Genomic DNA, 230,686 nt, shown 5'->3' with positions numbered 1-230,686 from the left:
AAGGTTAGCTCCCTTGTTCCCTGATTAGAATAACTGGCAACTAAATCGGTGGTGTCTAGTAAATCTGAATAACTAGGATGCTCAAAAGGTAGGGGAATAACTGATCCATAAATAAACCAATGAACATAGTAAAAGAAAAATCTTAAACCAATCTCACTTCCTCTAAAATTACTCCGACCATTTTTAATGTAAAGTTCTGCCCCAAATGGTTCAAGCAGTTGATTAAACAACCGCAACTGTTTATAAATGGTTTGCGGACTTAGATTGATTTGCTCCGCTAACTCCTCTACTGAATCATATATATGGTGGAGCAACGCTTCAAATACTATAAAAAAGGTTTGCTCTTTCATATAATGATACCGTAATATTTTAATAAAATAGCTATGAATCTGAGGTTCGGTACTTTCGATAAAGTAGGCACTTAGATGATCATTAAACACTAGCTGAATTTCCCCTTGAAATACTTGGTTTAACTCCTCATCTAATTCAGCTAGGTAGCGATTTAACGTTGTAGTAGATAAGTCATATTTGGTTTGAATTTGGCTAAACGTGACGCCAAACTTTGCTTGAAAGATAATCTCTTTACAAATAGCTAGTTTGATTTGTTCCTTACGGTTAATGAAAAGATGCTCCATGACATAATCTCCTAACATTAGTAATTACCTTTATCTTACCAAATATTTTCACGAGATACATCATAAAATAACTTAAAATTTAAAAATGATAAAGATGTCTTATCTGTTATAATTTTTGTATACTATAGATAGTGTTAAATTAAACATAAGGATGAGATTTAATCACTTTTCTCCTCTTTTCACCCTTACTGTTAAAGAAAGCGTGGGACATGTTCATGGAAAACAAATTAAGAGCTTTAATGAAAAAAAATCAACTAGATGCTTATTTTATTGCCAAGAAAGTCAATGTTCGCTACATTACTAGCTACAAAGGAGATGATGCCTTTGTTTTTATCACTCAAACTAACCAATATATCATCACCGACCCTCGTTATACTGAACAAGTAGCGATTGAAGCCCCTGATTATACCGTCATTAATTGGCGACAAGCAGGAAAAACCCTAGGAGATGCCTTATCTCAATTAGCCAAAGATAATCAGGTCACCACTATTGGTTTTGAAGCCGATCAGTTAACTTATCAAACTTATCAAGATTTAAAAGATAAAGTGGAGGCAGACTTCATTCCAGCTCCTGGTATCATTGAAAAAATGCGCCGGATTAAAACGCCTGAAGAACAAGAAAAACTAAAAAGAGCCTGCGACATTTCCTGCCGAGCTTTTGAACGGATTTTAGGCGATATTCGTGTCGGGATTACCGAAAAAGAACTAGCTGCACGACTAGCTTTATATATGGTAGAAGAAGGAGCGGATACTCAGCCATACGGCAACATTCTCATCTCTGGCGCAAAAACCTCTCTACTCCACGGGATTCCTTCTGAAAAAGCGATTGAATACGGGGATTTTGTCCTAATGGATTTTGGCTGTCAATATGACGGTTATCTGTCTGACATGACTAGAACCGTGGTAGTAGGTCAACCAACTGACAAACAACTAGAAGTCTACGAGTTAGAAAAACAAATGTTAGAGCGCTCTCTTGAGTATATTAAGCCAGGAGTTAAAACGAAAGAAGTTTACCACCAATCATTAAAACCTATTGAAAACACAGAGTACCTCCCTTACCACTACGGTAATATTGGGCATTGTATTGGTTTGTTTATTCACGAACAACCAATGATGAGTGACGCTTATGAGGATGTTTTTGAGCCAGGCATGGTCACCACTATTGAACCTGGTCTTTATATTCCTGGTTGGGGCGGTGTTCGAATTGAAGATCAAGTAATTGTAACGGAACAGGGCTATGAGAATCTCATTTGGATTCCCCATGATTTAATTCAGCTTTAATAAATAGTCATCACTAAAAAAGCGTGAGAAAACTAGTTATTCACTAGTTCTCTCACGCTTTTCTTCATGAAATTTTCTAAAGAAGGAATAATGATATAAGTATTCCGACACAAAATAAAACATTTTTTTCGACTGTTCCCCATCATAGATATCGTCTAAATAAAAGTGATACTGAGTAGAAGCATTAGGTTCGTAAACATCTGAAATAACTAAATCTGCCTGAGCAGGATCTGAAACAAACACAAGTAACTTATCATTAAAATAATTCGCCAAATTAGCTTTAATCATTTCTCCTAAATAATTATTTTCCGTAAACTGCACTAAAATAGTCACTGGGTCGACTGCTTTATTAATCGTATAAATCGTGTAAAACAAATGAGATAGACGCTGAATTAACACTTCTGTCCAAACAAACTCTTTTTGGGGACAGATTTGCTTAATCGAATAGCTCACAAAACGCTCAATCGCTAATTGAGATTTTAACGAACCAAAATCTTTTACATCAAAAGGACGACTCATGTTGCCCTCTGCTCCATAAGCATCAATATGAACATGTTTTACATATAACAAATAAATCAACAGTAAATAGTAAGAAGTATAATAACCTTCTTCTGTATAATTAAATTGAAAAACATCTACAAATTCTTCTAGTAATTTTTCCACTTGCCTAGCTATTTCTAACTCAGATTGTCGGTACCGCTCTACCACCTGTTTTTTCCAATCAAAAGGGGTAATATCGTAAATTAACCCTTGAGTAGCAAAACAAAAAAAGCATTTCTCCATTTCTAACTCTTTTTCTGTGTAAATATGACTAACTGAATCAAAGATAGAGATATTGGGATTTTTTAAAAAAACAATATCTTGATAAAACTCATCTTCTAAACAAATATTTTTATGCCGATAAATGACTTTATATAATGTAACGGTTTGTAAAATCCGTAATTTGACTATTTGTGAGCTCGAAAGAGCCGAACCCTTTCCTAAACAGACTTCTTTTAAATGGGTGATATCTGACAGGTCTTGAAATTGCTCTTGATTGAACGGTAAAGGACGATTGGTTTGATAAAGTCTCCAATACACATAGTAAAAAAAATACCGAATGCCTAACTCGCTGCCCTTAAAATTTGAACCATTCACACTTAAATCAACTGAAATATTAAAAGGCGCTGCTAATTCATTTAACAAACGCACTTGTTTATAGATGTTAGAACTACTAAGATTTAAATCCCTAGCCAATTCCTCAACAGAGTGATAGACATCTTGGATAAGAGCTTGGAGAACTACAAAGAAACTATTGTGTTTCATATAATGAAAACTAAGGGTTTCAACAATATATCCATCACTATAATGAATATCTTTTAAGATGAGGTAACTACCTGAAGTGGTGGATAAGATTAAACGCACATTATCGAAAGTAACTTGTAAATCTTGTTGGATTTCTCTTAGATATCTATCTAAAGTACTTTGAGATAAATCATAGTCCTTTTTTAACGTTTGGACAAACATGCCTTCTTGACCACTAAACAAAATATCTTTAAACATATCTAATTTAGTTTTATCTTTTTTACTCATCACTAACTGCTTCATTTACCCACAACCTTTGCTTACAATAACGTTCATTTTATCAATAATTTTTAATAATGACAATGTTTATTTTATTAATCTTAAAAAAACACTTATGGATATAGGTGTTATAGATTAATATTTGCATAATTTCTTTAAATTTTGTGCGAAAATAATATATATCTACTATAATTATCCTACAAACAGATTAGAATACAACCGTGAAGTTTATTTTATAAAGGAGTTTTATTAATGAAAGAGTTTATTTCACCTATTGAAAGAAAAAAATGTCACAGTATCATTCATACTGCTGCAGTTTCTGCTGGTGCTATTGGTGCTGGTATGGCTCAGCTCCCTGTCCCAGATTCTGTGGCGCTTGTTCCCATTCAAACCACTATGATTGTGGCTTTGGCTAAAGTATTTGACAAAAAAATGGACCGAGGGGCAGCTAAAGCATTAGCCACTCAGTACCTAGCTCAAGAAGCCGGTCAATTTATTTCTCGTTTCTTTATTGGTAAAATCCCCGTTGCTGGGAATATTATCAATAGTACCACTGCTGCTAGTATTACAGAAGCATACGGTTGGCTAATGGCGAAAGAATTTGCTGAGGATAAATATAAACACTTAACAGACTAACCACACTACCTCCTAAATGCATTTTAGTTCCGTTTCATTAAAGAATACTTTATAATAGAGTTATTATATAGAACGGAGGCGAACACCTATGTTTCATATTATTTGGGTATTAATTGTAGGTGGGGTAATTGGCTTAATTGCTGGATCCCTTACCAAAAAAAATGTCCCAGCTGGTTGGTGGGGTAATGTCGCCGCAGGTTTAATCGGCTCATTATTAGGAGAAAAACTTTTCCCTAATTGGGGTCCACAAGTCGCTGGTATGTCCATTGTTCCATCTATTCTTGGAGCTGTGATTTTAGTTATCATTGCCTCATGGTTTTTACAATCCATGAACAAATAAAAAAAAAGACATCTAAGGAAATCCTTAGATGTCTTTTTTATAAAACCTCACCGTACTTCTGTGCATATTTTCTTGTTTCATTTATCTAGCAAGTGCTTTCTTACGATTAATAAACAGCTTGAAGCTCCAGTTGAAAAAAGAAATCCCCATACGCAACAAGTTATGACGATTTAGTACTTAACGAATGAATTAAACTAACTTGAAACCAAGTCTTCTACTTCTTCATCATTATACTCTGAATTTACTTGTTATGCAAAGTATTTAGTTATCAGTACCAAGTAATGTCTCCAGTATATACATTTACCTTGCCAATTGGCTCTTTTAACACTTGATTAGTTCCAGCTTTTTTCACATAAATCTCTTGTAATCCTTCTAGGCTATCATCTAGCTGAAGGGAGTAAGCAAATTCGTAAGAAGCATTCCTTTCCTTAACTTTTTCAGCAACTAACCCTGTCCAATTGGCTAAAGGTTGTTTCAGTGTGTCACTTTCTGAAGGATGAGGGGTGTCTTTGACTTCTGGATACATTTTTTCCATCTCCGCAAAAAAGTATCCCATATCTCCGTAGCCACCTTGACTGGCAATGGTTTCTTGGGCACGGTCTACCCCTAATTTAATCTCGGCTTCACTAATCTGATCTACTACCGCTTGAGGAAATCCTGCATATAAGACTAACTGCTCTTTGAAAAAACCATAGTCAATCTCTTCTGGTTCAACTTCCATTAAAGGCGTGCTTGAAGAAGGGCTGGCTTCCTGTGTAGGTTTAGACGTAGCGCTAGAAGCAGTTTCTGCCTCTAACTTTTTCTCTTCTGGTTGATCTAAATCTAGCTCTGACTCATTTCCAGCTGTTTGTTTCCCTTGTTCTTTTTCTAACGCCGTGATGTCTTTTTTTAGCCGCTGATTAGCTGCTTTCACTTCTTTATTAAGGGAGTCCTCTTTCATAAGACTCCGCCATAATTTTTGAGCTTGATTAAGCTCTTTATTTTCCACTGCTTCTTTTATATAAACCAGTTGTTCCACTTGTGTATACAAACGAGTAATAGAGACATTATTTGGATGAGTCTCCTCCATTTTTTCCAGTGCTACTAAAGCTACCTGATAATCATCTTGTTTAATGTGTTTAAACACTTCCTGAAATAATTTTTCAAGATCCGTTTTTTTCGGTTGACTGTTTTTTATTTCTTCTGAAAAATCTTGCTTAGAAGAAAGCTTGCTACAACTAGTTAATACAATCAAACTAGCCAAACAAACTAGAAGAGTTAGTCTCCTCTTTTTATTCATATAATCTCCTCCATTGTGTGCTATCTCATTAACAGTTCTCCATTATAGCACAGTTACATGTCAAGAAGATAACGAGTTGATGACATTTTTTCTAGCCAAAAGGGCTTATTCTTTCTTTTTTCATTTATTATACCTATAATGAATTTGTAAGTAATCATGGCTTACACCTATAGATAGAAAGAAGGAATGAACAATGAAAAACGAAATGATGAAAGATAGTAACGGTGTCCCTATGTTTGATGCATTTTCAACTGATCCTTTTTTTGATTCAATCGGGCGAGATTTCTTCCGTTCTGTGATGGCGAATAACCCTACTCTTCAACATTTTTCTCATTTCATGAGTACTGATATTCAAGAAAAAGACAATGGGTATGTGATGTATATTGACATGCCTGGTTTTAAAAAAGAAGACATTTCTTTGACTTATGTATCAGGTATTTTAACAGTTAGCGGTACACGTCATACCCATCAATCTAAGGAAACCAGTGAACATCGTTTCGTGCGGAATGAACGCTCAACTGGACATGCTAGTCGCTCTTATCATATTGGGCAAATTGATCCTAGCCAAATTGATGCGACTTATGAAGCAGGTATCTTAACCATTCAGTTACCTTATATGAAAGAAGCTATAAAAGGAAATATTCCGATTCATTAGATAAAAATATCCTCCATCAACCTTTAATGATGGAGGATATTTTTTTGTGTACATAAAACCTTGAAGATGTTTAACTAAGCCATCTTCTCTTGTTCCATAGCTTTAAGACCTGCTTCATTCATAATGTTTAGTAGGCGGTTAAAACTAGGTTGGAAGAAGAAGTCAGCATAAGCAATATCTTCAATAGTCATTTTAGCTTGAATTGCTAAAGACATGGCATGAATATTAGCTGTCACATCTTTTTTAGAAAGAATTTGAGCACCTAATACTCTTTTAGTTTCTTTATCGTAAACTAATTTAAACCAAACTTGTTCATTATCCACTGGCACAAAATCCATTTTGTCTAATGTGTTAACGGTGACAGACTCAATCGGAATCTGTAATTTATTAGCCATTTGGTCATTTAAACCAGTTGAAGCAAATTTATAATCAAATACTGCTAAAGCAGAAGAACCTTGAATTCCAGGGAATGGGTGTGTCGCTTCTACTAAGTTACGAGCAGCAATTCTTCCTTGTTTTCTAGCATTAGTAGCTAGAGCAATGTTCACCTCTGTATCACCAGGATTATAACGTAACATGGTAGCGTCTCCCACTGCAAAAATATCTGGCGCACTTGTCCGCATATACTCATCTGTTTTAATTAAGCCATTTGGATGTCGGTCTAAAATACCTTCTAACCAGCTAGTGTTAGGCCGCACTCCTGCAGACACAATCACCAAATCAGCTGGATGTTCCCCTTTATCTGTGACAACTTTTTCGACTGCTCCGTTCCCTACATATTCTGAAACGGTTTCACCAAGGGCTAACTTCACCCCATGTTGGTTAAGTTCTGTTGCTAAAATATCTGTAAATTCTTTATCTAAATAAACACCTAACGGGCGATCAATCAAATCGATAACAGTGACTTCTTTACCAGCTTTGGCAAATGACTCTGCTGCTTCAATCCCGATATAGCCACTTCCGACTACTACTACCTTTTGAATGCTAGGATCAACAGTAGCTTTCTTCAAGCGAATGGCCCAATCTCTCCCTCGCATTAAGTAAACATTATCCAAATCTTTACCAGGTACCGGTAATTCAAAAGGAACAGCTCCAGAGCTGACAATTAACTTGTCATAACTTTCTTGACGAGTTTTACCAGAAACAACTTCTCTCACTGTCACTTCATGTTTATCTGGGTGAATATCAGTGATTTCTTGTTCTAAGTAAACCTCAACCCCGCGATTTCTCATCGTTTCTTCGTCCATATAACGAATAGAATCAACATCTTTAATAATACCATCCAGGTACTGTTGAGTCGCTCAGGCCATAAATGAAAGGAAATTTCCCTTTTCATACCACTGAACCTGTGCCTCTGGATAGCTAACTAACAATTGTTCGACTGCTTCATAGCCACCATGAGATGAACCTATTACGATAACTTTCATGTAACCATCCTCCTTATATTTAATACCTTAATTATACGTAGAATCGAAATCTTCTGCAAAACATCTGTTTGTGAAATAAAAAAAAAGACATCTCTGTCTCTTTTTTTATGTGTTTGATGATAGCTCTGACAGTCTAGTAGAGGCACACAACAATAACTCATTACATACTAGGATATCAGTCTAATGTTTTTTACTTATTTAGTTAATAAGTTTAGAAAAATTAATCTCATCTAATTGTCTCACTAATAAATCCGCTCCTACTAGGGGTTGATTTTTAACAATCCCCACCGTATAAAAGCCAGCTTTTTTCAAACCATCTACACCTGCTTGAGCATCTTCAAACCCTACTGCTTCACAGGGTAATACTTGAATTGCTTTAGCCGCTTTGATAAAAATTTCAGGATCTGGTTTTCCCTTTTTTAATGTATCGGGATTAACAATATGAACAAAGTAGTCATCCACTCTTAATTTGTCTAAAATATAGGGTGCATTTTTAGAAGCAGAAGCAATTGCACAAGGAATATTAGCTTGACGTGCTTGTTCTAAAAAAGATAAAACTCCTGGTAACACATCCTGTTGTGTTACATTTGATAATAGTGCGACATATCTTTCATTTTTTTGAGTAGCTAAACATTCTTTTTCTGTAATCGAATACTCTTTATCTTTCCCACCAAAAGCTAAAATTTTTTCTAGCGAATCCATTCGACTAATTCCTTTGAGTTCCTCATTAAACACTTCATCAAGTGTAATATCAATAGAAGAAGCTAGCTCTTTCCAGGCTAAATAATGAAATTTTGCGGTATCTGCAATCACTCCGTCTAAATCAAAAACAAATCCTTTTTTCATCTTTTTCCTCCTAAATAATTATCTCTAATGTTTTTTCTTTTACTAATGAATAATGCTTTCCACATATACTGATCATACTATCCTCACTAGATTTGATTGTAAGTTCTTCTTGCGTCATAACTACACGGTAGTCAATATTTCGATGTGTAAAGTTAAACGCCAACTTTTTCCAATGTGTTGGTAAATCTGGTGTTATCTGAATTATGTCTTCTCTTAAATCTAAACCGCCAAACGTTGTTAGTGTCACATAAAGTGTCGCTGCCATCACTCCTGCATGAATGCCTTCTGCTGTCGTTCCTCCCTGAATGTCTTGATAATCAGAAAATAACGCTTCTTGATACAATTGCCAAGCTAACTCTTCATGTCCTACTTCTTGCGCTAGTTTTGCATGAACAATGCGTGATAATGTCGATCCGTGAGACGTTCTTTTTAAGTAATAAGTTAAATTTCGTTTTAGGTAATCATCAGGTAGATGATACCCTAAGTCATCTAAAATTAAATCGATTTGTGTTTGATTAAAATTATAAAAAAGCATTAAGGTATCGGCTTGTTTAGTCACTTGGTAATCATCTGCACTTTTTCCTTCTGCTCCTAAAATACGGTCCATCCGGTAAATATTTTGATATTTTTTTCGGTAATACTGCCAATCTATTTCTTTTAAACTCAAATAGCCATCATACTGTGCAATAATCCCATCTGAATTAATTGCTAAAGCTAATTTAGCTCGAATTTTTTTCATTTTTTCTAAATCTGCAACGGTAACTTGTGTCCTTTGATACAGTGAAGACAAGGTTTCTAACGAAACAGTTTTAGTTAAATTTTCTAATTCTTCAAATAACCACACAACCATCATATTGGTATAGGCATTGTCTTTTAATCCACCTTTTTCGCTATTAGGATAGGCCTCATGAAATTCATCTGGCCCCATTACACCTTCAATATGATAACGATTATCTTGGGAATCAAACCTAGTTACACTCAACCAAAATTTAGCAATTTCCAGTAATAATTCTAATCCGTACATTTCCATAAACGTTTGATCTTGAGTATTATGCCAGTAAAACCAAACATTGTAAGCAATCGCCAAAGAAACATGACGTTGTAAACGACTATGATCAGGTCCCCATTCTCCGCTTAAGGGATTTAAATGAATCTTTTGACTTTGTTCACTTCCATCTAAGCCAGATTGCCAAGGAAACATAGCACCTTTGTAGCCTGCTTCTTTTGCAGCAATTTTAGCTTGGTTCAATCGATTATACCGATACATTAATAATTGTTTGGCCGTTTTTGGATAGTGCATCACATAAAAAGGTAATATATAAATTTCATCCCAAAAAACATGCCCTCTATAAGCCTCACCGTGAAGTCCCCGTGCTGTAACCGATGCATCTAGATGAGGATTACTATAAGGAGAAGCAGATACCAGTAAGTGAAAAGTATGAAGACGGAGCATTTTTTGTGACATCATATCTCCCTCTATCTGAATATCACTTTGCTCCCACAGTTCCCCCCAAGCAGTAGCACTTTCTTTATAATTAGTTTGAAAATTCTGATAACTTTTCTCCTTAGCTAAAAAATCTCCTAAAGTTAAATGTTGCCCCGCTTGTCTTTTTTCAATAAAGACAGTCTTATCTAATTGATAGGTTTCCTGACAATTAGCAAAGAAACGAATACAGTGAGTTGTTTGCTTAGCTGTACGAGTATAAGTAACTTGACTATCTTTTAATGTTTTAGATAAATGAAGCGTACTAACTTGAGCAATTTGAATATCTGAAGTCTTTGTCTTAGCTAAAAGACAACTTCGTCTAGAATCTACATACGTATCGGTGACACTTAAATGATGAGACTGAAGACTTCGATATCGTTCGACATTGTAATTATAGACATCCCCTTCACTTATAGAGACAATCGTAAGGTGGGCAGAAAAATTTAAAGGGGTGACTTCATATTGCATACTATATTGTTGCCAGTGTTTCATATTAGCAATACGAGATGTTTTAATCTTAAGCAGTTTGCCTTTAGGTAAATAAGCAATCATTTCCGAAGTAAACAAACCTGTTTTTAAATCTAGATGCCGAGTTAAATTTTTCACATTATCTGAAGTGATTTTAAAATAATCTTCATCGTCTAACTTCACCGTTAAGCCTTGTAGATTAGGCGCATTGACAAAATCTTCATTAACTACTTCATGACCAGCTACTGTTGATTTAGCTTCATCATAAAGACTTGCTAAATAAGTCGCTGGATAGTGATTCTTTGATATCTCCATCTCAGGTGTGGTCCCTCTTAACCCCATAAAACCATTGCCAACGGTTAATAAAGATTCTACACAATATTCTGTTTTACCGGGTTGATAGCCTGTATAGGTTAATTGCCAAGTATACTCATCAGCTATTTGTTGAAATTGCTCAGACAAACTTAACTCTTTAGAAAGCATATCTGCCATAACTACTGGTATATTCAACTTTTCCATCCATTCTTGACAAAAAGCAGTTTGCTTTTCTTGCGACATCTCACTCGGATAGTTTTTTAGCATAATTCCCTCTATCGGTTCTTTTTTTAGTGCTATAAATAACTCTTCAAATGATGGATTATCATAAGTATTAACGCCGACACATGTTTCATTTTGATAGTGGTAGGTACTTAGATGTGCTCCTTTAAATTCCACACTTAACCATTTCATCTTAATTAACTCCTTTTCTCACGTTATAAATAATGAATTCATAAGTTTTCATATAAGACTACTAAACTGCTTCTTGGGAGAACTAGCTTGTATTAGATTATATGCTAACCATCCTTTTAAACTTGTATAGACATGTTTAACTTAATTTGCATTATACATAATTTTTTTAATTATTTCAAATAAATCTTAGTAGCATCCCAAAATAAAAAAGCTGAAATATATGAATTTTATTATTGATTTTTTTAAATCTTTAGTGTACGATAATTTTGCAAGCGATTTTACAACATGTACATACAAGATTAATCGTTGCTAGAAGGAGGAACAAAAAATGTCAGACTTTAAGCAAGACAGTCAAGATTTACTTAAGTATTTAGGTGGTAAAGAAAATATTTCTGCTGTATCTCATTGTGCAACTCGTATGCGATTTGTCTTAGTAGATTCAACAAAAGCTAACCAAGAAATGATTGAAAAAATCCCTGCAGTTAAAGGTATTTTTACTCAAGCAGGACAATTTCAAGTCATTATCGGCAATAAAGTCTCTGATTTTTATAATGCATTTATTGGAATTTCAGGAATTGAAGGCGTTTCAAAAGATCAAGCAAAGATAGCTGCGAAGCAGAATCAATCGTTTTTACAGCGATTAGTTGGAACATTAGCAGAAGTTTTTGCTCCTATTATTCCTGCAATTGTCGTGGGTGGGCTTTTACTAGGTTTTAGAAATATTTTAGAAGGAATTCAATTTAGTGCGTTAAACAATCAAACAATTGTTCAAGTTTCACAGTTTTGGAATGGTGTTAATAGCTTTTTATGGTTGATTTGTGAAGCGATTTTCCATTTCTTACCAGTGGGCATCACTTGGAGTATCGCTAAAAAAATGGGAACAACTCAAATTTTAGGTATTGTTTTAGGTATTACTCTTGTTTCTCCGCAATTATTAAATGCTTATGCCGTTGCCACAACTGCCGCAAAAGACATTCCTTTTTGGGATTTTGGTTTCTTTAAAATTGATATGATTGGCTACCAAGCACAAGTTATCCCCGCTATGTTAGCAGGATTTATGCTTTGTTACTTAGAAAAATTCTTTAGGAAAATCATTCCAGAATCTATCTCCATGATTTTTGTTCCACTGTTTTCATTAGTTCCAACTGTTTTAGCTGCCCATGTTATTCTAGGTCCAGTTGGTTGGAAGATTGGCTCTGCTGTCTCTACTTTTGTTTCTTTTGGTCTGGCAAGTAGTGTCAATTGGTTATTTGGGGCATTGTTCGGTTTCCTATATGCACCATTAGTCATTACAGGCCTGCATCACATGCTATTAGCACTTGACCTTCAAATGATAGCCGACTTTGGTGGTACTAATTTTTGGCCAATGGTTGCGTTATCAAATATTGCCCAAGGTTCAGCGGTATTAGCTATTATTTTCTTGCATCGTGGCAACAAAGAAGAAGAACAAGTTTCTGTTCCTGCTATGATTTCTTGTTACTTAGGTGTAACGGAACCTGCTATGTTTGGGATTAATCTAAAATATCTTTATTCATTTGTAGCAGCAATGATTGGCTCTGGCATCGCTGGTATGATTTCTACCCTCTTTGGTGTAACCGCAAACAGTGTAGGTGTAGGTGGTTTACCTGCTATTTTATCTATCAAACCACAATATTGGTTACAGTACGGGATTTGTATGTTGATTGCAATTGTTGTTCCATTTCTTTTAACTGTCATATTCCGAAAACAAAATATTTTAAACAAAATAGACCGAGTATCAAATTAACTACCCTATTCGAATAAAAAAAGACGATCTCATTGGTCGTCTTTTTTTATTCTCAAAGATTGTTGGATTTTCCATCTTAAAGATGCTATGATACGAAAGAATACAAAACAAGTTAGGTGAAATAAATGCATAAATATCGGGAAATATTTTTAGATTTAGAACAAAAAATTTTAGAAATGGAATATCCTCCTAATACTCTCCTTCCTAGTGAAAATCAACTAATGGAAATTTACAATACATCTAGAGAAACAGTCCGCAAAGCACTTAATTTACTTATTAATGCTGGATATATTCAAAAAAAACAAGGAAAAGGATCGATCGTATTAGATTTTCATCAGTTCAACTTCCCCATCTCTGGATTAACTAGTTTTAAAGAATTGCAAAAAATGCAACATATTCAAGCAAAAACCGCCGTAGTTAGTTTAGAAGTCGTTAAAGTGTCTAAAAAACTGAGCCAAGCAACTGGCTGGAAAGAAGATACTGAAGTATGGAAATTAATCAGACAAAGAAATATCAATGGTGAAACAATTATCTTAGATAAAGACTACTTAAGAAAAGATATCATTCCAGATTTATCTTTAGATATTTGTGAAAACTCTATCTATGACTATATTGAAAATGAACTTGAATTAGTCATTAGCTATGCTAACAAAGAAGTAACTGTTGAACATATTACTAAGGAAGATAAAGAACTTATGACTCTTCATCCAGAAGATACGCATGTAGTTGTTGTTCGGAGCGTCGTCTTCTTAGATGATACTACCTGTTTTGAATATACAGAATCCAGACACCGACTAGATAAATTTAAGTTTACAGATTTTGCAAGACGACGGAAATTCTAATTAAAATTACCTAAAAACAAATAGTTAGATATAAAAAAACTCTCTAACCTTTACCGGCTAGAGAGTTTTTTCATTAACTGTCTTTAAATACTACGCCTTCATAATTTGTTTAAAACTTTGGAAGGAGCCTTTTAATGTTTTAGCTTTGACTGCTAGATAAGCTAAGTAACTCACTAAGTAAATCACAATGCTTTCTTTCATTGGTAAGAAGTAACTAACAAACACAAAAATCACAGTGAGAATCGTTTCTAGAAAAATATCTTGCCAAATATTAAGGGACAATTCTTTTGATAAAGCCATCTCAGCTAAATTACAACGAATAGCTAACACAATGATGATGGCTAATACTGTCAAGAATAGATGATGCAGTTTCACTGCAAACAAATAAGTAAAGACTAAACTAAAGGCTAAACTTACCACATTGACCATTAAAATGGTTTTTTCTTTTCGCAGCGTTTTTAAATACGTGTTAATTAACAGAGACATTTTACTTTCATAAATAAACATAGGAAATAAAATCGCCATATAAACAAGGGCATCGGTATACTTAGGCAACCAAGCTCCTAAAATAACTCTAGCTGGATAATAAAACAGTAACATTCCGTACAAGCCAGCCATTAGTAGTTGTCTAACGGCATCGTAAAACTGCACCAATTTACTGTGTTCCGTTTTTCTAAGTAAAGGAAACAGCACAACCCCAATCGCATTAATAAACGTCAAAAATAAATTAGAAATAGTTAACGTTAAAGAGATTTTACCAAAAACCGTCACATTCCATTGCCGTTCAATCCCTAAACGAATGATCCCAACAATTAACATACTGGCCACATTGGCTAACATCAGCTTACTACCAATCCGAATATTATCAATAATCTCTGGATAGACGTCTTTTACTTTAGCAAATGGCGGTAAAATCAAGGACTGACAACTTTTTCCGCACATAATTAGCACAATCAGTCTAGCGATAATATCTAGTAAAATTAGAAACTGGACATTTCGTCCCCCTAAGATTAGGTAAGTCATAGCTAAGACAAAATAAAACATTCGGTCATAACGAGTAAATTTAGCATACTCTTGAATCCGACTAGTCGACTGTAAAATAAACAGTAAGAAAGTTCGGGCAATGGTAATTACCCCGCAAATAGCCGTGTAAATTAAGATGAGTTGTTTCATCTCGCCTTGAACAAAGAACAAGGCCCAAAGAGAAATCCCTATCCCAATCACAAGTTCTAATACGTTAAGTAACCAAAACTGAGTGCCTAAACTTCTTTGATCTAGCTCCTCATAATTTTCCCCACCAATTTTTAGGTAAATACCGTCAATCCACCCTAAGTGAAAAAAGCCTACATAAGAGGTGTAAAAAATATAAAGTTGCCAGTAAGCATATTCTTCTGTGCCTAAAAGTTTTGGGACAAACAAGGTGAGTAATACAGAAATAACTAACGTAATAGCATTAGAAGACAATGTATAGCTCATATTTTTTAGCAAACTTTTAAACTTACTATTCATGACGTGTCTCCTCTCTATTTTATCTTGTCTTGCAAGCGGTAAATGATTTGTTTCTCAAGTAAACTTAATGCCGCTAGCACGTGGAACACCCCTTGTTTAAAGGAAGAATTGTTTAAATAATCTCGGTGATAAATTTTCTTACTGGCTAAAAAATGCTTATACGTGTTAATTTTACTTATATTAGATTTAATCGTCGTGGAATGGTTATGAATATACGAACAATTGGTTAATAAATAATTGTGGTAGCCTTGATGTAGTAGTTTATGACTTAATATTCGCTCTTCGCAAAATAAAAAAGTCTGCTCATCGAAGAAATCCACTTGTTTAAAAGAAGTCGCTGGAATCATGAAAAAAGAACCTGGTAAAACATCCACTGGAACATACTCTGTCCCAACTAAGTCTTGATTGTCATAATTTAAATAGTTAGGATGACGACGAGCAAGTCCCGCAAACATGGAAATAACGTCTGACTTAAAAGTAGGTAATTTCCAGCCAGTATTTTTCAAATGAAAGGCCTCATCTGGTCCTAACATAATTGGCGCAACCACTCCGACCTGTTCTGTTTGACTTTTTTCTGTGACAAAATCAGTCATGGTTTGAATGGCGTCATTAGTCACAATCACATCTGGATTAGAGATGATATAGTAGTCTGGTTTAATATGTGTTTCGGCATACTTCACGCCAAAATTATTGCCACTAGCATAGCCCTGATTAGTCGGTGATAAAATCACATGAATCCGGTCACTGGCTAATTTAGATAATTCTTGAAAGGACTCATTTTTAGATGCATTGTCCACAATCACAATAGCCTCTAAACTAGGATAATCCTTTACTTCTTCTACAAAGCGTTTTGTTTCTTCATAGTTATTATAATTTAATACAATTAACGCATTTTTACTCATAATTTCTCCAATTCCCTATACTAGTACTAGTTATTTCATGTACAAGAAGCAAACATGATGACCAGCACTTGTTAATAATTGATACTGTTGTTTAATCCAGTCTATTGGCGTATGATCTTCCACTACGACTAACATTGTAAAAGAAGAATAACCTGCCACCTCTTTATTGACTTGCGGTAATAGTTGGCTATGCTCTTGGTTATTTATCACCCAGTTATCGATATCTGAATGAGAAGGATTAGCTACCACATTTAACCGTTGATGACTAGCTGCCAGTTGCACATCTAAAATAGGAGTGACTCCTTCTTTATCTCCTGGTAACACTTGATAAAGTTGGATAGGTTCAGCGAATAAAGTTGTCATAAATGTTGCAGAATGAATTTTTTTATCTTTAATATCCACTACAAGGGCCACACAACCACCTAAAATTAAGCCTAATAGAGCGCCGACTAAAATTGTTTTACTCACATTAGTTTGCACAACCACTGTATTTTGATTTTGCGGATTAATCGGATTAGACATACTATACAAATCTGAATAAACTGGCAAATCTTTTGTCACTTCAATTGGAGAGTTAATGATAGATACATCTGTATTAGCTAAAAAATCTGCCTCTTTATTTTTTAACATCTCAATGTAAGCTGGAACGATTTGTTTAATGACAGCTTCATTGTCTCCTTTAATACGGATAAACAGCACTTCTCCTGTTGATCCCCGAGTAAATACGCTAATATTATTTTTTAAATCCATTCCCTCTGTTTTAATCCCAGCCTTATTTAAGTGATTATATACAGACTGTCCTGTTAAAATACTTTTAACAGTGGTCGTATTAATCATCGGTGTGCCACTAATTTTATTAACTAATATGATAGAAAAATCACTACCATAGTACTCAACTTTTTCTGTGCTTGTTGGCTGTTGGGATATCTCTTCTTGTTTTTTATCCTCCATTGATTTATTAATCAAGGTAAACCCTACTGTAAACAATAACATCGTAATTAAAATAACTTTAAACCGACGCTGAACAAATCTAAATAAAGAATTTCTCTTTAATTTAATTAACATACTCTCTCTCCTTTGTATTACAACCGTTCATAAACTCCGAATAAAACTGGAAATATTAATTGAAAACTTAAACCAGAAAAAGTTAACATATTGTCAAACAAGCTAAAGCTGGCTAATGTCATTAAAATACCTAATCCCACTAGTTGTACTCCACTAAATTTCCAATATAAATACGTAAAACCAAATATGAATAAAGCAAAATAGTATAGCAGTAAAATCAAGCCAGTATAGCCTAATGTTTTAAAGGCGGATGAAAAGTAAGTCGACACATTAAAAACAGGAGATACTAACTTATCTTTTGGAATGGTTACCTGTCTTTTTTTATCCACTCGTTTTCCTATAAAGTCTGGTAAAATAGACTGAGTTAAAAAGGAAACTGAATCATTCATTGGCTCGGTTTTTTCTATGATATTTTGCAAGTTAGCCACTGGGGTAGCCACATAGAGATAGGTCCAAAAAAATTCTTTTGGAACAGAACTATCTTTAAATTCTCTTGTAGCTTTACCTGTATTTAAAATATAAGTACTTTCAGTAAAAAACTCTTTTTTTGCGCCATTTTTACTAGCCCCAAAAGATCGGTAATTTCCAAAAATACCAAAACCATAGCTTAATCCAAGTAATACTAGTACTAATATAACTAGGTGTTTCAATTGAAGATAAAAATACCTCGTTTGATATAGCCATATAAAAAAAGCTGAAACCATATTGAATATAAAACCACCCCGATTAAACAACATCAGTGGATAGGAAACAAACAAGATAGCTAAACCCAATTGGTACCATCTCTTTTTAGACAAAAATTGTTGCCACAACCACAAACCTAGAAAGGAAGTATAGGTAACTGCAAATACGTGAAAACCTGGAATGCCTTGAAAATTCACGTAATTATAACCATTTTTCAAAATAAAAATTTCATAAATAGGAATCGCTTTTTCATAAGAAAACTCAGCTAACATTGCTAAGCCACCTAAAACACACCAAGCTGTCATAGAACCTTCATAAGTTGTTTTTCTAATTTTGTGTTCAGGAAAATAAGCATTATACAAGGTGGAAAAAATAGCTAAATTGAATAAAACAAAAACAAAAAATAAAAAAGTGGACCAAGTTAATGGTTTAGTTATATCTGACCAACCTAAACTATAAATCATTAATACAACCAAAATAGCAGCAAATTGGATATTAAATGGATTCAATCTAATCTGTTTTTCCATTTACCTTCCCTCCCTCATAACCTTTCTCAGAAATTGGTTGTCTAAAAATATTCCAAGCTAAAGGAACCTTCTTAGGATCTTTCACTAAATATTTTATTAATCTTAACCAAAAGTGGCGACGATACTGGCCTTTTTTCTCTGGTTGATAGCGGTAGATAAATCTTTTTTCTGCTTCTAGTACACTACGTAAGCGAGTGGCCGACACTGTTTCAATCTCACTCATAGAAAGATGATGCTCTAACTTACTCCTTAATACTTGAAGCTTGACTCCTAAGCTCATCACTTGAAAGAAAAACCAATGATCTAAATAATCTAAGGGAAATTCATCGGTAAATCCTTGTAGCGTTTCTAGCACACTTTGATGAATACAGGTACCAGAATTAAGACTAACCACTGCTTCTCCTTCATAAATACCTGGCAAAACAGCTTGTCCTGCTTTAGTTGGGGCTAACAAGGTTTCTCCTTGATAAATTTGTGGCACTTTTACCACTGCCTCTGGCTGATGAGCCATAGCATCCATTAATTCTGCCAAATAGTCACTGGTTAACGTTGTATCTTGATCTAACAACAATAACCAATCTAACTGCCGCTGTTTTAACAACTCCCAACCATAATTATAGGCTGTACTCAAACCTAAATTTCTAGGATCTGCTACATAAGTCACTGGAACTTTTTCATGTTGAAAATCAGACCTTTGCCAAAAAGCTTGAGGAGAATGATCATAAATCAAAATCTCCACTGGCTCTTTAAAAGAAAGAGTAGAAAGAGCCTGTATCAAAGTGCGATACGCGACTACTTCTACTTTCTCCTGTTGATATATCACAATCACTGCAAGCATGAACTAATCTCCTTCTTTCAGGATGTTCTTCCAAGAACTTACACCTAATGACAAGGCATAATTAATTAATATAAATAAAAATAGAGTGACAATATTTCCAAAAGTTGGTTGTAAAAATGAATTTAATAAAATAGGAAATTGAAATGTTAGTAACACAAAAAAATCTTGCCAACTTCTTTTCAAAACATAAATAAACGGAATAAAATAGATGATGGTGGTTAAAATAAACCCAATTATTCCATACCCTAGTGTATACTGGGCAAAATAATTATGCGGTTTTTGATACTTGTTATCATATCGGTGAATCATCGTGGTTCCCGTACCAAACACAAAATTTTTCCAATTAGCAAAAATTTGATCATAAGCTTTACTATTCGCTTCTTTTCGTTGATTACTGCTGACTTCTTTAGAATCTTCTACATAATTAGATGTATCTTTATACTCTTTTTCTGTTTTTAAATCTTCAAATTTTTGTTCAGTAACTTTGAAGGTTAGCAATTGATCAATTTTAGTGTCTACAGAAGTTGGGGTTACTTTTTTAACTAACTCAACTGGAATAGATAATGAGCGAACAATAATGCCTTTGTTTTCTCCATCTGAAATCAATAATCCTCCTACAGTGGCCAAAACAATTAACAGATACATCCCTAACACTTGACCGACTTTTTGACCAACTGAGTAACGATTATGATCTAACAGTAAGACAATGGTTAAAATAAAGGCTGAAGCAACAGCTCCTACTCGTGATCCTGTTAAAAGAACGGTTGGGAAATTAAATAAGAACAAGAATACATAAAACAGACGCAAGTTTTTATTCTTTGTATGTAAATAATAAAAAGCTAAAATAACATGAAACACATTACAAAAGATAACATATACATAACTAATAGTTAAAACCGGATCATTCCCTCTTAAAAAGCCTGTTCCAAAAAACAAAATACCGTATTGCCAAAGAGTGGTTAATATACCAATTAACACAAAACTATTTAAAACAATTTTTCCTTTGACTTTAAAATACTCACAACTTAAAAATAAAATAGAGGTTTCTACAATCACTCTAGCTAAGAAAAAACCACCAAAGGATAAAGAACCTGTTAAATATCTAACACCTAATGAAGCCACATAATATAACCCAAACAAAATAGTTCCAGCTAAAATGATTTGAGACAAGCGGCTCATCTCTTTTATTTTTCTTTTTACTAATAACTGCCAGACCACCACATAACATCCTAAAATAACTAATGGAACTTCAATTAAATAAGCTCTCGCTGAACCTCCTACTGAGTGGTTGGTTTGAATAACTGAAAAGGTTACTGGGGCTAATAAAAACAGCAACGTAATAAATCCAGTAACAAAATAATCTTTTTTATTCATCGATAACACGCTCTTAACTCCTTACTTTCTAAAATTAATAGACAAGCTATTTATCAAATTAACTCTTTCATTTTATCATAATCCCTTGATAATTATAGGCTTATTCTACTATTTTAAGAAATTTTAATTGATGATTCTTTTTTTCCCTTAAAGTTTTTCTAAAATCTAAGACTTTTAGTAAGGTTATCGCTATAATGAATAAGAGCGAAACGCTAGAAAGGAGGACTTTTTTATGAACATTGTGGTTAATGACATTGCCGCAGATGAACATTCTGGGGGAGCCTTTACCGTTCTAAAAAACGTCTATCAAGCTGCCAAAGAGCATGGACAACAGCACCAGTGGCATTTTTTACTGGCAGATACTTATCCTGAACACTTTGAAGAAACTGACTATATCCATGTGCATGGTTATCCAGAGATTAAACAAAGTTGGGGGAAACGGTTAGCCTTTGATTTTTGGTCAGGGAAAAAAATCATTCAATCTTTTGACCCAGATGTGTATGTTTCTTTACAAAACACCGCAACCAAAGGACTAAACATTCCTCAAATTGTTTATTTACACCAATCTTTACCTTACCAAACGAATAAAAACTTTTCTTTTTTCAAACAAGGGGAATTAAAATTTGCCGTGTTACAACATCTTGTAGGCAGTATTTTTAATCATTTATTGCCACAAGCCACCCAAGTAGTGGTGCAAACTAACTGGATGAAACAAGCCCTACTGAAAAAATTTCCTAAGATGAATGTGCTAGTCTTGCCTCCAGATATTGGCATTCAGTCAGAAACGATTCCCTTAGCTAACCCTGACTTGACTCGCTTTTTCTATCCAGCAGGTAACTTTTTATATAAAAATCATGACTTGATTTTTAAAGCAGTTAACCTATTAGAACAGCGTGGATATAAGGATTTCACCGTAGAACTTACCTTAGATCCTAAAGAACAAGAAAAATATCCTGAAACCAACCATATCCAATTTTTAGGCAGCCTTCCGCTTGAACAAGTTTATCAAAAATACCAAGAACAGGTGTTACTATTTCCCTCTTATATCGAAACATTTGGTCTTCCTTTAATGGAAGCTAAAACTTACGGAACAGTGATTTTAGCCTCTGATACAGATTTTTCTAGAGAAATCTTAACAGGTTATCCAAATGCTTATCTCTTTAATTATCAAGAGGAACAAGCCTTAGCTGATTTAATGGAAAAATGTTTAACTAAAGACATTCACTTACTTCCTGTCTCTCCTGTTTCAAAAAAAATGACAGAAAGCAAAAGCTCTAGTTGGGAAACCTTCATCCAACTGATTTTAGCTGCCAAGTAATAGACTACCCAGATATTAGTCAAAGACTACTATCTGGTTTTTTTATTGTCTTAAAGCCATTAACTCTGCTAAAATAACTTGTTTTTCTTCTGAAGATAGCTCTGTTTCACTAAGGGTTTCGTAAGCCCAACTAGGTAACGTTTCACGGCGCAAAGTTTTTCCGCCTTGTTGCCTAGCTTTTTCTTTGAATGGCTTTGGTTTATTTCTTTCTACTTGATATTCTTTTGCCTGTTGGGTTGTTGTAACTGCTGCCTGCTCAAAAGAAGTTAGTATCCGTTTCATATACGTTAGCACATAATTTTTCTTAATTTGCCGACTAGCAGTTTCTTCTAAAGCGTACATAACCAAGTCTTCCCCATACTTGTCCGATAGACTAATCAACTGGTGTCTAGTAAAACTAGTCAATTCGCCGTAACACTCTTGCCATTTTTTACAAATGGGTGAAAGTAGCGAAGAAGCCTCTTCCTTAGTTTCTTTAGTCTTTTGTTTAGATAAGTCTTTAGTTCCTTTAGTACTTAGTAGTGTAGGATTTTCCTTACAGGGTTTTTCCACCTGTGACAAAACCAGTGGTGGCTTTTCCTCTAGTGGTTCTGTTTCATCGGATACCACACTTTTTTCAGCCACCTCTAAGACTTCGGTTCGCCATTCAATGATTTTTCCTTTTTCTTTAACGGGATATCGTTTCACATACCCTTTTCTTTGTAGTTCTTTCCAACCTGAGCGAAAACTATCTCGGCCGTCACTAGCATGTTTCACTAGTTCATCTAGATAAATAATCCAATCGGAAGGTAAACTTAACAAGTAACACATAATCCCTTTTGCCTTCCAACTTAAATCAGCTCGTCTCAACAATTCATTATGAATAATAGAATAATTATCGGTGACTTTCTTTCGATGGATAATAGTTTGAGTCATATTATTTGCTCCTTTTCTCTTTCTATTATTAGTAACGAATGAACTAGCTAAGTGTTACCCTCTTTTTTCATTTTTTTAGAAAAAACAAAAAAAGACAAAGAACCGGCTTTTAGATTCTTTGTCTTTACGCTAACTTGAATGTCTCATTTTTTCTGTTACTTAATCCAACTTACTTATTGGTTGATTTTCACCAAATACTTCTTCCCAATCATGCGTAAAATCATTCACCGCTTGTTCAATAGCCGGCAAGTTTAGGGCATGCTTAATAATATCTGGACTCATCGTTGCTGCCTGAGCACCGTTTTCTAGTGCTGCATTGACTTGACCAGCATTTTTAAAACTGGCAGCTAAAATTTTAGTCGAGCTGTTGGTGCGCTTAATTTCTTTGGCCATTTGGTTAATGGCTTCTCTTGGATCCACATTAACGTTTTCCATTCGGTTAAAATAAGGAGCAATATAGTCAGCTCCTGCTGCAATGGCTAAATAAGCTTGAAATTTAGTATAAATAGCCGTGGCTGTCACATTCACCCCTTCTTTTTTTAAGGTTTGGATAACCTTTAGTCCAACCTCATTTACTGGCACCTTAATAAAAACATCTCGGTCCACTTTGTCTAAAATCTTTTTAGCATCTTGTAGCATGCCTTTATAATCTGTGGCGACTACTTGAATGTGTAACGATTTATCTGGCCCAATAATTTGCCGAATGTGATTCATATGAGCAAAAAAGTCAATCTTTCCTTCTTTTTTGACAATGGAAGGATTAGAGGTTACCCCACTAATAGGAGCAATCCGTTGATAGTGTTTAATCTCTTCTAAATTAGCTGTATCTAACATAAATTCCATTTTTCCATTCACTCCTTTTTAAGTTAAACTAAGACTTGTTCTGTCCGCTCAATAATGTCATCTTGGGTTGCTTTTGATAATACGTGGAAGAAAGCAGAGTATCCTGCCACACGGACAATTAAATCTCGATGTTTTTCTGGATGTTTTTGGGCGTCAATTAAAGTTTCTCTAGATACCACATTATACTGAATGTGATAGCCTTGTAATTGATTGAAAAAAGCTCGAATTAACATCACTAATTTTTGTTTGTCTTCTTCTTTTGCAATCGTTTGAGGGTTGATTTTTTGGTTTAATAACACCCCACCTGTTATTTCTTCCGTCCGAAGTTTCGCTACCGTTTTTAACACAGCGGTTGGTCCCTGTTGGTCTCGGTTATGTGAGGGAGAGCAACCTTCTGCTAGAGGAGTAAAGGCATGTCTTCCGTCTGGAGTTGCCATGGTTCCCTTACCTTGTCCTACGTTAGCTGAAATAGAAGATGTGCCAGAATAACGTGTGCCTCCAATAGGTCCTCGGCCAAAGCGAGTATTAGGATATTTTTTCACTTCATCAATGTAACTATCGTAAGCTTTGACTAATAATTCATCTACCTCGTCTTGGTCATTACCGTATTTAGGAACTTGCTGGATAATCATTTTTTGAATGTCTTGCCCTTTTTCTGTTTGATAGTCTGTTATAAGAGCCTGCCACAAATCAGTTGGAGTTATCTTTTCTTCATCAAACACTAACTGCTTAATCGCTATTAAAGAATCAGCTAAATTGGCAATCCCTACTTGAAGACCGGAAATAAAATCATACACAGCCCCGCCTTCTTTAATGGTTTTTCCCCGAGCAATACAGTCATCGGTTAAGGTAGAACATAAAATGTCTGGCACTTCTCGCTCTAAAGCTAAATCAATCGCATTTTCTACTATGACACTCATCCGAGTCAATTCACGCAAAGTTTGATCCCAAGCCTGTTCTAACTCTTCAAAAGACGTCATCTCGGTAAAGTGACCATATCCTTTCGCAAACCGTTTACCTGAAACAGGATCCACCCCGTTATTCATAGTAATCAGTAATACTTTTGGAAAATTCATATAAGACATGCCAGTACAGCGGTAACCCCATTTGCCTGGAACTGCTGTTTCCACACAACCAATGGCACTGTAGTTATAAGCGTCTTCTTTTTTAACTCCAAGCTTCATAAAGGAAGGAATAATGATTTCATCATTGTTAAAGGCCGGCATGCCAAAGCCTAACTTCATCACTTCCATACAAGTATCCATAAACTCTTCACTTAATCCTTTGTGATAGCGAACAGTCAAGTTAGGCTGCGGTAATTTAGTCTGAGCCACACTTTTTAACACCAAATAAGATAAAGGATTCACTCCGTCTTTTCCTTCTGGCGTTTGTCCACCAATCGTGACATTTTGATACAAAGGACTGCCAGCACTACTAAAGGTGTGAGCTTGACTTCTAACTTTATTAATCGTAAGGGTTTTCATCCATAAGTTAGTTAAGAGTTCCACCGCTTCTGCTTCGGTTATTCGGTTAGTGGCTAAATCTTGTTGTAAATAAGGATACATATATTGATCAAACCGACCATAAGAAAGAGAGTGACCATTTGACTCAATTTGTAAGATTAATTGAATAAACCAAACAGCTTGAATGGCTTCTTGGAAAGTATCTGCTGGCTCATAAGGCACCTTTTGACAAATACGGCTGATTTCAAGAAGTTCTTCTTTTCGTTTAGTCTCCTCTGCTCGCTCGGCTAATTCTTTAGCTAACTCTGAAAATCGTTTAGCGAAAGCTTTGACTGCCTCTATCACAATCAACACTGCTCGGTAAAAGTGATACTTATCCAAACTTTCTGGATCAGTCAAATCTAGTGCCGCTTTTGCTTGACGAGTTTGTTCTTCATACCCTTTTAGACCTTTTTTAAGTAACTTATCATAATGAACTGCTAAGTGAGCATCTCCAGAATTCATCTTGCCTTCCATACCAAAAAACCCAGTTTCCATATAAACCGCTACTTCTTCTGGTAGCATCATCCCTGCTTTCGCTCGCAAGTTACGACCTTCCCAAAAACTTGCCAGACTGCGTAAATCCTCTTTGGTTTTTTCCGTAATATAAAAAACATCTCCATCTCGTTTTTCAAATTGATCCAATTCATCTAACACAAATTCTAACGTATATTCAGGGAAAATAGGGGCATCTCGGTTAGAAGCGGCTTGATTTCCCACGATTAAAGTTTCCTCTTCAATATAAATAGACATATTTTCTAAAATATTTTGGAGCATCAATGCTCGCTTCATTACAACAGGTTCACTGGGATTATTCCGGTAAGCTTCCGTTGCTAAAACAGCTCGTTCCGCACAAATATAAGGTTTTTTCGTTAAAATAGCTTCTCGGTAAGCCTGCATTCTTTCTGTTAATTGGCCAAAAGGATTGCTTAAAGTAGGTGAGTCAGATGTCAAAGTCCCCATGATGATCTTCCTTTCTATTTTCTTTCGTAACTGTTTTAAGTTTCTTTCGTAATAATCATAGCATACAGCTTGCACTTGGTCAATCATTCACAAAAGGAAAAAAACACCTTTCCCAAACATTGAGAAAGGTGGTCTTTAAGAAACTTGGATAACTTTAATACCTTGTTTTTCTAAAAAGCTAGCCTCACTAGCGCCAATTCCTGTATCGGTATAAACGGTTTGAATAGCCGAAAAGGGAAACTCTGACACCATGCCTGCTTGTTTAAATTTACTAGAGTCAGTTAAAACAATCCGTTCTTTAGCAGATTCTGCTAAAGTAGCAGCGGCTTCCGCTCTTAGTAAGTCATTTCCTGTAAAGCCTCGGTTATAATCAAAGCCATCTACCCCGACAAATAAACGGTCTACACAAAATTCACTAATAATCCGGCGAACTAAAGGCCCTACATTCACTTGGGACTCTTTTTGGTAATCCCCACCAATTAACATAATCTTAACTGAGGGAGCTTTACGAATGTAAGAGGCGATAAAACATGAATTGGTAATGATTGTGACATTTTTACGGTGATAAGCTAATTCTTCTGCTAAAAGAGCACAGGTTGAACCTGACTCAATCATCACCACATCTCCGTCATAAACAGTTTCAGCCGCTTTTAAGGCAATTTTCCGTTTCAAATCATAATGTTGGGCTAGTCGGTAATTAATATCGTCTTGGCTGTTTAACACAGCGTAACCATGTTCTCGGTGAAGTAACCCTCGTGCTTCTAATTTGTCTAAATCTTTTCTCATGGTGACTTTGGATACATCTAATCGTTCCGCTAGTTCATTGACTTCTATTTTTTTAAATTGATTGACTAAGGCAATAATGTCCTCTGTTCTAGACACTTCAACCCCTCCACTTCTTGAATAATCTTAATTAGACCAAGTTAGCTGACTCATTCGGTCAAAGGCCTCTGCTAATTCCTTTATGTCTCTAGTGCCAGCTACTCGAATATGGTTATCTCCTGCTTTTCCAAACGCAATCCCTGGTAAAACTAATACTTGGCATTCTTTAAGTAAATGTTGAGTCACCGCTAAAGAATCTTTGCCTGTTTTTGAAATATCAATAAAGCCGTACATCCCACCAGCGACTGGTGCCATTGACAAGTAAGGAATATCAGCTACCCGTTTTTCCATATAGGCTAAGCGTTTCTGAAAAGTTTCTACAAGAGGTTGGGACAAAGGTTGGTAATGCTTTAAGGCATAAATAGCTGCGTACTGAGCTAAAGTTGGCGCACTGTAAGTAAGACCGTCATTAAATGCGACACACCGGTTAATAAACTCTTCTGGCGCTACTAAGTAACCAATCCGAAAGCCAGTCATCGCAAATGTTTTAGAAAAACTATGTAAAAGAATGGTTTGATTAGGAGCATAGCCTAACATGGTTGTAAATGTTTGACTGTAGTCATAACTTTCATACACTTCATCTGACAACACATAAAAACCTGCTTCCTCTGCTCGTTGACCTAAATAGGCTAAAAGCTCTGGCTCTAACACAGCACCAGTTGGATTATTAGGGGAGTTGATAATAACGGCTTTCGTTTTAGCAGTAATAGCTTGATCTAACTGCTCTTTGGTTACTTGAAAGCCATTTTCAGCTAAAGTATCAATGACGACAGGGACTCCTTCATTAAAATAAACCTGTTCTTCATAAGGGGAAAAATAAGGAGAAATAAGCACGACTTCGTCTCCTTTATTCAGTAATACTTTAAGAGCTAAGCCTAACGCATGTAAGGCACCAATCGTTGCCATCACTTGATTAGAAGAGATGGTTAAGTCATGCTGCTCTTTATAAAATTGACAGACTTGTTGACGAAATTCTTTAAGCCCTTGAGAGTCTGTATAGTGAGTTTCTCCTGCCAAAGCTTTTTGATTAGCTTCCTCTATAATGGCAATAGGCGTTCTCATATCTGGATCTCCAATGGATAAATTAATCAAATTCTCCTGTTGACCTGCTAAACCAATCACCTCATTTAGCATACTTTCTGGTAATTGCTGAAACAACCGAGCATATCCCTCACTCATTTGATTCACCCTTTCTTTCTAAACTTTTCTGCGTACTGCTTTTAAAAGGCATTCATGTTGATTCTTATTGTATCATGTTTGTGAAAGACTCACCACTTAGCTAAGGTTAAAATGACTAGTCTGTGAGCATGGTTACGGGATAGTTACTGGCATTAAAAAAGGAGCGGATCGCTCCGCTCCTTAAAAAATTAACTTTTTGGAAATTCCCTTGTCCTACTTATTTCAGCTGTGTTTTACTCTGTTTTTCTCTTTGACATCATTAAAGTAAAACCGATTAAAAGAAGACCTAGTAACATAACCCAATTATTAGCTTTTTCACTTGTTTGTGGTAAAGCTTTTTTATTTTTTACTTCAGTGTAAGGTGTAGATGGTGTAGATGGTTTATTATGCTTAGGTTCATCTAGAGGGACTTCAGTCAGTTTTTTTACCATATGTTTATTCGTAATCACCACATTACCAGGTGAAGTTTCTGTTATTTCTGTGGTATAGCCAGGAACTTTAGTAATCTCTTTCACTGTATACTTAATAACTTTACCGTTAGATAATTTTGGCAAATTATCCCAAGTGTGAGTCCAGTTATTATCCTTAGATAAAGTCACAGGTTTACCGTAAGTTTCTTCATCGGCGTAAAGCTGCACTTGAATACTATCTGGCCGTAAGCCGTCTTGGTTATGATTATCTTCCCAAGCTTTCGTCACTGTTAAACCAGTTTTCTTAGGTCGATAGGTGTTAAGAATATCATAGCCCTTAATCTGAGTAGTGTAACCAGGGACTTGATCTTCTGTCACGGTATAAATAATCAACTCTCCGTCTTCGTAAACAGATAAGCCTGTAAAACTATACTGCCAGTTGTCTTTTTCTGACACCGTTTGGCTATGGATGACTTGACCGTTGGCTAATAAATTAACGGTAATGGTTTCAGGACGTAAGCCGTCTTGATTGTGGTTATCTTGCCATGTTTTTTGACCAGTAATATCCGTCTTTTCTGTCGCATGTTTATTCGTAATCACCACATTACCAGGTGAAGTTTCTGTTATTTCTGTGGTATAGCCAGGAATTTTGGTGACTTCTTTCACTGTATACTTAATAACTTTACCGTTAGATAATTTTGGTAAATTATCCCAAGTGTGAGTCCAGTTGTTTTCTTTCGATAAAGTCACCGGTTCTCCGAAAGTTTCTTCATCGGCGTATAGCTGCACTTGAATACTATCTGGCCGTAAGCCGTCTTGGTTATGATTATCTTCCCAAGCTTTTGTCACTGTTAAACCAGTTTTCTTAGGTCGATAGGTGTTAAGAATATCATATCCCTTAATCTGAGTAGTGTAACCAGGGACTTGATCTTCTGTCACGGTATAAATAATCAACTCTCCGTCTTCGTAAACAGGTAAGCCTGTAAAACTGTACTGCCAGTTGTCTTTTTCTGACACCGTTTGGCTATGGATGACTTGACCGTTGGCTAATAAATTAACGGTAATGGTTTCAGGACGTAAGCCGTCTTGATTGTGGTTATCTTGCCATGTTTTTTGACCGGTAATATCCGTCTTTTCTGTCACATGTTTATTCGTAATCACCACATTACCAGGTGAAGTTTCTGTTATTTCTGTGGTATAGCCAGGAATTTTGGTGACTTCTTTCACTGTATACTTAATAACTTTACCGTTAGATAATTTTGGTAAATTATCCCAAGTGTGAGTCCAGTTATTATCCTTAGATAAAGTCACCGGTTCTCCGTAAGTTTCTTCATCGGCGTAAAGCTGCACTTGAATACTATCTGGCCGTAAGCCATCTTGGTTATGATTATCTTCCCATACTTTTTCCCCTTTTACCTGGACTGTTTCTTTTTGATTGATAACTATTTTCTCAACAACTGGCTCTTCACTCTTAAAATCCTCAGCTTTGATTATGACTGGCTCATCTAATAGTTTATAACCTTCTGGGGCTTTTATTTCTGTTATTTCATAATCTTTCTTCAATAAATGATCGATTGAGCCTTCACCAGCATCATTTGTTTCAATTTTTCCATGTATTTCATTGGAGGACATTTCTCTCACTTCAAAAACGGCTCCTCCCAGAGGTTGGTTATCCTCATTTAGTTTAAGAATCTTAATACTATAACGAGCACCTTCTGCCTCTCCGCCACTTCCTTTATAAATAGTGTCAATTATTTCTTCTGTAATGATTGTATCATTAGATTCTAGTACCGCTTTATTTGAAAAAACATCTTCGGTTGTAACAGAAATATCATCTGCTATAGTTGCCTTATAATAAACAGCAAAATGATCATCTTGTTGAATATCTCCAAAGTCAATGGTAAAACTTCGCTTATCTTCTGATAAAACAATCTCTTTTGTTACTTCTTTCTCATCGACTAATACCCAGTCCGTATCTTCATCGTTTCGTACCCAAGTTCCTTGTTTTATGACAAATGAATCTGGATCATAAGTAATATCAGGACTAATCAACGAGTCTTTTACTACTGCATGTTTAAACGCCTGTTGAGAACGATTGACAGCTAAATAATATTGAATCGTACGGGCATCATTATCTAAAAACCAACCAGCTTTACTAAAGGGGGGAGCAGTATAATCTACTCCTTCAAATTCTATCTCAAAAGGCTTAATCTCACCGTCTATGTCTATATCTAACTTTAATAATTCTTCCTTTTGCACAACAGAGGTATCCACTCTTACAAAAAAGAAGAAATTCCCTTTAATATCAGAGTGGGATTCAACATAATCAGTATAGGTCAATGTTAAGGCCTTATTTAAACCGTCTACAGTTACATTGGCCACAACAGCACCTGTCCCATCTTTAATAGAGTCAGTTATATTATCTCCTATTAATAGCTCCGCTGGTAACTGAATAATCGTTTCAGATCCACTTTTTAAAGTACTATCATTGGGAATAGTGAAATCCAAATTCACTCGGAAACTATCCCATTGTCCTACTGGCTTATCTAGTGGTTTTCCGTCATAATCGGTCACACTTAAATCAAAGTTTATTTCGGATGAAGCAGGTAACGGAGCCTGTTGTTCTTTTAAATAATCTTCCTGCTGAGGATTGCTTTTTTCCGAATCTAAACCATTAGAATCGTTTTCAACTGTGTTTTCTTTTTCCTTTAAAGTTAGTCCTGTTAACTCTTCTGCCGAATGGTTATTATCTGACTGAGTTAAATCCACCTCCTTATCTGTCACAGCTGTATCTGACCTATCTACCCCGACTTGTTCAACATTTAACAAGTCATCCTCTTTTTCTGTAGAGACCACATTTTGATCCACTTGTTCAACATCTAAAGGATTATCTAACTGCTCTGCTAAGACATTGATAGGACCAATTAAAAACGAGGACAACATTGTTAATAAACTCACATATGTTGCTAATTTCTTTTTCATTTATTTTCCTCCTTATCATATAATAAAAAACCTTCCATTTTAATTATACCATAAAAAAACAATTGTGTTTTTTTTACCCTTTTTAGTTACTTTATACCGTAGCACAAAACTTACGAATGAAATACATATTTTAGTTACTTTATACCGTAGCACAAAACTTACGAATGAAATACATATCATTTACGTTTGAACTTTAACATGCTATACTTGCTTTAAAGAAATTCACTCAAAGGAGTAGGAAAAATGGAAAAAACAGCCTGTCTCTTTAATATTCAAAAATTTAGCTTACATGATGGCCCAGGCATTAGAACCGTGGTCTTTTTTAAAGGATGCCCTTTGCGATGTGACTGGTGTGCCAATCCGGAATCACAAAACAAACAGCCTGAAAGAATGAATGATGAGCAAAATACCTTAGTTGGAAAAGATTATACGTTAACACAAGTTATGGAAGAAGTTTTAAAAGATCAAGTCTTTTATGAGGAGTCAGGTGGTGGGGTGACGCTTTCTGGAGGCGAAGTGCTTATGCACGCTCCCTTTGCCTTAGCGCTACTAAAAGAATTAAAAAAACAAGGCATTCATACAGCTTGTGAAACTAGTGGCTATACCCAACCGAAAACTTTCCAGTCCCTACTGGCTTACACAGACCTTTTATATATGGATCTCAAACACTACGACTCTTCCAAACATAAACTAGGCACAGGTGTTGGGAATGAACGAATATTAACCAACTTGAAACAAGCAGTAGACTGTGGGCAGCCTTTAATTGTTAGAATTCCTATTATCCCTAACTACAACGATCAAGCAAAAGACGCCTACCAATTCGGTCAGCTACTACAACAGTTAGGAGTAAAAACAGTAGAAATTTTACCCTTTCATCAATTTGGCGAAAAAAAATACACCTACTTAAACCGAGAGTATGCCTTAACCGGTGTGAGCCAACTACATACTGAAGACTTAACTTTTTTTAAAGACATACTAAATACTTATGACCTTACTTGTAGCATTCGCTAAAAAAAGGCTAGACGGCAACCGTCTAGACTTTTCTATTTATTTTCTTGAACTTTTTCTTCTTTTTTTACCTTTTTTCTTAGTAGCCAGTTGTTGTTTTTCTTCTTCCTCTTTCTCTTTTTTACGTTTAAGTAAGAAGAACAGGATAAACAAGAGAATAATCGCCGCTAAAATGCCAATTAATACATATAACCAAGGGCTAGTTTCATTTTTAACCACAAAGACTTTCTCGTTGACTTGCTGAGCTTGCTTTTTCGTAATCGTAAAAGGCTCTTTAAATTGCCAGCGGTGGTTATCTTTATCAGTAATGGTCATGTCCATTTGATACTTACCTGCATCTAAAGGCTTCGTACTTCCTGCTTTTCCGTTAAAAATAGCCGCCCGAATAATTGACTCTGGGGCAATCGTTCCTTCAGAGGTTTTTTGAGTCATCACAGGCTTTTCCTCTTGGTCTTTATAAATCTTCGTATCAACAGTGACTCCCTTAATCGTAGTAGGTTGAGTATTAACTAAGGTAACTTCTACCCCAGCATTATTGGTAATAATTTTAGGTTCGATTTTTTTAAAAGTCACTTCTGGGGTAACTGGTTGGTCGTTTTCTGACAACATCAACCCGACCACATAGGCATATTCACTAAAAATAGCTTCTTTTGACTGTTTTTTTTCACTAGAAAAATCTTTTTTAACTTGAATGCCTCCTAGTTGGATGCCTTCAAATGCTTTTTCTGGTACCTCAATGTTTATAGAAACTACCCCTGCTTTTTTACCGGGAATTGTTACTTTTTTAGGATAGGTCACAAAGGTAGAAAGCGGAGTTTTATTAGGCGTCCCTTCTGGTAATTTATGTTTAGAATAGTCCATCGTAAAGCCACCACTGGTTTGAGCAGTGTTGACTTGAATAAAATAATTTTCTTCTTTTTCTGATAAGTTGTTAATTTTTATTTGAATGGTTTGTTTCTGGCCAGGCTTTACTCGTAAGTCGTAAAAAGTCCGACCTCGGTCTAGTTGATTCTCTGGTAAAATCGGAGCTACTCCGTAAGTTGCCTGTTCCTCTTCTCCTTTAGCAAAAGTTTCCATAGGCGCTAATAGACTAGTTCCCACTAAGCCTAAAAGAACTCCCCATATTAAGAAAAAAGATAATAATGGCTGATGTTTACTAAATTTTCCCATGACATATTCTCCCCTATAACTAAAGAGACGGCCTAGCTAGACCGTCTGTTAGTTGTTTTGATTAATTCTCTACCTAATCCTATTACTCAGCGTTTTGTGCTGTATAAGTAATTGTCCCATTGTATTTCTTCACTTGTAAATTATTGTTTGCAATTGTTAACTTAGGTTCCCCTAATGTATATGTTTTAGTTCCAACTGGGATAGTAGATGCTTCAGTCACAATCACTCCTGGAGTTTTTAAAACTTCTACAGCTGTTCCGTCTTTGTCAATAGTTAATGATGAACCAATACCATCTAGCTCGGTTGCACTAGCAGTAATTTTCCATGCTCCAGCAGGAACAGCATTCATCCATTTTGTTCTAGCCTTATCAATCTCAGTCTGCTCAACTTTTCCTTCTGCTTCAACTTTATCAATTTGAGCTAAAGCCTTAGTAATACTGTCTTGAGTTGGTCTAGTATCTGTCACACCTAAATCTTTATCATAAGTACCTCCAATGACAACATTTGGTTTAATATCCTTCAGTGTATGTTGTCCAAAATCAATATTAGGGACTTGGTCTAGCGTATAAGCTCCTGGGTCACTTGGTAAATCTGTGTCTGGATTAATTGTATAGTCGGTAATTTCTACTGTAGTTGTTCCCTTTTTCTCTTCTAACACCTTTAAATCTGCCGCAAAAGCTGGTGAAGCAGCTGCTAAAAGAGTTGCACCTACTAATAATGTACTCATTAATTTAATTTTTTTCATTTTAAAATCCTCCTCATAATGTTTAAATCTGATTTAAGTTATCTCTATTACAAATCGGCATTCACTAACTGCCAATAACTTACTGCGTGATATTTTCCGGTAGCGTTATGCTCTCCGAAGGTTAATTGCACTAATTCTTTAGGGATAATATAGGTGATAAAGCCGTGCTCTGTTTGGGCCTTTGATACAAGTAACGGCGCAAAAGTATTTGGTGTTTGTTGGGATGAAAAGGTCACTCCCTTTAGTTCTTTTGCCTCAAGCTCTACATTGTCTGCTAATTGCCCAACTCCTAAGCTGTAATTCACTTCTGTTAGCTTATGTCCTGTTTGATTAGTAAACCCTCCTAACTTCATCTCAAGTTGCCAATCTGAGGGTTGACTTCTTCCTTCTAATATTTCAATTGTTAAATCATTTTTAGCCAAGTGACCTTGTTTAACATCATCTTGGTTAATCTTTCCAAACTCAATGTCACTGACTTGGTAAATGCGAGGTAAGTCTTCATCTAAGGGTAAGATAGTTAAACTAGTGCTTCCACTTCCTTCAGCTCCATGTACTTGAATAGGACAAACAGTGACGAGAAACAGGCTCATAAGTAGAAGACTACTGCTAATCATCCAAGTGGTTAAGAATCTATGTTTCATTTTCTTTCCCCTCCTTATGTCGCCAAATCAGGAAAAAGAAAATACCGATTAAAAACAGGGTGCCTAAAAAAGATAATAGACTAAGTTGAAGCTCTCCTAACTGGGGTAACTTGCCTAGCCAATTATTATCTTGGCCTGATTGATTAGAAGATCCTCCTCCATTCCCCCCACCCTTATGCTGCTCAGACGGGGTTAATTCCACAAAGACTTGACTGGTTTCTTTGGTCTTATCTTCTGTGTCAGCAGCGAAAACTTGGCTAGGTGGAAACAAATAAAACATGAGAACGACTAATACTAAACTGATACTCATCCAACGGAACCAGTTTTTAGATGGCTTTAGAAAGGTCATTAATCTCATACTCATTCCCCCTTTCTAGGTGTTTTGGTGACGTTCCTTTCTAAGGCGCATCTATAAAGTTCCAAGTAACAGTTCCTTGCCACAAACCAGGTTGATCTTGATTAGATAAGCGTAATAATAACCCGTTAGCGGCATCATAGGTGTAGGACTGGTTGACTTGAAATTGAACCTCCCCAAGACTTTCTTCCTGTCCTGCTTGTTTAAAGACAAATTCTTCTTTAGGAATCATCACTTTTCCTTGACCGTCAGTAATATCTGACATAGTCATGGTCACCCTTGTTTGACTATTTTTAGTTCGAGTATCTCTTGGCTTGATTTTCATTTCTGCTTGTCTAGCTTTGCTTTCTCTTTCAGAGGTTAAGCTACTTCTTGCATACTTCCAAGTATAATCTGTGGTTAATTCTTCAAACCCTTGATAACCTTCTACTGTAAAGTGACTAATTTTAGTATCACTTGCTCCAGAACCGTCTGTTACAATTAATTTCATTTGGTTTTCTCCTAAATGATAAAGGGTATTAGGATCTAATAAATCAATTGGAGCTTGGTCTTGCCAACTGATATCAGTAGCTTTAGGTTGTTCTAATACACCTTTAGCTACTTCTTTCTCATTAACCAATAATTGATAAGTTAATTCATTTATCTGAGCATCTAAATCTTCATAGCTATACTTTAAGCCAAAGGTATCTGTATAATCTGTAAAACTTTCCTTTGGATCTGGCACTAATTGAGTAATCACAGGTGGTTCATTCATTTTATTAATCCAGTAGTAAACAGGATTACTAGAAAAGGTGTTTGCCTGTTGTGAGCCGACTTCCGTACCGATTAAGTTACTATAAAAGGTTGTTTGAACAGGGGTGGTTATACTGTCATGAGTTTTTGCCTGAAAGTGTAGATTAAGTTCCTCTCCTACCTTTAATAATATAGGGGAAGAAAGAGTGACTTGAACTTCTCCAGTTGTCGGATTAACTGTTGCTGTACCACCGATTGGCTCATTAGTCTGGCCATTTTTAACTACTTGTATATTTGTAATAGAATCATTGTTAGTCAACTGGATATATTTAGGATCTAGATACCCCATCCACTTACTTATATGAATATCTGCTTCCCCTTCATTAACGATAAAATGACTTTTAAATATACCCTTTTCTCCTGCTTTTAAAAATTTATCTGCTAAAGGAGCGTCCTCTTCCACTGCAACAGAATCATCAGATTCTCTAGCTACATCATTAGACAAACTAGCTCCTAAATCAACTGGAACTTGGGTAAAGACGAATTTAGTTTCTCCTGCTGAAGCACCATTAGCTACTGTAAATCCCCAATAAGCTTTATTATCATGTTCCGCTAATTTTAGTTCTGACTGCAAATCAGCCCAAGGTATATTCACCACAGTCGTTTGACTATTAGTAACGGGATTTTTTAAATAGTAGCTAAATTGATGGGTATTTTTATCAAAGTTATAACGAAACTCATACCAAGTACCATCTTGAACATTATCTCCCACAACTGTATTAAGTTTTCGATACCCTTCATGAACTAGACGAGCATTCCTAGTTTTAGTCTTAAACCACTCAGTATAAAACCAATCAGAAGCATCCTTATTATCCACGGTTAAAGGTTTATAGCTCTTATTTAAATTTCCAGGAAAAGCATAAGCCATGTGCGGAACTTCTAGTTGTTTACCAGAAATACTTGGGTCTACGTCAAATTGTGCACTTCCAGAAGTTCCATTGACATATGTATCAAATTCGATAGCAACTGAATTTTGAATAGCTGTATCTTCAGGTGTATACTTTTCGTCCTTACTAATAACATTATCAATATATTTACTAGCATTTCTTCCGTAAACACCTAAGTTTTGCCCGTCAGGATCTCCCTTACTACTCGTTGAAGCCTTAGTTTCGTTAGAATCATTGTGCATGACAAAGGCAAATCCATCTGCTTGGTTAATTCCCAGATTAATATACATTCTTCCGTTAAAAGATTGATTAAAATCCATTCGGTAACGCTCATTTGCCCATATAGATGCCCAATTCCCTCTTCCAGATAAAGAAAGCAGTGAGTAAGGTAGCCCATTATTTTCATTCGAATTTTGAATTGTTTCAATAGTTATCTTTCCATTAGGTGGTGCAAATAAATTGCCTAATGTGATAGCGCCTTTAGGAATAGTTGGACTACCTGTGACAGCTGCTAATGAAGGTTGACTGAAACCAATTAAACTAACTAGAAACACTGTCACTAACATCAAAAAACCAACGCCGACTTGTTTAAACCTAGCTAATAAATTTATTTTTATCACATGCCCCCACCTCCTTGTTTTCACAAATAAACAACGTTATTTATTTTCCTTATATTAAGTATACACAGTATCACCTTGTAATTATTACACTCTTTTGACACAAATCACGTCAGTTTAGTATAAAAAAACACTTACTTACATAATATAAGTGAAATATAATAAATTTATATTTATTTTCATAAAAATTACGTTTGTGAAATAATTATTATTTTTTATAAAAATAGCTAGTGGATAAGCCTTAACCTACTTATTATTAGTTGCTTTTAAATTATATATGTTATGTATCTTTTTTCTTCTTATTAAATCAGCTCTTATTAAATAACTAGTATATTTTAAAAATTAATTCATAAAAAATTCTATTTATCAGCTTTTTTTGAAAAAAGTAGGCTTTTCTTTAAAAAATTTTAATATTTAACCTGCTTTTTATACAAAAAAAAAACAAGTTCAATGATTAAACATCATCGAACTTGTTTTAATTTATTTATGTATAACGCTTTGTTTAATGTTTTCTCCAAACTACTTGGTTAATAATTTTAGTATAGCTTTGAATGATCTTCACGACTTTAACTGAAACATTAGTATCTTCATAATCTGGTGCTATCACTATTTCTTCTTGATTATTAGCCATAGCTATTGCTAATTCCACTGCCTGTTCTACGTCTTCTCCTTCAATTCCTGCAATGACCACAGAACCTTTGTCTAACACTTCTGGTCGTTCAGTTGAAGTTCTCAGTAGTACCCCAGTAAATCCTAACATAGCACTTTCTTCTGATAATGTGCCACTATCTGACAACACACATAACGCATGTTTTTGTAAGTGGTTATAATCTAAGAATCCAAATGGCTCTAAAGTTTTGACTAGTGGATGGAATTCAAAGTGACGTTTTTCGATAAATTTACGACTTCTTGGATGAGTAGAATAAATAACTGGCACTTGATATTTTTCCGCAATTCGGTTAATAGCTGCCATTAAACTCATAAAGTTTTCTTCATTATCAATATTTTCTTCTCGGTGAGCAGAAACAATCATATATTGACCAGAAGTTAAATTCAAACGTTGTAACACATCACTAGCATCAATCGCTGCTGAATGATCTCTTAATACTTCTTGCATAGGAGAGCCAGTCACATAAATATGTTCTTTACGGAAACCTTCTGACAATAAGTAGCGACGAGAATGCTCAGTATAAGGTAAGTTAATATCAGAAATGTGATCCACAATTTTTCGGTTAATTTCTTCTGGCACATTTTGATCAAAGCAGCGGTTACCTGCTTCCATATGGAAAATTGGCACTTTTAAGCGTTTAGCACTAATCGCTGAAAGGGCAGAGTTAGTATCACCTAAAACAAGCAATGCATCAGGTTGTTCTTTAGCGATAACTTCATAACTTTTAGCTACAATATTTCCCATAGTCGCTCCTAGATTATCTCCTACACTTTCTAAGAAATAATCTGGTTGACGTAAACCTAAGTCATCAAAAAAGACTTGGTTTAAAGTATAGTCCCAGTTTTGTCCTGTATGTACAAGCACATGGTCAAAATATTTGTCACATGCTTTGATTGTCGCAGAAAGTCGAATAATTTCTGGACGTGTTCCAATAATCGTCATTACTTTTAATTTACTCACAATTAAACCTCCAAATAATAAGTATCCGGATTTTCTGGATCGAATGGTTCATTCGCCCACATTACCGTTACCATGTCTGTGTCTCCAAGATTTTCAATATGATGGGTATAGCCTACTGGAATATCTACGACTTCTAATTTTTCATCACTTACGTGGTATTCAATCACATCATCTGTTTCAATCTTACGGAAACGCACAACCCCTTTTCCGTAAACCACTAAAAATTTCTCGTTTTTCGTATGATGCCAGTGATTGCCTTTGACAATACCCGGTTTTGAAATATTAATCGAAACTTGGCCATAATCTACTGTTTTAAGAAATTCGGTAAAAGAACCTCTTTGGTCCACATTCATTTTTAACTCATAAGAAAAAGCATTTTCTGGTAAAAAGCTAAGATAAGTACTGTATAACTTTTTAGTCAAAGCATCTCCCATAAATGGCGTTTCTCTAGTTTCTCTCGTTTCTTTAAAGGACTGAATGGTTTCGGCTATCCAGCCTAATTTTTGAGTATGAACTGTTGGCACGTAACAAAATTCTCCTTGTCTTAGTTCATCCCCTGTCAGACAACGGATAAGCTCTGCCACCACATCATCAATATAAACTAACTGCATCACCACGGCTGGATCATTCACCTGAATAGGCAAATCTCTAGCAACCTGATGACAAAATGTAGCAATGGCACTGTTATAGTTAGGCTGACTCCATTTTCCAAAAATATTAGGAAAGCGGTAAATCATCACAGGAACTTGATGTTTATTGCCGTATTCTCTAACCACTTGTTCCCCTTGACATTTACTTTTACCGTAATCATTCCCTAGAGTTGCTTGAGTAGAAGAAGACAACATGACAGGAACAATATTTTGATTGGCTTCTAAACAAGCAATCAGTTGTTCCGTCAACGTACCATTTCCTTCAAAAAACTCTTGAGTGTCTTTTGGCCGGTTAACTCCTGCTAGGTGATAAACAAAATCACATGTAGCCGTTAACTTAGTTAATTCTTCTAATGTGTTTTCCTTCGTGAAGGTAGTAATATCTGTGTACCCTGCATTTTTTAGTTGAGTCACTAAATTTTTACCTACAAAGCCATTAGCTCCTGTGACTAAAATTTGCATGTTATTTCCCCCAGTCAGCTAATTCTTCTTGAATAAAGTCTAGTTTCATTAACATCTCAATCATTTCATCGACATCTAACCGGTGAGTGTTATCTGAATTATATTCCTCAATTTGATTGTACTCTGTGTTACCTTTGACAAAGTATTTATCGTAGTTTAAATCTCGTTTATCTGCTGGAACTTGGTAAAAACCGCCTTGATCCACAGCGTGGGCTGCTTCTTCTTTTGTTAGAAGGGTTTCATACATTTTTTCTCCGTGACGAACCCCAATTTCTCTGACTGGAACATTTGTGCCAAAGATTTTTTGTAGAGCCTCCATTAAGACTTGAATAGTTGCAGCTGGCGCTTTTTGAACCATAATATCTCCTTGACCAGCATGTTCAAAAGCAAATAATACTAAATCAACCGCATCTGCTAAACTCATCATAAACCGAGTCATATTTGGTTCAGTTACGGTTAAAGGTTGGCCGGCTTTTAATTGTTCCACAAATAATGGAATCACACTGCCACGAGAGGCCATTACGTTGCCGTAACGTGTTCCACAAATCAAGGTATCTTTAGGATCAACATTACGGGATTTAGCTACAAAGACTTTTTCCATCATCGCTTTAGAGGTTCCCATCGCATTGATTGGATAAGCTGCTTTGTCTGTTGAGAGACAAATAACTTTTTTAACCCCAGCATCAATGGCTGCAGTCAATACATTATCGGTGCCTAATACATTCGTTTTTACCGCTTCAATTGGGAAAAATTCACAAGAAGGCACTTGTTTTAAGGCAGCCGCATGGAACACATAGTCCACCCCGCGCATAGCTTGACGAATGCTTTCAATTTGACGAACGTCTCCAATATAAAATTTGATTTTATCGTTTTTATAATGTTTACGCATATCATCTTGTTTTTTCTCATCACGAGAAAAAATACGAATTTCTTTAATGTCTGTGTCTAAAAAACGTTTTAACACAGCATTCCCAAAAGAACCTGTTCCTCCTGTAATTAGTAGTGTTCGGTCTTTAAATATTGATTCTTCCATTAGTCATGACTCCCTTTTTTTCGAACGAGCTTTTTCATCGTTTCAAGTGTTTTTGTAACGAATGTATCTTTCGTAAAATGAGCGGCTACATAAGTCTTAGCGTTTTCCCCCATTTGTTTTAACTCTTGAGGGGAATAGGCCATAAACTGAACCAATCCATCGGCTAAGCCTTGTTCATCAGAAGCAGCTACGCATAAGCCGCAGTCAGCCTCTTTAATGACTTGTTTAGCATCTCCTTCGATGGCTGCTAGCACAGGTTTCCCTGCAGCCATGTAGCCTTGAAGTTTGGCTGGAATAGTCAGCCCAATTTTATTTTCGTATTTTAACGTTAACAAACAAGCATCTGCCATGTCATAAAAAACTGGCATCAAATGAGAAGGTTGTCGTCCGTAAAAAACGACTTTTTCTTCTAGTTGAAGTTCTTTAGCCAATTGTTGACAGGTGGCTAAGTTAGATCCGTCTCCTACAATATGTACTCTAAAGTCATAGTCTTTCGGAACTAATGCCGTTGCTTTGATAATCGTTTCAATATCCTGCACATAACCAATATTGCCTGTAAAGACAAAATTATGTTTGGCTTGTTGAATAGAAATCGGTATCTCTTTCGGTATTTCTAAACTATCCTCAGCGTGTTGAGGTAAAAAGGCCATTTTTTCATAAGGAATGTGGTTCACCTCATGCATATAGGTTAAAAAGGATTGTGAACTAACTAAAATAAAAGAGGCTTGTTGATAAGCATGGGTACTTAATTTATGAATCATGCGAAATGGCATAGACTCTTCTTGAATACTCATGGCTTTAACGGCTTCTGGCCAAATATCCAAGCAATAAATTAACAGCGGCGCCTGACTTCTTTTAGCTGCCGTAATCCCTGGATAAATCATCGTTGCTGGCGAAGGTTGATACACATAAACCATATCAAATTTTTTTGCCGCAAAAAAAGCCCAGATAGAACCAAAAAACCAAAAAGATAAATAGTTTAATGATCTAAAAATGGGACCCGTTCGTCTAGAAATCGTTCGAACTCGTTTAACTGTACAACCGTTATACTGTTCTGTCCGGTTTCTAAAAAAACGATAATTTGGATGTACTTTTCCGGTGGTATAATCACCAAGACCACTTAGTACGGTAACCTCATGGCCTGCTTTAGCAAAATCTTTGATCAGCTCATTTATTTTAAAATGATCTGGATAAAAACTTTGACTGACAATTAAAATCTTCATGGCATCTTCTTCCTCGTTTACTTTAGAAAATCAGTTATTATTATACCATAAATCTATTTTGTTGTATGAATTTTTCCAAATAAAATAAATCTAACTCTAGTTATCTCTTCTAATTTAAGGAAAATTTTACTTCCTCATACTAAAAAAACTGACACATCAAGGATGATTCTTGATGTGTCAGTTTATGACTGTTAATATAATTTTTTAAACCAATTAATAATCATCTACCGCACCGTAAGATGGGTATGTTTTATAGCTAACCTGATTATTACTTTCAAACACGTAATCTTCTTGATCTCTTTCATCTTCTTCTTCATTTCCTAGTTCAACGTTTAATTTGTGGCTAATATACTCCAGACTATCTTCATGTAGTCCTACCATACTTTGACCTTCATAATTAAAACTCATCCAAGAGAAAGTATAAGATTTAAATTTGTAATCATTAGTAAAACCAGATTTAGCAATTTGCATCATGGTATCTTTATTCATATCTGTCCAAAAATGATTGTTTAGTGAATTTAATACTTCTGAATATTTCCCAATAGAACCTACTTGCATCGCTTTATGAATGACTGCTTCTACAACCATTTGTTGCCGTTCGCCACGTTTAATGTCATTATCGATTTTACGTGTTCTAGCAAAAGCTAAAGCTTGCTCGCCGTTTAACGTTTGTTTTCCTGGTTTTAAGTGGATCATTTTAGTGACTTCTGCATTTGCTTCATGAATTTCTACTGGAACTTTCACTTCAATGCCATCTAACGCATCCACAATTTTTTCAAAGGCTTCAAAGTCTACTGTTACATAAAAATTAACTGGAACACTGACTAATTCTTCCACTGCTTTAATAGAAGACTCTTCTTTTCCTACTGTATAGGCAGAATTAATTTTCCCGTAAGTCTCATAATCTTTTCCTTCAATATGAGTATACGTATCTCTTGGGATACTAACCATACTGATGTGAGAATTTTTAGGATTGACTGTGACTAAAATCATCGTGTCAGTTCGGTTTGAGCCAAGTTCACGTTCGTCGTTATCATCGACTCCTAATAATAAAATAGAAAAAGGATCTTTTCTTGGGATAATCTTATCATTAGTGTTTTCTCCATTAGCAGTTGAACGAGGACGATAGTTGTTTATCATTAAATCTTCTGCATCTGTTAGTAATTTAGCTCCGTAACCTAGGACAGCTACTACGGCCATTAAAGCGACAATAATCGTTCCTTTAAGTAAGGTAGGCCAGAATCTTTTTTTCGGTTTTGAATGTCTACTTGATCTTGTTCTCTTTTTTTCCAATGAGGTCGGCATCCTTTCAATTGCTTGTTTGGATAATGTTTCTAAAATTCATCTGTTTCATTCTACACTATTCTTTTTGAAAAAACTAGCTTAGTTCTAGTTTTTTACAAAAATTACCATGTTTTAGCTAATTTTCCTGAAAATTTCCGCAATTTCCTAAGTAGAAATCCTTTAGTTTTAGTAAATTACTTAAGATTTATTTGTAATTTAATAAGTTCATTTGTATAATGTAAAAGAAGTCACACAGAAAGTAGGTTTCTATATGAATAATAGTGTTTTAGGATTAATCATCCGGTTATTCCTAACCTTATTTATTGCGGTCATTTTAACCCCACTTGTCCGTATGTTGGCCTTTAAAATTGGGGCAACAGATAAACCAGGTCCTAGGCGGGTTAATAAAACCGTTATGCCCACTATGGGAGGTTTAGCGATTTACTTGACCTTTGTCCTAGCAACATTAATCGTGTTTCGGCCCTTTATTCCCTTTGACTATATCTTACCTATTATCGTGTCCAGTACGGTCATTGTTTTAACAGGTGTCATTGATGATGTTAAAGAGTTATCACCAAAAAAGAAATTAATCGGGATTTTAATTGCGGCCCTCATTGTTTACTTTTGGGCAGACATCCGACTAGAACATTTTCAATTGCCTTTTCTTGGTGAATTAAATTTAGGTATTTTTAGTTTACCTGTCACACTTTTATGGATTACAGCGATTACTAATGCAGTTAATTTAATTGATGGATTAGATGGTTTAGCCTCTGGTGTTTCCATGATTGCTCTAACAACTATGGGAATCATTGCTAACTTTTTTATTTTACGTACCGATTTCCACATTACCTTAACGATTTTTATTTTAGTCGCATGTATTGCTGGGTTTTTCCCTTACAATTTCCATCCAGCTAAAATCTTTTTAGGAGATACTGGTGCTTTATTTTTAGGCTTTATGATTTCTGTTATGTCTTTACAAGGGCTTAAAACAGTTACCTTTATATCTCTTATCAGTCCTTTAGTGATTTTAGGTGTTCCTATTACAGATACTCTTTACGCTATTATCCGAAGAAAAGTCAACAATAAACCTATTTCTTCAGCGGATAAAATGCACTTACATCACCGTCTGTTGTCTATGGGATTTACTCACCGAGGAGCCGTGCTTACTATTTACGGATTAGCTTTAATTTTTTCATTTACCGCTCTCGTTTATAATTACACTAGTTTTTGGGGAGCCGTCCTTCTGACCATCATTCTTCTATTAGGTCTTGAATTATTTGTGGAACTGATTGGATTAGTAGGCCCTAACCGGCAACCTCTCTTACATGTGATAAGCTACATAGGGAGTAAGCATTACCGAGAATGTTACAAAGAAAATAAAGATATGGCTAGTTGTCAAAAAAAACAACACAAGCCAGATGCAGATACTGATGAGTCCTCCTCTCAGTCGGAAGACTCTCCGTCCTAAAAAAATCCTGAGCCAGTTTAATTGGCTCAGGATTTTTTCTTATATAAGACCTAGAATTTTTTTCTAAATTTTCCAAACACTCTTTTAGTCATACTTTCAATCGAAGGATGTCTAGGTTCAATCTTGCCAGAAATAGTCATCTCACAGACTGCATTAATAATGCCCCCTAGAATAATCACCGTTGCTGCAAAATTCAACCACAACATAAACACAATAAAACTACCAATTAAACCATAACTAGTAATGTTTTTAGAAAAAAAGCGAGTATATAACCCAAACAGTTGAGTTAAAATCATCCAACCTGCTGTAGCAAAAATCGTCCCAGGTAAGATCGAACATAGCCGAACTTTAGCATTCGGTAAAGCTGAATAAATAATAAACAACGTTACAAATAAGGTAATAGTAGTAACAGGCCATCTTAATGTGCCAAACATGCCTTGAATACTTTCAGGTATGTTAAAAATAGGCGTTAAGTATTCTATTAAATACTGACCTATCATGAAAAACATAGCCACAAACACTACTGCCATTAAAAAGAAAAAGACAGCGACAAAAGAAAATAAGCGAGTAATCACCATATTTCGCCGTTTTTTAACCCCGAACACTTTATTTAGGGAATTTTGTAAAGCATTAATACTACGACTAGCCGCCCATAAAGTAGCTAATGCTGAAATAGACAACAAGCTACCACTTGTATTTTGTAACAAGGAACGAATGGTACTCTCTAATAGCTCGTAAACATTTCTAGGTACCATTGCCGCAATATAAGGCAAAACTAATTCTGGATCAATGTCTAAAAAAGGCAAAATATTTCCGACTGCAATGACTAGGGGAAATAAAGACAAAAGTAAATAATACGCAATTGCCGCTGAAGACGTCGTGACTTCAGCACCTGTCATACGAATTTGTGCCGCATGAAAAACCACTTGCCATTTTTTCTTTTGAGATAAATCTTCCTGATTATCTGCTTGTTTCATAGCTGTCCTCACTTGTTCAAGAAACTTTTTACTGGTCACCTTGACTCGTTAAAATACGGGGGCCTTCTTTAGTAATTGCTAAAGTATGTTCATATTGACAACTTAATCCTCCGTCTTGGGTTCTAGCTGTCCAACCATTGTCATCCATTTTCATTTTCCAAGTACCTGTGTTAACCATCGGCTCAATGGTAATGACCATGCCTTCTTTTAGTCGAACACCTTTCCCGGGAATACCGTAGTGAGGAACCGCTGGATCTTCATGAATGGTTGGTCCAATACCATGACCGACAAAATCACGAACAACAGAAAAACCTTCCCCTTCTACATACGTTTCAATCGCATGGCCAATATCGCCAATTCGGTTACCTACTTGCGCTTGTTCAATCCCTAAATAAAGAGCTTTACGTGTCACTTCCATTAGGCGATCAATTTCTGGTGTAGACTCTCCTACTACATAACACCAACAAGAGTCAGACATCGCTCCATCTAAGTCAATACACATATCCACTTTGATTAGGTCACCATTTTTTAAAGTTTTTTTACGAGGAAATCCGTGACAAATTTCATCATTAATACTACAACAAGTAGCATATTCATAGCCTTCAAACCCTTTTTGAGCCGGATAGCCTCCATGTTCTGTAATGTAATTATCTACAAATTGGTCAATCTCCCAGCTTGTGATGCCTGGTTTTATAAAATCACGCAATTGGTGATGAACCTCAGCAAGTAAAGCTCCAGATTTCTCCATTGCTTCAATTTCTCGTTCTGATTTAATTGAAATCATCTTTTCCACTCCTTCTTTCAAAATCTCTTATATTCTATCACAAGCTTTCTAATTATCCAATGACAATCCCTTTGTAAACTAGTTTCCAATCAATTTAGGTTCTGTTATAATATAAGTGAAATAAAGAGAGGAGCGATTAAACATGGCAGTAGCTAAAATAGTCTATGCTAGTTTAACAGGCAATACAGAAGAAATTGCCGATATTGTAGCAGAAGCCTTAGAAAATTATGACATTGATGTTGAACAACATGAATGTACTGAAGTAGACGCAGATGAATTTGAAGACGCTGATTTATGTATCGTAGCAACTTACACTTATGGTGAAGGAGATTTACCTGACGAAATCGTAGACTTTTATGAAGATTTAGAAGAACTTGATTTAAGCGGAAAAATCTTTGGAGTAGTTGGTTCAGGAGATACTTTCTACGACTTCTTCTGTAAATCTGTTGATGATTTTGAACAAGCTTTCCTTAAAACAGGAGCTAAAAAAGGGGCAGATTCAGTTAAAGTGGATCTAGCTGCTGAAGAAGATGACATTGAACATTTAGAAACCTTTGCTAAGTCTATGGCAGAAGCGTTAAATGCTTAATGAATAAAAAGACACCGAAAGATTTTTTCTTTAGGTGTCTTTTTTTTATTTACTGAAATGTTTGCCAAAATTTCTTTTGATAGTAACGTAGCCATAAGCCACTTCCTATTAGTAAGACGAAGACTGCCACTAGATTAACCAGTTTATAGTAAGTGCTCATACTCCCTATTCCGTAAAGAACTAATACAATGGTACTCCCTAATAGACTACCAAACATGTTGAACACTAAACCTTTATTCCCAGCTCCTCTTGTAAACAATTGAGCCACATTGGTCCATTCTAAAAGAAGTAGACGGTAATCTCTAGCAAAATAACGATGGCTGAGTAAGTAAGTACCCCAACTATTTCCCAGTAACAAAGCGACTATAAAAATCACTGGTAACCGAAAGACTAAGCCACCTACTAACGCTAAACTTCCAGAAAGAAGGAGCTGCATAGCAAAACCTAAACGAAATTTAGTCCGCAAATAATTAGACATAGAGATAGGTAAAGACTGAATAAAATTAAAATTTTCTTGGTCTAAAGAGATTAACAAACTAATAAATGAGGTGGCATTAGTTGTCATAGTAGCTAGGGCTAAGCCTACTCCAAACACCACTCCGATTAAGTGAGGATCAATATGATTTAACTTAACCGAGCCACCTAATGCAAAACTCACAATAAAAACAACTGGCATTAAAAAGGAACTAGCTATCACTTGCATTAACAAGTTAGGATCTTTAACAAGTTGTAAGTTATACATCCGTAATAACTGAGATAAGTTTTGACCGGTTTTATGTAACCGTCTGCTTTCCCCTTTGGCCATAGACGCACTAGTTAGTTGATCATATAAATGAGGTAAAATTAAGCCTTTGATCACCAAAAGTAAGGCTAAAAAGAAAGCTAATAGACTAACCAGTGCCACAAGTCCGGTTTTAGACAAGGGAGCACTAGCTATCCGGTAAATAGGTAATAAAAAGTGAATCGGCACTCGATCTAATTGATTCAAGCCACTTTGAGTATTTTGGTTACTCATAAAAATAATTCCTAAAACCGTTAGCACCATCGAAATCACCAGTAATAAACTAGTGACCACTTTTTTATGTTCATGAAAAAATTTAGTTCTCGTTAAGCCAAAGACAACTAAACTACTCAAACTAAACACAATCGCTAAAATTAATATAAATAAAAGGAGGGAAATCACAATCGTCACAGGTAAAAACACTCCTGAGCGAAACCCTGTGAGTAGAAAGACTACTAACATAGGAAAGACGAAAGGTAAAATAGTGATAGCTACCACTAAGCTTTTAGCTAAAAAAATTTCTGTTTGCCGAAAAGGTAAAGACAAGTAAGCTTGTAGATCTTGGCTTTCAAAAAACACATTGTAAATAACTGAAATGCCTTGGGAAAAAGCTAGTAAAGAAAAAAGGGCTACATAATAAGTGAAAAAGCCTGGCATTTTACTAAAGTCCATTAAAACCATGGTTACGCCGTAAATCCCTAAAAAAATAAGGCCAGAAAAAAGAAATTGATTGGCTAATGACTGAGTTAGCTTTTTCCCTTTTTTTCCTTTTTTTCTTAGTTTATCTGTGACTTGAGGATTAGCATAACGTAAATTAACTGCTGTTAAGGCGGTGATATGCTGCTTATTCATGGCTAATCTCCTCCAACTGTTCAGTCTGCTCAGTTGGTTGATTATCTGCCTGTCTGCCTGCCATTTTCAAGTAAATATCTTCTAATCTTTCACCTGGTGAACTTTCAAGAAGGGTGTCAACTGACCCGTTATAAAGTAACTCCCCTTGTTTTAAAATGGCTAAATTATCACATAGTTGTTGAGCTGTGTCTAAAACATGAGTTGAAAAAATAACTGTTTTCCCTTTATCTGCATGAGCTTGCATCATCGCTTTTAAATCATAGGCCGCTTGTGGGTCTAGCCCTTGTAGTGGTTCATCTAATATCCAAATATCTGGATCTGCTAAAAGAGCCCCAATTAAGATGGTTTTTTGTCTCATACCATGGGAAAAACTAGCTAGAGTTTCATCTTGATGAGCTGTCATCGCAAATAACTGACTTAATTCAGTTAATTTAGCTACTTTAGCTTCTTCCTTAATTTCATAGGCGACTGCAATTAAATCCCAATACTCACTGGCCGTTAATTGTAAGAAAATGTCTGGTGTATCTGGTACATAGGCGATTTTCTTTTTAATAGTTTCCCGGTGAGTAGCCAAATCTAGTCCATCAATCACAATCTCCCCACTAGTTGGTTCTATAATACTCACTAAAGTTTTAATGGTGGTGGACTTACCTGCACCGTTATGGCCTAAAAAGCCAAAAATTTCTCCTTGGTTAATCTGTAAGTTTAACTGGTTAAGAGCTACCTTATCCCCGTAAGACTTGCTAAGCTGTTTTATTTCAATCATCGCTTTCCTCCTCCAATATAATTATTCTCTATTTTACGATATTTTCTTTCAATAGAAAACATTTTCTAACAAATCTTTTTTATCTCTACTTTATAAAAAAACTAGTAATACATGACTTAATTAGTCTTATATTACTAGTTACCTTAAATTAATTCCATTAACTTATAAGCTTAACTCATAGGCTAACCGTTTGCCTTCAGGATTAGGTGACACATAAATAATCCCTTGGTAAGAAAAACCAAATGCTTGAATTAAACTTTGCATTCTTATATTCATCTCATGAGTGTCAATTCTCATTTGTCTAAAACCTTTTTGATAGGCTAAGGTCAACAAATTAGAAAAAAAGTAGCGACCTAAATGCTGGCCTTTAAAGCTTGGAGAAATAGCGATTCTATGGATCGTTGCATAAGGACCCTGTTTTTGCCAACCCTCCCCAGCAATCTGTTGATAATTTGGATCAGGTTCTGTTACTAAAGCCGCCACACCAGCGATTTGACTGCCAACTACTAATAGATAGCAGTGTTGTAAGTGAATGTCTTCTTGTAATGTGTCACGACTAGGTTCTCCGTCTTGCCACTGGCTACTTCCATCTTCTTTCAGTAACTCCTTAGCTTCAGCAATAATAGTCATAATCTGTGGTAAATCAGCTAAGGTGGCTAATCTCACATATGTTGCTGCCATACTTTTCCTCCTAACTTACTTTGCTTAACTCTTTGTTATGAGCCAAACGATTAATCATCGTCAATAATGTTTCAGCAGATTCTGATAAATTTATTTTTTCTAATAATAACTTACAAATAACTCCTTGATAGTAAGAGCGTAATGACAAATTAGGTGGCCGGTTTCCTTTAGCAATTTGTCGTCTAACTTGATGGGTTAGGGCAACCAATTGTTGCTCACTTTCTGTTTGAACCGGTAACTCTTCAGATAATTCCTTCAATAATTGGACGGCTTGTTGATTGACTGTCATTGTCATATATACCACTTCTTTCTCTTAGTTAAATATAAGTCTGTACATCATTTCACTAGTTCGAAATAAGATTATACATCAAAACAAAGATTTTGTGTTAATTAAACCATCACATTATGACATTTTTCTCATTTTTAGCTAATCAAGTTTCACTGACTCCGTATCTAACCGGTTATATTTAAAGGAATAAATTTTATTAGCTTCCCCTTTTTCTAACGGCAAAGTCAACTCAAAAATAGCTGTCCCGTCTGGCTCATTAGTTAAATCTACCCCTGTATAAACTAATCGCGTTAAATTCCCTCTACTTTTTTGAAATAAGTCTTCATAGGTTGCTTGATTCCCATAAGTAAAACGAGCCACTAAACTTTTAAAGTCTGGATAATTAGGATTAAACTTATCTCCCCCAGCTTCTTTAAACACCATTGGATCAGAGTACTCTTGGCACAACTGATTAATTTGATTTAAGCCATCACCAATTTCTAAAAATTCATCTTGTGGCGTAATGGGTTTAAACAAATGATCTTGCTCTACTAAAGATTGTTTAACGGTTAAATGAAGAGAGGATGGCTCACTTGTTTTCCTTAAACTTAAGGGTAGAATTTGATAACTGTCATCTGCTGTTATCATATTTAAATTCACCCCTAATTCAGTTTCAGGTTCATTGTTAGCATTCATATATAACCGGTAGTCAACCAGGGTCATAGAATGAATTTGACTGGTACTAGATTGACCTACTAAGCTTAATTCTCGTAAAACTGGCTGCCATTCTTTTTCATCTGCTAGTGCAAATTTTTTCGGCCATTTACTTGTCAAATCAGACAAAGTGAGTAAAGAATGAACGGGTGTACCAGCTAACTCCTCATTTAAAGTAGCCAACTCCTCGCTTACTTTTTGTAATTCTGTTTGAATAACTTGCTGAGAAATGGTTAAATTTTTCACCTTATTATATGTTACTTTTTTTCGGTCTTTTTCTTTAGGAGGAATTATTTTTTCAAAAGGAATTCTGATTTCTGCCACATCGGTGAAGAAAAAAACTCCTACTGAAACAGCGATTAAACTAGCCAATACTCCCCAAAAAATGAACCACTTATGTCTTGTTTTCACCTGCATCCTTCCTCTTTTTTTATTTTAGTCATCCTCATCTTTTACTGAAGAATCTGAATCTTTGTCTTCTTTCTCTTTATCATCCTGATCAGAGTCACTGTCTTCCCTAGAAGAACTGTCACTTGTGGTTTTCTTCTCTTGCTCATATTTTTTCTTAGCCGCTTGAATTTGTTTTTGACTTTGTTTTAAATCTTCAGTCACCCGTAAATCTTGCTGATACTCCTCAGATTGAATCACTTGGTCAAAGTTTTCACTTGCACGAGCTAATTGTTTCGTCACTTCTTGTTGAATACTTTCCTCTAAAAAGCTTAACCACTCTTTTTGACGTTTTTGATTGTTAACTTTTGTCATATCTAGTAGTAACTGACTCACCTCATCTGAACTAAGTGTGCCGATTAAACTACCATCTGAATGGAATGACTGGCTTAATTGTTGTTCCACTGACTGAATGGCCTCCCACTGCTTGTGACCAATTGTTAGCAGAGTGTCTATCGTTTTCCCCCATTCAGTTTTTTTAGCGGAACTTTTTTCCCATAAAGCTCTAGCTTGTTGGATATCTTCTTCTGTCGTTTTTTCTTTTAAAAAAACATCTCCGTTAAATTTATCTCCAACAAGGCCTGGTTGATTAAATAACTTATTGACTTTTTCTTGGGTAGTGACATCCTGTTTAAAGTCAGCTAACTTATTTTTTTCTTCTGTTATTTTATCTGCTAGTTCATCTAAGCTTTCAGCAGTCACTTCCTCTTTAAAATAGTGCCGCTTTTTATCAATAAATAAATTATCTAATAGTTCTTGATTTTCTCGGCTAGTTTGTTTAATCTTTTTATCTGCTTCTTCCTGATGACTCAAGTAACCTTTCCCCAATAGAACTGCCACAACAATCAGGAGAAAAACCAAGATTAACACTCGCCAATTTTGTTTATTCATCTCTCTACCTACTTTCTTTACTAATCATGACGACTTGGTTTATCCTCTTGATCTTTTGGTTTGTCTGATGAATTTTTTTCTGAGTCAGACTCTTTTTCCTTCTCTTTTTTATCTTTCTCTTTTTCTTTCTCTTTTAGCTGAGCTAAGTCATATTGGGCTAATTCTCTTTCATGTTCTGCTGTGACCTGATTTTGTAGCTGGGTTAATTCACTTTGTTTATTAGCATAGGCTTGCTCCAATTGATTGGTTAAATCCTGTTGGGCTTGACTGTCGTATAATAAGCCAATAAATTGGGTCAAAGAGCGGTACATTTGATCAATCACACTAAAGTTAGAAGCATTCACACTAACTTTTAAAGGATAGTTAGCTAAGTTAGCAATCAATTGTTGTAAATACCTATAATCTTCTGGTTTAGTTAAATTTACCTGTGGCAATTGATTGACTGCAGCTAACCGGTAGTCTTCCAGTTGTTTTTTATCTTGGGATTTTTGTTTAATATCTTCAAAGCGGCGATTTTTTAACACATCTTCCCGCTGTGAGGTTAAGGTCACCCACTGATCATTGACTTTATAAACAGAAGACGGTCGGTTAAAATCAATCACAGGTTTCCCTTCAATAAGGGTTGCCATTGCTTGTTTAAATATGGCAGCTGAGTCAATATCTTCTAAGCCCATAGGAGTAGGAGTGTCATACCCTGTCCAAACAGCCACAGAATAATAAGGTGTCGCCCCAACTGACCATTTGTCTTTCGCTTGATCGGTTGTCCCTGTTTTGACTGCTAGGTGAGGATAGTTCGGTAACCGGTAACTTTCCCCAGTTCCTCCTGGTTCAGTGACTACCCCTTTCATCGTATCTAATAATAAGTAACTGACATCATCTGAATAAATTTTCTTCTCTTGCGCTTTTTCGTGATTATAAATCACACGACCCGTTTCATTTTCAACTAAAGACACCACATTCGTAGGCTCTCGGTAATTCCCATTATTGACGACTGTAGCCATTGCCCCAGCTAAATCTTGATTGGTAATCCCCATAGTAAAGCCCCCAATCGCAATAATCGGGTTTTTATCGCGGTAATCTAACCCACTAAATTCCATCGCTGCTAATTTTTCTAAAGGATTTTCCACATTTAGTAACAACTTATAAGCCACCACGTTAGATGAAATAGCTAAAGCTCTTCTTAAAGTTAAATTCCCCATAGATTTTAAATACACATTGTTAGGATAATTAGCGTTAAGTCGGTCATCTGACACTTGACTGGTTTCTAATAACCCTTGTTCATAAGCATAAGCATAAGAAAGAAACGGTTTAATAGCTGAACCTGGTTGCCTTAAACTTAAAGAAGCTCGGTTATACGTATTGTTAGCCTCTCCTCTTCCTCCAATACTAGCCACAATCATTCCTGTTTGATTGTCAATGACTGTCATAGCTGCTTGTTTTGTATAAAACTGAGTATCTGGGTCTATTTCAGTATAAGGAGACATGATGTCTGTCACTTGTTGTTGTAACTTTCTTTGTAAGTCTTGGTTGATGCTGGTTTTAATCTGATAGCCACCACTGACCACTTTATTATAAGTTTCATTGTAGCGTTCGTTATATCTAGCAAAATACTCTTGCTGTTCTTCTCCTGTATTAAATTCATATTGAAATCTAAAACCGTTATCTGCCATCACTTTTTTCGTCGCAAAATCCATAGCAACTGCCACTTGATTGTCTTTCACCTGATTGTCTAAAACATTCGTATTTACTTGGGTTTTCAAGGTTTCTTTTAGACTTTTTTGCAACTCAGATTCTGATAAATAACCTTGTTCAGCCATTAAGCTTAAAATTAATTTTCCTCTTGCTTCAGCTGCTTTTGGCTCTTTAATGGGATCGTATTGGGTAGGATTGTTAGTCACTCCCACTAAAGTCGCTTGTTGCAATAAGGTAATGTCATTCACTGACTGATTAAAATAATACAAAGAAGCGGTATTAATCCCGTAACAATTGTAGCCATAATACACATTGTTTAAATAGTATTCTAAAATTTTCTTTTTGGGGTAACGATCCTCTAGTTTTTGGGCAATTACCATTTCCGTTAATTTACGAGAAACTGTAACTTCATCACTTAAATAAATATTTTTAACTAACTGCTGAGTAATTGTAGAAGCTCCTCGCATCCCTTTTCCTAAAGCCGCATTCACAGCAACGCCAGCTAGTCCTTTAATATCTACTCCTTGATGCTGATAGAAACGTTTATCTTCAATGGAAATCAGTGCTTCGTACACATGATGATCCATTTTATCAATCGGAAGGTATTCATATTTTTTAGACCGAAACTCTTGAATAAGCTGATCCTGTTGATCCAATACTCTTGTAGGCGTTAGTGCCACAAAATCAGACTCTTTCATTTCTTCCGCTAATTGATAGCCGGTTTCTACTGCTTGGTTTACGACTTTTTGGTACTGCTTTTTAGCGTAACTAGCTCCTACACCAACTCCAATAAACATTAAGCACAAAAGACTCACTGAAATTTTCGTTGATAAGGCTATTTTTTTCTTATGAGATGACTCTTTTTGACGAGCCTTTTTTTTACGTTTAGAAGTTGATCGGTTTGAATTATTTAGCGTCAACGTATCCTCACCTCTTTCTTGTTTATTATAACAAATTATCCTTTAAATTTATGTTAAACTCGCTTCTCTACAAAAAAAGATTGACCTCTAAAATTAGAAATCAATCTTTTTAACTATTACTATTTTTTTATTTCTTTAGAGATAAAGTTTTAGTCGCTATTTTATCCAAAAAGGCTTTGTCATGTTCTACAAATAACAAACTAGGCTGAACTGATAAGATTAATTCTTCGATTTGTTCGTGATTAAACACATCCAAATAATTTAACGGCTCATCCCAAATATATAAATCAGCTGATGTTCCTAAAGATTTAGCTAACTCTACTTTTTTCCGTTGTCCCATACTCATTTTTTCAATTGGTAATTGAAAAGTTTCTCGGCTCATGCCTAATTTGATTAAATTGTTTAACAACTCTTGATAGGAAATCTGCTGCTTTTCAGCAAACTCTTTTAAATCTCCTTGATTGTTTTCATAGTGCTGTCTAACCACACTAACCTTTAGACCTGAAGCTCGCTCTAAATTTCCCCAACTATTCCCGTCAAACTCTCCTAAAATAGCTTGGATAAACGTTGATTTACCACTCCCATTCGAACCAGTTAACGCCACTCTATCTCCTGGCTTTAATTCAAAACTAAGCGGTTGAAACAAACCTGTTTCTTCATAGCCAAAGGTAACATTTTCAGCCCAGATAAGGCGTTTGTGATGGGTTTCTCTCGGAGTCATTTTAAGAGGGTCTACTTGTTCAATATCCGCTAATAGCTGTTCTTTATCTTTAATTTGTCCTTCGACTCGGTTCATAATGGCTTTAGAGCGCTTCATCATTCTAGCTGATCTAGCCCCAATAAAGCCTGTATCTCCCACACTGCCACTGCCTTTCACATGGGACTGGCCATATTTATCTTTTTCTCGGGATTTAGACCAAGCCTTCTTTTCTTCCGCTGTTTGTTTTAGCCGAGAAATTTCCCGGGTTAATTTCGTATTTTGACTTTGTTCATAGGCATCTCTTAACTGTTTCTCTTCTTCATACGTCGCAAAATTTCCTTGATATAAACTTAACTGACTTTTTTCAATCGCTAAGGTATGATCCGTTGTTTCATTTAAAAAGTGTCTGTCATGACTGATGACAATAAATCCTTGATTTTTCTGATTAAGATAGCTAATGACTTGTTGTCTAGCAAGACTATCTAAATGATTAGTTGGCTCATCTATTAAGGGATACTCCTCCTCTAAAAACAATAACGCCAGTAACACTTTGGTCTGTTCCCCACCTGATAAGGTATTAAAGGGACGCCAAAACACACTTTCATCCACCTTTAACAAGTTCAATTCTCGTTCTACTTCCCATAATTCTTTTTGGGTTAAGTCTGTTACTACCTCATAAGTTAGCTGAGTAGGATCTTTCACCTGTTGAGGGAAATAAACAAAGTTCTCCTGATGATTAATTTCCCCTGTATAGGGTAATTTGTTTAATAATAGATAAAAGAGAGTGGTTTTCCCTCTTCCATTTCTTCCAACTAAGCCTAGTTTCCACTTAGGATCTAAGTTTAATGAAACCTGTTGGAATAGATTTTTTTCTTGACTATCATAGCCAAATGTCACTTGTTTCATTTGAATAATTGACATATTTATCACCTCAAAAAAAGACTCACCTATTTTCATAGGGGAGTCCTTACACATAGTGATACTAATGTCTGTTTAACTATAAAAAACACATCAGAATCCATGCATAGTCCATTTACTCCCCTCGAAAATCTGCACACTACCCCCATTAATAAAAAAATTAATCGATAGTAGTCTAAATGCAGCTTCCACAAAAGAGTTAAATATTCAATGCAGGATCCCTCCGTTTCAATTTATGTTACCCAAATAGTAGCACACAATTTTTTATTTGACTAGAAAAATATCAGTTTTTTTATTTATCTTTTATTTTTCTTGCCGTTTAGCTAATTGGGTAACTAACCGGTCCACCCCTTCTTTTACATACTTAGGTAAGGTTGCCAAATTTAACCGAATATACGTGTCATAGCCTTTTCCAAACCATTCACCGTAGTCTACAGCTAATTGACACTCCTCTTCCATAAACTTGACTAGTTCACTAGCAGGGACATAGCCACCTAAGTCAATCCAAGCTAAATAAGTTCCTTCTCGCTGACTGACTTTCACTTTAGGAAATGCGGCTAACGCTTGAACTAGATACTGATGATTACTATGAATCACTGCCATTAATTGACTTAGCCATTCTTCTCCGTAACGGTAACAAGCTTCTCCTGCTACTAACCCTAATGTACTATTAGCAGCTTTATTGACTTTCTCTGCATATTGGTCGTAAATCTCTCGGTTATGTTCATCTGGGATAATGATGTGAGAATTCAGTAGACCTGCTAGGTTAAAAGTTTTAGAAGGAGCATTTAATACAATCAGATGAGAATGATACTGCTCCCCTAAACTTAGCATAGCCACAGCTGGATGATTGTGACTAGTTAAATCTTGATGAATTTCATCGGATACAACCAGTACCTCATGTTTAGCACAAATGGCCATTAACTGCTCTAACTCTTGTCTTTCCCAAACTCTGCCTACTGGATTATGAGGCGAACAGTGAATCAAGACTTTGACCTGCTCTTTGACTATTTTTTCTTCTATTTCAGAAAAGTTCATGGTATACCGATCATTCTTTTCAATTAAATCAGAGACCACCAACCGGCGACCAGTTTGTTCCACACTATCATAGAACGGATAGTAGACAGGAGATAAAATCATCACTCCCTCATTTGGTTGCGTAAAGCCTTGCACAATCCAAAAGAAACTGTTGACTACTCCTGTTGAGAATCTTAGCCATTCTTCTTTTAACAACACACCGTAACGTCTTTTTTGCCAAGCAAAGAAAGCCTCATAATAAGAATCTGGTACTAAAGAATAACCAAAAGCTCCATGAGCTACTCTGTTCATTAAAGCCTCTTCTACTTGTTTAGGGACTTTAAATTCCATATCCGCTACCCACATTGGTAAAAGTTGATCATTTGAAAACTTTTCAGAAAGTCCATCCCATTTTACTGAATTAGTTTGCTTTCTTTCTACCCCATAAGTTTCACAAAAATCCCGTATTGTTTTATCCATGCTACCCCACCATTCTAATTGATTTCTATTATCATCATAGACTATTCTTTTAAATTAGTCACGGTTAATAAATCACTAGGATTTCTTTAACTAATTTTAAGCCATCTCTTATAAACCCCTGAAAAAGGTTGTTTAAACTTTCACATATGCTATACTTTTTCTGTAGCGTTTAAAGCGCTATCAATTATATCAGTTATTTTAATTTTAAGGAGGATATTTATGAAATTAAGAACAGATTTACCTGTCATTTTCGATTCATTTGGAGAAGCAAGACAAGCAGGGTTTTTAGCAGTAAAAGAATTAAAAGAACAAGGTCAACCAGTCATTGGGGCTTATTGTACTTTTTTACCTGAAGAATTAGCAATTGCAGGAGGAGCTATTCAAATTAGTTTATGCTCTACTTCAGATGAAACTATTCCTGCAGCTGAAGAAGATTTACCTCGTAACCTATGCCCACTAATTAAATCAAGTTATGGTTTTGGTAAAACAGACAAATGTCCCTATTTCTACTTTTCTGATTTAGTGGTTGGGGAAACAACTTGTGATGGTAAGAAAAAAATGTATGAATACATGGCACAGTTTAAACCAACTTACGTGATGCAAGTTCCTAATAGCCGAGACACTGAAGCAAGTTTCGCTCTTTGGAGAGATGAAATCATTCGTTATAAAGAAAAATTAGAAGAAACATTACAAACAACCATTACAGATGAACAAGTTCATGACGCGATTGTCTTTAAAAACAAAGAACGTCAAGCACGAAAAGATTTCTACGGTTTAGGCAAACTAAATCCACCAGCTATCACTGGAACAGATATTTTCAAAGTGATGTACGGGGCTAACTACACCTTTGACAAAGAAAAACTAATTGACACTTTAAATGAAACAACTGCTCGCATTCAACAAGAATATGAAGAAGGCAAACGTTTAGACCCTCGTCCTCGTATTTTAATTACAGGTTGTCCAATTGGTGGTGTCACAGAAAAAGTCATCCGAGCAGTGGAAGATAACGGCGGGATTGTGGTTGCTTTTGAAAACTGTACTGTGGCTAAAGCGGTAGAACAATTAGTGGATGAAGAAAAAGAAGTTTACGATGCTCTCACTGAAAAATACATTAACATTGGGTGTGCTTGTGTTTCTAATAACAATACCCGAGTAGAATTATTAGACCAAATGATTGATGACTACCAAGCTGACGGCGTACTAGATATGGTACTACAAGCCTGTCATCCATTCGCAATTGAATCTAAACGGATTAAAGAATTCTGCCAAAACGAAAAAGAAGTGCCTTATATGTATTTAGAAACCGACTATTCAACTAGTGACGTAGAACAAATTAACACACGGGTAACAGCATTTCTAGAAATGATTGGAGTTTAGATAGTTATGAAAGTCATTGGTATTGATAGTGGATCTACCACCACTAAAGGCGTTTTAATTGAAGATGGTAAAAAAATTGACCAATACCTAATTGGCACACAAGGTAATCCTAGAGGTAGTATGGAAGAAGTTTTGGATTATTTAGGCTATCAGCCAGAAGAGATGACCTTAGTCTCCACTGGTTACGGACGAAAATTAGTCCAAGCAGATCACTGTATTACGGAAATTACCTGTCACGCAGTTGGGGTTAGATACTTAGATCCCACTATTGAACAAATTATTGATATTGGTGGCCAAGATTGTAAAGCCATTAAGCTTTCTTCTAAAGGGAAAGTATTAGACTTTAATATGAATGATAAATGTGCAGCAGGCACTGGTCGATTCGTAGATGTTCAAATGAGGATTTTAGGGGAAGACATTAAAAACTTAGATAGCTTTGTTAAAGATGCCACCCCTGAAAAAATTAATAGTATGTGTACTGTTTTTGCTGAATCAGAAGTCATTGGTCTAATTGCCCAAGACATTGCACCTGCTAACATTGCGTTAGGTGTTTTACACTCTATTGTGCACCGGATTAGTAATCAATATGCTAAAGTCCAACCTAAGCCAGACAAACCGCTCTTTTTATCAGGTGGCTTAGCACAAAGTCAAATTGTTCGTGACTTACTGAGTCAATATACTGAAACAGAAGTCAAAAGTCATCCAGATGCTCAGTTTGCTGGAGCGATTGGAGCTGCTATGTTAGGGCTAGAAAAAGCCACTAACTAGGATCATGCCAAAAGAAAGGATATAAACATGACTAACATTCGCTGAATTTATTCACCTACCTTGTGAGGACCCTTACAACAACTTGTCAAGTTCAGCCAAACTTAAAACGCACACCTTTTGTTAACCAGCAGTAGCTAGCAAAATGTGTGCGTTTATTTATATGCCTTAAAACACTTAGATTTAGCGAGTAGTTGATTGCTTTTTACCTAGACTAAAGGCAGCTAGTAAAATCACTACTGAGATACCCCCGCTAAGGATAAACATATGGCCATAAGCTTGACCGGCTACTTCTTTAAAGGCTGTCACTAAAGACTCTCTTAAAGAAGCATCTGGTAATTTAAGTAAAGCTAATAACATGTTTTCTGTGGTGTTGTTTTTTAAAATTTGTTGCACCGCACTAGTATCTGATACTTGTAATAACTTACTAGGCAACTGATTAAAGCCTGTTTGAATTAAAGAGGCATACACAATTGGTGCAATAGTTAAACCAACTTGGCGACTAACTGATAACATGCCTAAAGCAGACCCTTTCTCTTTTCCAGCAGCTTTAGAAGCTAATACAGATAAAGGTGCTCCCATTAACATCCCAAAACCTAAACCAGTTACACTGGAACAAGCTAAAAACCAACCTAAACTGTGACTGAAAAAGGCTAAAGAGAAGAAACCAAGACTTGACAATAAACTAGCCACAACTACCGTTTTCACAGCCCCTAATTTATCAACTAACATGCCGCCCATGCCAGCTCCTACAATGGAAGCTAGGCCAATGCCTGACATCCAAACCCCTGCTTGATTAGCCGGCACACCTAAATGATGTTCCACATAACTAGGAATATAGACAAAAATGGCGATTAACATACCACTTAGTAACCCCATTAATAAGGTTAATAAAAATTGTTTATTGGCTAACAAGTCATAATTTAGAATGCTATCCACGTCTTTGGTTTGATTACTTTTTTCAAGTTTCACTAACAAAGTAAATGTAAGGAAACTTAATGCTAACCACAGAAAAACGCTAGGTGTAGCTAAGCTAGCTAGTAAATGAGCTCCGTCTAAATTAGTTAAAGCAAACATCAAACTAAAAATAGCAAAACTTAATAACATCGAACCTAATAAATCTAATGGTTTTGTTTCAGGATTTTTCGTTTCATCTATCCATTTTATTCCAAATATAACTAACAAAATGGCAATAGGTAAATTAATGGTAAACAACCAATGCCATTGATTAGTGGCATTTAGAATTAAGCTTCCTATATTAGGACCTACAACTGAAGCAATTCCATTCACCGCTCCAAGCATACCTAACAAACGACCTTGTTTCTCTTTTGGATAAACCGTTAAAACAAAAGAGCTGGCAATAATAAAAATACCGCCTCCGCCAATTGATTGAACCACTCGCGCAGCTAAAAACCAAATAAAGCTAGGACTAAGAGCCACTAATAAAGAACCTAATGCAAAAATACTAATTTCTACTAAAAATAATTTTTTTCTTCCGTAACGATCTGCTAGTTTTCCTACAATAGGTGTGGTTATAGCCATTCCTAATGTGTAAAGGGTAATCCCCCAAGCTCCTTGGATTTCCGTTACATCAAAAGAAGAATTAATAGTGGTTAAGGCTGCTGAAATAATGCCATTATCTAAAGCAGACATAAATACTCCTAAAGTAAAAATCCATAAAGCAACTGTTTTACGTTTATCTGTCATGATCTTCATCTCTTTCTTATCTAAGTAACTACTAGAAAGTGACACAATGTCACTTGCTAGTAGTTACTTAGTATAGTGACAAGGTGTCATTTTGTCAATAAAAAAAGAAAAAAATTCTTAAAAAGAACTTTTTTCTTTATCTTGATCTTGTTGCTCTTTAATTTCCATATAAAGTTTTTGAATGACAGATAAGGCCATATCTAGCTCAGAAAGTTGTGTGTCATTCATTTTTTCTAAATCACGTTCTAAAATATTTAAATAAGCCTGGAGTAACTCTTTAGCAATTTTGCGACCTTTAGAGGTTAGACTTAAATCAAAAGAGCGTTTATCTTCTTCTGACTGTTCTTTACGAATGACTTCTTGTTCTGCCAAATTACGAATAAGCCGACTGGCATAACCTTTATCCAAATCTAAACTTTCTTCAATTTCAACAGCTGTAAGAGTTTTACGATCATACAAATCTAAAATAATGCGGATTTCATTGAAGTTAAATGGATAACCAGACATTTTCTTTTGAATATGATTTAGGTAATTGGACAGAAGGGCCATAAAATTTCGAAGTTTACTAGCTTTTTCATCTAATTTCATGTTATCCCCCTCCTTACTTTCTTTATATACTTATCATACCTTTAATAGTTGACAAGCACAACTAAACCGTCTTCATTCTCCCAATTATTTTTGAGAAAGCATGTTATATAAATCTTTTGAGTACCGATGAATCGAATTTTTAGGATTTCTTTCATTGGTAATTAAAATAACTCCCTTACTTACATCTTTATTTAAACGAACGCTAGTTTCAAATCCTGAAATAACTCCGTGACTATAAAGTGTGTCTCCGGACACATACATCCCGCCTTGATAATAATAGGTATAAGGCTTAGTTGTTTTTTCACGTAACAGGGACAAACTTAAAGGAGTTAAAACTTTCCCACTAGCTAATCCTTGATAAAAACGAAGCAAATCAGACACGGTCATATAAATATCTCCTGTCCCCATTTCTTTAGTAAAAGTGCTTGGCTTAAAGGGAACTTGTTTAGCTACGTGGTTCTCTCCTAATAGGTAGCCTTGGGTCACTAACTCCTCTTGTTTTAAATCGGTATAAAAACCTGTTTGAAATAATTGTAAAGGTTCTATCAACACCTCTCTAAAATAAGCTTGATACGACTTACCTGTCACTTTTTCGATAATACTAGCTAATAAGGTGTAGTTAACTGACTCGTATTTCCACTTTTCTAAAGGTTCATAAGTCACATGTTTTAGTGCATAAGCTAAATACTCTTTTTCAGTCGCAAAACTTTGGCTAGTTTCTTTTAACGTTAAGCCAGAAGTCATGTCTAACAGCGAACGAATAGTGATAGTGTCACTATTTGGCACCTCAGGATAAAATTTATTTAAAGGAGTATCAAAGGATAACTGACCATTCTCTATTAATTTCATCACCAATACCCCTGTCATTCCTTTTTGAACCGAACCGACAAAGTAAGGAGTATCTAGCTGATTAGATAGGTTTAAACGTTGATTAGCCTGACCATAACTTTTCGCTAACAGTGGTTGATTGTTTTGAAAGAAAATAGCCGTTCCCACAAATTGATTACTCTTTAATACTTTTTCCATTTGACTAGCCAACTCATTCACTGGTTCTATTTTTTTCTTAGGGATCAGTTGCTCTTTCTTTCCCTCTTTATCTCCGCTATTTTCCGCTATCTTTTGTTGGTACAAGTGTTCCCATTTTTGACTGGTCTTTTTTTGCGAACTAATTTCCTTATTTAGCTCTGCCATAACTTTTTCGTATTGTGGTTCTAACCAATAATGAAATCCGGCTAAAAAACCAAGACTAGCTAGCAACATACCGACTAGCCCAATGAATAGATACTTGTTCATTCTCATATATCTTCCCTTAACTTTCTTAACGCTTTTTGATATTGACATTCTTAATCAATTTGCTATACTTTGGACAATTGAATCAAACCATGTAGAAAGGACTTAGCTATGCCAAAATCCACCTTTTTAAACTTACCTGAAGAAAAACAAGCACTTATTTTAGATGTTGCTCTAGAAGAATTTTCAACCCACTCATTTCACGAGGCTTCTGTTGCCAATATTATTGAAGCCTGTCAAATCTCTAGAGGCAGCTTTTATAAATACTTTGAAGACTTAGAAGAGTTGTACTACTATTTGTACCAAGTCATCACCAAAACCTCTCACACCTCTGTTTTAAGCTGTATCCAGCAAGAACAGGGAGATTTATTTAACGGGTTAGAAAGATACTTGGAGCAGTTGTATCAAGATTTTTCAGATGAACGTTATCACCGATACTTTAAACAAATCATTCTAAATCAAAGTGTCTTAATGGAAAAAAAATTACAACAACCAACAGAACGCATTACTCCCCACCACTTCCTAGAAGTCATTGACTTAACTCCTTTAACTATTCAAACTGAAGCAGAATTATTTAGCTTTTTCAGTGTATTAGTGCCAATGGTTCACCGCTGTATTGCTGAATATTTTATGAAAGATTGGACAAAAGAAGAGCTAATGGCTGCTTACCAAGGGCGTATTCACTGGTTAAAACAAGGGGTCCTTGCTTCTAAGTATAAACAAAATAACTAACTTTTTTTATTTTTTTGTTTTTTTTTAAAAGATATTTATAAAAATAGTTCCAAATAAAAGAAACTCATCTTTTTAACCTGACTAAAGGCTAAAAAGATGAGTTTTATCAGTCTTTTAGTTATTTTTTAACGGCTAATTGAACTATTTTTTCACACAACTCATGATAGGTTATCCCAGCAGCTTGAGCTTCTTGAGGCATTAAGCTAGTAGGGGTCATCCCTGGTAAACTATTGGCTTCTAAGAAGAATAATTCCTGTTTGTCATTCATTAAGAAATCAATGCGGGAATAAGACCCTAATCTTAAAGCATGATGCGCTTGAAGGGCTAGCTCTTGCATTTGAATAGTTACGGCTTCCTCTAATGGAGCTGGGGTAATTTCAGTAGTTGCTCCTGCTTGATATTTATTTTCATAATCATAAAAACCTGTGTTAGGAATAATTTCAATGACAGGTAAGGCTTGTCCTTCTAAAATAGCGACCGCAAATTCACGGCCAGTTATTTTTTCTTCTATAAGAGCGGTGTCGTTGATACTTTGAATATAAGACACTGCTTGGCTAAAAGCTTCATCATCCTCAACTATTTCCACACCAATACTAGACCCGTTACTAGCTGGTTTGACTACCACTGGGTATTTAGCTGGTTTAAAATGATCATCATACACCGCCCAACGTGGGGTAGGAATATCATGAAAGGCAACCAACTCTTTAGCTACTAACTTATCCATCGCTAAATAACTTCCTGCATAGTTAGATCCTGTATAAGGTATCTCGTATAAATCAAGCAAGGCTTGAATTTTACCATCTTCTCCAATCGCTCCGTGTAAAGCAAGAAATACCACGTCTGCTAATTGACATAAATCTAGCACATGCTCGCCAATAGCTTGGGTTCTTCCCCCATGCTCTTTTATAAGAGCGGCTAAATCGGGCGCTTTTTTAGGAACTTGATACTCGTAACTCTTTTGTCCCAACTCTCTTATCCCTTCAGCAAAGCTTGTATAAAGTTGAATCGATTGATATACATCTAAACAAATAACCTCATGTCCATTAGTCATTAAGGCGTTCGCAATTTTAGCCCCAGATGATAAAGACACATCTCTCTCATAACTTAATCCACCAGCTAACACGACAATTTTCATAGCGATGACTCATCTCCTTTATTCCATTACTTGTTGACTATAACATATTTTTTTAAAGAGAATCGTTAAGTTTCACTTAATTTATCTTTTCCTGTATCTCCTTTTAGAAAGTTAATCGTCCATCATAAGACAAACTGATCATTTGATTAAATAACATCTATTAATTAATATTACTGAAACTTCGTGATAAACTCAAAAGGAGTATTAAACTATCTATTTTTATCAACTAATCAGTTAATAAAGTGTATTAACATGTTTTTTATTATATTAATCATACAAACAAAACTACCTAAGCACATTTTAAACAGTCTGCACCTAGATAGTTTTATTTGTGACATAATTATTATCATATTTATCGTACTTTCCTGTCAAAGAAACACGTATCTTCTGACTAGTTTGCCTGGGACATTTTTTTCCATTTTCTAATCTTAGGCCGAAAATTAGTAAAAGGAGCAACAGAATTAATATGCACCCATTTCCAAATAGGCCATTTAGCTTGTGTGGTAGCCCACTGCCGTTTTTCCGGAAGAAATAACTCTTCCTCTGAAAAATTAGCTACCCACTGACAAAAAAGCGGCACTAATTGATTAAGCTCGGCTATTTGCTTAGCTAAGCTATCTGCTTGGTAATTTTCGTAAAAACTTTGATAAAGCGGTCCTAGTTGATTCCATTTATACTCAGGGGTTGGGGTGACAACTTGTTCTCCTTGTTGCTCTTGTTCTTCCCAACTCATTAGAAGATTTAGCCAACCTAGCTGATAACTAATCATTTGACTAGGAGAACGGTCCACTCCTTCTACTTGTAAGTCTTTTTCTTCCTCTTTTACTTGCTCAAATTCTTGAATAAATTTGTGGTAACTAGCTAAAATTGCTTCAATTAAGGCGTCTTTTGACTCATAACTTTTCATTTAAGAACTCCTTTTTTTCTAAAATAGGATGACACATTTATAATAAGCGATTAGTTAACTAAAAAGAAGAGTCTGGTCCCTCTAAAAAGGTGATTTCTTCTGGAGTAGATTCTCGGTCTAAGATGGTATTCCGGTGTGGATACCGACCAAACCGTTCAATGATTACTCGGTGTTTTTCTTCGTAGTGTTTCGTTGTTTCTAAACCGGGTTCATCAAAATAACTAGCAGCTTGCTGATGAATCACTAAAGATTCAGAGTGCATAAAAGGCATATAAAGAAAGCTTTTTTCCTGAATAGACAACTGATCCACTTGCCCTGTTTTAAGTGCCTCTTGGGCTAACACTAAAGCCATACCGTCTGAAGCAAAGGCTTGTTTTTCTCCTCGGAAAATATTCCTAGAAAATTGATCCAAGATGATAATTTCAGCCAAACGTCCTTGGATAGTTTGCCGAAAATGAGCTAATTCTCCTAAAGTAGCCTGTCTATGAATGACACCAAACTTTTCCGTTAAAAGCGCATCGAAGTCAGCACTGACTTTAAAATGCTGTGAAGGTTCTGTTTCTTTAAACCAAAAATCTAACACAACTTGTGGGTCCATCTAAATCCTCTCCTTTCATTTATCTTCAGTTTAACAAAAAAAGAGGCATTAACCAAAAGAAGACCTTTGAATAAAGTTGCTTTAAGCTCAGGCTCTAGGTAAAATGAAGAGAAGGATCAGTCTGCTTTAGATAACTGATTACTTGATTAAAATTCAGAAATTTCGGAGGTGCACCTATGTCGATTACTATTGGCAAAGAAGGAGCAGTACAAGCAATTTTTACGTATCAAGGAGAGATTCAAGATGAAATGAATCTTCAATTAGTGGAATATGTGAAAGATCATCAGTTATTCACTGGTAAAAAAGGAGAAATTTTTACCGATCTAGGCCCTAACGGAGCAAATCAAGCCTTTGTAGGTTTAGGAGAAAAAGAAACATCTGATGCCCAAGCCTTTCGTTTAGCTGCTTTCCAGTTAGCTAAAAAAATGGAACAACTAAAAGTTAGTGAGGTTGCTATTCATCTACCAACTTTAGTTAATTTATGTACTTGCCGGTCTGTTGGCTACATAACAGAAGGGTTAATTCAAGCCACTTATACCTTTGAGGCGTATAAATCAGAACAAAAACCTTTATTTGAAACCAACTACTTCTTTGTGACTGATCACAAACCAGAAAAAGTTCAAAAACGTATCGAAGAAGTCACTAAATTAATGGAAGGGGTGTTTTTAACTAGAGATTTAGTCAACACACCACCTGTTGATATGGATCCAGAAACCTTAGCCGATGCAGCGAAACAAACCTTAGAACCTTTAGGCGTACAAGTAGAAGTATTAACTCGCCCAGAAATTGAAGAACTAGGCATGGAAGCTTTCTTATCTGTGGCTCGTGGTTCTAAAAAAGAACCTCGCTTTATCGTGATGAAATACTTACCAAATCCTGACCAAAAAGCGATTGCCTTAGTCGGAAAAGGGATTACGTATGATTCAGGCGGCTACGCATTAAAACCTGCTAAAGGCATGGAACACATGAAAAATGATATGGCAGGAAGTGCTTCAGTCATTGGTGCTATGTATGCAGTAGCTAGTAACCAACTAGACAAAAACGTGGTTGGCGTAATAGCTGCTTGTGAAAACTTAATTTCTGGTGACGCTTATAAAAATGGCGACATTATTGGTTCAATGAAAGGCACTTCGATTGAAGTCATCAATACTGATGCTGAAGGTAGAATTACTTTGGCTGACTCTTTATATTATGCAGCTACTGAAATTGATAGTGAAGTGATTATTGACTTAGCTACCTTAACTGGCGCTTGTGTGGTTGGTTTAAGTGACTATATCACAGGACTTGTAACGAATAATGATGCACTTTGTACTAGCTTACGAGTAGCAGGAGATGTTTCTGGTGAATACTTATGGCCACTCCCTGTTGTCGATGAGTTAAGAGAGCAAGTCAAAGGAAAATTAGGCGACTTAGTCAACTCAACAGGTAAACCTGGAGGAGCTATGACAGCTGGTATTTTCTTAGAAGAATTTGTTGAAGGAAAACCTTGGGTACATATGGATATTGCAGGCCCTGCTTTTGCTTCTGGTGCTTATAGCTATCTACCAGACGGAGCTAGTGGTATTCCTGTTAAAACCTTGTATCACTTTATTAAACAAGCTTAATCCAAAAAAATCGACGAGAGATATAAATATCTCAAGTCGATTTTTTATTTCACTTATTTATGACGTGAAGAAGATTTCCGTCGTTTTTGACTAGAACTTGATTTAGTAGAACTTGATTTAGACCGAGAAGATTTTTTCTTCCTGCCACTAGATCCACTAGATTTTGCTGCTAACTTAGCTTCTAGCTCTTGTTTTTTGCGACGATTGTGAAGCATATAAATAATAAGCAGAACCACCATCACAACCGCAATCACAATAGCGATAATGATCCATAGTTTGTTATCTTTTTCTGGTTCTACAGAAACATCTTTATCATTATATTTGTTGGCTTCTGAACGAGTTATGGTAAACTCTCGCTTAAAGTGCCACTTATCATCTTTTCCAGCAGTAACAGTCATGTCTAACATGTATTTTCCTGCTCGCATATACTTTCCGTTATACGGAATAGGATATTTAAAATAAGAGTTAGGAGCCATTTGCATATCGGACTTAATAGAGTGTAAAACCGTATCTTTATCGTTTCGTTTTTGATAGACTTTAGCATCTACTTTCATCTGATTTAAGTATTTAGGTTTAGTGTTACGCAATGTTGCACTGACAACATTTCTAGCATTATTTTGATCTGCTTTTACTTTACCTAATACCAAGTCAGATTTAACTGGCGTTTTTGACTCTCTTAAAACTACTGCAATAGCATAAGCGAACTGATTATTAATGTTCATCCCTGCTTGAGCAGAGGTATTTTCTTTTTGATTGTCATCCATAATAGTAATCCCACCTACTAAGATACCATCAAAAGATTGAGAAGGCATACTTACTTCAAAACGCATTGGTTTAGATTTTTTTGCCTCTACTTCCACTACTTTATCTATTGGTTTTACAATTTTTTCAATCGAATGCTCTAACGTTTTATCTGGTTTACTCGGTGCTTCTCCATACTCCACAACCCCATTTGTGTTAGTCGTTGCTACCTTGATAACCGGTTTTACTTTAATTGTTTTTTCACCATTATTAACTAGATTAATTTCAATCGTCTGTTTTTGTCCTGGTTTCATAAGTAAATCAAAATAACCTGATCTAGATAATTGATTGTCTGGATATTTTGGTTCTGGATAAAACTGCATTTCCTCTGCCTGACCGATAATTGGAAACAAAAAGAAACATATCACCATAAATAATAAATGATAACCACTTCTTTTTTGCCTGTCAGTATGCAATTTGTTCATGTCTTAGTTTCCCTTCTATATAGTTTCCCTATTAAAACAGATTAAATGCCAAAAAGAAACTCTCTTTGACATTTAATCGTCATACTTATATCTCTAAATTATTTTTGACCGTTGTCACCGCTAGGCATCTCTTTTCCTGGAGCAGCTGTTAATGTCCAAGTAAAGCTTGCCATATATTTATCGTCAACATTAACTTCTGTATTTTTAGGTAATTTCAACTGAACATTTTTATTACGGTTTTTAGCGAAATATTCATTTTTTAACTTGTTAAATGTAAACTCTTGGATGTCTGTTAAGTCCTCAAGCCCTTTACCTTCAAGAGCTTTTCCATCTACATCTCCACTTTTAATACCTTGAATAAATTGTTGTAAAGTTAATTGTTTTTTATGGTCTTTATTATATTTTGTTAATGCTTCGTTAAATACTTTTACCTTATCTAAATCTTTAGCATTAACGATTTTGTAAAAGTTAGGATCTCGGTCGTTATCCTTTTCGCTGTCGTTTAATTTTATTCCTTCAAGACTTAACCCATCATCATCTTTCACATCTCCAAAAGCAGCAACATAAGTTCCAACCCCTTGAGGCTTGGCATTTTCAAAAGTCATAACTTCTACATCTTCTCTAGTTGGTTTAATCGTAATATTTTGGTTAACCTTTAAACCAATAGCCGTAGCATTCTGTACTTTGTCCTCATTTGTTCCTTCTGTACTAGCTACTTTACCAATTCCGTTAGCTAAAATGATTTCAGTCTCTTTTAGTTTTTGCCCTGGTTCTTGGTCTCTTTCTTTAATGCTCACTATCTCTTGCTTGCCTGTATCTGGTGCATAGTTTTTAACAGCCATACCATTCTCATCATATTCAGGTGTAACAAAATCACCATTTTGTTTAACCTTAACTGTCCAATTAGGTGAAGCGTACTCACCTGGTCTTGTTTCAGCTACTTGAACAGAATGAGCTACTTGGTGTGCATGAGTTGTATCAATTTCGTATCCAGCATTAACATTTTTATCTGCCTCAGTTTTTGCTTCAGCTGATTTAAACACTAAATCGTTTAAAGCAGAATAATAAGCAGTTCCTGCTTCTAAATAGTTAAAACCAAAGTGGAAGTTAGAGGCATAAATAATACTTAACCCATCTACTGGTAATGGACGATCTGGATCAGTTGGATCTACTGGTTTAATTGGTTTGTCTGGGTCTGGGTCAGTTGGGTCCACTGGATCAGTTGGCACAATGTTTTTAAGGAAGGTAATATCCCCTTTTGTGTTTAAATGATCCGCTTTTTCTGGTTCAGCTGCTAGGCCAATTGTTGGCGCTACTGCTCCTAAAACTAATGTACTTAATAATAAACTACTCAAAACTTTCTTTTTCATTATGTTCTCCTCGCTTTTTTTATAGTTGAATTAATTTAAATTAATTAATTACGTCCTATTATGTTTCTAAATTAATAGGAACATTGGATAGTACCCATCTTAATGTTGTTTTGTAAAACACTGGATAGATAGGTTGATTTCCTGGTACTTTCAAGGTAACTCCTTGATTAATCCACCGGTCTTGAACCAGTGTTCCGTCAAGTTTTTTAGTCACCCCTTCATAACCAACCGTCTGATTTTCATCGATTGTTTCTTTAGCCAACTGATTGGCTGGTTGATTTTCTGATTGATTCGCTGTCTTTTCATAGGCACCCGTACCATAAACAGCTTGCCAAGTCCCACCTCCATAACCTTCTTTAGCAGTCATAACATGAGACGTCACATTGGGTTTTATAACCACATTTGTTGCATAAACATTTCCTTCATCTTCTGGTTCTTTTTGCAGAGAAACAGTGTGGGGATAACGTAATCGTATCTCCGTTCCTAAAATCTGTTTCTTAGCGTCTTTAACATCAGTAAAGGTTTGTTCTTGTTTAACACTCAATGTCCAACCAACGAAGCTCCGTCTTTTATCTGTAATCTGAAAAAAATGTGGCACATAAAATAATTTAGCTGGTGTTCGTCTATTGTCTCGTATTTCTTGAGCAGAGGCGTAATACACCTGTTCTGTGTTCACTATCTTTTGTTTTCCAAAGAAAAGACTAGAAGCAAAATCAATACTAAGTGGCCCGTCAGTTCCCGGATGAGGTCCATCTGGATCGATTGGATCCACCGGTTCAACAGGTTTTTCTGGATCGGTTGGATCTACTGGTCCAGTTGGTTCATTTGGATCTACTGCTTCTATAAAGGTAATAGATCCCTTTCTGTGATACTCATCTAGTAATGACGGAATTTCGTCAGCATAAACCTGACTAACAAAAAGAAAACATATAATAAAGCCCCCTAAAGAGAATAAGCATTTTTTATGAGTCATCTGATGCCTCCTCTCTATTTTTATGCCGATGTTTCCACCAAACACTCAATAAGACGAGTATGACTCCTATAGCTAACAAAATAAATCTTTGTTGTTCTCCCATTTGTGGAAGTTTTTGTCGCAGTTGATTTAAATAATCATGGTCTTTCAACGGCTCTTCAGGAGTTGGGGTTGGATCAGGCGTTTCCGGTACCTGTTCCTCATCTTCGTAAAAAGAGACACCTGAATAACTAGGAAGACTAGCTGCAACAGCAATAGAAGCTGTTTGGTAGAAGCCACCGACTAGGGAAACTAACACAATTAATATAGTGATGGGTGTTGCAAAAGAATGTTTCACCACTATAATCCCCCTCCTTTCCCAGGAACTACATTTGATGGGACATTTTCTAGCTGCCATAAAAAGTCAGCTTGATAAGAAGGGTGTTCATTATAGGCAGCATTCAGAATATCTTCCTGTGCCATTTTTATTACAATCCCTTGATCAGGGTTGGTTATCACGGTATTATCTATACTTGGATTTAAGCCTGTTTTTAGTAATAAATGGGTTAATTCTTTGATACCATCATCTGAGTCAATCGGCCCTCCTGAAGAAATAATTTGGCCAGACCCTTCTCGGTCAAGAGATAAATCTTCTTGGCCATTGCCTGATTGTCGGTAAAAGATTCCCATTGCTTCATTTTGGGCTTGATTCACAAGTAAGTTTCCTTGATTATCTTTAAAAGGTGCGGATACTTTTAGCCTTAGTTGCCAAGAAGTTCGTTTTTCTTTTTTTCTTGTATCAACTAGTTGTAAGTGATCTGACCCTTCCGGTTGAGGTTTAGTCGGATCTTTAATAATTTGTCCCACACCTACCTCTAAAACAGAAGGTACTCGGTTAGTCACTTCTACTCCGCCAAAACGTAGTTGGTCAGGTACAATTAAATTTAATTGCCCAGGATCCTCTATTTCAGCAGTGACTTTATTCCCTTCAATTTCTGTAATATCTTCACCTGGAATATTTTCGATTTTAAAATAAGCTTGGGCTTTATGTGGATTTGCTTGACCTTTAGGTATTTTAGCCAGAGCTTTAACTTGCATCATGTAAGTTTTTTTAGTTAAGTCATCGGTGATACTACTTACATCCACATTTTTTAACCTGATGGGCGTGTAGCCATCTGGCCTTTTTTCTTCTTTAATAATATCTTCTGGTATTAACTCCTCTGGAAAATCAATGGAGGAATTTTCATCATTACTTAAAGACACTTCCAATCCTTCTTGTAAATACATGACTAAATCAACTTTAGTTTGAGGCAAAACGAGTTTTTCATTAAAATCATCAAAATAACCTTTGATATAAACCTCTTCTCCTTGATCCACTGTCACTTGCTCACTGTCGGCCTCATTAGTCTTATTAATTGTTGTCCGAGGATTTAATGCTTGAGCAGGAATTTGTGGTAATTTGGTAATGGCTAACAGATTATCTTGTACTTGTGCACCGGTTGACCCTGTAAATCCCCAGTAGGCCTCTTTACCACCGAACGTACTAAGTAATTCCTCCTCGCTAAAAGTTTTCGAGCGATTAAATTCATAAGGGTTACTTAATGAATGGTTTTTTAAGCTATAGATTAATTCCCTTTTTTTACTATCCCACTGAATGGTTAATTGTTTCCAATGACCATCTGATAAAGGAGACTGAGCTATTATCGGATCCTCATGTTTAGCATAAACATTCATATTGGATTGATTAGCATCCAAAACTAATTGATAATTTTTCCCTGTCAAATTACCTAAACCTGTATACTGTCTAATGTCATCAACAATGTAATATAATCCGTTAGACTCTTGATATAAGTTTGATTTTCCTTTATATAATTCTGCATTAGGTCTAGCAAAAGCAAGGTGTCCTTTTTTATCGCTCGCTTTTCCTATTCCACCGACAGAATCCATTCCTCTTCCTCTACCTATATCAGCATTATAAAAAGTATCAAACTCAATCGAGTAAGCATTGGGGATATAATCTAGCCCTTGTCTTACATCGTTTCCTCCGTATGCAGCAAACCCAATACTTTTATCGATTTTAATCAACTGATTGTCACCTTTCTGACGAATGTACATGTCTTGAAAAACACCAGGTGATTTAGTAACTACACCGCTAGCCACGTTGGCACATAAAAAAGCTGAATCTCTTTCACTAGAAGCCACCAAATAATGGAGCTGATTATTGATTCTGACAAGTGGCTCATAAATATCTGCTGGATCGTTAGGATTAGGTTGAAAAATAATAGGATGATAGTTAGAACCAAAAACCTGAGACCTATCAAATTTCATCTTGTAGATTGCTCTTAAACCGCTCTCTTCCACCCGGTACATTTTTAACCAATTACCTACACGATTATCCTTTAGCCCTCCTTGATAATCTACCGGTTTATCAGGTCTATTATTGGGAGGGTGGAACTCTCCTGTATAGGCACCTAACCCCACTCCCTTACTCCCTATTGAAATAGATTGATCTGAGGAGTACTTTTCTAGCGGATTGTTCTGTAATGTAAAGGTCATCCCATCCGCTGCGTTTCCTCCTTCATCTCCTAAATACAAATAAGACTCAAAACGAAAATCCTTGGTTAAATCTAATTTATACTTAGACCAAATGGCTCCGTTCTGACCTCTTACTTTATCAGTGACCATCAATGCTTCTGAAAAAGAAACTTCGTAAGTATCTAGCACACTTTTAGTTAATATATATCGACTAGCCACTGAGACTTTCCGAATAATCCCCCAATACCTCTGTATATAGTAAAATCCGCTACCATCTTTTAAAATATCAACCGAAAGATAGCCACCTGAATTATCGAAATATATAGTCTGATTGTCTTTTTGATAATAAGCATAATTTTCATCAAACATAACTGGATAACGTTGACCATTCACAATATAAGTATAGTTACCATCCTTTTTTTCAAAAGTACGGCCATATTTGTCTTCAAAGGTTCCTTCTATGCTATCGGAAGTTGAGGGTACCTTAATATGTTGTGGACCTGATCCAACTGGCTTTTTAAAAAACTCAAAAATTGGAAGACCTCGTTCAGGTAATGGGTTACTTGTTTTTTTTATTGGTAACCTGCTTAAATCAGTTGCGGCTTGAACATCATACGTAGGACAAAAAACAAGAAAAAAAACAAAAAGTAATACTATTTTTGCACATACTCGATACTTATTATTTTTTTTCAAGATATTCACCTACCTTTTTTTATTGATTAAACTTAATAATTTTATTTTTTTAATTACTAGCTAATTGTTATTTGAATAATAACTGTCTAGCAAATTATTATTAAAAAACTAATTTCTTCTAATATACTCAATTGCGTGTTCTATCACAAACCAAAAAAAGATAATATAACAAGGTTTATTTTTTAATAAAAAATAAACCTTGTTATATCAATGGTTATAGCAGGTCTTATTCCTTCTTACACAAAATTGATGTTTTTTTCATCAATTTTGTGTAAAAAAACAACAAAAAATAAAAAATCATTGATACAACAACATATTATTCCATACAAAAAAACAATTATCTTGAAATAAATATCAGTCAGTCAATTACCTCTTTTTACCAAGCAAATCAGTTTACTTATCAGTTGATAAGCGGTATTCTTACATTATCAGCTTATCACTTGATAAACGAATAGACACTTTGGAGGGAATTATATATGTTTTTAGCTTGGCATGAAATAAAATATGACAAACGAAAATTTTTATTAATTATGATTATCATCGCCTTAATTGCTTGGTTAGTTTACGTACTAACAGGATTAGCCACTGGATTAGGAGATGGTAACCGGAAAGCCATCGATCAGTGGCAAGCAGATGGTATCATTCTCAGTAGTGAAGCCAATAAAAGCCTAACAGCCTCTCGGTTAGATATGGCTGACTTAGAAAATATTCACGTGCCGATTAAAGAACCAATTGGGCAGTCCTTGTATACTGTCAAGCGTAAAGGCCAAAAAGAAAACAGCCGGCAAAATGCGGCTGTCTTTGGTATTTTATCTGATAGTTTTTTAAAGCCTGATACCTTATCTGGCCGTTCTTTTCACAATAAAAACGAAGCGGTTATTGCTAGCGACTTTAAACAATTTAATTATAAGTTAGGAGATGAATTGCTTCTTGGCTCTTCCCACACTCCTATTAAAGTCGTAGGATTTTTTGAAAAAAGCACCTACAATTTGGCACCAGTTATTTATCTATCCTTAGACACTTGGCAAACATTAACCTTTAACCGTATACCTAAAAAAGATAACCTAATCAGTGGCATTGTGTATCAAAAGAAAAATAGTGACCTTCATTTGAATCAAGCTTCCCGATATGATCATTTATCTCTAGAGGCTTTCATCCAAAAAATACCTGGTTATTCTGAGCAAAAATTAACCCTTGATGGAATGATTTATTTTCTCTTTGTGATCGCCACTTTTGTCATCGGCGTATTTATCTATGTTATTACGTTACAAAAACAAAAGTTATTTGGTATTTTAAAAGTACAAGGAATACCAACTAGACTTTTAGCCACTTCTGTTTTATGGCAAACTTTTTTATTAAGTAGTCTAGGCATTGTTTTAGGAATGATTTTAACGTTTATTACTAGCTACTTTTTACCAGAGAGCTTACCTTTCGCAATAGATTTCAAAAAAAATGGTGTTTATTCACTGATATTACTTCTTTCTACCCTAATTGGTGGTGCTTTTTCACTTAAAAGTGTCATTAAAATTAATCCGCTTAAAGCTATTGGAGGTTAAAAAAATGAATTCTGTTATTTCTATTCAACAACTTAGTAAAACTTTCTCTTCTGGTGAGACAGAGGTAACGGTTTTACATCACATTAATTGTCACATAAAAAAAGGGGAACTAGTCGCTATTATCGGGCCTTCTGGTTCTGGAAAAAGTACACTGCTTACTATTATGGCAGGTCTTCAAGAACCAACTGAAGGAGAAGTGATGATTGAGGAAGTGACTCTTAACCAGCTAAGTTCTAAAGAGAAATCAGACCTACGCTTTAATAAAATTGGTTTTATTCTCCAATCCTCTAACTTAGTTGACTTTCTTACCGTTAGTCATCAATTTGACTTTGTAGATAAAGTAGGAAAAGGTTCTCCCAAAACCGATTTAAAAAAGTCGTTGATGAAACGTCTTGATATCACCCATTTAAATAAAAAATATCCTGCCCAACTTTCTGGTGGTGAAAGACAACGGGTAGCTATCGCCTTAGCTCTTTATCACCAACCTGCTATTATTTTAGCAGATGAACCTACAGCTAGTTTAGATGGTAAACGAGCCAAAGAAGTTGCTAAATTACTAGCTAGCTTAGCCCATTCTGAAGAAAAAGGTATCGTTATGGTAACCCATGATGACCGTCTTTTACCTTATTGTGACCGCGTTTTAAAAATTGAAGACGGGTATTTAACATAAGTAGTTAGCGAAAAATAATTTGTCACAGACTTCCTTTTCCCTTTATAATAGAGATATTATAAAAAAGCGAGTGTGAATATTATGTCTAGTTTAACTAGGGAACAAGCTTCTAAAATAACCTACGATAACATTTTAGCGGTTGCTACAGATTTATTTATGCGGGATGGGTACCAAAAGACCTCTACACGAGATATTGCTAAAATTTGTCAAATAACTCAGCCTAATCTCTATCATCATTTTAAAAATAAAGAGGTTCTCTATATTGCTGTTTTAACTCGTTTTACAGAAGGAATACAAGAAGACTTAGTCGCTATTAGCCGAAAAAATGATCCTGTTCAAGACCGTTTACTAGAGATGATCCTCTACTTACTCCAATTACAGCCAACTAACCTAATGGGTATGCTGCAAGATATTGCAACAGAACTATCTTATGATAACCGTTTAAGCATGTATCAACTATTTGAGGCAACCTATAAACAACCATTGACTGATCTGTTAAAAAAAATGCCAATAAAAGATGAGTTTACCCATGAAGAAATTGTCAATTTTATTCTTTATCACCTAGCTGCGATGATGAGTATTGATAATCAGTTAACTCCAGTAAGTTTAAAAGAACAGGCTAACCATTTTGTTAAAATTTTATTTGAGGGTGCTTTAAAATAAAATCACCTCTAATAGAAACCCTTATCTAGGTTCTATTAGAGGTGATTTTAATAGATAACTTTATTTTTTACCAAATAGTAACACGCTTGTCTGGTGAAAGATACATGTGATCCTCTCTACTCACTTGAAAAGTGTCATAAAATTCAGGCAAGTTTTGGGGTTGTTTGTTAGCTCGCCAATAATTAGGGGAATGTACATCAATGGCAATGAGCAATTCTTGATACTCTTTAGAAGACTTTTGACGCCAAACACGTGCCCAGTTGATAAAGAACGCTTCTAAATCTACGTCCTGTTCTGTTTTAGCTGCTTCTAATGCACAACTTAATCCGCCTGCATCGGCAATATTTTCAGACACAGTCAAACGACCGTTGACTTGTTTTTCTCCTACAGGTAACCCTTGAAACTGCGTGACCATCTCTTCTGCTAACTGTTCAAATGTTTCATAGTCCTCTGGTGTCCACCAGTTATTCATATTCCCTTTTTCATCAAAAAGAGCACCGTTATTATCAAACGCATGAGAAATTTCATGGGCAATCACTGCACCAATCCCACCATAATTAGCACTTGGATGTTGCTCTAAATCATAAAAAGGAGCTTGTAAAATAGCTGCTGGAAACACAATGACATTTAACTGAGGATGATAATAAGCATTTACTACATGGGCCCCCATTTCCCATAAATCTCGGTCAACTTGTTGACCAAACAGTTTAAACTGATAGGTTAATACTTGGTTAGTAAATCTCTGAGCATTGGATACTAGATTGCCACCATTTTCTTTCGATGTAACCTGTAGTTGCTCATAGATAGGAGCCATTTTGCTAGGATAGCCTACTTGGATGCCTAATGTTTCTAGCTTAGTAACAGCTTTTTCTTTCGTTGCTTGTTGCAACCAACTATTCTTTTTAAGCCGTTGTTTATACACACCAATCATGCGCATAACCATGTCTTCTACATTCTTTTTAGCCTCTTGACCAAAATATTTCTGCCCGTAATACTCTCCTAGCACTTGATCAAAGGTGCCACTAGCTAAATAAAAAGCTTGTTTTTTACTAGCGGTCATTTCCTTACTACCAGAAAGAGCCTGACTATACTGAAAAGCTATTTGCCGGATATCTTCCGTTAAAAAATTAGTAAACGAACGAAGAGTGTTTAGGTAAAGCCATGCTTTCACTTCTTTAAAGGTCGTTGGATTGACCAATTGTTGAAACTGCTCATAATAAGCTGGCTCCATAACAATGATTTCTTTAGGCGTTTGTCCAACTAATGTAGTGATTAACTGTTTAAAAGACATCGACTGACTATACTGATCTACTGTGTCTATCTCTCTTGGGTTGTAAATTCTTTTAACATCTGCGGCTTCCTCTGAACTTAGGGTATAAGGGGCTATTTTTCTATCAAATTCCCGAGCTAACCCTAACAGTTCTTTAGCTTCCTCTTGAGTTTTTCCAACTGCTTGAAGTAATTCACAAGACATGTGATCAAAGACTTGAAGCAACGCCTCTTTAGAAGGATTATCTGCTTCGTAGTAGGTTTTGTCTGGTAAAATAAGAGCAGGAGCTCCTGCATATAAGGTATAATACTGGGCTTCTTTCATATCTGTGTCTACAAATAACTGAAAAGGAACAGGCATGCCTGAAAGAATCCACTCTGGTAGTTGTTGGACTAAGTCATCTAAAGACTGAAGTTTCTCTACCTTTTCTAAATAAGGGAGTAAAGGAGACACCCCTAACTTTTCTCTTAACTCTTGGTCACTAGCTAATTGATAATAAGCCACACACTCTCTCATCGGTGATTTGCCTAGAGTAGGCAGTTTTTCTACTAATAAATCTAAGTCATGCAGTAACTTTTCATCGATTTCTTCAGCTAATTCATGAAAACTACTGATACTTGGTTTATCTGCAGGAATTTCTGTTTTTTCTAGCCAATCTTGGTTGACATAGGTGTATAAATCATCTTGTAACCGACATGTTTTTGTCATATAACTACCTCTTCTCTTTTGTTTCATTGTGCTTAGTTTATCATAGTTTAAAAATTTTGACCTTTTTCTTCTCTTCTCAACTGCCACTCTTTTCCAATCATTAATCCTTTCGACTGAGGACTATGACCAATCTGTTCTGTTCGCACAATCGGTAACGAAGGGGTATCAATCAAATCTAGCAGTAACTCTGTACTACTCGTAAAAGACAGGCGTTGATCTAATTGAGTGAACGTGCCTAATAACACTCCGTTTACTTGTTGGAAAACTCCTAGTTGATGGAGCTGAGCAAAATAGGTTCTAATTTTAGCCTCATCTCCGCTCATGCTTTCTAAAAAAAGTAAGGAGTCAGTCAGGTTAGGAAAATAAGGCGTCCCGGCTAACTTTAATAAACAGCGAATATTGCCTCCTACCACTAAACCTGTCATCTGACTACCTGCTAACCACTGCCAATCTACTTGAAACAAGCTAGGTTGCTGATGAAAAAAAGTTTCCTTCGCCCACTTTTGTGACTGACTTTCACCAGTTTCTGAAACTAAATGCCTTAGTTGATATAAATAAGTGGGTACACCTGTTTTCTTATATATAGCATTTAACAAGGTGGTGACATCGCTATAACCAAAAAAGGGCGTATTAGCCTCCTTGATGACGGACATATCTAAATAAGGTAAAACCTCATTAGCCACATCGCCTCCAGACACATCAAAAATCCCTTGAATACTTGGGTCTTTCATGTATGTCATCAGAATATCCCCTCTTTTTTTAGCGGATGCACTCACTTGTTTTGAGGTAGCATAAAGATAAGGACTTACCTTAACTGTTAGTCCCCAATTATTTAACACTTGTATTAACGCCTTAATTTCTAGTTGTTGTGAGGGTTTTAACCCATTAGAATTGGCCACTAAAGCTACTTGATCTCCTAATTTAAACATACAACTCTCCTTTTTCTTTAATCTCCAGCTGAATAAATGTGTAAATGAGGTAAAATATGATTAGAAAAAATATGATGCACCTGTTTTAAATCTGTTAAGGGAGGGGAAACGTGAGCAGAAACACCGGGATTAGAAAAAATTTGGTTAGTAAACTCCACCTCTAATTCTCTGGCTAACTCTAACGGATTTAACTCTTGACCATTGGCTTGTTTTTTTAAAGACACAAGGTGCTGATTTCCTTTAGCAATCCACTCTTCAACATCAATATAAGGTACTGTCATCTTATTCATCCTTTCTTTTTATCACCTTACATTATACTCCTTGTTTGACTAAAGAAGGAGAAAAGAAAGAGCTAAAAACCTTGCTTTTATGACAAAATTTACGAAAATAAAAACTTATGTAACAAACAGATATGTATTTCATGACATTTTAATAAATAACACTAATTCTGATTGCATCTCTCATCAGTCTGTCATACAATCAATCTAGCTTAAAAATAAATAGATAAATCATCTATTCTATAGTCATATAGCATATATCACTCACTCTCATCTCAAAGAATAACCTTACACACTTTGTTATAGCTATAGAAACCCTCACTTAATCATTAAGTGAGGGTTTATTTTATATAACAATATTTACCAAGATTTTTCCCCTCTAAAATCACTAATTAAGGGTTTAGCTAAATCTAAAGACAGATTAGGAGAATAAATAAAAACCGTTTGATTTTCATCCTTAAACTCTTGTAAGCCAGTAGGGGTATAAGTAGATAGCTGACCTAGCCAAGGTTGCCAATTTAAGCGTTGAAAAAAATAATGTAAGTTGGTGGGAGTAGATAAAACACCAAAATGATAACTTTCTTTAATGATGTGTTTACAGGTCTTCATTAACTGATGTCCCATCCCTTTTTTGCGATACTCTTTTTTCACCCCTAAAGCCTCCACATACCCGACACGATAAGGAACATCTAGGACAGTCATATTTCTTTGAACCACTGAAACATGGCCAACTAATTGCTTGTTGCCATACATTAACACATGAATGCCACCTAGAGCATGATCCAAATCTGTTAATGTGAAGTTTCCTTCATACACACCAATCATTAGTGTTTCTATTGCCCTAATATCTTCATAACTTAAATCACTGGTGTGTTTTTTTACTAAGGTAAATTCAGCCATTTGCTTTTCCCACCCCTACTTGTTTTTCTTACTAACAGAATAACATAGATTAACAGAACAAGGAAAAGTTTCACTGGCTATTATGATAATAAACTAATGGATTGAAAACTTAATAATAAAAGTAGTAGAAAGACATAACCAACTAACATTAGCCCTTCTTGCCAACTTTTTCTAAAAAATAATGGAAAGGGACTAGGCAAAGTTCCCATGAGAATCATCGGTAACCCTAACACACTAACTCCCCCTAAGCCTAATAAGCCGTAAGTTATTTTAGACAAGTTTTCTTGGGGTAAGATTCTGCCAGTTAACAAAACTAAAATCGCCAATAAAAATAGCTGCATCCCTACAATACGTCGACTTAATTGTCGTTTAGTCATATTTCTTCTCCTCCTTTTGCCTTCTTTTATCTTTAACTTTAGTATACCCCTCTTAAACTGAAACCCTGTAAAAGTAAGGTAAACTCTAGGTAAAAAAAGACCTGTCTACATGAACAAGCTTCACGTAAACAGGTACCTCTGTCTTAGATTAATTTTTTTTAGGTAACACAATCCCTTTATAAAGCGTCACTGTTAAACCATAATAAAGGAAATAAACGACACCATAAAGAACAAAGGGTAGAGCAATATATTGATAAGGATTAGGGATGAATATTTTAAACATTTGTAACCCAACTAAAACATGAACAATCCCTAAAATAGCGGGTGCAATAAATAATACTAGTATTTCTTTTTGAATAGATCTGACTAATAATTTTTGACTGACCCCAATTTTATGTAGCATATCATAGCGTTTAATATCTTGATACGCCCCAGTTAAAATTTTAAACATCAAGCTACTAGCTAACATGGCTAAAAAGGCCACCCCTAAGAAAAAGCCCATAAACATAAATCCAGCAGCTAAAGCAGTGACTTGTTGATACATTTCGTATTTACTACTGTTAAATTCAAAGTCTAGATGATGACGTTTTTTCTCTAAGTTGTCGATTTTTTTAAAGAGATCAATATCTGCTTGATAGTCCTTCACTTGCAAAGTTAATATCTTATCAACAGGCGCCTCTAATTGATTAAAGCTCCCTTCATCTACGACTTTAAACTTTAAAGCAACGTTTCGGTCTTGATAAGGATTAGCTAATTGACGAAATCCTTCGACAATGCGCTGATTTAACTTTCCTTTTCCTCCGAACTGATATAAATGATTGACTTTAACAGCTGTATAAGGCATATATTTAGCATCAAATTCTGTGGTTTCAGGAATATATAAAGGGGCACTCTTAAAGTTACTTGCCTCAAAATATTGCGTATCCCCTACTGTTTTACTATGATAGACTGTTTTATTTTTTACAGCTAATTGCTGAGCCGTTGTTTCGATGGCCTTTGTAGGATTATAACTCACCACATCTTGAGCTGTCCTGTCTAGTAAATCCCCAGAAAAACCTTTAAAAGCTACTCCTACTGTTACAGCCCCTAAAGATAAAGCTAGTAACATGGCCACAAGTCCTAACACCCGTGCTAAAGAACTCGCTTTAAAACTTAACTGAGATAAAGTAAAAATGCGAATCGGTTTATGACTAAAAGAGCGGTTGCCTTTTACCCACTTAACTAAAGTTGGAAGTAGTCCTTGGAAAAATAAAAATGTTCCAGGAGTAATCGTGATTATGGCTAAAAATACCCCAATAATATTTAACTGAGCAATATGAACCATAGTAGCATAGCCAATCCCAATTAACACAAGAGACACTAAAATTTGGACAAAAGTTACCACCGGTTTACGGTTTAATTTTTCAGATTGATGGTCTGCATAAAGTAAGTCAATGGTTTTCGTTTTGGTTAATTTAGAAATATTGACTACTGTAGTTAAAAAGAATAACACGGTAAAAAAGATTAGTGTAACTAGTACCGCTTTTGGCACAAAAAATTCATATGTATTAGAAGGCAAATCAATTACTCTGGTTAGATAGCCCCCCATTCCTTTGGCTAAAAGCATCCCTGTTAACACACCCGTTACCATAGCGATAAACCCAATAAACAAGGTTTCAATTGCCATCATTTGAGAAATTTTTTTCTTTTTTGCTCCTAGCATCATATACATGCCGTACTCTTTACGCCGCATAGACAGTAAAAAAGAATTGGCATAAAAAATATATACAATGGTAATCATTCCTAGTAAAAAGGCTCCTAATTGGAACACAATGGCTACCATGGAAACCGTGGGAATATTTTTCTCTAAAAAGTTAGTATTTAAAGATAAGGTCTGAAACATGTAAAAAATAGAAATCGCAATAATTAGTCCCATCATTAAGACTAAATAATCACGCCACCGTTTTTTTACACTGGTTAAGGCTAATTTTCTCATCATAAGACTAATCCACCTGACTTTCTTCAGCCACTTCCAAGTGCGCCAACACTGCTAAAATATCTTGGTAAAATTCTTGACGGCTTCCTTTTCTATTTAATTCGCGGTAAATTTTCCCATCTTGGATAAACAAAATCCGTTGACAATAACTAGCACTAAATGGATCATGGGTTACCATCAGAATAGTCGTCCCATAGTCCTCATTTAACTCTTTTAACGCTTCTAATAAGTTTTTAGCATTTTTAGAATCTAGGGCACCGGTTGGCTCATCTCCTAATAAGATTTTAGGATTGTGAACCAAAGCTCTAGCTGCAGCAACTCGCTGTTTTTGCCCCCCAGACACTTCGGTAGGATAGTTGCTTAAAATTCCTTCAATATCTAATACTTGAGCAATTTTTTTCACCGCTTGAGTACTATTTCTTAAAGACAACCCTTGTAAAGATAAGGGTAAAGCGATATTTTGTTCCATAGTTAAATTTTCTAATAAGTTAAAATCTTGGAAAATAAATCCAATATTTTTTGCCCGAAAATCAGTTAATTCGCTATCTTTTAAGCCACTTAAACTTTCTCCCCCAATTTGAATATCCCCATTAGTAGGTGTATCTAAAGCAGATAATAAATTAAGTAAGGTGGTTTTACCTGAACCAGATGGCCCCATTACTCCGACAAATTCTCCTTCTTTTACTTCAAAATTAATATCTTTTAAGGCTTCGTATTGTTTTTCATTTTTCTTTCCGTAAACTTTTCTAATATGTTTTGCTTCTAAAACGATTTCTCGCATCTCTTTTTCCTCCAAGTCTTGATCTTAACCTTATTGTACGGAAAAAAATAAAAAAACTCCTTAGATATGCCTTACATATCTAAGGAGTTATCTAACAATTTTGTCACATGGTTATACTAAGTGAAACATTCTAGCAAGAAATATCGTTAAAATAGTCACACCAACTCCAGTTAACGTTGGAACGATAAAGGACATCCAAGTCCATTTCACACTTTTCGTTTCTTTGTAAATAGTTAACAACGTAGTCGAACATGGCCAGTGATAAATAGTAAACAGTAACATGTTCATAGCTGTTAACCAAGTCCAACCATTAGTTAATAATAACTGCTTAAACTCAGCTAATGAACTAAAATCAGTAATCGTACTAGAGGATAAATACCCCATAATCATAATAGGTATCACAATTTCATTAGCTGGTAGTCCTAGAATAAAGGCCATTAAAATAGTCCCATCTAAGCCCATAAGTTGAGCAAGAGGATCCACAAAATACGTTACCCACTGTAAAATAGTTTGACCTGACACATGAACATTAGCCATGACCCAAATTAATAAACCAGCCGGGGCTGCCACAATCATCGCCCGCCATAAAACAAATAAAGTTCTGTCAAAAATAGAGCGGACAATCACTTGCCCAATTTGAGGTTTCCTAAAAGGCGGTAATTCTAAAGTAAAAGAAGAAGGCATCCCTTTTAATAAGGTATTAGATAACAATCTTGATACATAAAAAGTGGTAAATACTCCTAATAAAATAACAAAAGTTAAAAAAATAGCTGACAGAAGTGACCCAGTTAAACTAGCCTGACTTCCGGTAAAAAACATCGTAATCACCGCAATTAAAATAGGAAAACGACCATTACAAGGCACAAAATTATTAGTCACAGTCGCAATTAACCGTTCTCTTGGCGAGTCAATAATTCGTGTTCCCACTACTCCTGCTGCATTACAGCCAAATCCCATACACATAGTTAAAGCCTGTTTCCCGCAAGCCCCTGCCTTTTGAAAATGTTTATCTAAATTAAAGGCTACTCGAGGCAAATAACCAAAATCTTCTAGTAAGGTAAAAATAGGGAAGAAAATTGCCATAGGAGGTAACATCACCGAAATAACCGTGGATAATACTTTATAAAGACCATTAATCAGCATATCTTGTAGCCACTTAGTCATCCCTAACTGAGTCGTTACCACTAATAACCAATCTCCAAACCGGTTAAACATATCGGCTAATAAATCGGAAGGCACATTGGCTCCCTCAATGGTAAACCAAAACACAGACAGTAATAACAGCAGCATAATAGGAATACCTGTGGATTTTTGGGTTAATAGTTTATCTAGTTGACGGTCACGTTGGTCATAGTCTGCTTTTCTGTAAGTGACCACTTGTTTAGCTATACTACTTGCCTGATCTAACAAAGCAAATACTTCCTTTTCTGGATCTTCATGCAAACTGCGAAGAGCTTCTAACATGTAAGGGTTACTTGCCACTTCTCCAAAGGCAACTTGCCGAACAGCTTCCATTAATTCCTCTATTCCCTCTTTTTTAACTGCCGAGGTCCCGACTACTGGTACGCCTAATAACTCTTGTAGCTTAGGCAAATCAATGGCAATTTTTTTACTGCGAGCTTCGTCCATCAAATTGACACATACGACTACTTTTTCAGTGATTTGCATAATTTGTAAGACTAAATTTAAATTTCTCTCCAAACTAGTCGCGTCACAAACTACTACAGTTAAATCAGAATCTGGGGAATGAATGAAATCTCTTGCCACTTCTTCTTCAGCTGAATGGGCAATTAACGAATAAGTGCCAGGTAAATCTACTAATACATAGCGCTGATTTTTATAGGTGGTAGTTCCCTGAGCTAAATCCACTGTTTTCCCTGGCCAATTCCCAGTATGTTGTCTCATACCAGTTAATTCGTTAAAAACAGAACTTTTCCCTACGTTAGGATTACCTGCTAAAGCAATCACTTGATCAGTTGGTGCTTGTTTATCTACTACAAACCTATCTGCTGTTTGTTCTTCCTCATACACCATTATTTTCCCTCCTCTTTAATCTGAATATATTGAGCATCACTATTTCGAAGGGCAACAGTGGTGCCTCTTACTCGGTAAGCCACCGGATCTTGATGAGGACTCACTAATACTTTTTCAACAGTGGTTCCTGGATAAAAGCCTAAATCAAATAAACGTCTTTCCATTCCCTCATCTGGATGATTGACAGAAGTAATCACTGCATGCTGATTTAATTTCATATTTAATAGCGTTATCATAGGCTATACATCTCCTTTTTAGGTTTGCCTAAAACTTATTTTACTCTTCTTTTATATCAGTGGCAATCTTTATCTAGCTAAATTTTTCATAAAAAACTCTTGACATTTTAAAAATTAAATGAGATAGTTTTAATCAATCTATTATATATATATTTTTTGTAAAGCTGCCAGTAGCACACTATTTCAGAGATAAGAGAATTGACGGTTGGTGCAAGTCAAGCAGAATAGTGCCTGTGAATTACAACATGCTTGTTTCTTACAAAAAGGTTAGTGAACCGATATCTTCACGTAAAGGAAATCATTTGATTCGATCATTAAATGATTTTAAACCCGGGTGGTACCACGATCGTTATAAGTCGTCCCAGTCAACTTCATTGTTGGCTGGGACTTTTTGCATTCTACAAACAGAAAGGATCATCATAATGACTACTAAACACAAATTTTTCGAATCACTTAGTTTATTTCTTGTTATTATTTGTCTAATCGCCTTTAGTGTGATTGGCTTACACTTATCTCCTTTAGTTCCTATTTTAGTTAGCCTTGCCTTTATTATTTTTTGGGCGAGATGGAAAAAGTTTTCTTGGCAAACCATTCATTTAGGGATTGAAGAAGGAATTCAAACAGGGATTGTGCCTATTTTAATTTTTATTTTAATTGGGGCATTGATTGCTAGTTGGATTGCAGCTGGGATTATTCCAGCTATGATGGTAGTTGGTTTTAAACTACTTCGCATTGACTTTTTTATTCCTGCTAGTTTTGTGGTGTGTGCCATTGTAGGAACCTCAATTGGCAGTGCCTTTACTACGGTGTCAACAATTGGCTTAGCCCTACTTGGTATGGGGGTGTCACTAGGCTTTAATCCCCCTCTCGTTTCCGGGGCTATTATTTCTGGAGCTGTTTTTGGCGATAAAATGTCTCCTCTTTCTGATACTACCAACCTTGCTGCAGCTATTGCTGAAGTCGATTTATTCAGTCATATTAAAAACATGATGTGGACAACTGTACCAGCTTTTATCTTATCTTTGATTGCTTTTTTCTTATTTGGAAGAGCCAATCATCCGGCAGTCACTACTAATACTGTAAAAGAGCTATCTTCTGTACTGACAACAAATTTCTCAATCGGTTGGTGGTCTTTTTTACCTATTTTGTTCATGGTTGTTTGTTCCATAAAAAAAATACCAGCTATCGCTACCTTACTGTTAAATATTTGCCTGTCTTTAACCCTAGTCAAAATAACCAATCCCAAAACCTCTTTACAACAATTGGTTCAGATGATTGAATCTGGTTATATTTCTAAAACTGGGTCAAAAACCATTGATACCTTGTTAACTCGAGGAGGGATTAGCAGCATGATGGGGGCTGTTTCCCTCATTCTTGTAACCTTAGCTTTAGGTGGACTCCTTATGAAATTTGAAATTATTCAACATTTAATGGCACCAATTACTAAAAAATTAACTTCAGCGACTCGGCTAATTACTGCTACTATCTTAGCTGGCTTTCTAGCCAATATCATGATTGGGGAACAATACTTATCCATTATTTTACCAGGGAATGCTATGAAACCTGCTTTTAAACAATCTAATGTGCAATCTCTGTCCCTTTCACGAGCCTTAGAAGATGCAGGAACTGTGTTAAACTGTCTCATTCCTTGGGGAGTAAGTGGCACATTTATGGCAAATACCCTAGGCGTTCCTACTCTGTCTTACTTACCTTTTACCTTCTTTGTCTTACTTTGTCCAATTTTATCCATTCTTTCGGGAGTGACTAATATCGGGATTCAGTACAAAGAAGAACCTAAACCAACTAATTCCCCTCTTGTTTCAACTGGGACTAATCAGTAAAAAAAACATCCTAGTGTTAGAATAACCTAACACTAGGATGTTTCATATTAATAAGCTAAATTAAATCTGTTAAACAGATACTAACTGAGAACTTTCTTGTAATTGATAGGATTTTAACACATGACTAGCTAGTACAGTATTCGTCACAGTCCCCACTCCACCAGGTACTGGCGTAACACCTGCCACTATTTCTTTGACTGGTTCATAGGAAACATCTCCTACAAGTTCTCCTTTGTCATTCACATTAATCCCTACATCAATCACGATCATCTTCTCATTCACATGCTCGGTGCCTACTAACCCAGCCACTCCTGTAGCAGTAATTAGCACATCACACTCTTTTGTTTCTTTTGGCACATCTTGAGTAAATTCATGACACACAACAACAGTTGCCCCTCGTTTAACAAGCATTAACGTTAAGGGTTTACCAATGACCATACCAAACCCAATCATCGCCACTTTTTTTCCTTTTAAGTCTATACCTGTATAATCTAAAATCTCCATACAAGCTTGAGCCGTACAAGGCACAAAGCGGGAATAATCATCTTGATACAGTTTAGCCATATTGGCAGTACCAATACAGTCTACATCTTTTTCCGGACGAATTAGTTGATTTACTTTTTCATCAGTTAAATGTTTAGGTAATGGTTTTAACAGTAAAATACTGGTAACTTCTGGATTATCATTAATATCTTTAAACAGACTATCAAAATCGGCTTGGTTAATGTCTTCAGAAAAAACATAACTCGTGGTTTGAATACCTAATTTTCCCATAATCCGTTGACAAGACGTTTCATAAGACATTTGACTAGGATCATTTCCTACTCTTACAATGGCTAAGTTAGGTTGACTAGTCAGCTGTTTTAACTCTTCTGACAATTTTTCTCTTAATGGTTGACTTACATCTTTCCCTCTTAATACTTGTGCAGTCATTAATAGGCCCTCCTATGTTTGGCTAAATTCTTTAACAAGCTCCTCTGTAACTAAACAATTGACTGGTAAATCATGACTTTCTCTTGGCACATTGTCAACAAGTAATTCTTTTCGGCACATCAGTAATCGGTACATCCCACTTCTGTTTAAATAGCGGTCATAAAACCCTCCGCCATAACCTAGTCGGTAACCATTTAAGTCCGCGGTTACACAAGGAATTAATCCGACATCAATATCAGTTGGCTCAATTTTGTTCATTTCTGCTTTTGGTTCTAAAATATCGTATTTGCCAGGCTCTAAATCCGCTAATGAATGAATTTCAAAAGCATCCATCACCCCAAGTTTATAACACTTTGGCACACAAATTCTTTTGCCACTAGCTAACAGTTCTTCAATCAGTTGTTGGGTATTGATTTCATTAGCCATTCCAACATAACAAAAAATCATCTTGGCTTCTTTTATTTTGGCATGTTGGTGAACGTGTTTAAAAATCTGTTGATCCGCTTCTTGGCAATAAGCTTGAGATAACTGAGTGGCTTTGGCTAATTGTTCCTTTCGGATAAGTTTTTTGTCAGTCATTTATATCCCTCGTTGCTTTTTTCTTTTAGAATAAACCTGTAATCGTTCCTTCATCTGTTACATCAATATGGTTAGCTGCCGGTACTTTTGGTAAACCAGGCATAGTCATCACTGTTCCTGTATATACCACAATAAAACCAGCCCCTGCTGAAACTTTCACATTTTGCACATCCACATCAAAATCAGTTGGGCGACCTAATAGTTTTGGATCATCTGAGAAAGAGTATTGGGTTTTCGCCATACAAATAGGTAAATGGCCAAAGCCTAGTTTTTCTAATTTCGCTATTTCTCGTTTTGCTATTTTAGATAAATTAACTTGACGTCCTCCGTATACTTTTTGTACCACTGCATTAATTTTTTCAGTAATAGATGCTTCGTCTTCATAAACAAAGGATAAGCCACCTGTGTGTTCATCACATAAGCGAACCACTTCTTCAGCTAAAGCAACGCCACCTTGGCCGCCTTTACCCCAAACATCAGATAAAACAACATTAACCCCAAGTTCTTGACATTTATCTTCTATTAATTGTAACTCTTCTGGATCATCTGTTGGGAATTTGTTAATCGCTACAACAGTAGGTAGTCCGTAAACCTCTTGGGCATTTTCGATATGTTTAAGTAAGTTAGGCAAACCTTTTTCAAGGGCCACTAAATCTTTTTGCCCTAATTCTTTTTTATCTAACCCACCATGCATTTTAAGTGCTCGAACTGTGGCTACTAAAACTAAAGCTGAAGGAGCAATGCCTGCTTTCCGGCATTTAATATCAATAAATTTCTCCGCTCCTAAATCTGCTCCAAAACCTGCTTCTGTAATAACATAATCAGCTAAATTCATCGCTGTTTTAGTCGCAATCACACTGTTACAACCGTGGGCAATATTAGCGAATGGGCCACCGTGAATAATGGCTGGATTGTGTTCCAAAGTTTGAACTAAGTTAGGTTTCATCGCTTCTTTTAGTAAGGCAGCCATTGCCCCTTCTGCTTCTAAGTCATGAGCGGTAACTGGTTCATTTTGATGAGTATAACCAATAATCATCTCACCTAATTTTTCTTTCAAGTCGTGTAAGTCTTCTGCTAAACATAGCACTGCCATAATTTCAGAAGCTACTGTGATTTCATAGCCGTCTTCTCTAGGAACTCCGTTAGTTCGTACACCTAAGCCCCCAATAATTGTCCGCAATTGACGGTCATTCATGTCCACACAGCGTTTCCAAGTAATTCGTTTCACATCAATATCTAGCGCATTTCCTTGATAGATATGGTTATCAATTAAAGCGGCTAGTAAATTGTTCGCTGCGCCGATCGCATGGAAATCACCAGTAAAGTGTAAGTTAATGTCTTCCATTGGGACAACTTGGGCATATCCTCCCCCTGCTGCGCCACCTTTAACACCAAAGACTGGACCTAATGAGGGTTCACGTAAAGCCACAATGCTCGATTTTCCAATCTGATTCATCGCGTCACCTAAGCCAACAACTGTAGTAGTTTTTCCTTCTCCAGCTGGTGTTGGCGTAATGGCAGTCACTAAAACAACTTTAGCTTGGTTTTCCCGCTGTGGAATTAACGCTGGGTCAATTTTTGCTTTGTAGTTACCATATAGCTCGATTTCTTTACGAGTTAAATGTAATTTTTCTGCTACTTCTTCAATATTTTTCATCTCTGTTTGCTGTGCAATTTCAATATCTGATAAAATTTTTCCCATGTTATTTCCTCCGATTAATGTTCTCTTCAACAGAAAAGTCGTCACAAGTTTATTGAGTAATTTCAACATACTTACTGACGACTTCCCCCTTTATTTTAACTGATTTTTACTTAATTAACTAAATTCGTAACGAATTTTTGGATTTCTAGCAGCTCCTACTTCATCTACCCGTCTAATTGGCGTATTAGCTGGTGCTGCGTGAACTTTTTCTGGTTGTTTATAAGCATCTTCATAGATTTGGCGGTAAACTTTAATCGCTTCATCTAAGGTTTCTTTTGATTCGGTTTCTGTTGGTTCTACCATTAAAGCTTCAGGTACAATCATTGGGAAGTACATAGTTGGTGGATGCATTTCATGTTCTAAAATAGATTTAGCTACATCTAAAGCTGAAACCCCTGTATCTTTTTTAATTTTTTCTACAGACATAACAAACTCATGCATACAAATACCACCGTAAGGCACTTCGTATAAGTCTTCTAAATGATGTTTCATATAGTTAGCATTTAACACTGCGTTATGAGCTGCTTCTGGAATACCTTCTTTACCTAAGTACAAGATATAAGTAAGAGCTCTAACTAACACTAAGAAGTGACCATAAAAACCTTTCACACTGCCGATTGTTTGACTTGGTGTTGTAAATTCTACCCCTTTTTCTGTTGCCACTGGGTAAAACTTAGGTAAGAATTCTTTTAAGAAAGCTTTACAGCCAATCGGTCCACAGCCAGGTCCTCCCCCGCCGTGCGGAGTTGAGAAGGTTTTATGAATGTTTAAATGGACAATGTCAAAGCCCATATCTCCTGGTCTAACTACTCCCATAATTGGGTTCAAGTTAGCACCGTCATAGTAGTTCAACCCACCTGCATCATGAATGATTTTAGTGATTTCAGTAATGTTTTTATCAAAAATTCCGACTGTGTTAGGGTTAGTTAACATTAAACCGGCTGTATCTTCTCCTACCACCGCTTTTAATGCTTCTAAATCCACACAACCTGCTTCATCTGAAGGCACATTCACAATTTCAAAACCAACCATTGAAGCACTAGCTGGGTTAGTTCCGTGAGCAGAGTCTGGCACAATAATTTTATGACGTTTACTGTCCTTTCTTGACTCATGATAAGCTTTAAACATAAGTAAAGCCGTAAATTCACCGTGAGCTCCTGCTGCTGGTTGGAAAGTCATGTGATCCATGCCAGTGATTTCCCCTAGTAATTTTTCAGATTCAGTAAATACTTCCAAAGCACCTTGAATCGTATCTAAAGGTTGTAGAGGATGAAGGTTGGCAAAGCCTGGTAAAGCTGCCATTTCATCGTTAATTTTTGGATTGTATTTCATCGTACAAGAACCTAGTGGATAAAAACCATCATTAACTCCGTGAGCTTGTTTAGCTAATTCAGTATAATGACGACTAATATCAGGTTGACTCACTTCAGGTAAATGAAGCTCACTTTCTCTTTTAAAGGCTTCTGGAATAGCTACCTCTGGCACGTCTAAATCTGGAATCATTTGATTATAGCGGCCTGGTTTACTGCGTTCAAAAATCAATTCCATTATTGACACACCTCCTTTATCACAGCAATTAATTCATCCATTTGTTCTTTGGTATTCATCTCAGTTGCACACCATAACAGACCATTTTCTAACTCTAAACCGCCTAAAATGCCATGTTTAGCTAGTTGCTCCGTTAATTCTTTGGCAGGAACTGGACAAGTAGTCACAAACTCATGGAAAAATTCGCCGGGATAAACTCGGTCAAAGCCAGGTATTTCTGTTAATTGTTCTGCTAGATAATGGGCTTTAGCATAACTTTGATAAGCCGCATCTTGTAACCCTTTTGGCCCCATCACTGTCATATAAATAGAAGCAGTCAACGCACATAGAGCTTGGTTAGAACAAATATTTGATTTAGCTTTTTCTCTACGAATGTGTTGTTCTCTAGCTTGAAGAGTTAACACATATGCTCGGTTACCTTCCACATCTTCTGTTTCCCCAACAATTCTACCAGGTAAAGACCGAAGATTTTTCTCAGTTGTTGCCATAAAGCCTAAGTAAGGGCCTCCAAATGACATTGGTAAGCCTAGAGGTTGGCCTTCGCCAATCGCAATGTCTGCTCCGTATTCTCGAGCAGTTTTAGTCAAAGCGGCTGCCATTGGGTTAACACTTAAAATATACTGACTCTTATTTTGATGAACCTGTTCACCAATTTCTGTCGCTTCTTCCATTAACCCATAATAGTTAGGTTGTTGGACTAATACTCCAGCAACTTCTTTGGTTAATAATGTAGTTAAAGCGGCTTGATCTATACGGCCATTTACTTCAGGAATTAATTCAATCTCAACATCTGAGCCATAAGCATAGGTTTTAATTGTTTCAATCGTCATCGGATGTAGGGTACTTGCTACTAAAACTTTATTTTTCTTACGTCCTACTACCATATTAACTGCTTCTCCTGCCGCAGAGGCTCCGTCATAAACAGAAGCATTCGCCGCATCCATCCCAGTTAACTCACAAATCATGGTTTGGAATTCGAAAATGGACTGTAAAATTCCTTGACTAATTTCTGCTTGGTAAGGTGTGTAAGCTGTCATAAACTCTTCTTTTCCAGCAATTTGTTTCACTAGTGAAGGGATATAGTGGTTATAGGCCCCTGCTCCTCTAAAAACACTAGAAAAAACAGTATTTTTATCTGCTAGCTCTGTTAAATGACGTCTTACTTCTAGTTCAGATTGTTTCGCTGGAATATTTAATTCTGTTACTTTTAAATCTTGAGGAACATCTACGTATAAGTCGTCTAATGAGGACAACCCTAATGTTTTAAGCATCTCTTGCTGTTCACTGGACGTTGCTGGAACGTATTTACCTAAACCCATGACTAAGCCTCCTCTTCGACTAGTTTTTCATATCCTTCCGCATCTAGTAATTCATCTGTTATTTCTGAAATGTTAGTGATTTCAACAATCCATGCTTCATAAGGTGCTTCATTCACTTTTTCAGGAGCATCGTCTAAGTCTTCATTGACTTTAGAAATTTCGCCTGTAACAGGTGAATAAACTTCTGAAACAGATTTAACAGATTCTACATCTGCAAATGAGTCTTCAATTTCAATGTCGTCTCCTTCTTCTGGTAAGTCAATGAAAACAATGTCTCCTAATTGTTCTTGTGCATAGTTTGTTAAACCAATTGTTGCTGTTTTACCGTCTTCAGAAAGTTTTACCCACTCATGATCTGCTGTATACTTTAATTCTTTTGGAAATGCCATTGTTATTCCTCCTAAAATATCTATTATTGTCTTTTATTTTTATTAATTACTTATTTCTCACGTTTATAAAAAGGTAATTTAACTACTTCAATTGGAATTCTTCTTCCTCTTACTTCAGCTTCTAATTGAGTCCCTGGTTCTGCATAAGCTTTATCAATAAGTAGAGAAGCGATTGGATAGCCTAATGTTGGTGAGTGACTACCAGATGTACTGATACCCACTTCTTCCTCGCCTGAGAAAATAGGAGCATGTTCTCTGACAATCCCTTTCCCTGTTACTTTTGCACCAATACGTGTCCGTGTTGGTTCACCTTTTTCAACTAAAGCGTCTTTTCCAATAAAGTGATCTTTCTTTAACTTAGTCGCAAATTTTAATTTTGCTTCTAATGGTGTAATTTCATCAGTTAATTCATTGCCATATAAAGGTAATCCTGCTTCTAGTCGCAGTGTATCTCTAGCACCTAATCCACATGGAATTAAACCTTCTTCTTTACCTGCTTCTAGTAGCTTATTCCAAACAGTTGTAGCGTCTTCATTTTTAAAATAAATTTCAAAGCCTAACTCGCCTGTATAACCTGTTTGAGAGATATCTACAGATACCCCGTCCAATGAACGATTTTCTAGGAAAGTATAGAACTTAGCTGGAATATCTTCTTCTTTCATTAATTTTTTAAGGATTTTTTCAGAGAGCGGTCCTTGTAATGCTAAAATAGCAATAGCATCTGATTGATCATTCATGAGACAGTCTCCTGTTAAATGTTGCTTAATCCAATTAGCATCTTTTTCTCGGTTAGCTGCATTTACAACTAACATGAATTTTTCATCGTTATATTTATAGACGATGAAGTCATCCACAATTCCACCTGCTTCATTACACATTAAGGTATATTTAACCTGACCTACCTCCATTGTTGAAAAATCATTAGATAGTAAGTTTTGAACGTTTTCTAAAGCATCTTTTCCTTCTAAGAAAATAGATCCCATATGTGAGACATCAAAAAGCCCTGCTTCATTTCGAACAGCTTCGTGTTCAATAATCAAACTAGTTGGCTTATAAGTAACGGGTAGTAAATACCCACCAAATGAAACCATCTTGCCTCCTAATTGGACATGCTGCTCATACAACGGTGTTTTTAATTCCATCCTTCAATCCTTCCTTTCTATGCTACTTTACTCTATCTTACCCTTTAATAAAAAAACAAGCAAACTTAAATCATTAAAAAATACAGAGAAACACACGGCTAAATAAGCCGCGGCTTCTCTGTAAAAAACCTGAGAGATTCCTTCTTTATTAAGAAGTTGCTCCTTCGGTGTATGTCTACTTTCCAGAGGTTAGTCATGCTACGGTCATGGGTACCTGAGATCTTCACAAATAACGTGCTAAAGCCATTTGTTTATTCCTTCGGTGTCAGTTTAATTTCCTTGAACTCTCCCATAGCAATCGTTCCATATGCTGTTTTTGATAACGCTTCCATTTCACAGATTTATTATATAGTTTTAAAAAATAAAAGTCAAGATAATTTAATGCAATTCACATAAACACTTGTGAATAACGTAACAATCACCTTGACTTCCTAAAAAATTCATTTGTTATAAAGCTTTTATTCTTTGTTTCATTTGTGAACAACAACACTATTCGTTATTTTTATTTTTAAGTGGTTGTTGATTTTGACGTTTAATTTTCTTTGTCCAAAAACCGCCCCGTATATATTTAGGCTCATGTGAAATAACAAAAGCTTTCGGTTCAATCGAATCGATTAATTGATAAAGATTCCGCTCATTTTTTCTAGAACTTAAAATCTCCATAATCATTCTTTCACCTTCTAAACCATAGCCATATGTCACCGTCACACCGTAACCTTCCTCCCGAATTTTTTTTGGAATGTCACTATTTACATCCGGGATCATCGCCGTCACCATAATATAGCCTAACGCTAACTTATCTTCTAAATGAATACCAACTGCTATCCCAGCCCCGTACCCTAGAGCATAGGCTAACAGATTAAACACATTGTCTAACTGCTGCAGCACCATGCCTAGTCCTACCACATAAATCGTGATTTCAAACATACTGACCAAAGGAGCAATATAGCGGTAGCCTTTCATAGTTAACATCATTCTTAAAGTATTAAGAGTAATATACGTAAAGTTAATCGTAAAAATAATAGCTAAATCTTTAAAATCAAGGGTCATGACCTCACCTCCTAGTTATTACCTATCTAGTTCAGCCAGACAACACTTTTTTCTATTAAAGCTGTTAGTATTAACCACTAAATTGCGACTTTAACTTGGACCTTAATTCGACTATCTGTCCTTTTAATGCTTTAGTTTAATGAGTATAAACCAGTGGAACGCGCTCTGAAAGCACACAAGGGATTTCATAATTAATACTGCCAATGTGTTCGGCCCCTGCTTGAAGAGAAATAACTTGTCCATTATTTTCACCAAAAATGGTTACTTTTGTTCCTTCTTCAAATTTTCTTGGCAAGCGAATCATGGATTGGTCCATGCAAACTCTCCCAACTATTTCGCAATACTCTCCGTCTACTAACACTGAAAAGCCTTGGAAGCGGCGGACAAAGCCATCGGCATAACCAATTGGAATAGTGGCAATCCATTCATTCTCCGTTGTTTCATAAGTTGCTCCGTAACCAATTTTTTCACCAGGCGCAACTTGTTTTACATGCACAATCATGGTCTCTAAACTCATGGCAGGTTCTAGTTCAAAAGGTGGTTCTAGTTCATCCCCTGAAGGATTAATTCCGTACATAGACGCACCAATCCGTACCATATTAGACTGCCAGTGATCATGCCAAAGTGTAGTGGCTGAATTAGCTGTATGTCTATATCGTACCCCATTTGGCACAATTTTCATAGCTTCAGCAAAGCGAGCTTGTTGTAATGCAAAGTAGCTCTCATCTTTTGAATCAGCTTTTGAAAAATGAGTAAAAACTCCCTCTAGCTCTAACAAAGTAGGATGAGCCTGAATAAAGTCGATAGCTTGTTTTAATTCCTCTACCTCTCTAAAACCAATCCGCCCCATTCCTGTATCGATGCCTAAATGAAGACGTAGTGGTAATTGACTAGGTTTATCTTCTATTAACTGGCGAGTAGCATGCTCTAGCCACTCATAGCTAGGCACAGTGACAGAAATACCTTCATCAGCTGCTGCTGCTCCGTAATAAGGAGGAATGACACCTAAAATCAAGATAGGTAAGGTAATGCCTGCCTCTCTTAATTCTAAGGCTTCATCTAATAAAGACACACAAAACCCGTTAACTCCTGCTTGAACGGCGATTTGAGCAGTCTGAACTGCTCCGTGTCCGTAACCATTTGCTTTCACTACTGCAAATACATCCACGTCATCCCCTACAAGTTTTTGATGTTTCTTAATATTATGATAAATAGCCTCTCTATTAATAATTGCTTTAGTTGGTCGTGTATATCCAATTGTCATAAAAATGACTCCTCCTATGTTCTCCGTTATCTTCTATTATGTTACTCTTTTCTTGACACTTGTGCTAGTTTTCTAATTGGCTTTAAAAAAGAATTAAAAAAGATAGCCTAACAAGGCTACCTTTTGTTAATCATTAATGAATGGATTCTTTTAATGCGGTTAAATTTTGTTCCATAATTTTTAGATAGTCTAATCCTTGTTTATTTTCTTTAGCAGATAAAGACTCTAACGTAGATAATTCTTTTAATTCTGCTCCCGTTGCCTCAGAAATTGTTTTAGCTACCTTGCTTGAAGAAAGAGCTTCTGTATAAATAATGTTCACCTGGTTTTCTTTTACAAACTTTTCCATTTTAGCTAGCGAGGCAGGACTTGGTTCTTGATCTGGAGAAATCCCTGCAATCGGTAATTGCGTTAAATTATAGCGTTTAGCTAAATAACCAAAGGCAGCATGTTGCGTAACAAAAACCCGTTGAGTAGCTCCTTTAAAAGCTGTTTGATAAGCTTGATCTAACTGAGTCAACTTTTCTTCATAGGCCTTAGCTTGAGTGGTTAAAACTGATTGATCTAGCTGAGACACACTTTTTAGCCCGTCTCGAATCTGCTGAACTTCTTGTTTAGCTAACACAGGATCTAGCCATACATGTGGATCGTATTCATGATGATGGTCTTTAGCGTGAGCGTGATCAGCTTCTTCTTCTAAACTGTCACTCCCTTTCGCTAAAGAAATCCCTTGACTTGCTTCAATCACTTTCACCTGACTTTTATCAATACTAGCTAAAACAGAGGGAACCCAGGTTTCCATTTCCTTAGAATTATAAACAAAAACATCGGCTTGCTGAATTTTAGCAATATCTTTTGGACTAGGTTCATAATCATGAGGTTCGACCGAGCCTTTAATCAGCATGGAAACCTCCCCTTCTTCTCCTACCACTTGCTTAGTAAAGTCATACATTGGATAAAAGGTGGTCACCACCTTAACTGATGGATGACTAGAAGATGTTTCCTTCTCTTTTTGACCACAGCTAGCTAAAATAAATAAAGCTAAAAGACTAAGGATAACACCGTATCGTTTTTTTCTTTTCATGTTAACACTCCTTTAATAATTTTAAATCGTAATGATTACTTTTTAGAGTATAAAGTATTTTGCTTATTTTCGCAAGCCATATACAAAAAAGAACTACCTAGCTCAGACTAAGTAGTTCTTTTCACTTTATTTTTTCTTTTTATCTTTGCCAGAAAAAGCATCTTTAAATTTATCAAAGAAACCCTCTTCTTGCTCCTGAACTTGTTGTCCACCAGAAGCTTCAGCAAAATCTTTTAAGGCTTGTTTTTGTTTATCGTTTAAGTTTTTCGGTGTAATCACTCTTACTGTCACTTGTTGATCCCCATTACCAGTTCCTCTTAACTTAGGCGCTCCTTTTCCTCTTAAACGGAAAGTCGTAGCAGTTTGTGTGCCTGCAGGAATTCTTAATTGAACTTTTCCGTGAACAGTTGGCACTTCCACTTCATCTCCTAAAGCAGCTTGAACAAAACTGATTGGTAAATCATAGTAAATAGTCGCTCCGTCTCGGTCAAAAATATTACTATCTTCAACATGGAAGACCACATATAAATCGCCGTAAGGGCCACCGTTAAACCCAGCCTCACCTTGTCCAGCTAAACGCATTTGTTGGCCGTCTTCTACCCCTTGAGGCACATTAACTAAGACGCTATGGCGTTTTTTAACTCGACCACTACCGTGACAAGTCTCACATTTGTCAGGAATAACTTTACCAGATCCTCCACACACATCACATGTTTGGCGGCTCATAACCCGACCAAGTGGGGTTTGTCTTTCCACATTAATGATCCCACTACCATGACATTTAGAACAAGTTTCAGGTTGTGTACCTGGTTTTGCACCAGAACCATGACAGGTGTCACAACTATCTTCTCGGTTAAATTTCACTTCTTTTTCAGCACCAAAAATCGCTTCTTCAAAAGTTAAATCCAAGGTGTACTGTAAATCTGATCCTTGTCTTGGGGCATTAGGATTGGCACTTCGACCACCGCCGCCAAAAAAGGATTCAAAAATATCTTCAAAACCGCCAAAACCACCGCCGCTAAATCCATCAAAGCCACCACCAAAGCCGCCTGCTCCAAAATTAGGATCAGTGCTTGCATGACCATATTGATCATAAGCTGCTCTTTTTTGTGAATCGCTTAATACTTCGTATGCTTCTGAAACTTCTTTAAACTTTTCTTCTGCATCCGGTTCTTTATTAATATCTGGATGATATTTTTTTGATAGTTTGCGGTAGGCTTTTTTTATTTCATCATCTGAAGCACTTTTGGAAACACCCAAAACTTCATAATAATCTCGTTTAGCCATTGGGTTCTTACCTCCACATCTTTTTCAATCTAAAATCACATTCTTAACAATCATACCACACACTTATCTGGGTTTAAATACTAAGTCTTAAACCTTTTTAGATATGTTTAGCTAAGAATGAGAAAAGCCAGTAGCAGAAAGTTTGCTATGGCTTTTCAGTTGAAATATCAAACTAATTATTTATCGTCATCCATTTCTTTAAAGTCACCGTCAACAACATCATCCGCACTACCTTGTGCGTCTGCAGCTTCACCTTGAGCAGCTTGTTGAGCTTGGGCAGCTTGTTCATATAATTTAACCGTTAAGGCTTGAACAATTTCATTTAACGCATCGCGTTTTTCTTTCATTTGTTCTAAATCATTTGCTTCTACTGCTGCTTTTAATTCATCTCTTGCTTCTTCAGCTTTTTTCACTTCAGCGTCGTCTACTTTACCTTCTAATTCTTTCAAGGTTTTGTCCACTGAGAATAATAAAGCATCTACATCATTACGTAAATCTACTTCTTCTTTACGTTGTTTATCTGCTTCAGCGTTAGCTTCTGCATCTTTCACCATTTTTTCAATTTCATCATCTGATAAACCTGATGAAGATTTGATTGTAATAGTTTGTTCTTTTTGAGTACCTAAGTCTTTAGCACTTACGTTAACAATACCGTTTTTATCAATATCAAATTTTACTTCGATTTGAGGAATACCACGTGGAGCTGGTGGAATATCTGTTAATTGGAATCTTCCTAGTGTTTTGTTATCTGCAGCCATTGGACGTTCACCTTGTAGTACATGAATATCTACAGCAGGTTGGTTGTCAGCAGCTGTTGAGAAGACTTGTGATTTACTTGTTGGGATAGTTGTGTTACGGTCGATTAATTTAGTAAACACGCCACCCATTGTTTCAATTCCTAGTGATAACGGAGTTACGTCAAGTAACACAACGTCTTTTACATCTCCAGTAATAACGCCACCTTGAATAGCAGCACCCATCGCTACTACTTCGTCTGGGTTAACAGATTTGTTGGCTGTTTTGTTTGTTTCTTTTTGGACAGCTTCAACAACCGCTGGAATACGAGTAGATCCACCTACTAAAATAACTTCATCAATATCAGATTGAGAAAGACCAGCATCTTTTAAGGCTTGACGAACAGGTGTTTTAGTTCTTTCAACTAAGTCAGCTGTTAATTCATCAAATTTAGCACGAGTTAAGTTCATTTCTAAGTGCAATGGACCAGCATCTCCTGCTGTAATAAATGGTAAGCTAATTTGAGTGCTTGTAACACCTGATAAATCTTTTTTCGCTTTTTCAGCAGCGTCTTTTAGACGTTGAACAGCCATTTTATCTTTAGATAAGTCAATGCTATTTTCTTTTTTAAATTCAGCTACTAAGTAGTCAATGATTTTTTCGTCAAAATCATCTCCACCTAAATTGTTGTCACCTGCAGTTGATAATACATCAAAGACACCATCACCAAGTTCTAAGATAGATACGTCAAAAGTACCGCCACCTAAGTCAAAGACTAACACTTTTTCGTCTTTGTCTGTTTTTTCTAAACCATAAGCTAAAGCAGCTGCAGTTGGTTCGTTAACAATACGTTCTACTTCTAATCCCGCAATTTTACCAGCATCTTTAGTTGCTTGACGTTGTGCATCGTTAAAGTAAGCAGGTACTGTAATAACCGCTTTTTCTACTTCTTCACCTAAGTATTCTTCAGCAAAACCTTTCATATATTGAAGAATCATTGCTGAAATTTCTTGTGGAGTATAAGTTTTGCCTTCAGCTTCTACTTTATAACCAACTTCACCCATGTGACGTTTAATAGAAGCAATCGTATTTGGGTTAGTCACCGCTTGACGTTTAGCAACTTCCCCTACTTGGATTTCTCCATTTTTAAAAGAAACAACAGAAGGAGTTGTTCGGTTACCTTCTGGGTTTGGAATAATTTTTGCTTCTCCACCTTCTAATACTGCTACAGCAGAGTTTGTTGTACCTAAGTCAATTCCGATAATTTTACTCATCTTACATTTCTCCTTTATTTTTACTTGAGATTTTTTTATATAATTTATTGGGCAACAATAACCATGGCAGGACGTAATACCCGGTCATTTAATTGATAGCCATTTTGAAGCACATGGATAATTTCTTCCTCTTGTTGTCCTTCTTCAATCGGCATAGTTTGAACAGCTTGATGAATCGTTGGATCAAAAATTTCACCTTTAGCTGGAATAATTGTAATGCCACAGGTTTTAAACGCATTTAAAATGCTATCTTGTACCATTTCAATGCCTTTTTTCAAACTTTCTCCATGTTCATCCGTTACTTCAATATCTAAGGCCCGCTCTAAGTTATCTAGAGCTGGGAGTAATTCTTTGGCTAAATCTTGAGAACGATACTTAGCTAAATCTTCTCGTTCTTTTTGGAATCTATTACGCATATTAACAATTTCAGCTTGTGCTCTTAAATAGTTATCTTCCATTTTAGCTAATTCCGCTGATAGTTCTTCCAGTTTTACGCTAGCTTCATCAACTTCTTGTTCTTCTGATACAACTGTGTCCTCTACTTCTGTAATAGAGTCGGTTTCTACTTGTTCAGCTGAATGAGTAGTTTCTTGCTGGTTTTCCATCTCTTGATTATTTTCTGTCAAACCTATTACTTCCTTTCTCGCCTTTTTAAAAGGTTAGTGGGGTGATTCTAGGGAACGATAATAATCCGATAGTTGATCCGCTACTTCATAACGAAACACATCTAATAAACCAAACATACGTGCATATGACATATTAGTAGGTCCAAGTAACGCTATCGTTCCTTTTCCATGTCCATTTACTTCATAGGATGCAGTCATAAGACTCATGTTTTCAAGCAAATCATTTTCAAGTTCTTCACCAATCCGAATAGAAATATCACCGTGACTAGGAATAATTAAGGAGGTAATCGCCTCTTCATCATCCATTAAAGAATAAATCGATTTAAACTCTGACATATCTGTTAAAGAGTCATAATCTAAAATATTCATTTTGCCACTGACAAAAATTCGGTCTTCAAATGCCTGAGCCATAACAGAATCAAAAAAATGCATGACACTACTTGGTGTATGGAAATATCTTTGCAACACTAAGGGAATTTCTGTTCGGAGCTTGTTGTACACCGTTATCAAAGGTTGTCCGACAAGTTTGTCATTAATAATCTTAACAACTTTTTCCAAATCTTCACTTGACATATCCTGTGGGATTGAAAACACTTGGCTTTCAACATTTCCTTTATCTGTCACAATAATCGTCATAACCTGTTGGTGATTTAAAGGAATCAACCGAAAACCAGTTAATTTTCTTTCTTTCACTTCAGGTCCTAATGAAAAAGCGGTATAACTTGTTAAATCAGATAAAATGCTAGCAGCTGTTTCTACTATATCATTAATAGCGTGAAATTCGCGAGCAAAGGCCCTTCTGATTTCTAAACGATCTTGACTGGCAACATCAGTAGGTTTAAGTAAATGATCCACATAAAACCGGTAGCCTTTTACAGAAGGAATGCGTCCAGAAGATGAGTGAGTTTTTTCAATAAAACCTAACTCCTCTAGCACCCCCATATCATTTCGAATAGTAGCAGAACTGGCTTGAATCCCTTCATTCATTAGCGTCTTAGAACCTACAGGAGCGTCTGTTTCTGTATAGATTTTGATAATCAAATACAATATATCCAGTTGTCTGTCCGTTAACATGTTATCACCTCTTTTTTAGCACTCATAACAACTAAGTGCTAACACAACTATAATATAGCAACCAACGGATTTTTTGTCAACTATTTATCTCATTTTTTTAGCACTCTTACATTCAGAGTGCTAACTCTCACTTAAATGAGAAAGTTCTCATTTAAAGTTTTATGAATATTTTTTGTATAAATACTTGTTTTTATTCTCTTTTATTCTTTAATAACTTTTTTTATTCAAAAAAAAGAAAAATCCTGAAAAAGTCATTTATAAGAGTTTGGAAAAAACTCTCATTAATTTCTCATACACTTTTGAAACCGCTTGCGATTTATATAACAACAATTTTATAATGTTCTTATACTATGGAAGGAGGAATTAACATGGCTAAAACAAAAAAACGTTTTAAATTTCCATCAGCTTATACCGTTATTTTAATCGTATTACTAGCAGTGATGGTGTTAACTTATTTTATCCCTGCAGGTAAATATGCCAATATTACCTACAACCCTGATCACCAGCAATTTGTTATTACGAATCCTGATGGAAAAGTAGAAACAGAAAAAGCGTCACAACAAGTTTTAGATGATTTAAACATCAAAATTGATTTAAAAAAATTCGAGGAAGGAGTCATTACAAAACCGGTTGCTATTCCAGATACCTATCAAGCGTTAAACAGAGAGAAAAAAGGAGCTTTTGGTGCTCTTAAAACTTTCCTAAACGCTCCTGTTCAAGGGTTAATGGACTCAATTGATATCGTTACATTTGTACTGATTCTAGGAGGAATTGTAGGAGTTGTCAATGAAACTGGTGCGTTCACAGCAGGAATGGCTAGTTTATCTAAAAAATTAAAAGGAAAAGAAGCCGGTTTAATTATTATCACTTTAGCACTTATTGCCATCGGCGGCTCTACTTTTGGTTTAGCAGAAGAAACTATTGCCTTTTATCCTATTTTAGTGCCTATTTTTATCAGTGCTGGATATGATGCTCTAGTAGCTATTGCCACCATCTATTTAGGTAGTTGTATTGGAACCATGGCCTCTACTGTCAACCCATTCTCAGTGGTAATTGCCTCTAACACAGCAGGAATTAACTTTACAGATGGTATGGGCATACGGATTCTTATGTTAGTTTTAGGTACAGCTATTTGTATCTTCTACACCGTACGCTATGCAGAAAAAGTGAAAAAAAATCCAGAGTCTTCATTAATTTATGATCAAAAAGAAGAAATTGAACAACACTTTTTACATGGTTCAGAAGAAAAAGAAGTGCCTGCTTTTGATTTACGTAAAAAATTAATGTTAATTATTTTTGCTCTTGGTTTTGTTGTAATGATTTACGGGGTAAAAGAATTAGGATGGATGTTTACAGAAATTTCTTCTCTTTTCCTATTAATTACCTTTATCTTAGCCTTTATCTCAGGTTTAGGCGAAGAAACCTTTGTTAACGAATTTACCCGCGGAGCTTCTGATTTGTTAGGTGTGGCTTTAGTTATCTCTCTTGCGCGCGGAGTAACTATTATTATGGATGACGGTTTAATTAGTGACACTCTTATGTATTGGTTAAGTAATGGAGTAGCTCATATGAGCGGAGTTGTCTTTAGTTCTATGATGTTCTTTATCTACATCTTGCTTGGCTTCTTCATTCAATCCTCATCAGGTTTAGCTGTACTTTCTATGCCAATTATGGCACCGTTAGCTGATGTAGTTGGCGTGGATCGTAGTTTAATTGTCAGTGCTTATAACTGGGGGCAAGGAATTATTTCCTTTATCGCACCAACTGGTTTAGTCTTAGCATCCCTAGCAATGGTAAATATCACCTTTGATAAATGGCTAAAATTTGTTACGCCGTTACTAATTACCATTAGTATTCTCGCCTTAATTTTATTAGGGGTTCAAGTCTTTATCTAAAAAACTCAAACAAAAAACAACGACGGAAGTTAAACGTCGTTGTTTTTTTTGTCTAATAAAAATTGTTGAAATACCTCATTACCAACAATTAAACCTTGTTCTGTTAGAGATAAATAATCATTGGTTTCTTTTAGTAAATCCTGTGCCAGACAGTCTTTGATTACTTGGCCGTAAACCTGTTCCATTGAAACAGAAAACTTCTCTTGAAAGTGTGTTTTAGAGACTCCTTGTTTTTTTCTAAGACCTAAAAACATTTCTTCTTCCATTTGATTTTCTTTTGTTAAAGACTCTTTTTCAATGGTTGGCAGTTTTCCTTCTTTTAAAGGAGTTAAGTAATGCTGAATAGGGCCATGATTTCGGTACCGAGTATGGCCTAAATAACCACTAGCCCCTGCCCCAAAACCAAAATAATGGTCATTGTTCCAATAAACTAAGTTATGTTGGCTTTCCTTGTTAGGTAAGGAAAAATTGCTGACTTCATATTGACGGCGACCATGTTCTTCCATAAAGTTAATGGTTTGCTCAAACATATCCCCTTCTAAATCTTCCCCAGGCAAATGAAGTCTGCCTTGTCTAGCCCAATTAGCAAAGACTGTTTTATTTTCTAAAATTAACGAGTAAAGGGAATAATGAGGCAAATCTAGTCCAATGGCTTTTTCCAGAGTATCTGTAAAGCTAGCTAAACTTTGACCTGGTAAGGCATAAATTAAATCAATGCTAACATTATCGATAGGAGATTTTTCAATCACTTTCATCGTCTCAAATACGTCAGCTTCTGTATGTTTTCGACCTATTTTTTTTAATAGCCGGTCGTCAAAGGTTTGAACCCCCATGGATAACCGGTTCACCCCGTGAGTTGCCATGACCTGTAATTTATCTAAAGTTAAGTCACCTGGATTAGCCTCAACGGTAAATTCATTCCCTTCTTCAAAAGGAAGTAATTGCCGAATCCCTCCTAATAACTTGTCTAACTGCTGAGCAGACAAAGCAGTGGGAGTGCCTCCACCTACATAAATCGTTTCCGTTTGACTAGTAGGATAAGTTTGTAGTGTTAATTTTATTTCTTCTAATAAATACTGGATGTATTCATCAACAGGTTGGCCTTTAATAAACACCTTGTTAAAATCACAGTAGTAACAAATATGTTCACAAAAAGGAATGTGAATATATGCAGAGGTCAACTTCCTCCACCGCCTTTCTAATGATGCTGATTAAAATAATTCCGAGTGTTTTCTCGGTCTTCTTCTAATTGTTTAATTAACCCGTCACGCCCAGAGAATTTTACTTCTTCTCTTAAATAATGATACCAAGCCACTTTGACTTGTTCACCGTAAATATCTGCATCAAAGTCTAAAATATTCACTTCAACTGTTAATTTCCGGTTATCTCCAAAGGTAATGTTGTGACCAATTTGAGCCATGCCATTATACCAATTAGGTCCCACTTTCATTTTGACTGCATACACCCCTAATTTAGGTAAATGAGTGGTTGAAGCTACTTCTACATTAGCAGTTGGAAACCCTAATGTTCTTCCTCTAGCATCTCCGTGAATCACAATGCCCTCAATTTCGTAAGTATAGCCTAACAGTCGGTTGGTCTGTTCTAATTGGCCAGCATCTAAAGACTGTCTGATAGCAGTTGAACTAATTTTGTTCCCATGATCTAATTGCTCCTCTACACAAATAATCGAAAATCTGTCCTGAGCATACTTAGGTAAGTTTTCCATGGTAGCAATATCTCGAGGTCCATAAGTATAATCAAAGCCTGCCACCACAACTTTAGCATGGAGTCCTACCATATATTGATCCACAAAGGCTTGAGGAGATAAACTGGCAAAAGCGGAAGTAAAATCAACAATGAATAAAATATCTACATCTAATCGTTCCATATGTGCTATTTTTTGGTCCAGTGTCGTTAAATACTGCATGTTGTTCGGATTAGTTTTTTGAAACACAATAGAAGGATGTTGATTAAAGGTCATCACTGCTAAAGGACACTGACGTTCATCAGCTTCTATTCGCCCTCGTCTAATCAACTCTTGATGCCCTCGGTGAACACCATCAAAAAAACCTAACACTAACACTAGATCTTCTTTTGGAATTTGTAACTGTGTATACGGATGATGAATGCGAATAATTTCCATAATCATAATGCCCCTTATAAATAATTTCGAATAATTTTAACTGGCTTATACATCTGCGCCTGTTTAGGATGTGGACCGTAAATGCCCACTAATAACTCGTGATAAAAAATGGCTACTAACTCAGTCGTTTCAGTTAAGCCTAGATCTTCTTGAGATAAGAACCGGCCATGACGCACGTCTTCATATTGCTCATCTGAAAGAGATATCTGAACTAAATCTTTTACCCCTTCTTCAATCGGATGAACAAAAGAGTAGGTGTCCATCTCTACCAATGTCCGAATTTCTTCTAACGTAACACTGTCTTGCTCCTTAAACCCACCACTTTCTAACCGAGTAAGTTGAGACATGTGAGCTGGATAGCCTAATGTTTTACCTGTATCTACTGCTAAAGTTCTAACATAGGTGCCTTTACCGCAGGCCACTATAAACTGGAAAGAAAGAGTCTTTGTTTCAGGATGATAGCTAAGAGGGCTAATCCGTTTAAACTCTTTAATCACTGCTTGTCGTTTAGGACGTTCAACTGTTTCTCCTGCTCTGGCATATTCGTATAGTCTTTTTCCCTTAACTTTAACTGCTGAATACATAGGCGGAATTTGTGTAATAGTGCCGACAAATTGATTCATCACTTGATCTATCATTTCTTCTGTCACACTGGTTTCTTCTACAGGGGCACTAGCCACGACTTCCCCAGTTGCATCTTCTGTGGTAGTAGCGACACCTAACACAACTTCCCCTTGATAGACTTTCCCGCTATCTTGTAAATATTCAATCACTTTCGTCCCTTTACCTATACAAATAGGCAACACGCCATTAACTGCTGGGTCTAACGTACCACTATGTCCAATTTTTTTCATTTTTAACATTTTTCTTAACTTGAAAACACAGTCATGACTGGTCATGCCTGCTTCTTTCCATAAAGGAATAATTCCGTCCATTTTTTTGCTCCTTTTCAACCAAGATAACTTGTACATTATAGCATAAATTGACTTAGATTGAGTGACAGAAGTTTTCCACCACAAAAAAAGTAGGAAGAAAAATTCTCCCTACTTTTGCTTTATTTCAATCGTTGATAAACCTCTTTCGAAAGTTTAGCTACTGTTTGCTCTCCCTTTGCTTGTTGGCTCATAACAGCTAAAACATAAGGTTCATCACTAAATACAATCCCTACATCATGGTAATAATTTTGATAAATACCTAATTGATGATAAACAGGAGCAGACATCTGACTAGCAATTCCCCGGTTCTTTTGAACTCCTTGATATAAATCAAAGGCTCCTCCATTTTGATGATATAACCCAGTCATAACTTGGCTAGCATCTTTGGCAGAGGCTTTAAACGGAGTAGTCCAAGAATGACCGACTACTCGGCTCATCTCTTGACGAAAGGCTTGATCGTATTGATTACCTACATGATAAGCTAAAAAGTTGGTTCCCTCGTTATCAGAAGTTGTCACTGTCCAATTTAACACTTCTTGAACCGTATAGTTTCTGCCTTTTGGTTTAGTTTGTAACATACCTGTGCCATCTTTTTGATAGGCATAAGGAAATTGATTGACTTTATCAGTATACAGATATTTTTGGGTTGGGGCTATTTTTTTAGTTTTTAATTGTTGATCTGTCCAGTAAATAATCGGTAACCGCCCTAAACTGGAAGGCATAAATTGTTGATGCTCATTTATTTTAGCCACAATATTAGGATGGTTAATAGACGCCACATAAATACCTATTGACTGATGTTGATACTCTTTAGTTAACAACTGTTGCACTTGTTTCATTTTAGCTGATAAAGATGGATTTTCTAAATCGGGAGTTGTGGGTTTTTCTGGCACATCAGGAATCACAGGAGAATCATTTCTTGGATGTTGGCCATTTTTACCTACATAAACTTGAATCTTTTCAATAGGTAAGCCTTTTCCGACTGTGCCGGCTTGTTCACTATTTTGACACCAAGCTTGCCAGCCGCCTAATCTTTTTTGATACACTCGGTAATAAACCTGATAAGGTGTCGCTATCTCCCCGGTTAAACGAATCTTGATTGCCTCTAAACGTTTATTTTTACCTACTGTACCAGCTAATTGCGAGTCATTTACCCAAGGTTGCCAACCAATATCTTGACTATGAGCTTGGTACTGGATACCTCCTGTTAGTTGTTCATGCTGATTTAATCTTAGCTTGATTCCTTCTAACCGTTCACTCTGACTCCCTGCCACTTCTTTAGCAGAAGCTTCTAATAGCCACCCTTGATTAGACACGTGAGGTTGGTAAAAAACAGTTAATGGTTGATAGGAAATAAAAGGTCTATCCACGCTACCTGGAGCTGGTTGATCTTTTTCAACTAATTGGACTTTCAGCCCTTCGATTGGATAGGCAAAACCAGTTGTCCCAGCTGACTCACCGTTTTTAGCCCACCCAAGCCAACCTAAATTAGCTACATGAACTTGATAATACACGTCGTATTGATTAGCTAATTCCTCAGTTAAATTAACTCGCAAACCTTCTAGCTGATGATTAGCTTGTAAGGTTCCACTAATCTCTCCTTCATGAGTAATCCCTTGCCAACCTAAATTAGAAAAATGGCCTTGATAGGTGATACTTCCCTTCCATTTAGGAGAAATCAACTGCATTTTTAGCCCAGATAAGGGAAGACTTTTCCCAGTAGAACCTGAAATAAAGCCATTGTTCACCTTATTTTGCCAACCTTGCTTCACTTGATAAGTTTGATAGGTTAATTGAACTTGATCGTTCTCTTTAAAAGGTAGGCTAGTGTCCCCTGGAGCTGGTTGATTTTTTTCAACAAGCTGAGCTTCCAATCCTAACACAGGATAACCGTAACCAGAAGTTCCCGCAGCTTCTTCGGCTGTCGCCCAACTTAACCAACCTAACTGTTGAACATATACCCGGTAATACATATCATAATGACTTGCTAAAGAACCAGTTAATTGAAACCGTACTCCTTCGATTGGTTGCTGACTTTGAGTCTGTCCGGCAATCTGACCTAGTGAAACACTAGGTTGCCAACCGGTTTTCCCTGAATAAACTTGATAGGTCACATTCTCTTTTGCTTCTGAGGATTGGCTGACTAACTGAATTCCTGTTAGAGCCTGTCCTTGGTAAGGATCTCCCATAACTTCCCCAAAAGAAGTGAACTCACTCCAACCAGTCTTTACTTGGTAAGCTCGGTAAGTGATAGTCGGCTTATCTAAAGGTAAAGACTCCTTATCCTCCTCACTGTTTTCTTCAGGTTCTTGCTCTGTCAGCGATTCTTTTGTTTGTTGCTGCTTGTCTTCCCTTTCCTGTAAAGACTGGGAGGCACTTTCTTCTACATCTGAGCGATTTTCATTAGAGATAACCTTTTGATTTGGCTGAGAAAAAGATGAAGGCATCTCTTCCCCTTGAACTGCCGGACTAAAACAAGCTCCCAACAGACATAACACTAAAAAATAATTCATCCGTTTCTTATACATGCAATCCCCTCTTTCTATAATAGCTTCTAACTCTATTATATGACAAAAGGCATATTATTTGAATGATAACATACAAGTTTCTGTCAGTTTATAGACAAATAATCCGAACTTATGACTAATTGAGCTTTAGCCTAAAAAAACTACCTACTTAGACCCTTGCTAAGTAGGTAGTTAATCTGTCCTCATCTTTTAAAGCCGACCTAACTGCTGAAAAGGCCAATATCTAAAAAGAACAACACCTTCAATTTGATCTATCTTCACTAAACCAAATGTTCGACCGTCATAAGAGTGTTGCCGGTTATCTCCTAAAACTAGGTAAAAATCTTTGGGTATTTTTTTAATGCCTAAAGACTCATACAAAGAGTAATTATCAGTTAAAACAGCTTGTTTATTTAAGAAAGGTTCTTTTATAGGAGATTGGTTGATGTAAAGTTGATTTTTTTCATAAGCCACTTCTTCTCCAGGTAACCCGATAATCCGTTTCACATAATGTTCTTTTACATTCAAAGGAGACCGAAGCTGAATAATATCAAAGCGGTGAACCTGTTTTAATTTAACAGACCATAAACGTTGATTACTCTTTAAATTAGGTTCCATAGAGATTCCTTGAACTTTAATCGGCGAAAAACAAAAAAAACGAATAAGTAGCATGAACAAAACAAACAGAACCAACAACAGCCATTCTTTTTTAGTATATAAATTCAGCATTCTCATGGTCTTTTTATCCCAATCCTTTATCTTTTAATAAATTTCTCAACGATTTCGGCAATAACTCCTTGATTATTGTCAGCTGTCGCAACATAATCGGCTAACGCTTTAATTTCTGGGATAGCATTACTAGGAGCAACACCAAAAGCTCCTACTTGAAACATGTCTAAATCATTGTAGTTATCTCCTACAACAATGATTTCTTTAGGATCTAAGTGTAAATGTTCAGCCAAAGTTAACAAACCTTTGCCTTTATTGACACCTTTAGGGTTAATTTCCATATATCTGCCAGATGAATAAGACAGTTGGCAAGGAATAGCTAAAGCTTCTTGCATTTTTTTCTCGATTTCTTGTAAATAAGCCATATCAAAACTTTGGTAAAGTAATTTGGCAATTTTTCGTTGGGCTAAAAAGCTGATATCCCATTGATTGCAAACTTCATAGTCTAATCCAACTTTGTCTAAAATATCTAACTCTTGTTGACTAGGACGAAATACATAAACCAATTGATCCGTATGAATGTGTAAACAAATATCAAATTGACGGCCATAATCTAAAAAGTTTTGGGCTTGTTCTAAAGAAAAATAGTCAAATGAAATAATTTGATTGTTAAAGTTCTCAACTACCGCTCCTCCGTTAAAAGAAACTACATATTCGTTAGGTTGATTATATAACCCTAGCTGTTTTAGCAAGTCTTCCATGGCTAAAATGCCACGACCTGATGCTGGTACAAACCGAACATCATATTCTTCTCTAGCTAATTTAATCCCGTCTAAATTTTTTTCAGGAATTTGGTGAGCATCATTTAAAAGTGTTTCATCAATATCTGATGCCAATAATTTGTAAGTCATGTATGTAATAACTCCTCTACTTTTTCTCTACTTGCTAGTATAACCAACTTATTTTTATTTAACAATCTTTACTAGAAAACTTTGTCTTTCTTTAATGGTTTTTCTTTCTTTTAGCAAATATAAATAGAGAGCCTAAGAAACTGGCTCTCTACTGTGTTTAGGACTCAAATAATTCGTCCATTAATTGCTCTATTTCTTTCCGTCTAGCTAACGTTTTTTCAGAATCTATTTTAATTTCCTGTTGATCAAATATAAGACAATCTCCTACTTGTGCCTGTTTAGGCAGCTGATCCCGAGGAATAGTCATAAATTCATCTGGAGTTAATTCAACGACAGCTAACGGACCTTCAAATCGGTCAATAATTCCTTGTTTCATCCTTTTCACCCTATCTAATGGTTAATTGATTAGCTTGAACAGTCACCACAATATTACCCATCTGATCTGTTCGGTAAACACTAGCCCCAACTTGTGATAACCGATTCAGCACCTGAGAGGTAGGATGACCATAACTGTTACGCCCGACACTGATAACTGCATATTTTGGACGAATTGTTTGTAAAAAGGCAGTGGTAGAAGCCCCACTTGAACCATGATGAGAAACTTTTAATACATCAACTGGACTTAGCACGCCAGCTTGTAACATATCTCTTTCAGCTCTTGCTTCAGCATCTCCAGTAAATAGCATTTTCTTTTGTTGGGTTTGATATAACAATACCCCACTCCAGTCATTTAATTGACTTTGACTGTAGCTACGAACTGGCCCAACAAATTTAAGACTGACTCCAGGAGCTGCTGAAGGAATCGTTACCCCATTTCTAGCTTCTTTAATACCTAAACCTTTTCCTTTAACTGCTTGTAAAAATTGTTTATACGTATTAGTAGTATGGCTAACTCGAGGAGCGTAAACTTGTCCGACTGGCATCTGATTAATGACTGGCGTTAATCCGCCAATATGATCAGCGTCTGGATGAGTTGCCACAACTGCTTGTAAAGAGTGCACCCCTATTTGACGAAGATAAGCTAAAATAATATTTCCACTCCGTCTTGTGCCTCCGTCAATTAAAATATTTTCACGACCTGTTTGAATTAAGGTAGCATCTCCTTGGCCTACATTAATAAAGTGAACCTGACTAGTTAAGTTAGGATTGACAGGTTTAACATATTGTTTAAAAGCACCTTTCGTACTACCTGGAGCAGGACTATTTTTCCGTACCACTTTCATTTGAATCGCTTCTAAACGATAACCAAAACCGGCAGTTCCTGCACTCTCTCCGTTTTTAGCCCAGCCGAGCCAACCAAAGTTTTGAGCGTGAACTCGGTAATACACATCATAATGCCTTAAAGCATTCCCAGTAAGTTTCAACTGAATGGCTTCTAGTCGTTTTCCTTGACCACTAGTTCCAGACATACTTCCATCTGCTTGCCAATTTTTTTCCCAACCATAATCTTGAATATGGGTTCGGTAACTCACCCCACCTGTTACATTAGCAGGTAAGTTAGAAAGGCTACTTTTCACTGCTTCTAAACGCAATCTTTTTCCTGTCGTTCCTGCATAATGACCATTCTGTTGCCAGTTCTGCCAACCAAGCGTTTCTACATGGGTTTGATACCGAATATTAGGCTGTTGATACTGAATAAATCCTTGACCTTCTCTACCTGGAGCTGGTTTATTTTTAGGGATTATTTGAACTTGTAACCCTTCTAAACGGTAGGCAAAACCAGCAGTTCCTGCACTTCCACCATTTTTAGCCCAATCTAGCCAACCGAAGTTTTCCGCATGGACTCGGTAATACACATCATAATGTTGAGCTAGTTGACCGGTTAGCTTAATTTGAATAGCTTCTAATCGTTTTGCTTGACCGGTAGTCCCTGAAACTTGACCGTCAGACACAAAGTCTTTTTCCCAACCATAGTCTTGGATATGGGTTCGGTAAGTAATATTTCCAACATAGTTTCCAGGATCTACTCTTAGTTGGACACCTTCTAGCCGTTTCGCTTGCCCAGTTGTTCCGCTTGTTTTACCGTCATTAACATACTGCTGCCACCCCAAATTTTCCACATGGGTTCGGTAACTCACTTGAGGATTGTCAGTTGCTTGGTTAGCCTCTACACCTTGAACTTGTTGAGACGAAAAACCAAATAAAAATAAACAACCTAAAGCCACTAGCCATTTCTTTTTAACTTGCATTTTCTCCACTCCTTTCTGTTCTATACTACTATTTAATCATATTTTTAATCTAATGAATAATTATATAGTAATTGTTTATTTGAATAACTATAGAACACAAGAAAAAGCCCTCTAAATAACTGTCTCATATTTAAGACAATTATTTAGAGGGCTTGTTATTCTTAACGTTCCTGACTGGAATCGAACCAGCGGCCTATCGCTTAGGAGGCGATTGCTCTATCCTACTGAGCTACAGGAACAACTGTTAATAGTTTAACGCGAATAGTTATTAAAATCAACTAAAGCTAGTAACTTTTTTAGCCTAACAAAAAAATGCCAAGTAAAATGGATCCATTTTACTTGGCTAATAATAGTTAACAAATAACTAGGAGTCTTGACGGTCGTGTTTCTCTAATTGATCATTAATCTTGCCAGCTACTTCATCTACCGTTTCTTCTACTTTTTCTTTTGCTTTACCAATAGCTCCAGTGACCTTCCCTTTTAACTCTTCACTGTCGTCTCCAGTCACTTTTCCTTTTAGTTCTTCTGCTTTTCCTTTTAATTGATCTTTATTTACCATCATGATTCCTCCTTTTCTTTGATTGTTTCTATTTTAATATATTTTATATAGAAAGCGCAATCATTTTGCCTTTTCATAGTCTGACTTGGGTAAATACCAATAAAAAAAGGAATAGTATGTTATAATAAATAAAAGGAGGGATTTTTATGATAGACCGTTATAAAAATATCTTAGTACCTATGGATGGTTCTAAACAATCAGAAAATGCTTTTGAAGAAGCTGTTGCAGTTGCCAAACGAAATGATGCCACTTTGTATATTTTGCATATTATTGACAATTCCTCTAACTATTGGAGCCAGTTAACGCTTTACACCCAGGAAGTTATGTCAGATTTGAAACAAAATGCTGAAGAAGAGATGAATAAATATGTAGCTAAAGCCATGCAATCTGGTTTAACCTCTGTTAAATGTATCATTGAATTTGGTGTACCAAAAAGTACCATTGTTAATTTTGATGAAGCAGATGAGCCTATTGATTTAATTATGATTGGGGCAACCGGACTTAATGCGATGGGACGTGTTTTCATCGGCTCGACTACCTCTTACGTTGTCACCCACTCCAAATGTAACGTGATGGTTGTTAAATAAAGATCTTTTCCTCCTGGTTTTTCAATATCAGGGGGATTTTTTTATGCTTTTTATACCAAATTGACTTAATTCTAACCAAATCTAGATAATCATAGATGAATATTCTATGTTATACTGTTTTTGTTCAATGATAGATTACTATTTAGATGTTTGAAAGGATAGTATTCCGTGACAAAAAGAACTTTTATTGCTGTTTGCCTAATTGTGAGTTTACTTTTTGTTTATACCAACTTAAAAAGCAACTCGAAAGGACATCCTCTTACCATTTCAAACGGTAGAGAAGAAAAATATATCGGTATTTCTTACCAACAGCTACAGGATAAGATAACTAACACAGAAACAGATTTTTATACGATTATCTTAGACTCTAATTGTCCTCGTTGTCGGGAATTCACTGCGGATTTGATTCATTCTGTTCCCTTTGATACTACCCAACGTTATTATTTAGATTTAAGCACTATCAAGCAGCAAGCAACTAAGCGTTCCTTCCTAGAAGAGTTGAACATAACGCAACTTCCTTCTATTTGTAAATTTTCTCGTGACGGTTCTTTGGATGTAATAGATATGAAGGATAATCTATTCACAAGTCCAGAGAACACCCCAAAAAAAGAGTGAAGATTCCCCTCTTCACTCTTTTTTTTTATCTAAATATTAAAGAGAATCATTAATCAATAGCAATAAAATAAGACTGTGAAAATTCACAGTCTTATTTATTATTCTTTTTCATGTAATTGACGAATCAATTCATCAATATGTGAACCATATTGAATAGAAGCATCTCGTTCAAAAATTAATTCTGGTGTAGTGTAAATAGATAAACGTTGGCCTAATTCTTTTCTGATTAAACCTTTCGCTTTTTCTAATCCTAAAGCAACTGCTTCGATTTCTTTTTCATTATCAGATAAGATACTGTAAAAAATCGTTGCTTGTTGCAAATCTCCTGTTACACGTACATCTGTGACAGTAATTCCTTTAATTCTAGGGTCTTTTACTTTCTTTTGAAGGATATCATTTACTTCTTTTAAAATTTCTTGACCCACACGTCGATCACGATATTTTGCCATAATTCATCCTCCTCCTTTTGACTTAAATAAGGTTATTAAGCCCGTTTGATTTCTTCCATAATATAAGCTTCAATTACATCATCCACTTTAAGATCATTAAAGTTTTCAACCATAGCCCCGCATTCGTAGCCAAGTTTAACTTCTTTTGCATCATCTTTAAATCGTTTCAGACTAGCTAGTTCGCCTTCATAAATAACAATACCATCACGAATTACTCGAACACCGCTATCACGTTTGATATAACCTTCAGTCACATAGCAACCACCAATAGTTCCTACTTTAGATACTTTAAAGGTTTCACGGACTACCATTTGACCTGTAATAACTTCTTTGTATTCAGGTTCAAGCATGCCTTTCATAGCCGTTTCAATTTCGTCAATCGCGTTATAGATTACTCGGTGTAAACGAATATCTACAAGTTCTGATTCTGCTTCAACTTTTGCTTGTGGCGTAGGTCGCACGTTAAAGCCGATAATAATAGCATTACTTGCTGCAGCTAATGTAATATCACTTTCGTTGATTGCTCCTACAGCAGCATGAACGATTTTCACTCGAACGCCTTCTACTTCAATTTTTTGTAAACTTGCAGATAGGGCTTCAGCTGAACCTTGTACGTCAGCTTTAATAATCACATTAACTTCTTTTAATTCCCCTTCTTTTAAGCTTTCAAATAAATTGTCAAGAGTGACTGCATGAGTAACTGCACGTTGTTCTTGTAAAGCACGTTTAGCACGTTCTTCACCAGAGGCACGAGCTGTTTTTTCATCTTCAAAGACCACAAAGTGATCCCCAGCTTGAGGAACATCATTTAATCCAGTGATTTCTACTGGTGCAGATGGTCCCACTGATTTTTCACGGCGACCAATATCATTAGTCATTACTCGGACACGTCCGTAAGTATTTCCGACTACAATTGGATCTCCTACGTGTAAAGTACCTTGTTGAACAAGTAAGGTGACAACTGGTCCTTTACCTTTATCAAGACGAGCTTCAATCACTGTTCCCATTGCTAAATGAGTTGGATCAGCTTTTAGTTCTTGCATTTCTGATACTAAGATAATCATCTCTAATAGTTCATCAATATTTTGACTGAATTTAGCAGAGATTGGAACAAAAATAGTATCTCCACCCCAAGCTTCTGGTACAAGACCATATTCCGTTAATTCTTGCATGACTCGGTCTGGATTAGCTGTTGGTTTGTCAATTTTGTTAACTGCTACAATAATTGGCACTCCTGCTGCTTTAGCATGGTTGATTGCTTCAACTGTTTGAGGCATAACCCCATCGTCAGCTGCTACAACTAAAATCGTTACGTCTGTAATACTAGCACCTCTTGCTCGCATACTAGTGAAAGCCGCATGTCCTGGAGTATCCAAGAAGGTAATTGGTTTATCGTTCAGCTCAATTTGGTAAGCCCCAATATGTTGGGTAATTCCCCCAGCTTCTCCTTGGGTTACTTTTGTATGACGTAAGGCATCTAGAAGAGTTGTTTTACCATGGTCAACGTGTCCCATAATAGTGACAACAGGTGGACGAGTCATTAATTTATCTTCATCTAACTCTAACTCATCAAAGAATTTATCAATGTCCGCTACGTCTACTTCGATTTTTTCTTCTGCTTGCATACCGTAATCCATAGCTAATAACTCAATCGTTTCTTTATCTAAAGATTGGTTTTGGTTAGCCATAACACCTAATAGCAATAATTTTTTAATAATTTCTGCAGGTTCTCTATGAATTTTTTTAGCAATGTCTGCTACAGTCATACCATCTTTATACTCTAATACTTCAGGTAACTCACGGAATTTACGTGGTGGCACAGCTGGTTTTTGTTTTTCTTGCTGATGACGTTTGCCTTTTTTACCTTTTTTATTAAATTTGTTATAAGGTGGTTTATTTCGTTGATTTTTGTTGCCTGGTTTTTGGTTTGGATTGTTTTGATTCGTTTGTGTTGGTTTCTTCATATTCTGTTTTTGATTCTGCTTTCCTTCTTCTTTACGGGAATTGGTTGTTTTCGTTTGATTCTTAGCTGGTTCATTTCCCTTAGAATTTTTTATTTGTTGGGTTTGTTTGGAATGTGTTGAGGTTACATTAGTACTCTTTCCATGTTGAAACGCTTGACGTAGCTTTGTTTCATTTTCCTCACTTAGCGTGGTCATGTGATTCTTCACGTCGATTCCTAGAGCATGTGCTTTATCAATAATCACCTTACTGGATTGTTTTATCTCTTTAGCTAATTCATATACTCTTGTTTTACTCATACAATCACCTTCCTAACTTTATATTAGTTCATGCACCTTCTTTGCAAATCCAGCGTCACATAAAGCACAACTTTTGCGAGGTTTTCCCATAGCTTGAGATAACTGCTCTGTTGTAAATAATGTCACACAAGGAACGTTATAGTAGGTACATTTATTTTGAATCTTTTTTTGTGTACTAGGACTAGCATCACTGGCTAAAAAAACCATGTTTGCCCGGTTACTTTGAATTTCTTTAATCACAAATTCTTCTCCGGTAACTATTTTTCTTGCCCGTAAGGCTAAACCAATTAAATTAAGAATTCGTTGTTCATTTGTCATTGCCAAATAATTCCTGTCTTGCTTTTTGGTGAGCAACATAGTCATGTAGCTCTTGGTAAAAATCATCAGATAATTTAGTGCTTAAAATTCTATCTAATGTATGATCTTCCCAAGCTTTTTTAACAACAACAGGATCAATGGAAACATAAGCTCCTCGGCCTGGTTGTTTGCCTGAAGGATCAATCGAAACGGCTCCTTCTTTTGAGCGAACAATTCTAACCATTTCTTTTTTAGGCTTCATTTCACCTGAAACAACACATTTTCTTAAAGGAATTTTGCGTTTATTCATCTATTTGGCCCTCCTAATAGTTATCTCTCATCTTGTTCAGCTAACTCGTTATCTAAGTCTGGTTCAACTGGTGTCACTTCAGCAGCAGAAACTACTTCGTCATTGACTATTTCTTCACTAACTACTGCTTCTGTTTCAGCTTCTTCTTTTTGTTGTAACATATCAGACTCTGATTTAATATCAATTTTATAATTAGTTAATTTAGCTGCTAGACGAGCATTTTGTCCTCGTTTACCAATAGCTAAGGATAATTGATAGTCAGGTACTACCACTGTACAAGAACGTTCTCCTTCAGAGAAAATAACTTCTTGAACTTCAGCTGGATTTAAGGCATTAGCAATAAAGATCGCTGGATCTTCATTCCATTCCACAATATCCATGTTTTCCCCTTTTAATTCGTTAACAATGGCTTGAACCCGTTGTCCTTTTGGTCCAACACAGGTTCCAACTGGGTCTACGTTTGGATCTATTGAACGAACTGCTACTTTAGCTCTGTCTCCTGCTTCTCTGGCAATGCTAACAATTTCAACAATACCATCATACACTTCTGGAATTTCTTGTTCAAATAACCGTTTCAATAGATCTGGATGACTACGACTAACGAAAACTTGAGGTCCTTTAGATGTGTTTTCAACTTTAGAAACATACACTTTAATTCGGTCATGTGGTTGATAAACTTCATTAGGAATTTGATCTTGACGAGATAAAACTGCTTCAATTTTACCTAAGTTAACATAGATATATCGGCGGTCTTGACGTTCTACAATCCCTGTCATAATATCATTTTCATATTCGCTAAATTCGTTATAAATAATGGTCCGTTCTGCTTCTCTTACGCGTTGTAAAATAACTTGTTTGGCTGTTTGAGCAGCAATTCGGCCAAAATCTTTTGGTGTCACTTCAAAGCGAATAGTATCACCTAACTCATAAGCTGGGTTAATCGTTAAAGCTTCTTTTAAACTAACCTCAAGTTGTGAGTCCATAACTTCTTCTGTTACTTCTTTAACAGCGTAAACGTGAATGTTTCCTTTCTTTTGTTCAAACTCTACTTCAACGTTTTGAGCTTGACCATAATGACGTTTATATGCTGAGACTAATGCAGCTTCCAAGGCTTCAATGACTATGTCTTTTGAAATTCCTTTTTCTTGCTCTAGTGCCTCCAATGCGCTCAACATTTCCTTACTCATTTTCTTGTTTGCCTCCATCTCTCATTAAAACTGAATCGCAAGTCTTGCTTTCGCTATATTTTTACGTTCAAATGTTATCTGTTTTTCTCGTGTTTTAATCCGAATTGTCATCGTTAAGGTTTCTTTTGTTACTTCATCTAAAAACCCATCATATTGTTTTTCACCTTCTACTTGAGAATAAAGTGAAACATGAATGTAGTCTCCTACCGCTTGTTGATAATCTTCTTCTTTTTTAAGGGGCCGTTCTGCGCCTGGAGAAGAGACTTCTAAAAAGTAAGCTTGTGGAATCGGATCTGGATCCAAAGTGTCCATTATTTCGCTTAATTTTTCACTAACTAAAGCACATTCTTCAATATCGATTCCTTTTGGCTTATCGATAAATACTCGGAGAAACCAATTTTTCCCTTCTTTGACAAATTCCACGTCTACCAGTTCAAAATTTAGTTCGTTCAAGATTGGCGTTACTACTCCCGTAACAGTTTCTACTACACTGCTCAATCTTTTTCGCCTCCTTTTTAGAATTTTTTTCATTAAAAAGAGTGAGCGCATAACGCTCACTCTCCTAATCACTATCAATCTGTTTTAAGTATAGCACTTCTGTTTAAAAAAAACAAGAACCCTGTCTGTTGTCTTCCCTTCTGTGGATTGAACTCTTTAATAATTTTTAAAATTATTCCTATCCTATAGCTATTCTGAATAAAGTTGCTCTATAATGAAGCCATTCTTAGACAAAGGGAGTGAGGATGTGTTTTTTGTCCATTTTTTAAGGATTTTCATTGGCCTAGCAGGTATTTTCTGTCTGTATGGCTACTGGACGAATAGGCAACTACAATTGACACAAGAAAAGTTAACCATTAAAGACTTACCACAAACAATGGAAGGTGAACATGTTATCCATCTTTCTGACATTCATAATGGCCGTTTACGGGTGAACAAGCAAAAAATTCTCAAACAAATTCGCTTAAAACACCCAGCCTTAATTTTAATTACAGGAGATACCATCGACCGAACAGATGATGTTTCTCAGTCTAACTTAGCTACCTTTATCAATGACTTAACCACGATTGCCCCAACTTATTTGATTGAAGGCAATCATGAACGCACTAGTGGCCAATACCAAGCTTGGCGGCAACTGATTTTAAAAACCAATGCAGTGATCTTAGAAAACCAAGCTACTATTGCCCACATTAATCATGAACCTCTTACTATTATTGGGTTAAAAAATGAAGAAACTAATTTGCCACAAATGGAATTGGATAAATTAGCCTTATTTCCGTCTGTTAGATTACTATTAGCCCATCATCCAGAAAAGTTTTTAGCCTACACAAAAGCTTTTCAACGCTATCCCTTAACGGCTATTTTTTCTGGACATGCTCACGGTGGCCAAGTTCGGTTGCCCTTTATTGACGGATTATACTCACCAGATCAAGGTTTCTTACCTAAACTTGTCAATGGTAAATACATTGATAAATCTTCTGGCACGACACTATTTGTTAGCCGAGGACTAAGTAATAGTAAATTTCCTTTTCGGATTCACAATAAACCACATATTATTGATATTGAATTAACATCCAACTAATAAAAAAACAAAGAAAAAAAGTCGAGAAAAATTACTCGACTTTTTTTGTGGAATGAGCAGTTTCATGTTTCACTTCTAACAAATCTAAAATAAAGACAAACACAGGAATACCTGTAATTAACCCCCATACACCAAAAAATTTCTCAGAAAACATTAATACTACAAACACATAGAAAACAGGTAAGTTAGTTTTACTACTCATTAATTTAGGATTTAAAATATAAGACTCTAAAGCGTGGATAACGGTAATCATGATTAAAATATAAACCACATGCTGCACCCCGCCAATAGAATAGCCTATTAAGGTTAAAGGAATACAAGAAATAATCACACCTGCCACAGGAATTAAACTTAAAATAAATACCATTAAAGCAAGACTTAATAATTGAGGAAACTTCATAATAGAAAGACCTAATACAGTTAAACCAGTATTAATCACGGCAATTAAAAATTGAGCTTCTAATACGACGCCAAAAGTATTGGTAAATTTTTTCCCTAAATAAGCTACATCTTCACAAAATAACCCAATCTTACTTGTTAAAAACGAGTGACTAAAACTTTTCACCCAATCCACTTCAATAATAAAGAAAAAGCTTAAAACAAGAGACAGTAAAAAGGTAACCCCCATTGACCCAATACTCGACAACGTCGTAAATATTACCTTCACCCCTGAAGTAACATGCTCTCTTATTTCATTGAAGCTAATATTTTTACCAATCCAATCTAACAATTTAGAATTTTGATCTGGCTGTTGATAAAAATTAAAAACAGATTCAATCATAGCAAAGGTTTGATTAAATAAAATAGGCAAATATTTAGTTAAAGCTATATAAAGAAAGCCCCCTATTGCCACATACCATATAATCGCTAAAATCTTTTTAGAAACATGGGTTTTTCGGTGTCCCCAATTGACTAATCTTGTACTTAAATACGTTAAAATAAAGGTTAATAATACCAAGCTAATAATACTCCGTGTCACATATAACATCACACAGATAAACGCTAAAACGCTTGTCCTTCTTAAACTATCATTGTCCTTAAACCGACTCCACCATTCCATCTATTTTCCTCGCTTATTCATTTATTTTCCACTAAGTTAACTCTTACCATTATCTTAGCATTATCTGTCTTCACACAAAAGAAAAAAAGAGAAAAAGCTAAGATTCACTCGCTTTTTCTCCTGATTCTTCTGTTGGTTTATCTGTTTTTTTCTCTTTTTCAACCTTATCTTCTATAATTTGATAGGGCTCTAAGGCTTGGGTGATCATTTGAATATAATACTTAACACCCTCTTGGTTCAGATGAATACCGTCTGGTTCCAGTAAGCCAGGAGCATTTAAGGCTGCACTATGCCAATCTAACAAGGTGACATTGGGATGTGTGTCACTTCCTTGAGCTAACATTTGATTCACTTCTGTTTCCCAGTTACGAGGTACCCGAGTATTAATCAAAAATACATGAGCTTGATTTAATTTTGCCAACAACTTAGTTAACTCTTTTTCATCAAATGGACTATTAGAACCTAATTCTATGAATACCACAGAACGTTTATTATTGTAGTCTTTGTACTTATCATTTAATAAGTCAACTGCATCTACTAGTTGTCTGCCGACTTTTCCGTCTACCCTCACTTGAGGAATATTTTTTTCCAATTCCTCTTTGGCTCTTAATATAATAGAGTCTCCTACTATTAACACTCGGTCGACTGGAATTTTCACTTCAGGTTTCGGTTGTTTTGGTTGAGTTTTTTCAACATAGTCGTTTAATTTACTTTCAGAATGACCTTGTTGATTATAACTAGCTTCTAATCGTTGACTACCAATAAATAAGCTAACTCCACCAATTAGTAAACTTACTACCATTACCCATAATGTTTTTTTATGCGTTGGAGCTAATAATTTTCGTTCTTTGAAAGCCCCTTGCCAACCAAAACGTCTGATAGGTTCTTCTACAAAGTAAAAAGAAAAAGTAGAAAGAAGTAAAATCATCCCAAGTTGACCTGCCATTAACCAAGGATGGAAAGTCCCAATACTTTTCACTGGGGTAAATAAAGTCACAACAGGATAATGCCACAAATAGATACTATAAGAGCGTTTACCTAACCAAGTAAAAGGAGGTAAAGCTAATAGTTTGCCTAACCAAGTAGATGGATGAACTAAAACAGCTAATAAAATAGCGGTTAAACAGGCAACTAAAAAGAATCCACCATAGTATAGAAAAGCTTGATACTCATTTAACCGGTTAGCTAACATAAGTAAACTAACTAAGGCCACCACTCCTATACCATCTAAAACCCTTCTAGCTTTAGGTTCAATTTTTTCAGTAAATAAATAGTAAGGCCAGACAAAAGCTAACCCACAACCAATTAATAAAGCGAAAGCTCTAGTATCTGTTCCGTAATAAACTCGGTCAATACTGGTTGGTTCATACAACACTGCCATTAAAATAGCGGAGGTCATAATCCCTCCTACAATAAGTTTCAACACATGCTGTCTTTTCTTTAATAATTTTAAAGCGCCTAATAAAATTAATGGCCAAAAAATATAAAACTGTTCCTCAATCGCTAATGACCATAAATGTTTCAAAGGAGTTGGGACACTATATAAATCAAAGTAAGGGACTTTTTCAAAAATATACCACCAGTTGCTCACATAGAAAAAAGCAGCCACTCCGTCTTTTAAGTTACGCCAGACACTTTCTGGAAAAACGAGAAAAGACACACATAAGGTAACGATAATCATAAAAAAGACGGCAGGAATTAGACGCCTGATCCTTTTTAACCAGAATTTTTTTAAATCAAAGGTTTTAGTTGTATTCCACTCTATCAACAAATGGCTAGTTATCAAATAACCTGAGAGAACAAAGAAAATGTCCACTCCAATAAATCCTCCACGTACAAAAGGCAGATGAAAATGGTAAGCTAATACCAATAAAATTGCGATGGCTCTTAACCCATCTAATCCGCCAATATATCTTTTTTTACTACCAGCCACACGAATGCCTCCTGTTTTGTCTTTTTTGTTACATAATTGTCTTATTTAAGCTTAAAACTGGGATATATTTGATTTTTTTTGCATTATATTACAAAAAAATGAAATATATTACTGATAAAAACCTTGATTAATCAGTCAAACTTCTTACAAGACTACTATATTCATTCAAATATTACTAAAATGTTACATTTTTTACTCACATGCTATTCTATCATTAAATAGTTTGTTTGAATATAGTTTTTTATAAATTTAATAAATTTATTGACTACCTAGTTTAAAGCAGCTGATTAATCATTATGTTCTTGGTATAGTTCCCAAGCTTGATCAAATAGATCCATATTGGTCACGTAATAAGCATTATCCTCTAAATAATGACTGATTTCTTCATAATCTTGTGACTGCTTTGGAAAACCTAAATCTTGATCTAACTCATTAGCTAAATGAGTTAAAGGATCTTGCCTATTTGGTCCTCTTAATGTTGCCATGTATTGATAAAAACTTCGACGCATATTATTCACTCCAATGTGTTAGTTAAACTGATGAGCTAATTAGTTCCAATTAGTCACACTTAGAAGGAGAAAAACAAGTTAATTTCCCCCTAGGCTAACTATTTTTCTTTATCTTTTTCTAAAGGGAGATAGATATTCATCCGAATATCATCATCAATTAAGTTAATTTTTTCCATTTTAGCATACATGCCATTTTGCAGTTGAAACTGATCTAAATGTAACACCACTGCTTCTTTTTGACTTTGAATTTCCACCCAATCAGGAATTTTCATTTGATTGCCTACATAACGTAAAATATCTTTCACTGGTAATGATAAAGTACCAATCGATAGACTTTTCGCTTGCAGTAAAACATTCCCATTATCTAAAACATAAGGCTCAAAATACAAATAAAACCCCATTTTTTGACCTAATAAGTTAAAATTTCCCTTTAACATTGCTTGGTCTTCTAAATAAAAACGGTACTTAACCCCTGTTTCTCCTAAAAATTCATTTAAATAATAATCAATTAACCGATTAATTTGTTTTTTCTTTAGTTGAATTTGAAAAGCAGGTTCTCCTTGATTGACTAAGGCTGTTTTTGGGCTTTCAAAAGCAGGTTCTCGTTGGGTTTTTAACCGAGTCACTACAGTAAGACTAACCCCTAATAAAATAGTCACCAACCCTAGAAACAACCATTTCCAAATATTTTCTTTTGCTTTAACTTGCTTGTTTGTTTTCTTTTTTTTTGCCATCCTGTTATCTCCTATTTTTCTAGCCATAATTTTTTTGTTTCAATCATCTGTTTTTGAAACTCATTAGCAATGACTTGATAGCCTAAATTATTCGGATGAAAATTATCTGTATCACTTAATAAATTATTCACTTTTTTAGAGCCATTACTGTCAGTTGTATCCACCCTGTTTTTTTGTTCAGTTCCCTTATAAATTAAATCATTGATAGGAATAAAGAAAGCTTTTCTTTCTTCTTTTACGATTTCTTTAGAAGCTAAATTCCAATGATTCACAATTTCTTGCATGCTAGGTAACTCTTCAAAGTTCATATAATAAGGATTATAAATTCCTAATTGATAAATAGGCGCTCGATCATTATATTTTCGCAACGTTTGATAAAGTTCTGTTAATTTTTTTTGATAGACCACTTCTTTCTTTTTAACTAGTTCAGGGGTAATATCATTAAACATCTCTGCCTTAACTACTTTCATTAAATCATTTCCCCCAACAGTTAACGTAATCGCATCTGCTTCTTTTAGGGCTTGTTGTAATTTAGGATTTTTTTCAATTCGCCGCTGAATTTGCCAAGTTTTATCTCCAGAACGACCATAATTAACTGTTTCAAGAGCGGGAATATTTAAGCTGTCCATTAACCCACTTTTTAATAACGGTACGTATCCTCCAGCTTCGGTAGTATCCCCAACTCCTTCAGTTAAAGAGTCTCCTACTGCTACCAGATGAATAAGTTCTTTATTAGTAACCACTGGTGTATTCGTCGCTTTTAACCGACTAGGAGCACTGGGAATTAACCAACTACTTAACCCAAAGGATAGCGCAAACAGAGCAACCATCACTAATAGTTTTTTGATATATGGTATCTTTTGTTTCATTATTTTCACATCCTAAGTTCATTTAACTAGTAAAAAAACAGACCAGCTAGTGATCTGTTTTACTTATCTTTATTTTATTCTGAATAAATCATAATTGCAAATGCTCCGCTACCTGTGTGAGTGGCAATAATTGAATTCGCCTCTCTAATGGTTATCTCAGCTGCTGGGAACAACTCTTTAAGAGAGGTAGCAAAAGCTTCTGCTGTAGCTAGACCATCTGCATGAGTCAACCCAATTTTTTTCACTTGATTTAAATGGCTAATACTTTCTTTCATTTCTGCAAACCATTTATTAAACGCTTTAGCCCCTCGGCCTTTTGCTTGTGTCACTAATTCTGAATCTAGTAACTGCATTACCACTCGGATATTAAAGATATTAGATAAAATACCTGTCGCCCGGCTAATACGACCACCTTTAACTAAATTATCTAAACTAGCTACTCCGATGTATAACAGCGTATTCTCTTTCACTTTTTCTAATTCCGCTAAAATCTCTGCCATCGTACTGCCAGCCTCAGCCATTTCTGCTGCTTTAACCACTTGAAAGGCTAGTGCTTGATCAGTGAACTTACTATCTATAACGGTTACATTGGTTTTGGTTATTTGAGCAGCCTGTCTTGCCGCACTGACGGTTCCACTTAATATTTCATTCATATGGATGGAAAGAACTTCACTACCATCTTGTCCTAACTCATCGTATAACTCGACAAATTCACCAATCGGCGGTTGACTGGTTTTAGGTAAAGCATGAGATTGACTCATCATTTCCATAAACTTCTGACCAGTCAAATCCATATCTTTATAGATAATGTCATCAATCATGACAGATAAAGACACAATGTGAATGCCTAACTTTTCTGCTAATTCATAGTCCATATTACATGATGAATCTGTTACAATTTTAATTTTTTTCATATTCATACTCCATCCTTTTCTTTTAAAAAAAAGATTATTCGTGTAGAATAGATATATTCAAATATCATTACTTTAAGTATAACAGATACCCTAAGCTTTTTCACTCAAATTTATCAGAAAGATGGTGCTCCATGAATAAAAAAATGTTTTCTAATACCTACTACATTTGGAATGAAACCTTGAATGCTGTCACCCATGGTCTAGGAACAGGTCTCAGTATTACTGGGTTAATCTTGTTATTAATTAAAGCAAGTCAATTAGCCTCTATTAAACACTTATTTGCTTATTTAATTTACGGCGTTTCTCTCATTATCCTTTTTTTAAGTTCTACTTTATTTCACAGCCTGATTTTTACCAAGGCAAAAAAAGTGTTTCAAGTGTTTGATCATAGTTCCATTTATTTATTAATAGCTGGTTCTTACACTCCATTTTGCTTACTAGCTTTACCTAAAAAGGCAGGATTTCTTATGCTGCTTTTAGTTTGGGGCATTGCTTTATTAGGTATTCTGTACAAATCTATTTTCTTCAACAAAAAAACCAAAGCAGATGTTTTGCTTTACATTATTATGGGCTGGCTATGTTTATTCACATTAAAACCTTTATGGATAGGCTTAGGCTCCACTGGTTTTTGGTTACTAGTAGCTGGCGGCGTAACTTATACGTTAGGTGCCATTTTCTATAGCTTAAAACAAGTTCCTTTCATGCACGTAGTTTGGCATTTGTTTGTTTTAGGCGGCGCTACTTTCATGTTCTTCTCTATTCTCTTTTACACTTAATCTAAGCCTTTTAAAAAAGTTGGTTTTAGCGGTAAGATAACTTACTTAGCTAAAGCCAACTTTTTTTATGTAAAGACTGACTAACTTAACTCTCTTCCTTTTTGAGAAGAGGTAGCTAGTTTTAAAGTTAAATCAATTAACTCAGACTGGGCATCCACCACTTGAAAATCATGAGGGGCAGATTTTTCTTCCATTAAGGAAAGTTCCGTACAGCCTAAAATAGCCACATCACAAGCCTCAGTCACTAACATATCTGCTAAAATTTCTAAATACAAAGCATGATTTAAATACTGATTAATTTTTATATCTCGGTAAATTAAATCCATAATCTTTTGCTGCACATCTGAATTAGGTAAAACAAATTCAAATTGATCCGAAGAAAATTCCTTAGCATAGACACCTGAACGAACCGTTCCTTCAGTAGCTAATAAAGCAACTTTAATTTTTTTATCAGCTTGTGCATAACGTGTTTCAGTAATTTTTGCCGCATGTCTTGGCATGTGAAGAATCGGAATATCGGTAGCTTGTTGCAACTGATCATAAAAAGTATGAGCAGTATTACAAGTCAACACAAAAAATTCTGGTCTTAGTAAGCTGTGTTGTTTAATATCTTCCGTTAACGCTTCAACTGGACTATCTTCACATTCCCCTAAAATATAAGCGGTTCTATCTGGAACAGTTGCATGATTGACTAATACATAGTCTAAATAATCTTGATCTGTATGAGCAGTGGTTCTGGCATTTAATACTCGTACAAAGCTTTCACTTGCCAAAGTACCCATGCCGCCTAAAATGGTAAAAAACTTTTTCATTGTCTATCCCTTGTTCTCTTTAAAGTATTTTTTGAAGCGTCCATGATAATTATAAAACATATATCGCATTAATAAATGACGACGGAAATTACGATCTTTGTTATAAAATACAGTGGTACCATAATTTCCTTTATGGATCATTGCCATTCCTCGGTCTTTATCAGAGCCATCTTTCACATAAGTTGTAAAGATTTTTTTAGGAACACCCATCCATAGTGTATCGCCTTTTCCATAAATCGTTTGTTCAAATGGACGATTGAAAATTAAGTCTTCGGTTACATAACGAGCTAGATTGTAACCATTTAGTGTCACATAAAAACTACTACGTCCTTGACGTAAATTAATTTCAAATAATTTATACTCGCCGTCACGAGGATCGTATTTCATATCAAAGTTAGCAAACCCTCGGTAGTGAATAGTTTCTAAAAAGTTTTGAATGGTTTGATAAATTTTTTCGTTGTAATCAGGTAAAATGGCTACGTAATTCCCAATAGCCGCTGGAGTTGGGTCTTCCAGTAAAGGATGACCTAAACACATCATGCGAACGTTAGACTGGTGATCCACATACACATTTAACACTCGCATATGAGAATCGTCACCTGGAATAAAGTCCTGACAAATCATCTCAGAGGTGTAACCTGCTTCGTATACCCGACCTAAAATCAGTTCAAACTCTTCTCTAGTTTTAATGGTAAAAGCTTTTTTACGTCCTTCAAACTGAGCACTTAAATATTCCACACTGTTAGCTGGTTTTAACGCCACAGGAAAATCAAACGTTAACTCGATAGCAGCTGGATTTTCAGCCATTTCTTTGGTAATGATTACTGTTTTAGGATAAGGCAGTTGATATTCTTCACACACGTTATAAAAACTAACTTTACTTAACAGTTTTTCAAATAAATGATAATCATTTCCTGGACACACGTAATCTTTTGTTAATTCTTCTCGGTGTTTAGCAACTAATTCTGCATACCCATCTCCACAAGCAATCACTAAATAAGGTTTGGTAGCATCTTTAGTTTTAGCATACTCCCGCATTACTTCGATAAACACTGGATCTGTATCAAAACCAGGATGTACATGAACATTCACAATTTTACTATATTTAGTTGGCGCTAATTGGTCAGAGGCTAAAGCTTCTGATACAATTCCGTACTCTTCATAAAAAGAACGAGCCATTCCATAAACATTGATGTCACTTCCCAGTAATAAAGGCTGAAAAGCAATTTCCTTTGTTTCCGTCATTTTAATAACCACTTTCTATCAATTTATTTACGACATTTAAATCTCCTGGGTAAGAAAGACGCTCAGTCCCAACAATTTGATAACAATCTGCTCCCTTACCAGCTAATACTAAGGTATCTTCTGGTCCACATTGAGATAAACCATATTGAATGGCTTCTTCCCTATCTAATAAGGTCTTAGTTACCACCGTTTCAGCTAATCCTTGCTTAATTTCACTAATAATCGCTAGGGGATCTTCCTTACCAGGATCATCCGTTGTCAAAATTGCCTCATCTGCAAATTCAGATAGGACTCGGCTAAAATCAGCTCGGCGGCTAACACCTTTTCCACCTGTACTGCCAATCACAACCAGCAAACGTCCTTTAGGATGCTCTTCTCTGACAAAAGATAACAAAGTTTTTAGACTTAAATAATTATGAGCATAGTCAATATAGACAGATACTCCTTGATTGGTTTGAAGTTTTTCCATACGTCCAGGGACTTTAGTCCTAGCAACTCCTGTGTGAATAGCTTTGGGATTAGCTCCTACTAAACTAGTAGCTATCATGCCACTTAACGCATTGCCTTGGTTAAAATCTCCAGACAGTAAAATGTCATACTCCCCTACTAAATGAAGAGGATCCTGTTGACTGGTTACCTTAAAAGTACCAGGTTTTTCTGGTTGAAACTGATAATCTGTTTCCTTATTTGTTTCGGAATATGTCCAAACTTTCTCAGCATATCGGTTAGCTGTTTCTAAAATAAGAGAAAAATAATCAGAGTCTGCATTTAAAATCACTTGTTTAGATTGAGTTAACAAGCGACGTTTACAATAAAAATAATCATCAAAGGTTGGATGCTCTACTGCTCCAATATGATCTGGTGAAATATTTAAAAACACTCCTACATCAAAGGTTAACCCATAAACTCTTTCCGTTTTATAAGCTTGGGAAGAAACTTCCATCACTAAATGAGTCATCCCAAAGTCAACTGCTTGCCGCATCATTCGGTATAAGTCCAATGATTCTGGAGTTGTTAAGGTTGATTTAACACTCGTCTCACCATCTAAAATAGTTTCCATAGTAGAAAACATCGCTAAATGGTTAGCTGTAGCTTCTTGTAAAATATTTTTACAGAAATAAGCCGCAGTGGTTTTGCCTTTTGTCCCTGTATAGCCAATAATTTGTAAATCTTGCTGAGGATAGTCATAAAAAGCCATCGCTAACACAGCCATCGCTTTTTTTACATCCGTGACAATCACTGCCAAATGATCTTGACTAACTGCACTTTCTGCTAGTTCTTCTTCATAAATATCTTCTGACACATATATACTAGCTCCAGCACTTAGGGCTTTTTCTAAATAGCTAACTTGGAACCCTAAGCCTTTACAGAAAAAAAGTGACTGAGGACTAGCTGTCCGCGAGTCATAAGTCAACTGTTCAACTGTTTGTTGGGAAAATCTTTGAGGAACGTCGTAATGCCACTGATTGCGGTAAATCGTTTCTTTTAATAAATGATGCTCTTTTAATAACTGAATAATCTGTTTTAATTCTAACATCTTGTCACGTCCCCTTCTCATACCCTTTGATTATAGCAAATAACACTTGTGAGATAAACCAATAATCACAGATATATCCGTTTTCATTCAGACTCTTTACTATTTTTTATAAAAAAACCTTCGTGGCTAAAACACCACAAAGGTTATCCTATTAAAAATTTCCTACTTCAGGAACTTTTTCATCAATAAAGAAAATCTGATACCAAGTTAAGAAAGTGAAAATTGTCCAAATTTTACGACGGGCATTATTTTCTCCTCGGTAATTTTTATCTAACATATCCAAAATTTTCGCTTGATCAAAAAATTCAGAAACAAACTCTGCAGTAAATAACTGACGCACATGTTGATAGAATTTTTCTTCTCTCAACCAATCTTTAATCGGCACTGGGAACCCTAGTTTTTCACGGTCTGCCCATTCATCAGGTAAATGACGATTAGCCGCTTTTCTAAAAGCATATTTAGTGTTTTCAGCATTAAGTAAATACTTAGTTGGAATAGACTCAGCCAATTCCATCATTTTAATGTCTAGTAAAGGTACTCTTAGTTCAATCGAATGAGCCATGCTCATTTTATCTGCTTTCAGTAAAATATCTTTTGGCATCCATTGATGGATATCTAGATACTGCATTTTTTTAACTTCTGGCATGTCCGCTGGTAATTTTTGATATTGACTTTGGACAATATCAGAAATACTTGGACTCATTCGGTAAGAAGGAGTTAAAAGATCTAAAGCTTCACTTTCTTCAAACACTTTTGCTTGCCCAATGAAAAAGTCTTCAGCTTTAGCTAGTGAGGTATACAAGTGCATACTTCCTTTAAAGTGAGGCGCTTTTTTGATTTGTCTAGCAATCGAATAGCGAGCTTTTTTCGGTAATTTTTTCAACCCTTCAGCTACCACTCGGACAGCTTTAGACCGTGTATGGAAACCATAGTTTTGGTAACCTGCAAACAATTCATCTGCTCCCTCACCTGATAAAACAACGGTTACTTCTTTACTAGCTAGTTCAGCTAAAAAGTAAAGAGGCACACAAGAAGGATTAGAATCTGGTTCATCTAAATGATACTGAATTAACGGAAAATAATTAAAGGCTTCTTCTCCAGTTACTAACTTAGAAGTATTATTTAAACCTAATTTATCCGTTAAGCGTTTTGCCTCATGAGACTCATTATAAGTCTTATCCCCAAAACCAATTGAAAAAGTATGATCTGGTCTTAAAACAGAGGTAACGTAACTAGAATCTACCCCACTGGATAAAAATGATCCTACTTTTACATCACTGACTGCATGGGTCGCTACTGACTCAGCTACTGCTGCTTCAATTTTATCAATCGCTTCTTCTAAGCTCATATCTTCTTCTTTAAAAGAAGCATCCCAATAAGGCTGAATTTGAAGCTCTCCTTGTTTATAGGTAAAGAAATGACCTTCTGGAATACGGTGAACTCCTTTAAAGAACGTTTCGTCTAAGGCTGAATATTGGAAGGTTAAATAAGGTTTAAGAGCTTCTTTATTTAGCTGTTTGTTAAAATCTGGATGAACTAAGAAACTTTTAATTTCAGATCCAAACATGAAAGTTCCGTTCATTTCTGCATAGTAATAAGGCTTAATCCCAAAGTGATCTCTTGCCCCAAACAACTCCTCAGTTTCTAAATCCCAAATAGCAAAAGAAAACATGCCTCGTAACCGACTTAAAATATCTTGGCCGTATTCTTCATAACCATGTAAAATAACTTCTGTATCTGCTTCTGTCGTAAATTGATGACCTTTTGCGATTAACTCTTCTCGTAATACTTGATAATCGTAAATTTCTCCGTTAAAGATAATCACCTTAGTCCCATCTTCATTATAAATCGGTTGTGTTCCGCCTTCTAAGTCAATAATGCTTAACCGGCGAAAACCTAAAGCAATGTGATCATCTATATAAGTCCCAGAACTATTCGGTCCACGATGAATAATTTTGTCCATCATTTTCTGAATAGTTGGTTCTTTTTGTTCTGTTTTTTGGGTATTAATAAAACCAACAATTCCACACATATGTCAACTTCCCATCTTTTCATAATATCTTTGTTTAGTGTATCTTGTTTTAAAACATAGTACAAATAATTTTCTTAATTTTATATTCTTTCAGGAAATTTTAACCTTTTCTTTGAAAAGTTTCGAAAACATGAGGATAAACATTTTTCTCATCCACATCGCCTTGACGGCTAGCTACTTTTTCAAAAGGACTCCAATCAATTTCTGGAAAATGCCGATCTCCTGTAAACTCTCCTTCAATAACCGTTCGGTATAACTGGTCACAATAAGGAATAAATTGTTGATACACATTAGCCCCACCTGTAATAAAAGTAGTAGTATCTGATGACTTAGCATAATCTAAGACTTCAGAAACAGTGTGCATCACTTGTGCGCCAGGCACATGATACTCTTGATTTCTGGTTAGGATGATTGTTTGACGTTTAGGTAACAGGCGTTTCCCCATCCCCTCAAAAGTAGTTCGTCCCATAACTACGGTATGACCTTCTGTGGTTTTTCTAAAAAAATTTAAATCATTTGGCAAATGCCAAGGAAGTTTTTCCTCTTTTCCGATTAACCCATTTTGATCTTGTGCCCAAATAGCAATTAACATTGACTAACTCCTCCTTATTATCCAATCATATCTGCTTCATTATACCTATCTAATAAAGAGAAAGGCAACCTAAACAGCCACAGGTGCTTTTATTCCTGGATGAGGATCGTACCCTTCCACTTTTATGTCTTCCATCTCAAAATCAAAAACTGAGGTTTTATCAGGGTTTAACACTAATTTAGGCAGGGAGCGAACAGGTCGACTTAATTGGGTCTTAATTTGCTCCATGTGGTTAGCGTATAAATGAGCGTCCCCTAAAGTATGGATAAATTCTCCCACTTCTAAATTTGTTTCCCGAGCAATTAAATGAGTCAGTAACGCATAGCTAGCAATATTAAAGGGAACCCCTAAAAAGACATCTGCACTTCGTTGGTATAACTGACAACTTAATTTTCCGTCACTTACATAAAATTGGAATAAAGTATGACAAGGTGGCAGTGCCATATGCGGCACATCTTCTGGATTCCAAGCAGATACAATAAGTCGTCTAGAATTAGGATTGGTTTTAATTTGCTCAATCACATCTTTAATTTGGTCAATGGTTTCCCCATTTCTTGTTTGCCAGTGACGCCACTGGGCACCGTAAACATTCCCTAGTTCACCGTAAGTTGCAGCAAATGTGTCATCCGTTAAAATCTTATGACAAAAATCAGCCATCTCTTGTTGGTAGACTTGTTTAAACTCTGGATCTTTTGCGGCTCTCAAGCCAAAGTTTTCCATATCTGGCCCTGTGTAATCTTCACTTGTCACATAACGTTCAAAGGCCCACTCATCCCAAATGTGATTATTATGTTCTAGTAGATACTTAATATTAGTTTCCCCTTTTAAAAACCATAAAAGTTCACTTTTAATTAAACCAAAAGCGACGCGTTTAGTCGTTAATAAAGGAAAGCCTTGACTTAGGTCAAAGCGCATTTGATAACCAAATAAACTTTTAGTACCAGTACCTGTTCGGTCGCCTTTTACATGTCCTTCTGTTAAAATTTTTTCTGCTAATTGTAGATATTCTTGTTCCATAGTCTTCCTCTTTCTATCTTTTACTCATCTGCAAATTGACTTAAATACTCCCAGCGGTCCATTTTTTCTTCTAACTGTTTTTCAGTCTGGCTCACAGCATCCTGTAGCTCTTGTAATTTAACAAAATCACTGCCTTGACCGTTCATACCTTCTGTTAACTCTTCTATTTGTTGTTCGAGCTGGCTAATCTCGTCTTCGATAGTCGCCCACTCTTTTTTCTCCATATAAGTTAATTTTGTTTTTACTGTTTCTTTTGGAGCACTAGGCACTTCTTCTACTGCTTTAGATACTTTAGTTACCTTAACTGCCTCTTCTTCTTGCTCTTTATCAGCTAAATAATCTGTAATAGAACCTAAATAAGGCTCAATCACTCCGTCGCCTTTAAAGATTAACAGTTTATCCATTGTTTTGTCTAAAAAGTAGCGGTCATGACTTACCGCAATAACCGTGCCGGCAAACTGTCCAAGATAATCTTCTAGCACAGTTAACGTATCAATATCTAAATCATTGGTTGGTTCATCTAGTAGTAACACGTTGGGATTGCCGATTAATAATTTTAATAAATACAACCGACGTTTCTCTCCCCCAGATAACTTACCAATTAAAGTTCCGTGCATGAATCTAGGAAATAAAAATCGCTCTAACATTTCCGTCACACTTATTTTTTCTCCTGAAGCAGTAGTCACTTCTTCAGCGGCTTCTTGTAAGTAAGCAATCATTCGCTGATTAGGATCCATTTCTTCATTTTGCTGGGTATAATAAGCTAACTTCACTGTTTCCCCTATTTCATAAACCCCTTGATCTAATTCTTTTCTACCAGCTAAAACATTTAACAACGTCGTTTTTCCTGACCCGTTTTTCCCAGTAATCCCAATTCGGTCACTAGCTTGTACTAATAACTCAAATTGGTCCAAAATCAGTTGATCTGCTATGGATAATTGACCTTTTTCCATCATCATTACTTTTTTCCCTAAACGCTGCATACCAAAGGACAACTCCACAGAGTCTTGTTCTTTCACTTGGTTCAGATTTTTCTCTAAATCATGGAACCGGTCAATTCTTGCTTGTTGTTTCGTTCCCCTAGCTTGTACACCTGCTCGCATCCAAGCTAATTCTTGTTTATACATTTGTTTTCGTTTATGTTCTTGGGTTTTCTCTCGTTCTTCACGCTCTGCTTTAGCTGCTATATAACTTTGATAATTACCTTCATATTCATAAAGTTTCCCAAAAGATAATTCAAAAATACGATTGGTTACTTGATCGAGAAAATAACGGTCATGGGTAATAACGACAAACGCCCCTTTATACTGCTTTAAAAAGCCAGCTAGCCAGTTAATCGCTTGATAATCTAGATGGTTAGTCGGTTCATCTAACAATAATAAGTCAGGTTCTTGAATTAAAATTTGAGCCAAACCTACTCGTTTCTTTTGACCTCCAGATAACTCTTTAATCAGTTTCGTTACATCACTAATCCCTAACCGGTTTAAAATAGCTTTAGCATTAGTATCTAGTAACCAACCGTCTTCTTTGTTCATTTTTTCTTCTGCTTGAGTATAAGCTTGTTGAACTTTAGGATTACTGCCATCTGTCGCTAAATCAAGTAAAGCCATCTCGTAATCTCTAACCGCTTGAAACACAGGTGACTCACCAGTAAAGACTGCTTGTGCCACCGTCATAGTTTCATCAAATTCTGTTTCTTGGGTTAAATAGCCCACTCGATAATCTTGAGGTTTTTGAATGCTGCCTTTTTCGCCACTATCCTTTTCAGCTATCATTTTTAATAGACTTGATTTTCCAGTACCATTTACCCCAATCAGTCCAATTCTATCTTGTTCATGAATCATAAAAGAAAGATCATCAAATAATACTTTCTCTCCGTATGTCTTGGTAATATTATCTACCCGTAACTCTTTCATGGGTTTAGTCCCCCTTATTTTCTCCATCATCAACTCATTTTACTTTCTAAAAAGTAAATTCACTTACAAAGTATACCGAAAAAGCATGGCAAGTTCAAAATTTTTTGAACGTACCATGCTTTTTATTCATTAATATTTAAAATTTATCTCCGTAAACCTCTGTGACTGTTTGAGTTGGATCAATTACAATATAAAGGCTGCCATCTTTACCTAATTGAGTGGTTTGATGTTGATTATCTAACCCTTCTTGGCCAGGTGTTCCTTTATCTAGATAAGGGAAGTAGATTTGATCAGCTGTTTTATCATCAAAGTTAATGTCCATCTTTTCAATATCTTCATATTTTAAAGCTCGTTCAAACATACCGCTTTCTAAGCCGCCTAAGTTAATATCATCTGTTAACACATGGTCAGCTTCTTCAAAAATTTCAATTTTAAAGCCAGCACATGGATTGATTTTAACAAAATCACTTCCATTGATGCGGCCAAAACTTGTGGTAATTTGTTTAATCCATAAGTCCCCAATATTTTCTTTACGAACTGTCCAAGTTTCGCCATTTCTAAAGTAAAATTTAAAGCTTGTCATTGTTTTTGTCATGAGCCATTCTCCTTCTCTCTTTATATGTTAATTATATCACAAACTTTATAGATGTCTAGACTTTTCTCTTATTTTTCACTAACTTTTACACCTTAGAAAGAAAAGACTCTACTTGAATAATAGCGCGCTTATGCTCGCCTTTAGCAAGGAGTTTTCCATTTGATGTCACAGTAAAAGAAAAGATTAGAATTTGTTTAGTTTGTTCAATTAATTGACAATTTACTTCAATAGGATCTGTGGTTCTAGAGGCTTTAACATGCTTAATGGTCATCTCAATCCCAACCGTTGCTTCTCCTGCCTGTAATAAATTCTCCACTGACTCTTGGCAAGCATTCTCTGCAACAGCTACCACAGCTGGTGTCGCTAATACGTCTAAGGTACCCGATCCCATTTCTTTAGCACTAGCTTGATGATCCAAGTTAAATGTTTTTTGATAACTTTCCATGTTAATTATCCCCCTTTTGATACAAATCAGCTGCTTGTAACAACTTCTCTTGATCATTTTCTATTCTACCAAATAAAACCTCTTCTTCAAAATAATTCAACATGTCACCTAGCCATTTTCCTGGTGGTTGCTTAACATGTCCTAGTAAATCTTGACCCGTAACAGCTAAATCTTTCATAGAATGAATCGGTAGTTGCTGATAGCTTAATAAACTTTCAGACAACTGAGAAGGTTGTCCAAAATAAGGACAAGCTGTTTCAACTAAGGTAATCACCTTTTCTCCTGATTGATACAACAAGTCTAACCTCCATCCAGTAAGAAGACGTTGCTGTAAGGCTTTAACGCTTTGCGTCATTAAACGAGCTAACTCATTGGAGCATTTCCATTGTCTTAAAAAGGCTTTTACTTGAGCCGGTTGAATGTCTAAAGCAGCTAAAGTAACTAGCCAAGCTAATTCTACAGATTCAAACGGCTGATTAGACAAATTAGCTAAGTGGATTAAGTTCTCTTTTTTATCTGCCAGTTCAGGACAATATTTATAACAACCACTTGAAATCAGTGGATCTAATCCTTTTTTCCGGTTACCACCCATTAATAATTTTTCAAATTCTACTTGAATGCGTTCCACTGAAATTTTATCTAATAATGAATGATGCTCACAAATCGCCTCATAAGTAGCTGGTTCTATCTCAAAATCTAACTGACTAGCAAATCTAAGTCCTCGCATCATTCTAAGGGCATCTTCATGAAACCGTTCAGAAGGATTGCCTACTGCTTTAATACAACGGTTGTCTAAATCTTTCATCCCTTCAAACAAATCCACAATGTTCCCAGTCGTATCCATGGCTAAAGCATTCATCGTAAAATCTCGCCGCTTTAAGTCTTCTTTTAAACTCCGCACAAAAGTTACTTGATCTGGTCGTCTAAAATCTTGATAGGTAGACTCTGTCCGGAAGGTAGTCACTTCATATTCCCCTTGGTTCAGCAAAACCAACACGGTCCCGTGTTCAATCCCTACATCAACTGTTCGGTGAAATAGCTGTTTAACTTCTTCTGGATAGGCGCTAGTAGCAATATCCACGTCATGAATTTTTTTGCCTAATAAAATATCTCTGACACTTCCCCCTACAAAATAAGCTTCATATCCATGTTGATGGAGCACATCCATCACAGGAACTGCCTCTAAAAACTCAGTAGGTAATGTTGTTAATTTCCTTGATTTAGTCATCTTGTTCCCTTACTTTCCCATCTTTTCTTGCGAATCGGTAAAAATCCCGATGATAAAATTTATCCATATTTTCTTTAAACACATCTTCTAAAGAAATATCTAAAGAATTAGCCATAATAATCAGACTGATCAACACATCTCCTAGCTCTTCTTCTACACTTTTAGCTGGTTCTGAAGATTTTTTAGCCTTTGGTCCGTAGTAATGATTGACTTCCCTAGCTAACTCTCCTAATTCTTCTGTTAAACGAAGAACTTGCACTAAAGGAGAAAAATAGCCCTCTTTGAATTGTTGAATATACTCATCTACTTCACATTGCATCTCTTCCATTGTTTTTTTATCTGTCATATTATCAACCTACTTCTTTTATAATCCTTTCTATTTTAACAAAAAAACACTGATTTAAACAGCTTTCAGTAAAAAAAGCAAGGTCACTCCAAAGAGTTCCCTTGCTTTTTATGAATAATTTTTTAATAAATGAGTCAGACGGTAAAATAAAGTTTCATCTGCTTGTTCTAAGGCTTGGTCTATTCTTTTTTTCAATTGTTCTTTTGCCACGTATCGTTCAAACTGATCTAAATAACTTTCCACTTGATTGACTAATTGACTAGACACTTGGGTATTCCAAGTTTGTTGTGGATTGTCCTCTAAGACAGCTAAATACTCAGTAGTTTGCCACCGTTCATCAAAGATTACTTCGAGATACAAAGGTTTAGCTGGATAAAAATGCAACTCATAATAAATCGTCTCAAAATCGGTAAACACATGGCCATTTAAACTAAGTTGTAACGGAGGAGCTCCGATAGCTGGATCTAAATCGAGCGTTAAGCCTCTATTAGTTCCTTGAGCCTGTTCAACGAAATGAACAGCCTCTAACAACTGAGGATGATCTAACCATCTATTTAGTAAATAAGCAGTATCTGCATGAGTGATAGCCACATACTCAGTTAACCAAGCTAAAAAAGTAACTTTTTGATCAACAGACTCCATAATCCACTACTCCTTTAATCATTCTCTGATAAAAGCTGAGCAATTTCAGCATCATCTGGCACATGTTGTAAATAGTGAGTCAGCAAATGACTGGCTTTTTCTCGTTGTCCTTCTTCTCGTAAAAATAAGCCGTATTCTCGTAAAAAATCAGGTTCATGAGCTAATGAAGGTTCAGCTTTTTGGTAATAATCAGCTGCCTTAGCATAATCTTCTAATCCGTAATAACTTTGAGCTAAGTTCCAAAAAACATAAGGATGAACAGAATTGTCTAAAGTATTTAAAGTATCAATCGCTTCCTCGTATCTTTCATCTTGTAACATTAACCCACTTAGTTTAATAATCGATAACTCTCGGTCTTCTTCAAATCCCATACCTTGACGTAAATATTCCTCTGCCCGCCCTAAGTCATGAACTCGGTAGTAGGCATCACTAGCTAAATGATATAAATCAATGGCGTAAGGATTTTCTTTAATCCCTTCATTGATTATTTGAATTCCTTCTTCAAATTGATCCTCATCTAGTAAGGCACTAGCTAAAGGTAAATAAACTTGATCAAATAAAGGATTTAAAGCTCGTAGCTCTTGAAGTAAGGCAATAGCTTTTTCTCGTTCATTAAGCTGTAGATAAAGCACTGCTAGACGGAATAACCGTTCATCTGTTCGTTTATCTTTTAGAGCTTGTTCCAGATAGTACACAGCCTCTTCATATTCCCCAATAAAGCTAAGACCATCACCTAAGCGCTCAAACAAATTAACCTCTGCTATAGTTTCATATCCCTGATCCAACAAATGCTCATAAATCGGAATACTATGATGAAACTGCTCTGTAGCAGAATAAAGTTCTCCCAAAGCAAAATCAATAATCGGTTCACTAGGAGCCAACTGTTTGGCTTTTTTTAGCTTTCTTTCACTTACTTCTGGTAACGCTAATTCCATATATAAATCAGCCGAAATCAATAAACTTTCTAAATAAGTCCCATGATTTTCAGGAATTTCTTCTAATAACAAGCTTGCTTCTTCTAGTTGTTCATTTTCAATCGCAATTTCTGCTAAATAAAGTGTATAACCATACTCATTAGGATTTTGCTGACGTAATTGCTTAAAAATTTGAGAGGATTCTGCTAAAAAGCCTTGCTCAAATAACTGCTCTCCTAATTCAGCTAATACTGGTTCAGCATCTTTTTTTAATGCTTTTTCCAGTTGGAGATTCGCTTCAACCATGTCTTGTTGGTCAATAGCTTCTAAAACAGCTGCACTAAAACTCATAATTATCCCCTCTTCTGTTCGTATTTATGTCTATCAAAAGATTCCAGTCAACCTACAGCTATCACTTTTATGCTCAATGCAATCTTTCCGATGGATTATTAATAGGAAAAAGACTAGTAGTTACACTAGTCTTTTTATTTGTTTACTATTTAACAGCATCTTTCAATGCTTTACCTGGTTTGAACGCAGGTACTTTACTTGCTGGAATTTCGATTTCTTCGCCTGTTTGAGGGTTACGACCTTTACGGGCAGCACGATCACGAACTTCAAAGTTACCAAATCCAATTAATTGAACTTTTTCACCTTCAGCTAAAAATTCTTGAATTGTAGAGAAAACTGCGTCAACTGATGCAGTTGCATCTTTCTTAGTTAAGTTTGTTTTTTCTGCAACTTTTTCGATTAATTCTGCTTTGTTTGCCATGTATTCTTTCACCTCCTGAAAAATATAGATATATGTTTATCATACATCTAAGTTCATTACCCTTAAATTTAAGCATAATGATGAAAGATTGAATAATCAATATTTCACTATCAAAGATAGCATAGGAACATTGTAATATCAAGGCTTTTGAATACTTTTTAATGTTTTTTCTTAAAATAAGAAAAATGTTTTAAAAAAACCCTTTTTTTACTTTCTTCTGCGGGCAATAATTCGTACTGGTGTTCCTTCAAATGGGAAAGCTTTACGAATCTGGTTTTCGATAAAACGAGCATAAGAGAAATGTAGCAATTCTTCTTCGTTAACAAAGATGACAAAAGTTGGCGGTTTGACTGCCACTTGGGTACCGTAGAAAATTTTCAGACGTTTTCCTTTATCAGTTGGTGTAGGATTAATCGCTACAGCATCTAGTAAAATATCATTTAAAACAGAAGAAGAAATACGTAAGTTTTGGTTCATACTTACTTGTTCAATCATGGCAGGTAATTTATTTAACCTTTGTTTTGTTTTAGCTGATACAAAAATAACAGGTGCATAGTCTAAATATTTAAATTCTCGGCGAATTTTTTCTTCAAACTCTTTCATCGTGTTAGTTTCTTTTTCTACTAAATCCCATTTATTAACGACAATAATAACTCCTTTGCCGGCTTCATGGGCATAACCTGCAATACGTTTATCGTACTCTAAAATACCTTCATCCCCATTAATGACCATTAAAATCACATCAGAACGTTCAATCGCTCTTAGGGCCCGCATCACACTATATTTTTCAGTAGTTTCGATGACTTTTCCTTTTTTACGCATACCTGCTGTATCGATCATAACAAAAGGTTGGCCAGATTCTGAGGTAAACTCTGTATCAATCGCATCTCTGGTTGTCCCAGCAATGTCTGATACAATCACTCGGTCCTCTCCTAAAATCGCATTAGTTAAAGAAGATTTCCCTACATTAGGACGACCTATTAAACTAAATTTAATAACCCCTTCGTCTTCTTCTTCGATTTCAGTAGTAAAATGTTTCACTGCTTCGTCTAAAACATCTCCTAAACCTGTCCCGTGACTGCCAGAAACAGGATACGGATCCCCTAGTCCTAGAGAATAAAAATTATAAATTTCACTTCTTAATTCAGGGTTATCTACTTTGTTGACAATTAAAATGACAGGTTTGTTACTTCTATAAAGCATCCGTGCTACCATTTCATCTGCATCTGTTACCCCTTCTTTGACACTCGTCACAAGGACAATCACATCTGCTTCTTCAATCGCCACTTCAGCTTGTTGTTTAATATTATCCATAAATGGTTCAGAACTAACGTCTAGCCCACCTGTATCAATAATGCTGAATTCTCTGCCTAACCATTCACCTACAGCGTAGATGCGGTCACGAGTAACACCTGGTGTATCTTCCACAATCGAAATTCGATCGCCTGCAATTCGGTTAAAAATAGTTGACTTACCAACATTAGGTCGGCCAACGATTGCAATCGTAGGATTAGCCATTGAGATTTCTCTCCCTTCTCTTTTCATAACTCTTAGTAGTTTACATGGAGAAGTCAAGATATGCAAGCTTTCTCCATCATAATTATAAGGAATTTCAAAGAAAAAACACGCCAAAATTGACGTGTTTTAAATTTATTTCATGAAATAGTCTATTCTTTAGGAGTTAAAGAGTCATCCTTAACAAAATCCCCTAAAGTAAAACCAGTGTTCTCTTCAGGCATTTGATAGTCTTCTGTGACTTCTGGTTCTTCTTCTTTTTCTTCTAAGGCTTTAATACTTAAACCAATGCGGTGTTCTTCAGGATGTACGTCTAAAACTTTGACTTCTACTTCCTGTCCCTCTTGTAAGACTTCATGAGGTGTCGCAATATGTTTATGGGAAATTTGAGAAATATGAACCAAGCCTTCTACACTTGGGAATACTTCTACAAAAGCACCAAAACTTGTCAAGCGCTTCACTACACCTGTTAAAACTGAACCAACTGGCGCTTTTTTATCTATATCTGCCCAAGGTCCAGGTAACGTATCTTTTACAGAAAGAGAAATACGTTCTTTTTCTGGTTGAACAGATAGTACTTTCACTTTAACCTGTTGGCCAATTTTTAGCACATCTGACGGTTTAGCCACATGTGCGTGAGAAATTTCAGACACGTGAACGAGGCCATCTACACCGCCTAAATCAACAAAAGCACCAAAATCAGTTAAGCGAGCAACTTTACCTGTTACTACATCTCCTACTTGTAAAGACTCTAAAACAGTTTCTTTTTGTTTGTCCATTTCAATTTCTTGGACAGCACGGTGAGATAAAATCAACCGATTTTCAGACGGTTCAATTTCTATAATTTTGAATGTCATGGTTTTTCCCTTATACACATCAAAATCAGTAATGTATTGAACATCTACCATAGAAGCTGGCACAAATCCTCTTACCCCAACATCTACTACCAATCCACCTTTTACCACATCGGTTACAGGAGCTTCAATGATTGTTCCCTCGTGATAAGCTTTTTCAATTTTTTCCCAAACTTTTTTAGCATCTAAACGGCGTTTGGATAATAAGTAACTACCGTTTTCTTTATCTTTACCAATTCGAGAGATAATCACTAATTCTAGTTGATCTCCTACTTTGACCAAATCATGGATATCGTCATTAGAAAAAGTTGATAACTCTTTTAATGGAACAACTCCTTCTACACCAGCTCCTAGAATTCCCACAATCACTTGTGAATCTTCAACAGCTAGTATCTCCCCCTTAACAGTATCTCCGATTTTAACCTCTTGGACACTATCTAGAGCACTCATCATTGTTTCTTCTGTTTCATTTACACTTTGACTATTTTCTACATTTGTCATGCATGGGTCCTCCTAACCAACTCTATAATTACCACCTTTATTGTATCTTATAAAGGTAGTAATTTCTATACTAATTTAATTTTTTTGTTTTTTTTATGAAATTAGTTGTTTTTTTACTAAATCTTTGACTTTTGCTACTACTTCTTCAATAGAAAGAGATGTTGTATCAATTAACTGAGCATCGTCTGCTTGTATTAAGGGAGATACTCTACGATGTGAATCTTTAAAATCCCGTTCTTCTATTTCTTTTTTCAACTGTTCAAAATCAGTAGGTATTTGTTTACTCAAATTTTCTTCGTATCTTCTTTTAGCTCGTTCTTCTACACTAGCAACTAAAAAAACCTTTACCTGAGCATTGGGTAAAACAGTCGTACCAATATCCCGTCCATCCATAACAATATTACCATCACGGGCCATCTCTCTTTGGCGTGCCACTAGTTCCTGACGCACACTTGGATGCATCGAAATTTCAGACACTAGATTAGTGACCTTAGAACTTCTGATTGCATCTGTCACATCTTGGCCATTCATCCATACATGTTGGCCATCCTCTTGCCAACCAAACTTAATAGTTGTTTCTTTCAGCAAAGCTAATAAGCCGCTTTCATCCTTTGGGTCTATGTTGTTATTAAGACTAGCTAGCGTTATCGTTCGATACATTGCTCCAGTGTCCACATAAATAAAACCCAAAGATTTTGCTAATAATTTGGCTACGGTACTTTTGCCAGATGAGGCTGGTCCATCAATTGCTATACAAACTGCTTTCATATATCTAACTCCCAACATTTTCATTAAAAGAAAAAGCCGCCAAATGACAGCTTTTTCAACCTATACCCTTGTATTTATTCTAGCACTAGTGCTTGCTAAATATCAACTAAATCACTTAGCTAGATTACTCTTACTGGATTATTTATGGTAAAACTAATGTCTGACCAACAGAATAAGCAGAATCTGCACTTAACCCATTAGCTTCAAGTAACGCATCTAGTGAAATACCGTGATTAACCGCAATTCGGTACAGAGTATCTCCTTGTTGAATCGTATACGTTTCTCCTGCACCTTGATGGTTAGCTTGATTATCAGCATGCTGGGCTTCCGCTTGTTGACGCTGTTCTTCTTGACGAGCGGCTTCTTCTTGTTGCTTTCTTGCTTCTTCCGCTTGGCGAGCTTCTTCTTGTTGGCGAGCGGCTTCTTCTTGTTGTTTTTTAGCAGCTTCTTGTTCTGCAGCTTTTTCTTGCTCTGCTTTTTCAGCCTCTGCTGCTTTCTTTTTTTCAGCTTCCGCTTTTTTCTTAGCTTCTGCTATTTTTTGTTTTTCTTTTTCTTTTTCATCATCTAAAGAAGTTTGAACCACAATCGGATCATCGGCTGGTTCATTTGCTCCTAAATCTCTAGTAGTTGAAGTTGAAAAAATATACCCAATAATAATAGCAATGGCGAGTAATAGTATAACAAGAAGGGTGATAAACACAGTGTTTCCTTTTTTCTTTCCTCGTTGTTCAGAGCGTGAAGCATTTGACTCATACTCTGTTTGATAAATGGGTTGTTCCCATGGTTGTTTGCGATTTTTCTTTTTACTCACAAAAACTCCTCCTGACTCTTTTGCTATTGTACATTTTAGCATAAATTTTAACAGATAGATATTTATTCCCGCTGATTAAATACTTTTTTTAATGTTTCTTGCCAATCTTTAGAAAATTCTAAGGGTGAACGAGGAAAAACAGGTACAGTTTCTAACTCTAAGTCCTCTAAACCACAATGGTCACAACAAATCGATACCTGTCCTTCAGATTCAGAATCAAAATAAGCTAATAAATATTTTCTCCGACATGTTGTTAAATGAATATAGGTTAACATGTCTTGAATGTGTCTTGTTCTTTCGCTAATCTTTTGCTCAAGCCCTGCCATCAGGGTTTCTTTAGAATAACGTTGATGAGTATAACCTGTTAGCCATTTTTGCTGTAAACTAGATAACTTAGGCAGATACTGTTGCCATGTTTCTTCTGGTTGTTTCAGTAAATAAGCCATACCTTCTTTTTCTTTAATAAGTTGTTCTAACAAGTGATAATGAATGTGTTCATCTTGGGGACGGTATAATAATAGCGCCAGACTTTGCTTACCATCTCGGCCACTGCGACCAGCTTCTTGAACATAGGCTTCCACACTACTAGGTAAATGATAATGAATCACAAAGCGGACATCTTCTTTATGAATCCCCATACCAAATGCACTGGTGGCACACAAAACATGTAGTTGCTGATGTAAAAACTGTTGCTGAACAACCAGTCGTTCTTGATTAGATAAATCTCCGTGATAGTAACTGACTGCTAATTCTGTTTCCTCTTGTAACAGGGTACAAATTCTTTCCGCTTCTTTTTTACTAGAAAAATAAATAATGCCTGGCCCAGGGTGTTGGCTTAAAAATTGTTTTAAGTAAGCTGTTTTATCTTCTGTTTCCACCACTTGATACGCAATATTTTGTCTGTCACTAGATTGTTTAATCAAGTGACAGGCTTGTTGATGAAACAAGGTTGACTCAATATCTTCCATCACTTTCTGAGTCGCTGTAGCAGTCAGACCCAACACTTTCACTGAACTGTCTAACTCCTTTAAAAACTCTGGAATCCATTCGTAATCTGGCCTAAAATCAATGCCCCACTGAGAAATACAGTGGGCTTCATCTACAACTACTAAGCTAATCTTGCCTTTTTTAGCTTGCTCTTTAAACCAATCTTGCACAAGCAGTTCTGGACTAACAAAAACAAATTTATATTGCTGAAATTGACTGAAAATACGTTGCCGAGTTTGAAAACTCATTTGACTATGAATAGCTGTCACTCTTTTTTCTCCTAGTTGCCGCAACCGACTAACTTGATCTTCCATTAAAGAAATTAAAGGAGTCACAATAATGGTTTGACCAGGTAATAAGTAACTAGCTAACTGATAACATAAAGACTTGCCACTACTAGTAGGCAAAATGGCTAACGTCCGTTTATTCCTTAACACACTTTCAATGGTTTCTCGTTGCCCTTCCCGAAAATCTGTATAGCCAAATACCTCTTGTAATAATTTAGCTAGTGGGTCTAAAGTTTTCTCTGTCATATTGTTTCACCTTCAATATTTGATACAATCTAACCTCTAAAAAACTGATACTTTCATCAAATCCTTGCACCTGTTTAAACTGCCACTCAATGATTTGAGGCTGTTTTTTTTCATAGGTTTCTAACTGTAAAACGACTTGTTTATCTAAGCAAGCATCAAAAGAAAAATCATCTAATAAAACCGCTGCTTCAATTAAATGATCTTGTACAGTGCTTGGTTTTATCTGACGAAGCCGCTGAATACTCACACTATCTAATCCCTGCTCCACATAATTATAAGTTAACTGAGCACTTTTAGAAATAGTTTGCTTAGGAATACTAGCTAAAACAGAGGCAAACAAAGGAAAATCCTCACTGGTTTTAATCAAGTGAATGATCTGCTGACAGTCATATATTTTATAGGCTATCCGCTGAAACTCACTCCAGTGATACATTTGCTGCAACTGATAATAAGTAGTCCCTATTTTGTGGTGTCCAGTTAACAAGGAGACTAGCCGCTGTCTTTGACTATCAGCTAATTGCTCTAGTAACTTTTGCCATTCCGTATAAAAATTAGAAATAAGTCCCTCTTTTGACACCTTAGTTTTCGCTAACCATTGCTTCACCCAAAATAATTGTTCTTCCTCTGAAGTAATCGGCTCATACTGCTTAGACTGATAACTTAGCTCAGAAATCACTTGAGATAAAAATAAAAGTCTTTCCAAAAAAAGGGGACCTGCTACTCCATAGCTAAAATGATCCACCTCTTTAGAAAAAGCCATCCAAAATGGATGCTCTAGTAAACAAGCCTGACCAGCCTGACTTAGCAGTAGGTACTTTCCATCCGCCTCATCTGCTACTAGATATCCTTTAGCTTTTAACTCTGCTAATCGCTGTTCATAAGCTTCCACGGATAAGTAGGGAAACAGTTGAAACCCTGACCATAAATGATGAAACAAACAAAAAGACAAGGTAGAGGCTGTTTTTTTTCCTCGAAGTATTTGATAAACAGAAGAAGAGCGTTGCTTGTTTTTTGGATGGAATAAGGATAAAATATAGATATTTATGTCATCTGTCATCCAACTCGACCTTCCCTTTCTACTATATTAAGGAGTGATTTTTATGAAATGTTATTTAGAACCTGAAAAGTGCATTGCGTGTGGCTTGTGCCAAACGATTGCAGGAGAAATATTTGATTATACTGATAGTGGACTAGTTTTATTTAAAGACCAGCCAACTGAAACTCAGATAACCCTGCCCAATCACTTGGAAGACGCTTGCCTAAAAGCCTATCAAGAATGTCCAACTCGTGCCATTGGTTTAATCAAAGAATAACTGATTAACCAGTTATCTTTTCTATCATTAGTCTACCATAAAAAAGTTAAAACTAGTCTGTTCTAACTCTGAATAAATCTAGTCAAACAAAAAAACAACGCCAACTAACTAATTTAGCTGGCGTTGTTTAAATCACTAGAATTTACTTGACTCATATAATCAATTGGACCATAATTTTTTAAACATGAGCATTTAATTGATGCGTTTTTTGACTTAACCAAGGCAAAAGTTTTTTGTGTAAAATAGCAAATACCACACTGACTAAAAAGCCTTTGATCAAATTAAAAGGGAGAACCCCAACTAAAATATATTTTGCAAGCGGCATTCCTAAATTAAATTGTAGCACCCACATATAAAGAGGGGTGATGACAAAATAATTAGCCACACACATAAATACTGTCATACTAATTGTCCCAAGAGCTAAACCGCCAATTAATCCTGTTGGGCCTTGAATTTTTTTAGATAGCCAATAAATAGGAAATACGTATGTTAATGCAGCTAAAAAACTAGCGGTATTACCAATAACTTCGCCAATGCTAGCACCAACTGTAATAAAATGAAGCAAGGAACGAATAAAGGCGATAATAACTCCTGCTAAAGGACCAAATAAATAGGTACCAATTAAAATAGGGATTTCACTAAAATCCACTTTCATAAAAGGCACTGCTGGTAAAACAGGAAAAGCGAAAAACATCAGTAAATAAGCGATAGCCGCCATCATTGAGAGTACTACTAACTTCTTGGTTTGCATGTGTTTCATTTTGACATCCTCCTAAAAGGACTCATCTTCAATGACTTAGTTGTGGTTGTGAAAAAACAAACAAAAAAGGCTATTTTCTACATGAGGGCAGAAAATAACCTTACTTGACTAGTCAACTAAGTATTTCTCTTCTTCCATCCAGACTCTACTGTCGGTATTGGAGTTACACCAATTCAACCACTATCATGTGGGTCGCGGACTTTTACCGCCGGTCGGGAATTACACCCTGCCCTGAAGACGAATCTTATTGTTTTGATACTTCTATTATAGTCAATTCTCTGTTTTTTTGCAATAGGAAGGTTTTTTCCTTGCCTTGACACCTTTTAAAAAAACCCTTTATACTAAACGTAACCCAACTAAAGTGAAAAGATCAGAAAGGAGCTTTATGATTTACTATCAAAATAATACCTTAATCATCCGTCCTATCAAGTTACAAGATGCGCAAGCATTTGAACAGGCCTTTCGTTTGCAAAATTGGGAGAGGAAAGCTCAACTATTCACAGATTATTATTATGAGCAATCCGTCCAATTAAGATATGTTTTTGTAGCGGAATATTTAGGTAAGGTGGCAGGCTATTTAACCCTTGTTCCTCTAGCCCAAGCTGGTCCATTTAAAGATAAATGGCCAGAACTTGTAGATTTTAATGTATTAGAAGCCTATCAAGAAAAAGGAATCGGCTCACACTTAATGGAAGCTGCTGAAACATTCGCTAAAGATTTAGCTCCAGTCGTTACATTAGGGGTAGGTCTACATGTAGGTTACGGGGCTGCTCAACGATTGTATGCTAAACGAGGCTATATCCCAGACGGGTCAGGGATTTGGTATCACAATCAGCCCTTAGCCCTCAACGCCCCTTGCTATAATGACAATGATTTAGTCCTTTATTTAGCTAAATCTCTCTAAAAAAAGCCCTTGAGCTAATTAACTCAAGGACTTTTTTTCTTCTATAACATGTAAAGTTAATCTTCTTTAGATAATGATAACAAGGCATTGATTTCACGGCGACTTAACGCACGGTACTGCCCTGGTTGTAAACCTGCTAAAGTTAGTTGACCATATTGTTCTCGTTTCAATTTTTGAACAGAAAAACCAACTGCTTCAAACATTTTTTTAACTTGGTGATTGCGTCCTTCATGGATAGTTAATTCCACAATGGCTGTTTGTTTTTCTCGGTCAGTTGATATAATACGGTACTTAGCTGGTGCTGTTTTTCGTCCATCAATTTTCACACCGGTTTGTAGTGGTTTCAAATCTTTCGGATAAGGCACTCCTTCTAATTTAGCTACATAGGTTTTTTCTACCTCATGACTTGGGTGAGTCAAACGGTTAGCAAAATCTCCGTCATTAGTTAATAGCAACAAACCAGAAGTATCATAGTCTAAACGACCTACAGGATACACACGTTCCTCGACACTAATTAAAAAGTCAGTCACGACTTGACGACCTTTATCATCTGATACTGCAGAGATAACTCCTCTTGGTTTATACAACATGTAATAAACAAAATTTTCACGGGTCAAAGGGACACCGTCTACTTCAATTTTATCTTGTGGCTCTACTTTCAGCCCCATCTCTTTTACAACTTCTCCGTTAACTGTTACATGCCCTTTAGCAATAAGTTCTTCTGATTTTCTTCTAGAAGCTACTCCTGCTTGAGCCATTACTTTTTGTAGGCGTTCTGCCATATTATTCATCCTCTACCTTCGTTTCTATGTCTGGTGTTGCAAATAAATCGGTCCATTCCTCATTAGCTACTGCTTGCTCCATTTCATCAATGGCAGGCAAATCTGTTAATCTCTCCAAACCAAAATAGTTCATAAAATAATCACTGGTCCCATAAAGAATCGGTCTACCTGGACCTTCCACTCGACCTTCTTCTAAAATAAGTCCGCGTAAGACTAACGTTTGAATAGCTCCACTAGACTTCACCCCTCGAATATCATCTATTTCAACACGAGTAATGGGTTGTTTGTAAGCGATAATAGCCAACGTTTCTAAAGCAGCTTGGGATAAATGAGTAGCTGTTGGGGAAGTGGCATATTCTTTCAACACTGATTCATAACTTTTTTTTGTGGTTAATACAAATTTTGAGCCGTATTCTACTAACTGTAATGCGGTATGTGGCTCGGTTATATACCTAGTTTTTAATTGGTCTAATGCTTCTAAAACACTTAAAGTCGGAGCCTGTAAACTTTCTGTTAACTCATCTACGCTAACACCGTCTTCTCCTGACACAAACAATAAGGCTTCCACTTGTCCTTGTAAACTTTCTTCTATCATACTACTTCCTCTTCTATATCTAACGTTTGCCTAGAAAATAAAAGAATAGGGCCACAACTATGATGTTGCCTAGCAACTACTTGACCAGCTTTTATCAGTTCTAATAAAGCTAAGAAAGTAGTCACGACTTCTTCTCGGCTCCCTTGTTCCAACAAGCTATCAAAAGCACATCCCCCTGTTCCAACCTGGGTTAATTTGGTTTCAATCAGCCTCATCTGTGCTTCAATAGTTACTTGCTCGGTTTGAATGGTGGTTTTGCGTTTTTTTTGCTTATTTTTTTTATACAGTACCTCATGAAAAGCCATAAATAAATCAAAAGTATTGACTTGATTAGGCTCTAGAGGCACTACTTCATCTAGTAAAAAATTCAAATCCTGAGAAGGTTTTGTATAGTAGGCTTGCCGCTGTTTTTCTTGTTCTTTTAGTACCCCTGCTGCATATTTAAAGCGGCGATACTCCAACAGTTGAGCAACTAACTGGTCCCTGGGATCTTCTTCATAGTAATCCCCTTCTTCTAAATAGACTTCTTCTGTTGGCAACAACATTTGACTTTTTAACGCCATTAAAGTCGCTGCCATAACTAAATAATCCCCTGCTACTTCTAACTGTAAAGTTTGCATGGTTTCAATAAACTTCATATATTGATCCGTTACCTGAGCAATAGGAATATCATAAATATCAATTTCTAAGCTTTGGATTAAATGAAGCAATAAATCTAGAGGACCTTCAAATATATCTAATTTTATACTTAATTCTTTCATTTGTACCACCAACTATTTATTTTCACAGAAGCTTATTATAGCATATCTAAAGTCTAGTTAACACTAGGCTCTAGGAAAATAATGTTGATAAACGTCCACCATACGCTGTTTCGTGATATGGGTATAAATTTGCGTAGTGGAAATATCTGCATGTCCTAACAACTCTTGGACAATTCTTAAATCTGCTCCATTTTCTAACAAATGGGTAGCAAAACTATGCCGCAAAGTATGAGGGGTCACTTCTTTTTTTATCCCAGCTTGTTGAGCATATTTTTTTAAAATCTTCCAAAAACCTTGTCTAGTTAACGGTTTTCCTTGACTATTTAAAAATAAATAAGGGGTGTCTGGCTTTTTTTTAAGCAAAAGAGGCCGACTTTTTTCAAGGTAGACATGAATCCACTGAATAGCCATGTCTCCAATTGGTAAAATCCGCTCTTTATCCCCTTTTCCAGTTGTTTGAAGCAAGCCTAAAGCGAGATGTAAATCATCTAATTTTAAGGATAACAATTCAGACACTCGCAAACCTGTCGCATACATTACTTCTAACATGGCTCTATCTCTAATCCCTAACTTTTTACTAGTATCAGGCATGCTTAACACTTGTTCTACCTCTGCAATCGTCAAGGTTTTAGGTAAACTTTGACGGCGTTTAGGTGTGTCAATGTGTTGCATAGGATCTTGATCTATCCGTTGTTCTTGTCTTAAAAATTGATAAAACTTTCTTAAAGAAGAGACCATTCTAGCAATAGTCGTGGAGGATTTGCCTTCGTCAGTTAATTCTTTTAAAAAAGCCAAAATAAACAGGCGATCAATCTCATTTAAATCTGTAATAGCTTGCTGCACAACATAAGCATTATGCCGGTTCAAATCTCGCTCATAACTGATAATGGAATTTTCTGACAAACCACGTTCTACCTTTAAATAATGTAAATAATTTTGAATATGTTCTTCAAGATTCACACTAATAGCTCCCTTTTATTCACCCAAATCATTTATTTTTTCTTACGACATTGACTACACACTCCGTGGAAAGTTAACCGATGATCTTTAACTAAAAAGTCATATCGTTTTTCCACGATATTTTCTACCTCACCTAGTAAATCTTCTTCTACTTCTTCAATACTACCACACTCTAAACAAAGCAAATGGTGATGAAAATGATGATCCCCTTCCTTGCGTAAATCATAACGAGAAACTCCGTCATTGAAGCTGATTTTATCTACAATTTTTAGCTCTGTTAACATTTCTAATGTTCGGTAAACTGTTGCAAGACCAATATCTGGACTTTTCTGTTTCACTAACATATAAATTTCTTCTGCTGATAAGTGATCTTTATCATTTTCTAGCAAGACCAAAACAGTTGCTTCACGTTGAGGGGTTAATTTATACCCACCATCATGGAGTTGACGCCTTATATTTTTAATGATCATTCCTGTATCCATCTTTTTCTCCTTATTTAAAACAATTCTAATCTATTGTTTAACTTCTGCTTGATTATTTAGACTCATTATAAATTAATTAATTAGTTAATGCAATCTATTCTCAATTAGATGATACTGTTTTTTCACAAAAAAAGCAATTAGCTTTCGCCAATTGCCTTTTTACTATACCTTAAACTAATAAACATTAAAATCATTCCTAATAAAGTCATACCTAGTCCAATCACTAATAGACTTTCAACAGAAGCTCTATCTAGAACTTGTCCACCTAATAAGCTTCCTATCACATTTCCTAATGTGACAGCTGCCATCATAAAGGTTTGACCTTTCACTCGGTCCGTTGGCTTCATCCACTGATTAGTGTAAGAAGCATAAGCGGGAGTAATAAGAGCAAAAGATAAACTTTGCAGTACTTGGGAAGTTAAAATCACAGAAAAAGATGGAACTGTCGCATAAATTACCGCTTTTAACACGAAAAAGATAGCTGAAACTTGTAATAAATGTCTTACACCAAATTTTCGTTCTAATCGTTCAAAGAAGAACATGATTGGAATTTCACAAAAAGCTGCCAAAGCAATCACAAAACCTAATTCTCGGCTACCCCCTTGCACATGTTCAATAATTTGCGGTAAAAAAACATTTACAATCGTATGGAAAGTAAATAAACTCACAATGCCTAAAATAAAGCTTAAAAGACCAGGATATTGACGGAACATTGAACCAGAACTTTCTCCTTCAAAAGTTTGATTAACTAATACCTCTTCCTCTTCTTTTATCTTAGGTAACCAAACTAAAATTAAAACCAAGATCACCATAAATAAACCAGATAGTAAAGGAATATAAGCTTTTGAGTGAGCTTCTAACCAAATCCCCATACCAAAAGAAAACAAACCATAAGCCATTGAGCCAATTCCTCTAGATACAGAAAAACTCACATTTGCACCACTATTAATATATTCATAAATAAGAGCTGTTACTAATGGTTGCAAATTCAAAAGAAAAACCAAACCTAAACAATATAAAATAGAAACAAGTAGAGGTTTATTTCCTACCAGTAACACACCAAACATCATAATTCCTGTCACACCTAAAAAAATTAAAATAACTTTTTTAACTGTTAACGCTGGAAACTTATCGATAAAAATCCCTGTTAACACTTGCATACATACAGATAATAAACTGCCACTAGCTACAATCAATCCAATTTGAATGTCAGTAATCTCTTGGGATAACAGATAAACTGTTGCAAAACCTGAAATCCCACAAAATGCCATCCAGTAAAATAGCTGAAACAGATTCAGTTGAAACCGAAGCTTAGAATCTCTCACCTGACTACTCCCCCGCCTCATCTGTTTCGACTAAATAAGTATAGCCATCTTTCTGAATAATTTTCCCTTGTTTCATAAGAGAACCTAATGCACGTTTAAATTGGCCTTTACTAATAGCAAACATCGCTTTAATTGCGTCTGGAGAAGATTTATCTGTGTAAGGAATTCGTTTGTCTTTATCATGTTCTAAGAAAGTTAAAATCATTTGTGCATCATCAGAAATCACTTCATAACTACGAGGTTTAAGAGATAAATTCAAAACCCCATCTGCTCTAACTCCAATAACACGACCTGTCACTTTCTCACCTAAACGCGGTTCTCTTTCTCTTTCAGATGGATGAATAAAGCCAATATAATAATCTTCTGTCAAAATATAGGTCCCAATTAATTTCAAGCGAAACACAATGCCCTCGATATTTTGATTGTGCATATTTTCGTTTCCTTGTCGACTTAGTGCGTGAAAAATTTGTTCACTAGCTAAAGTCGCCCACATTCTTTCCTTGTCGTCTACTCGTAAAGAAACCATTAATTGATCGCCTTTTTTAGGCCATAATTCTTTCATAGTTGGTAACTCATCTAACGATAAAGCCATTTCTTTATCTGGTAATCCAATATCTACAAATACTCCTAAGTCTTTTCTACTTGCCACTACTGTACCGTAAGCGTAATGACCTACATAGCTTTTAGGAATATGTGTGGTAAACCGTTTTTCATCTCGTTGATTAATATAAGCAAATCCTTCTACTGCTTCTCCAATTTGAAAGTCTCCTTCTGTTTTATCTAAACGAAAGGTTACTCCTTGTTGTTGCACAAAATAAGCTGATTCATTCTCATCTGTAATCATGCCAAAAAATACGGTTCCTAATAATTCTTTCATAGCCAAACTCCTTTATCTTTAATCAATTCATTATAACACATCCTTTTTAGTAACGAGATATTTATTGTACCTAATTATATAATCATGGTATGATGAACATAAGGGAAAGGGTTACAAAGATTGGAGGAAAAATCATGAAACGTCTCATCAATTCACTGATAGGTATGTTTTTATATTCTATTGTGGCTTATGGAGGAAATATTGCTACAGGACTAGCTAAATACTCTAGCTTTAAAGATGTTTTTTTAGAATCCATTTTCTTTGGTATTTTCGTCTTTTTATTTCAAAGTTTTAAACTAAAAATAGATGACCACTCTGAAGACTCTTCCAATAAACCACCTAAACAATCCCAATAAAAAAACATTCAGTCGCTCATAAACTGAATGTTTTTTTATAAAATAAATGATTTATAGAACTGCTAAAATGATAAAGTTAAGAATAAACAGACCGGTTACAATCCATAAAATAGGAGAAACTTCTTTCACTTTACCAGTTACTACCTTAATTAATACATAGAAGATAAATCCTGCTGCAATACCATAAGAGATACTAAAACATAAGCCCATAAAAATAGAAGCGAAAAAGGCTGGCACAGCTTCTTCTAAGTTTGTCCAATTAATATCTTTAAAGGAAGCAGTCATCATCACCCCAACTAAAATTAATGCTGGCGCAGTAGCTTGCGCAGGCACTATCCCAATAATTGGTGAGAACAAACTACTTAATAAGAACAAACCTGCTACCACAACAGAAGTTAAACCTGTCCGTCCACCTGCACCAATCCCAGCTGCACTTTCCACAAAGGTAGTCGTATTAGACGTCCCAAAAACTGCCCCAATAGATGTCGCAATAGCATCAGAAAATAATGCTCGGTCCATCTTAGAAGTAAATCCGCGGCTATTTTCTAAAGCAGCCTCATCTTCTTTAGTGAAAATACCTGTCCGACGACCTGTTCCAATAAATGTACCAATTGTATCAAAAGTATCTGATAAACTAAACGCTAAAATCGTCATTAAGACTTGAGGAATTTTTCCTTTATCTGCAAATAAAGATGGCAAGCCTTCTGGTTTAAATGCTGCACCAAAAGTTGTTCCTAATTCTTTAAACGACTGGCTTAAAGAATTAGCATGATAATCAATTTGAGACACATCGACCACACCCATAAAAATCCCAATAACTGTTGTACTAATAATCCCAATTAAAATAGCTCCTCGTACATTTAAAATAACCAATACAATGGTTAACACAATTCCAATTAAAGCAAGTAACACACTAGGCTGATTAAAGTTAGCTAAAGCTGGCACAATTCCACCGCTCATATTAACACTAACTGCCTTCCCACCTTCAACTACAGAATGAGTAATAGAACCAGAGTCCGCTGTAAAAGATAACAAATTAGCATTTTTAAGACCTGCATAAGCCACAAAAACCCCAATTCCTCCGCCAATTGCATGCTGCATACTTTCTGGAATAGCTTGAATAATTAGTTTTCTAATTTTAGTTACAGTAATAAAAATATTAATTAACCCACACAAGAAAACCATTCCCAGTGCTTGCTGCCATGTATAACCTAATCCCATTACTACCGTATAAGTGAAGAAAGCATTTAATCCCATACCAGGTGCTTGGGCATAAGGAACATTGGCAAACAATCCCATAATTAACGTACCAATAGCTGCTGCAATAATAGTGGCTAAGAAAACAGCTTGAAACGGCATACCAGACATAGATAAGATCGTTGGATTAACAAATAAAATATAGCTCATAGCAAAGAATGTTGTAAAACCTGCTACCACTTCTGTTCCTATTGTGGTGTTATTTTCTTTTAATTTAAACAGTTTTTCCATTCGTAAAATATTCCCCTTTTGTTTTATTGTTCGTATTTGATGAGTACATGAGCTATTATACTTCTTAAATATTCACATTTCAACAATAAAATAGATATTTTTTATTTTTTATATATAAACGTTCGTGTTTAAATCGATTTACGTGGATTTGTTTTACAAAAAGAAAAACAACAGCTGACTGATTATTCAACCAACTGTTGTTTTTTTACTAAACTCATCTGAAAAGAAACCACAGGAATAACTAAAATCACGCCAACTAAACTACAACACATAGTAAATAATTCTGCTACCATCACTTTACTATTTAACATGCGTTCAAGCGTATAACCTAAATCTGCTAACCAAATAACTAAGGCTAAATTATTCCCAATAAAAGCAAATAATAACGTGTTCGTTGTGGTGCCTAAAATATCTCGGCCAATTTTAATACCAGATGCCCAAATTTGTTTGGTAGAAATATCTGGCTTTTTTTTCATCAATTCTTCTAAAGCTGAAGCAACAGACATCGCTGTATCTGTAATTGCTCCAACTGTTCCCATAGTTAAGGTACAAATAGTTATCTTTAAAAAAGAGATCCCAACGTAAAAAGAATACATGTCCATTTCTACGACTTCTTCTTCCCCTAAGCCTTGAATTCTTAACAATGGAACTAGCCACCAAATCACAACAAACAGCAAAAGTAACGTAATTAAACTACCTAATGCTGCTACTTTCGTTTTCAGGTAAAAACCATTAATGAAAAATAAGTTAAGGCCAATCATTAAGCAGCAAGCAATACCTGTTAATACTAGAGGAGAATAGCCTTTTCTCATGCCAACAATCACGACAAACATGAAGAAAAAATTTAAAAAAAGAGATATAAAGGCCGTTAACCCATGACTTTTCCCTACTGCATACATACTTATACCTAAAATGACTACTAAACAGCCTAAGACGCTCATGATGATGTCACTCCCAACTTGTTAAAGAAGTAAATCCCCAGCCAGCTACTAATAGGAACAGTTAAAACAATGCCGATACTTCCGGCAACTGCCCGAATAAATTCTAAAGACAAAATCATGGAAAAAGTAAAGGTATAAGACATGTCATTACGTAAATATAATAAAATGAGAGGTAAAGCACCGCTTAAATAGGCAAATAATAACACATTTGCCATAGGTCCCATAATGTCTCTCCCAATCACTTGACTAGATTGCCACAACTCTTTTTGACTCAAATTAGGCTGGTAGGTTAGTAACTCTTCTAAAGAGGTGATAATTGTCATCGCCACATCCATCACTGCTCCTAAACAGCCAACTAAAAGACCAGATAAAAAAATTAAATGAGGAGACTTTGTAATAAAATCCATCTCTTCATAACGAATGCCTTTTTGCTGAAGCATCACCATAGCTAACCAGCTGATCAAAAAGGACAGAAAAGTGCCTAATAAGGTAGATAAAATTAATGCCCAAGTTTTGCGGTTCCACCCATTTAAGATTACTAAAGAAACCACAGTAAATAAACCAGCCCCTAAAACAAACATCTTAAAAAGAGCTTGAGGATTGGTGTGCACATAATATTGGGTCATCCCCACTAGTATGCCAGTATTTACTATTAAACTAACAAAAGACAACACTCCTTGTTTATTACCAATGAGTGCCAGTAAAAAAAGAGTCACAAGCAAACAATAACTAATCAATCGGTCTCGTTTTAGACTGAGTATATCTGCTGATTGTTCTCCTGTGTGTAATGTTCTTCGTTTAATCAGTAAAATATCTCCAACTTGATACTTAGCATCATATACTTGACTATGAGAATAAGTATTAGACAGAACTAACGTTTGTCCCTTATCTTTTGTATTTAATAAAACTCCTGTCAGTTGCTGCTTAGCTTTTACATCTTGGTTACCATGCTCATCTCTTTCTTGATGCTTCTCCACTATTTTTGCATCTTCCACTTTAAAAAGTGTTCCTTGGTACTGATCATAATCATGAGTCCAGTACTCAATGCCAATAATAGCTAAAAGAAATAGGCTCAAAAGAAGCAAATAAAATCCTTTTCTCTTACTCATAACGTCTCCTTTCTTTTAAGCTTCGTCTATTCAGTTATATCATATTCTCATTGCACCTGTTTATTTTTGACAAAATTTATAGATATTTTATCTTTTATTACTTAAACAAAAAACTCCTAACCACACTGGATTAGGAGCTTGACTGTCTTATTATAATTGTATAGAAAATAGGAGAACTTCAGGTTAGAACATAAGATTGATTAGCTTCTCTTTTCGTATACCGGCTACCGAAGTCGAACCGACACAATTAATATGCTACTTAAATTCCTTACTTTTCCATTTTATAATTGATAAAGTACTGACTTCTCAAAAGAACTTCATTTTCTTTGGTAACTCTATAACCAATAGCTTGGAAAAAAGGTACTGCGGTTTTGGATGCATAAGTATGAAATTTTTTTGATGAACTTATAGTTTCAAGTTTTTTAACTAACAGCTTGGCAATGCCTTTTCTTTGAAAATCCTTATGCACAAACAGTCTATCAAGATAACCTGTTGGACTCATATCAGAAAACCCTACAATCTGTTCATTTTCTCCTATAGCTACCAGAGCATTATTTTCAACCAAAGACCTATCCCAATTATTCCTATCAATATTAGACCAAGCCTCTACTTGTTTATCAGAATAATCCGCAATATTAACAGCCTGTATAGTTTCTCTTATCAAATGAATTACTTCCGCTTTATCATTGGTAGTATAGTGACGCACCTTGAACATTCATCTACCTCTTTCATTCTTATCTAATTATAAATTTAGATTAGGCGTTTTTTCTACTATTATTTAGTTAATGAAGTCACTTTAAATTCTGTGTTTACTGGAAACTCCACTGGTTTAGCAGCCGTTAATAAATCTTCTGTTAACTGAAGAGAAAAAACTTCTGGAGTTTCGTAAGGTTGGAAATAATACGTTAAGCTTTGAGTCTCCATCACTGCTCGGTATTGTGTATAATCGGTACTACCATCGTCTTTTAGATTAACACCTTTAGGAATGGTGACATTATTTAAAATTTGCAACAGGGCATTCACTCCTTCTGTTAGTGTCTCTCCTGTCTCAGTAAATTCTCGGTTATAAACGGTTCTGACAAATCGCTCCGGAGAAGTAAATCCTCCAGGAAGTCCAAAGGTCCCAGAACCTTGCCCAAAAGGCTTAATCTCTAATGTTCCCATGGTTTTATTCGAAAAATTAGTAGGACGTATCCCTAAATAATTAGTCAAATTTTTCAAATGCCATTCTAACTCAGGACTATTAGCCATAACCCCAACTGGATTATCCTTTATCTCCAAATACCCCTTGTCTGTTTCAAGTACCACACATTCTCCTGTTTTATCCGTCACAATAAAATGTAAAGGAACCACAGTTTGAAGAAGTGGATTTTCTGCATGAACTAACTGAACATCTGTTAGTTTTTCTCGTAATTCGGCAATACTAGCTACTTCTCCTAATAGCCAACTAATCAGCTCATGAGGAGCAACGCTTAATTTATTTGGATCAGGGGTTTCTACATAGTGAGCTTCTCCTAAAAAGTAAAGTTCTGCCACAGCTAGACCTTTTTCATTGATTCCGTCTGCTACAAAATACTCTCCTAAATTGCGGCCAGTTCCGACAAATCCCCAGCGAGTCGTTAATTTAGTCCCTAGTTGTAATTGCCAAGAATGATTTCTAGGAATAACAACAGGCTTTCCATATAATTGGAAACCAAAGTCCATCGTTCTTCCTAAAAAATGATGTTGGTTTTTAGTTGTTAGTGTTAAACTTGTGCACATATGCTTCACTCCTTATACATTATCTTTTTTCATCTCTATCTTACCTATTTTAAGTAAATATTCAAGAAAAAAGACAAGATTTTCCCAGTCAAAGCCTTTCTTTATTTTTTCCTCCACTTCTTTCTTGCTTATATCCTTCCTTCCTGTAAAATGACTCTATACTCTTTCTGCCTAACCTATTTGGACTAGGTTTTAGCAGGGCAATACGCTAATATTGAATGCGCAAGGAGAGCTGTCCCTTGATACAGTAGAGGCAAGCACTCCTTTCTTTAAAAAATAGCTCACTGTTTCTATAATAAATAAGACATCAGAGAAAGGAGAAACACATGGAATTTGGCACAACGATTAAAAAAATTAGAACCAATCAGCAGCTGACTCAAGAAGAATTTGGAAAAGAATTACATGTCACAAGACAGGCCGTTTCAAATTGGGAAAATAACCGAAATTTGCCTGATCTTGAAATGATTATTCTCATTTCAAAAACCTATCACCTTTCTCTTGATGAATTAATTTTAGGAGAGGATCAGATGACACACAAATTAATCAAAGATGGTAGCGAAACCAGACGGGCTCAATTAAACTTGATTACCACACTTATTGGTAGCTTTTTACTGCTAATTGGACTAGGTTGTTTCTTGATTAAAGCTAACTCAGTGGAATATTTAGATGCAACAGGCATGCTACATGAAAATTTTTATTTAATTCCGATTGGCTTTCTGTTTCTTTTAGCAGGAGGCATAGTTATTTTCACCACCGGACTTAGCTATTTCTTAAAAAAAGCTGACAAAGCATAAAAAATAACCTGTGTTACATTATCACGTAACACAGGTTATTTTTTATAATCTAGCACTGCTATCATTCTCCAACTACGGATTTTGTCTTACCGTTTAAAAATAGCGATAAAATCCCTGTACCAAACAAAATAACAGCTGATACATAATAGGGATAAAAATGATTAATATCAAACAAATAGCCTGCTGCCATCGGTCCGATAATATTACCAAATCCTGTAAAAGTAGAGTTCAATCCGTTAATCGTTCCTTGTTGATCCCCTGCATGTTTAGATAAATAGGTCGTAACTGCTGGTCTAAATAAATCAAAAGCTAAAAAGATAACGAAAGTAGAACCAATCACCACTAAATGACTGTTAGTAAAAGCAATCACCGCAATGAAAATAGCACTAACAAAGAAAGTTAACTGAATTAATCCCATTTCTCCAATTTTTTGAACAATGCCGTCAAAGAAAAACAACTGACAAATCAGAGCTAAAACACCACTAACTGTAATGACCATCGCAATTTCACCCGTTGTAAAGTTGAAGTTAATCGTAGCCATAATACTATAGATAGACTCAAAAGCTTGTAGTCCAAAAGAGGAAATCAAAATGATAATAAACAAAGAAGTAAAGACTGGATTTTTTAAAATGTCTTTAATTGAGCCACTTTCAGTCGTTTCCACTGCTGATTGAATTCGTCTGTCTGGCTCTTTTAACACTGCTAAAGTTAAAACAAAGCCAATAAAAGCTAAAATGGCTGCTACAAAAAAGGGGGCGCGAATACCTAAATAAGCAATAAATCCTCCTACCCCTGGTCCAATAATAAATCCTCCACTAATAGCAGCAGATACCATCCCCATAGCTTTTGACCGTTCTGCAATGGTAGTCATGTCTGCCACAAAGGCTGTTACAGATGGCATCAGTAAAGCAGCTGCCACCCCTCCTAGTCCCCTAGAAACATAGAAACCAGTTTTAGTTTGAGCCAATCCAAATAATAACTCTGATAGAGAAAAAATAATCATCCCAATGGCTATCATTTTTTTACGCCCAATCTTATCCGATAAAATCCCTGAAATAGGTGAGGTAATTAACTGAGCAATAGCGAAGATAGAAATCATCATCCCCATAGTTGCTCCAGAAAAACCCATTTCCTCTTTCAACTGAGGAATGACAGGAATCACTAAGCCTACGCCTAGAAATACTAAAAATAAATTAAAAATTGCTAAATACATCATCCGATTCTTTTTTTTCATAACTTCCTCCTCATTAAAAAAAACAGCCATGCTAAATGGCTATTTTATCCTTAATTATGTCTATAGATCCATTTTTGAAAATGGCTTTCTCACTAAACGTTATTCTATAACACTTTTACCTATTTTTCATCTATTTTTACTCATTTTTTTTAAAAGTTAAATATATATATATCAAAACTATCACAAAATAACAATAGTTTCCTTTATCTTTCAATTTGTACCTAATGGATATTTTTTGTTGCTAACTTAAGTTTAATTTTTTTCTATTATTTTCATTTGGATAAACTCACATAACTTTTTCCAAGATTTAGTGCAATGAAAATCTTCAAAATAGAAGAAAGTTTGATTTGGTTTTAATTTAATTAAACTGTCAGAAATAACAATTTCAGCGTCCTCAACTTGTTCAACAATAAGTATACTTTTACTTGAATACAGACTATTGATGGCATTTTTAAAAAGGATAACCTCATCGGAACAACAAGTTGAGTAAATAACAATCTTAACTGGATTAATTAGCGTTTGATAAATATACGAATAAAGCAACTCCGATACTCTAAAACTAAATAGTTGAAGTGTTTGTTGCGGCATTTCATTTTGATAAGAATCATATATGTATCGACTTATATTTTCAACATGCGAATTTGCATAGCTAATCATATTATCCTCTAACATCGTAATCTTTGGACATAATTTATTCATAGTAATATATATATATATAAAATGAAACAAATAAAACTCATGAAACTCCTTTGGTAAATTATACTTTTTTTCTACCCATTCAAGAATCTCTGTGGACTTTAAGACAATAGTATTTTTCAAATCTTTAAGATTAGCATATACTTTTCTTCCAAAATCAGAAGAAAAATGTTCCGGTAAATAATACGTAATAAATAAATAAAAAAACATTTTTTCAGTTTCATATACCTGGCTATTTTTCAAGTTTAAATATCCAAACTTTTTATAGAAACCTAAATGAATTTCCTTGTATATAATATCCATAATAGCTAATTCTTCATCTATATTTTCTTTCAAAACATATCCTTTTTTTATTGCACTACTGAATATTTTTAAAATATTTTCAAATTTTGTCGTGTTACTAACAGATATATTAGCGTATGAATAATTATTATAATTCTCATGTCCTTTGTTAGCTAATGTTATAATCATATAACTTAATAATCTTATCTGATTCTCATTACCTCTAATCTGTAAATAATATTTATTTTTATAGATAAAACAATCATAACCTGTTTCTTTAAAAAAATTATTGACTTTACTTATTAATTTATAACAATAAGAATAGCTATAATTTAAATGATGAGAAATCTGTTGCATGGTTAACTCCCTATTTGTTAAAAAACATATTAAAATTTTAAAAGTAGGATTTTCGTTTAGGTATTTTTTTCTTAAATATAAATAAAATATTGTATAAGTGTCCTCACTTATCTTTTTAGGCAACCTTACCATTCTATTTTCAATATTATAATATTCTATTGAATCTTCATAGAATTGTTTCTGTTCAATATTTAATTCCGTTAATAACCCTCTTATTAACTTATTAGTAGTTGAAAGCTTCTTTGCTAAATAATCTACAGAAACTTCTGACTTGTTAATTATTTCTTCAATTAATTTTATCTTCTTAATTTCTTTCATTGTTAAAAATTTCTTCCATAATTCCATGTAGTCTGCTCACTTTCTTTAAACTTTATAGGCTACAACTATCTTATATAATTATGCTATAAAATATTGATTAAATATACTTGGACTTAGTTAAATTTAATAATCAAATATATTCATAAAATATCTTGAAAAATTAATAACAATAAAAAGCTTAAAAGAAATTTTTCTTTTAAGCTTTTTTATTATAAATATATAATTTAGTTACTAAAATAGTCAAAACAATAATAACAGCAACTAAAATTCTCCGTATCCAAACCTCCTTTTTAGACTTGACAACAACATTGCTATTTACACTTACTTTTTCTGCCAGTTTTTCTATTTGATCTCTAGAAAAAAGAAATTTGACACTTGTTTCTTCCCCATCTTCTGTAACAATAAACTGATAATACCCAGAGACTAATTCTGATTGATCTAGTAGCGGCACACTTAATTGTGTTTTTATCAAAGGTGCTAGTATAATGTGATCTTTTTCTAAATTACCTTCCGCAATAACCTTTTGATTAGGATTTATCACTTTATAAGAACCAGCATTAGCATACACTACTAAGGGATTATTATTTGTAACATAATATCCAAGACTTACGACATTGTCACTAGTATTAACAAATTTAAAATTATCATAGGTTTGGCTCTTTTGTTCGGTTAGTCTATTCAACTTAAGACGAACTGTTATTACTTTTTGATATACTTGAATAATCCCAACCGACTTGTTATTATCTTTTTTCTTAAGAACTTGAGAAAAGTTTATTCCCCCTAATATTTCTCCCTCAAGTTCTCGGGTCATTTTAATTGTTATTCTAACTTTTTTACTTTGATTGGCTGCTAACCGTATAATTCCATCTTTTAGCTCGCCATCATCGGATTGTATCTTCACATACTTACCTAAATCATAATCTGGGTTCAATAAATTCTTTGTGTTTTTTACATAAGCCACACCATTATTTGTTGAAACACCAATGCTAGAAAAAACATCTACATCCATTACTTCATGACTCATATTAACTATTGTAGCTAGAAAATGATATTCTTTATTCAATTCAGGTGAGAGTTGAATATTTTTCGAATTCGTTACCCCTTCATTTGATTCTATTTCTACTTTTAATGGTGGTGAATATTGATCATTTGCATATACCGTTTGGGCCATTGATAAAATTCCTAGTAGAATAAGTAGCAAAAAACCACATAACTCTATGAAAAAATATTTTTGACTATTTTGTTCCATTAATTTCATAAAAATTACTAATCTTAGGGTACTAATGGTGAAACATCTGTAGCAGTCAATGTAATAGAGTATCCCTCAGTACTTACCACATCTGCTAAAGTCAATTTAGCCTGAAATGTTCCTTCTAACTTAGCAGTATTAAGTTTTTGAGCAGTGTTAGAAATTATAGCAATCTCTTGCTCACCACTCTTCACAGCTAGTCCTGCACCCTGTGATGTGGCAGTTACATATCCAGTAAACTCTTTTAACGTTGGATTATTTATCGTTGCATCAATGTTTAATTCTTCTGTAACTGTCTCAGACATAGGTAATTGTGAAAGATCAAAAGTAATCTCCTGAGTTGTTCCTTCATTAAATTCAATGCTACTAGTTCCTTCTTGTATTTTAACAGCAACACCTTTTGTAGCTAAGTCATTAGCACTTACACTCACTGGAAACGCTAAGGGAACTAATGCCAATAATCCTACCATAATATTTTTTTTCTTCATAAACAGATACCCCCTATTGATTGTTATAAATTTTATTTTTACATCATTATTATATATGAATTATTACTATATGATTCTCTTCTTTTTTCCTCTTTTTTATTTTTATGGATAAACATATTTAAAATAAAAAGCCTCTCTTACTAACCTAAAAAAGTTAGCGAGAGAAGCTTATACTTACAACACAACTTAACTAAATGACTTAACGACTTATCCCTAACGCAATCCGTGCGTAACGGCTCATTCTATCCGTTGTCCATGCAGGATACCAAACTAATTTTACTTCTGAACCGGTGACTTCTGGCACATCTTTTAACGCATTTTGGATATCTTCTGTTAAAACATCTGCTAAAGGACACCCCATAGTTGTTAAAGTCATTTTAACTGAACAAAATCCATTACTATCAAATTCGATGCCATATATTAAACCTAGATTCACAATATCAATCCCTAATTCTGGGTCAATGACTGTTTCTAGAGCTGCCATCACACGGTCCTGGATGCTTGCCATTTCTTCTTCTGACCAAGGTAATTCTTCTTGCTTTATTTCTTCTGAAACATTTTCCGCTTCAGTTAAATGTTCCATTGATTCCTTATCCATTTCATTCATCCTTTCAGTCACTACTTCTCTTCTATGATACAAATAAAATGGACATTTGTAAATGAGAAAAGCTTTCAACTAATCGATAAATTGTTTAGCAAAAAATCTAGCCATGTTAACACTTTCAGAATAGGGAACTTCGTGGCCATCTTTTGTGGTGGTAAAGGTCACTGCGCTAGCATAATCATTTTCTTTAATTTGATTAAAAAAGTCTTCAGTTAACGTTAAAGGCACTACAGGATCTTCTGTTCCATGCCAAAAATGAACAGGTCTTCCTGCTATTTTCTCTGGTTGAAAACTCAAGTCCATTAATTTCAACCGGTCTAATTCTTTTTGAATGCTCTCCTTAGACAACGAATCAAGAGAAGGCATTTCTGATAAAAGCTGTCTGGAATAGGCAACAAAACAGGGGGTTCCCATCAAACACACCCCACTACTAATATCAGGATAAGTCGCTATTAACCCACACGTCATCATACCACCCATAGAAAGACCACTCACACCTATTTTATGCTCTAAAATTACCTGCTGCGTTTGATAATAATTAATTATTTGCGGATAATCTTTAATGGCTTGACCTACTACTTCCCAAAAATCTACTTTGGTAAAATCGCTTTTCCCCTGTCTTTCTCCGTGATAAATAGCATCAGGCAAAATAGCTCGTATGCCTTGTTTAGCTAACTCATATCCGTGACTTAACACCCGTTCTTTGACACTGGTCCAGCCATGATAAAAAATAACTAAAGGAATCGGCTTATTTTCATATTCACTAGCCACTACCTCTAAAACTGGGATAGTTTCGATCACTCTTTTTTTTATCACAATCATTAGATGACCTCCTATTTTTTTAACCTTAGTTTATCATACATACAAACGAATAAAAAAAGATAGGCTAAGACTAGCCTACTTTTCTAATAATTCGATTTCTTGTTGTTTCCGTTGACTCATCATCTCTTTTTGCTGCTCTTCTGTCCAGTAATTTCCCATAACCATTTGCGTAGGAATAACATTCATAAAAGCAGTAGGATCGGTTTCTCCCACAATACGTTCAACATCATATAGCTCATAACGGTTCAAAACAATCATAATCATATTGCCTTCTTGACCACTATAGCCCCCTCGAATTGGCATTAAAGTTGTACCACGCATCACTGTTTCTCTAATTTTAACTAAAATATCTTGACTATGATTTGGAGACACAATGAACACGGTAATTTTTTGACTGTTGGTATGAATAACATCTACCACTTGGCTCAAACAGAAAATAGATACAATGGTAAACAAAGCACTTTCCCAGTCATATAAAACACCGGCAAATAAAATAATAATCAAATTCATAAAAAAGATTAAAGATCCGACTGTTTTCCCTGTTGACTTAGAAATTATTAAAGAAAGTAAGTCCATACCACCTGTTGTAAAGCCGTATTTCAAACACAAACCTGCTCCAATCCCTACTAATACTCCCCCAACAATAGCATTCAACATAATATTTTCTGTGACCACGACTTTAGGTACCAGCACAGTTAAAAACGAGACAGATGCGACAGTCAATAAACTATAAAAAGTGGCTCCTTTGCCTAATTTCAACCAACCTAAAATAAAAACAGGTATGTTACAAATAAAAATTAATAACCCTGTATCTATTTTAATCCCAGCAAACATATCTGCTGCTCCTGAAATTAACTGAGCGACACCATTCATGCCTGCTGAAAATACATGGGCAGGAATTAAAAACATGTTTAATGCTACCGCATTGAGCACACCAGTTAAGATAATGACTGCTAATTTTATCAATAAATCCCTTCGCTGATAATTCTCTTTTCCTTTCAATTCACGTGGCCTCCTTTATTCTTATCTCATTAAAGATAGCAGTTTATCTCATAATTGAAAAGTCTTTTTTTACTGATACATTAGGAATTCTTTTTAATCTATAGCAAAACAGTCATTGCCTTCTTTCTTGTTTTTACTTACAATAGGTTCATTAAGAGATAAAAAAATAAAGAGGTTACGCTAAATGTTAATTAATAGTCTTGAAATTTTAGAAAAAATGAATCCAAATCAAAAAATAAATTATGACCGCGTACTACAAAAAATGATTCAAACTTGGCAAAAAGAACAAATTCAACCAAAGATTTTAATTCATAGTTGTTGTGCACCTTGTAGTACCCATACCTTAGAATATTTGTGTCAATATGCACAGGTTAGTGTGTATTTCGCTAATTCAAACATTCATCCACGAACAGAATATCTAAGACGAGAACAAGTTCAAAAAGATTTTATCGAAGCCTTTAACGCTAAGACTGGTAACCAAGTAGGCTTTATCAGTGCTCCCTATAAACCCAATGACTTTATTCATATGGTTAAAGAAAAGCATCTAGAAGAAGAACCAGAAGGAGGAGAACGTTGTCATGCTTGTTTTGAGCTTCGTTTAGATTTAGTCGCCGAAAAAGCTCAAGAATTAGGCTTTGATTATTTTGGTAGTGCCCTAACCATTTCTCCTAAAAAAAATAGTCAACTGATTAATCATATTGGCATTGAAGTTCAAGAATTTTATCAAGTGAGTTACCTACCTAGTGATTTCAAAAAAAATAATGGTTATAAACGCTCCATTGATATGTGCCGAGAGTACGATATTTACCGGCAATGTTATTGTGGTTGTCTTTTTGCTGCTAAAGAACAAGGAGTCGATTTAAAACAGATTAATCAAGAAGCAAAAGCTTGGTTAGAAAACAGACAAAAAATTCCTTTCCACATGATCACTGACTCTTCAGAACTAGCTGAAAAACCTTCGACTGATTAACCCTCAGTTGAAGGTTTTTTATTTTATGGAAAAAATTAACTTGCTAAAATTTACACTTAATGTTAACCTATAAAAAAAAGAGGTTAACAATTAAATGACACGTTAACTATTATAAGGAGTTCACACATGACACATACTAAATTAAAACAATGGATCATCAATGGTCAGTCTGCTATTATTATCGCCGTTTTAGCTCAAATTACTATCCCTTTAGGCTTTGTTCCGTTAACTGGCCAAACATTAGGCGTAGGTATTATTGCAACACTTTTATCTCCCTTAAACAGCACGATTGCTGTAAGCATCTACTTATTATTAGGAGGGATTGGACTGCCTGTTTTTGCAGGGTTTAACAGTGGTTTAGGCGTTTTAGTTGGACCAACAGGAGGCTATTTAGTCGGATTCATCTTTAACACACTAATTACTAGTTATCTTATTCAAAAAAGAGGGCAATATACAGTAACTTGGACAACCATCGCTAATATTATTGGCGCTATTGTTACTCTTATCTTTGGGACTCTTTGGCTAAAAGTGGCAGCGAATTTAAACTGGCAAGGGGCTTTGGCTAACGGTTTTATTCCCTTTATTTTACCAGGCATCTTAAAAGCTTGGTTAGCTTCGTTTATTGGTGTAACTGTTTATAAAGCCTTAACCCGGGCACATATTTCTCTTAATTAATAAAAAACCGGAAATCACTTGTTTAGTGGTTTCCGGTTTTTATTATATGACTCCTTACTACAAGATTAGACTTTTTCAGAAATCACTTCTAAAATAAAACTCTCATAAGGCTGAAGTGGTGCTTGTAAATCACTGCGAACTTGATTCTGGATGATAAATTGAGATTGATCAGGTAATATACTGCTTATGTCCTGTTCTTCTTCAGACAAATTACCAATCACTAACCATGTTTTTTGCTGGTCTTGACGTTTATAAGCAAAAACTGCTGGATGATCAGGTAATAATAATTCATAGCTGCCCTCTTTTAAAATTGGTTCTGTATGCCGAAGATGAATTAACTGCTGATAATAGTTAAAAATTGATTTAGTTGCTTGTCTATCTTTAACTACATTAATACTTCGGTAATTTGGATTGACAGAAAGCCAAGGTGTCCCTGTTGTAAAGCCTGCTTGCTTACTATCATCCCACTGCATAGGTGTACGGGCATTATCTCGGCTGACTTTATGCACGGCTTTTAAAAATTCTTCTTCACTGATACTTTTCTGCTCTTTTACAAAATACTGATGATTTCCTCGGAGTTCAATGTCTACATACTCATCCAAATTAAATTTAGGATTAGTCATACCAATTTCTTCCCCTTGGTAAATATAAGGGGTTCCTTTCATGCCATGTAAAAGAGTAGCAAAAACAGTAGCTGATTCATAGCGGTAAGTAGTATCATTTCCCCAACGAGAAATAATTCTAGCTCGGTCATGATTTTCAAAATATAAAGCATTCCATCCTTGTTCAGCTAACTCTGATTGCCACTCACTCATTATTCTTTTTAAAGCGACAAAATCAGGTGCTTGTAACGCCCAACGCCCATTGATATCTCCTTTTTTTCTATCAATGTGCATGTGTTCAAAAGTAAAAATCATGTCTAATTCTTCTCGGTTAGGATCCACTAATAAATGAGCATCTGAAGCAGTAGCAGCAGGCGCTTCTCCCACACTCATCAAATTTAAAGGAGCCAGTACTTCTTTGTTCATTTCATGAATAAATTCATGCATTCTTGGACCATTTTGTTGATTAACCGTTGTGTAGGGTTGCGGATTATCGTTAAAACCCCAATCTTTTGAAATCGAGGTAATCACATCCATACGAAATCCGTCTACCCCTTTTGCTTGCCAATATCTCATCATGTCATAAATACTTTGACGAACTTTAGGATTTTCCCAATTTAAATCTGGTTGTTCTTTGGCATAATAATGCAAATAGTATTGTTGTCTTATAGGATCAAATGTCCAAGCAGACCCGCCAAAATTAGACCCCCAATTATTTGGAGCACTACCATCTGGCTTAGGATCTTGCCAAATATAATAGTCACTATAGGGATTGTTTTTAGATTGTCGACTTTTTTGAAACCATTCACATTGATCTGAAGTATGATTTGCCACAAAATCCATAATAATTTTGATATCAAGACGATGTGCTGCTTGAATCAAACGTTCCATATCTTGATTATTCCCAAACATCGGATCAATTTGGTAGTAGTCTGAAATGTCATAGCCATTATCGATTTGAGGAGAAAGATACACTGGACTAAGCCAAATACCATCTATGCCTAACTCTTTTAAATAAGGTAATTTTTCTTCCACCCCTTTTAAATCTCCTATACCATCTCCATTACTATCCTTAAAACTTTTAGGATAAATTTGATAGATAACTCCATCTTTCCACCATTTGCTACCCATTATTTTCCCCTTTCTTACATCTTCCACTAAGCAATCCCTAATACAGATAGCATAATGCCTAGTATAATAATGCCCACAATTAAATAGTTAATGGAAATCTGTTTCTTTTTCAATAAATAAAAACTAAACAATGTAATAGATAAAGGAATAAGTCCAACAAAAATTTGATCCAACATCTCTTGGATGTTCATCACGACTTCCCCGTCCATTACCATGTTCCACTTAATATCTAACACTACCATCTGACTAGTCATAGCCCCAACCATGGCCAGTCCTACAATGCTAGCTGCTTTAGTTAAAATATTGATTAAACCATTTTCGTATAAATTAGAAATATAATTAGAACCTAGAGTGTACCCAAGTTCTCCTCCTTTAAAGCGTAACCACTGAACAGGTAAATTAAAAAGAGCCAAAAATACGATAGGGGCAAATACATTGCCTGCTTGTGCTAAACTCACTGCAATACCTGCTGACAGAGTTCTTAACACTCCCCAAAAAACTGAATCCCCAATTCCTGCTAAAGGTCCCATTAAACTTGTTTTAATACCATTAATCGACTCAGAATTAAAATCATCTTTTTCACTATTTTCTTTTTCCATAGAAGCAACTACCCCTAATATAAAGGGATACATGGCAATATTTGTATTAAAATAAGACATTTGACGCACCATGGCATCTTTCCTTTTCTTTTCATCCCCTTTATAAAAAACATCTAAAAAGGGCTGCATAGCATAAGAAAAACCGGAAGCTCCTTGTTTAGAAGGAGTTACAGCTGCATATAAAGTAAATGAGCGCCAGTATAGTTGTTTCAATAATGTCTTTTCTGTTGGTGTATGGGTGTTGATATGCTGTGTCATTGTCATATTTCCTCCTAATTATTTAAAAAATTCATCTACTTCAAGCTCTGCTGCCGTTTTTTGACTAGCATTTTGTGCAGTTGGTACACTAGTTAACTGTTGCTTAATTTTTTTCAAATCAATATCACGACTAGCTGTGACAATAGCAATAATTAAAGCTAAAACCGCTACTGCAATCAGTGGTGTTTTAAAATAGGCAATTAAAATAAAGCCTAAAAAGTAATATACTCCAACTTTTTTATCCCATAAGATTTTTAATAACATGGCCATTCCCACTGCTGACAATAAATTTCCAGCTATGCTCAAGCCATGAACAATCACTTCTGGTATTTGTTCTAAAACTCTTTGAGTCGCTTTTGAACCAAATAAAATAGCAAAGAAAGGAATTAATGAATAGATAAACCACTGTAGTCCCCACAAGCCAAAATGAAGTTTCGCTATTCCTTGGCTGTCACCATTTTCTGCCAGTTTATCAAATTTCACTGCAAAAGGACCGACAACTGCTACATATAGTAAAGTTTTTATTTGTAAGCCAATAATACCTAAAGGAATAGCAATAGGAATGGCTACTTCCACCCCAGCATGCATATTAATCGCAAAAGCAGTGGCTAAAGCAGTAGCTAAACCTGGTTCTGCAGAACTAGCCCCACCAATATTAATGACTCCCATAAAAATAGTTTCTAAAGCCGCCCCAATTAATAAACCAGTTTGGATATCTCCAAGTAATAACCCTAATAAAGGACCGATTACAATAGGTCGACCTAACATAGTAAAGCCTAATAACTCTTGACCACCCACTGTTAAAAAGACTACTAAGGCAACAATAAATGCTTCTAATAACATAATTTTTTCTCTCCTCTAATTTTCTAGAAATGTCTGAGCTAATTCTTTTTTGTCTGATGGTACATTTTGTAAGGCAGTTTCAGGATAAATAGCAACTAATTCTGCTAATGATTGACGTTCTTCAGCTGTTAACATAACAAATTGAGTTAAGGTTTCTTTCTCACCTGTGACTGCTTTTCCCACGTTGCCGATATTAATATAACTCATATTAGGCACTTGTTCTGCTAACCTTACAGCATCTTTAATTGTTTTAACTAACACCAATAAACGTTTATTAGGAGCTCGTAAATCCTGCAAAATTTCCCCTGCTTCATCAACTGAACGAATTAGTACCTTAATCCCTGATGGAACTGCCATTTTTAATGCCATTTGTTGTGTATCATTTTGAGATACTTCATCGTTTGCTACTAAAATCCCTTCTAAATTAAGGGCTTTAGACCAAACCATAGCAATCTGGCCATGTATTAATCGTTCATCTACTCTTAAAGTAGTTGGCATAATACCATTTGCTGCTAATGGTTTAGTTTCTTCTTTTTCCGTTAAGTCTGTCGTTAACTGATTGTCATTTTTGGGAGCATTCTGCTCAAGCTTTTCTTTTGGTTCAACTAATTGCATCGCTTCTTGACCCTTTTCAATAAATTGTTGCAAATTTTCTCTTGTATAAGTATCAGCCCCGTAAATAATTTCAAGCATAACTGGTAAATTAAACCCTGCTACAATAAACATTTGAGGATAACCCTCTGCCGCTAAAGTAAATTTTTGATTCACACTGCCTCCATACATATCGGTAAACACCACAACTTGATCCTCATGACTTAATGAAGATACATAAGTATTGATTTGTTCACCTATATCTTTTTCTCCTTCAATATAAGCACTCATATAGGTAATATCTAAATCATTTCCTACAAATAACTCCAAGGTTTGCCTCATGCCTTTTGCCAAGGTTCCATGTGAAGCGATTACAAACTTTTTCATGCCAACTCTCCTTTTATTTGGAACGTTCCAAATACGTTGCTAGAAAATCCAAATAACCGCTAAACGCAATTATTTGGAACGTTCCATATTTATGTACTTACTTTACTATAAAACTTAGCCATTTGCAAATTTTTTTAACGAGTTGTTAATCCTTCCAAATAAGATACAGGTAATAAGATAGGATCCACTGTTTTTTGATTAGGGTGTTCTAATGACTGTTGCAAGATACTCACACACTGTTTAATAATATCAGACACAGGTTGTCTAATGGAAGATAAGTAGGCAGGTTGTTCTGGATACATGCGGCCACCATCAAAGCCTATGATTTGGATATCAGCTGGAACATCATAGCCTAATTGCTTTAAAATACCTACTGAAAAATCAGCGTATTGATCAGCTACTGCGAAAATACCATCATAAAGACAAGTCTGTTGATACTGAGTTTCTAAGAATTGACGTAATTCAGGATAAAAATTTTCTTCATGTTGGTAGGATTCAAATTTTGTAACTGAAATATCGTTCTTTTCACAATAATCCATAAATCCTTGAACACGAACGCCGTAATTTACTAAACTTTTGGATGTTGTCCGAGTAATGACAAGAAAATTCTTCGCTTGTTTTTTATGTAACAGACGAGCTGCTAATTGTCCGCCTGCATAATTATCTGAGGATATACAGGGAATATGAGGAGCTAATCGTTTTTCAATCGAAACAATCGGAACGTCTGTGGTTAAATAAGGACCTAACTCACTATAGGAAATGGTAATGATTCCTGCTACTTTTTGTTCTTTTGCCATTTGAATATAGTCTAATTCTTCTTCAATTTGATTGTTAGAATTACATAGCAACATTTTAAACCCTACTTGATTAAGGGCTTGTTGCATACCATAGACTAATTCTGAAAAAAATGGAGTTCTTGTTGTCGGTAAAATAAACACAACAAGATTGGATCTTTGTAATTTTAATTGTCTAGCAGTGATATTAGGGACATAATTCAACTCATCAATCGCCGCTTGAATTTTTTTTTGCGAAGCTTCTTTTACCTGGACTCCGTTCACATAATTCGAAACAGTCCCTCTAGAAACCCCTGCTAATTTGGCCACATCATTCATTGTTGGCATGAGATTTCCTCCTTTGTCTATCATCCGTATATTCATTATAAAAGAGTCTTTAAAAAAATCAATTCCTAAGCAAAATAAAAAAAGCCTTTGGAAAATTCCAAAGGCTTTTAATTGCTTCTGATAATTAGCGACGAATTTCTCTAATTCTTGCTGCTTTACCATGACGATCGCGAATGTAGTAAAGTTTAGCACGACGAACGCGGCCTTGACGAACTACATCGATTGTTTCAACACGTGGTGTGTGTACAGGGAATGTACGTTCTACCCCAACACCGTTTGAAATTTTACGAACAGTGTAAGTTTCGCTAATGCCTTGGCCTTGGCGTTTAATACATACACCTTCGAAAATCTGGATACGTTCACGAGTACCTTCCACAACTTTCGCATGCACACGTAATGTGTCACCAGGGCGAAAATCTGGAATGTCTGAACGTAGTTGTTCTTTTGTAATTTCTGAAATTAATGGATTCATTTTATCCGTCTCCTTGTACTGAACATTCTTGCGTTAAAGTAAAATCGCAGCGGAATGTTGTAATAGGTGAGTGAAACACTCACTTGAAAAGTATAACATAAACTTAAAATGAAAGTAAAGTCTTTTATTAGTCTTTCATTTTATTCTCTTCTTTTTTCACTTCATCTAGCATTTTTTCCATCTCACTAGTGAAAGTCAACGTTTCTAGTAAATCAGGTCGTCTTAAATACGTCCGTCTTAAAGACTCTTTTAAGCGCCACTGTTCAATTAATTTATGGTTGCCATTAGTTAAGACCTCTGGCACCGTTAACCCGTTATAATCTGCAGGACGAGTGTATTGTGGATGCTCAAGCAATCCAGTAGAGTGAGAATCTGTTTTAGCAGACTCATCATTCCCTAAAACTTCTGGTAATAAACGGACAGTGGCATCAATCATCACCATAGCTCCTAGCTCTCCACCTGTTAGCACGTAATCTCCTAAAGAGACTTCATCTGTGACCAATGAACGAATCCGCTCATCATAGCCTTCATAGTGGCCGCAAATAAAGATTAAATGTTCTTCCTCAGAAAATTCTTCCGCTAACTTTTGGTTAAAGGGCTTGCCTGCTGGATCAAGTAACACCACGCGTTTTTTGGTTGTAGGGTGTTTTTCTTCAATGCTAGTTAAAGCATCTGCAATGGGTTGAACTTTTAACAGCATGCCTGCGCCACCACCATATGGATAATCATCCACCTGTTGATGCTTATTGGTTGAAAAGTCTCTAAAATTGACCACATTTATATCCAGTAAGTTTTTGTCTTGGGCTTTCCCTAAAATAGACTCTGTTAAAGGTCCTTCAAACATTTTAGGAAACAAAGTCAATACATCAATCTTCATCGTCAATTAACCCCTCTGGTACTTCTACAAACACTTCTTTATTCTGAACATCTACATGTTTAACAACAGACTCAATATAAGGCAGTAACACATCTTTTTTATTTTCTCGTTTAACTACCCACACATCATTGGCTCCAGGTGCTAAAATTTCACTAATCTCACCTAGTTTTTCATTGTGTTCATCCCAAACTGTTGCCCCGATGATTTCATAGTAATAAAATTCATGGTCAGATAATGCATGTAAATCAGATTGAGCAATTTTTAACACACCATCTCGGTATTTTTCTACGTCATTAATTGATGGGTGGTCTTTAAAACGAACAATGTCAAAGTTTTTATGCTGACGATGACTATCTACCACTAAGGGAATCGGTTTGGCTTGATTTTTTTGAAATAAAAAGAGGGTTTGTCCTTTTTGATACCGTTCTTTAGCAAAATCAGTTTTGGAAATAACTCGTACTTCTCCTTTAATTCCTTGGGTATTAACGATTTTTCCTACTGTTAAATAATCTTCCATGGCTATCTCCTTTTGTAATCCAGATAACTTCTAACTAATAGAAAACTCTCAAACACTAAGTATTTGAGAGTTTTAGTCTATTTGTCGTCTAAAATATTCAGGCGAACTTTTTTAGGTCCTTTGACACGGACACTATAGACAATCGTCCGAATAGCTTTTGCCACTCGACCTTGTTTGCCAATAATTCGTCCAATATCATCAGGATGTACAGATAAGTTATACTCGTAAAAATCTTTTGATTCTACGATATCTAAGGTTACCTGTTCAGGATGACTGACTAATGGTCGCACAATGGTTAATACCAATTCTTTGACATCTGTCATAACTCAGCCCACCTTATTTTTTTTCATATTTTGCTTCATGATGTTTTTTCATAATGCCTTCACGTGAAAGGATATTACGAACTGTATCAGAAGGTTGAGCTCCTTTAGCTAACCAATCTAACACTAAGTCTTCTTTAATAGTAACTAGTGCTGGATCAACTAATGGATTGTATGTTCCAATTGCTTCGATGAAACGTCCGTCACGAGGAGAACGTGAATCAGCAACTACAATACGATAGAAAGGTTTCTTTTTAGAACCCATACGTTTTAAGCGAATTTTAACTGACATGTTTTGATGTCACCTCCATATTTTTTCTCACAAATGATAGTTTAGCAGTTTTTCTCCGACTTGTAAAGTGTTTTTTCTTTACAGCCTAAAAAAAATAAAGACTTCCTCATAGAAGCCTTTATTTTCAAGTTATTCTTGGGATTGTCTAGCCAAATAACCTTTATAATCTTGAACATGAAGTAAGTTACGAGCATTTTTCACGCGCTCTTGGCTAGGAGATTCAATTCCTTTTAATGGATACTCTAACCCTAGCTCTTCCCATTTATACACACCCATAGTGTGATAAGGAAGCACCTCAACTTTGTCTACATTATTCAAGGTTTTAATAAAGTCATCTAAACGAATCAGATATTCATCGTAATCACTACGTTCAGGAACCAACACATGACGAATCCAGACTGGTTTATTAATTTCAGATAAATAACGAGCCATTTCAATGATACTATCATTTGGATTTTGCGTTAAAATTTTATGTTGCTCATTATCAATGTGCTTAACATCAAATAAAATTAAATCTGTATAAGTCATTAGTTCATTAAATTGACTAAAGAAAGGTTCTTCCCGAGTAAAAGGACGACCACAAGTATCAATCGTAGTATGAACGCCTTCTTTCTTGGCTTTTTTAAACAGATCAATTAAAAAGTCCATTTGGAGTAAAGGTTCTCCCCCACTAACAGTGATTCCACCGTCTTTTCCCCAATAACTTTGATATTTTAAAGCTTCTTCAAGTAAACTGTCCGTTGTTCTTTCATGTCCTCCGCCAATTTTCCAAGTATCTGGGTTGTGACAAAATTGACAACGCATACGGCAGCCTTGGGTAAAGATAATAAAACGAACACCTGGTCCATCAACGGTTCCAAAGTTTTCTGTTGAATGAATTCTACCTATTACTGGTTCTGTCATATGTTTTCCTCTTTTCTTAGGCTTCAAGTTTAAAAAGAAGAGGTGACAGATTGCCACCCCTTCTTAAAAAGTTGTTCCTTATTTATTACATAGATTCATGTGAAGTTCTTGAGATAACGTCTGCTTGTTGTTCAGGTGTTAAATCTCTAAATTTAACAGCGTATCCTGATACACGAATAGTTAAGTTAGGATATTTTTCTGGGTGTTTTTGTGCATCTAATAATAAGTCATTAGAGAACACGTTCACGTTAATGTGGTAACCACCTTTGTCAAAGTATCCATCTAAAACGTTACGTAAGTTATCCACTCTTGTATCATCTTCTTTACCTAAAGCGATTGGGTTGATTGTTTGAGTATTTGAAATACCGTCCAATGCGCATGAGTAGTCAAGACGAGATGTTGAGTTTAATGAAGCAAGTAGTCCATGTTTTTCACCTAAGTATTTACCATCGCGGTAACTTGGGTTAGCACCTGGAGCTAATGGTTTACCTGCACGACGTCCATCTGGTGTATTACCTGTAGCTTTACCATACACAACATTTGATGTAATTGTCAACAATGACGTAGTAGGGCGAGAGTTACGATAAGTATGATGACGTTTAATTTGATCCATGAAGTAGTTTAAGATCCAGTTAGCCATGTCATCTGCTTCTTTTTGATCATTTCCGTAAGTAGGGAATTCTTTAGTTGGTTTGTAGTCAATTGCTAAACCATCTTCGTCACGAATAATTTCTACTTCACCATATTTAATAGCCATTAAGCTATCAGCAGCATGTGAAATTCCAGCAATACCTGTTGCGAATGTACGGTTTAAGTTAGTATCCATTAAAGCCATTTGAGGAGCTTCATAGGCATATTTATCATGCATATAGTGGATAACGTTTAATGTGTTAACGTACAATTCAGCTAACCAATCTAACATATCTTTGTAGCGTTCGATAAATTCGTCAAATTCTAATTTATCACCAGTGATTGGACGGTATTTAGGTCCCACTTGTTTTTTAGTTTTTTCGTCGATACCACCATTGATTGCGTATAAAGCAGCTTTAATCAAGTTAGCCCGAGCACCAAAGAACTGCATATCTTTACCAACAACTGTTGCAGATACACAACATGCAATCGCACAGTCATCTGATCCCCAGTTTTTACGTAGTAAGTCATCATTTTCAAATTGGATAGATGAACTTTGTTTAGCAATTTTAGCTGCATAAGTTCTGAATCCTTTTGGTAAATGAGAAGAATATAAAACAGTTAAGTTTGGTTCTGGTGATGGTCCCATGTTAGTTAAGGTGTGTAAAATACGGAAATCATTTTTAGTAACTAATGAACGTCCGTCAACACCCATACCAGCGATAGATAATGTTGCCCAAATTGGGTAACCTGAGAATAATTCATTGTATTCAGGTGTACGAGCAAATTTAACCATACGTAATTTCATAATTAAGTGGTCAATTAATTCTTGCGCTTCGTTTTCTGTAATCACACCATTTTCTAAGTCTCTTTGAATATAAATATCCAAGAATGCTGAGATACGTCCAATAGACATAGCTGCACCATTTTGAGATTTAATTGCTGATAAGTAACCGAAGTAAGTCCATTGGATTGCTTCACGAGCGTTAGCAGCTGGTTTAGAAATATCAAAGCCATATGAAGCAGCCATTTCTTTCATATCAGCTAAAGCACGGATTTGTTCATTCACTTCTTCACGTAAGCGAATCACATCATCTGTCATTTCTTTATAACCAACGTGTGCTAAGTCATATTTTTTCTGTTCAATTAAGAAATCAATTCCGTAAAGAGCAATACGACGGTAGTCACCGATGATACGGCCACGGCCATAAGCATCTGGTAAACCAGTAATAATTTTGTTAGAACGAGCTGCTCTCATTTCAGGTGTATATGCATCGAAAACACCTTGGTTATGAGTTTTTCTCCATTCTGTAAAGATTTTTTCCATGTCGTCGCTTGTTTCGTAACCATTTGATTTTAGTGCGTTTTGAGCCATTTTGATACCACCAAATGGCATAAATGCTTGTTTCAATGGCACATCTGTTTGTAGTCCAACGATTTTTTCTTCATCTTTAATTAAGTAACCAGGACCATGTGAAGTAATGGTTGCTGGAATATCTTTGTCCATGTCGTAAACACCATTGTTTTGATGTTGTACTTCAAATAATTCTTGTAATTTTGTCCATAATTTGTCAGTGCTTGGAGCTGCAGGTTCTAAGAATGAATCGTCTCCAGTATATTCAGTATAGTTATCTTGGATAAAAGCTCTTGTATTAATTTTGTTTCTCCAGCTTTCGCCTTTAAACCCTTTCCATTGTTCCATGAATATGCCTCCTAAAAGTTCTTCTATGTCTCACCTTTTCTTAAGGTGTAACAGCTTTACAAACACAGTATAACACAAGATAAAAAAATCACAAGTATTTCGTGAAACTTTTTCTTATATTTTTTTATTTTAACTAAAAAACTCTTTAAAACCTTGATGTTAAAAGGTTTATATTTTGTAATAACTTTAATATAACAATATCTATCAGCTGTGAAACTGTATTAATATAGCTCTTATCTGTACTATAACAGACCTAAAAATTGTTATAAAAAAAGGAACACTCGTTATAGAATGTTCCTTTTTTCACTAACTTTTTTCACTGTTTTCTTGTCGTAACTCTTGTATATCAAGGGTTTGGAAGACTTCCACAACTTCTCCCTCTTTATCTTCGTTTGTTACGAATGAACCGTTACTTGTTCGGTCACTTATTGGAAAATCATTTTCTTCAATTGAATGGAATTGATAATCAGCCGTCATTAAAGTCAATTGATCCCTTGATTCTCCCATGTAACGAATTTCATGAGGTTGATTTTTTAAGGTGCGAATAACCATCAACCCTCGTTTTGCTCGGGTCAATTGTTCAATTTCTTCTGCTCGCATCCGTTTAACAGCTCCCCGCTGAGTCACAATGGTAATAGGGGTGGGTTCTCCTTCTCGGAGTAAAATACCATTTACCACTTGATCTCCTTCACGTAAGTTCATAGACTTAACCCCGGCAGCTCTAGCGCCTACGACAGTAACCTCAGACAGATTAAACCTTAACGCGAATCCTCTAGCACTGACTAAGAACACATCTTGCTTACTATCCTCAGGTACTAGATACACATTAACTAAGCGTTCGTCTGCTTGTTTTAAGTTCATACACATAGTTCCTCGGCTCTTATACGTTCGCCAAGGAGCAAATTCAGATACTTTGGTCTGCTTAATCATGCCATTTTTAGTCACGAATAAAAAGTGTTGTTTAGGATCCATCTCGTGATAATCAAACACTGCTAAAATATTTTCATCTGCGTCTAAACCATTAATTACTTGAGATAAATGTTCTCCGACCTCTTTCCATTTTAAATCTGGCAACTCATGAACAGGGCGGTAGAGCATCGTGCCTTTATCTGTCACCATTAACAAATGATCTAAGGTGCTTAATTCTTTGGCAAAGACTAAATGATCGGTATCTTTCATGCCAATCTCTTCAGGTTTAGAGGCTGCATAAGAACGGGTACTACTACGTTTCCAGTAGCCTTCTTTGGTAATAGTTACAATAACATCTTCTTCTGGTACTAAGACTTCCGTTTCTACCACTATTTCTTCAATCTCTGCTTCAATCGCTGTTTTACGAGGATGTGCATATTTTTTCTTAATACTTCTTAGTTCACTTTTCATAACTTTAAACAATTCTTTTTCATTGTCTAAAATTAATTGTAGTTCTTGAATTTTATCTTGTAACTGGCTAGCTTCTTTTTGAAGAGCCGTTACATCTGTATTGGTTAACCGGTACAATTGTAAAGAAACAATGGCTTCTGCTTGATCCTCTGTAAAACCAAATAATTCCATTAAATGTGTTTTAGCAGATTTTTTATCCTTACTCTTTCGAATGGCGTGGATAACTTGATCTAGTATGGATAAAGCTTTAATCAATCCTTCTACAATATGAGCTCGTTTTTGAGCCTTTTGTAGCTCAAATTGACTGCGTCTTGTAATCACCATTTTTCTATGACTCACATAGGCTTCTAACATGTGTTTTAAACCTACTTGTTTAGGTCGTTGCTCGTCAATCGCTACCATATTTAGATTATAATTAATTTGAAGGTCTGTGTTTTTTAGTAAGTAGTTTAAAATTCCTTCGCTACTAGCTTCTTTTTTAAGTTCAATCACAATTCTTAACCCTGTCCGGTCTGTTTCGTCTCGAACTTCTGCAATTCCTTCAATTTTTTTAGTTAAGCGAATTTCATCCATTTTTTTAACTAAGTTTGCTTTATTCACTTCGTAAGGTATTTCCGTGACCACAATTTGTTCTCGGCCACCCTTCATTTTTTCAATGGCAGTTTCAGAACGTAACACTACTCGGCCTTTACCAGTTTCATAAGCTTTTTGCATCTCTTTTGCTCCCTGCAAAATGCCTCCTGTAGGAAAATCTGGTGCTGGAATATAGGTCATTAGTTTTTCAGTGGTCGCTTTAGGATGATCAATTAAGTAAATAGTCCCGTCAATGACTTCGCCTAAATTGTGTGGAGGGATTTCTGTAGCGTAACCAGCTGAAATCCCAGTCGATCCATTGACTAACAAGTTAGGAAATTGAGCAGGTAACACAGTAGGTTCTTTTTCTGTATCGTCGAAATTCCAAACAAATTCTACGGTTTCTTTCTCAATGTCTGCTAACAACTCACTACTTAATTCTGATAAACGAGCTTCTGTATACCGCATAGCCGCTGGCGGATCTCCGTCCATGCTCCCGTTATTTCCATGCATTTCAATTAAAATTTCAGACAATTTCCAGTCTTGACTCATTCTGACCATGGCTTCATAAATACTGCTATCTCCATGAGGGTGGTAGTTCCCCATAATATTCCCTACGGATTTAGCTGATTTACGAAACCCTTTATCAAAAGTATTGCCGTCTTTATTCATCGCATATAGAATTCGGCGCTGAACCGGTTTTAACCCATCTCTTATATCAGGTAAAGCCCGTTCTTGAATGATATATTTAGAGTACCGCGCAAAGCGGTCTCCCATTACATCTTTTAACGCTAATTCTTGAATCTCATTTGAATGATTGTTCATACTTCAATTCTTCCTCTCATTCATCACTTTCATCAAATAAACTAATTTCTTGAATCTCTGGTAAATTTTCAGGGACGTTAGCTGGCGCATCTACGACAGAATGATCTAAAATGCTACCATCTTCTTCTAGGGTAAAGGCCACATTTTGTTCAATCCAACGGCGTCTTTTATCTACCTTGTCTCCCATTAAAGTAGAAACTATTTTTTCATTACTACCAGAAGTGCCATCATCTTCATCTAAGGTTACTCGAATTAACGTTCGCGTTTCTGGGTTCATCGTCGTTTCCCATAGTTGATCCGCATTCATTTCCCCTAGTCCTTTGTAACGTTGTAGAGAATAGCCTTTGCCGTATTTTTTCGTTAATTGAGCCAATTCTTCCTCTGTCCAGGCATAATCTAGTTTCTTACCTTTTTCAATTTTATACAAAGGTGGCAAAGCAATATAGACTTTACCTGCTTCAACTAGTGGTGTCATGAACCGGTAAAAGAAAGTTAATAACAAGGTTTGAATATGAGCCCCGTCTGTATCCGCATCGGTCATAATAATGACTTTATCATAGTTACAATCTTCTAGTGAAAAATCAGGGCCATAGCCGGCTCCAATGGTATAAATCATCGTATTAATTTCTTCATTTTTTAAAACATCTTGAAGTTTTGCTTTTTCCGTATTAATTACTTTACCTCGTAACGGTAAAATAGCTTGGAATTTGCGGTCTCGGCCTTGTTTAGCAGAACCTCCTGCAGAGTCTCCCTCCACTAAATACAATTCATTTTTTTTAGGGTTTCTAGACTGAGCTGGAGTTAATTTACCAGATAAAAGAGACTCCCCTTTTTTCCGTTTTTTACCTGTTCGGCTTTCTTCTCGAGCTTTTCTAGCAGCCTCTCTTGCTTCTCTAGCTTTTAAGGCTTTTCTAATTAGCTCTTGACTCATATCATTGTTTTCTTGTAAGAAAAACACTAATTGTTCACTAATCACATTTTCAACCACAGTTCGAGCTAACGGAGTACCTAGCTTACCTTTTGTCTGTCCTTCAAACTGTAATAAATCTTCTGGGATTCTCACTGAGATAATGGCTGTCAATCCTTCTCTAAAATCAGTCCCGTCTAAATTTTTATCCTTTTCTTTTAACAGTCCAGATTTTCTAGCGTACTCATTAAAAGACTTAGTTAAAGCAGTTTTCATCCCTACTTCATGTGTTCCACCATCTTTAGTTCGCACGTTGTTAACAAAGGATAAAATACTTTCTGAATAGCCATCATTGTACTGACAAGCAAACTCTACTTCAATAGTTTCTTTCATCCCTTGAAAATAGATAACAGGAGTTAACGCATCTTTCTCCTCATTTAAATAGCTAATAAATTCTTTAATCCCTTCTTCATAGTGAAATACCTCTTCAACAGGCTCTTCATTGCGTTCATCTCTTAAAGTGATTTTCACATCTTTTAATAAAAAGGCAGACTCTCGTAAGCGCTCTGCTAAAACTTGATAAGAAAATTGAATAGTAGAAAAAATAGTATCATCTGGTAAAAAATGAATATAGGTGCCATTTTTTTGACTAGTTTTTCCAAGTTTACGCAAACCGCCTTCAGGTTTTCCTCCCTCTACAAACTTTTGTTCATAGCTGATACCCTCTCGGACAATCCGAACAATTAACCATTTAGACAAAGCATTGACCACACTAGCTCCTACCCCGTGAAGACCACCAGAGGTTTTATAACCACCTTGCCCAAATTTTCCGCCAGCATGTAACACAGTAAAAATAACTTGCACAGTGGGAACACCTGATGTATGCATTCCTACTGGCATTCCTCTACCATAATCTTGCACGCTAATACTATTATCCTGATGAATAGTGACGTCAATTTCATTTCCGTAACCTGACAATGCCTCATCTACTGCATTATCTACAATTTCATAAACTAAATGATGTAGTCCTCTAGCATCGGTTGAGCCAATATACATTCCTGGACGTTTTCTAACTGCTTCTAATCCCTCTAACACTTGGATGGAAGCATCATTGTATTCTACTTGTTTTTTAACCATGCATCTAACTCCTTATATAGATTATCAGTGTCTATCTACACAAATACTTGTCTCATAATACGCTAAAATAATTTATTTGCAAAGTAGCAGTTAACAGGTTATCTATTTCATAAAAAAAGCATAGAACTTTTTTTAGCTCTATGCCATCTGTTTTTTTATTTTCGACGACGACTTTTTTTTCTGCTTCTTTTTAATTCGTTTTCCATATTAATCACTTTAATCAATGATATTAAGCTAACTACTAACGCTAAAAGACTAGCGACTAAAGCACCAATCAAAATAAAATCTGAAGTTTGTCCACCTGCTAGCATACTACCCCTCCTCATTAAATGTGATCACCATACGTTGCTGTATTTTAATGACTCATCTATTATACTACATGAATTCAAAAAAAATGAAAAGAATAGACAAGAATTTTAAGGAATTTTATCCATCTAAAGCCAAATTATGCTAAGATAGACTCTTGGATAACCGTAATTGGAGGAGTTAATACTAATGAAAAATATTGCTGTGTATTGTGGTTCAAGTCCAGGAAACCAACCTATCTATGCCAAGGCTGCTACCGAATTGGGTCAATGGCTAGTTCAGCATCAGTTAGGCTTAGTTTACGGAGGCTCAAAAATTGGACTGATGGGAAAATTAGCCCAAACTGTTCTCAACCAACAAGGATTTGTTTTAGGGGTGATGCCCCAACATTTAGCAAACAAAGAAATTGCCTTAGAAGGCTTGTCTGAATTTATCTCAGTGCCTGACATGCATACCCGGAAAAAAATAATGATGGACCGTTCTGACGGCTTTATTGCCTTACCTGGCGGATGTGGCACTATGGAAGAAATTTTTGAAGTGATTACTTGGTCACAAATTGGGCTTCATCAAAAACCTTTCGCTTTTTATAATGTAGCTGGCTATTATGATTTTTTAGGAAACTTTTTAGATTACATGGTCAAAGAGGGCTTCACCAAAAAAGAATTAAGAGAGGCTATTTTTATTTCTGATTCTCTTTCAGATATTTATCAGCATTTTCAACACACAGGGACTCCTTTAGAAAAAGATTTTTCAAAAGTAAGTACCTTGTTTTAAACTAATTGTGAGGTGTTTTCATGTTAACCATTATTTTATTAGCTATTTGTGGCTATTTACTAGGCTCTATTCCTTCAGGGGTTTGGATTGGCAAACTCTTTTTTAAAAAAGATATTAGACAATTTGGCAGTGGCAATTCTGGCACAACTAATACCTTTCGCGTACTAGGAAAAAAAGCAGGAGTCACTGTCCTAGTGATGGATATTTTAAAAGGAACCATTGCCACTCTTCTTCCTCAACTATTCCATGTGCCTATTAACCCTTTATGGTTTGGATTAGCAGCTATTTTAGGTCATACTTTTCCTATTTTCGCTGGCTTTAAAGGAGGCAAAGCAGTGGCAACCAGTGCTGGCATGTTGCTAGGCTATCAACCATTATTTTTCGTATATTCTGCCGCTATTTTTGTTATTACCTTATTTATCACTAGTATGGTTAGTCTGGCTAGTATGATTAGCGCGACTTTAATTACGCTATCGACTGTTTTACTTCCTTTCTTCCGGCAACCTATTTTTCCTAAATTTGATTTATTTTTGACTAGTATCGCCTTAGCAGTCACCTTATTTATCTTTTATCGTCACAAAGATAATATTAAACGAATCAAAGAAGGAACAGAAAATAGAGTGCCTTTTGGCTTACATCCTCGCGACAAAACTAAATAATTTATTAAGTTTTCAGTTTATTTTCATATATTTTTACATTTTTTAGGTTTTATTAGAGTTTAATGATATACTGTCATCATATTCTAATAGAAAGTGAGAGATGTATATGATTATTGGAATACCAAAAGAAATAAAAAATAATGAGAGCCGGGTAGGTATTACACCAACTGGAGTACAACTGTTTGTTACACAAGGTCACCAAGTTCATATTGAAACGAACGCTGGGTTAACAGCTGGTTTTACAAATGAAGCCTATAAAGAAATGGGAGCGACGATTGTCAACACTCCTCAAGAAGCTTGGGCAGCTGATATGGTCATCAAAGTCAAAGAACCCCTTCCTTCTGAGTATGTTTACTTACGTGAAGATTTAATTTTATATACATATCTCCATTTAGCTCCTGCTAAGGAATTAACAGATGCATTACTTTTACATAAAACGACAAGTATTGCTTATGAAACGGTTCAGCTATCAGACAATTCTCTTCCTTTATTAACTCCTATGAGTGAAATCGCTGGAAGAATGTCTGTCCAAATCGGAGCAGAATTTTTAGAAAAACCAAAAGGTGGAAAAGGTATTTTACTATCAGGTATTCCAGGCGTTCACCGAGGTAACATCGTCATTATCGGAGGGGGAAATGTTGGAACTAACGCTGCTAAAATTGCCATTGGTATGGGAGCTAATGTCACTATTTTAGATATTTCTCCTAGACGTTTAGGCCAGTTAGATGACTTATTTGGTCACAACATCCAAACTCTACTGTCTAACCCAATTAATATTGCTCGGGCTGTTAAAGAGGCAGACTTAGTGATTGGAACAGTGCTTATTCCAGGAGCTAAAACTCCTACTTTAGTGACTAAAGAGATGGTTCAAAGCATGGAAGCTGGCTCAGTGATTATTGACGTAGCAATTGACCAAGGTGGTTGTATCGAAACCATTGATCACATTACTACCCATGACGAACCGGTTTATGAGCGCTACGGAGTTCTTCATTACGCAGTAGCTAATATGCCAGGTGCTGTTGCTAAAACGTCTACAGTGGCTTTAACAAACGTTACCTTGCCTTACGCTTTAGAAATTGCTAACAAAGGCTTACCTCAAGTCGCTCTTGAAAATGAAGCATTAGCTAAAGGCTTAAATACTTATCAGGGATATTTAGTTAACCCTTCTGTGGCTCATTCACAAAACCGTGAACTAACAGACTTTCAAACACTAGTCTAATTAATTCACAACTTATCACGCAAAAAAGCTTTCCGAATAAATTCGGAAAGCTTTTTTTATTGGACGGTTAACGAATTGTAATGTCATATTCACAATGAAAGCTAGCATGAGGTGGAAGATGATTAATCCCTAATTTTTCTGTTAGTTCTCCGCTACTGTCAACTGCATCTGCAATTCCACACCAAGGTTCAATACAAACAAAAGGAGCTTCTTTAGGGTATGGACTCCAAATCCCGACATAAGGCATGTTTAAGGTGGTTACTTTCACACTATGGTCATGCTCGTCCGTACAAATTTTAAAGGAGTGACGGCCTCTTGTTTCGTAAATTAAGGCATCTTGTTTAAACCATTCCCTTGTCAAATCAATATCACTATTGGTTTGACCTAATGTTTTCTTAGCTGGATCAATGAAAGCCCCTTGTAAAGGAATACGTGTCCGTGACTTTTGAGGAGAGTAGTGTAAATAATAGTCTTCAAACACTTCCTTATCGGTTAAAGGAACGTTAAAACCAGGATGTCCACCTATTGAAAAATAAAGAGGAGCATCAGCTGGATTAGTGACTTGATACTGAACCGCTAAAACATTTTGAGTTAAGGTATAACGAATACGCAGTTCAAATTCAAAAGGATACATCTCACGAGTCTGATTGTTACTGGTCAGTAAAAAAGTCAAGGAAGTATCTGTTTTTTCTTCTAAAGTAAAAATCTGATTTCTAGCAAAACCATGTTGCGTCATGGAATAGGTCTTTCCCTTATAGCAATACTGATCCTCTTTTAACCGACCTACAATGGGAAATAAAACAGGGGCTTTTCTTCCCCAAAATTCAGGGTCCCCTTGCCAAATATATTCAATGCCCGAACTTTTCTGGATAAAACTAGAAAGTTCTGCACCTAATGGTTGAAAGGTGGCTTTTACTTCCGGATTTTCTAAGGTGTACACAAACATCTCTCCTTCTATTCCCGATTCTCTAGCTTCGTTATGTCCATAGTGTATCTAGACTTTTTATAAGATATAGCGACTTAAATCTTGATCTTTTACAATCGCATCTAATTTGTCATTAACGTAATTTTCAGTAATGGTAATGTCACCCATTTGCATATCAGGGGATTCAAACAATAAGTCCTCTAATAATTTTTCTAAAATAGTATGAAGACGTCTTGCTCCAATATTATCAGTTTCCGCATTGACATCGTAGGCAATGTTAGCAATCCGTTCAATAGCTTCCATTGTAAACGTAATGGTAATGTTTTCTGTTTCTAACAAAGCCATATATTGTTTCACTAAAGCATTTTTAGGTTCAGTTAAAATTCGCACAAAATCTTCTGCTGTTAAATCTTCTAGTTCTACACGAATAGGGAAACGTCCTTGTAACTCAGGGATTAAATCACTTGGTTTAGTCAAATGGAACGCCCCTGAAGCAATAAATAATACGTGATCAGTGTGAATCACGCCGTATTTAGTTGTTACTTGAGATCCTTCCACGATTGGTAAAATATCTCGCTGAACCCCTTCTCTAGACACCTCTCCATTTTGTTTAGACCGAGAAGTAATTTTATCAAATTCATCAATAAAAATAATCCCGTGATTTTGAGCCAATTTAATCGCTTCACTATTAATATCAGCTTTATTCACTAATTTTTCTGACTCTTGTTGAATTAAAATATCTCTCGCTTCTGCTACTGTTACCGTGCGTTTAATAGTTTTCTTAGGTGTTAGAGCATCTAGTGTATCAGATAAATCTATCCCCATTTGTTCCAACTGATTGTTCATTGTAGGCACATTAACTTTAGGTTCTGCCATTTCAATCGTGATTTCTTTTTGTTCTAATAACCCTTTATCTAACTGGCTACGAACAGTTTCTCGGCTCACGCGAATCGAGTCTGTCACTTCTTCTGTTTCTTCTTCTGCTTGGCCTTTTTGTAAAGAGGTCATCATTTGCATCATAGCATCCCACTGGTTACCAGATTCTTTTTCCTCTTTTTTAAGACCTGGAACAAGCAATTTTACTAATTGTTCATCTGCTTTTTTACGTGCTTGAGAGTACACTCGGCTATATTGTTGTTCTTCTACAATTTTGATACTTGCTTCAACTAAATCTCTTATCATTGACTCTACATCACGACCAACATAACCGACTTCAGTAAATTTAGTCGCTTCCACTTTAACAAAAGGTGCATTCACAATGTGAGCTAAACGTCGAGCAATTTCCGTTTTACCTACCCCAGTTGGTCCAATCATTAACATGTTTTTAGGTTTAACTTCTTGTTGCATGTCACTATCTAGTTGCATTCTACGGTAACGATTTCTTAAAGCAATCGCTACTGCTCGTTTAGCTGAATGCTGACCTACAATATATTTATCTAATTCAGTTACAATTTCTCTTGGTGTTTTATTTGTCATCATGTCCATTAGGTTTACTCCTCTAAATTTCTTCTACAATAATATTATGGTTTGTGTAAACACAAATATCTCCAGCGATTTCTAAAGCATTTCTTGCAATATCTGCAGCACTTAAATCTGTTGAACCGTGACGTTTCATCGCCCGAGCAGCAGATAAGGCATAGTTGCCTCCTGAACCAATCGCTAAAATGCCGTCATCTGGCGCAATGACTTCTCCTGTACCAGAAATAAGCAACATTTCTTTGTCATTCATCACAATTAATAAAGCTTCTAATTTTTGCATGGCTCTATCTGTACGCCATTCCATAGCAAGCTCTACAGCTGCTCGCATTAAATTTCCTTTGTATTGATTTAATTTAGCTTCAAATTTTCCTTCTAAATTAAAGGCATCTGCTACACTACCAGCAAACCCTACTACTACTTCATTATTATAAATTCGGCGGACTTTTTTAGCCGTTCCTTTCATAATAACGGTTTCGCCCATAGTTACTTGGCCATCACCAGCCATAGCAAATTTGCCATCTTTTTCTACTGCACAAATTGTTGTAGAGTGAAAAGTTGTATATCCCATTTAAAATACCTCCTAAAAACTTTATGCCCGAGGGTGAAAGTTTCGATAATTTTTTTGTAAGTTTTCAGTTGTGACATGTGTGTAAATTTGGGTAGAGGATAAACTAGCATGTCCTAACAACTCTTGAACCGTTCGCATGTCTGCTCCATTATTTAATAAGTGAGTTGCGAAGGTATGCCTTAACATATGCGGATGAATATCTGCGGTTAAACTACTTTTTTTCAAGACTTTTTTTAGTACATATTCCACCCCAGTAGGCGTAATTGGATCTCCGTAATGATTAATAAATACATACTCATGTTCTTTATGATACTTAGCCATAATATCTTTTCTAGTCGTATATAGATACTCTTCTAAAGCATCTTGAGCAAAACTACCAAAAGGAATGTACCGCTCTTTATTGCCTTTTCCCAGAACTAAAAGAACACCTGTCGTAAAATCCAACTGCTTTAAGGTTAAGTTAGTACACTCTGAAACACGCATTCCTGTCCCATATAATAACTCTAACAAAGCCTCATTTCTTTTGTCCAAAGGGTTGTCTCCTTTAACACTGTCAAAAAGAACAGCCATTTCTTTTTCGTAAAAGAAACGGGGCAATTTGTTGGTATATTTTTTTATTTGAACATAGGAAAAAGGGTTTTCAGAAAGTTGTTCATGCGTTAATAAAAACTGATAAAAGGAACGTAAGCTAGAAATTTTCCGACTCACTGTTGCTCGGCTATATTTTTCATCATATAAATAGGATAAATAAACCCGAACGTCATGGTAAGTAATCTGAAAAGGATCACTTTCACCTGTTTTATCCAAAAAATCAAAAAAATCTTGAATATCTTTTTGATAAGCGGATTCTGTTAAGTCAGAATATTGTCTCTCTACTAGTAAATACTCAGAAAATCTGTCTAACCATTGTTTTTTTTTCATGTAAATCACCAACCTCTACTAGTCGTAAATGTATCATACCCATTGCTTGAATACAATTAAATTCAATCATTTTAACAAAATTTTTGCAAAATAAAAACCCTTCCCTAAATAGAAAAGAGTCTTTATTCTGTGATTACTGTTGTTTTTTTAAATCATCTACTAACGCTAGAGAACGATTAGCTAATTGCGTATAACGCTCTTTTTTATCTCGAATTCTTTCTTTAAGAGGAGCAATAATACCAAAATTAGCATTCATTGGTTGAAAATGTTTAGCATCCGTATGGGTAATGTAGTAAGCCATACTACCTAATACTGTTTCAACTGGAAACGTCATAGGCGCTTTATCCTTAGCTAAACGGGCTGCATTCATTCCTGCTAACATACCGCTAGCAGCACTTTCCACATACCCTTCAACGCCAGTCATTTGCCCTGCAAAAAATAAATCTTCCCGTGTGTTAGACTGATACGTTGCTTGCAACAATTCTGGTGATTTTAAGAAAGTATTGCGGTGCATTACACCATATCTGACAATTTCAGCTTGTTCTAAACCTGGAATCATACGAATAATTCGCTTTTGTTCTCCCCATTTTAAATGAGTTTGGAAGCCTACAATATTATATAGAGAAGCTGCAGCGTTATCTTGCCGCAACTGAACCACTGCATAAGGTCGTTTATTAGTTTTAGGATCTTCTAGCCCAACTGGTTTCATCGGTCCAAACAGCATGGTTTTCTCTCCCCGACTAGCCATTACTTCAATTGGCATACACCCTTCAAAATATTTTTCGTTTTCAAATTCTTTTAAAGGAGCAACTTCTGCAGTAACTAAAGCATCTCTAAAAGCGTAAAACTCTTCTCTAGTCATAGGACAATTTAAATAAGCCGCTTCCCCTTTATCATAACGAGATTTCAAATAAACTTTATCCATGTCAATCGAACTTTTTTCAATGATAGGCGCTGCAGCATCATAAAAATATAGCCCTTCACTATGGGTAAATTCTTGAATGGCTTTAGCTAAACCATCTGAAGTCAGAGGGCCGGTTGCGATTACCGTTAAACCATCTGGAATACTTTCTACCTCTTCATCTATTACTGTAACATTCGGGTGATTGCGTAATTGCTCTGTCACCTCTTTAGCAAAACCTTCTCGATCAACTGCCAATGCTCCTCCTGCAGGAACTGCATGCTTATCTGCTGCCATCATAATTAATGAATCAAACTGACGCATCTCTTCCTTTAGTAAACCGACTGCATTGGTAATGTTGTTCGCTCTAAGTGAATTAGAACAAACTAGCTCAGCAAATTGATCGGTATGATGAGCAGGTGTTTTTTTATGTTGACGCATTTCATATAAATGTACTTGTACCCCTGCCTGTGCAATCTGCCAAGCCGCCTCACTTCCTGCTAAGCCAGCTCCAATCACTTTCACTACTTTTTCCATAGTTGCCTCCTTGAATTAGAAGACGACAGTTAGCTAACTGTCGTCAAATTTCTACTGTTTATTTTTGAATAGCTTCCTTGTAATCACAATCACTACAAATGACCTGTTTGCCACCTTTACTTTTCTTCTCAACTAGATACTTGCCACATTTTGGACAATCTCTGCCCACTGGTTTGTTCCAAGAAGTAAAGTCACAGTCTGGATAACGACTACATCCGTAAAACAACCGATTTTTCTTCGATTTACGTTCAATCACTTCTCCTTCATGACAATGTGGACATTTAACCCCAATCTCTTTAATGATTGGTTTTGTATTGCGACAATCAGGGAAATTACTACATGCATAGAATTTACCATATCTACCTAATTTTATCACCATAGGATGACCACAAAGTTCACAATCAAATCCAGCTGGTTCATCTTTGATTTGAATTTTCTCCATGTTTTCTTCAGCATGAGCCAATTCTTTTGCAAAAGGTTGATAGAATCTGTCAATGGTTTCGATCCAATCTTGTTTCGCTTCTGCTACTTTATCTAAATCATTTTCCATTTCTGCTGTAAAGTTAATGTCCACAATTTGTGGGAAAAACTCGACAATTAAGCCGTTAACAATTTCACCTAATTCTGTTGGTTCAAACCGTTTAGCTTGTAGCTTAACATAGTAACGACGCTGAATTGTTTCTAACGTTGGCGCGTAAGTGGAAGGACGTCCTACTCCATTTTCTTCTAACGTTTTAATTAGCGTTGCCTCACTATATCGAGCAGGAGGTTGGGTAAAGTGTTGTTTTGGTTCAAGATCAACAGATTTAACCATTTCTCCTTCTGACAGTTCTGGTAAAATATTTTCTTTTTCTTCTTTACCTTCGTCATTTCCTTCAATATAGACTTTCATAAATCCTGGAAACTTGATTTTAGACCCATTAGCCACAAACATCACGCCATTTTGACCTAATTCAACTCGCATCGTATCTAAAATAGCTGGCTTCATTTGGCTAGCAACCGTTCTTGCCCAAATCAAGCTGTATAACTTCATTTGATCCTTGTCTAAATACTCTTCAATCGAGTTTGGCGTTCTTAAAATACTAGAAGGACGAATGGCTTCATGGGCATCTTGGGCTCCATGTTCCCCTTTAGTGGTTGCTTGTTTTCCTTTAGCATATTCCTCTCCGTAAGTTTCGTTGATATAGTCATACGCTTCAGTTTTAGCTAAGTCAGATAAACGAGTAGAGTCCGTTCTCATATAAGTAATTAAACCGACTGTCCCAGCTTTTCCTAAAGAAATTCCTTCATATAGTTGCTGAGCTACCATCATCGTTTTACGTGTTCTAAAATTCAATTTACGAGCTGCTTCTTGTTGTAAACTACTAGTAGTAAATGGTTTAGCTGGATTTCTTTTTCTTTCTTTTTTAGTAATCTTATCCACAGAAAAATCTTTAGAAGCTAACCTAGACATCACTTCTTTAACATCTGCTTCATTATTTAGCTTTTGTTTTTTACCATCTACTCCATAAAAATTAGCTTTGAATTTCTTTCTCCCTTTTAAAAAGTTACCATCAATACTCCAGTATTCTTCTGGTTTAAACTCTCTAATTTCTTCTTCTCGGTCAATAATCATTTTAAGAGCAATCGATTGAACACGACCTGCACTTAACCCTTTTTTCACTTTCTTCCATAATATAGGGCTAATAGAGTAACCTACTAATCGGTCTAAAATTCGCCGAGCTTGCTGCGCATTCACTAAATCTAAATTAATACTACGAGGTTCTTTAAAAGCTGCTTTAACTGCATCTTTAGTGATTTCATTAAAGACCACTCTGTTTTTATCTTCTAAATCTAAATCTAGGAGATAAGCTAAATGCCAAGCAATCGCTTCTCCTTCTCTATCCGGGTCACTTGCTAAATAAACTTTTTCCGCTTTTTTAGCCAACTTCTTTAAATCTTTAATGACTGGGCCTTTGCCTCGAATAGAAATATAATGAGGCTCATAATTGTTTTCTATGTCTACACCCATTTTACTTTTCGGTAAATCTCTTACATGACCAACACTGGCGACAACTTTATAATTTCTTCCTAAATATTTTTCAATTGTTTTTGCCTTCGCAGGAGACTCAACAATAACTAAGTATTTATATGCCATTTAAATATGTACCACCTTTGATTGTTCTTTATTTAATTTATTTTACTGGTTTCATTAAGTTGAGATGTTATCCCAACAGGAATCGTTAATCATCTTATGCTATTTAGGAATGGTTTGTCAACAATGTTTCTTTTTTGCCCCTATTTTAGAACAAAAATTCTTCTAAAATATCTTCCGGTTGATAAACACACTTAGCACCTAACTGAATGAGTTTTAAACACCCTTTACTTTCCTCTAAACCTATATCTCCCGGTACTGCAAAGACTTCTCGTCCCTCCTCTAAAGCTAGACTAGCTGTAATCAACGTGCCACTTTTTTCTCTAGCTTGAATAACACAAGTTCCTTTGGATAAACCAGCGATGATTCGGTTTCGCATTGGAAAATGATAAGGGTAAGGTGGAGTATTTAATGGGTACTCACTGACAACTAACTGATGCTTCATTAAGTAATGTTGTAAACGTTGATTACTTTTAGGATAACATATATTTAAACCAGAACCAATCACTGCCACCGTTTTCCCCTGATTTTTTAACGCCTCTTGATGACACTTAGTATCAATTCCTTTAGCCAATCCACTAACAATCACTAAAGGATGTGTCACCAGTTTCGGAGAGAATTTCTCCACAACCTCATAACCATATTGAGTAGGTTCTCTTGGTCCAATCATACTGATAGCTGGCTTGTTTAATAGAGAAATATCTCCGGCATAAAATAACCCAACTGGTGGATTATAAATTTGGCTTAAACAAGTAGGATACGCCTGATCTAAAAAAGTAATAAAGGGTTGATGAGTGTACTGAACATAAAAACTTTCCCGTTGATTTTCCACGTAGGCTAGATGAGTTAAAATCTTTTTTTCATACTTTTTCTGAATATTTGCTAGATGAATAATTTCTTCAGGTGATACAGTTACTCTACCTGTTTCTAATACAGATTGGCACACGTTTAAAATGCTTTGATTAGACAACCCTGGCACTTGCTTTAAACAAAAGATCAAAAACTTTAATTTTTCCATAAAAAAACCCTCTTTTCTTACAAACCTTATAAATAAGTTTGCAAAAAAAGAGTGGTTCCATTAAAAATATTCTTTAACAGGTGCAAAGGTTTTTCTATGAATCTCACATGGCCCTTGTTTTTTTAACCCATCTAGGTGAGCTTTTGTGCCATATCCAGCATTTTGAGCAAAGCCGTATCCTGGGTATTTCACATCATAATCTACCATTAAACGGTCTCTTGTCACTTTAGCTATAATACTAGCAGCTGCTATCGAGATACTTTTACTATCTCCTTTAATCAATTTTTCTTGAGGTAACTTAATAGACTCTAACACCATTGCATCTAACAAAAGATAATCTGGAGCAGGGGATAGTTGTTCTACGGCTTGTTTCATCGCTAATTTAGTTGCTTGATAAATATTTAGCACATCAATCTGTTTTTCATCCACTATGCCAACGCCTACACTGATTGCTTGTTCATTGATTTGGTCAAATAAGCTTTCTCGTTTAGCCTTAGATAATTGCTTAGAATCATTTAATTCTATTAATTGACAGTCTACTGGTAAAATAACTGCACTAGCGACAACTGGGCCAGCTAATGGACCACGACCTACCTCATCAATCCCTGCAATAAACTGATACCCTTTTTGGTGTAAGTTTTTTTCATATTGAGATCTTGTTATAAAAGCTGCCATTAATTCTGCTTGCTTTTCTTGTTTTCTTTCCCAACTTTTTACTAACTTCTCCACGCCTTTTCTAGGATCTTGTCGTAACCTATCTAAAAAGGCATCAGTTATGTCTACATCAGCTTCTAAACGGGTTTTAATAGATTTAATCGTCATTTCCGTCATCTGTCACATTCAGCTCCTCATAACGATCTAGCGTATAACGACCTAACTTCCCGCTGCGGATTTCTCTTACGATCATTTCACTGGCTTGCTCGTAATCATCTCTAAATCCTCTTTTTTCCGTAATACGTAATAACTGATCTACTACTGGCAAGTCCATTTCAGCTTCCGTTAATTGATACCGCTCCTGCAGTTGTTTCGGATAAAATCTATTGAAAAAACTTAATCCATATAAAGCGACATCATCCATATACAGTAAACTATCTTTAATTGCTCCTGTTAATGCCAAGCGTTTGCCAATTTCTTCATCTTCAAACCGAGGCCATAAAATACCCGGCGTGTCTAATAATTCTAACTCATTGCCTGCTTTTAACCATTGTTGTCCCTTAGTTACTCCAGGTTTATTTCCAGTTTTAGCAATATTTTTCTTAACTAACCGATTCATCAAGGTTGATTTTCCAACATTAGGAATCCCAATAATCATCACGCGAATCGCTCTTTCTTTAATGCCTTTTTCTGCTTCTTTTTGGCGTTTATCTATTAATAATTTCTTAGATGCCGCCACAATCTGTTTAACTCCTTGACCTTCTTTTGAGTTAATCATCAAACTAGGATGGCCTTCTTCTTCAAAATAATCTTGCCACCGCTTAGTTTGAGCGGGATCTGCTAAGTCGGCTTTATTAAGTAAAATTAGCCGAGGCTTATCTCCTACTATCTCATCCATCATCGGATTTCGACTAGACAAAGGCAATCTTGCATCTACTAGTTCAAAAATCACATCTACAAATTTTAATTTTTCGGTTACTTCACGACGGGCTTTTGCCATATGTCCTGGAAACCATTGAATTGTACTCATACTTTTTAACTCCTTATAACCATTTTATATGAAACAACGGGTAATAAATGAAGCGAGCTTTTCCTACAACGTATTTAGCGTCTACTTCCCCAAAGGACCGACTATCTTTACTCAGTCGCCGATTATCCCCTAAAACAAAGTAAGCATTCTCTGAAATAGCGGGTTGCTCCAAAATTTCCTCACTATCAAAGTTTGTCGTATAGTGAGTACTGGTTCGCTTAATTTTTTGTTTTCCTAAAAAAGGTTCTGCCACTTCTTTTCCATCCACATAAAGTTTGTCATTTTTATAGGCAATTTTTTCATTAGGCAGTCCAATTACTCGCTTAATATATGTATTGCCATTTGGCATTTGAAAAATCACCACATCAAATCGGTTAATCGATGATATTTTTTCATACACAATATGATCATCAGCTTGTAAAGTCGGTTCCATGGAGATACCGTCTACTGTCATAGGGATTAATAAAAATCCACGAATGATAAAAACTAGCATGACAGCTACTACTACCAGCTTTAACCAATACCAAATCCGATCCATTACTGTTGGATTCACTCTGCCACCTCATTTCATACTAGTTGTATCATAATAAAGAAAAGAAAAAATTGCTACTATTTCTTGCCAGTTAAACAAAAAAATAAGAGCCTGAGCTCTTATTTTTTTAAAGTGTCTAATCCTTTGTTGTAAATAACATCGTTTTCTTGGATTAAGGTCATTAATTTTCGCTCTAATAAACTAGCGGTTTCTTTGGTTACCACTCCGTTAGCTGGAAGTTGGTTATCTTGTTGAAAAGCTAAAACAGCTTGTGTAGTTTCATCTGTAAATACTTGTTGCGTTTGATTAACATTATACCCTAAAGCCTTCAACGCTCCGTGAATAGTCTTCACTGCATTTCCTTCCGCACCTTTTTGATAGCTCATTGATTTATCAATTGGGGATAAATAAGCATAGTAAGGATAGTCCACAAAAATAGTAGGTTTTAACCCTTTTTTATGAATCCAAGTACCATCAGGGGTTAACCATTTATTCGTAGTTAATTTTAATTCACTTGACTCAGTTAACCGCTGAACACTTTGGACGGTTCCTTTACCAAAGGTTTTTGTTCCAATAACAGGAATATCTGCAGACTGTTGAACTGCTGCTGCGAATATTTCTGAGGCACTGGCACTTTCATGATCCACTAAGACAACTGTTGGCTCTTTGACTTTAAAACCATGATCTAAATGTTTATCCGCTACAATTTTTTCTTTATTTTGATGTTTGTCACTAAATTTAACAATGGTTTCTCCGTCTTTTAAAAACATACTAGACATTTCAGCAACTTGATCTAACAAACCACCAGGATTTTGTCTTAAATCAATCACCAATTTCTTTGCGCCAGCTTTTCGCATATCTTGAATAGTTTGCTTAAATTCATCAGCTGTATTCTCAGAAAAAGTAGCGACTCTTATATGAGCAACATCGGTTTGCTTTTTGTCTATCTCTCCAAACACAGAATCAATTGGGATAGCATCTCTTACTAAGGTCACGTCAAAGATGTCACTATCTCGTTGAATAGTTAACGTTACTTTTGTTCCTTTTTTACCACGAATTTTAGAAACGATTTTGTTAAGCGGCTGACCATTCACTTCTTTACCATCTACTTTTAAAATCGTATCTTTAGCTCGTAAACGGGCTTTTTCAGCTGGAGACCCTTTAATCGGTGGCTCTACAATTACTGGCATATCATTTTGTAACGACATGGTTGCGCCAATACCTTCAAAACTACCTGAAATAGTCGTATCTAAATCTTCTGCTTCTTGCCCACTATAATAAGCACTATAAGGATCATCTAAGGCACTGGTCATGCCTTTTACTGCTCCGTCAATCAATTTAGTTTGATCCACTTTCCCCACATAGTTTTTTAAAATCGTGTCATAAGTGACCTTGACTTTTTCTAAATCGTCATCTTTTAGATCCCGTCCGAGATAAGCACTTTTTGTAAACTGGCGCATATCCACATAGCGAGTAATGGCAACGGTGCTTCCCACACAAATGATCATCACACTAATTAAAATAATCAAGTGAGATTTATAAGAAATCTGTCTAGTTTCTTTGTTTGGTTTATCATCAGTCATTTTATCACTTTCTTTCTCTTAAAAACATATATTCTTGTTCAAAGTGTATCACGAATACATAACACATTGCAAAATAAAAAAAAGCAAGAAGAGTAAAACTCTCCTCACTTTCATCTGTTTCTTATAAATTCCGTTTTATAACTGTTGTGCTCCGTTATAAACATGTCCTTGACGTGGATCAACTGTTATAAGTGTTCCGTCTTGTAAGATAGTTGTGGCATCTGTTGCGCCTACAATAACTGGAATACCTTTAGCAATTCCTACAACTGCTGCATGAGAAGTTAAACCACCATCTTCAACAATTAAGGCACTAGCTAAGTCAATCGCTGGCATGTAGTCTTTATCTGTTGTTTTCAATACTAGAATAGAACCTTTTTGCGCTTTAGCAATAGCTTCTTCAGGGGTTGTAGCCACAACTGTGTTAGCAATCACAACTTGTGAACCAATCCCTTGTGCTTCTAATAATTTTTCACCAATTAATTGGATCTTCATTAAGTTAGTTGTACCACTTTCACCTACAGGAACTCCTGCTGTAATAATGATAAAGTCACCTTCTGTAGCAAATCCACTATCTTTAGCAATTTGATTAGCTAAAGCAAACATTTCATCTGTTGATGTTGGTTTTTCAACAACCATTGGGAAAACACCCCATGATAGAGATAAGCTACGAGCTGTCCGGTCATCAAATGTTAAAGCGACAATATGAGATTTTGGACGGTATTTAGAAATCATTTTAGCTGTACGGCCAGATTCAGTTGCCGCAACAATTGTTTTAACTCCTAAATTACGAGCAGTGTGACCTACTGATTGTCCAATTGCTTCTGTCATATCTGTTTGACTAAATTGTTTCAAAGCAAAAGCATCTTGATTAACTAAAGCTTCTTCTGTACGAACAGCAATGTTATGCATAGTTTGAACAGCTTCAACTGGATAATCCCCAGCTGCTGTTTCACCAGAAAGCATAATAGCGTCAGTTCCATCGTAAATGGCATTTGCTACGTCACTTGCTTCAGCACGAGTTGGACGTGGATTATGTTGCATAGAATCTAACATTTGTGTAGCAGTAATAACTGGTTTGCCTAAAGCGTTACATTTTTTGATTAAAGCTTTTTGAACGATTGGCACTTCCTCAGTTGGAATTTCAACTCCTAAGTCTCCACGAGCTACCATTAAGCCTTGAGATACTTCTAAGATTTTGTCGATATTGTCGACTCCTTCTTGGTTTTCAATCTTAGGAATGATTTGAACATGAGTCGCATTGTTTCTTTCTAAAATTTCAGTGATTTCTAAAACATCACTAGGACGACGCACAAAACTAGCGGCGATAAAATCAATGTCATTTTTTAGACCAAATTCAATATCTGCTGCATCTTTTTCAGTAATTCCTGGTAAATTAATAGAGGCACCTGGAACGTTAACCCCTTTTTTGTTTTTCAAAATACCTTCATTTAAAACAGTTGTGACAATTTCTCCGTTAACTTTGTCTAATTCTACTACTTCTAAGTCGATTAAACCGTCATCTAATAAGATATGTGTCCCAACTTCTACGTCATCAATTAGATTTTCATAAGTGACAGAAAAACGTTCTTCTGTTCCTTCTACTTCTGTCATAGAGATACGAACTGTGTTGCCTGTAGATAAATGAATAGAGCCATCTTTCATATTGTTTGTGCGAATTTCTGGTCCTTTTGTATCTAATAAAATTGCGACACGTTTGCCAGTAATTTTTTGCGCTTCATGAATGTTTTTAATACGGTTGCCATGTTCCTCGTAATCACCATGTGAAAAGTTTAGACGACAAACGTTCATGCCTGCTTCCATTAATTTCACTAAAGTCTCAACGGATTCACTAGCAGGTCCAATTGTACATACAATTTTTGTTTTCTTCATTCTTTTACGCCCCTATATATAATATTTTAAAATCATAACATTCTTTATTCATTGTTTTAAATTAGAATGATATTTCGTTATTCAAACGGTATAATGATAAATCTGGTTGATGTTTGCCACCTTCAAGGGTTTTAACAATATCACTTGCGACTATTTCATTGTCTTTAATACCAATACATAAGCCGCCTTTACCTTGTTGCAATAGTTCAACAGCTGTCCAGCCAAATTTACTTGCTAAAACTCGGTCTCTAGCAGTTGGAGAACCTCCTCTAACTACGTGGCCTAAAACAGATACTCGTGTATGGAAATCTCCGTAAGTGTCTAATTCTTTACTGAATTTTTCCCCACTCATAACTCCTTCAGCTAAAATAATCAGACAGTGTTTTTTACCACGATCACGGCCTTCTTGAATTTTTTTAGCAACTTTAGACATATCAAAATTATGTTCTGGAATGATAATATCATCAGCTCCACCAGCAACTCCTGCCCATAAAGCAATATCTCCAGCATTACGTCCCATTACTTCAATAATGAAAGTCCGAACGTGAGAAGTAGCTGTGTCACGAATACGGTCAACAGACTCTAATACAGTGTTAATAGCCGTATCAAATCCTATGGTAAAATCTGTGCCTGGAATATCGTTATCAATAGTTCCTGGAACACCAACTGCAGGAAAACCATGTTTAGTTAGTGCTAAAGCTCCGTGATAAGAACCATCTCCACCAATAACAACTAAGCCTTCAATGCCAAATTTTTTCAGTTGTTCAATCCCTTTTAATTGGCCTTCTAATGTCGCAAATTCAGGATAACGAGCAGAATAAAGGAACGTTCCACCACGTTGAATTTTATCTCCAACATCAGCAATTTCTAAACGACGGATATCTCCAGCTACCAAGCCAGCATATCCATAATTAATTCCGTAAACTTCCATCCCATCATAAATAGCTTTTCTAGTTACTGCACGAACAGCAGCATTCATGCCAGGTGCGTCTCCACCACTTGTTAAAACACCAATTCGTTTCATTAGATGTTCACCTCATATATATTTTTGTCCATCATTCATTTGTTTATGTCTGATTTGGGTTTGAATAGTTCTCTTTATCTTTATGTATAAAGTACTCAAACTCTATTTATATTGTAGCATCTTTGTTCTTAAATGTCTTGTTAAACCTTAAAAAAACTTGATTTTTATTAAAAGTGACGTGTTATATAATTCAACGAAACACAATATTTTCTTTCCCGACCAGTTCCTCCAACTTATAGACTAAATCTGACGTCTTATTCACCCAGAATGTTTCATTTAAGACTACTTTTTTATCAGTAGCTTCAACATATAAAATAATCGGGAAATTTCCAGGAAATTGTTGAAAAACGTTTTCTAACTCTAAAGACACAGCTTGATGAGCTAAATGTTTAGGTAATTTGATATATAAAATTTCTTTATTGACTTGTTGATCATAATCACTTGCTAACTGAATAGTGTCAGCTAACATTTGTCTTTCTTGATTGTAGCGACTCAGTTCTACTTTTCCTTCTATTAAATAGACTTGATTTTCTTTTAAGAGGGACCGGTAACGCCGGTAAGCTTTAGGAAAAACTGTAATGGATAAGTCATCTGTACTATCAGATCCTTCTAAAAAGGCCATAAATTCCCCTTTTTTTGTCCGAATTTCTCTGATTTTTTTCACATACAATAAAATTAATCCAACTTCGCCTACTTGTAGTTGTGAAATAAGCCGACCATTTTTAATCACTCGCAACGCTTGATAATCATCAGTTGGATGGGCTGACAAATAAGTTCCTAAATACGTTTCTTCAAAAGCTAACCGCTCTTCGATTGAAAAATCTTCTATAGGTTCTTTTTTAAGACTTAACATTGAAAGCAGGTTCAAACTACCGTTACTAATTAAAATATTTTGCATCAGATTAGGTAAATAAGTTGCCAGTTCTTTTCTGTTCGGATTTAAAGAGTCAAACGCCCCAATGTAAATTAAAGGCAGCACATAATCTTCTTTTAACCAGCGGCGATCAATCCTTAATAAGAAATTCTCAAGAGACTGATAAGCTCCACCCCTTTTTCGCTCCTCTAACATCTGATAAATAAAATCCCGTCTAACTCCTTTTAACGAGCTAAAACCAAATAAAATCTCTTGATGTTGCAAAGAAAAACTATAAAAGCTTTGGTTAATATCTGGCCCTTTAATTTTTATTTGACAGCGTCTAGCCTCTCCAATATATTCTTTTATTTTCGTTAGTTGATGTCTAACTGAATGAAGTAAGGCAGTAAAAAACGGCACAGGATAATGAACTTTTAAATAAGCCATTTGATAGCCAACAAAAGAATAAGCCATAGCATGGGACCGGTTAAACCCATAGTTAGCAAACCGTTCTATATAATCATACACTTGGTTAGCTACTTCTTTTGAATAGCCTTGTTGAACAGAGCCTGTCACAAAGTGTTGGCGCTCCTCATCTAAAACCTCTTTTTTCTTTTTACTAATCGCTCGTCTCAAAATATCTGCTTGACCTAAACTAAAGCCAGCCATTTTAGCCGCTACTTGCATGATTTGCTCTTGGTACACGATAATCCCATACGTATTTTTCAAAATAGAGGCTAAATTAGCATGAGGATAATCAATCGGTAACTGGCCTTTTTTCCGTGCAATAAACAGATCAATGTTTTCCATCGGACCTGGTCGGTATAAAGCATTGACGGCAGCAATATCTTCAATCGAAGTAGGACCTAATTTCCGTAAAACATTCCGAATCCCACTAGACTCAAACTGAAATACCCCGATCGTTTGCCCTTTTTGGAATAAACGAAGGGTATCTGGATCATTCATGGGAATTTTTTTAAGGGTAAAGCTTTTATCTTCTGTTTGCTGAATGTAAGTCATAGTATCATCTAAAATAGATAAATTTCTAAGACCTAAAAAATCCATTTTCAATAAACCTAATGCTTCTACATCCCCCATCGTTAACTGGGTTAGAGGAATTCCTTGGCTTCCTTCTTGTAACGGCACAATATCTGTTAAAATTTTGTCACTGATTACCACTCCAGCAGCATGGGTGGAAACATGTCTTGGTAGTCCTTCTAATTGCTGGGCTACTTGAAACAATAACTGATAACGAGCAGATTTTTGAGTGAGCTGTTGTAAGCTTTTTGACTGTTGATAAGCTTCCTTTAAGCTAATTTTCAATTGATTAGGTACGGCATTAGCCCATTCATTCGCTTCAGATTGTGACAACCCAAACACCCTAGAAACATCTCTTAACACCATCTTCGCTGCCATAGTTCCAAAGGTGGCGATTTGAGCCATATGGTACTTACCATACTTTTGATGCACGTAAGCTAATACTTCTTCTCGCCGATTGTCTGGCAAATCAATATCAATATCTGGCATAGTGTAACGCTCTTTATTTAAAAAACGTTCAAATAATAAATCATATTGAATAGGATCCACATCGGTAATATTTAATACATAGGCTACTAAAGAGCCTGCCGCTGAGCCTCGACCAGCCCCAGTCACAATTTGATGAGTGTGAGCATAATGAAGAACATCCCAGACAATTAAGAAATAATCATCAAAGCCCATATCATGAATGACTTGTAACTCCATCTCTAGTCGTTGCCTATAAGCTGAAGTCGGCTGTTTCACTCTAAGCGGCAACTGTGCTAAACACAGCTCTCTTAGATAACTTCTAGCATCATGGGGACTAGGAACAGCATAACTAGGTAACAACGTTTGGCCAAAAGTTAGTTCACATTGACAGTTTTCTCCAATGTAAGAAGCATGATCTAATGCGTCTTGTAACCCATACCGCTGAAACTTATCTTGCATGTTTTGACTATCTGGCAAATAAAACACGCCAGTTTGCTGGAATATATCTCCTGTCATCTTTGTCCCTTGTTGGATATGATCTAGAACCCGAAGAGCAAAATCATCACTTGGATGTAGGTAACGCACATCTTGCAAACTAACTAAGGGAACCTTAGCTTTTTGTAATTGTTTCGCCCACTTCACATGTTCTTCCGAGTCTTCGTGAATACTAACGCCTTGAAATAGACTGTCTGAATCACATACTTCAGCAAATTGCTGCCAAAGTTTTAAAAAGGCTGGCAAATCCTGATTCAAGCGATATTGACTGGCAGCTTCCCCTTCTCCGCTTGGAAAAATGACAAATAAATGGGATAAATAATCTTTTATTGTTTGAAAATTAACGGGTTTGTTTTCTAGGTTATCCATTTTCAACGTAGATAGCTCTAGCAAATGCTGATAGCCTAGTTGATCTTTGGCCAGTAAAATTAAAGGATACTCCTGTCCTTGATTTTCATACATAAGAGTTAAGCCTAAAATAGGATGAATGTGATAGCGTTGGCAAGCCTTATAAAATTCCACTACTCCAGACATAACATTTAAATCAGTAATCGCTAAAGCCTGGTAGCCATATTCTTTAGCTTTAGCGACATAACTATCAATTCGAATGGTACTTTTTAACAAGGAATAAGATGTTAAAACTTGTAATTGGGTATACAATCTATCCCTCCTTTTCACTTACTATTAAAAATTATTATAGCATGAATTCAGAAAATCCTTTTGAATTAACTTACTCTTTTCATTTTAAAATGAATATGATAAACTTCAGTATGAAGAGAGGTGTTAGTTCATGCGCGCAACCATCGTTTTAATTTGGTCATTAATTTTAGGACAAATTATTTCTTATTTAGGAGCAGCTTTAAATCACGGTGCTTATGATTTTAAACAAGCTTTAATGAGCTCAATCGTTATTGCCATTAGTGTGTTAATCATTGGCAACCTATCACAGCCTTCTAAGAAACCGGCAAAATAACTAAGGTATAAACCATTAAAAGAGTAAGGAGAATTGTTCTCCTTACTCTTTTTTTAAGCTCTTTAGATTTTTTTGCCAAAGGTACCTCTAAAATTAATCAAGGTCACGATAATATTGACAAAAATAAACAAACCAGTCCCAATAAACACTCCTCGGTAGCCATATAAACTAGCAATAGTCGATCCCACTAAAGGACCTAATACTTGACCAAAGTTTAAAGACATTTGATTGTAGCTAAAAATTCTACTTACACCATCTTTTGGCGTGATTTTACTAATAATCGCATTAACAGAAGGCATCATAGCCCCAGTTGAAAAGCCCATTAAAAACCGCAACACCCCTAACTGAAAAGGTGTTTGAACTAAGGACATAGGGACAATACAGACAAAAAAGCCAATTAACCCAATAAGTAAAATATTTTGATTACCAAACCGGTCCCCTAACTTTCCTAAAAAAGGGGAAGAAATAAACGCAGAAACCCCTGCCACTGAAACAATTAAGCCACTAATAAACAAAATATTATCTCGCCCACTACCTAACTCCTGAATATAGAGAGTTAAAATAGGACTAATACTAGTAATCCCTAATTGTAAAATCAAAGTGGTTAAAAATAAACCAAATAATAAAGAAGGTTTCTCAATTTTTTCAAATACTTCTTTAGTAGAAATTAAATCCTTTTTCTGAACAGGTTCAAAATCTTCTTTAATAAATACTACAGTTAAAATAGTATTGATTAACAGAATAGCTCCTGTAATTAAAAACACATTACGAATACCAAACGTCTGAGCTAACAGTCCTCCCATTAAAGGGCCAATCAAAGTACCTGCTACTGAGCCAGTTGCCAAAGTTCCAAGAGCCCAACCGCTTTTTTCTAAAGGGGCTTGTGAGGCAATCATCGCTGTAGCATTAGGGATATAACCAGATAACACACCCGTTAAAAATCTAAAAACTAACAGCATTTTGACATCGTGAACGAAGGCTAAAGCTCCCATAGTTAACATCATCCCTGCAGCAGCTCGAACCATCATTAATTTACGTCCCCGCCTGTCTGCTAAATTTCCCCAAAGAGGTGATACAACTCCTGAAGCCAAAGCCGTCACACTAATTGCTAATCCTGCATAAAATTCCACTTTATTAGTAGGGGCACCTAATTGCTTAATATAAACTGGAATAAATGGCATAACCAAACTAAAACTAGCCCCTGTAAAAAAACACCCAATCCAAGCAATATACATATTTCGTTTCCAGTCCACTTTCATCCGCATCTCTCCCTATTCTTATTGATTCTCTTATCTTTAGTTTAACAAACTACCATAAATAAACAAATATAACACTTGTTTTGTATATCATAAAAAAAGAGACTAACAATTAGGTTAGCCCCTATTTATCCTTATTTTGGACACCATGCAAAACCAATTGCTTTTTCACCTAAGTGAGTCCCAATAACTGGACCAAAGCTACCGACTTGAATTTCGATGTTTGGACATTTTTCTTTCATCGTTGTCACTTCAAGTTCAGCAAAGGCTTGATGATTCGCGTGAATAATAAAATACTTCATTGGCTGTTTCGTTTTTTTATACTGTTTAGCCATTAAATCTTCCGCACGAGCAAAGGCTTTTTTAGAGGAGCGAATCTTTTCTGATAAGATGATTTGACCATCATTAAAAGTTAAAATTGGTTTGATTTTTAATAATGTACCAATTAAGGCAGCCCCATTTTTCAGGCGGCCTCCTCTAACTAAATTATTTAAATCATCTACAATCATAAAGGCCTCTGTTCCTTCACGAATTTCCGTTAATTTTTCTAAAATTTCTTTTGGTGTTTGATTATTTCCAGCCATCTCTAAAGATTTTTCTACCATATACCCCATTGGCATACTAGTTATTTTAGAATCAAAGGGATAAATCTTCACCCCTTCTACTCCTGGAGCTACTGCAGTTAAGTTACGCACAAAACCGGAAATACCAGAAGACATATGAATACTAATGACAGTATCATATCCTTCTTTGGCAATATCTCGGTAAGTTTCTAAAATCTCTCCTATTGAGGGTTGAGAGGTAGTTGGAAATTGCTGACTATGATTTAACACATCATAATAGTCATCCGATGCTATATCAATCCCTTCATTGTAAATTTTACCATCAATGATAACTGGAATTGGTATAATGAACAAATCAGGATGATTTTTTATATCGTTAGATAAAAAGGCTGTACTATCTGTTACAACAGCTGTTTTCATGATTTAACCTCACTTCTTTATTAAACATATTAATACTATATCATACTTGACACACCATGAACACGGCTTATTAGTTAGTTTAAAAATGCTTGAACAGCTTTAGCATTCATTTGTTCATCAATTTCTAACACACTTCCGGCCCCGTCGTAATAGCCGTTTTCCCAAGAGTTTTCGACAGGAATCACTAATTTTTCAAGGGGTTTATTTCTCTTAAACACCACGTCTTTTACTAAGCTAGGATAGATAGATGAGGGAATGTTAGTGGTAGTATACCCTTGGATTTTACCTAAAGTTTTAGGCAGATGAGCCACATTGCTAATGGAGGTACCTTGTTGGAATAAAGCGTTCATCACTTGTTGCTGACGTCTTACTCGGCCAAAATCTCCCTCTTCATCTTTTCTAAACCGTGCATACTGTAAAGCTGTATGACCATCCATCTGTTGAACACCTTTTGCAATATCTACCCCGTCTAAATTTAAATCTTTTTCTGCATCAATCTCTAATCCTTTTGGACAAAGAGTATCGATAACTTTAGGAAAAGAGGAGAAATTAACAATAGCATAGTACTGCACATCCACTTGGAAGGTTTGCTGAATCGTTTCTCTAACTAACTCTGGTCCCCCGTATGAATAAGCGGCATTAATTTTGTTATATCCTACTTCTGGAATATTAACCAAAGTGTCTCGCATAAATGAAACTAATTTAGGTGTTTTTTCATGTTTATTATAATGAGCAATCATAATAGAGTCTGACCGACCCATATCTTCTCCTCTTGAATCACTGCCAAGAAGTAACACATTAATATCATCAGAACGACTTTTTTCACCTTTAAAATCTTCTACTTTGATTTCTTTAAATCCTTGGTCATGTCTAGCTTGCCTCATACCTGAACGGTACTCATATAAACAAAAAGCAGCGATCATAATAATAACAAATAAAATAACTTTAGCAATCGGTTGAATAATAGCAACAGAACCTCGCTGTGTCTTTTTGTCTCTTTTTTTATTTTTAGGTTGTTTCGGTTTTTTTTCTACAGGTGCATCATTTCCGTGATACTTTTCCATTCTTGACATACGCATACCTTCTTTTAATTATCATCAATCAGATAAACAGCTATCTGATTCTCTGGTTTATTGGTTGATTATTTTAAGTAAATCTTGATTAAACTCCGGATAAGATACCTTAACCGCATCTTCTCCTTTAATCTGGACAGTTTCTTTTGGTGAAACAAGTAAACTAGCAATCTTTAACATCATAGCCATTCGGTGGTCTTGATAACTGTTAACCACTCCACCATGTAAGGGAGTAGGTCCGTTAATAATCATTCCATCCTCGGTACTTTCAATATCTGCCCCTAGTTTTTTCAATTCACAAACAGTGGCATCAATACGATTAGTTTCTTTGACTTTTAACTCTTCTGCATCTTTAATCACTGTTCTTCCTGTTGCCTGAGTAGCTAATAAAGCAATCACCGGCAACTCATCAATGGCCCGAGGAATCAGTGAACCTGAAATAGTTGTCCCCACTAATTCTGAAGCCTGTACGTCAATATCTCCAGTATAGTCAGTGTCACTGTGAGGATGAACCTGCACTTTCCCTCCCATTTGCTGAACAATATCTAATATTCCTGTACGAGTTTCAGACAAGCCAACATTAGTTAACCAAATATGACTGTTAGGGACACATAAGCCTGCTACTATAAAAAAGGCCGCTGAAGAAATATCCCCTGGAACAAATAAGGTAGTTCCTGTTAACTGTTGGGGGCCAGTCAGTTGAATTTGTTTGCCTGTTACTTGAATGTCTCCACCAAATAACCGAATCATCTCTTCTGTATGATTGCGAGTCAGTTCTTTTTCAACAATCAGACTGGTTCCCTCTGCTTGTAAAGCAGCGAAAAGCAAAGCGGATTTTACTTGGGCACTAGCTACTGGTAAATGATACTGAATAGGTTTTAAACAAGAAGTACCTTGCAAGATCAACGGAAGGGTTTCTTTCTCCCCTTGACCTTGACTAGTTACTCCCATTTTTCTTAAAGGTTGTAATACCCGGTCCATTGGGCGACTTGAAAGAGAAGCATCACCTGTTAACGTAATAGGAAAACAGCAAGTAGCTAATAAGCCGCTAACCAGCCGAAGAGTGGTCCCAGAATTACCTACATCAATCGCTTCACTAGGTGGCTGAAACGAGGACACGCCTTTTCCTACAATCACTAATTGATTACCTTCTTCATAAATAGTAACCCCTAATGCTTTAAACAGATTTAACGTAGCCAGACAATCCTCACTTTTTAAAAAATGATGAACCCGAGTGACGCCATGAGCCATAGCTCCAAACATAATACTTCGATGTGAAATAGACTTATCTGGTGGAACTTGGATGCTTCCCTCTAAAAACATATTTTCACTCCTTACAAGTAACTTTCTAGTAACTCAAATGATAAATTTTCTAATTGACTTTCCCCTATTTGTGTCACCATCACACAGGTTACCTGATCTTTTTCTGCTTTTTTATCGTGGCGAATAGCGGCTAATAATTCTTTTGTTTCATAGTTGTCTGTTACACAAGTAGGTAGCTGGTACTTATTTAACAACCTCTCTAATTCTTCTAACACTCCTGGTTGGGTTATTCCTTGTTTCACACTGATTTTAGTCATCATGTGCATACCAATCGCCACTGCTTCACCATGGTATAGCGTACCATATCCCAATATTTTTTCTAGTCCATGACCAATAGTGTGACCAAAATTTAAGAATTTCCGTTGTCCTTGTTCCCGCTCATCTGCTTCGACTACTTCTTTTTTATTGACACAGCTTTGATAAATCAGCTGCATTAGTTCTTGTTTCTTCTGTTTCTGGCTTCCCTTTACTGGATAAGCTTGTAAAAGTTCCCATAAACCTGTATCTCGAATAATGGCTATTTTGATTATCTCTCCAAAACCTTCTAAAAACCGTCTTTCTGGCAAAGTATCTAGTACATCTACATCAATAACCACCAAATCTGGTTGCCAAAAACTACCGACTAAATTTTTACCTGCTTGAGAGTTAATCCCTGTTTTTCCCCCGATACTACTATCGACTTGGGCTAATAAAGAAGTAGGGACTTGGATAAAATGAATGCCTCGCATATATGTACTCGCAACAAATCCAACTAAATCTCCAACTACTCCTCCTCCTAAAGCAATTAAACCATCTTTTCTAGTAAAGCCTAAAGCTCCTAAATATTCCTGTAGCTGTTCAAATTGTTGAAAATTTTTAGATCCTTCTCCAGCTGGTATTTCATAATAATAGACTTGAAAACCAGCTGTCGTTAAGGAATCGGTCACTTGTTGTTTATAAAGTGGGCCGACATGTGTGTCAGAAACAAGTAACACACATTGTGGCTGCCATAGCTTAGACACTTTTTTACCTATTTCTGGTAACAATTGTTGACCAAATAAAAGCTCATAAGAATGGTTGGAAAATGTCATCCTTAGCTGCATTGTCATGTTTTCCTCCTTAGATATCTGCTTGTAATATCTCATGGATTCGACGTAAAGTAGGGACTAATTTTTGAAGCATCTCTGGTGTTAAAGACTGCTCCCCGTCAGATAAAGCCAGTGTTGGTTCAGGATGAGCTTCAATCATCACCCCATGAGCACCAGCTGCAATCCCTGCTTTAGCCATAGCTGGCACATGTTTTCTAATACCAATTCCGTGGCTAGGATCCACAATAATCGGTAAGTGAGTCAACTCTTTTAAAACTGGTACAGCATTTAAATCCAAAGTGTTCCGTGTCGCTGTTTCAAAGGTTCTAATTCCTCGTTCAATTAAGATAATCTGTAAATTCCCTTGAGCCGCAATATACTCTGCTGCATTTAATAAATCCGTAACAGTCGCCGCCATGCCTCGTTTAAGGGCAACAGGTTTTTGGGTTTTCCCCACTGCTTCAAGTAACTTGAAGTTTTGCATATTTCTTGCCCCAATTTGAAACACATCTGTATAGGGGGTCATCTCTGACACATGCTCAATATCCATCACTTCTGTAATAACTTTTAACCCATAACGATCGGCAGCTTGTCTTAAATAAATTAAGCCTTCTTCTTCTAGTCCTTGAAAACTATAAGGAGAAGTTCTTGGTTTGTAAGCCCCACCTCGTAAAAGCTGTCCACCTGCTGCTTTAACAAAAGCAGCAGAAGTCATCATTTGTTCCTGACTTTCAACTGAACAAGGACCTGCAATGACTGTTAAATGATTGCCACCAATTTTAATTTGATCTCCTAAATCAATAATAGTATCTGTTTTTTTATAGTCTCGGCTAACCAGTTGATAAGAAGTATTAATTTGAACAACCTCTTCAACCATTGGTAAATGTTCAATTTCTTCTTGATTAATCAACTGTTTTACTTGATACAACACTCGGTTATTTGCTTCAATTTTATAAACATCTTGTGTTCCTAATACTTGTTTAAGTAATGCTTGGTCTTTATCTGTCACGTTTTCTTTTAATCTTACTATCATTTCTTTTCCCCAATCAATTTCTTTTCCAGTTCCTTTTGAATATAAGCAACAGGCATGGCTTGATGTGTCCATAACTCATAACTATAAGCCGCCTGTCCAAGTAACATCCCTAACCCATTAAACCGTTGACACCCTTGTGACGCTGCTTGTTTTAGCAAATATGTTTCCTGAGGTTGATAAACCACATCAACCACGACTTTTTCAGGGGTTAACCACTCCCGATTAGGAACTAAAGAAATATCTTCCAGTGGGGTCATACCCACATTCGTTCCATTCACAATCATATCAGATTTTTTTATACTTTGGTGAATATTTTGCGGATTATCAGAAGATAATAAATGAATCTCACACTGGGTTTTTTTGGCGATTTCTTTTAATTTTTTTTCTGCCGCGTCCCATGTGTCATTAGGTCGTTTTAATACAAAAAATTCTCCTACCCCTTCTTTAGCACCTTGAGCAATAATGGCAGTGGCTGCTCCACCTACTCCAAAAATCGTCATCGACTGATTTAGATAAGGAACTTGTTGACTAGCTAAATGTTTATAAAAGCCTAATCCATCAGTATTATATCCTACTAACTGATTATCCACTGGCACAATCGTGTTCATCGCACCAATCAATGACACCTCAGAAGATAACTCATCCATTAACGCCATACTAGCTGTTTTTAAAGGCATAGATAAATTAGCCCCGCCCATACCTAATAGAGGAATACTTTCAATACTTGCCTTTAAATGAGATAAAGGTGTATCAAAAGCTAAATAAACACCGTCAATCCCTTGTTGCTGAAAGGCTAAATTATGAATAAATGGGGATAAACTATGACTAATAGGGGTTGCAAAAACCCCAAATAATTGGGTCTGTCCTGAAATCATTTTATTCTCCTTAAAAAAAAGCACTTACTATAGTGAAAACTACAGTAAATGCTTGGTTTATTTTTCTCCCAAAACCTACTGGGATTCTCGTTTTCATTACTTTTTTCAGTATAGCTTTTTTTAAATTTAGTGTCAAACCTTCTCACTCTAAAGCACTGTTACAAGGGTTTTACTTTCTCATTCAATTTATTATATGATAATATGGAAGTAATTATAAATTTGGAGGTAAACTCATGCAACCTATTACTCATGATTATTTTGAAGATGTGTTTTTAAATCGTCATTCTATTCGTAAATATAAACCAAACCAACCAATCTCACGGGAAGTGATGACTAAAATTATCAAAATGACTAGTCAAACGCCTTCTTCCCTCAACTTACAACCTTGGCATTTCGTTGTAGTGGATAGCCCTGAAAAAAAAGCAGCGCTAGCTCCTTATTTTGCTTATAACCCTCAACAATGTGAGACGTCTTCTGCTATGGTCTTTATTTTTGGAGATTTAGAAGCTGTTTCGAGAACTGATTTTATTTTAGACGAAGCTGTTAAAGCAGGTAAAATGCCAGAAGAAGTGAAATTACGTCAAAGTAAGATGATTAAAGATATTTATCAAAACTACACAGACGAAGAACTACAAATAACTACGGTCTTTGACGGTGGTCTAGTAGCTATGAGTTTTATGCTAGCTGCTCGTTACTTTGGTTATGACACTTGTCCGATTGGTGGCTTTGATAAACAACACATTCACCAAGCCTTAGATATCGACGAGACTCGCTACTTACCTTTATTAGCTTTATCAATTGGCGTAGCCGATGAAACAGGCCACGACTCTTACCGTCTAAGTCCTTCTGACATCACTACATTCTTATAAAAAAAAGCCTTTCTTCTTAATCGGAAGACAGGCTTTTTTAATTTAATGCCATTTTGTACGATTTAAACTAAGTGAATTTAATAAAACACTGACCGAGCTAAACGCCATAGCTCCTCCTGCAATAATAGGATTTAACCAACCTAATGCAGCAAAAGGAATCCCAATAATATTGTAAATAAACGCCCAGAATAAATTTTGTTTGATTTTTTTAACTGTTTTTTTAGATAGTTGAATCATCCGTTCCACTTGCAATAATTGATTGTTCATAATAGTAATGTCTGCTGTTTCCATGGCAATATCAGTGCCACTTCCCATGGCAATCCCGATATCTGCTGTGGCAAGGGCTGGAGCATCATTAATTCCGTCTCCTACCATTCCCACTTGTTTTCCTTGTTTTTGTAACTTAGAAACGTAAGAAGCCTTATCTTCTGGTAATACCTCAGCAAAAATGTGGGCTTTTTCAATTCCTACCTGTTCCCCAATAAACTGAGCGGCACGCTGATTGTCTCCTGTCAGTAAGTAAACGTCGATTCCTTGATCCTTTAGCTGTTTGATCGCTAAAGCTGCTTCTTCTTTTACTACATCAGAAACAGCAACAATCCCCATAATACCTTGTTCTTTAGCCACATAAATCACTGTTTTACCTTGATTTTCCCATGACGTTACCAAGGTATCATAGGAGCCAGTGTCAAAACCAGACTGAGCCATTAAATGTCGGTTACCTGCTAGATACTCTTGATTTTCAATGACTCCTTTAATCCCTAAACCTGGTAGTGCTGTCGTTTTGGTTTCATTTAATTCTTTGTCATATGCCCCAATAGACTGACCATAGGCTACAACTGCTTCCCCAATTGGATGTTCGGAATTCATTTCTAACGCAACTAAATATTTAAAACTATCTGCTACCTCTTCTAGCCAGTGAACATCTGTCACTTGAGGTTTTCCTTCTGTGATGGTCCCTGTTTTATCAAAGACTATAGCATTTAGGTGAGCCGCTTTTTCTAACGCTTCTCCTCCTTTAATCAAAATCCCTTGCTTAGCTCCTAAACCTGTTCCCACCATAATAGCAGTTGGTGTAGCTAGCCCTAAAGCACAAGGACAAGCAATCACTAGCACAGATACACTGTGAATAATCCCTACTTGTAGCTGACCTGTTACCAAACTAGTTACTACTAATGTCACAGCTGCTATGACAAGGACTGCTGGAACAAATACCCCAGAAACTTTATCGGCTATTTGTTGAATAGGTGCCTTCGTTCCTTGAGCTTCCTCTACCAATTGAATGATGCGAGATAAAGCAGTTTCTGATCCGACTTTTGTGACTTTCATCTGAAAAGCACCAGCACCGTTACTTGTACCACCAAACACTTGATCTCCAGCTTGTTTACTAACAGGTAGACTTTCACCAGTTAACATACTTTCATCTAACACTGTTTGCCCAGCTACAACTACCCCATCGGTAGGAACTTGTTCCCCTGGTTTCACCACTAAATGATCTCCAACTAAAACCTGCTCATAAGGAATGACTAACTCTTTCCCTTCACGTAAGACAGTAGCTTCTTTCGCTTGTAAATCCATTAATCCTCTAATAGCATAACTCGTTTTATTCTTAGCTTTTTGTTCCACATATTTTCCTAATAAAATAAGGGTAATAATCATAGCACTACTTTCAAAATATAAATCTGTAGCGACTCCCCCTAAAAAACCATTATAGACACTTAATAAGTAAGCCGCGCTTGTCCCCATCGCAACTAAAACATCCATGTTAGGGGCCTTCGTTTTAATACTGTGATAAGCTCCTTTATAAAAACGAGCTCCAATAAAAAACTGAACAGGAGTAGCCAATCCCCATTGGACTAAAGGTTTGTGCAGCCAGTGAACTAACGGACTATTTACCCCTGCCATCATCAAAATCATGCCTACAACCATAGGCAAGGTCAATAGCCCACTAATAATTAATTCGTAAAACATTCTTTTTTCTGCTGCTTGTTGTTGCTGACGAATATGTTGTTTGTGAGCCTCATCGTATAAAATAGCTCCGTAACCAATCTTTTCTACTTGCTCAATTAGTTCTTCTGAATTAGTTACCTCTTTTTCATATAACACTGTCGCTTTTTCTGTTGCAAAATTGACAGTAGCTTGTTCAACACCTTTTTGTTGATTTAACTCTTTTTCTACTCGGGCAGAACAGTTAGCACAAGTCATGCCTGTAATAACAAATGTATCCCTTGCTTGTCCCATCTTACTTCACCTCAGCTTGATAACCTAACTCTTCTATTTTATCCAGAACTTGTTGAATAGATAATTCGGTTTCGTCTAACGTGACTTTTCCTTCCTGCTTACGTAAATTGACTTTTATTTTTTTAACGCCTGGTAAGCTAGCCACCCCTTCTTCAATTCTAGCCGCGCAATGTTTACAACTCATTCCTTCTATTTCTAAAACTTGTTTCATTTTGATAACCTCTTTTCATTAGTAGGATCATGTTCTTCCTTGTGGCATTCACATTGACCTGGTATACAGTTACACGTAATTTCTGCTACTGGTTGTTTTTGATCCAATTGATGTTGAATCCAAGCCATATCTTCTTTGGTTAGCTCTGCTTGCTGGATTAAATCCCCTAAAGTTTGGCCAATTTTTTTGGCACAAATATGACTAAATAAAGTTTCTGTTGCACTTTGCACTGTTTCTTTCTCACTGACTAATGGATAGTACCTATATTTATTTCCCTGTTTTTGAGTGCCTACCAATTCTTTTTTGACTAGCCGTCCTAGTAACGTTTTTATCGTAGCAGGTTTCCAGTCCATGGTTGTCTCCAACACTTTAATCACTTCTTGGCTAGTGGTTAATTCCTGTGTCCAAATAACACGTAATACTTCCCACTCTGCCTCACTCACTTTTACTGGTTCAGACACGCGAACCATACACTCACCTCCCTTTCGTTTACAAGCGTAATCGTTTATATCTATAAGTTACAACCATACTGACTATTTGTCAATCAAAAAAGACGAGCCTTCATAGGAAGACTCGCCTTGTTGATTAATCTGTTACTAATAAATTTAAGTGATTAACTAAATACAATTCAATCTCTTTTTGTGAATTTAACGTGATTCGCTTTTGTTCTCTTTTATGTTCAAAATGAATCATCGTTAAACCACTTGTTAACTGGTAAAACTTTTTAATTTTTTTATCCTGATAAATAATAGGATAAACGTATACCTTTTGGTTAAAATCCGCCATTAATTCAGAATCACTGATACTTTTTACAAAGTTATCATAATACCGATCACTTGGATCTGCTAAGATTACCACCGCTTCTTTATTTTTACGAATGGTTTCTTCTAGTTCTCCATCTGCTAAAATTTTAACTTGTTTTTTATTGCCATACTCTTTTGCAACCAATGAGTTAGTCTGACTGACTCTAATTTTTTTCTGAGATTCTGGTGCAATCACCACTAAAACCAAAGTAACTAGTACCACGATTAAACTACCGACGATCAACCATTCTTTCCTCTGCCACAATCGTTCTAACCAGCCTTGAAAAGCCTGACCCATCTTAGGTCCTAATTGTGTCACCTTACTAACAAATGTTTCAAATGTTGGTTTCATAGTTTCTCCTAATCCTTTAAAAAATTGAGCAAAATCCTGAAATAGTGGCTGAAAGACTTGTCCCCATTCCTTTGTCTTTTCTTCAAATACGCTGAGCCACTCTGTTAATCTATCCATTCCCTCACCCTTAATTTACATATGATACATCTAGTATACTCATACTTAGGCCAAATGAAAAGATAAAAAAAGCTTATGAGTTATTTGACAACAAGTTTAAAAAAAAGCTATAGTTAACTTTAAGAAACTTATTGAAGGAAAGAGGAAGGTCTATGTCATTTGATGGTGTTTTTACGCATCTCATGGTTCAAGAATTAAACCAAGTCTTAGAAGGTGGCCGTATTTCTAAAATTCACCAACCTTACGACAATGAATTGATTTTAATTATTAGAAACCAAGGGAAGAACCATAAACTATTACTATCTGTACACCCAACTTATGCTCGTGTACAACTAACTGAGATGGTTTACCAAAACCCTGCTGTGCCTCCTAATTTTTGTATGACCCTTAGAAAACATATGGAAGGTGCCTTAATTCAATCTTTGGAACAAATTGAAAATGACCGCATCATTCATTTACATTTTACTAAACGGAATGAATTAGGAGATTTAGAAAACCTAGTCTTGATTATAGAATTAATGGGCCGACATAGCTCCATTATTTTAGTCAACCAACAAGAAGAGAAGATTTTAGATTGTATCAAACATATCGGTCCTTCTCAAAATAGCTACCGCCTATTATTACCAGGAGCTACTTACCAACGACCCCCTGTACAAGAAAACCAGTGGAATCCTTGGCAAGTTCCGAAAGAAAAATTATTTGAAATACTATCAACCAGTGAGTGGCAACCACAAACTATTCAGCAGCACTTCCAAGGAATAGGCAAATTAACGGCAAAAGAACTAATTGAAAGACTAAACCAGTCGCCCCAAGATAAATTAACGACTTGGCTAAACTTTTTCAACCAGTTAACTACCCAACTTCAGCCGACTTTAACTTCTGTTAATCAAAAAGAGTTCTTTACTCCTATTCCCTATGTTTCATTAGGAAATGAGTATCAGAATTTTTCTTCTTTAAGTCAGTTACTCGATAACTTTTATGAAGGAAAAGCTGAAAAAGAACGAGTGAAACAACAAGGAAGTCAGTTAATTCGGCAAATTCAAACTAACTATAAAAAAACTGTCAATAAACTTAAAAAGTTAGAAAAAGAACTCAATGAAACAGAAAATGCTGAAATTTACCGACAAAAAGGCGAATTACTCACTACTTACTTACATTTAGTTGAAAAAGGAACCAAAGAAATTACTTTAGAAAATTATTACGAAGAAAATCAGCCGATTCACATCCAATTAAGGGAAGATTTATCTCCCTCTCAAAATGCCCAAAAATATTTTCATAAATACGCTAAACTGAAAAATGGGGTTAAAAAAATTCAGAAACAACTTGAAGAAACCAAACAAGAAAAATATTACTTAGAATCTGTCTTATCTCAATTAGAAATCGCCTCTCCTATGGATTTAGAAGTCATTCGGGAAGAATTGATTGAAGAAAAAATTATTCGCAATCGAAACAAACAGGCGAAACATAAGAAGAAAAAACCTAGCCAACCAGAAAAATATCTATCTTCTGATGGCACTTCTATTCTCGTTGGAAAAAACAATTTACAAAATGATAAGCTCACTTTAAAAACAGCTCGGAAAACGGATATTTGGCTACATGCTAAAGACATTCCTGGTTCTCATGTGATTATCGAACACGCCTCTCCTTCTAATGAAACCTTAGAAGAAGCTGCGATTTTAGCTGCTTATTTTTCTAAGTATCAATTATCTAATAAAGTCCCTGTTGACTATGTATCAGTGAAACATGTAAAAAAACCAAATGGTGCTAAACCTGGTTTTGTCATCTATGACAATCAACAAACACTTTTTGTTACTCCAACTAAAAAAATAGTTGAAAACTTACGTAACAACGCCAAATCATCATAAGAAAAAGCAGACCCTATTTTCTAGGATCTGCTTTTTTATTAACTCTTTTAATCATACGCATCTAATTTTTGATTTAACACAACCGAATTCACCAGAGACATAATCACTGAAACAATGACTGCTGAACCAAAACTAGAAAAACCAAAATTTTGGGGTCCGACTAAGGAACTGGTTAATTGCAAGATAATCCCATTAATAACAAAACTAAACAAACCAAAAGTAATTAAAGTAATCGGTAAGCTTAATAAATGTAAAATAGGTTTAACTAGCGCATTTAAAATCGATAACACAGCACTAGCTAACAAGGCAATTCCTAGACTTCTTACATATAACATGTGGTTCGGTAGAATAACATGTAGTGAAATGAAGGTTAAGGTATTCACCAACAGTCGTTGCCAATAACTCATTAAAAGTCACTCCAATCCTCATCATCCTTGACTTTTTCAGCTTCCTTTCGTTCTCTTTTACTAGAACTACTATAAGGTGAGCCATAAGGATTATGATAAGGAGAACCATTTTGCCCAGAATCACTTGGGATGATTAACATCAATAAAATATATAATAATATTGGTGAGGCAGCTAACACAAAGGTTAACACAATATAAATCACTCTGACTAGAGTTGGATCTATATTAAAATATTCTGCTATACCGCCTAATGTTCCTGAAATGACTACATTTGTTCTGGATTTTGTTAGTTTCTTTTTCATACAGCATGCTCCTTTATTTCTTACTCTTGTTCTGAATCTTTTAGATAAATACTTCCAGTCGTGGTTGTGGCATGAATTCTAACTGTTTCTTGATTTTCTTCAGAAAACCGTCTAAATTGCAACAATTGATTGGTTTTTTCTTTTTTCTCACGAAGGACTTCTGTTCGTTCCAAACGATTTTTAATACTACCAATACTTACTTTAGCCGTTCCTTCTAAACCTAGACTACTTGGCATAGACAATTTAATATCCCCATTGACTAATTTAACTTCTACTTTTTTAACTAAAGGCTCTAAAGCTGTTAGTTTAATATCCCCATTAACATTAGATACACTATAATTTTCGATCGCTGAGCGAGTAATGATTTCCCCGTTAACTGATTCTGCTAACAAGTCTACAATCTGACTGTCTGTAATTTCAATATCTCCGTTAACTCCTTCAATTTCTAACATAGTTGCAGTTAACTGATGAAACTCCATATCTCCATTGGTGCTTTTAGCATATATGTCATTAACTTGTAGCTCTTCTACTTCTATATCCCCATTTAACATTTTAACTGAGACATAGTCGTAATCTTTTCTTGGTAAGTAAACAGTTAAATCCGCTTTAATTCGTTTATTAGGAATTTGGAAAGAAATACTTTCTTCAGTTACTTCAATCCGGCTTCTTTCAAGAAATGCTTCAAAAAGAGTATCTGCATTCATTTTACCATAAATTTTAATATTAGCTTCTACTTTTAAATCTTGAGAGTCCCACGTTTTAAAGTTTACTTGCCCATTTGCTACTTTAAAATCAATTAAAGAGGCAGTAATTTCTGGGTAATAAAACTCATGACTAAAACTATTGGTAACCATGCCTGGAACTTTAATATTCACATCTTTCCAGTCTACATTATCACTCACAGTATCCGAAACATTTTTAACTGTTTCTTTAAAGAAACGGCCTAATTGACTACCAGCTTGACTAACTTTTTTTCCTAAACGAGTACTAGCCTCTGTCATTTTTTGACCTAAGTCA

213 protein-coding genes, 1 tRNA gene and 2 riboswitches (2 of these 216 running past the window's edge) are annotated in these 230,686 nt (G+C 35.7%); of the genes, 35 read left to right on the top strand and 179 right to left on the bottom strand.

Annotated features, from left to right (window positions below):
- Positions 1 to 635 carry the start of a helix-turn-helix domain-containing protein gene (locus C7P63_RS01905; RefSeq protein WP_165863747.1) on the bottom strand. 904 nt of this gene lie to the left of the window's left edge, so 635 of the gene's 1,539 nt are visible here — the first part of the coding sequence; it begins with the start codon at positions 633 to 635; its stop codon lies off the left edge, out of view.
- 215 nt (positions 636 to 850) lie between these two features.
- Here C7P63_RS01905 and C7P63_RS01900 point away from each other — a divergent pair, with 215 nt between their 5' ends.
- Positions 851 to 1,915: a M24 family metallopeptidase gene (locus C7P63_RS01900; RefSeq protein ID WP_243640781.1), complete on the top strand. Its 1,065-nt coding sequence runs from the start codon at positions 851 to 853 to the stop codon at positions 1,913 to 1,915.
- Positions 1,916 to 1,951: 36 nt separating this feature from the next.
- Here the strand turns inward: C7P63_RS01900 and C7P63_RS01895 are convergent, their stop codons facing one another.
- Entirely contained in the window at positions 1,952 to 3,502 is a 1,551-nt protein-coding gene (locus C7P63_RS01895) for a helix-turn-helix domain-containing protein (RefSeq protein WP_125942467.1), read from the bottom strand.
- 228 nt (positions 3,503 to 3,730) lie between these two features.
- Between C7P63_RS01895 and C7P63_RS01890 the strand changes: the two genes are divergently transcribed.
- Together C7P63_RS01890 and C7P63_RS01885 are read left to right on the top strand one after the other, a co-directional pair.
- On the top strand, positions 3,731 to 4,114 hold the full coding sequence (locus C7P63_RS01890) for a hypothetical protein (protein WP_243640780.1): 384 nt from the start codon (positions 3,731 to 3,733) through the stop codon (positions 4,112 to 4,114).
- An 88-nt stretch (positions 4,115 to 4,202) separates the two neighbouring features.
- Complete coding sequence (locus C7P63_RS01885) at positions 4,203 to 4,454, top strand: GlsB/YeaQ/YmgE family stress response membrane protein (protein ID WP_125942466.1); 252 nt, start codon at positions 4,203 to 4,205, stop codon at positions 4,452 to 4,454.
- Between the two features lie 268 nt (positions 4,455 to 4,722).
- Here the strand turns inward: C7P63_RS01885 and C7P63_RS01880 are convergent, their stop codons facing one another.
- Positions 4,723 to 5,733: an outer membrane protein assembly factor BamD gene (locus tag C7P63_RS01880; RefSeq protein ID WP_125942465.1), complete on the bottom strand. Its 1,011-nt coding sequence runs from the start codon at positions 5,731 to 5,733 to the stop codon at positions 4,723 to 4,725.
- 193 nt (positions 5,734 to 5,926) lie between these two features.
- On the opposite strand from C7P63_RS01880, the gene C7P63_RS01875 reads away from it, so the two are divergent.
- Entirely contained in the window at positions 5,927 to 6,388 is a 462-nt protein-coding gene (locus C7P63_RS01875; RefSeq protein WP_125942464.1) for an Hsp20/alpha crystallin family protein, read from the top strand.
- A 74-nt stretch (positions 6,389 to 6,462) separates the two neighbouring features.
- Here C7P63_RS01875 and C7P63_RS01870 read toward each other — a convergent pair whose 3' ends face one another.
- The 4 genes from C7P63_RS01870 to C7P63_RS01860 all read right to left on the bottom strand — a co-directional run bounded on the left by C7P63_RS01870 (position 6,463) and on the right by C7P63_RS01860 (position 11,344).
- Positions 6,463 to 7,698, bottom strand: coding sequence for an FAD-dependent oxidoreductase (locus C7P63_RS01870; protein WP_243640797.1), 1,236 nt, complete (start codon positions 7,696 to 7,698; stop codon positions 6,463 to 6,465).
- Complete coding sequence (locus C7P63_RS10345) at positions 7,690 to 7,815, bottom strand: NADH peroxidase (RefSeq protein ID WP_165863745.1); 126 nt, start codon at positions 7,813 to 7,815, stop codon at positions 7,690 to 7,692. Before C7P63_RS10345 ends, C7P63_RS01870 begins: the two co-directional genes overlap by 9 nt.
- Before the next feature lie 198 nt (positions 7,816 to 8,013).
- On the bottom strand, positions 8,014 to 8,661 hold the full coding sequence (gene pgmB, locus C7P63_RS01865; protein ID WP_125942462.1) for a beta-phosphoglucomutase: 648 nt from the start codon (positions 8,659 to 8,661) through the stop codon (positions 8,014 to 8,016).
- Between the two features lie 10 nt (positions 8,662 to 8,671).
- The gene (locus tag C7P63_RS01860) at positions 8,672 to 11,344 is read right to left on the bottom strand and encodes a glycoside hydrolase family 65 protein (RefSeq protein WP_125942461.1); all 2,673 of its coding nucleotides are present in this window, start codon (positions 11,342 to 11,344) and stop codon (positions 8,672 to 8,674) included.
- Positions 11,345 to 11,672: 328 nt separating this feature from the next.
- On the opposite strand from C7P63_RS01860, the gene treP reads away from it, so the two are divergent.
- Entirely contained in the window at positions 11,673 to 13,109 is a 1,437-nt protein-coding gene (gene treP / locus C7P63_RS01855; RefSeq protein WP_125942460.1) for a PTS system trehalose-specific EIIBC component, read from the top strand.
- 125 nt (positions 13,110 to 13,234) lie between these two features.
- A complete protein-coding gene (gene treR, locus C7P63_RS01850) occupies positions 13,235 to 13,951 on the top strand; it encodes a trehalose operon repressor (protein ID WP_125942459.1) in 717 nt (238 codons plus the stop codon).
- A 90-nt stretch (positions 13,952 to 14,041) separates the two neighbouring features.
- On the opposite strand, the gene C7P63_RS01845 is transcribed toward treR, so the two are convergent.
- The 6 genes from C7P63_RS01845 to C7P63_RS01820 are packed head-to-tail and all read right to left on the bottom strand — an operon-like array spanning position 14,042 to position 20,850.
- Positions 14,042 to 15,460, bottom strand: coding sequence for a lipopolysaccharide biosynthesis protein (locus tag C7P63_RS01845; protein WP_125942458.1), 1,419 nt, complete (start codon positions 15,458 to 15,460; stop codon positions 14,042 to 14,044).
- Between the two features lie 14 nt (positions 15,461 to 15,474).
- Positions 15,475 to 16,362, bottom strand: a complete 888-nt coding sequence (locus tag C7P63_RS01840) for a glycosyltransferase (protein ID WP_125942457.1) — start codon at positions 16,360 to 16,362, stop codon at positions 15,475 to 15,477.
- A gap of 30 nt (positions 16,363 to 16,392) precedes the next feature.
- Positions 16,393 to 17,427 carry a hypothetical protein gene (locus C7P63_RS01835; RefSeq protein ID WP_125942456.1) on the bottom strand — a complete coding sequence of 345 codons (1,035 nt, stop codon included), beginning with the start codon at positions 17,425 to 17,427 and terminating at the stop codon, positions 16,393 to 16,395.
- 17 nt (positions 17,428 to 17,444) lie between these two features.
- Entirely contained in the window at positions 17,445 to 18,638 is a 1,194-nt protein-coding gene (locus C7P63_RS01830) for a hypothetical protein (protein WP_125942455.1), read from the bottom strand.
- Entirely contained in the window at positions 18,622 to 19,476 is an 855-nt protein-coding gene (locus tag C7P63_RS01825; protein WP_125942454.1) for a glycosyltransferase, read from the bottom strand. The genes C7P63_RS01830 and C7P63_RS01825 overlap by 17 nt, the downstream gene beginning before the upstream one ends.
- A gap of 3 nt (positions 19,477 to 19,479) precedes the next feature.
- On the bottom strand, positions 19,480 to 20,850 hold the full coding sequence (locus C7P63_RS01820; RefSeq protein ID WP_243640796.1) for an O-antigen ligase family protein: 1,371 nt from the start codon (positions 20,848 to 20,850) through the stop codon (positions 19,480 to 19,482).
- Positions 20,851 to 21,082: 232 nt separating this feature from the next.
- Here C7P63_RS01820 and C7P63_RS01815 point away from each other — a divergent pair, with 232 nt between their 5' ends.
- Positions 21,083 to 22,168: a glycosyltransferase gene (locus tag C7P63_RS01815; protein ID WP_125942452.1), complete on the top strand. Its 1,086-nt coding sequence runs from the start codon at positions 21,083 to 21,085 to the stop codon at positions 22,166 to 22,168.
- A gap of 42 nt (positions 22,169 to 22,210) precedes the next feature.
- Here the strand turns inward: C7P63_RS01815 and C7P63_RS01810 are convergent, their stop codons facing one another.
- The 6 genes from C7P63_RS01810 to C7P63_RS01785 all read right to left on the bottom strand — a co-directional run bounded on the left by C7P63_RS01810 (position 22,211) and on the right by C7P63_RS01785 (position 31,844).
- On the bottom strand, positions 22,211 to 23,083 hold the full coding sequence (locus C7P63_RS01810; protein WP_125942451.1) for a DnaD domain protein: 873 nt from the start codon (positions 23,081 to 23,083) through the stop codon (positions 22,211 to 22,213).
- A 159-nt stretch (positions 23,084 to 23,242) separates the two neighbouring features.
- Positions 23,243 to 23,926: a fructose-6-phosphate aldolase gene (locus C7P63_RS01805; RefSeq protein ID WP_125942450.1), complete on the bottom strand. Its 684-nt coding sequence runs from the start codon at positions 23,924 to 23,926 to the stop codon at positions 23,243 to 23,245.
- Between the two features lie 23 nt (positions 23,927 to 23,949).
- On the bottom strand, positions 23,950 to 26,391 hold the full coding sequence (locus C7P63_RS01800) for a glycyl radical protein (RefSeq protein WP_125942449.1): 2,442 nt from the start codon (positions 26,389 to 26,391) through the stop codon (positions 23,950 to 23,952).
- A gap of 135 nt (positions 26,392 to 26,526) precedes the next feature.
- A complete protein-coding gene (locus C7P63_RS01795; RefSeq protein ID WP_125942448.1) occupies positions 26,527 to 27,273 on the bottom strand; it encodes a DeoR/GlpR family DNA-binding transcription regulator in 747 nt (248 codons plus the stop codon).
- A 27-nt stretch (positions 27,274 to 27,300) separates the two neighbouring features.
- On the bottom strand, positions 27,301 to 28,452 hold the full coding sequence (locus C7P63_RS01790) for an aminotransferase class I/II-fold pyridoxal phosphate-dependent enzyme (protein ID WP_125942447.1): 1,152 nt from the start codon (positions 28,450 to 28,452) through the stop codon (positions 27,301 to 27,303).
- 233 nt (positions 28,453 to 28,685) lie between these two features.
- Positions 28,686 to 31,844: a Cna B-type domain-containing protein gene (locus C7P63_RS01785; protein ID WP_125942446.1), complete on the bottom strand. Its 3,159-nt coding sequence runs from the start codon at positions 31,842 to 31,844 to the stop codon at positions 28,686 to 28,688.
- A gap of 243 nt (positions 31,845 to 32,087) precedes the next feature.
- On the opposite strand from C7P63_RS01785, the gene C7P63_RS01780 reads away from it, so the two are divergent.
- Entirely contained in the window at positions 32,088 to 32,855 is a 768-nt protein-coding gene (locus C7P63_RS01780; protein ID WP_125942445.1) for a glycyl-radical enzyme activating protein, read from the top strand.
- Positions 32,856 to 32,891: 36 nt separating this feature from the next.
- Here the strand turns inward: C7P63_RS01780 and C7P63_RS01775 are convergent, their stop codons facing one another.
- From C7P63_RS01775 to C7P63_RS01730, 10 genes are all read right to left on the bottom strand, one after another.
- Complete coding sequence (locus C7P63_RS01775) at positions 32,892 to 34,022, bottom strand: WxLIP family cell surface protein (RefSeq protein WP_125942444.1); 1,131 nt, start codon at positions 34,020 to 34,022, stop codon at positions 32,892 to 32,894.
- An 82-nt stretch (positions 34,023 to 34,104) separates the two neighbouring features.
- The gene (locus C7P63_RS01770; protein WP_125942443.1) at positions 34,105 to 34,767 is read right to left on the bottom strand and encodes a hypothetical protein; all 663 of its coding nucleotides are present in this window, start codon (positions 34,765 to 34,767) and stop codon (positions 34,105 to 34,107) included.
- 47 nt (positions 34,768 to 34,814) lie between these two features.
- A complete protein-coding gene (locus C7P63_RS01765) occupies positions 34,815 to 35,408 on the bottom strand; it encodes a hypothetical protein (RefSeq protein ID WP_125942442.1) in 594 nt (197 codons plus the stop codon).
- Positions 35,398 to 35,766: a hypothetical protein gene (locus tag C7P63_RS01760; protein ID WP_125942441.1), complete on the bottom strand. Its 369-nt coding sequence runs from the start codon at positions 35,764 to 35,766 to the stop codon at positions 35,398 to 35,400. The genes C7P63_RS01765 and C7P63_RS01760 overlap by 11 nt, the downstream gene beginning before the upstream one ends.
- A gap of 40 nt (positions 35,767 to 35,806) precedes the next feature.
- On the bottom strand, positions 35,807 to 38,062 hold the full coding sequence (locus tag C7P63_RS01755; protein WP_125942440.1) for an L-type lectin family protein: 2,256 nt from the start codon (positions 38,060 to 38,062) through the stop codon (positions 35,807 to 35,809).
- Between the two features lie 499 nt (positions 38,063 to 38,561).
- Positions 38,562 to 39,689 carry a non-hydrolyzing UDP-N-acetylglucosamine 2-epimerase gene (wecB, locus tag C7P63_RS01750; protein WP_125942439.1) on the bottom strand — a complete coding sequence of 376 codons (1,128 nt, stop codon included), beginning with the start codon at positions 39,687 to 39,689 and terminating at the stop codon, positions 38,562 to 38,564.
- Positions 39,690 to 39,691: 2 nt separating this feature from the next.
- The gene (locus C7P63_RS01745; protein ID WP_125942438.1) at positions 39,692 to 40,801 is read right to left on the bottom strand and encodes a polysaccharide biosynthesis C-terminal domain-containing protein; all 1,110 of its coding nucleotides are present in this window, start codon (positions 40,799 to 40,801) and stop codon (positions 39,692 to 39,694) included.
- A 1-nt stretch (position 40,802) separates the two neighbouring features.
- On the bottom strand, positions 40,803 to 41,822 hold the full coding sequence (locus C7P63_RS01740) for a polysaccharide biosynthesis protein (protein WP_125943052.1): 1,020 nt from the start codon (positions 41,820 to 41,822) through the stop codon (positions 40,803 to 40,805).
- Between the two features lie 11 nt (positions 41,823 to 41,833).
- Positions 41,834 to 43,057, bottom strand: a complete 1,224-nt coding sequence (locus tag C7P63_RS01735; protein ID WP_125942437.1) for a glycosyltransferase family 4 protein — start codon at positions 43,055 to 43,057, stop codon at positions 41,834 to 41,836.
- A gap of 213 nt (positions 43,058 to 43,270) precedes the next feature.
- Entirely contained in the window at positions 43,271 to 44,350 is a 1,080-nt protein-coding gene (locus C7P63_RS01730) for an LCP family protein (RefSeq protein WP_165863744.1), read from the bottom strand.
- A gap of 262 nt (positions 44,351 to 44,612) precedes the next feature.
- Here C7P63_RS01730 and C7P63_RS01725 point away from each other — a divergent pair, with 262 nt between their 5' ends.
- On the top strand, positions 44,613 to 45,809 hold the full coding sequence (locus C7P63_RS01725) for a glycosyltransferase family 4 protein (RefSeq protein WP_125942435.1): 1,197 nt from the start codon (positions 44,613 to 44,615) through the stop codon (positions 45,807 to 45,809).
- A 50-nt stretch (positions 45,810 to 45,859) separates the two neighbouring features.
- Here C7P63_RS01725 and C7P63_RS01720 read toward each other — a convergent pair whose 3' ends face one another.
- Positions 45,860 to 46,786: a YihY/virulence factor BrkB family protein gene (locus C7P63_RS01720; RefSeq protein WP_125942434.1), complete on the bottom strand. Its 927-nt coding sequence runs from the start codon at positions 46,784 to 46,786 to the stop codon at positions 45,860 to 45,862.
- Positions 46,787 to 46,814: 28 nt separating this feature from the next.
- Positions 46,815 to 47,570 (bottom strand): type I methionyl aminopeptidase, encoded by a 756-nt coding sequence (gene map, locus C7P63_RS01715; RefSeq protein ID WP_125942433.1) that lies wholly within the window; start codon positions 47,568 to 47,570, stop codon positions 46,815 to 46,817.
- Between the two features lie 142 nt (positions 47,571 to 47,712).
- Between map and C7P63_RS01710 the strand changes: the two genes are divergently transcribed.
- Positions 47,713 to 48,159: a flavodoxin gene (locus C7P63_RS01710; RefSeq protein WP_125942432.1), complete on the top strand. Its 447-nt coding sequence runs from the start codon at positions 47,713 to 47,715 to the stop codon at positions 48,157 to 48,159.
- Between the two features lie 49 nt (positions 48,160 to 48,208).
- Here C7P63_RS01710 and C7P63_RS01705 read toward each other — a convergent pair whose 3' ends face one another.
- The 9 genes from C7P63_RS01705 to C7P63_RS01665 all read right to left on the bottom strand — a co-directional run bounded on the left by C7P63_RS01705 (position 48,209) and on the right by C7P63_RS01665 (position 59,286).
- A complete protein-coding gene (locus C7P63_RS01705; RefSeq protein WP_125942431.1) occupies positions 48,209 to 49,792 on the bottom strand; it encodes an ABC transporter permease in 1,584 nt (527 codons plus the stop codon).
- The gene (locus tag C7P63_RS01700) at positions 49,785 to 50,558 is read right to left on the bottom strand and encodes an ABC transporter ATP-binding protein (RefSeq protein WP_125942430.1); all 774 of its coding nucleotides are present in this window, start codon (positions 50,556 to 50,558) and stop codon (positions 49,785 to 49,787) included. The genes C7P63_RS01705 and C7P63_RS01700 overlap by 8 nt, the downstream gene beginning before the upstream one ends.
- 162 nt (positions 50,559 to 50,720) lie before the next feature.
- Positions 50,721 to 51,239, bottom strand: a complete 519-nt coding sequence (locus C7P63_RS01695; RefSeq protein ID WP_125942429.1) for a GNAT family N-acetyltransferase — start codon at positions 51,237 to 51,239, stop codon at positions 50,721 to 50,723.
- A gap of 10 nt (positions 51,240 to 51,249) precedes the next feature.
- Complete coding sequence (locus C7P63_RS01690) at positions 51,250 to 51,534, bottom strand: hypothetical protein (protein WP_125942428.1); 285 nt, start codon at positions 51,532 to 51,534, stop codon at positions 51,250 to 51,252.
- A gap of 132 nt (positions 51,535 to 51,666) precedes the next feature.
- Positions 51,667 to 52,632: a hypothetical protein gene (locus C7P63_RS01685; RefSeq protein WP_125942427.1), complete on the bottom strand. Its 966-nt coding sequence runs from the start codon at positions 52,630 to 52,632 to the stop codon at positions 51,667 to 51,669.
- A gap of 24 nt (positions 52,633 to 52,656) precedes the next feature.
- Complete coding sequence (locus C7P63_RS01680; protein ID WP_125942426.1) at positions 52,657 to 53,559, bottom strand: hypothetical protein; 903 nt, start codon at positions 53,557 to 53,559, stop codon at positions 52,657 to 52,659.
- 20 nt (positions 53,560 to 53,579) lie between these two features.
- A complete protein-coding gene (locus C7P63_RS01675; protein ID WP_125942425.1) occupies positions 53,580 to 56,171 on the bottom strand; it encodes a transglycosylase domain-containing protein in 2,592 nt (863 codons plus the stop codon).
- Positions 56,172 to 56,298: 127 nt separating this feature from the next.
- Entirely contained in the window at positions 56,299 to 57,792 is a 1,494-nt protein-coding gene (abc-f, locus tag C7P63_RS01670; protein WP_125942424.1) for a ribosomal protection-like ABC-F family protein, read from the bottom strand.
- Positions 57,793 to 58,092: 300 nt separating this feature from the next.
- The gene (locus tag C7P63_RS01665; protein WP_125942423.1) at positions 58,093 to 59,286 is read right to left on the bottom strand and encodes a MalY/PatB family protein; all 1,194 of its coding nucleotides are present in this window, start codon (positions 59,284 to 59,286) and stop codon (positions 58,093 to 58,095) included.
- Between the two features lie 219 nt (positions 59,287 to 59,505).
- Here C7P63_RS01665 and C7P63_RS01660 point away from each other — a divergent pair, with 219 nt between their 5' ends.
- Together C7P63_RS01660 and C7P63_RS01655 are read left to right on the top strand one after the other, a co-directional pair.
- A complete protein-coding gene (locus C7P63_RS01660) occupies positions 59,506 to 60,663 on the top strand; it encodes a double-cubane-cluster-containing anaerobic reductase (protein WP_125942422.1) in 1,158 nt (385 codons plus the stop codon).
- 6 nt (positions 60,664 to 60,669) lie between these two features.
- Positions 60,670 to 61,431, top strand: coding sequence for an acyl-CoA dehydratase activase (locus tag C7P63_RS01655; protein WP_125942421.1), 762 nt, complete (start codon positions 60,670 to 60,672; stop codon positions 61,429 to 61,431).
- Between the two features lie 180 nt (positions 61,432 to 61,611).
- On the opposite strand, the gene C7P63_RS01650 is transcribed toward C7P63_RS01655, so the two are convergent.
- The 3 genes from C7P63_RS01650 to C7P63_RS01640 all read right to left on the bottom strand — a co-directional run bounded on the left by C7P63_RS01650 (position 61,612) and on the right by C7P63_RS01640 (position 65,016).
- On the bottom strand, positions 61,612 to 63,135 hold the full coding sequence (locus C7P63_RS01650) for an MFS transporter (protein ID WP_125942420.1): 1,524 nt from the start codon (positions 63,133 to 63,135) through the stop codon (positions 61,612 to 61,614).
- 117 nt (positions 63,136 to 63,252) lie between these two features.
- Positions 63,253 to 63,723 (bottom strand): MarR family winged helix-turn-helix transcriptional regulator, encoded by a 471-nt coding sequence (locus C7P63_RS01645; protein WP_125942419.1) that lies wholly within the window; start codon positions 63,721 to 63,723, stop codon positions 63,253 to 63,255.
- 84 nt (positions 63,724 to 63,807) lie between these two features.
- A complete protein-coding gene (locus C7P63_RS01640; protein WP_165863743.1) occupies positions 63,808 to 65,016 on the bottom strand; it encodes a serine hydrolase domain-containing protein in 1,209 nt (402 codons plus the stop codon).
- A gap of 108 nt (positions 65,017 to 65,124) precedes the next feature.
- Between C7P63_RS01640 and C7P63_RS01635 the strand changes: the two genes are divergently transcribed.
- The gene (locus tag C7P63_RS01635) at positions 65,125 to 65,745 is read left to right on the top strand and encodes a TetR/AcrR family transcriptional regulator (protein ID WP_125942417.1); all 621 of its coding nucleotides are present in this window, start codon (positions 65,125 to 65,127) and stop codon (positions 65,743 to 65,745) included.
- 118 nt (positions 65,746 to 65,863) lie between these two features.
- Here C7P63_RS01635 and C7P63_RS01630 read toward each other — a convergent pair whose 3' ends face one another.
- The 3 genes from C7P63_RS01630 to C7P63_RS01620 form a co-directional block, all read right to left on the bottom strand.
- Positions 65,864 to 66,880, bottom strand: a complete 1,017-nt coding sequence (locus C7P63_RS01630; protein WP_125942416.1) for a D-alanine--D-alanine ligase family protein — start codon at positions 66,878 to 66,880, stop codon at positions 65,864 to 65,866.
- Between the two features lie 391 nt (positions 66,881 to 67,271).
- Positions 67,272 to 67,787, bottom strand: coding sequence for a ClbS/DfsB family four-helix bundle protein (locus C7P63_RS01625; protein ID WP_125942415.1), 516 nt, complete (start codon positions 67,785 to 67,787; stop codon positions 67,272 to 67,274).
- 58 nt (positions 67,788 to 67,845) lie between these two features.
- Positions 67,846 to 68,385, bottom strand: a complete 540-nt coding sequence (locus C7P63_RS01620; protein ID WP_125942414.1) for a DUF924 family protein — start codon at positions 68,383 to 68,385, stop codon at positions 67,846 to 67,848.
- Positions 68,386 to 68,561: 176 nt separating this feature from the next.
- Here C7P63_RS01620 and C7P63_RS01615 point away from each other — a divergent pair, with 176 nt between their 5' ends.
- Complete coding sequence (locus C7P63_RS01615) at positions 68,562 to 69,989, top strand: leucyl aminopeptidase (protein ID WP_125942413.1); 1,428 nt, start codon at positions 68,562 to 68,564, stop codon at positions 69,987 to 69,989.
- Between the two features lie 53 nt (positions 69,990 to 70,042).
- On the opposite strand, the gene C7P63_RS01610 is transcribed toward C7P63_RS01615, so the two are convergent.
- The 5 genes from C7P63_RS01610 to C7P63_RS01590 form a co-directional block, all read right to left on the bottom strand.
- Entirely contained in the window at positions 70,043 to 71,215 is a 1,173-nt protein-coding gene (locus C7P63_RS01610) for a WxLIP family cell surface protein (protein ID WP_125942412.1), read from the bottom strand.
- Between the two features lie 98 nt (positions 71,216 to 71,313).
- Positions 71,314 to 72,585 (bottom strand): WxL domain-containing protein, encoded by a 1,272-nt coding sequence (locus C7P63_RS01605; protein ID WP_125942411.1) that lies wholly within the window; start codon positions 72,583 to 72,585, stop codon positions 71,314 to 71,316.
- A gap of 58 nt (positions 72,586 to 72,643) precedes the next feature.
- Positions 72,644 to 73,558 carry a WxL domain-containing protein gene (locus C7P63_RS01600; RefSeq protein WP_125942410.1) on the bottom strand — a complete coding sequence of 305 codons (915 nt, stop codon included), beginning with the start codon at positions 73,556 to 73,558 and terminating at the stop codon, positions 72,644 to 72,646.
- A complete protein-coding gene (locus tag C7P63_RS01595) occupies positions 73,548 to 73,898 on the bottom strand; it encodes an EF2685/EF0750 family sortase-dependent surface protein (protein WP_125942409.1) in 351 nt (116 codons plus the stop codon). The genes C7P63_RS01600 and C7P63_RS01595 overlap by 11 nt, the downstream gene beginning before the upstream one ends.
- Positions 73,898 to 76,765 carry a lectin-like domain-containing protein gene (locus tag C7P63_RS01590; protein ID WP_125942408.1) on the bottom strand — a complete coding sequence of 956 codons (2,868 nt, stop codon included), beginning with the start codon at positions 76,763 to 76,765 and terminating at the stop codon, positions 73,898 to 73,900. The genes C7P63_RS01595 and C7P63_RS01590 overlap by 1 nt, the downstream gene beginning before the upstream one ends.
- 476 nt (positions 76,766 to 77,241) lie before the next feature.
- Here C7P63_RS01590 and C7P63_RS01585 point away from each other — a divergent pair, with 476 nt between their 5' ends.
- The 3 genes from C7P63_RS01585 to C7P63_RS01575 all read left to right on the top strand — a co-directional run bounded on the left by C7P63_RS01585 (position 77,242) and on the right by C7P63_RS01575 (position 79,654).
- Complete coding sequence (locus C7P63_RS01585) at positions 77,242 to 78,321, top strand: ABC transporter permease (protein ID WP_125942407.1); 1,080 nt, start codon at positions 77,242 to 77,244, stop codon at positions 78,319 to 78,321.
- Between the two features lie 4 nt (positions 78,322 to 78,325).
- Positions 78,326 to 78,991: an ABC transporter ATP-binding protein gene (locus C7P63_RS01580; protein WP_125942406.1), complete on the top strand. Its 666-nt coding sequence runs from the start codon at positions 78,326 to 78,328 to the stop codon at positions 78,989 to 78,991.
- An 81-nt stretch (positions 78,992 to 79,072) separates the two neighbouring features.
- Complete coding sequence (locus tag C7P63_RS01575) at positions 79,073 to 79,654, top strand: TetR/AcrR family transcriptional regulator (RefSeq protein ID WP_125942405.1); 582 nt, start codon at positions 79,073 to 79,075, stop codon at positions 79,652 to 79,654.
- A 67-nt stretch (positions 79,655 to 79,721) separates the two neighbouring features.
- On the opposite strand, the gene C7P63_RS01570 is transcribed toward C7P63_RS01575, so the two are convergent.
- The 9 genes from C7P63_RS01570 to C7P63_RS01530 all read right to left on the bottom strand — a co-directional run bounded on the left by C7P63_RS01570 (position 79,722) and on the right by C7P63_RS01530 (position 89,142).
- Positions 79,722 to 81,632, bottom strand: coding sequence for a M13 family metallopeptidase (locus tag C7P63_RS01570; RefSeq protein ID WP_125942404.1), 1,911 nt, complete (start codon positions 81,630 to 81,632; stop codon positions 79,722 to 79,724).
- Between the two features lie 47 nt (positions 81,633 to 81,679).
- A complete protein-coding gene (locus C7P63_RS01565) occupies positions 81,680 to 82,561 on the bottom strand; it encodes a S66 family peptidase (RefSeq protein ID WP_125942403.1) in 882 nt (293 codons plus the stop codon).
- Between the two features lie 17 nt (positions 82,562 to 82,578).
- Complete coding sequence (locus tag C7P63_RS01560; protein ID WP_125942402.1) at positions 82,579 to 82,842, bottom strand: hypothetical protein; 264 nt, start codon at positions 82,840 to 82,842, stop codon at positions 82,579 to 82,581.
- A 357-nt stretch (positions 82,843 to 83,199) separates the two neighbouring features.
- Positions 83,200 to 83,739 carry a GNAT family N-acetyltransferase gene (locus tag C7P63_RS01555; protein ID WP_125942401.1) on the bottom strand — a complete coding sequence of 180 codons (540 nt, stop codon included), beginning with the start codon at positions 83,737 to 83,739 and terminating at the stop codon, positions 83,200 to 83,202.
- Positions 83,740 to 83,819: 80 nt separating this feature from the next.
- Entirely contained in the window at positions 83,820 to 84,116 is a 297-nt protein-coding gene (locus C7P63_RS01550; RefSeq protein ID WP_125942400.1) for a hypothetical protein, read from the bottom strand.
- A gap of 148 nt (positions 84,117 to 84,264) precedes the next feature.
- Positions 84,265 to 86,094 carry an FtsX-like permease family protein gene (locus C7P63_RS01545; protein WP_125942399.1) on the bottom strand — a complete coding sequence of 610 codons (1,830 nt, stop codon included), beginning with the start codon at positions 86,092 to 86,094 and terminating at the stop codon, positions 84,265 to 84,267.
- 4 nt (positions 86,095 to 86,098) lie between these two features.
- Positions 86,099 to 86,872: an ABC transporter ATP-binding protein gene (locus C7P63_RS01540; RefSeq protein WP_125942398.1), complete on the bottom strand. Its 774-nt coding sequence runs from the start codon at positions 86,870 to 86,872 to the stop codon at positions 86,099 to 86,101.
- A 111-nt stretch (positions 86,873 to 86,983) separates the two neighbouring features.
- Positions 86,984 to 88,906, bottom strand: coding sequence for a ferrous iron transporter B (feoB, locus tag C7P63_RS01535; protein ID WP_125942397.1), 1,923 nt, complete (start codon positions 88,904 to 88,906; stop codon positions 86,984 to 86,986).
- Positions 88,906 to 89,142 (bottom strand): FeoA family protein, encoded by a 237-nt coding sequence (locus C7P63_RS01530; RefSeq protein WP_125942396.1) that lies wholly within the window; start codon positions 89,140 to 89,142, stop codon positions 88,906 to 88,908. Before C7P63_RS01530 ends, feoB begins: the two co-directional genes overlap by 1 nt.
- 422 nt (positions 89,143 to 89,564) lie before the next feature.
- Here C7P63_RS01530 and nhaC point away from each other — a divergent pair, with 422 nt between their 5' ends.
- Positions 89,565 to 90,983 (top strand): Na+/H+ antiporter NhaC, encoded by a 1,419-nt coding sequence (gene nhaC / locus C7P63_RS01525; protein WP_125942395.1) that lies wholly within the window; start codon positions 89,565 to 89,567, stop codon positions 90,981 to 90,983.
- 69 nt (positions 90,984 to 91,052) lie between these two features.
- Here the strand turns inward: nhaC and C7P63_RS01520 are convergent, their stop codons facing one another.
- The 14 genes from C7P63_RS01520 to hrcA form a co-directional block, all read right to left on the bottom strand.
- Positions 91,053 to 91,916: a bifunctional 5,10-methylenetetrahydrofolate dehydrogenase/5,10-methenyltetrahydrofolate cyclohydrolase gene (locus C7P63_RS01520; RefSeq protein ID WP_125942394.1), complete on the bottom strand. Its 864-nt coding sequence runs from the start codon at positions 91,914 to 91,916 to the stop codon at positions 91,053 to 91,055.
- Positions 91,917 to 91,928: 12 nt separating this feature from the next.
- Positions 91,929 to 92,495, bottom strand: coding sequence for a 5-formyltetrahydrofolate cyclo-ligase (locus C7P63_RS01515; RefSeq protein WP_125942393.1), 567 nt, complete (start codon positions 92,493 to 92,495; stop codon positions 91,929 to 91,931).
- Positions 92,496 to 92,520: 25 nt separating this feature from the next.
- Entirely contained in the window at positions 92,521 to 94,197 is a 1,677-nt protein-coding gene (locus C7P63_RS01510) for a formate--tetrahydrofolate ligase (RefSeq protein ID WP_125942392.1), read from the bottom strand.
- A 114-nt stretch (positions 94,198 to 94,311) separates the two neighbouring features.
- Positions 94,312 to 95,745 carry an aminomethyl-transferring glycine dehydrogenase subunit GcvPB gene (gene gcvPB / locus C7P63_RS01505; protein ID WP_125942391.1) on the bottom strand — a complete coding sequence of 478 codons (1,434 nt, stop codon included), beginning with the start codon at positions 95,743 to 95,745 and terminating at the stop codon, positions 94,312 to 94,314.
- Positions 95,745 to 97,064 carry an aminomethyl-transferring glycine dehydrogenase subunit GcvPA gene (gene gcvPA / locus C7P63_RS01500; protein ID WP_125942390.1) on the bottom strand — a complete coding sequence of 440 codons (1,320 nt, stop codon included), beginning with the start codon at positions 97,062 to 97,064 and terminating at the stop codon, positions 95,745 to 95,747. Before gcvPA ends, gcvPB begins: the two co-directional genes overlap by 1 nt.
- Before the next feature lie 2 nt (positions 97,065 to 97,066).
- Positions 97,067 to 97,453, bottom strand: coding sequence for a glycine cleavage system protein GcvH (gene gcvH, locus C7P63_RS01495; RefSeq protein WP_125942389.1), 387 nt, complete (start codon positions 97,451 to 97,453; stop codon positions 97,067 to 97,069).
- Positions 97,454 to 97,503: 50 nt separating this feature from the next.
- Positions 97,504 to 98,595: a glycine cleavage system aminomethyltransferase GcvT gene (gcvT, locus tag C7P63_RS01490; protein ID WP_125942388.1), complete on the bottom strand. Its 1,092-nt coding sequence runs from the start codon at positions 98,593 to 98,595 to the stop codon at positions 97,504 to 97,506.
- A 191-nt stretch (positions 98,596 to 98,786) separates the two neighbouring features.
- Positions 98,787 to 98,897, bottom strand: a riboswitch (glycine riboswitch).
- 187 nt (positions 98,898 to 99,084) lie between these two features.
- On the bottom strand, positions 99,085 to 99,645 hold the full coding sequence (locus tag C7P63_RS01485; protein WP_125942387.1) for a DUF2179 domain-containing protein: 561 nt from the start codon (positions 99,643 to 99,645) through the stop codon (positions 99,085 to 99,087).
- 136 nt (positions 99,646 to 99,781) lie between these two features.
- On the bottom strand, positions 99,782 to 100,909 hold the full coding sequence (alr, locus tag C7P63_RS01480) for an alanine racemase (RefSeq protein ID WP_125942386.1): 1,128 nt from the start codon (positions 100,907 to 100,909) through the stop codon (positions 99,782 to 99,784).
- A 133-nt stretch (positions 100,910 to 101,042) separates the two neighbouring features.
- Positions 101,043 to 101,993 carry a metal ABC transporter substrate-binding protein gene (locus C7P63_RS01475; protein WP_125942385.1) on the bottom strand — a complete coding sequence of 317 codons (951 nt, stop codon included), beginning with the start codon at positions 101,991 to 101,993 and terminating at the stop codon, positions 101,043 to 101,045.
- Between the two features lie 126 nt (positions 101,994 to 102,119).
- Complete coding sequence (dnaJ, locus tag C7P63_RS01470) at positions 102,120 to 103,280, bottom strand: molecular chaperone DnaJ (RefSeq protein ID WP_125942384.1); 1,161 nt, start codon at positions 103,278 to 103,280, stop codon at positions 102,120 to 102,122.
- 176 nt (positions 103,281 to 103,456) lie between these two features.
- Positions 103,457 to 105,289 carry a molecular chaperone DnaK gene (gene dnaK / locus C7P63_RS01465; protein ID WP_125942383.1) on the bottom strand — a complete coding sequence of 611 codons (1,833 nt, stop codon included), beginning with the start codon at positions 105,287 to 105,289 and terminating at the stop codon, positions 103,457 to 103,459.
- 44 nt (positions 105,290 to 105,333) lie between these two features.
- Positions 105,334 to 105,915 carry a nucleotide exchange factor GrpE gene (gene grpE, locus C7P63_RS01460; protein ID WP_207852911.1) on the bottom strand — a complete coding sequence of 194 codons (582 nt, stop codon included), beginning with the start codon at positions 105,913 to 105,915 and terminating at the stop codon, positions 105,334 to 105,336.
- A gap of 33 nt (positions 105,916 to 105,948) precedes the next feature.
- Positions 105,949 to 106,989 (bottom strand): heat-inducible transcriptional repressor HrcA, encoded by a 1,041-nt coding sequence (gene hrcA / locus C7P63_RS01455; RefSeq protein ID WP_125942382.1) that lies wholly within the window; start codon positions 106,987 to 106,989, stop codon positions 105,949 to 105,951.
- Positions 106,990 to 107,357: 368 nt separating this feature from the next.
- Between hrcA and C7P63_RS01450 the strand changes: the two genes are divergently transcribed.
- Entirely contained in the window at positions 107,358 to 108,884 is a 1,527-nt protein-coding gene (locus tag C7P63_RS01450) for a YfcC family protein (protein ID WP_125942381.1), read from the top strand.
- A gap of 29 nt (positions 108,885 to 108,913) precedes the next feature.
- Here C7P63_RS01450 and hemW read toward each other — a convergent pair whose 3' ends face one another.
- From hemW to C7P63_RS01400, 10 genes are all read right to left on the bottom strand, one after another.
- The gene (gene hemW, locus C7P63_RS01445; protein ID WP_125942380.1) at positions 108,914 to 110,065 is read right to left on the bottom strand and encodes a radical SAM family heme chaperone HemW; all 1,152 of its coding nucleotides are present in this window, start codon (positions 110,063 to 110,065) and stop codon (positions 108,914 to 108,916) included.
- A gap of 17 nt (positions 110,066 to 110,082) precedes the next feature.
- On the bottom strand, positions 110,083 to 111,027 hold the full coding sequence (ribF, locus tag C7P63_RS01440; protein WP_125942379.1) for a riboflavin biosynthesis protein RibF: 945 nt from the start codon (positions 111,025 to 111,027) through the stop codon (positions 110,083 to 110,085).
- Positions 111,028 to 111,041: 14 nt separating this feature from the next.
- Positions 111,042 to 111,962 (bottom strand): tRNA pseudouridine(55) synthase TruB, encoded by a 921-nt coding sequence (gene truB / locus C7P63_RS01435; protein ID WP_125942378.1) that lies wholly within the window; start codon positions 111,960 to 111,962, stop codon positions 111,042 to 111,044.
- Positions 111,963 to 112,081: 119 nt separating this feature from the next.
- A complete protein-coding gene (locus C7P63_RS01430; protein WP_125942377.1) occupies positions 112,082 to 114,490 on the bottom strand; it encodes a serine hydrolase in 2,409 nt (802 codons plus the stop codon).
- A gap of 189 nt (positions 114,491 to 114,679) precedes the next feature.
- Positions 114,680 to 115,198: a signal peptidase I gene (lepB, locus tag C7P63_RS01425; RefSeq protein WP_165863742.1), complete on the bottom strand. Its 519-nt coding sequence runs from the start codon at positions 115,196 to 115,198 to the stop codon at positions 114,680 to 114,682.
- A gap of 26 nt (positions 115,199 to 115,224) precedes the next feature.
- On the bottom strand, positions 115,225 to 116,049 hold the full coding sequence (locus C7P63_RS01420; protein ID WP_125942375.1) for a Cof-type HAD-IIB family hydrolase: 825 nt from the start codon (positions 116,047 to 116,049) through the stop codon (positions 115,225 to 115,227).
- 157 nt (positions 116,050 to 116,206) lie between these two features.
- Positions 116,207 to 116,425 (bottom strand): DUF3006 domain-containing protein, encoded by a 219-nt coding sequence (locus C7P63_RS01415; RefSeq protein WP_125942374.1) that lies wholly within the window; start codon positions 116,423 to 116,425, stop codon positions 116,207 to 116,209.
- Between the two features lie 10 nt (positions 116,426 to 116,435).
- A complete protein-coding gene (locus C7P63_RS01410; RefSeq protein WP_125942373.1) occupies positions 116,436 to 118,238 on the bottom strand; it encodes an MBL fold metallo-hydrolase in 1,803 nt (600 codons plus the stop codon).
- 165 nt (positions 118,239 to 118,403) lie between these two features.
- Positions 118,404 to 118,477, bottom strand: a tRNA-Arg gene (locus C7P63_RS01405).
- A gap of 125 nt (positions 118,478 to 118,602) precedes the next feature.
- Positions 118,603 to 118,797, bottom strand: a complete 195-nt coding sequence (locus C7P63_RS01400) for a CsbD family protein (protein WP_125942372.1) — start codon at positions 118,795 to 118,797, stop codon at positions 118,603 to 118,605.
- A 146-nt stretch (positions 118,798 to 118,943) separates the two neighbouring features.
- Here C7P63_RS01400 and C7P63_RS01395 point away from each other — a divergent pair, with 146 nt between their 5' ends.
- Positions 118,944 to 119,384: a universal stress protein gene (locus tag C7P63_RS01395; protein ID WP_125942371.1), complete on the top strand. Its 441-nt coding sequence runs from the start codon at positions 118,944 to 118,946 to the stop codon at positions 119,382 to 119,384.
- Positions 119,385 to 119,552: 168 nt separating this feature from the next.
- A complete protein-coding gene (locus C7P63_RS01390; RefSeq protein WP_125942370.1) occupies positions 119,553 to 119,999 on the top strand; it encodes a hypothetical protein in 447 nt (148 codons plus the stop codon).
- A gap of 98 nt (positions 120,000 to 120,097) precedes the next feature.
- Here the strand turns inward: C7P63_RS01390 and rbfA are convergent, their stop codons facing one another.
- The 6 genes from rbfA to rimP are packed head-to-tail and all read right to left on the bottom strand — an operon-like array spanning position 120,098 to position 125,001.
- A complete protein-coding gene (gene rbfA / locus C7P63_RS01385) occupies positions 120,098 to 120,448 on the bottom strand; it encodes a 30S ribosome-binding factor RbfA (protein WP_125942369.1) in 351 nt (116 codons plus the stop codon).
- Between the two features lie 35 nt (positions 120,449 to 120,483).
- Entirely contained in the window at positions 120,484 to 122,709 is a 2,226-nt protein-coding gene (infB, locus tag C7P63_RS01380; RefSeq protein WP_125942368.1) for a translation initiation factor IF-2, read from the bottom strand.
- Positions 122,710 to 122,727: 18 nt separating this feature from the next.
- A complete protein-coding gene (locus C7P63_RS01375; RefSeq protein ID WP_125942367.1) occupies positions 122,728 to 123,027 on the bottom strand; it encodes a YlxQ-related RNA-binding protein in 300 nt (99 codons plus the stop codon).
- Positions 123,017 to 123,316 (bottom strand): RNase P modulator RnpM, encoded by a 300-nt coding sequence (rnpM, locus tag C7P63_RS01370; RefSeq protein WP_125942366.1) that lies wholly within the window; start codon positions 123,314 to 123,316, stop codon positions 123,017 to 123,019. The genes C7P63_RS01375 and rnpM overlap by 11 nt, the downstream gene beginning before the upstream one ends.
- Before the next feature lie 20 nt (positions 123,317 to 123,336).
- Positions 123,337 to 124,503 carry a transcription termination factor NusA gene (gene nusA / locus C7P63_RS01365; RefSeq protein ID WP_125942365.1) on the bottom strand — a complete coding sequence of 389 codons (1,167 nt, stop codon included), beginning with the start codon at positions 124,501 to 124,503 and terminating at the stop codon, positions 123,337 to 123,339.
- Positions 124,504 to 124,527: 24 nt separating this feature from the next.
- A complete protein-coding gene (gene rimP, locus C7P63_RS01360) occupies positions 124,528 to 125,001 on the bottom strand; it encodes a ribosome maturation factor RimP (protein ID WP_125942364.1) in 474 nt (157 codons plus the stop codon).
- A 247-nt stretch (positions 125,002 to 125,248) separates the two neighbouring features.
- Here rimP and C7P63_RS01355 point away from each other — a divergent pair, with 247 nt between their 5' ends.
- Positions 125,249 to 126,082: a metallophosphoesterase gene (locus C7P63_RS01355; protein ID WP_165863741.1), complete on the top strand. Its 834-nt coding sequence runs from the start codon at positions 125,249 to 125,251 to the stop codon at positions 126,080 to 126,082.
- 31 nt (positions 126,083 to 126,113) lie between these two features.
- Here the strand turns inward: C7P63_RS01355 and C7P63_RS01350 are convergent, their stop codons facing one another.
- From C7P63_RS01350 to C7P63_RS01325, 6 genes are all read right to left on the bottom strand, one after another.
- On the bottom strand, positions 126,114 to 127,142 hold the full coding sequence (locus C7P63_RS01350) for an AI-2E family transporter (RefSeq protein WP_125942362.1): 1,029 nt from the start codon (positions 127,140 to 127,142) through the stop codon (positions 126,114 to 126,116).
- Between the two features lie 97 nt (positions 127,143 to 127,239).
- Positions 127,240 to 129,075 (bottom strand): acyltransferase family protein, encoded by a 1,836-nt coding sequence (locus C7P63_RS01345; RefSeq protein WP_165863740.1) that lies wholly within the window; start codon positions 129,073 to 129,075, stop codon positions 127,240 to 127,242.
- A gap of 287 nt (positions 129,076 to 129,362) precedes the next feature.
- Positions 129,363 to 129,584 (bottom strand): YozE family protein, encoded by a 222-nt coding sequence (locus C7P63_RS01340; protein WP_125942360.1) that lies wholly within the window; start codon positions 129,582 to 129,584, stop codon positions 129,363 to 129,365.
- A gap of 98 nt (positions 129,585 to 129,682) precedes the next feature.
- Positions 129,683 to 130,318, bottom strand: a complete 636-nt coding sequence (locus C7P63_RS01335) for a YpmS family protein (RefSeq protein ID WP_243640779.1) — start codon at positions 130,316 to 130,318, stop codon at positions 129,683 to 129,685.
- 11 nt (positions 130,319 to 130,329) lie between these two features.
- Complete coding sequence (locus C7P63_RS01330; RefSeq protein ID WP_125942358.1) at positions 130,330 to 131,187, bottom strand: SGNH/GDSL hydrolase family protein; 858 nt, start codon at positions 131,185 to 131,187, stop codon at positions 130,330 to 130,332.
- A 74-nt stretch (positions 131,188 to 131,261) separates the two neighbouring features.
- Positions 131,262 to 132,101, bottom strand: coding sequence for a DegV family protein (locus C7P63_RS01325; protein ID WP_125942357.1), 840 nt, complete (start codon positions 132,099 to 132,101; stop codon positions 131,262 to 131,264).
- Positions 132,102 to 132,232: 131 nt separating this feature from the next.
- Here C7P63_RS01325 and trhA point away from each other — a divergent pair, with 131 nt between their 5' ends.
- The gene (gene trhA / locus C7P63_RS01320; protein ID WP_125942356.1) at positions 132,233 to 132,877 is read left to right on the top strand and encodes a PAQR family membrane homeostasis protein TrhA; all 645 of its coding nucleotides are present in this window, start codon (positions 132,233 to 132,235) and stop codon (positions 132,875 to 132,877) included.
- Positions 132,878 to 132,957: 80 nt separating this feature from the next.
- Here the strand turns inward: trhA and C7P63_RS01315 are convergent, their stop codons facing one another.
- The 20 genes from C7P63_RS01315 to C7P63_RS01220 all read right to left on the bottom strand — a co-directional run bounded on the left by C7P63_RS01315 (position 132,958) and on the right by C7P63_RS01220 (position 153,996).
- Positions 132,958 to 133,689, bottom strand: a complete 732-nt coding sequence (locus tag C7P63_RS01315; RefSeq protein WP_125942355.1) for an amino acid racemase — start codon at positions 133,687 to 133,689, stop codon at positions 132,958 to 132,960.
- Between the two features lie 3 nt (positions 133,690 to 133,692).
- The gene (locus C7P63_RS01310; protein ID WP_125942354.1) at positions 133,693 to 134,934 is read right to left on the bottom strand and encodes a carboxylate--amine ligase; all 1,242 of its coding nucleotides are present in this window, start codon (positions 134,932 to 134,934) and stop codon (positions 133,693 to 133,695) included.
- Between the two features lies 1 nt (position 134,935).
- The gene (locus tag C7P63_RS01305) at positions 134,936 to 136,471 is read right to left on the bottom strand and encodes a UDP-N-acetylmuramoyl-L-alanyl-D-glutamate--L-lysine ligase (protein ID WP_125942353.1); all 1,536 of its coding nucleotides are present in this window, start codon (positions 136,469 to 136,471) and stop codon (positions 134,936 to 134,938) included.
- Positions 136,472 to 136,622: 151 nt separating this feature from the next.
- Positions 136,623 to 138,503, bottom strand: coding sequence for an asparagine synthase (glutamine-hydrolyzing) (gene asnB, locus C7P63_RS01300; protein ID WP_125942352.1), 1,881 nt, complete (start codon positions 138,501 to 138,503; stop codon positions 136,623 to 136,625).
- Positions 138,504 to 138,603: 100 nt separating this feature from the next.
- Positions 138,604 to 139,095, bottom strand: coding sequence for a dihydrofolate reductase (locus tag C7P63_RS01295; protein WP_125942351.1), 492 nt, complete (start codon positions 139,093 to 139,095; stop codon positions 138,604 to 138,606).
- A gap of 69 nt (positions 139,096 to 139,164) precedes the next feature.
- Positions 139,165 to 140,112: a thymidylate synthase gene (locus tag C7P63_RS01290; protein WP_125942350.1), complete on the bottom strand. Its 948-nt coding sequence runs from the start codon at positions 140,110 to 140,112 to the stop codon at positions 139,165 to 139,167.
- A 20-nt stretch (positions 140,113 to 140,132) separates the two neighbouring features.
- Entirely contained in the window at positions 140,133 to 142,028 is a 1,896-nt protein-coding gene (locus C7P63_RS01285) for an ABC-F family ATP-binding cassette domain-containing protein (RefSeq protein ID WP_125942349.1), read from the bottom strand.
- A 136-nt stretch (positions 142,029 to 142,164) separates the two neighbouring features.
- Positions 142,165 to 142,623 carry a hypothetical protein gene (locus C7P63_RS01280; RefSeq protein ID WP_125942348.1) on the bottom strand — a complete coding sequence of 153 codons (459 nt, stop codon included), beginning with the start codon at positions 142,621 to 142,623 and terminating at the stop codon, positions 142,165 to 142,167.
- An 85-nt stretch (positions 142,624 to 142,708) separates the two neighbouring features.
- The gene (locus C7P63_RS01275; RefSeq protein ID WP_165863739.1) at positions 142,709 to 143,068 is read right to left on the bottom strand and encodes a thioesterase family protein; all 360 of its coding nucleotides are present in this window, start codon (positions 143,066 to 143,068) and stop codon (positions 142,709 to 142,711) included.
- A gap of 1 nt (position 143,069) precedes the next feature.
- Positions 143,070 to 144,296 carry a CCA tRNA nucleotidyltransferase gene (locus C7P63_RS01270; protein WP_125942346.1) on the bottom strand — a complete coding sequence of 409 codons (1,227 nt, stop codon included), beginning with the start codon at positions 144,294 to 144,296 and terminating at the stop codon, positions 143,070 to 143,072.
- Entirely contained in the window at positions 144,289 to 144,642 is a 354-nt protein-coding gene (locus C7P63_RS01265; RefSeq protein WP_125942345.1) for a nucleotide pyrophosphohydrolase, read from the bottom strand. The genes C7P63_RS01270 and C7P63_RS01265 overlap by 8 nt, the downstream gene beginning before the upstream one ends.
- Positions 144,643 to 144,750: 108 nt before the next feature.
- Positions 144,751 to 145,284, bottom strand: a complete 534-nt coding sequence (locus C7P63_RS01260) for a YpiB family protein (protein ID WP_125942344.1) — start codon at positions 145,282 to 145,284, stop codon at positions 144,751 to 144,753.
- A gap of 14 nt (positions 145,285 to 145,298) precedes the next feature.
- On the bottom strand, positions 145,299 to 146,549 hold the full coding sequence (locus tag C7P63_RS01255; RefSeq protein WP_243640778.1) for a tetratricopeptide repeat protein: 1,251 nt from the start codon (positions 146,547 to 146,549) through the stop codon (positions 145,299 to 145,301).
- A 145-nt stretch (positions 146,550 to 146,694) separates the two neighbouring features.
- Entirely contained in the window at positions 146,695 to 146,970 is a 276-nt protein-coding gene (locus tag C7P63_RS01250; RefSeq protein ID WP_125942343.1) for an HU family DNA-binding protein, read from the bottom strand.
- Positions 146,971 to 147,177: 207 nt separating this feature from the next.
- Entirely contained in the window at positions 147,178 to 148,488 is a 1,311-nt protein-coding gene (gene der / locus C7P63_RS01245) for a ribosome biogenesis GTPase Der (RefSeq protein WP_125942342.1), read from the bottom strand.
- A gap of 149 nt (positions 148,489 to 148,637) precedes the next feature.
- Positions 148,638 to 149,840 (bottom strand): 30S ribosomal protein S1, encoded by a 1,203-nt coding sequence (rpsA, locus tag C7P63_RS01240; protein WP_125942341.1) that lies wholly within the window; start codon positions 149,838 to 149,840, stop codon positions 148,638 to 148,640.
- A 93-nt stretch (positions 149,841 to 149,933) separates the two neighbouring features.
- Entirely contained in the window at positions 149,934 to 150,608 is a 675-nt protein-coding gene (gene cmk, locus C7P63_RS01235) for a (d)CMP kinase (protein WP_125942340.1), read from the bottom strand.
- 142 nt (positions 150,609 to 150,750) lie between these two features.
- On the bottom strand, positions 150,751 to 151,419 hold the full coding sequence (locus C7P63_RS01230) for a LysM peptidoglycan-binding domain-containing protein (protein ID WP_165863738.1): 669 nt from the start codon (positions 151,417 to 151,419) through the stop codon (positions 150,751 to 150,753).
- A gap of 62 nt (positions 151,420 to 151,481) precedes the next feature.
- A complete protein-coding gene (locus tag C7P63_RS01225) occupies positions 151,482 to 152,939 on the bottom strand; it encodes a RecQ family ATP-dependent DNA helicase (RefSeq protein WP_125942338.1) in 1,458 nt (485 codons plus the stop codon).
- Positions 152,908 to 153,996: a helix-turn-helix domain-containing protein gene (locus tag C7P63_RS01220; RefSeq protein WP_125942337.1), complete on the bottom strand. Its 1,089-nt coding sequence runs from the start codon at positions 153,994 to 153,996 to the stop codon at positions 152,908 to 152,910. The genes C7P63_RS01225 and C7P63_RS01220 overlap by 32 nt, the downstream gene beginning before the upstream one ends.
- Before the next feature lie 43 nt (positions 153,997 to 154,039).
- On the opposite strand from C7P63_RS01220, the gene C7P63_RS01215 reads away from it, so the two are divergent.
- A complete protein-coding gene (locus C7P63_RS01215; RefSeq protein WP_125942336.1) occupies positions 154,040 to 154,252 on the top strand; it encodes a ferredoxin in 213 nt (70 codons plus the stop codon).
- Between the two features lie 178 nt (positions 154,253 to 154,430).
- On the opposite strand, the gene C7P63_RS01210 is transcribed toward C7P63_RS01215, so the two are convergent.
- The gene (locus tag C7P63_RS01210; RefSeq protein ID WP_125942335.1) at positions 154,431 to 155,012 is read right to left on the bottom strand and encodes an ECF transporter S component; all 582 of its coding nucleotides are present in this window, start codon (positions 155,010 to 155,012) and stop codon (positions 154,431 to 154,433) included.
- 122 nt (positions 155,013 to 155,134) lie between these two features.
- A riboswitch (FMN riboswitch) is annotated at positions 155,135 to 155,255 on the bottom strand.
- A 142-nt stretch (positions 155,256 to 155,397) separates the two neighbouring features.
- Between C7P63_RS01210 and C7P63_RS01205 the strand changes: the two genes are divergently transcribed.
- Positions 155,398 to 155,916 carry a GNAT family N-acetyltransferase gene (locus tag C7P63_RS01205; protein WP_125942334.1) on the top strand — a complete coding sequence of 173 codons (519 nt, stop codon included), beginning with the start codon at positions 155,398 to 155,400 and terminating at the stop codon, positions 155,914 to 155,916.
- A gap of 56 nt (positions 155,917 to 155,972) precedes the next feature.
- Here the strand turns inward: C7P63_RS01205 and C7P63_RS01200 are convergent, their stop codons facing one another.
- From C7P63_RS01200 to C7P63_RS01170, 7 genes are all read right to left on the bottom strand, one after another.
- Positions 155,973 to 156,698: a pseudouridine synthase gene (locus C7P63_RS01200; RefSeq protein ID WP_125942333.1), complete on the bottom strand. Its 726-nt coding sequence runs from the start codon at positions 156,696 to 156,698 to the stop codon at positions 155,973 to 155,975.
- Position 156,699: 1 nt separating this feature from the next.
- Positions 156,700 to 157,293: an SMC-Scp complex subunit ScpB gene (scpB, locus tag C7P63_RS01195; protein ID WP_125942332.1), complete on the bottom strand. Its 594-nt coding sequence runs from the start codon at positions 157,291 to 157,293 to the stop codon at positions 156,700 to 156,702.
- Complete coding sequence (locus tag C7P63_RS01190) at positions 157,290 to 158,054, bottom strand: segregation/condensation protein A (RefSeq protein WP_125942331.1); 765 nt, start codon at positions 158,052 to 158,054, stop codon at positions 157,290 to 157,292. Before C7P63_RS01190 ends, scpB begins: the two co-directional genes overlap by 4 nt.
- 63 nt (positions 158,055 to 158,117) lie before the next feature.
- Entirely contained in the window at positions 158,118 to 159,014 is an 897-nt protein-coding gene (xerD, locus tag C7P63_RS01185; RefSeq protein ID WP_125942330.1) for a site-specific tyrosine recombinase XerD, read from the bottom strand.
- Positions 159,015 to 159,046: 32 nt separating this feature from the next.
- On the bottom strand, positions 159,047 to 159,496 hold the full coding sequence (gene fur / locus C7P63_RS01180) for a ferric iron uptake transcriptional regulator (protein WP_125942329.1): 450 nt from the start codon (positions 159,494 to 159,496) through the stop codon (positions 159,047 to 159,049).
- A 137-nt stretch (positions 159,497 to 159,633) separates the two neighbouring features.
- On the bottom strand, positions 159,634 to 160,821 hold the full coding sequence (locus tag C7P63_RS01175; RefSeq protein ID WP_165863737.1) for an MFS transporter: 1,188 nt from the start codon (positions 160,819 to 160,821) through the stop codon (positions 159,634 to 159,636).
- A 4-nt stretch (positions 160,822 to 160,825) separates the two neighbouring features.
- On the bottom strand, positions 160,826 to 161,698 hold the full coding sequence (locus C7P63_RS01170; protein WP_125942327.1) for a CvfB family protein: 873 nt from the start codon (positions 161,696 to 161,698) through the stop codon (positions 160,826 to 160,828).
- A gap of 134 nt (positions 161,699 to 161,832) precedes the next feature.
- On the opposite strand from C7P63_RS01170, the gene C7P63_RS01165 reads away from it, so the two are divergent.
- Positions 161,833 to 162,054, top strand: coding sequence for a hypothetical protein (locus C7P63_RS01165; RefSeq protein WP_125942326.1), 222 nt, complete (start codon positions 161,833 to 161,835; stop codon positions 162,052 to 162,054).
- A gap of 51 nt (positions 162,055 to 162,105) precedes the next feature.
- Here the strand turns inward: C7P63_RS01165 and C7P63_RS01160 are convergent, their stop codons facing one another.
- The 5 genes from C7P63_RS01160 to C7P63_RS01140 form a co-directional block, all read right to left on the bottom strand.
- Complete coding sequence (locus C7P63_RS01160) at positions 162,106 to 163,542, bottom strand: NCS2 family permease (protein WP_125942325.1); 1,437 nt, start codon at positions 163,540 to 163,542, stop codon at positions 162,106 to 162,108.
- A gap of 182 nt (positions 163,543 to 163,724) precedes the next feature.
- Positions 163,725 to 164,483 (bottom strand): YibE/F family protein, encoded by a 759-nt coding sequence (locus C7P63_RS01155; protein ID WP_125942324.1) that lies wholly within the window; start codon positions 164,481 to 164,483, stop codon positions 163,725 to 163,727.
- Positions 164,480 to 165,592: a YibE/F family protein gene (locus tag C7P63_RS01150; RefSeq protein WP_125942323.1), complete on the bottom strand. Its 1,113-nt coding sequence runs from the start codon at positions 165,590 to 165,592 to the stop codon at positions 164,480 to 164,482. The genes C7P63_RS01155 and C7P63_RS01150 overlap by 4 nt, the downstream gene beginning before the upstream one ends.
- Before the next feature lie 268 nt (positions 165,593 to 165,860).
- Positions 165,861 to 166,307, bottom strand: a complete 447-nt coding sequence (locus C7P63_RS01145; RefSeq protein WP_125942322.1) for a GNAT family N-acetyltransferase — start codon at positions 166,305 to 166,307, stop codon at positions 165,861 to 165,863.
- A 59-nt stretch (positions 166,308 to 166,366) separates the two neighbouring features.
- Positions 166,367 to 167,353, bottom strand: a complete 987-nt coding sequence (locus tag C7P63_RS01140; RefSeq protein ID WP_125942321.1) for a choloylglycine hydrolase family protein — start codon at positions 167,351 to 167,353, stop codon at positions 166,367 to 166,369.
- Between the two features lie 326 nt (positions 167,354 to 167,679).
- Between C7P63_RS01140 and C7P63_RS01135 the strand changes: the two genes are divergently transcribed.
- Positions 167,680 to 168,147: a DUF3955 domain-containing protein gene (locus tag C7P63_RS01135; RefSeq protein ID WP_125942320.1), complete on the top strand. Its 468-nt coding sequence runs from the start codon at positions 167,680 to 167,682 to the stop codon at positions 168,145 to 168,147.
- 61 nt (positions 168,148 to 168,208) lie between these two features.
- Here C7P63_RS01135 and C7P63_RS01130 read toward each other — a convergent pair whose 3' ends face one another.
- The 7 genes from C7P63_RS01130 to C7P63_RS01100 form a co-directional block, all read right to left on the bottom strand.
- Entirely contained in the window at positions 168,209 to 169,381 is a 1,173-nt protein-coding gene (locus C7P63_RS01130; RefSeq protein WP_125942319.1) for an MFS transporter, read from the bottom strand.
- Positions 169,382 to 169,633: 252 nt separating this feature from the next.
- Positions 169,634 to 171,061: a helix-turn-helix domain-containing protein gene (locus C7P63_RS01125; protein ID WP_125942318.1), complete on the bottom strand. Its 1,428-nt coding sequence runs from the start codon at positions 171,059 to 171,061 to the stop codon at positions 169,634 to 169,636.
- A gap of 169 nt (positions 171,062 to 171,230) precedes the next feature.
- Positions 171,231 to 172,205, bottom strand: coding sequence for a WxL protein peptidoglycan domain-containing protein (locus tag C7P63_RS01120; RefSeq protein ID WP_165863736.1), 975 nt, complete (start codon positions 172,203 to 172,205; stop codon positions 171,231 to 171,233).
- A gap of 101 nt (positions 172,206 to 172,306) precedes the next feature.
- Entirely contained in the window at positions 172,307 to 172,771 is a 465-nt protein-coding gene (locus tag C7P63_RS01115) for a hypothetical protein (protein WP_125942316.1), read from the bottom strand.
- A gap of 199 nt (positions 172,772 to 172,970) precedes the next feature.
- Positions 172,971 to 173,279 (bottom strand): metal-sulfur cluster assembly factor, encoded by a 309-nt coding sequence (locus C7P63_RS01110; protein ID WP_424580135.1) that lies wholly within the window; start codon positions 173,277 to 173,279, stop codon positions 172,971 to 172,973.
- A gap of 168 nt (positions 173,280 to 173,447) precedes the next feature.
- Entirely contained in the window at positions 173,448 to 174,197 is a 750-nt protein-coding gene (locus tag C7P63_RS01105) for an alpha/beta fold hydrolase (protein ID WP_125942315.1), read from the bottom strand.
- Positions 174,198 to 174,272: 75 nt separating this feature from the next.
- On the bottom strand, positions 174,273 to 175,199 hold the full coding sequence (locus C7P63_RS01100; protein WP_243640777.1) for a YitT family protein: 927 nt from the start codon (positions 175,197 to 175,199) through the stop codon (positions 174,273 to 174,275).
- Between the two features lie 184 nt (positions 175,200 to 175,383).
- Here C7P63_RS01100 and C7P63_RS01095 point away from each other — a divergent pair, with 184 nt between their 5' ends.
- Entirely contained in the window at positions 175,384 to 176,169 is a 786-nt protein-coding gene (locus C7P63_RS01095) for an epoxyqueuosine reductase QueH (RefSeq protein ID WP_125942314.1), read from the top strand.
- A 126-nt stretch (positions 176,170 to 176,295) separates the two neighbouring features.
- Positions 176,296 to 176,844, top strand: a complete 549-nt coding sequence (locus C7P63_RS01090; protein ID WP_125942313.1) for a biotin transporter BioY — start codon at positions 176,296 to 176,298, stop codon at positions 176,842 to 176,844.
- Between the two features lie 65 nt (positions 176,845 to 176,909).
- Here C7P63_RS01090 and C7P63_RS01085 read toward each other — a convergent pair whose 3' ends face one another.
- The 15 genes from C7P63_RS01085 to C7P63_RS10240 form a co-directional block, all read right to left on the bottom strand.
- Positions 176,910 to 178,577 carry a glycoside hydrolase family 13 protein gene (locus C7P63_RS01085; RefSeq protein ID WP_125942312.1) on the bottom strand — a complete coding sequence of 556 codons (1,668 nt, stop codon included), beginning with the start codon at positions 178,575 to 178,577 and terminating at the stop codon, positions 176,910 to 176,912.
- A gap of 26 nt (positions 178,578 to 178,603) precedes the next feature.
- Positions 178,604 to 179,434 (bottom strand): PTS system mannose/fructose/sorbose family transporter subunit IID, encoded by an 831-nt coding sequence (locus C7P63_RS01080; protein WP_125943048.1) that lies wholly within the window; start codon positions 179,432 to 179,434, stop codon positions 178,604 to 178,606.
- Between the two features lie 18 nt (positions 179,435 to 179,452).
- The gene (locus C7P63_RS01075; protein ID WP_125942311.1) at positions 179,453 to 180,277 is read right to left on the bottom strand and encodes a PTS mannose/fructose/sorbose/N-acetylgalactosamine transporter subunit IIC; all 825 of its coding nucleotides are present in this window, start codon (positions 180,275 to 180,277) and stop codon (positions 179,453 to 179,455) included.
- Positions 180,278 to 180,292: 15 nt separating this feature from the next.
- On the bottom strand, positions 180,293 to 181,255 hold the full coding sequence (locus tag C7P63_RS01070) for a PTS sugar transporter subunit IIAB (RefSeq protein WP_125942310.1): 963 nt from the start codon (positions 181,253 to 181,255) through the stop codon (positions 180,293 to 180,295).
- Positions 181,256 to 181,389: 134 nt separating this feature from the next.
- On the bottom strand, positions 181,390 to 182,376 hold the full coding sequence (locus tag C7P63_RS01065) for a LacI family DNA-binding transcriptional regulator (RefSeq protein ID WP_125942309.1): 987 nt from the start codon (positions 182,374 to 182,376) through the stop codon (positions 181,390 to 181,392).
- 124 nt (positions 182,377 to 182,500) lie between these two features.
- Positions 182,501 to 182,848: a 50S ribosomal protein L19 gene (gene rplS, locus C7P63_RS01060; protein WP_125942308.1), complete on the bottom strand. Its 348-nt coding sequence runs from the start codon at positions 182,846 to 182,848 to the stop codon at positions 182,501 to 182,503.
- A gap of 127 nt (positions 182,849 to 182,975) precedes the next feature.
- Positions 182,976 to 183,725 carry a tRNA (guanosine(37)-N1)-methyltransferase TrmD gene (gene trmD, locus C7P63_RS01055; protein ID WP_125942307.1) on the bottom strand — a complete coding sequence of 250 codons (750 nt, stop codon included), beginning with the start codon at positions 183,723 to 183,725 and terminating at the stop codon, positions 182,976 to 182,978.
- Positions 183,715 to 184,242: a ribosome maturation factor RimM gene (gene rimM / locus C7P63_RS01050; RefSeq protein WP_125942306.1), complete on the bottom strand. Its 528-nt coding sequence runs from the start codon at positions 184,240 to 184,242 to the stop codon at positions 183,715 to 183,717. The genes trmD and rimM overlap by 11 nt, the downstream gene beginning before the upstream one ends.
- A gap of 77 nt (positions 184,243 to 184,319) precedes the next feature.
- Complete coding sequence (locus tag C7P63_RS01045; protein ID WP_125942305.1) at positions 184,320 to 184,565, bottom strand: KH domain-containing protein; 246 nt, start codon at positions 184,563 to 184,565, stop codon at positions 184,320 to 184,322.
- Between the two features lie 13 nt (positions 184,566 to 184,578).
- Entirely contained in the window at positions 184,579 to 184,854 is a 276-nt protein-coding gene (gene rpsP, locus C7P63_RS01040; protein WP_125942304.1) for a 30S ribosomal protein S16, read from the bottom strand.
- A gap of 129 nt (positions 184,855 to 184,983) precedes the next feature.
- Complete coding sequence (pflA, locus tag C7P63_RS01035) at positions 184,984 to 185,757, bottom strand: pyruvate formate-lyase-activating protein (RefSeq protein WP_125942303.1); 774 nt, start codon at positions 185,755 to 185,757, stop codon at positions 184,984 to 184,986.
- 85 nt (positions 185,758 to 185,842) lie between these two features.
- Complete coding sequence (pflB, locus tag C7P63_RS01030) at positions 185,843 to 188,089, bottom strand: formate C-acetyltransferase (RefSeq protein WP_125942302.1); 2,247 nt, start codon at positions 188,087 to 188,089, stop codon at positions 185,843 to 185,845.
- 306 nt (positions 188,090 to 188,395) lie between these two features.
- On the bottom strand, positions 188,396 to 190,867 hold the full coding sequence (parC, locus tag C7P63_RS01025; RefSeq protein WP_125942301.1) for a DNA topoisomerase IV subunit A: 2,472 nt from the start codon (positions 190,865 to 190,867) through the stop codon (positions 188,396 to 188,398).
- Positions 190,868 to 190,883: 16 nt separating this feature from the next.
- Positions 190,884 to 192,911, bottom strand: a complete 2,028-nt coding sequence (parE, locus tag C7P63_RS01020; protein WP_125942300.1) for a DNA topoisomerase IV subunit B — start codon at positions 192,909 to 192,911, stop codon at positions 190,884 to 190,886.
- 155 nt (positions 192,912 to 193,066) lie between these two features.
- Positions 193,067 to 193,222, bottom strand: coding sequence for a hypothetical protein (locus tag C7P63_RS10240; protein ID WP_165863735.1), 156 nt, complete (start codon positions 193,220 to 193,222; stop codon positions 193,067 to 193,069).
- 184 nt (positions 193,223 to 193,406) lie between these two features.
- Here C7P63_RS10240 and C7P63_RS01015 point away from each other — a divergent pair, with 184 nt between their 5' ends.
- From C7P63_RS01015 to ald, 3 genes are all read left to right on the top strand, one after another.
- The gene (locus C7P63_RS01015) at positions 193,407 to 193,991 is read left to right on the top strand and encodes an LOG family protein (RefSeq protein ID WP_125942299.1); all 585 of its coding nucleotides are present in this window, start codon (positions 193,407 to 193,409) and stop codon (positions 193,989 to 193,991) included.
- A 20-nt stretch (positions 193,992 to 194,011) separates the two neighbouring features.
- Positions 194,012 to 194,650 (top strand): glycerol-3-phosphate 1-O-acyltransferase PlsY, encoded by a 639-nt coding sequence (plsY, locus tag C7P63_RS01010; RefSeq protein ID WP_125942298.1) that lies wholly within the window; start codon positions 194,012 to 194,014, stop codon positions 194,648 to 194,650.
- A 106-nt stretch (positions 194,651 to 194,756) separates the two neighbouring features.
- On the top strand, positions 194,757 to 195,869 hold the full coding sequence (gene ald, locus C7P63_RS01005; RefSeq protein ID WP_125942297.1) for an alanine dehydrogenase: 1,113 nt from the start codon (positions 194,757 to 194,759) through the stop codon (positions 195,867 to 195,869).
- Between the two features lie 67 nt (positions 195,870 to 195,936).
- Here the strand turns inward: ald and C7P63_RS01000 are convergent, their stop codons facing one another.
- The 14 genes from C7P63_RS01000 to dnaE form a co-directional block, all read right to left on the bottom strand.
- On the bottom strand, positions 195,937 to 196,809 hold the full coding sequence (locus C7P63_RS01000; RefSeq protein WP_243640776.1) for an aldose 1-epimerase family protein: 873 nt from the start codon (positions 196,807 to 196,809) through the stop codon (positions 195,937 to 195,939).
- 63 nt (positions 196,810 to 196,872) lie between these two features.
- Positions 196,873 to 198,273, bottom strand: a complete 1,401-nt coding sequence (hslU, locus tag C7P63_RS00995; RefSeq protein WP_125943047.1) for an ATP-dependent protease ATPase subunit HslU — start codon at positions 198,271 to 198,273, stop codon at positions 196,873 to 196,875.
- Between the two features lie 19 nt (positions 198,274 to 198,292).
- A complete protein-coding gene (gene hslV / locus C7P63_RS00990) occupies positions 198,293 to 198,841 on the bottom strand; it encodes an ATP-dependent protease subunit HslV (protein WP_125942295.1) in 549 nt (182 codons plus the stop codon).
- 21 nt (positions 198,842 to 198,862) lie between these two features.
- Complete coding sequence (xerC, locus tag C7P63_RS00985; RefSeq protein WP_125942294.1) at positions 198,863 to 199,762, bottom strand: tyrosine recombinase XerC; 900 nt, start codon at positions 199,760 to 199,762, stop codon at positions 198,863 to 198,865.
- A 133-nt stretch (positions 199,763 to 199,895) separates the two neighbouring features.
- Positions 199,896 to 201,200: a methylenetetrahydrofolate--tRNA-(uracil(54)-C(5))-methyltransferase (FADH(2)-oxidizing) TrmFO gene (gene trmFO, locus C7P63_RS00980; RefSeq protein ID WP_125942293.1), complete on the bottom strand. Its 1,305-nt coding sequence runs from the start codon at positions 201,198 to 201,200 to the stop codon at positions 199,896 to 199,898.
- Between the two features lie 58 nt (positions 201,201 to 201,258).
- Complete coding sequence (topA, locus tag C7P63_RS00975; protein WP_125942292.1) at positions 201,259 to 203,337, bottom strand: type I DNA topoisomerase; 2,079 nt, start codon at positions 203,335 to 203,337, stop codon at positions 201,259 to 201,261.
- A 145-nt stretch (positions 203,338 to 203,482) separates the two neighbouring features.
- A complete protein-coding gene (dprA, locus tag C7P63_RS00970) occupies positions 203,483 to 204,352 on the bottom strand; it encodes a DNA-processing protein DprA (RefSeq protein ID WP_125942291.1) in 870 nt (289 codons plus the stop codon).
- A gap of 60 nt (positions 204,353 to 204,412) precedes the next feature.
- Positions 204,413 to 205,183, bottom strand: coding sequence for a ribonuclease HII (locus tag C7P63_RS00965; protein WP_125942290.1), 771 nt, complete (start codon positions 205,181 to 205,183; stop codon positions 204,413 to 204,415).
- On the bottom strand, positions 205,164 to 206,036 hold the full coding sequence (ylqF, locus tag C7P63_RS00960) for a ribosome biogenesis GTPase YlqF (RefSeq protein ID WP_125942289.1): 873 nt from the start codon (positions 206,034 to 206,036) through the stop codon (positions 205,164 to 205,166). Before ylqF ends, C7P63_RS00965 begins: the two co-directional genes overlap by 20 nt.
- A gap of 13 nt (positions 206,037 to 206,049) precedes the next feature.
- Positions 206,050 to 206,574 (bottom strand): signal peptidase I, encoded by a 525-nt coding sequence (lepB, locus tag C7P63_RS00955; RefSeq protein WP_125943046.1) that lies wholly within the window; start codon positions 206,572 to 206,574, stop codon positions 206,050 to 206,052.
- A 113-nt stretch (positions 206,575 to 206,687) separates the two neighbouring features.
- A complete protein-coding gene (locus C7P63_RS00950) occupies positions 206,688 to 208,151 on the bottom strand; it encodes a S41 family peptidase (protein ID WP_125942288.1) in 1,464 nt (487 codons plus the stop codon).
- Positions 208,152 to 208,286: 135 nt separating this feature from the next.
- On the bottom strand, positions 208,287 to 210,041 hold the full coding sequence (pyk, locus tag C7P63_RS00945; RefSeq protein ID WP_125942287.1) for a pyruvate kinase: 1,755 nt from the start codon (positions 210,039 to 210,041) through the stop codon (positions 208,287 to 208,289).
- 61 nt (positions 210,042 to 210,102) lie between these two features.
- Entirely contained in the window at positions 210,103 to 211,065 is a 963-nt protein-coding gene (gene pfkA / locus C7P63_RS00940; protein WP_125942286.1) for a 6-phosphofructokinase, read from the bottom strand.
- Between the two features lie 190 nt (positions 211,066 to 211,255).
- A complete protein-coding gene (dnaE, locus tag C7P63_RS00935; RefSeq protein ID WP_125942285.1) occupies positions 211,256 to 214,579 on the bottom strand; it encodes a DNA polymerase III subunit alpha in 3,324 nt (1,107 codons plus the stop codon).
- A 130-nt stretch (positions 214,580 to 214,709) separates the two neighbouring features.
- Between dnaE and C7P63_RS00930 the strand changes: the two genes are divergently transcribed.
- Positions 214,710 to 214,892 carry a YjzD family protein gene (locus tag C7P63_RS00930; protein ID WP_125942284.1) on the top strand — a complete coding sequence of 61 codons (183 nt, stop codon included), beginning with the start codon at positions 214,710 to 214,712 and terminating at the stop codon, positions 214,890 to 214,892.
- Positions 214,893 to 214,954: 62 nt separating this feature from the next.
- Here C7P63_RS00930 and C7P63_RS00925 read toward each other — a convergent pair whose 3' ends face one another.
- The 7 genes from C7P63_RS00925 to aroE form a co-directional block, all read right to left on the bottom strand.
- Entirely contained in the window at positions 214,955 to 216,151 is a 1,197-nt protein-coding gene (locus tag C7P63_RS00925) for a multidrug efflux MFS transporter (RefSeq protein WP_125942283.1), read from the bottom strand.
- Positions 216,152 to 216,282: 131 nt separating this feature from the next.
- Entirely contained in the window at positions 216,283 to 217,131 is an 849-nt protein-coding gene (locus C7P63_RS00920) for a DegV family protein (protein ID WP_125942282.1), read from the bottom strand.
- A 74-nt stretch (positions 217,132 to 217,205) separates the two neighbouring features.
- Complete coding sequence (locus tag C7P63_RS00915; RefSeq protein ID WP_243640775.1) at positions 217,206 to 218,204, bottom strand: LCP family protein; 999 nt, start codon at positions 218,202 to 218,204, stop codon at positions 217,206 to 217,208.
- Between the two features lie 57 nt (positions 218,205 to 218,261).
- Positions 218,262 to 219,527, bottom strand: coding sequence for a 3-phosphoshikimate 1-carboxyvinyltransferase (gene aroA / locus C7P63_RS00910; RefSeq protein ID WP_125942281.1), 1,266 nt, complete (start codon positions 219,525 to 219,527; stop codon positions 218,262 to 218,264).
- An 11-nt stretch (positions 219,528 to 219,538) separates the two neighbouring features.
- Positions 219,539 to 220,615 (bottom strand): 3-dehydroquinate synthase, encoded by a 1,077-nt coding sequence (gene aroB, locus C7P63_RS00905; protein WP_165863733.1) that lies wholly within the window; start codon positions 220,613 to 220,615, stop codon positions 219,539 to 219,541.
- Positions 220,616 to 220,625: 10 nt separating this feature from the next.
- The gene (gene aroF, locus C7P63_RS00900) at positions 220,626 to 221,627 is read right to left on the bottom strand and encodes a 3-deoxy-7-phosphoheptulonate synthase (protein WP_125942279.1); all 1,002 of its coding nucleotides are present in this window, start codon (positions 221,625 to 221,627) and stop codon (positions 220,626 to 220,628) included.
- Positions 221,624 to 222,502 carry a shikimate dehydrogenase gene (gene aroE / locus C7P63_RS00895; protein WP_125942278.1) on the bottom strand — a complete coding sequence of 293 codons (879 nt, stop codon included), beginning with the start codon at positions 222,500 to 222,502 and terminating at the stop codon, positions 221,624 to 221,626. The genes aroF and aroE overlap by 4 nt, the downstream gene beginning before the upstream one ends.
- A gap of 233 nt (positions 222,503 to 222,735) precedes the next feature.
- Here aroE and C7P63_RS00890 point away from each other — a divergent pair, with 233 nt between their 5' ends.
- A complete protein-coding gene (locus C7P63_RS00890) occupies positions 222,736 to 223,371 on the top strand; it encodes a nitroreductase family protein (protein WP_125942277.1) in 636 nt (211 codons plus the stop codon).
- A 42-nt stretch (positions 223,372 to 223,413) separates the two neighbouring features.
- Here the strand turns inward: C7P63_RS00890 and C7P63_RS00885 are convergent, their stop codons facing one another.
- The 4 genes from C7P63_RS00885 to C7P63_RS00870 form a co-directional block, all read right to left on the bottom strand.
- On the bottom strand, positions 223,414 to 225,612 hold the full coding sequence (locus C7P63_RS00885) for a heavy metal translocating P-type ATPase (protein WP_125942276.1): 2,199 nt from the start codon (positions 225,610 to 225,612) through the stop codon (positions 223,414 to 223,416).
- 1 nt (position 225,613) lies between these two features.
- On the bottom strand, positions 225,614 to 225,823 hold the full coding sequence (gene copZ, locus C7P63_RS00880; protein ID WP_125942275.1) for a copper chaperone CopZ: 210 nt from the start codon (positions 225,821 to 225,823) through the stop codon (positions 225,614 to 225,616).
- Entirely contained in the window at positions 225,820 to 226,293 is a 474-nt protein-coding gene (locus tag C7P63_RS00875) for a CopY/TcrY family copper transport repressor (RefSeq protein ID WP_125942274.1), read from the bottom strand. The genes copZ and C7P63_RS00875 overlap by 4 nt, the downstream gene beginning before the upstream one ends.
- Positions 226,294 to 226,408: 115 nt before the next feature.
- Positions 226,409 to 227,095 (bottom strand): hypothetical protein, encoded by a 687-nt coding sequence (locus C7P63_RS00870; RefSeq protein ID WP_125942273.1) that lies wholly within the window; start codon positions 227,093 to 227,095, stop codon positions 226,409 to 226,411.
- A 152-nt stretch (positions 227,096 to 227,247) separates the two neighbouring features.
- On the opposite strand from C7P63_RS00870, the gene C7P63_RS00865 reads away from it, so the two are divergent.
- A complete protein-coding gene (locus tag C7P63_RS00865; protein WP_125942272.1) occupies positions 227,248 to 228,960 on the top strand; it encodes an NFACT RNA binding domain-containing protein in 1,713 nt (570 codons plus the stop codon).
- A gap of 47 nt (positions 228,961 to 229,007) precedes the next feature.
- Here the strand turns inward: C7P63_RS00865 and C7P63_RS00860 are convergent, their stop codons facing one another.
- The 3 genes in view from C7P63_RS00860 to liaX are tightly spaced (at most 20 nt apart) and all read right to left on the bottom strand, a layout consistent with a single transcriptional unit that may run on beyond the window.
- On the bottom strand, positions 229,008 to 229,367 hold the full coding sequence (locus C7P63_RS00860) for a phage holin family protein (RefSeq protein WP_125942271.1): 360 nt from the start codon (positions 229,365 to 229,367) through the stop codon (positions 229,008 to 229,010).
- On the bottom strand, positions 229,367 to 229,669 hold the full coding sequence (locus C7P63_RS00855; RefSeq protein WP_125942270.1) for a PspC domain-containing protein: 303 nt from the start codon (positions 229,667 to 229,669) through the stop codon (positions 229,367 to 229,369). The genes C7P63_RS00860 and C7P63_RS00855 overlap by 1 nt, the downstream gene beginning before the upstream one ends.
- Before the next feature lie 20 nt (positions 229,670 to 229,689).
- Positions 229,690 to 230,686, bottom strand: partial view of a daptomycin-sensing surface protein LiaX gene (gene liaX, locus C7P63_RS00850; RefSeq protein WP_125942269.1) — the 3' portion only. 551 nt of this gene lie beyond the right edge of the window; only the last 997 of its 1,548 coding nucleotides appear in the window; its start codon lies beyond the right edge, outside the window; the stop codon is at positions 229,690 to 229,692.

The organism is Vagococcus humatus, assembly GCF_003950325.1.
Lineage (GTDB): Bacteria > Bacillota > Bacilli > Lactobacillales > Vagococcaceae > Vagococcus_C > Vagococcus_C humatus.
This window is presented reverse-complemented; position numbering and strand designations above follow the sequence as displayed.

What these genes read in the sequence shown, in the direction of transcription:
- C7P63_RS01900 (WP_243640781.1), top strand. Translation starts at nt 851, where the DNA reads ATGGAAAACAAATTAAGAGCTTTAATGAAAAAAAATCAACTAGATGCT.
- C7P63_RS01895 (WP_125942467.1), bottom strand. Translation starts at nt 3,502, where the DNA reads ATGAAGCAGTTAGTGATGAGTAAAAAAGATAAAACTAAATTAGATATG.
- C7P63_RS01890 (WP_243640780.1), top strand. Translation starts at nt 3,731, where the DNA reads ATGAAAGAGTTTATTTCACCTATTGAAAGAAAAAAATGTCACAGTATC.
- C7P63_RS01885 (WP_125942466.1), top strand. Translation starts at nt 4,203, where the DNA reads ATGTTTCATATTATTTGGGTATTAATTGTAGGTGGGGTAATTGGCTTA.
- C7P63_RS01880 (WP_125942465.1), bottom strand. Translation starts at nt 5,733, where the DNA reads ATGAATAAAAAGAGGAGACTAACTCTTCTAGTTTGTTTGGCTAGTTTG.
- C7P63_RS01875 (WP_125942464.1), top strand. Translation starts at nt 5,927, where the DNA reads ATGAAAAACGAAATGATGAAAGATAGTAACGGTGTCCCTATGTTTGAT.
- C7P63_RS10345 (WP_165863745.1), bottom strand. Translation starts at nt 7,815, where the DNA reads ATGAAAGTTATCGTAATAGGTTCATCTCATGGTGGCTATGAAGCAGTC.
- pgmB (WP_125942462.1), bottom strand. Translation starts at nt 8,661, where the DNA reads ATGAAAAAAGGATTTGTTTTTGATTTAGACGGAGTGATTGCAGATACC.
- C7P63_RS01860 (WP_125942461.1), bottom strand. Translation starts at nt 11,344, where the DNA reads ATGAAATGGTTAAGTGTGGAATTTAAAGGAGCACATCTAAGTACCTAC.
- treP (WP_125942460.1), top strand. Translation starts at nt 11,673, where the DNA reads ATGTCAGACTTTAAGCAAGACAGTCAAGATTTACTTAAGTATTTAGGT.
- treR (WP_125942459.1), top strand. Translation starts at nt 13,235, where the DNA reads ATGCATAAATATCGGGAAATATTTTTAGATTTAGAACAAAAAATTTTA.
- C7P63_RS01845 (WP_125942458.1), bottom strand. Translation starts at nt 15,460, where the DNA reads ATGAATAGTAAGTTTAAAAGTTTGCTAAAAAATATGAGCTATACATTG.
- C7P63_RS01840 (WP_125942457.1), bottom strand. Translation starts at nt 16,362, where the DNA reads ATGAGTAAAAATGCGTTAATTGTATTAAATTATAATAACTATGAAGAA.
- C7P63_RS01835 (WP_125942456.1), bottom strand. Translation starts at nt 17,427, where the DNA reads ATGTTAATTAAATTAAAGAGAAATTCTTTATTTAGATTTGTTCAGCGT.
- C7P63_RS01830 (WP_125942455.1), bottom strand. Translation starts at nt 18,638, where the DNA reads ATGGAAAAACAGATTAGATTGAATCCATTTAATATCCAATTTGCTGCT.
- C7P63_RS01825 (WP_125942454.1), bottom strand. Translation starts at nt 19,476, where the DNA reads ATGCTTGCAGTGATTGTGATATATCAACAGGAGAAAGTAGAAGTAGTC.
- C7P63_RS01820 (WP_243640796.1), bottom strand. Translation starts at nt 20,850, where the DNA reads ATGAATAAAAAAGATTATTTTGTTACTGGATTTATTACGTTGCTGTTT.
- C7P63_RS01815 (WP_125942452.1), top strand. Translation starts at nt 21,083, where the DNA reads ATGAACATTGTGGTTAATGACATTGCCGCAGATGAACATTCTGGGGGA.
- C7P63_RS01810 (WP_125942451.1), bottom strand. Translation starts at nt 23,083, where the DNA reads ATGACTCAAACTATTATCCATCGAAAGAAAGTCACCGATAATTATTCT.
- C7P63_RS01805 (WP_125942450.1), bottom strand. Translation starts at nt 23,926, where the DNA reads ATGGAATTTATGTTAGATACAGCTAATTTAGAAGAGATTAAACACTAT.
- C7P63_RS01800 (WP_125942449.1), bottom strand. Translation starts at nt 26,391, where the DNA reads ATGGGGACTTTGACATCTGACTCACCTACTTTAAGCAATCCTTTTGGC.
- C7P63_RS01790 (WP_125942447.1), bottom strand. Translation starts at nt 28,452, where the DNA reads ATGAGTGAGGGATATGCTCGGTTGTTTCAGCAATTACCAGAAAGTATG.
- C7P63_RS01785 (WP_125942446.1), bottom strand. Translation starts at nt 31,844, where the DNA reads ATGAAAAAGAAATTAGCAACATATGTGAGTTTATTAACAATGTTGTCC.
- C7P63_RS01780 (WP_125942445.1), top strand. Translation starts at nt 32,088, where the DNA reads ATGGAAAAAACAGCCTGTCTCTTTAATATTCAAAAATTTAGCTTACAT.
- C7P63_RS01775 (WP_125942444.1), bottom strand. Translation starts at nt 34,022, where the DNA reads ATGGGAAAATTTAGTAAACATCAGCCATTATTATCTTTTTTCTTAATA.
- C7P63_RS01770 (WP_125942443.1), bottom strand. Translation starts at nt 34,767, where the DNA reads ATGAAAAAAATTAAATTAATGAGTACATTATTAGTAGGTGCAACTCTT.
- C7P63_RS01765 (WP_125942442.1), bottom strand. Translation starts at nt 35,408, where the DNA reads ATGAAACATAGATTCTTAACCACTTGGATGATTAGCAGTAGTCTTCTA.
- C7P63_RS01760 (WP_125942441.1), bottom strand. Translation starts at nt 35,766, where the DNA reads ATGAGATTAATGACCTTTCTAAAGCCATCTAAAAACTGGTTCCGTTGG.
- C7P63_RS01745 (WP_125942438.1), bottom strand. Translation starts at nt 40,801, where the DNA reads ATGCAAATTTTAGTCACAGGAGCTAATGGCTTTGTAGGTAAAAATTTA.
- C7P63_RS01735 (WP_125942437.1), bottom strand. Translation starts at nt 43,057, where the DNA reads ATGAAGATTTTAATTGTCAGTCAAAGTTTTTATCCAGATCATTTTAAA.
- C7P63_RS01725 (WP_125942435.1), top strand. Translation starts at nt 44,613, where the DNA reads ATGAATAATAGTGTTTTAGGATTAATCATCCGGTTATTCCTAACCTTA.
- C7P63_RS01720 (WP_125942434.1), bottom strand. Translation starts at nt 46,786, where the DNA reads ATGAAACAAGCAGATAATCAGGAAGATTTATCTCAAAAGAAAAAATGG.
- map (WP_125942433.1), bottom strand. Translation starts at nt 47,570, where the DNA reads ATGATTTCAATTAAATCAGAACGAGAAATTGAAGCAATGGAGAAATCT.
- C7P63_RS01710 (WP_125942432.1), top strand. Translation starts at nt 47,713, where the DNA reads ATGGCAGTAGCTAAAATAGTCTATGCTAGTTTAACAGGCAATACAGAA.
- C7P63_RS01705 (WP_125942431.1), bottom strand. Translation starts at nt 49,792, where the DNA reads ATGAATAAGCAGCATATCACCGCCTTAACAGCAGTTAATTTACGTTAT.
- C7P63_RS01700 (WP_125942430.1), bottom strand. Translation starts at nt 50,558, where the DNA reads ATGATTGAAATAAAACAGCTTAGCAAGTCTTACGGGGATAAGGTAGCT.
- C7P63_RS01695 (WP_125942429.1), bottom strand. Translation starts at nt 51,239, where the DNA reads ATGGCAGCAACATATGTGAGATTAGCCACCTTAGCTGATTTACCACAG.
- C7P63_RS01690 (WP_125942428.1), bottom strand. Translation starts at nt 51,534, where the DNA reads ATGACAATGACAGTCAATCAACAAGCCGTCCAATTATTGAAGGAATTA.
- C7P63_RS01680 (WP_125942426.1), bottom strand. Translation starts at nt 53,559, where the DNA reads ATGAATAAACAAAATTGGCGAGTGTTAATCTTGGTTTTTCTCCTGATT.
- abc-f (WP_125942424.1), bottom strand. Translation starts at nt 57,792, where the DNA reads ATGTCAATTATTCAAATGAAACAAGTGACATTTGGCTATGATAGTCAA.
- C7P63_RS01665 (WP_125942423.1), bottom strand. Translation starts at nt 59,286, where the DNA reads ATGGATAAAACAATACGGGATTTTTGTGAAACTTATGGGGTAGAAAGA.
- C7P63_RS01660 (WP_125942422.1), top strand. Translation starts at nt 59,506, where the DNA reads ATGAAATTAAGAACAGATTTACCTGTCATTTTCGATTCATTTGGAGAA.
- C7P63_RS01655 (WP_125942421.1), top strand. Translation starts at nt 60,670, where the DNA reads ATGAAAGTCATTGGTATTGATAGTGGATCTACCACCACTAAAGGCGTT.
- C7P63_RS01650 (WP_125942420.1), bottom strand. Translation starts at nt 63,135, where the DNA reads ATGACAGATAAACGTAAAACAGTTGCTTTATGGATTTTTACTTTAGGA.
- C7P63_RS01645 (WP_125942419.1), bottom strand. Translation starts at nt 63,723, where the DNA reads ATGAAATTAGATGAAAAAGCTAGTAAACTTCGAAATTTTATGGCCCTT.
- C7P63_RS01640 (WP_165863743.1), bottom strand. Translation starts at nt 65,016, where the DNA reads ATGAACAAGTATCTATTCATTGGGCTAGTCGGTATGTTGCTAGCTAGT.
- C7P63_RS01635 (WP_125942417.1), top strand. Translation starts at nt 65,125, where the DNA reads ATGCCAAAATCCACCTTTTTAAACTTACCTGAAGAAAAACAAGCACTT.
- C7P63_RS01630 (WP_125942416.1), bottom strand. Translation starts at nt 66,880, where the DNA reads ATGAAAATTGTCGTGTTAGCTGGTGGATTAAGTTATGAGAGAGATGTG.
- C7P63_RS01625 (WP_125942415.1), bottom strand. Translation starts at nt 67,787, where the DNA reads ATGAAAAGTTATGAGTCAAAAGACGCCTTAATTGAAGCAATTTTAGCT.
- C7P63_RS01620 (WP_125942414.1), bottom strand. Translation starts at nt 68,385, where the DNA reads ATGGACCCACAAGTTGTGTTAGATTTTTGGTTTAAAGAAACAGAACCT.
- C7P63_RS01615 (WP_125942413.1), top strand. Translation starts at nt 68,562, where the DNA reads ATGTCGATTACTATTGGCAAAGAAGGAGCAGTACAAGCAATTTTTACG.
- C7P63_RS01610 (WP_125942412.1), bottom strand. Translation starts at nt 71,215, where the DNA reads ATGAACAAATTGCATACTGACAGGCAAAAAAGAAGTGGTTATCATTTA.
- C7P63_RS01605 (WP_125942411.1), bottom strand. Translation starts at nt 72,585, where the DNA reads ATGAAAAAGAAAGTTTTGAGTAGTTTATTATTAAGTACATTAGTTTTA.
- C7P63_RS01600 (WP_125942410.1), bottom strand. Translation starts at nt 73,558, where the DNA reads ATGACTCATAAAAAATGCTTATTCTCTTTAGGGGGCTTTATTATATGT.
- C7P63_RS01585 (WP_125942407.1), top strand. Translation starts at nt 77,242, where the DNA reads ATGTTTTTAGCTTGGCATGAAATAAAATATGACAAACGAAAATTTTTA.
- C7P63_RS01580 (WP_125942406.1), top strand. Translation starts at nt 78,326, where the DNA reads ATGAATTCTGTTATTTCTATTCAACAACTTAGTAAAACTTTCTCTTCT.
- C7P63_RS01575 (WP_125942405.1), top strand. Translation starts at nt 79,073, where the DNA reads ATGTCTAGTTTAACTAGGGAACAAGCTTCTAAAATAACCTACGATAAC.
- C7P63_RS01570 (WP_125942404.1), bottom strand. Translation starts at nt 81,632, where the DNA reads ATGACAAAAACATGTCGGTTACAAGATGATTTATACACCTATGTCAAC.
- C7P63_RS01565 (WP_125942403.1), bottom strand. Translation starts at nt 82,561, where the DNA reads ATGTTTAAATTAGGAGATCAAGTAGCTTTAGTGGCCAATTCTAATGGG.
- C7P63_RS01560 (WP_125942402.1), bottom strand. Translation starts at nt 82,842, where the DNA reads ATGACAGTACCTTATATTGATGTTGAAGAGTGGATTGCTAAAGGAAAT.
- C7P63_RS01555 (WP_125942401.1), bottom strand. Translation starts at nt 83,739, where the DNA reads ATGGCTGAATTTACCTTAGTAAAAAAACACACCAGTGATTTAAGTTAT.
- C7P63_RS01550 (WP_125942400.1), bottom strand. Translation starts at nt 84,116, where the DNA reads ATGACTAAACGACAATTAAGTCGACGTATTGTAGGGATGCAGCTATTT.
- C7P63_RS01545 (WP_125942399.1), bottom strand. Translation starts at nt 86,094, where the DNA reads ATGATGAGAAAATTAGCCTTAACCAGTGTAAAAAAACGGTGGCGTGAT.
- C7P63_RS01540 (WP_125942398.1), bottom strand. Translation starts at nt 86,872, where the DNA reads ATGCGAGAAATCGTTTTAGAAGCAAAACATATTAGAAAAGTTTACGGA.
- feoB (WP_125942397.1), bottom strand. Translation starts at nt 88,906, where the DNA reads ATGGTGTATGAGGAAGAACAAACAGCAGATAGGTTTGTAGTAGATAAA.
- C7P63_RS01530 (WP_125942396.1), bottom strand. Translation starts at nt 89,142, where the DNA reads ATGATAACGCTATTAAATATGAAATTAAATCAGCATGCAGTGATTACT.
- nhaC (WP_125942395.1), top strand. Translation starts at nt 89,565, where the DNA reads ATGACTACTAAACACAAATTTTTCGAATCACTTAGTTTATTTCTTGTT.
- C7P63_RS01520 (WP_125942394.1), bottom strand. Translation starts at nt 91,916, where the DNA reads ATGACTGCACAAGTATTAAGAGGGAAAGATGTAAGTCAACCATTAAGA.
- C7P63_RS01515 (WP_125942393.1), bottom strand. Translation starts at nt 92,495, where the DNA reads ATGACTGACAAAAAACTTATCCGAAAGGAACAATTAGCCAAAGCCACT.
- C7P63_RS01510 (WP_125942392.1), bottom strand. Translation starts at nt 94,197, where the DNA reads ATGGGAAAAATTTTATCAGATATTGAAATTGCACAGCAAACAGAGATG.
- gcvPB (WP_125942391.1), bottom strand. Translation starts at nt 95,745, where the DNA reads ATGGAATTGATTTTTGAACGCAGTAAACCAGGCCGCTATAATCAAATG.
- gcvPA (WP_125942390.1), bottom strand. Translation starts at nt 97,064, where the DNA reads ATGGGTTTAGGTAAATACGTTCCAGCAACGTCCAGTGAACAGCAAGAG.
- gcvH (WP_125942389.1), bottom strand. Translation starts at nt 97,453, where the DNA reads ATGGCATTTCCAAAAGAATTAAAGTATACAGCAGATCATGAGTGGGTA.
- gcvT (WP_125942388.1), bottom strand. Translation starts at nt 98,595, where the DNA reads ATGGAATTAAAAACACCGTTGTATGAGCAGCATGTCCAATTAGGAGGC.
- C7P63_RS01485 (WP_125942387.1), bottom strand. Translation starts at nt 99,645, where the DNA reads ATGACCCTTGATTTTAAAGATTTAGCTATTATTTTTACGATTAACTTT.
- alr (WP_125942386.1), bottom strand. Translation starts at nt 100,909, where the DNA reads ATGACAATTGGATATACACGACCAACTAAAGCAATTATTAATAGAGAG.
- C7P63_RS01475 (WP_125942385.1), bottom strand. Translation starts at nt 101,993, where the DNA reads ATGAAAAGAAAAAAACGATACGGTGTTATCCTTAGTCTTTTAGCTTTA.
- dnaJ (WP_125942384.1), bottom strand. Translation starts at nt 103,280, where the DNA reads ATGGCTAAACGAGATTATTATGAAGTTTTGGGTGTTTCCAAAAGTGCT.
- dnaK (WP_125942383.1), bottom strand. Translation starts at nt 105,289, where the DNA reads ATGAGTAAAATTATCGGAATTGACTTAGGTACAACAAACTCTGCTGTA.
- hrcA (WP_125942382.1), bottom strand. Translation starts at nt 106,989, where the DNA reads ATGTTAACGGACAGACAACTGGATATATTGTATTTGATTATCAAAATC.
- C7P63_RS01450 (WP_125942381.1), top strand. Translation starts at nt 107,358, where the DNA reads ATGGCTAAAACAAAAAAACGTTTTAAATTTCCATCAGCTTATACCGTT.
- ribF (WP_125942379.1), bottom strand. Translation starts at nt 111,027, where the DNA reads ATGGAAATTATTCGCATTCATCATCCGTATACACAGTTACAAATTCCA.
- truB (WP_125942378.1), bottom strand. Translation starts at nt 111,962, where the DNA reads ATGGACGGAATTATTCCTTTATGGAAAGAAGCAGGCATGACCAGTCAT.
- C7P63_RS01430 (WP_125942377.1), bottom strand. Translation starts at nt 114,490, where the DNA reads ATGTATAAGAAACGGATGAATTATTTTTTAGTGTTATGTCTGTTGGGA.
- lepB (WP_165863742.1), bottom strand. Translation starts at nt 115,198, where the DNA reads ATGCTGAATTTATATACTAAAAAAGAATGGCTGTTGTTGGTTCTGTTT.
- C7P63_RS01420 (WP_125942375.1), bottom strand. Translation starts at nt 116,049, where the DNA reads ATGACTTACAAATTATTGGCATCAGATATTGATGAAACACTTTTAAAT.
- C7P63_RS01415 (WP_125942374.1), bottom strand. Translation starts at nt 116,425, where the DNA reads ATGAAACAAGGAATTATTGACCGATTTGAAGGTCCGTTAGCTGTCGTT.
- C7P63_RS01410 (WP_125942373.1), bottom strand. Translation starts at nt 118,238, where the DNA reads ATGCAAGTTAAAAAGAAATGGCTAGTGGCTTTAGGTTGTTTATTTTTA.
- C7P63_RS01400 (WP_125942372.1), bottom strand. Translation starts at nt 118,797, where the DNA reads ATGGTAAATAAAGATCAATTAAAAGGAAAAGCAGAAGAACTAAAAGGA.
- C7P63_RS01395 (WP_125942371.1), top strand. Translation starts at nt 118,944, where the DNA reads ATGATAGACCGTTATAAAAATATCTTAGTACCTATGGATGGTTCTAAA.
- rbfA (WP_125942369.1), bottom strand. Translation starts at nt 120,448, where the DNA reads ATGGCAAAATATCGTGATCGACGTGTGGGTCAAGAAATTTTAAAAGAA.
- infB (WP_125942368.1), bottom strand. Translation starts at nt 122,709, where the DNA reads ATGAGTAAAACAAGAGTATATGAATTAGCTAAAGAGATAAAACAATCC.
- C7P63_RS01375 (WP_125942367.1), bottom strand. Translation starts at nt 123,027, where the DNA reads ATGACAAATGAACAACGAATTCTTAATTTAATTGGTTTAGCCTTACGG.
- rnpM (WP_125942366.1), bottom strand. Translation starts at nt 123,316, where the DNA reads ATGAATAAACGCAAAATTCCTTTAAGAAAATGTGTTGTTTCAGGTGAA.
- nusA (WP_125942365.1), bottom strand. Translation starts at nt 124,503, where the DNA reads ATGAGTAAGGAAATGTTGAGCGCATTGGAGGCACTAGAGCAAGAAAAA.
- C7P63_RS01350 (WP_125942362.1), bottom strand. Translation starts at nt 127,142, where the DNA reads ATGGAATGGTGGAGTCGGTTTAAGGACAATGATAGTTTAAGAAGGACA.
- C7P63_RS01340 (WP_125942360.1), bottom strand. Translation starts at nt 129,584, where the DNA reads ATGCGTCGAAGTTTTTATCAATACATGGCAACATTAAGAGGACCAAAT.
- C7P63_RS01335 (WP_243640779.1), bottom strand. Translation starts at nt 130,318, where the DNA reads ATGGCAAAAAAAAAGAAAACAAACAAGCAAGTTAAAGCAAAAGAAAAT.
- C7P63_RS01330 (WP_125942358.1), bottom strand. Translation starts at nt 131,187, where the DNA reads ATGAAACAAAAGATACCATATATCAAAAAACTATTAGTGATGGTTGCT.
- C7P63_RS01325 (WP_125942357.1), bottom strand. Translation starts at nt 132,101, where the DNA reads ATGAAAAAAATTAAAATTGTAACAGATTCATCATGTAATATGGACTAT.
- trhA (WP_125942356.1), top strand. Translation starts at nt 132,233, where the DNA reads ATGAATAAAAAAATGTTTTCTAATACCTACTACATTTGGAATGAAACC.
- C7P63_RS01315 (WP_125942355.1), bottom strand. Translation starts at nt 133,689, where the DNA reads ATGAAAAAGTTTTTTACCATTTTAGGCGGCATGGGTACTTTGGCAAGT.
- C7P63_RS01310 (WP_125942354.1), bottom strand. Translation starts at nt 134,934, where the DNA reads ATGACGGAAACAAAGGAAATTGCTTTTCAGCCTTTATTACTGGGAAGT.
- C7P63_RS01305 (WP_125942353.1), bottom strand. Translation starts at nt 136,471, where the DNA reads ATGTTAGAATTAAAACAGATTATTCAGTTATTAAAAGAGCATCATTTA.
- asnB (WP_125942352.1), bottom strand. Translation starts at nt 138,503, where the DNA reads ATGTGTGGAATTGTTGGTTTTATTAATACCCAAAAAACAGAACAAAAA.
- C7P63_RS01295 (WP_125942351.1), bottom strand. Translation starts at nt 139,095, where the DNA reads ATGTTAATTGCTATTTGGGCACAAGATCAAAATGGGTTAATCGGAAAA.
- C7P63_RS01290 (WP_125942350.1), bottom strand. Translation starts at nt 140,112, where the DNA reads ATGGAACAAGAATATCTACAATTAGCAGAAAAAATTTTAACAGAAGGA.
- C7P63_RS01285 (WP_125942349.1), bottom strand. Translation starts at nt 142,028, where the DNA reads ATGAAAGAGTTACGGGTAGATAATATTACCAAGACATACGGAGAGAAA.
- C7P63_RS01280 (WP_125942348.1), bottom strand. Translation starts at nt 142,623, where the DNA reads ATGACAAAAACAATGACAAGCTTTAAATTTTACTTTAGAAATGGCGAA.
- C7P63_RS01275 (WP_165863739.1), bottom strand. Translation starts at nt 143,068, where the DNA reads ATGGAAAGTTATCAAAAAACATTTAACTTGGATCATCAAGCTAGTGCT.
- C7P63_RS01270 (WP_125942346.1), bottom strand. Translation starts at nt 144,296, where the DNA reads ATGACTAAATCAAGGAAATTAACAACATTACCTACTGAGTTTTTAGAG.
- C7P63_RS01265 (WP_125942345.1), bottom strand. Translation starts at nt 144,642, where the DNA reads ATGACAGATAAAAAAACAATGGAAGAGATGCAATGTGAAGTAGATGAG.
- C7P63_RS01260 (WP_125942344.1), bottom strand. Translation starts at nt 145,284, where the DNA reads ATGGAGTCTGTTGATCAAAAAGTTACTTTTTTAGCTTGGTTAACTGAG.
- C7P63_RS01255 (WP_243640778.1), bottom strand. Translation starts at nt 146,549, where the DNA reads ATGAGTTTTAGTGCAGCTGTTTTAGAAGCTATTGACCAACAAGACATG.
- C7P63_RS01250 (WP_125942343.1), bottom strand. Translation starts at nt 146,970, where the DNA reads ATGGCAAACAAAGCAGAATTAATCGAAAAAGTTGCAGAAAAAACAAAC.
- der (WP_125942342.1), bottom strand. Translation starts at nt 148,488, where the DNA reads ATGGCTAATCCTACGATTGCAATCGTTGGCCGACCTAATGTTGGTAAG.
- rpsA (WP_125942341.1), bottom strand. Translation starts at nt 149,840, where the DNA reads ATGACAAATGTAGAAAATAGTCAAAGTGTAAATGAAACAGAAGAAACA.
- cmk (WP_125942340.1), bottom strand. Translation starts at nt 150,608, where the DNA reads ATGAAAGCAGTTTGTATAGCAATTGATGGACCAGCCTCATCTGGCAAA.
- C7P63_RS01225 (WP_125942338.1), bottom strand. Translation starts at nt 152,939, where the DNA reads ATGACAGAGAAAACTTTAGACCCACTAGCTAAATTATTACAAGAGGTA.
- C7P63_RS01220 (WP_125942337.1), bottom strand. Translation starts at nt 153,996, where the DNA reads ATGACAGATGACATAAATATCTATATTTTATCCTTATTCCATCCAAAA.
- C7P63_RS01215 (WP_125942336.1), top strand. Translation starts at nt 154,040, where the DNA reads ATGAAATGTTATTTAGAACCTGAAAAGTGCATTGCGTGTGGCTTGTGC.
- C7P63_RS01210 (WP_125942335.1), bottom strand. Translation starts at nt 155,012, where the DNA reads ATGAAACACATGCAAACCAAGAAGTTAGTAGTACTCTCAATGATGGCG.
- C7P63_RS01205 (WP_125942334.1), top strand. Translation starts at nt 155,398, where the DNA reads ATGATTTACTATCAAAATAATACCTTAATCATCCGTCCTATCAAGTTA.
- C7P63_RS01200 (WP_125942333.1), bottom strand. Translation starts at nt 156,698, where the DNA reads ATGGCAGAACGCCTACAAAAAGTAATGGCTCAAGCAGGAGTAGCTTCT.
- scpB (WP_125942332.1), bottom strand. Translation starts at nt 157,293, where the DNA reads ATGATAGAAGAAAGTTTACAAGGACAAGTGGAAGCCTTATTGTTTGTG.
- C7P63_RS01190 (WP_125942331.1), bottom strand. Translation starts at nt 158,054, where the DNA reads ATGAAAGAATTAAGTATAAAATTAGATATATTTGAAGGTCCTCTAGAT.
- fur (WP_125942329.1), bottom strand. Translation starts at nt 159,496, where the DNA reads ATGGATACAGGAATGATCATTAAAAATATAAGGCGTCAACTCCATGAT.
- C7P63_RS01170 (WP_125942327.1), bottom strand. Translation starts at nt 161,698, where the DNA reads ATGAAAGAATTATTAGGAACCGTATTTTTTGGCATGATTACAGATGAG.
- C7P63_RS01165 (WP_125942326.1), top strand. Translation starts at nt 161,833, where the DNA reads ATGAAACGTCTCATCAATTCACTGATAGGTATGTTTTTATATTCTATT.
- C7P63_RS01160 (WP_125942325.1), bottom strand. Translation starts at nt 163,542, where the DNA reads ATGGAAAAACTGTTTAAATTAAAAGAAAATAACACCACAATAGGAACA.
- C7P63_RS01155 (WP_125942324.1), bottom strand. Translation starts at nt 164,483, where the DNA reads ATGAGCGTCTTAGGCTGTTTAGTAGTCATTTTAGGTATAAGTATGTAT.
- C7P63_RS01150 (WP_125942323.1), bottom strand. Translation starts at nt 165,592, where the DNA reads ATGAGTAAGAGAAAAGGATTTTATTTGCTTCTTTTGAGCCTATTTCTT.
- C7P63_RS01145 (WP_125942322.1), bottom strand. Translation starts at nt 166,307, where the DNA reads ATGTTCAAGGTGCGTCACTATACTACCAATGATAAAGCGGAAGTAATT.
- C7P63_RS01140 (WP_125942321.1), bottom strand. Translation starts at nt 167,353, where the DNA reads ATGTGCACAAGTTTAACACTAACAACTAAAAACCAACATCATTTTTTA.
- C7P63_RS01135 (WP_125942320.1), top strand. Translation starts at nt 167,680, where the DNA reads ATGGAATTTGGCACAACGATTAAAAAAATTAGAACCAATCAGCAGCTG.
- C7P63_RS01130 (WP_125942319.1), bottom strand. Translation starts at nt 169,381, where the DNA reads ATGAAAAAAAAGAATCGGATGATGTATTTAGCAATTTTTAATTTATTT.
- C7P63_RS01125 (WP_125942318.1), bottom strand. Translation starts at nt 171,061, where the DNA reads ATGGAATTATGGAAGAAATTTTTAACAATGAAAGAAATTAAGAAGATA.
- C7P63_RS01120 (WP_165863736.1), bottom strand. Translation starts at nt 172,205, where the DNA reads ATGGCCCAAACGGTATATGCAAATGATCAATATTCACCACCATTAAAA.
- C7P63_RS01115 (WP_125942316.1), bottom strand. Translation starts at nt 172,771, where the DNA reads ATGAAGAAAAAAAATATTATGGTAGGATTATTGGCATTAGTTCCCTTA.
- C7P63_RS01110 (WP_424580135.1), bottom strand. Translation starts at nt 173,279, where the DNA reads ATGGCAAGCATCCAGGACCGTGTGATGGCAGCTCTAGAAACAGTCATT.
- C7P63_RS01105 (WP_125942315.1), bottom strand. Translation starts at nt 174,197, where the DNA reads ATGATTGTGATAAAAAAAAGAGTGATCGAAACTATCCCAGTTTTAGAG.
- C7P63_RS01095 (WP_125942314.1), top strand. Translation starts at nt 175,384, where the DNA reads ATGTTAATTAATAGTCTTGAAATTTTAGAAAAAATGAATCCAAATCAA.
- C7P63_RS01090 (WP_125942313.1), top strand. Translation starts at nt 176,296, where the DNA reads ATGACACATACTAAATTAAAACAATGGATCATCAATGGTCAGTCTGCT.
- C7P63_RS01085 (WP_125942312.1), bottom strand. Translation starts at nt 178,577, where the DNA reads ATGGGTAGCAAATGGTGGAAAGATGGAGTTATCTATCAAATTTATCCT.
- C7P63_RS01080 (WP_125943048.1), bottom strand. Translation starts at nt 179,434, where the DNA reads ATGACACAGCATATCAACACCCATACACCAACAGAAAAGACATTATTG.
- C7P63_RS01075 (WP_125942311.1), bottom strand. Translation starts at nt 180,277, where the DNA reads ATGTTATTAGAAGCATTTATTGTTGCCTTAGTAGTCTTTTTAACAGTG.
- C7P63_RS01070 (WP_125942310.1), bottom strand. Translation starts at nt 181,255, where the DNA reads ATGAAAAAGTTTGTAATCGCTTCACATGGAACCTTGGCAAAAGGCATG.
- C7P63_RS01065 (WP_125942309.1), bottom strand. Translation starts at nt 182,376, where the DNA reads ATGCCAACAATGAATGATGTGGCCAAATTAGCAGGGGTTTCTAGAGGG.
- rplS (WP_125942308.1), bottom strand. Translation starts at nt 182,848, where the DNA reads ATGAATCCATTAATTTCAGAAATTACAAAAGAACAACTACGTTCAGAC.
- trmD (WP_125942307.1), bottom strand. Translation starts at nt 183,725, where the DNA reads ATGAAGATTGATGTATTGACTTTGTTTCCTAAAATGTTTGAAGGACCT.
- rimM (WP_125942306.1), bottom strand. Translation starts at nt 184,242, where the DNA reads ATGGAAGATTATTTAACAGTAGGAAAAATCGTTAATACCCAAGGAATT.
- C7P63_RS01045 (WP_125942305.1), bottom strand. Translation starts at nt 184,565, where the DNA reads ATGACAGATGTCAAAGAATTGGTATTAACCATTGTGCGACCATTAGTC.
- rpsP (WP_125942304.1), bottom strand. Translation starts at nt 184,854, where the DNA reads ATGTCAGTTAAAATTCGCTTAAAACGTATGGGTTCTAAAAAGAAACCT.
- pflA (WP_125942303.1), bottom strand. Translation starts at nt 185,757, where the DNA reads ATGACAGAACCAGTAATAGGTAGAATTCATTCAACAGAAAACTTTGGA.
- pflB (WP_125942302.1), bottom strand. Translation starts at nt 188,089, where the DNA reads ATGGAACAATGGAAAGGGTTTAAAGGCGAAAGCTGGAGAAACAAAATT.
- parC (WP_125942301.1), bottom strand. Translation starts at nt 190,867, where the DNA reads ATGAACAATCATTCAAATGAGATTCAAGAATTAGCGTTAAAAGATGTA.
- parE (WP_125942300.1), bottom strand. Translation starts at nt 192,911, where the DNA reads ATGGTTAAAAAACAAGTAGAATACAATGATGCTTCCATCCAAGTGTTA.
- C7P63_RS10240 (WP_165863735.1), bottom strand. Translation starts at nt 193,222, where the DNA reads ATGCTAGCAGGTGGACAAACTTCAGATTTTATTTTGATTGGTGCTTTA.
- C7P63_RS01015 (WP_125942299.1), top strand. Translation starts at nt 193,407, where the DNA reads ATGAAAAATATTGCTGTGTATTGTGGTTCAAGTCCAGGAAACCAACCT.
- plsY (WP_125942298.1), top strand. Translation starts at nt 194,012, where the DNA reads ATGTTAACCATTATTTTATTAGCTATTTGTGGCTATTTACTAGGCTCT.
- ald (WP_125942297.1), top strand. Translation starts at nt 194,757, where the DNA reads ATGATTATTGGAATACCAAAAGAAATAAAAAATAATGAGAGCCGGGTA.
- hslU (WP_125943047.1), bottom strand. Translation starts at nt 198,273, where the DNA reads ATGATGACAAATAAAACACCAAGAGAAATTGTAACTGAATTAGATAAA.
- hslV (WP_125942295.1), bottom strand. Translation starts at nt 198,841, where the DNA reads ATGGGATATACAACTTTTCACTCTACAACAATTTGTGCAGTAGAAAAA.
- xerC (WP_125942294.1), bottom strand. Translation starts at nt 199,762, where the DNA reads ATGAAAAAAAAACAATGGTTAGACAGATTTTCTGAGTATTTACTAGTA.
- trmFO (WP_125942293.1), bottom strand. Translation starts at nt 201,200, where the DNA reads ATGGAAAAAGTAGTGAAAGTGATTGGAGCTGGCTTAGCAGGAAGTGAG.
- topA (WP_125942292.1), bottom strand. Translation starts at nt 203,337, where the DNA reads ATGGCATATAAATACTTAGTTATTGTTGAGTCTCCTGCGAAGGCAAAA.
- dprA (WP_125942291.1), bottom strand. Translation starts at nt 204,352, where the DNA reads ATGGAAAAATTAAAGTTTTTGATCTTTTGTTTAAAGCAAGTGCCAGGG.
- C7P63_RS00965 (WP_125942290.1), bottom strand. Translation starts at nt 205,183, where the DNA reads ATGACGGAAATGACGATTAAATCTATTAAAACCCGTTTAGAAGCTGAT.
- ylqF (WP_125942289.1), bottom strand. Translation starts at nt 206,036, where the DNA reads ATGAGTACAATTCAATGGTTTCCAGGACATATGGCAAAAGCCCGTCGT.
- lepB (WP_125943046.1), bottom strand. Translation starts at nt 206,574, where the DNA reads ATGGATCGGATTTGGTATTGGTTAAAGCTGGTAGTAGTAGCTGTCATG.
- C7P63_RS00950 (WP_125942288.1), bottom strand. Translation starts at nt 208,151, where the DNA reads ATGACTGATGATAAACCAAACAAAGAAACTAGACAGATTTCTTATAAA.
- pyk (WP_125942287.1), bottom strand. Translation starts at nt 210,041, where the DNA reads ATGAAGAAAACAAAAATTGTATGTACAATTGGACCTGCTAGTGAATCC.
- pfkA (WP_125942286.1), bottom strand. Translation starts at nt 211,065, where the DNA reads ATGAAACGAATTGGTGTTTTAACAAGTGGTGGAGACGCACCTGGCATG.
- C7P63_RS00930 (WP_125942284.1), top strand. Translation starts at nt 214,710, where the DNA reads ATGCGCGCAACCATCGTTTTAATTTGGTCATTAATTTTAGGACAAATT.
- C7P63_RS00925 (WP_125942283.1), bottom strand. Translation starts at nt 216,151, where the DNA reads ATGAAAGTGGACTGGAAACGAAATATGTATATTGCTTGGATTGGGTGT.
- C7P63_RS00920 (WP_125942282.1), bottom strand. Translation starts at nt 217,131, where the DNA reads ATGAAAACAGCTGTTGTAACAGATAGTACAGCCTTTTTATCTAACGAT.
- C7P63_RS00915 (WP_243640775.1), bottom strand. Translation starts at nt 218,204, where the DNA reads ATGTCAAGAATGGAAAAGTATCACGGAAATGATGCACCTGTAGAAAAA.
- aroA (WP_125942281.1), bottom strand. Translation starts at nt 219,527, where the DNA reads ATGTTTTTAGAGGGAAGCATCCAAGTTCCACCAGATAAGTCTATTTCA.
- aroB (WP_165863733.1), bottom strand. Translation starts at nt 220,615, where the DNA reads ATGACAATGCAGCTAAGGATGACATTTTCCAACCATTCTTATGAGCTT.
- aroF (WP_125942279.1), bottom strand. Translation starts at nt 221,627, where the DNA reads ATGATAGTAAGATTAAAAGAAAACGTGACAGATAAAGACCAAGCATTA.
- aroE (WP_125942278.1), bottom strand. Translation starts at nt 222,502, where the DNA reads ATGATTTCAGGACAGACCCAATTATTTGGGGTTTTTGCAACCCCTATT.
- C7P63_RS00890 (WP_125942277.1), top strand. Translation starts at nt 222,736, where the DNA reads ATGCAACCTATTACTCATGATTATTTTGAAGATGTGTTTTTAAATCGT.
- C7P63_RS00885 (WP_125942276.1), bottom strand. Translation starts at nt 225,612, where the DNA reads ATGGGACAAGCAAGGGATACATTTGTTATTACAGGCATGACTTGTGCT.
- copZ (WP_125942275.1), bottom strand. Translation starts at nt 225,823, where the DNA reads ATGAAACAAGTTTTAGAAATAGAAGGAATGAGTTGTAAACATTGCGCG.
- C7P63_RS00875 (WP_125942274.1), bottom strand. Translation starts at nt 226,293, where the DNA reads ATGGTTCGCGTGTCTGAACCAGTAAAAGTGAGTGAGGCAGAGTGGGAA.
- C7P63_RS00870 (WP_125942273.1), bottom strand. Translation starts at nt 227,095, where the DNA reads ATGGATAGATTAACAGAGTGGCTCAGCGTATTTGAAGAAAAGACAAAG.
- C7P63_RS00865 (WP_125942272.1), top strand. Translation starts at nt 227,248, where the DNA reads ATGTCATTTGATGGTGTTTTTACGCATCTCATGGTTCAAGAATTAAAC.
- C7P63_RS00860 (WP_125942271.1), bottom strand. Translation starts at nt 229,367, where the DNA reads ATGAGTTATTGGCAACGACTGTTGGTGAATACCTTAACCTTCATTTCA.
- C7P63_RS00855 (WP_125942270.1), bottom strand. Translation starts at nt 229,669, where the DNA reads ATGAAAAAGAAACTAACAAAATCCAGAACAAATGTAGTCATTTCAGGA.